The organism is Bradyrhizobium sp., from assembly GCF_049519115.1.
Classification (GTDB): Bacteria; Pseudomonadota; Alphaproteobacteria; order Rhizobiales; family Xanthobacteraceae; genus Bradyrhizobium.
Genome location: NZ_JBEKRB010000002.1, coordinates 57,672 through 288,357, shown reverse-complemented (window position 1 = coordinate 288,357; position 230,686 = coordinate 57,672). Strand labels below are relative to the sequence as shown.

The 230,686-nt window shown below is 61.4% G+C and carries 195 protein-coding genes and 2 pseudogenes (2 of these 197 only partly in view); 109 read left to right on the top strand and 88 right to left on the bottom strand.

Translation table 11 applies throughout. The annotated features are described in order from the left end of the window. The 5 genes in view from ABSE61_RS03095 to ABSE61_RS03075 are tightly spaced (each overlapping or abutting the next) and all read left to right on the top strand, a layout consistent with a single transcriptional unit that may run on beyond the window. Positions 1-153: the 3' end of a PulJ/GspJ family protein gene (locus ABSE61_RS03095; RefSeq protein WP_423869594.1), read on the top strand. It extends 612 nt beyond the left edge of the window; only the last 153 of its 765 coding nucleotides appear in the window; its start codon lies beyond the left edge, outside the window; it ends in the stop codon at positions 151-153. After that, complete coding sequence (locus tag ABSE61_RS03090) at positions 150-1,157, top strand: type II secretion system minor pseudopilin (RefSeq protein WP_423869593.1); 1,008 nt, start codon at positions 150-152, stop codon at positions 1,155-1,157. Before ABSE61_RS03095 ends, ABSE61_RS03090 begins: the two co-directional genes overlap by 4 nt. Then, positions 1,157-2,242, top strand: coding sequence for a PilN domain-containing protein (locus tag ABSE61_RS03085; RefSeq protein ID WP_423869592.1), 1,086 nt, complete (start codon positions 1,157-1,159; stop codon positions 2,240-2,242). The genes ABSE61_RS03090 and ABSE61_RS03085 overlap by 1 nt, the downstream gene beginning before the upstream one ends. Further along, positions 2,239-2,790 (top strand): type II secretion system protein GspM, encoded by a 552-nt coding sequence (gene gspM / locus ABSE61_RS03080; RefSeq protein ID WP_423869591.1) that lies wholly within the window; start codon positions 2,239-2,241, stop codon positions 2,788-2,790. The genes ABSE61_RS03085 and gspM overlap by 4 nt, the downstream gene beginning before the upstream one ends. Then, positions 2,787-3,458: a hypothetical protein gene (locus tag ABSE61_RS03075; protein ID WP_423869590.1), complete on the top strand. Its 672-nt coding sequence runs from the start codon at positions 2,787-2,789 to the stop codon at positions 3,456-3,458. Before gspM ends, ABSE61_RS03075 begins: the two co-directional genes overlap by 4 nt. An 84-nt stretch (positions 3,459-3,542) precedes the next feature. Here the strand turns inward: ABSE61_RS03075 and ABSE61_RS03070 are convergent, their stop codons facing one another. The 3 genes from ABSE61_RS03070 to htpG form a co-directional block, all read right to left on the bottom strand. Continuing rightward, a complete protein-coding gene (locus ABSE61_RS03070; protein WP_423869589.1) occupies positions 3,543-4,007 on the bottom strand; it encodes a prepilin peptidase in 465 nt (154 codons plus the stop codon). 21 nt (positions 4,008-4,028) lie between these two features. Continuing rightward, on the bottom strand, positions 4,029-4,916 hold the full coding sequence (locus ABSE61_RS03065) for a hypothetical protein (RefSeq protein ID WP_423869588.1): 888 nt from the start codon (positions 4,914-4,916) through the stop codon (positions 4,029-4,031). Positions 4,917-5,161: 245 nt separating this feature from the next. Continuing rightward, on the bottom strand, positions 5,162-7,030 hold the full coding sequence (htpG, locus tag ABSE61_RS03060) for a molecular chaperone HtpG (protein ID WP_423869587.1): 1,869 nt from the start codon (positions 7,028-7,030) through the stop codon (positions 5,162-5,164). A gap of 204 nt (positions 7,031-7,234) precedes the next feature. Here htpG and ABSE61_RS03055 point away from each other — a divergent pair, with 204 nt between their 5' ends. Next, on the top strand, positions 7,235-8,362 hold the full coding sequence (locus tag ABSE61_RS03055) for an ABC transporter substrate-binding protein (RefSeq protein ID WP_423869586.1): 1,128 nt from the start codon (positions 7,235-7,237) through the stop codon (positions 8,360-8,362). A gap of 6 nt (positions 8,363-8,368) precedes the next feature. Here the strand turns inward: ABSE61_RS03055 and ABSE61_RS03050 are convergent, their stop codons facing one another. Further along, positions 8,369-9,109, bottom strand: coding sequence for a GntR family transcriptional regulator (locus ABSE61_RS03050; RefSeq protein WP_423869585.1), 741 nt, complete (start codon positions 9,107-9,109; stop codon positions 8,369-8,371). Between the two features lie 224 nt (positions 9,110-9,333). Between ABSE61_RS03050 and ABSE61_RS03045 the strand changes: the two genes are divergently transcribed. From ABSE61_RS03045 to ABSE61_RS03000, 10 genes are read left to right on the top strand one after another with little or no spacing between them, the layout of a single operon-like run. After that, positions 9,334-10,578, top strand: a complete 1,245-nt coding sequence (locus ABSE61_RS03045; RefSeq protein ID WP_423869584.1) for an alpha/beta hydrolase family protein — start codon at positions 9,334-9,336, stop codon at positions 10,576-10,578. 8 nt (positions 10,579-10,586) lie between these two features. Beyond that, the gene (locus tag ABSE61_RS03040; RefSeq protein ID WP_423869583.1) at positions 10,587-11,249 is read left to right on the top strand and encodes a cysteine hydrolase family protein; all 663 of its coding nucleotides are present in this window, start codon (positions 10,587-10,589) and stop codon (positions 11,247-11,249) included. Positions 11,250-11,287: 38 nt separating this feature from the next. Beyond that, positions 11,288-12,169: a polysaccharide deacetylase family protein gene (locus tag ABSE61_RS03035; protein ID WP_423869582.1), complete on the top strand. Its 882-nt coding sequence runs from the start codon at positions 11,288-11,290 to the stop codon at positions 12,167-12,169. Further along, positions 12,166-12,873: a fumarylacetoacetate hydrolase family protein gene (locus tag ABSE61_RS03030; RefSeq protein WP_423869581.1), complete on the top strand. Its 708-nt coding sequence runs from the start codon at positions 12,166-12,168 to the stop codon at positions 12,871-12,873. Before ABSE61_RS03035 ends, ABSE61_RS03030 begins: the two co-directional genes overlap by 4 nt. Positions 12,874-12,876: 3 nt before the next feature. Then, entirely contained in the window at positions 12,877-13,755 is an 879-nt protein-coding gene (locus tag ABSE61_RS03025; RefSeq protein ID WP_423869580.1) for a polysaccharide deacetylase family protein, read from the top strand. Positions 13,756-13,759: 4 nt separating this feature from the next. Then, complete coding sequence (locus ABSE61_RS03020) at positions 13,760-14,617, top strand: branched-chain amino acid ABC transporter permease (RefSeq protein ID WP_423869579.1); 858 nt, start codon at positions 13,760-13,762, stop codon at positions 14,615-14,617. Further along, the gene (locus tag ABSE61_RS03015; RefSeq protein ID WP_423869578.1) at positions 14,614-15,576 is read left to right on the top strand and encodes a branched-chain amino acid ABC transporter permease; all 963 of its coding nucleotides are present in this window, start codon (positions 14,614-14,616) and stop codon (positions 15,574-15,576) included. Before ABSE61_RS03020 ends, ABSE61_RS03015 begins: the two co-directional genes overlap by 4 nt. Positions 15,577-15,622: 46 nt before the next feature. Next, a complete protein-coding gene (locus ABSE61_RS03010; RefSeq protein ID WP_423869577.1) occupies positions 15,623-16,882 on the top strand; it encodes an ABC transporter substrate-binding protein in 1,260 nt (419 codons plus the stop codon). Positions 16,883-16,911: 29 nt separating this feature from the next. After that, positions 16,912-17,667 carry an ABC transporter ATP-binding protein gene (locus ABSE61_RS03005; protein WP_423869576.1) on the top strand — a complete coding sequence of 252 codons (756 nt, stop codon included), beginning with the start codon at positions 16,912-16,914 and terminating at the stop codon, positions 17,665-17,667. Next, positions 17,660-18,364 (top strand): ABC transporter ATP-binding protein, encoded by a 705-nt coding sequence (locus ABSE61_RS03000; RefSeq protein WP_423869575.1) that lies wholly within the window; start codon positions 17,660-17,662, stop codon positions 18,362-18,364. The genes ABSE61_RS03005 and ABSE61_RS03000 overlap by 8 nt, the downstream gene beginning before the upstream one ends. Positions 18,365-18,386: 22 nt before the next feature. Here ABSE61_RS03000 and ABSE61_RS02995 read toward each other — a convergent pair whose 3' ends face one another. Continuing rightward, complete coding sequence (locus tag ABSE61_RS02995; protein ID WP_423869574.1) at positions 18,387-19,325, bottom strand: GNAT family N-acetyltransferase; 939 nt, start codon at positions 19,323-19,325, stop codon at positions 18,387-18,389. A gap of 117 nt (positions 19,326-19,442) precedes the next feature. On the opposite strand from ABSE61_RS02995, the gene ABSE61_RS02990 reads away from it, so the two are divergent. After that, positions 19,443-20,480 (top strand): S1C family serine protease, encoded by a 1,038-nt coding sequence (locus tag ABSE61_RS02990; protein ID WP_423869573.1) that lies wholly within the window; start codon positions 19,443-19,445, stop codon positions 20,478-20,480. Between the two features lie 8 nt (positions 20,481-20,488). Here ABSE61_RS02990 and ABSE61_RS02985 read toward each other — a convergent pair whose 3' ends face one another. After that, positions 20,489-22,384 (bottom strand): putative bifunctional diguanylate cyclase/phosphodiesterase, encoded by a 1,896-nt coding sequence (locus ABSE61_RS02985; RefSeq protein WP_423869572.1) that lies wholly within the window; start codon positions 22,382-22,384, stop codon positions 20,489-20,491. Between the two features lie 470 nt (positions 22,385-22,854). On the opposite strand from ABSE61_RS02985, the gene ABSE61_RS02980 reads away from it, so the two are divergent. After that, positions 22,855-26,088, top strand: coding sequence for an efflux RND transporter permease subunit (locus ABSE61_RS02980; protein ID WP_423869657.1), 3,234 nt, complete (start codon positions 22,855-22,857; stop codon positions 26,086-26,088). On the opposite strand, the gene ABSE61_RS02975 is transcribed toward ABSE61_RS02980, so the two are convergent. From ABSE61_RS02975 to ABSE61_RS02955, 5 genes are all read right to left on the bottom strand, one after another. Continuing rightward, complete coding sequence (locus ABSE61_RS02975) at positions 26,085-26,870, bottom strand: alpha/beta fold hydrolase (RefSeq protein ID WP_423869571.1); 786 nt, start codon at positions 26,868-26,870, stop codon at positions 26,085-26,087. The genes ABSE61_RS02980 and ABSE61_RS02975 overlap by 4 nt on opposite strands. A 3-nt stretch (positions 26,871-26,873) precedes the next feature. Continuing rightward, positions 26,874-28,169, bottom strand: coding sequence for an O-acetylhomoserine aminocarboxypropyltransferase (locus tag ABSE61_RS02970; RefSeq protein ID WP_423869570.1), 1,296 nt, complete (start codon positions 28,167-28,169; stop codon positions 26,874-26,876). Between the two features lie 33 nt (positions 28,170-28,202). Beyond that, complete coding sequence (pncB, locus tag ABSE61_RS02965) at positions 28,203-29,507, bottom strand: nicotinate phosphoribosyltransferase (RefSeq protein ID WP_423869569.1); 1,305 nt, start codon at positions 29,505-29,507, stop codon at positions 28,203-28,205. Positions 29,508-29,710: 203 nt separating this feature from the next. Beyond that, complete coding sequence (locus ABSE61_RS02960) at positions 29,711-33,268, bottom strand: molybdopterin cofactor-binding domain-containing protein (protein ID WP_423869568.1); 3,558 nt, start codon at positions 33,266-33,268, stop codon at positions 29,711-29,713. Further along, a complete protein-coding gene (locus ABSE61_RS02955) occupies positions 33,268-33,759 on the bottom strand; it encodes a (2Fe-2S)-binding protein (RefSeq protein WP_423869567.1) in 492 nt (163 codons plus the stop codon). The genes ABSE61_RS02960 and ABSE61_RS02955 overlap by 1 nt, the downstream gene beginning before the upstream one ends. Positions 33,760-33,909: 150 nt before the next feature. Here ABSE61_RS02955 and ABSE61_RS02950 point away from each other — a divergent pair, with 150 nt between their 5' ends. From ABSE61_RS02950 to ABSE61_RS02915, 8 genes are all read left to right on the top strand, one after another. Continuing rightward, positions 33,910-35,352: a 6-hydroxynicotinate reductase gene (locus ABSE61_RS02950; RefSeq protein WP_423869566.1), complete on the top strand. Its 1,443-nt coding sequence runs from the start codon at positions 33,910-33,912 to the stop codon at positions 35,350-35,352. Beyond that, complete coding sequence (locus ABSE61_RS02945) at positions 35,349-36,302, top strand: UPF0280 family protein (protein ID WP_423869565.1); 954 nt, start codon at positions 35,349-35,351, stop codon at positions 36,300-36,302. Before ABSE61_RS02950 ends, ABSE61_RS02945 begins: the two co-directional genes overlap by 4 nt. Further along, the gene (locus ABSE61_RS02940; protein WP_423869564.1) at positions 36,299-36,883 is read left to right on the top strand and encodes an amino acid synthesis family protein; all 585 of its coding nucleotides are present in this window, start codon (positions 36,299-36,301) and stop codon (positions 36,881-36,883) included. The genes ABSE61_RS02945 and ABSE61_RS02940 overlap by 4 nt, the downstream gene beginning before the upstream one ends. 29 nt (positions 36,884-36,912) lie before the next feature. Next, positions 36,913-38,121 (top strand): ABC transporter substrate-binding protein, encoded by a 1,209-nt coding sequence (locus ABSE61_RS02935; protein ID WP_423869563.1) that lies wholly within the window; start codon positions 36,913-36,915, stop codon positions 38,119-38,121. A gap of 206 nt (positions 38,122-38,327) precedes the next feature. Further along, positions 38,328-40,211: an ABC transporter permease gene (locus ABSE61_RS02930; RefSeq protein WP_423869562.1), complete on the top strand. Its 1,884-nt coding sequence runs from the start codon at positions 38,328-38,330 to the stop codon at positions 40,209-40,211. Then, positions 40,208-40,996, top strand: a complete 789-nt coding sequence (locus ABSE61_RS02925) for an ABC transporter ATP-binding protein (RefSeq protein WP_423869561.1) — start codon at positions 40,208-40,210, stop codon at positions 40,994-40,996. Before ABSE61_RS02930 ends, ABSE61_RS02925 begins: the two co-directional genes overlap by 4 nt. Continuing rightward, positions 40,993-41,697: an ABC transporter ATP-binding protein gene (locus ABSE61_RS02920; protein WP_423869560.1), complete on the top strand. Its 705-nt coding sequence runs from the start codon at positions 40,993-40,995 to the stop codon at positions 41,695-41,697. Before ABSE61_RS02925 ends, ABSE61_RS02920 begins: the two co-directional genes overlap by 4 nt. 32 nt (positions 41,698-41,729) lie before the next feature. Then, positions 41,730-42,185 carry a MarR family winged helix-turn-helix transcriptional regulator gene (locus ABSE61_RS02915; protein WP_423869559.1) on the top strand — a complete coding sequence of 152 codons (456 nt, stop codon included), beginning with the start codon at positions 41,730-41,732 and terminating at the stop codon, positions 42,183-42,185. A 13-nt stretch (positions 42,186-42,198) separates the two neighbouring features. Here ABSE61_RS02915 and ABSE61_RS02910 read toward each other — a convergent pair whose 3' ends face one another. Beyond that, complete coding sequence (locus ABSE61_RS02910; protein ID WP_423869558.1) at positions 42,199-42,987, bottom strand: transporter; 789 nt, start codon at positions 42,985-42,987, stop codon at positions 42,199-42,201. Positions 42,988-44,034: 1,047 nt separating this feature from the next. Between ABSE61_RS02910 and ABSE61_RS02905 the strand changes: the two are divergent. Together ABSE61_RS02905 and ABSE61_RS02900 are read left to right on the top strand one after the other, a co-directional pair. Next, positions 44,035-44,475 (top strand): annotated as a pseudogene (locus ABSE61_RS02905) (TonB-dependent receptor domain-containing protein); the annotation flags it as partial. A gap of 193 nt (positions 44,476-44,668) precedes the next feature. After that, a complete protein-coding gene (locus ABSE61_RS02900) occupies positions 44,669-44,923 on the top strand; it encodes a hypothetical protein (protein WP_423869557.1) in 255 nt (84 codons plus the stop codon). A 66-nt stretch (positions 44,924-44,989) separates the two neighbouring features. Here ABSE61_RS02900 and ABSE61_RS02895 read toward each other — a convergent pair whose 3' ends face one another. The 3 genes from ABSE61_RS02895 to ABSE61_RS02885 form a co-directional block, all read right to left on the bottom strand. Beyond that, positions 44,990-45,739, bottom strand: coding sequence for an outer membrane protein (locus ABSE61_RS02895; protein ID WP_423869556.1), 750 nt, complete (start codon positions 45,737-45,739; stop codon positions 44,990-44,992). Positions 45,740-45,810: 71 nt separating this feature from the next. Then, positions 45,811-47,586 carry a porin gene (locus ABSE61_RS02890; RefSeq protein ID WP_423869555.1) on the bottom strand — a complete coding sequence of 592 codons (1,776 nt, stop codon included), beginning with the start codon at positions 47,584-47,586 and terminating at the stop codon, positions 45,811-45,813. Positions 47,587-48,114: 528 nt separating this feature from the next. Beyond that, complete coding sequence (locus ABSE61_RS02885) at positions 48,115-48,759, bottom strand: response regulator (RefSeq protein WP_423869554.1); 645 nt, start codon at positions 48,757-48,759, stop codon at positions 48,115-48,117. A gap of 132 nt (positions 48,760-48,891) precedes the next feature. Here ABSE61_RS02885 and ABSE61_RS02880 point away from each other — a divergent pair, with 132 nt between their 5' ends. Next, entirely contained in the window at positions 48,892-50,157 is a 1,266-nt protein-coding gene (locus ABSE61_RS02880) for an ATP-binding protein (RefSeq protein ID WP_423869553.1), read from the top strand. Positions 50,158-50,196: 39 nt separating this feature from the next. On the opposite strand, the gene ABSE61_RS02875 is transcribed toward ABSE61_RS02880, so the two are convergent. Together ABSE61_RS02875 and ABSE61_RS02870 are read right to left on the bottom strand one after the other, a co-directional pair. Then, positions 50,197-50,586: a hypothetical protein gene (locus ABSE61_RS02875; protein ID WP_423869552.1), complete on the bottom strand. Its 390-nt coding sequence runs from the start codon at positions 50,584-50,586 to the stop codon at positions 50,197-50,199. A gap of 194 nt (positions 50,587-50,780) precedes the next feature. Beyond that, a complete protein-coding gene (locus ABSE61_RS02870) occupies positions 50,781-51,980 on the bottom strand; it encodes an amidohydrolase family protein (RefSeq protein ID WP_423869551.1) in 1,200 nt (399 codons plus the stop codon). 99 nt (positions 51,981-52,079) lie between these two features. Between ABSE61_RS02870 and ABSE61_RS02865 the strand changes: the two genes are divergently transcribed. From ABSE61_RS02865 to ABSE61_RS02855, 3 genes are all read left to right on the top strand, one after another. Beyond that, positions 52,080-52,640, top strand: a complete 561-nt coding sequence (locus ABSE61_RS02865; RefSeq protein ID WP_423869550.1) for a gluconate 2-dehydrogenase subunit 3 family protein — start codon at positions 52,080-52,082, stop codon at positions 52,638-52,640. Between the two features lies 1 nt (position 52,641). Further along, on the top strand, positions 52,642-54,210 hold the full coding sequence (locus ABSE61_RS02860; RefSeq protein ID WP_423869549.1) for a GMC family oxidoreductase: 1,569 nt from the start codon (positions 52,642-52,644) through the stop codon (positions 54,208-54,210). Between the two features lie 471 nt (positions 54,211-54,681). After that, entirely contained in the window at positions 54,682-54,873 is a 192-nt protein-coding gene (locus tag ABSE61_RS02855) for a hypothetical protein (protein WP_423869548.1), read from the top strand. Between the two features lie 554 nt (positions 54,874-55,427). Here ABSE61_RS02855 and ABSE61_RS02850 read toward each other — a convergent pair. Further along, on the bottom strand, positions 55,428-56,942 hold the full coding sequence (locus ABSE61_RS02850; protein ID WP_423869547.1) for an amidase: 1,515 nt from the start codon (positions 56,940-56,942) through the stop codon (positions 55,428-55,430). A 210-nt stretch (positions 56,943-57,152) separates the two neighbouring features. On the opposite strand from ABSE61_RS02850, the gene ABSE61_RS02845 reads away from it, so the two are divergent. Further along, on the top strand, positions 57,153-58,334 hold the full coding sequence (locus ABSE61_RS02845; protein ID WP_423869546.1) for an amidohydrolase family protein: 1,182 nt from the start codon (positions 57,153-57,155) through the stop codon (positions 58,332-58,334). Here ABSE61_RS02845 and ABSE61_RS02840 read toward each other — a convergent pair. From ABSE61_RS02840 to ABSE61_RS02815, 6 genes are all read right to left on the bottom strand, one after another. Then, positions 58,331-59,041, bottom strand: a complete 711-nt coding sequence (locus ABSE61_RS02840) for an ABC transporter ATP-binding protein (RefSeq protein ID WP_423869545.1) — start codon at positions 59,039-59,041, stop codon at positions 58,331-58,333. The genes ABSE61_RS02845 and ABSE61_RS02840 overlap by 4 nt on opposite strands. Further along, a complete protein-coding gene (locus ABSE61_RS02835) occupies positions 59,034-59,813 on the bottom strand; it encodes an ABC transporter ATP-binding protein (protein WP_423869544.1) in 780 nt (259 codons plus the stop codon). Before ABSE61_RS02835 ends, ABSE61_RS02840 begins: the two co-directional genes overlap by 8 nt. Continuing rightward, positions 59,810-60,727 (bottom strand): branched-chain amino acid ABC transporter permease, encoded by a 918-nt coding sequence (locus tag ABSE61_RS02830; protein ID WP_423869543.1) that lies wholly within the window; start codon positions 60,725-60,727, stop codon positions 59,810-59,812. Before ABSE61_RS02830 ends, ABSE61_RS02835 begins: the two co-directional genes overlap by 4 nt. A 32-nt stretch (positions 60,728-60,759) precedes the next feature. Continuing rightward, positions 60,760-61,626, bottom strand: a complete 867-nt coding sequence (locus tag ABSE61_RS02825) for a branched-chain amino acid ABC transporter permease (protein ID WP_423869542.1) — start codon at positions 61,624-61,626, stop codon at positions 60,760-60,762. Positions 61,627-61,633: 7 nt separating this feature from the next. Continuing rightward, positions 61,634-62,797 carry an ABC transporter substrate-binding protein gene (locus ABSE61_RS02820; protein ID WP_423869541.1) on the bottom strand — a complete coding sequence of 388 codons (1,164 nt, stop codon included), beginning with the start codon at positions 62,795-62,797 and terminating at the stop codon, positions 61,634-61,636. A 158-nt stretch (positions 62,798-62,955) separates the two neighbouring features. Then, complete coding sequence (locus ABSE61_RS02815) at positions 62,956-64,368, bottom strand: purine-cytosine permease family protein (RefSeq protein ID WP_423869540.1); 1,413 nt, start codon at positions 64,366-64,368, stop codon at positions 62,956-62,958. 303 nt (positions 64,369-64,671) lie between these two features. Between ABSE61_RS02815 and ABSE61_RS02810 the strand changes: the two genes are divergently transcribed. The 4 genes from ABSE61_RS02810 to ABSE61_RS02795 are packed head-to-tail and all read left to right on the top strand — an operon-like array spanning position 64,672 to position 70,393. After that, complete coding sequence (locus ABSE61_RS02810; protein ID WP_423869539.1) at positions 64,672-65,856, top strand: ABC transporter substrate-binding protein; 1,185 nt, start codon at positions 64,672-64,674, stop codon at positions 65,854-65,856. A gap of 1 nt (position 65,857) precedes the next feature. After that, entirely contained in the window at positions 65,858-66,727 is an 870-nt protein-coding gene (locus ABSE61_RS02805) for a branched-chain amino acid ABC transporter permease (protein ID WP_423869538.1), read from the top strand. Beyond that, the gene (locus ABSE61_RS02800; protein ID WP_423869537.1) at positions 66,724-69,147 is read left to right on the top strand and encodes a branched-chain amino acid ABC transporter ATP-binding protein/permease; all 2,424 of its coding nucleotides are present in this window, start codon (positions 66,724-66,726) and stop codon (positions 69,145-69,147) included. Before ABSE61_RS02805 ends, ABSE61_RS02800 begins: the two co-directional genes overlap by 4 nt. A 13-nt stretch (positions 69,148-69,160) precedes the next feature. Further along, a complete protein-coding gene (locus ABSE61_RS02795) occupies positions 69,161-70,393 on the top strand; it encodes an amidohydrolase family protein (RefSeq protein ID WP_423869536.1) in 1,233 nt (410 codons plus the stop codon). 70 nt (positions 70,394-70,463) lie between these two features. Here the strand turns inward: ABSE61_RS02795 and ABSE61_RS02790 are convergent, their stop codons facing one another. After that, positions 70,464-71,480 carry a formamidase gene (locus ABSE61_RS02790; protein ID WP_423869535.1) on the bottom strand — a complete coding sequence of 339 codons (1,017 nt, stop codon included), beginning with the start codon at positions 71,478-71,480 and terminating at the stop codon, positions 70,464-70,466. 165 nt (positions 71,481-71,645) lie between these two features. On the opposite strand from ABSE61_RS02790, the gene ABSE61_RS02785 reads away from it, so the two are divergent. After that, entirely contained in the window at positions 71,646-72,458 is an 813-nt protein-coding gene (locus ABSE61_RS02785) for an aspartate dehydrogenase (protein WP_423869534.1), read from the top strand. Positions 72,459-72,462: 4 nt separating this feature from the next. Here the strand turns inward: ABSE61_RS02785 and upp are convergent, their stop codons facing one another. The 8 genes from upp to ABSE61_RS02745 all read right to left on the bottom strand — a co-directional run bounded on the left by upp (position 72,463) and on the right by ABSE61_RS02745 (position 85,611). Continuing rightward, entirely contained in the window at positions 72,463-73,092 is a 630-nt protein-coding gene (gene upp / locus ABSE61_RS02780) for a uracil phosphoribosyltransferase (protein ID WP_423869533.1), read from the bottom strand. Between the two features lie 12 nt (positions 73,093-73,104). Next, positions 73,105-74,367: a URC4/urg3 family protein gene (locus ABSE61_RS02775; RefSeq protein ID WP_423869656.1), complete on the bottom strand. Its 1,263-nt coding sequence runs from the start codon at positions 74,365-74,367 to the stop codon at positions 73,105-73,107. After that, positions 74,363-75,619: a GTP cyclohydrolase II gene (locus ABSE61_RS02770; RefSeq protein WP_423869532.1), complete on the bottom strand. Its 1,257-nt coding sequence runs from the start codon at positions 75,617-75,619 to the stop codon at positions 74,363-74,365. Before ABSE61_RS02770 ends, ABSE61_RS02775 begins: the two co-directional genes overlap by 5 nt. A 257-nt stretch (positions 75,620-75,876) precedes the next feature. Continuing rightward, a complete protein-coding gene (locus ABSE61_RS02765; RefSeq protein WP_423869531.1) occupies positions 75,877-77,415 on the bottom strand; it encodes an efflux transporter outer membrane subunit in 1,539 nt (512 codons plus the stop codon). Further along, positions 77,416-80,700 carry an efflux RND transporter permease subunit gene (locus tag ABSE61_RS02760; protein ID WP_423869530.1) on the bottom strand — a complete coding sequence of 1,095 codons (3,285 nt, stop codon included), beginning with the start codon at positions 80,698-80,700 and terminating at the stop codon, positions 77,416-77,418. Positions 80,701-80,709: 9 nt separating this feature from the next. Beyond that, positions 80,710-83,814, bottom strand: coding sequence for an MdtB/MuxB family multidrug efflux RND transporter permease subunit (locus ABSE61_RS02755; RefSeq protein ID WP_423869529.1), 3,105 nt, complete (start codon positions 83,812-83,814; stop codon positions 80,710-80,712). Continuing rightward, positions 83,811-85,103 carry an efflux RND transporter periplasmic adaptor subunit gene (locus ABSE61_RS02750; RefSeq protein WP_423869528.1) on the bottom strand — a complete coding sequence of 431 codons (1,293 nt, stop codon included), beginning with the start codon at positions 85,101-85,103 and terminating at the stop codon, positions 83,811-83,813. The genes ABSE61_RS02755 and ABSE61_RS02750 overlap by 4 nt, the downstream gene beginning before the upstream one ends. 328 nt (positions 85,104-85,431) lie before the next feature. Continuing rightward, on the bottom strand, positions 85,432-85,611 hold the full coding sequence (locus ABSE61_RS02745) for a hypothetical protein (protein ID WP_423869527.1): 180 nt from the start codon (positions 85,609-85,611) through the stop codon (positions 85,432-85,434). Between the two features lie 606 nt (positions 85,612-86,217). On the opposite strand from ABSE61_RS02745, the gene ABSE61_RS02740 reads away from it, so the two are divergent. Next, positions 86,218-87,198 (top strand): lysylphosphatidylglycerol synthase transmembrane domain-containing protein, encoded by a 981-nt coding sequence (locus ABSE61_RS02740; protein WP_423869526.1) that lies wholly within the window; start codon positions 86,218-86,220, stop codon positions 87,196-87,198. Positions 87,199-87,204: 6 nt separating this feature from the next. Here ABSE61_RS02740 and ABSE61_RS02735 read toward each other — a convergent pair whose 3' ends face one another. Next, positions 87,205-87,528: a DMT family transporter gene (locus ABSE61_RS02735; RefSeq protein ID WP_423869525.1), complete on the bottom strand. Its 324-nt coding sequence runs from the start codon at positions 87,526-87,528 to the stop codon at positions 87,205-87,207. A gap of 292 nt (positions 87,529-87,820) precedes the next feature. Here ABSE61_RS02735 and ABSE61_RS02730 point away from each other — a divergent pair, with 292 nt between their 5' ends. Beyond that, complete coding sequence (locus ABSE61_RS02730) at positions 87,821-89,026, top strand: BtaA family protein (RefSeq protein ID WP_423869524.1); 1,206 nt, start codon at positions 87,821-87,823, stop codon at positions 89,024-89,026. A gap of 13 nt (positions 89,027-89,039) precedes the next feature. On the opposite strand, the gene ABSE61_RS02725 is transcribed toward ABSE61_RS02730, so the two are convergent. Continuing rightward, positions 89,040-89,624: a TetR/AcrR family transcriptional regulator gene (locus ABSE61_RS02725; protein ID WP_423869523.1), complete on the bottom strand. Its 585-nt coding sequence runs from the start codon at positions 89,622-89,624 to the stop codon at positions 89,040-89,042. 124 nt (positions 89,625-89,748) lie between these two features. Between ABSE61_RS02725 and ABSE61_RS02720 the strand changes: the two are divergent. Further along, positions 89,749-90,539 (top strand): annotated as a pseudogene (locus ABSE61_RS02720) (crotonase/enoyl-CoA hydratase family protein). 42 nt (positions 90,540-90,581) lie between these two features. On the opposite strand, the gene ABSE61_RS02715 reads toward ABSE61_RS02720, so the two are convergent. Together ABSE61_RS02715 and ABSE61_RS02710 are read right to left on the bottom strand one after the other, a co-directional pair. Further along, positions 90,582-92,075, bottom strand: coding sequence for a tripartite tricarboxylate transporter permease (locus ABSE61_RS02715; RefSeq protein ID WP_423869655.1), 1,494 nt, complete (start codon positions 92,073-92,075; stop codon positions 90,582-90,584). 62 nt (positions 92,076-92,137) lie between these two features. Then, on the bottom strand, positions 92,138-92,611 hold the full coding sequence (locus ABSE61_RS02710) for a tripartite tricarboxylate transporter TctB family protein (protein WP_423869522.1): 474 nt from the start codon (positions 92,609-92,611) through the stop codon (positions 92,138-92,140). 420 nt (positions 92,612-93,031) lie between these two features. Here ABSE61_RS02710 and ABSE61_RS02705 point away from each other — a divergent pair, with 420 nt between their 5' ends. The 3 genes from ABSE61_RS02705 to ABSE61_RS02695 are packed head-to-tail and all read left to right on the top strand — an operon-like array spanning position 93,032 to position 95,687. Next, positions 93,032-93,445 carry a DUF3830 family protein gene (locus tag ABSE61_RS02705; protein WP_423869521.1) on the top strand — a complete coding sequence of 138 codons (414 nt, stop codon included), beginning with the start codon at positions 93,032-93,034 and terminating at the stop codon, positions 93,443-93,445. A gap of 1 nt (position 93,446) precedes the next feature. Further along, on the top strand, positions 93,447-94,382 hold the full coding sequence (gene puuE / locus ABSE61_RS02700) for an allantoinase PuuE (protein ID WP_423869520.1): 936 nt from the start codon (positions 93,447-93,449) through the stop codon (positions 94,380-94,382). 27 nt (positions 94,383-94,409) lie between these two features. Next, entirely contained in the window at positions 94,410-95,687 is a 1,278-nt protein-coding gene (locus tag ABSE61_RS02695) for an allantoate amidohydrolase (RefSeq protein WP_423869519.1), read from the top strand. A gap of 1 nt (position 95,688) precedes the next feature. On the opposite strand, the gene ABSE61_RS02690 is transcribed toward ABSE61_RS02695, so the two are convergent. Further along, the gene (locus tag ABSE61_RS02690; protein ID WP_423869518.1) at positions 95,689-97,011 is read right to left on the bottom strand and encodes a dicarboxylate/amino acid:cation symporter; all 1,323 of its coding nucleotides are present in this window, start codon (positions 97,009-97,011) and stop codon (positions 95,689-95,691) included. Positions 97,012-97,457: 446 nt separating this feature from the next. Here ABSE61_RS02690 and ABSE61_RS02685 point away from each other — a divergent pair, with 446 nt between their 5' ends. Next, positions 97,458-98,183 (top strand): cysteine hydrolase family protein, encoded by a 726-nt coding sequence (locus ABSE61_RS02685; RefSeq protein ID WP_423869517.1) that lies wholly within the window; start codon positions 97,458-97,460, stop codon positions 98,181-98,183. Next, the gene (locus ABSE61_RS02680; RefSeq protein WP_423869516.1) at positions 98,180-99,832 is read left to right on the top strand and encodes a regulator; all 1,653 of its coding nucleotides are present in this window, start codon (positions 98,180-98,182) and stop codon (positions 99,830-99,832) included. The genes ABSE61_RS02685 and ABSE61_RS02680 overlap by 4 nt, the downstream gene beginning before the upstream one ends. Positions 99,833-99,882: 50 nt before the next feature. Here the strand turns inward: ABSE61_RS02680 and ABSE61_RS02675 are convergent, their stop codons facing one another. Beyond that, positions 99,883-100,872 (bottom strand): Bug family tripartite tricarboxylate transporter substrate binding protein, encoded by a 990-nt coding sequence (locus ABSE61_RS02675; RefSeq protein ID WP_423869515.1) that lies wholly within the window; start codon positions 100,870-100,872, stop codon positions 99,883-99,885. A gap of 145 nt (positions 100,873-101,017) precedes the next feature. On the opposite strand from ABSE61_RS02675, the gene ABSE61_RS02670 reads away from it, so the two are divergent. Continuing rightward, complete coding sequence (locus ABSE61_RS02670; protein ID WP_423869514.1) at positions 101,018-102,361, top strand: MmgE/PrpD family protein; 1,344 nt, start codon at positions 101,018-101,020, stop codon at positions 102,359-102,361. Positions 102,362-102,414: 53 nt separating this feature from the next. Here ABSE61_RS02670 and soxA read toward each other — a convergent pair whose 3' ends face one another. The 7 genes from soxA to ABSE61_RS02635 form a co-directional block, all read right to left on the bottom strand. Continuing rightward, entirely contained in the window at positions 102,415-103,206 is a 792-nt protein-coding gene (gene soxA, locus ABSE61_RS02665; RefSeq protein ID WP_423869513.1) for a sulfur oxidation c-type cytochrome SoxA, read from the bottom strand. Then, on the bottom strand, positions 103,203-103,523 hold the full coding sequence (gene soxZ, locus ABSE61_RS02660) for a thiosulfate oxidation carrier complex protein SoxZ (RefSeq protein ID WP_423869512.1): 321 nt from the start codon (positions 103,521-103,523) through the stop codon (positions 103,203-103,205). Before soxZ ends, soxA begins: the two co-directional genes overlap by 4 nt. Beyond that, positions 103,523-104,005: a SoxY-related AACIE arm protein gene (locus tag ABSE61_RS02655; RefSeq protein WP_423869511.1), complete on the bottom strand. Its 483-nt coding sequence runs from the start codon at positions 104,003-104,005 to the stop codon at positions 103,523-103,525. The genes soxZ and ABSE61_RS02655 overlap by 1 nt, the downstream gene beginning before the upstream one ends. A 14-nt stretch (positions 104,006-104,019) precedes the next feature. After that, positions 104,020-104,481, bottom strand: a complete 462-nt coding sequence (gene soxX / locus ABSE61_RS02650; protein WP_423869510.1) for a sulfur oxidation c-type cytochrome SoxX — start codon at positions 104,479-104,481, stop codon at positions 104,020-104,022. Further along, positions 104,474-105,748 (bottom strand): FCSD flavin-binding domain-containing protein, encoded by a 1,275-nt coding sequence (locus ABSE61_RS02645; RefSeq protein WP_423869654.1) that lies wholly within the window; start codon positions 105,746-105,748, stop codon positions 104,474-104,476. The genes soxX and ABSE61_RS02645 overlap by 8 nt, the downstream gene beginning before the upstream one ends. 64 nt (positions 105,749-105,812) lie before the next feature. Then, complete coding sequence (locus ABSE61_RS02640; protein ID WP_423869509.1) at positions 105,813-107,999, bottom strand: xanthine dehydrogenase family protein molybdopterin-binding subunit; 2,187 nt, start codon at positions 107,997-107,999, stop codon at positions 105,813-105,815. Between the two features lie 11 nt (positions 108,000-108,010). Next, positions 108,011-108,460 carry a (2Fe-2S)-binding protein gene (locus tag ABSE61_RS02635; RefSeq protein WP_423869508.1) on the bottom strand — a complete coding sequence of 150 codons (450 nt, stop codon included), beginning with the start codon at positions 108,458-108,460 and terminating at the stop codon, positions 108,011-108,013. 205 nt (positions 108,461-108,665) lie between these two features. On the opposite strand from ABSE61_RS02635, the gene ABSE61_RS02630 reads away from it, so the two are divergent. From ABSE61_RS02630 to ABSE61_RS02620, 3 genes are all read left to right on the top strand, one after another. Next, a complete protein-coding gene (locus tag ABSE61_RS02630) occupies positions 108,666-109,733 on the top strand; it encodes an isocitrate/isopropylmalate dehydrogenase family protein (protein WP_423869507.1) in 1,068 nt (355 codons plus the stop codon). Positions 109,734-110,066: 333 nt separating this feature from the next. Then, complete coding sequence (locus ABSE61_RS02625; RefSeq protein ID WP_423869506.1) at positions 110,067-110,546, top strand: hypothetical protein; 480 nt, start codon at positions 110,067-110,069, stop codon at positions 110,544-110,546. 691 nt (positions 110,547-111,237) lie between these two features. Beyond that, on the top strand, positions 111,238-111,834 hold the full coding sequence (locus ABSE61_RS02620) for a RidA family protein (RefSeq protein ID WP_423869505.1): 597 nt from the start codon (positions 111,238-111,240) through the stop codon (positions 111,832-111,834). A gap of 57 nt (positions 111,835-111,891) precedes the next feature. On the opposite strand, the gene ABSE61_RS02615 is transcribed toward ABSE61_RS02620, so the two are convergent. From ABSE61_RS02615 to ABSE61_RS02590, 6 genes are all read right to left on the bottom strand, one after another. Then, a complete protein-coding gene (locus ABSE61_RS02615) occupies positions 111,892-113,580 on the bottom strand; it encodes a methyl-accepting chemotaxis protein (protein ID WP_423869504.1) in 1,689 nt (562 codons plus the stop codon). 276 nt (positions 113,581-113,856) lie between these two features. Then, entirely contained in the window at positions 113,857-114,561 is a 705-nt protein-coding gene (locus ABSE61_RS02610; protein WP_423869503.1) for an ABC transporter ATP-binding protein, read from the bottom strand. Continuing rightward, a complete protein-coding gene (locus ABSE61_RS02605; protein WP_423869502.1) occupies positions 114,554-115,297 on the bottom strand; it encodes an ABC transporter ATP-binding protein in 744 nt (247 codons plus the stop codon). The genes ABSE61_RS02610 and ABSE61_RS02605 overlap by 8 nt, the downstream gene beginning before the upstream one ends. 9 nt (positions 115,298-115,306) lie before the next feature. After that, positions 115,307-116,296 (bottom strand): branched-chain amino acid ABC transporter permease, encoded by a 990-nt coding sequence (locus tag ABSE61_RS02600; RefSeq protein WP_423869501.1) that lies wholly within the window; start codon positions 116,294-116,296, stop codon positions 115,307-115,309. Beyond that, positions 116,293-117,162, bottom strand: coding sequence for a branched-chain amino acid ABC transporter permease (locus tag ABSE61_RS02595; RefSeq protein ID WP_423869500.1), 870 nt, complete (start codon positions 117,160-117,162; stop codon positions 116,293-116,295). Before ABSE61_RS02595 ends, ABSE61_RS02600 begins: the two co-directional genes overlap by 4 nt. 16 nt (positions 117,163-117,178) lie before the next feature. Continuing rightward, a complete protein-coding gene (locus ABSE61_RS02590) occupies positions 117,179-118,426 on the bottom strand; it encodes an ABC transporter substrate-binding protein (protein WP_423869499.1) in 1,248 nt (415 codons plus the stop codon). Between the two features lie 269 nt (positions 118,427-118,695). Between ABSE61_RS02590 and ABSE61_RS02585 the strand changes: the two genes are divergently transcribed. Then, the gene (locus tag ABSE61_RS02585) at positions 118,696-119,367 is read left to right on the top strand and encodes a GntR family transcriptional regulator (RefSeq protein ID WP_423869498.1); all 672 of its coding nucleotides are present in this window, start codon (positions 118,696-118,698) and stop codon (positions 119,365-119,367) included. An 18-nt stretch (positions 119,368-119,385) separates the two neighbouring features. On the opposite strand, the gene ABSE61_RS02580 is transcribed toward ABSE61_RS02585, so the two are convergent. Further along, entirely contained in the window at positions 119,386-120,453 is a 1,068-nt protein-coding gene (locus ABSE61_RS02580; RefSeq protein WP_423869497.1) for a glycosyltransferase family 4 protein, read from the bottom strand. 253 nt (positions 120,454-120,706) lie between these two features. Here ABSE61_RS02580 and ABSE61_RS02575 point away from each other — a divergent pair, with 253 nt between their 5' ends. The 4 genes from ABSE61_RS02575 (at position 120,707) to ABSE61_RS02560 (ending at position 126,643) form a co-directional block, all read left to right on the top strand. Further along, positions 120,707-122,470 carry an ABC transporter ATP-binding protein gene (locus tag ABSE61_RS02575; protein WP_423869496.1) on the top strand — a complete coding sequence of 588 codons (1,764 nt, stop codon included), beginning with the start codon at positions 120,707-120,709 and terminating at the stop codon, positions 122,468-122,470. A 53-nt stretch (positions 122,471-122,523) separates the two neighbouring features. Next, positions 122,524-124,725 (top strand): amylo-alpha-1,6-glucosidase, encoded by a 2,202-nt coding sequence (locus ABSE61_RS02570; RefSeq protein WP_423869495.1) that lies wholly within the window; start codon positions 122,524-122,526, stop codon positions 124,723-124,725. A gap of 57 nt (positions 124,726-124,782) precedes the next feature. Beyond that, positions 124,783-125,277 carry a PRC-barrel domain-containing protein gene (locus ABSE61_RS02565; protein ID WP_423869494.1) on the top strand — a complete coding sequence of 165 codons (495 nt, stop codon included), beginning with the start codon at positions 124,783-124,785 and terminating at the stop codon, positions 125,275-125,277. Between the two features lie 142 nt (positions 125,278-125,419). Further along, the gene (locus ABSE61_RS02560) at positions 125,420-126,643 is read left to right on the top strand and encodes an MFS transporter (protein ID WP_423869493.1); all 1,224 of its coding nucleotides are present in this window, start codon (positions 125,420-125,422) and stop codon (positions 126,641-126,643) included. On the opposite strand, the gene glgA is transcribed toward ABSE61_RS02560, so the two are convergent. Then, positions 126,640-128,055 (bottom strand): glycogen synthase GlgA, encoded by a 1,416-nt coding sequence (gene glgA / locus ABSE61_RS02555; protein WP_423869492.1) that lies wholly within the window; start codon positions 128,053-128,055, stop codon positions 126,640-126,642. The genes ABSE61_RS02560 and glgA overlap by 4 nt on opposite strands. A 215-nt stretch (positions 128,056-128,270) precedes the next feature. On the opposite strand from glgA, the gene ABSE61_RS02550 reads away from it, so the two are divergent. The 3 genes from ABSE61_RS02550 (at position 128,271) to ABSE61_RS02540 (ending at position 131,865) form a co-directional block, all read left to right on the top strand. Then, the gene (locus ABSE61_RS02550) at positions 128,271-129,467 is read left to right on the top strand and encodes a CaiB/BaiF CoA transferase family protein (protein WP_423869491.1); all 1,197 of its coding nucleotides are present in this window, start codon (positions 128,271-128,273) and stop codon (positions 129,465-129,467) included. Positions 129,468-129,541: 74 nt separating this feature from the next. Beyond that, positions 129,542-130,612 carry an alcohol dehydrogenase gene (locus ABSE61_RS02545; protein WP_423869490.1) on the top strand — a complete coding sequence of 357 codons (1,071 nt, stop codon included), beginning with the start codon at positions 129,542-129,544 and terminating at the stop codon, positions 130,610-130,612. 173 nt (positions 130,613-130,785) lie between these two features. Next, positions 130,786-131,865, top strand: a complete 1,080-nt coding sequence (locus ABSE61_RS02540) for an isocitrate/isopropylmalate dehydrogenase family protein (protein ID WP_423869489.1) — start codon at positions 130,786-130,788, stop codon at positions 131,863-131,865. An 872-nt stretch (positions 131,866-132,737) separates the two neighbouring features. Here ABSE61_RS02540 and ABSE61_RS02535 read toward each other — a convergent pair. The 4 genes from ABSE61_RS02535 to ABSE61_RS02520 form a co-directional block, all read right to left on the bottom strand. Further along, complete coding sequence (locus ABSE61_RS02535; protein WP_423869488.1) at positions 132,738-133,937, bottom strand: FAD-dependent oxidoreductase; 1,200 nt, start codon at positions 133,935-133,937, stop codon at positions 132,738-132,740. Beyond that, positions 133,934-134,920: a tripartite tricarboxylate transporter substrate-binding protein gene (locus ABSE61_RS02530; protein ID WP_423869487.1), complete on the bottom strand. Its 987-nt coding sequence runs from the start codon at positions 134,918-134,920 to the stop codon at positions 133,934-133,936. The genes ABSE61_RS02535 and ABSE61_RS02530 overlap by 4 nt, the downstream gene beginning before the upstream one ends. Positions 134,921-135,051: 131 nt before the next feature. After that, complete coding sequence (locus tag ABSE61_RS02525) at positions 135,052-135,873, bottom strand: enoyl-CoA hydratase (protein WP_423869486.1); 822 nt, start codon at positions 135,871-135,873, stop codon at positions 135,052-135,054. Positions 135,874-136,093: 220 nt separating this feature from the next. Next, the gene (locus tag ABSE61_RS02520) at positions 136,094-137,407 is read right to left on the bottom strand and encodes a L,D-transpeptidase family protein (RefSeq protein ID WP_423869485.1); all 1,314 of its coding nucleotides are present in this window, start codon (positions 137,405-137,407) and stop codon (positions 136,094-136,096) included. 257 nt (positions 137,408-137,664) lie between these two features. Between ABSE61_RS02520 and ABSE61_RS02515 the strand changes: the two genes are divergently transcribed. Together ABSE61_RS02515 and ABSE61_RS02510 are read left to right on the top strand one after the other, a co-directional pair. Then, complete coding sequence (locus ABSE61_RS02515) at positions 137,665-138,648, top strand: Bug family tripartite tricarboxylate transporter substrate binding protein (RefSeq protein ID WP_423869484.1); 984 nt, start codon at positions 137,665-137,667, stop codon at positions 138,646-138,648. After that, on the top strand, positions 138,645-140,288 hold the full coding sequence (locus ABSE61_RS02510) for an FAD-dependent oxidoreductase (RefSeq protein ID WP_423869483.1): 1,644 nt from the start codon (positions 138,645-138,647) through the stop codon (positions 140,286-140,288). The genes ABSE61_RS02515 and ABSE61_RS02510 overlap by 4 nt, the downstream gene beginning before the upstream one ends. A 43-nt stretch (positions 140,289-140,331) precedes the next feature. On the opposite strand, the gene ABSE61_RS02505 is transcribed toward ABSE61_RS02510, so the two are convergent. Then, a complete protein-coding gene (locus ABSE61_RS02505) occupies positions 140,332-140,727 on the bottom strand; it encodes a helix-turn-helix domain-containing protein (RefSeq protein ID WP_156898356.1) in 396 nt (131 codons plus the stop codon). A gap of 602 nt (positions 140,728-141,329) precedes the next feature. On the opposite strand from ABSE61_RS02505, the gene ABSE61_RS02500 reads away from it, so the two are divergent. Next, positions 141,330-141,605 (top strand): hypothetical protein, encoded by a 276-nt coding sequence (locus ABSE61_RS02500; protein WP_423869482.1) that lies wholly within the window; start codon positions 141,330-141,332, stop codon positions 141,603-141,605. 71 nt (positions 141,606-141,676) lie between these two features. Beyond that, positions 141,677-142,411, top strand: coding sequence for a cytochrome c biogenesis CcdA family protein (locus tag ABSE61_RS02495; protein WP_423869481.1), 735 nt, complete (start codon positions 141,677-141,679; stop codon positions 142,409-142,411). Positions 142,412-142,440: 29 nt separating this feature from the next. Here the strand turns inward: ABSE61_RS02495 and ABSE61_RS02490 are convergent, their stop codons facing one another. Beyond that, positions 142,441-143,715 (bottom strand): serine hydrolase domain-containing protein, encoded by a 1,275-nt coding sequence (locus ABSE61_RS02490; protein WP_423869480.1) that lies wholly within the window; start codon positions 143,713-143,715, stop codon positions 142,441-142,443. A gap of 140 nt (positions 143,716-143,855) precedes the next feature. Between ABSE61_RS02490 and ABSE61_RS02485 the strand changes: the two genes are divergently transcribed. The 7 genes from ABSE61_RS02485 to ABSE61_RS02455 all read left to right on the top strand — a co-directional run bounded on the left by ABSE61_RS02485 (position 143,856) and on the right by ABSE61_RS02455 (position 153,288). Beyond that, the gene (locus ABSE61_RS02485) at positions 143,856-144,764 is read left to right on the top strand and encodes a dioxygenase family protein (protein WP_423869479.1); all 909 of its coding nucleotides are present in this window, start codon (positions 143,856-143,858) and stop codon (positions 144,762-144,764) included. A gap of 362 nt (positions 144,765-145,126) precedes the next feature. Then, positions 145,127-146,509, top strand: a complete 1,383-nt coding sequence (locus ABSE61_RS02480) for an MFS transporter (RefSeq protein WP_423869478.1) — start codon at positions 145,127-145,129, stop codon at positions 146,507-146,509. Positions 146,510-146,614: 105 nt separating this feature from the next. Then, positions 146,615-147,040: a globin family protein gene (locus tag ABSE61_RS02475; protein ID WP_423869477.1), complete on the top strand. Its 426-nt coding sequence runs from the start codon at positions 146,615-146,617 to the stop codon at positions 147,038-147,040. A 23-nt stretch (positions 147,041-147,063) separates the two neighbouring features. Then, positions 147,064-148,281, top strand: a complete 1,218-nt coding sequence (locus tag ABSE61_RS02470) for an NAD(P)/FAD-dependent oxidoreductase (protein ID WP_423869476.1) — start codon at positions 147,064-147,066, stop codon at positions 148,279-148,281. 13 nt (positions 148,282-148,294) lie between these two features. Beyond that, a complete protein-coding gene (locus tag ABSE61_RS02465) occupies positions 148,295-151,000 on the top strand; it encodes a nitrate reductase (protein WP_423869475.1) in 2,706 nt (901 codons plus the stop codon). A gap of 183 nt (positions 151,001-151,183) precedes the next feature. After that, a complete protein-coding gene (locus ABSE61_RS02460) occupies positions 151,184-152,023 on the top strand; it encodes an aldo/keto reductase (protein ID WP_423869474.1) in 840 nt (279 codons plus the stop codon). A 323-nt stretch (positions 152,024-152,346) separates the two neighbouring features. Beyond that, complete coding sequence (locus tag ABSE61_RS02455; protein WP_423869653.1) at positions 152,347-153,288, top strand: DMT family transporter; 942 nt, start codon at positions 152,347-152,349, stop codon at positions 153,286-153,288. Between the two features lie 185 nt (positions 153,289-153,473). On the opposite strand, the gene ABSE61_RS02450 is transcribed toward ABSE61_RS02455, so the two are convergent. Continuing rightward, positions 153,474-153,935, bottom strand: coding sequence for an Lrp/AsnC family transcriptional regulator (locus ABSE61_RS02450; RefSeq protein ID WP_423869473.1), 462 nt, complete (start codon positions 153,933-153,935; stop codon positions 153,474-153,476). Between the two features lie 150 nt (positions 153,936-154,085). Between ABSE61_RS02450 and ABSE61_RS02445 the strand changes: the two genes are divergently transcribed. Continuing rightward, positions 154,086-156,452, top strand: a complete 2,367-nt coding sequence (locus ABSE61_RS02445; protein ID WP_423869472.1) for a thiamine pyrophosphate-binding protein — start codon at positions 154,086-154,088, stop codon at positions 156,450-156,452. Positions 156,453-156,745: 293 nt separating this feature from the next. Next, a complete protein-coding gene (locus ABSE61_RS02440) occupies positions 156,746-158,176 on the top strand; it encodes an aldehyde dehydrogenase family protein (RefSeq protein ID WP_423869471.1) in 1,431 nt (476 codons plus the stop codon). Between the two features lie 153 nt (positions 158,177-158,329). Here the strand turns inward: ABSE61_RS02440 and ABSE61_RS02435 are convergent, their stop codons facing one another. Beyond that, entirely contained in the window at positions 158,330-159,295 is a 966-nt protein-coding gene (locus tag ABSE61_RS02435; protein ID WP_423869470.1) for an SMP-30/gluconolactonase/LRE family protein, read from the bottom strand. A 133-nt stretch (positions 159,296-159,428) separates the two neighbouring features. Between ABSE61_RS02435 and ABSE61_RS02430 the strand changes: the two genes are divergently transcribed. The 6 genes from ABSE61_RS02430 to ABSE61_RS02405 all read left to right on the top strand — a co-directional run bounded on the left by ABSE61_RS02430 (position 159,429) and on the right by ABSE61_RS02405 (position 166,154). Further along, the gene (locus tag ABSE61_RS02430; protein ID WP_423869469.1) at positions 159,429-160,247 is read left to right on the top strand and encodes an NAD-dependent epimerase/dehydratase family protein; all 819 of its coding nucleotides are present in this window, start codon (positions 159,429-159,431) and stop codon (positions 160,245-160,247) included. Between the two features lie 116 nt (positions 160,248-160,363). Next, positions 160,364-162,064: an IlvD/Edd family dehydratase gene (locus ABSE61_RS02425; RefSeq protein WP_423869468.1), complete on the top strand. Its 1,701-nt coding sequence runs from the start codon at positions 160,364-160,366 to the stop codon at positions 162,062-162,064. A 135-nt stretch (positions 162,065-162,199) separates the two neighbouring features. Then, positions 162,200-163,198, top strand: a complete 999-nt coding sequence (locus tag ABSE61_RS02420; RefSeq protein ID WP_423869467.1) for a TRAP transporter substrate-binding protein — start codon at positions 162,200-162,202, stop codon at positions 163,196-163,198. 84 nt (positions 163,199-163,282) lie between these two features. Then, a complete protein-coding gene (locus ABSE61_RS02415; protein ID WP_423869652.1) occupies positions 163,283-164,233 on the top strand; it encodes a TRAP transporter substrate-binding protein in 951 nt (316 codons plus the stop codon). Positions 164,234-164,235: 2 nt separating this feature from the next. Further along, a complete protein-coding gene (locus tag ABSE61_RS02410; protein WP_423869466.1) occupies positions 164,236-164,817 on the top strand; it encodes a TRAP transporter small permease in 582 nt (193 codons plus the stop codon). Continuing rightward, complete coding sequence (locus ABSE61_RS02405) at positions 164,814-166,154, top strand: TRAP transporter large permease (RefSeq protein ID WP_423869465.1); 1,341 nt, start codon at positions 164,814-164,816, stop codon at positions 166,152-166,154. The genes ABSE61_RS02410 and ABSE61_RS02405 overlap by 4 nt, the downstream gene beginning before the upstream one ends. A gap of 158 nt (positions 166,155-166,312) precedes the next feature. Here the strand turns inward: ABSE61_RS02405 and ABSE61_RS02400 are convergent, their stop codons facing one another. Beyond that, complete coding sequence (locus ABSE61_RS02400) at positions 166,313-167,113, bottom strand: enoyl-CoA hydratase/isomerase family protein (protein WP_423869464.1); 801 nt, start codon at positions 167,111-167,113, stop codon at positions 166,313-166,315. Between the two features lie 129 nt (positions 167,114-167,242). On the opposite strand from ABSE61_RS02400, the gene ABSE61_RS02395 reads away from it, so the two are divergent. Beyond that, positions 167,243-168,445, top strand: a complete 1,203-nt coding sequence (locus ABSE61_RS02395) for a cytochrome P450 (protein WP_423869463.1) — start codon at positions 167,243-167,245, stop codon at positions 168,443-168,445. Positions 168,446-168,449: 4 nt separating this feature from the next. Continuing rightward, positions 168,450-169,670, top strand: coding sequence for an NAD(P)/FAD-dependent oxidoreductase (locus tag ABSE61_RS02390; RefSeq protein WP_423869462.1), 1,221 nt, complete (start codon positions 168,450-168,452; stop codon positions 169,668-169,670). 15 nt (positions 169,671-169,685) lie between these two features. On the opposite strand, the gene ABSE61_RS02385 is transcribed toward ABSE61_RS02390, so the two are convergent. Then, positions 169,686-170,597: a sugar kinase gene (locus ABSE61_RS02385; RefSeq protein ID WP_423869461.1), complete on the bottom strand. Its 912-nt coding sequence runs from the start codon at positions 170,595-170,597 to the stop codon at positions 169,686-169,688. A gap of 205 nt (positions 170,598-170,802) precedes the next feature. After that, on the bottom strand, positions 170,803-171,897 hold the full coding sequence (locus ABSE61_RS02380; RefSeq protein WP_423869460.1) for a quinone-dependent dihydroorotate dehydrogenase: 1,095 nt from the start codon (positions 171,895-171,897) through the stop codon (positions 170,803-170,805). 203 nt (positions 171,898-172,100) lie between these two features. Here ABSE61_RS02380 and ABSE61_RS02375 point away from each other — a divergent pair, with 203 nt between their 5' ends. After that, positions 172,101-172,763: a TetR family transcriptional regulator gene (locus ABSE61_RS02375; RefSeq protein WP_423869651.1), complete on the top strand. Its 663-nt coding sequence runs from the start codon at positions 172,101-172,103 to the stop codon at positions 172,761-172,763. Between the two features lie 36 nt (positions 172,764-172,799). On the opposite strand, the gene ABSE61_RS02370 is transcribed toward ABSE61_RS02375, so the two are convergent. Further along, a complete protein-coding gene (locus ABSE61_RS02370; RefSeq protein WP_423869459.1) occupies positions 172,800-173,072 on the bottom strand; it encodes a hypothetical protein in 273 nt (90 codons plus the stop codon). Positions 173,073-173,343: 271 nt separating this feature from the next. Here ABSE61_RS02370 and ABSE61_RS02365 point away from each other — a divergent pair, with 271 nt between their 5' ends. The 7 genes from ABSE61_RS02365 to ABSE61_RS02335 all read left to right on the top strand — a co-directional run bounded on the left by ABSE61_RS02365 (position 173,344) and on the right by ABSE61_RS02335 (position 180,821). Further along, on the top strand, positions 173,344-174,126 hold the full coding sequence (locus ABSE61_RS02365) for an ABC transporter permease (protein WP_423869650.1): 783 nt from the start codon (positions 173,344-173,346) through the stop codon (positions 174,124-174,126). Positions 174,127-174,186: 60 nt separating this feature from the next. Next, the gene (locus tag ABSE61_RS02360) at positions 174,187-175,176 is read left to right on the top strand and encodes an ABC transporter substrate-binding protein (protein ID WP_423869458.1); all 990 of its coding nucleotides are present in this window, start codon (positions 174,187-174,189) and stop codon (positions 175,174-175,176) included. Between the two features lie 163 nt (positions 175,177-175,339). After that, positions 175,340-176,188, top strand: coding sequence for an ABC transporter ATP-binding protein (locus tag ABSE61_RS02355; RefSeq protein WP_423869457.1), 849 nt, complete (start codon positions 175,340-175,342; stop codon positions 176,186-176,188). A 10-nt stretch (positions 176,189-176,198) separates the two neighbouring features. Further along, positions 176,199-177,602 (top strand): hypothetical protein, encoded by a 1,404-nt coding sequence (locus ABSE61_RS02350; RefSeq protein ID WP_423869456.1) that lies wholly within the window; start codon positions 176,199-176,201, stop codon positions 177,600-177,602. Beyond that, entirely contained in the window at positions 177,599-178,750 is a 1,152-nt protein-coding gene (locus ABSE61_RS02345; RefSeq protein ID WP_423869455.1) for a Gfo/Idh/MocA family protein, read from the top strand. Before ABSE61_RS02350 ends, ABSE61_RS02345 begins: the two co-directional genes overlap by 4 nt. An 11-nt stretch (positions 178,751-178,761) precedes the next feature. After that, on the top strand, positions 178,762-179,958 hold the full coding sequence (locus ABSE61_RS02340; protein WP_423869454.1) for a dihydrodipicolinate synthase family protein: 1,197 nt from the start codon (positions 178,762-178,764) through the stop codon (positions 179,956-179,958). Continuing rightward, positions 179,958-180,821 carry a sugar phosphate isomerase/epimerase family protein gene (locus tag ABSE61_RS02335; RefSeq protein WP_423869453.1) on the top strand — a complete coding sequence of 288 codons (864 nt, stop codon included), beginning with the start codon at positions 179,958-179,960 and terminating at the stop codon, positions 180,819-180,821. The genes ABSE61_RS02340 and ABSE61_RS02335 overlap by 1 nt, the downstream gene beginning before the upstream one ends. A 41-nt stretch (positions 180,822-180,862) precedes the next feature. Here the strand turns inward: ABSE61_RS02335 and ABSE61_RS02330 are convergent, their stop codons facing one another. Next, the gene (locus ABSE61_RS02330) at positions 180,863-181,927 is read right to left on the bottom strand and encodes an NmrA family NAD(P)-binding protein (RefSeq protein WP_423869452.1); all 1,065 of its coding nucleotides are present in this window, start codon (positions 181,925-181,927) and stop codon (positions 180,863-180,865) included. Between the two features lie 125 nt (positions 181,928-182,052). On the opposite strand from ABSE61_RS02330, the gene ABSE61_RS02325 reads away from it, so the two are divergent. Continuing rightward, positions 182,053-182,892 (top strand): MmyB family transcriptional regulator, encoded by an 840-nt coding sequence (locus tag ABSE61_RS02325; protein ID WP_423869451.1) that lies wholly within the window; start codon positions 182,053-182,055, stop codon positions 182,890-182,892. A gap of 10 nt (positions 182,893-182,902) precedes the next feature. Here ABSE61_RS02325 and ABSE61_RS02320 read toward each other — a convergent pair whose 3' ends face one another. Further along, positions 182,903-184,399: an NHL repeat-containing protein gene (locus ABSE61_RS02320; protein ID WP_423869450.1), complete on the bottom strand. Its 1,497-nt coding sequence runs from the start codon at positions 184,397-184,399 to the stop codon at positions 182,903-182,905. Positions 184,400-184,638: 239 nt separating this feature from the next. Between ABSE61_RS02320 and ABSE61_RS02315 the strand changes: the two genes are divergently transcribed. The 6 genes from ABSE61_RS02315 (at position 184,639) to cnbZ (ending at position 191,937) form a co-directional block, all read left to right on the top strand. After that, complete coding sequence (locus ABSE61_RS02315; protein ID WP_423869449.1) at positions 184,639-185,184, top strand: phosphonopyruvate decarboxylase; 546 nt, start codon at positions 184,639-184,641, stop codon at positions 185,182-185,184. Then, positions 185,181-185,771: a thiamine pyrophosphate-dependent enzyme gene (locus ABSE61_RS02310; protein ID WP_423869448.1), complete on the top strand. Its 591-nt coding sequence runs from the start codon at positions 185,181-185,183 to the stop codon at positions 185,769-185,771. Before ABSE61_RS02315 ends, ABSE61_RS02310 begins: the two co-directional genes overlap by 4 nt. Before the next feature lie 91 nt (positions 185,772-185,862). Next, on the top strand, positions 185,863-186,564 hold the full coding sequence (locus ABSE61_RS02305; RefSeq protein ID WP_423869447.1) for a TetR/AcrR family transcriptional regulator: 702 nt from the start codon (positions 185,863-185,865) through the stop codon (positions 186,562-186,564). A gap of 2 nt (positions 186,565-186,566) precedes the next feature. Beyond that, the gene (locus tag ABSE61_RS02300; RefSeq protein WP_423869649.1) at positions 186,567-187,760 is read left to right on the top strand and encodes an efflux RND transporter periplasmic adaptor subunit; all 1,194 of its coding nucleotides are present in this window, start codon (positions 186,567-186,569) and stop codon (positions 187,758-187,760) included. Between the two features lie 212 nt (positions 187,761-187,972). Next, positions 187,973-191,068, top strand: coding sequence for a multidrug efflux RND transporter permease subunit (locus tag ABSE61_RS02295; protein ID WP_423869446.1), 3,096 nt, complete (start codon positions 187,973-187,975; stop codon positions 191,066-191,068). Between the two features lie 113 nt (positions 191,069-191,181). Next, positions 191,182-191,937: a 2-amino-5-chloromuconate deaminase CnbZ gene (cnbZ, locus tag ABSE61_RS02290; protein WP_423869445.1), complete on the top strand. Its 756-nt coding sequence runs from the start codon at positions 191,182-191,184 to the stop codon at positions 191,935-191,937. Between the two features lie 149 nt (positions 191,938-192,086). On the opposite strand, the gene ABSE61_RS02285 is transcribed toward cnbZ, so the two are convergent. From ABSE61_RS02285 to ABSE61_RS02230, 12 genes are all read right to left on the bottom strand, one after another. Next, positions 192,087-192,974 carry an ABC transporter permease gene (locus ABSE61_RS02285; protein ID WP_423869444.1) on the bottom strand — a complete coding sequence of 296 codons (888 nt, stop codon included), beginning with the start codon at positions 192,972-192,974 and terminating at the stop codon, positions 192,087-192,089. Between the two features lie 4 nt (positions 192,975-192,978). Continuing rightward, positions 192,979-193,920 carry an ABC transporter permease gene (locus ABSE61_RS02280; RefSeq protein WP_423869648.1) on the bottom strand — a complete coding sequence of 314 codons (942 nt, stop codon included), beginning with the start codon at positions 193,918-193,920 and terminating at the stop codon, positions 192,979-192,981. A gap of 178 nt (positions 193,921-194,098) precedes the next feature. Then, complete coding sequence (locus tag ABSE61_RS02275; RefSeq protein ID WP_423869443.1) at positions 194,099-195,607, bottom strand: ABC transporter substrate-binding protein; 1,509 nt, start codon at positions 195,605-195,607, stop codon at positions 194,099-194,101. A gap of 18 nt (positions 195,608-195,625) precedes the next feature. Then, positions 195,626-196,750: an ABC transporter ATP-binding protein gene (locus tag ABSE61_RS02270; protein WP_423869442.1), complete on the bottom strand. Its 1,125-nt coding sequence runs from the start codon at positions 196,748-196,750 to the stop codon at positions 195,626-195,628. A gap of 175 nt (positions 196,751-196,925) precedes the next feature. Beyond that, on the bottom strand, positions 196,926-197,915 hold the full coding sequence (locus tag ABSE61_RS02265; RefSeq protein WP_423869441.1) for an ABC transporter ATP-binding protein: 990 nt from the start codon (positions 197,913-197,915) through the stop codon (positions 196,926-196,928). Continuing rightward, entirely contained in the window at positions 197,912-198,622 is a 711-nt protein-coding gene (locus ABSE61_RS02260) for a DUF1028 domain-containing protein (RefSeq protein ID WP_423869440.1), read from the bottom strand. The genes ABSE61_RS02265 and ABSE61_RS02260 overlap by 4 nt, the downstream gene beginning before the upstream one ends. Before the next feature lie 4 nt (positions 198,623-198,626). Next, positions 198,627-200,429 (bottom strand): gamma-glutamyltransferase family protein, encoded by a 1,803-nt coding sequence (locus ABSE61_RS02255; RefSeq protein ID WP_423869439.1) that lies wholly within the window; start codon positions 200,427-200,429, stop codon positions 198,627-198,629. Between the two features lie 260 nt (positions 200,430-200,689). Next, the gene (locus ABSE61_RS02250) at positions 200,690-201,691 is read right to left on the bottom strand and encodes an ABC transporter ATP-binding protein (RefSeq protein ID WP_423869438.1); all 1,002 of its coding nucleotides are present in this window, start codon (positions 201,689-201,691) and stop codon (positions 200,690-200,692) included. Then, on the bottom strand, positions 201,688-202,674 hold the full coding sequence (locus ABSE61_RS02245; RefSeq protein WP_423869437.1) for an ABC transporter ATP-binding protein: 987 nt from the start codon (positions 202,672-202,674) through the stop codon (positions 201,688-201,690). Before ABSE61_RS02245 ends, ABSE61_RS02250 begins: the two co-directional genes overlap by 4 nt. Beyond that, a complete protein-coding gene (locus ABSE61_RS02240; RefSeq protein WP_423869436.1) occupies positions 202,671-203,630 on the bottom strand; it encodes an ABC transporter permease in 960 nt (319 codons plus the stop codon). The genes ABSE61_RS02245 and ABSE61_RS02240 overlap by 4 nt, the downstream gene beginning before the upstream one ends. A gap of 11 nt (positions 203,631-203,641) precedes the next feature. After that, complete coding sequence (locus ABSE61_RS02235; protein WP_423869435.1) at positions 203,642-204,622, bottom strand: ABC transporter permease; 981 nt, start codon at positions 204,620-204,622, stop codon at positions 203,642-203,644. Between the two features lie 48 nt (positions 204,623-204,670). Beyond that, the gene (locus ABSE61_RS02230) at positions 204,671-206,266 is read right to left on the bottom strand and encodes an ABC transporter substrate-binding protein (protein WP_423869434.1); all 1,596 of its coding nucleotides are present in this window, start codon (positions 206,264-206,266) and stop codon (positions 204,671-204,673) included. 185 nt (positions 206,267-206,451) lie between these two features. Between ABSE61_RS02230 and ABSE61_RS02225 the strand changes: the two genes are divergently transcribed. From ABSE61_RS02225 to ABSE61_RS02200, 6 genes are all read left to right on the top strand, one after another. Further along, positions 206,452-207,690: an NAD(P)/FAD-dependent oxidoreductase gene (locus ABSE61_RS02225; RefSeq protein WP_423869433.1), complete on the top strand. Its 1,239-nt coding sequence runs from the start codon at positions 206,452-206,454 to the stop codon at positions 207,688-207,690. A gap of 257 nt (positions 207,691-207,947) precedes the next feature. Continuing rightward, positions 207,948-208,202, top strand: a complete 255-nt coding sequence (locus ABSE61_RS02220; protein WP_423869432.1) for a DUF6489 family protein — start codon at positions 207,948-207,950, stop codon at positions 208,200-208,202. Further along, positions 208,199-209,017 carry an esterase/lipase family protein gene (locus ABSE61_RS02215; RefSeq protein WP_423869431.1) on the top strand — a complete coding sequence of 273 codons (819 nt, stop codon included), beginning with the start codon at positions 208,199-208,201 and terminating at the stop codon, positions 209,015-209,017. The genes ABSE61_RS02220 and ABSE61_RS02215 overlap by 4 nt, the downstream gene beginning before the upstream one ends. Positions 209,018-209,106: 89 nt before the next feature. Next, on the top strand, positions 209,107-210,657 hold the full coding sequence (locus ABSE61_RS02210; RefSeq protein WP_423869430.1) for a wax ester/triacylglycerol synthase family O-acyltransferase: 1,551 nt from the start codon (positions 209,107-209,109) through the stop codon (positions 210,655-210,657). Between the two features lie 9 nt (positions 210,658-210,666). Then, entirely contained in the window at positions 210,667-211,662 is a 996-nt protein-coding gene (locus ABSE61_RS02205) for an alpha/beta fold hydrolase (RefSeq protein WP_423869429.1), read from the top strand. Positions 211,663-211,780: 118 nt separating this feature from the next. Then, complete coding sequence (locus tag ABSE61_RS02200) at positions 211,781-215,014, top strand: bifunctional cytochrome P450/NADPH--P450 reductase (RefSeq protein WP_423869428.1); 3,234 nt, start codon at positions 211,781-211,783, stop codon at positions 215,012-215,014. A 3-nt stretch (positions 215,015-215,017) separates the two neighbouring features. On the opposite strand, the gene ABSE61_RS02195 is transcribed toward ABSE61_RS02200, so the two are convergent. After that, positions 215,018-215,428, bottom strand: coding sequence for a GFA family protein (locus ABSE61_RS02195; RefSeq protein ID WP_423869427.1), 411 nt, complete (start codon positions 215,426-215,428; stop codon positions 215,018-215,020). 12 nt (positions 215,429-215,440) lie between these two features. Next, positions 215,441-216,358 (bottom strand): alpha/beta fold hydrolase, encoded by a 918-nt coding sequence (locus ABSE61_RS02190; protein ID WP_423869647.1) that lies wholly within the window; start codon positions 216,356-216,358, stop codon positions 215,441-215,443. 215 nt (positions 216,359-216,573) lie between these two features. On the opposite strand from ABSE61_RS02190, the gene ABSE61_RS02185 reads away from it, so the two are divergent. The 7 genes from ABSE61_RS02185 to ABSE61_RS02155 all read left to right on the top strand — a co-directional run bounded on the left by ABSE61_RS02185 (position 216,574) and on the right by ABSE61_RS02155 (position 222,566). Further along, entirely contained in the window at positions 216,574-216,960 is a 387-nt protein-coding gene (locus ABSE61_RS02185; RefSeq protein WP_423869426.1) for a poly(R)-hydroxyalkanoic acid synthase subunit PhaE, read from the top strand. Continuing rightward, the gene (locus ABSE61_RS02180; RefSeq protein WP_423869425.1) at positions 216,957-218,066 is read left to right on the top strand and encodes an alpha/beta fold hydrolase; all 1,110 of its coding nucleotides are present in this window, start codon (positions 216,957-216,959) and stop codon (positions 218,064-218,066) included. Before ABSE61_RS02185 ends, ABSE61_RS02180 begins: the two co-directional genes overlap by 4 nt. Further along, positions 218,063-218,659: a GNAT family N-acetyltransferase gene (locus ABSE61_RS02175; RefSeq protein WP_423869424.1), complete on the top strand. Its 597-nt coding sequence runs from the start codon at positions 218,063-218,065 to the stop codon at positions 218,657-218,659. The genes ABSE61_RS02180 and ABSE61_RS02175 overlap by 4 nt, the downstream gene beginning before the upstream one ends. Before the next feature lie 179 nt (positions 218,660-218,838). After that, a complete protein-coding gene (locus ABSE61_RS02170) occupies positions 218,839-219,315 on the top strand; it encodes a phasin (RefSeq protein WP_423869423.1) in 477 nt (158 codons plus the stop codon). Between the two features lie 224 nt (positions 219,316-219,539). Further along, complete coding sequence (locus ABSE61_RS02165) at positions 219,540-220,307, top strand: esterase/lipase family protein (RefSeq protein WP_423869422.1); 768 nt, start codon at positions 219,540-219,542, stop codon at positions 220,305-220,307. Between the two features lie 155 nt (positions 220,308-220,462). Beyond that, complete coding sequence (locus tag ABSE61_RS02160; protein ID WP_423869421.1) at positions 220,463-221,482, top strand: quinone oxidoreductase family protein; 1,020 nt, start codon at positions 220,463-220,465, stop codon at positions 221,480-221,482. Between the two features lie 16 nt (positions 221,483-221,498). Beyond that, a complete protein-coding gene (locus tag ABSE61_RS02155; protein WP_423869420.1) occupies positions 221,499-222,566 on the top strand; it encodes a YeeE/YedE family protein in 1,068 nt (355 codons plus the stop codon). 82 nt (positions 222,567-222,648) lie between these two features. Here ABSE61_RS02155 and ABSE61_RS02150 read toward each other — a convergent pair whose 3' ends face one another. The 5 genes from ABSE61_RS02150 to ABSE61_RS02130 form a co-directional block, all read right to left on the bottom strand. Beyond that, complete coding sequence (locus tag ABSE61_RS02150) at positions 222,649-223,875, bottom strand: bifunctional alpha/beta hydrolase/OsmC family protein (protein ID WP_423869419.1); 1,227 nt, start codon at positions 223,873-223,875, stop codon at positions 222,649-222,651. A gap of 64 nt (positions 223,876-223,939) precedes the next feature. Then, positions 223,940-225,265: an MFS transporter gene (locus tag ABSE61_RS02145; protein ID WP_423869418.1), complete on the bottom strand. Its 1,326-nt coding sequence runs from the start codon at positions 225,263-225,265 to the stop codon at positions 223,940-223,942. A 46-nt stretch (positions 225,266-225,311) separates the two neighbouring features. After that, positions 225,312-226,505 (bottom strand): cytochrome P450, encoded by a 1,194-nt coding sequence (locus ABSE61_RS02140; RefSeq protein WP_423869417.1) that lies wholly within the window; start codon positions 226,503-226,505, stop codon positions 225,312-225,314. A 47-nt stretch (positions 226,506-226,552) separates the two neighbouring features. After that, complete coding sequence (locus tag ABSE61_RS02135) at positions 226,553-226,762, bottom strand: ferredoxin (RefSeq protein ID WP_423869416.1); 210 nt, start codon at positions 226,760-226,762, stop codon at positions 226,553-226,555. A 135-nt stretch (positions 226,763-226,897) separates the two neighbouring features. Continuing rightward, positions 226,898-228,325, bottom strand: coding sequence for an amidase (locus ABSE61_RS02130; RefSeq protein ID WP_423869415.1), 1,428 nt, complete (start codon positions 228,323-228,325; stop codon positions 226,898-226,900). A 112-nt stretch (positions 228,326-228,437) separates the two neighbouring features. On the opposite strand from ABSE61_RS02130, the gene ABSE61_RS02125 reads away from it, so the two are divergent. Further along, positions 228,438-229,286, top strand: coding sequence for an alpha/beta hydrolase (locus tag ABSE61_RS02125; protein WP_423869414.1), 849 nt, complete (start codon positions 228,438-228,440; stop codon positions 229,284-229,286). A 79-nt stretch (positions 229,287-229,365) separates the two neighbouring features. Here ABSE61_RS02125 and ABSE61_RS02120 read toward each other — a convergent pair whose 3' ends face one another. Further along, the gene (locus tag ABSE61_RS02120; RefSeq protein ID WP_423869413.1) at positions 229,366-230,142 is read right to left on the bottom strand and encodes an SDR family oxidoreductase; all 777 of its coding nucleotides are present in this window, start codon (positions 230,140-230,142) and stop codon (positions 229,366-229,368) included. A gap of 169 nt (positions 230,143-230,311) precedes the next feature. Here ABSE61_RS02120 and ABSE61_RS02115 point away from each other — a divergent pair, with 169 nt between their 5' ends. Continuing rightward, positions 230,312-230,686, top strand: the 5' end (the start) of a protein-coding gene (locus tag ABSE61_RS02115) for a tartrate dehydrogenase (RefSeq protein WP_423869412.1). The gene runs 705 nt beyond the window's last position; 375 of the gene's 1,080 nt are visible here — the first part of the coding sequence; the start codon lies at positions 230,312-230,314; its stop codon lies beyond the right edge, outside the window.

Sequence of the window (230,686 nt, the reverse complement as noted above, 5' to 3'; positions counted from 1 at the left end):
TCTTTGGCACAAGGCGACTGCAAGCAGGGCGATGGAAAGTGTGACGGCAATGCCGGCACGCAGGCGGCCTCACAGAGCGGCGCGCAGCAGGGCAATTCGCCTGCCACGTCACAACAGAGCGGCGCCGCCGCGGGGCAGGGTGGTTCGCCATGAGCTGCCGCTTTGTGAGATCCCCCTTCAGGCACCCAGCATCCTCTTCACAGGGCGGCTTCATCATCATTGCAGTGCTCTGGATTTTGGTGGCGTTGTCGACGCTTGCGACGATCTTTTCACTCTATCTGTCCAACTCCGCCCGTGCCTTGGGGGCGACCGACACGGGTGTTCAGGTGGACGCGTTGGTGTCGGCCAGTCTGGAACTGACCGCCTATCAATTGCTGCGGGCCGATGAAAAAGACCTTCCCGCGCAAGGGTCATTCCGTTTCCGGATGGATAATGCGGAGGCGCTCGTCACTTTCACCTCGGAAGCCGCGCGGGTCGATCTGAACGCCGCGTCGAAAGAAATGCTCGCCGGCCTGTTTGAGGTTCTAGGCGCAGAACAAAAGGCGGCGGGCGAACTGGCCAGCCGCATCGTCGGATGGCGGACGGCATCCAAACCCGGTGCGACCGACGACGAAGGCGCACTCTATCTTTCCGCGGGTCTTAACTACTCGCCGAGGCAAGCGCATTTTGCCCATGTGAACGAGCTGAGCCTGGTGTTGGGCGCTTCGCCCGCCCTGATCGAGCGCGCGTTGCCTTATCTAACGGTCTTCAGCAAATCCGCTGACGTCGACGTTCTGATTGCGCCGCCGGAAGTGATCGCCGCGCTGCCGGGCATGACACCGGAGCTGCTCAACGATTTTCTGAAGCAACGGCCATCCTTGCCGCGCGATCAAAAAGCGATTGCGGCCGCGCTTGGCCCGGCCAAGATCCCCGCGACCTTGCCGCAGACCAAGGCTTTCCGTGTCCTGACGGCGTTGCGGTTCGACAATGGCCGCCGGTCGTCGTCCGAAGCAGTCATCTTGTTGGGCAGCGGCAAAAGCAGCGACAAGGCCAACACCGGTGCCGGCGCGAGCGCCGGCAATAAGGGCAAGGATGACGACGAGAAGCCCTACAGCATATTGTCATGGCAAGACCAGGCAGAGACCGGGAGCCGGCCCCTCAAACAGGCAGGTAGGTGATGACGATTTTATCGGAAGCGAATGCTCTGTTCGATGAGTGGATTGCATCTGCGGCCGGTGCGATCGACTCCATGATCGGCCGGTATGCGCCGCGGTCGCAGATCGTGCTCGGCGGGGAAAGCACCGGCGTCCTGACGGCCAAGTTGAAATCGGCGCAAAAAGGTCCGGCGCTGCCGGATATTTCATTTCGGATTTCCAACGGCCGGCCGAGCCCAGCCTTGCCCGCGGATTGGCAGGCGGCGTTCCGCGGCAGCCGGGTCGAAACGGATCTGGCGCCGGCTCAGGTCCTGTTCCGGCCGCTCGACTTTCCCAAGCAGGCTGCGGATTTTCTTGATGGCATGATCCGCACCCAGATCGACCGGCTGACGCCGTGGCCGGCGGAAGATGCGGTGTTCGGCTGGAGTTCTCCATCCCTCAGCGGGCAAGAGAGAATTGAACTGATGTTGGCTGCGACATCGAAACAGGAAATCGAGCCGCTTGTTCAGCTCGCAGCCGGCTTGGGGGCGCAATCGCTTACGGCGTTTGCCAAACCTCCCGCCGCCGGCGACGCCCAGGAAAATATCGAGAAAATCAAGGTATTCGACCAACCGCTGCGCAGCGCCGCCCACCGTGCGCTCGATACACCGCGCACCTTGCGGGTTGTCTTGCTGTCGGCCGGCGCTGCCGCCGCAGTCATGCTGCTTGCGACCGCCTATTTCGGCGACAGTTTTGATTCCGAACAGCAACAGTTGATGCAGCGGATTTCGCAGCGCCGGGCGGCACTCCGTCTTGGCCCCGACGGGGGCTCGGCGCTTGGTCTTCTCGCCAAGCGCAAACAAACGGGCCCATCGACCGTTGTCGTGCTGGAAGCACTGTCGCAAGCCTTGCCCGACGGGACTTACGTCACCGAGCTTCGGATCGACGGCGACAAGGTTCAGGTGATCGGCATAACGCAGGACGCGCCATCGCTGATCCGCCTGATCGAGAAATCGCCGCAGTTTGCGCGTGCGACCTTTTTCGCGCCGACCACGCGCGGGCAGAACGAGCCGGGTGAGCAGTTTCACATCGAAGTCCGTATCACGCCGTCGTTTGGATCGAGCACATGAACCTCGCGGTATCCTTGAAGAAGTCGCTCGCAGGTTCGCCTGTCGTGGCCGCAGCCGCCTATGCCGGCGTTATCATCGTCCTGTTGGCGGTGGCCGCAAGTTCTCTTACTGATCTCCTCAGTCAGCGGGCAGCAGTGGCGGCGACCGCCGCCATGTTCGAGCAATTGGAGGGCCGCAAACCGCTTGCGGCGAGCAAACGATCGGGCGATGTCGGCGTGCCCGCAGGCTCGGCCTTTCTCGAAGGCGCGACGGTGACGGTTGCGGGCGCAGCCCTTCTGCAACGCGTTGCCGGTGCAGTGACAAAGGCGGGCGGCAATGTGCTGTCGTCCCAACTTGACGTGCAGGGCCCGAACGCCAAGGGCGGCTTTGTCAGCATGGTCGCCAACTGCGAACTTGAACAATCGGCGCTGCAATCGCTGCTATACGATCTGGAAGCCGGAATGCCGTTCCTGTTCATCGACCAGCTCGATATTCAGGTGGCAACGGCGGGCGACGGCAAGTTGCGGTTTCTGCTCGGCGTCTCCGGACAGTGGCAGGGGGCAAAATGACCAACCGCAGCTATCTCATCCGGATTGTGGTTCTTGCTTTGCCGCTATGCGCAGCCGCATCGGCTACGACCGCGATTTCCGATTCCTCTCTCGACGATCAGGCCGACGGCGCCAAAACAAAGGCTTCGGTTCCCTCGACCTGGAGTGAGCCGGCGACCACCGTCGTGGAGGTGACGATTCCTCCGGCGACGCCAAACGCGCCCGCCACCGAACGCACGCTCAGCGCCAATCCGCTGTGGGAGATGCCGCTCAAACAATTCACCGTCACGCGCGACCGGCCGATTTTCCTGCCGTCGCGCCGTGCGCCGGCTCCGCCCGCCTCGATCGTCACCGTGGCGAAGGTCGTCGTCCCCAAGCCGAAGGAGCCCGAACAGCCGCAGCTTTCCCTGGTGGGCACCATCTCGGGCGACGACGCCAGATTTGGCATTTTTGTCGACCAGGCGACCAAGAATGTGCTTCGACTCAAGGTAGGCGAGGATTTTCAGGGCTGGGAGCTTCGATCGATTCAGGCCCGTGAGGCGTCGTTTCAGAAAAACCAGCTGACTTTCGTCGTGGCATTGCCGCAGCCAGGCCTTTCACAACCTTCCGTCGCCGTTCGCGAGGAAGGCCGGTCACCGGGAACCGAAGATGGAAGGCTGTTGCCGGTCGTGCGTCCGCGCACCCGTTAGGTTTCGATTGAAGCTCTAGCCTTTTTTAACGCGTTTTCTTCACGCGAACCGGTTTCCACTTCGCTCGAAAACGCTATGGCGCCGTCAAAAACCGTAGTGCTGAACGCCCAACGTCAGCAGCAACCCGGCGGCGAGAAACGGTCCGAACGACATCGAGGTCTGAGCGTTCAGCGCGCGGCCCGACAGTTGCGCAACGCCGACACAGGCGAGCGCTGTGATCGTTGCGACCAGCAACACCAGCGGAATACCTGCAACGCCGACCCAGATTCCTGCCGCGCCCAGGAATTTGACGTCGCCAAGCCCCAAGCCCTGAACGCCTCTGAACGAAAAATAGAGCCGCCGCAGCAACCAAAACGCACCGGCGATGGCCGCGCCTTCGCCGAGGGCCTCTAGTGCGGCGAGGGGATCGGCGGTCAAAATGATTTTGAGCAGACCAAGCCCGGCAATCGCGAGATTAAGCCAGTCCGGAATGATGCCATGGCGGATATCGATCCAGGCCAGCGCCGCGCTCAAGACGCACAGCAATGCAAACGACACCAAGACGACCATTCGCGTTGCCCGTTCGAACGGCTAACCGTCGTATTGATCCGGTCCCATCGCCCAGAGCCACTGATCGTAGCCTGCGGCGAAGGTGCGGTTGGTCTGGGCGGGATTGCGATTGACGAGCGGCCGCAGGAACATCGGGTGCGTGGCGCTGCGCACTTCATGTTCGATCGTGAAGAGGTGCTTGCCGTTGGCGAGATCGACGATGTCGCGAAAGCGGTATTGATAGGGATTGTCTTCGCTGAAGATCAGATTGCGCTCGGCAAGCGCGCGATGTGGTCCCGAAAAATTCGCGATGTAGATCTGGACGTGATGACCGTCATATTCCGGTTGCGGCCGGTCGGTCTCGCGAAACACGAGATGCTGGTTCTTGCCGACCTGAACCGAGGCCGTGGTGCCGTCGCCATTCTTCAACTGGGTCGGCATTCCCATGATCTTCGGATAGAAATCGCAAATGCCCTTGGCGCTGCCGGTCGGAACGTCAAACTCGACATAGGGAATGCCGAGCGTGATGCGTCCGAAGCGCTTCTCGTCGGGCTCAAAGCAGCGCACGCGATTGCCCCACGGGCAGATCGCCTCGACATAGTCGTTGTGTTCTTTGAACGAAAATTTCGTTCCTTCGAGCCTTTTGGCAACGGAAGCCAGCCGTTCGAGCAGCGTCTTGCGCCCGGAAATGACGAGCGCGGTATAGCCGCGCAGCACCTGCGCCTCGCCGCTCGGCAGATGGAACTGGCTGCGGCCGACGTTGATCCACATGTTGTCGTCGGACGTCATCAGATAAGGGTCGCGCGTCAGCCCCAGTCCCGAAACATAGAACAGCGTCGCCAGGTGCTGATCCGGCACCTGAACGTTGACATGTTCGAGATGGATCGAATTGCCGAGATCTTCGGCGGCGCGGTCGAATTTTCCATGCATGGCGGCAATCCTGATGCTAGCGGTCCGATTCCAACATTCGCATATCTTCTCAGCGGCCACTTTTGCGAATGTTAGAATCAAAGGACCACTAGAAAATATAGATTTCTAGTGGAGTTTTGGATTTGACATTCGCATCGCGAATACGCGGCCACGGGGTAGCGAATGTCAAATCCACTCCACTAGTGCTCACGGCATCATAGGGCAGAGCGTGGTCCTGCGCCAACGTTCTATCCACGCACCATTTTTCACCCCTTCGAAAAACCGCTCACGACGAGGCGGTTGAGGCGGCTGGCGAACGCCGCCGGATCCTCGGGAATTTCGCCGTCCAAAATCTGCGCCTGTTCCAACAGCAGGAAGGAAAGGTCGGCGGCGTCGGTCCCGGCGTTGGGGATCGCCGCGACCAGTGGATGGCGCAGATTGATTTCGAGAATGGGTTTGGTGCCGACGCCGCGGTTTTGCCGTGCCAACAGCCGTTCAAGCTCGCGATCCGGACCATGACTGCCGGCGACGAGACACGACGCGCTCGAGGTGAGGCGTTGCGAGGCGCGCACATCGGCGACACGATCGCCGAGGTTCAACTTGATCGCAGCGATGATGGTCGCTTCGTCGGCGTCAGATGTGCTCTCGTCCTTCTTGCTGTCGTCGAGCAACGGGACTAAGGAGAGGTCGATATCGCCCTGGCTCAGCGATTTCAGCGGCTTGCCTTCGAAATCGAGCGGCGCCGAGCTCCAGAACGCATCGACCGGATCGGTGAGAAGCAACACCTCGATGCCGCGGGCGGTCGCCGATTCCAGCTTGGGGTTTCCCTTCAGCCGCTCGATGCTGTCGCCGGCCAGGAAATAAATTTCGGTCTGGTTCGGTTTGAAATCGGCGACATATTGCTTGAGCGTGCGCGCCTCGCCCGAGGTGGTCGTGAATCTCGACAACGCCAATAGCTTCTCGCGCCGCTCGAAATCCTCGTAAATGCCCTCCTTGATCACGGGACCAAAGGCATCCCAGATTTTCGTAAAATTCTCCGGCTGCTTGTCGGCGAGCGCCTCCAGTTCGCCGATGATGCGGCTGGTCACGGCCTTTCGGATTTGCGCCAGTTGCGGATTGTTCTGCAACATCTCGCGCGAAAGATTGAGTGGCAGGTCCTCGCTGTCGATAACCCCGCGGATGAAGCGCAAATAAGCCGGCAACAGATCGGCATCGTCGGTGATGAACACCCGCCGCACGTAAAGCTTCACCTGCGCTTTTCGTGAAGGATCGAACAGGTCGAAGGGTTTGGTGGAAGGCGCAAACAACAGTACCGCGTAGGAGTATCGTCCCTCGGCGCGGTAGTGTAGCGTCATCGCCGGTTCGTCGAAAGCGCCGGCGATCGATTTGTAGGCTTCGTTATAGTCTTCGGGCTTGAGTTCGGATTTGGACCGCTGCCATAGCGCGCTGGCCGAATTGATCTGTTTGGACTCGCCTTTGTCGTCGACCAGTTCGATCGGAAACTGGATGTTGTCGGAATAGGCGCGGACGATGCGCTCGATCTCGTAAGTCTCGAGATATTTCGCGGCGTCCTTCTTCAAATGCAGAACGATGTTCGTTCCGCGCTTGGGAGCCTGTGCGTCGCTTAACCCCGCAGGCGCGATCTCGAAACCCGATCCGCCCTCGGAAGACCATGTCCATGCCTCGTCGCTGCCGGCGCGGCGGCTCGAGACGACGATGCGGTCGGCCACCATGAAAGCCGAGTAGAAGCCGACGCCGAACTGCCCGATCAGGCCGAGGCCGTCCTTGGCTTCCTTCAGGCGCGACACAAAGGACTTGGTGCCGGAGCGGGCGATGGTGCCGAGGTTGTCGATCAGTTCCTGCCGGTCCATGCCGATGCCGGTATCGGCGATGGTGAGCGTATTGGCGTTCTTGTCCGGAATGATGCGGATTTTTGGCAACTCCCCGTCGCCAAGCAGCGCCGGGTTGGCGATCGCCTCGTAACGCAGCTTGTCGCAGGCGTCAGACGCGTTCGAAATCAGTTCGCGCAGGAAAATATCGGTTTCCGAATAAACCGAATGCACCATCAGGTTCAAAAGCTCGGAAACCTCGGCCTGAAAGGCCTTGGTCTCGACGGTGGGGTCGGCAGTCATCATCTTCTTGAACTTTCCGGAATGTGGGAAAACCCCGATATAACGCGCTGAAATGCAAGATCAAGTTCGAAGGTAAGCTTGGGTGAAGGGGCGGGCCGCTGTCGGGGTCGACGCCCCGGGGGCTGCACAGGCTCGTGAGTGGACAAGGGAACCTTCCCACCGTCCTATATCCCGAAATATAACGGCTAGTTTTTAGGGGTGATTTCGATGAAACATACGATTGTTTTGGCCGCTAGCCTGCTTTGCACTTCATTCGCGCAGGCGGCCGAGCCTGTGAAGATCGGCATTACCACGATCCTGAGCGGCCCGATGGCCGACCGCGGACAGCAGGAGCAGTATGGCGCCCAGCTGGCGCTGGATCGGATCAACCAGGCCGGCGGCGTGCTCGGCCGTCCGGTCGAGGCTTTCTATGCCGACAATGCCTGCAAGCCCGACGTCGGCGTGCCCGCGACCAAGCGGCTGCTCGACGAGGTGCATGTGCCGGTCATCATCGGTGCGCTGTGCACGCCGGTGACGCACGCCATCATGCCCGTGATGCAGCAGGCCAAGGTGCCGCTGGTGATTGCGACGTCGGCCGGGCAGGATTTTGTCGATGCTTCCGGCCCAGGTGGCAACGATTTTGCCTTCAAGACGATCCCTTCAGAAGTCGACATCATGCGCGGTCTGGTGCGCTGGCTGAAATCCAAAGACATTAAATCGATCGGTGTTGTCGCCGACGACGGTGAGTTTCAGCATGCCAATGCCATCGCGGTCGTCAAGGCGGCGAAAGATGCCGGGATCAACGTCACGGCGGACGAAACGATTCCAAAGGACACCAAGGAGTTTGCGGCCATATTCGACAAACTCAAGGGCGGATCGCCCGCCGAGCTCGTGGCGATCCTCGGCCCTTCGACGGCTGGATTCTTCAAGGCCTATGAAACCTCCAGCTGGAAGGTGCCGGTGACCGGACGCTTCGATCTCGCCGGTGCGCTTGCGGCAGTTTCGCAAACGTTCCGCGACGCGGGCGGCATGTCGGAGTTGACTGGTGTTGCCGTATTCACGACCGCATCGGACAAGCCGGAAGTGCAGGACTTTGTCACCTCTTACAAAGCGCGTTACGGAATTGTGCCGACGCAGCGCTCCTTCTTCGTGTTCGAAGCGACCTATCTCGTGGTAGATGCTATCAAGCGCGCCGGTTCCGACCAGCCGGCGGCGATCGAACAGGCGCTGAAGACCACGACGATGCCGTCGCGGTTAGGGGGCAGCTACGCTCCCGATGATCATAACCATGCTCAAACGCCGCTGCAGATATTGGGGCTGCGCGACGGCAAGCCGGCGGTGATCGCGATCGAGTAGGGGAGATCAGGCCTCGCTTGCAAGGCCTGCTTCGCCTGGATGGTCTTTCCGCCGCTCGCTCAAATAACCGACCAGCGAGGTCTTGATGCTGGCGACATGCTCGCGCATCAGCATCTCGGCGCGCCACGGTTCTCGCGCGACGACCGCCTCGAAAATGCGGTGATGGTCGTCGTGCCGGCGGCGAACGTCGTGATACTCGAACACCACGATGTTGCGGCTCGACGATACCGGCACGTGATGACAGATCCGGATCATTTCGCTGAGCATGCGGTTGCGCGCGGCCGCCAGCAGGCCGTCGTGAAAATCGCCGTTGATGTCGCGGTAGATGGTGAGGTCGCCGGCTTCGAACGAGCCGCGCTCCAGCAATTTGTCGCCGGCGGCGAGCGCGCGTTCGATGATTTCCTTTTCCTGCGGCCCTAGTCCTCGTTCCGCCACGAAGCGAACAGCGACGCCTTCCAGCGCGGCGCGGATGTCGTAGGCGTCGACGATGGCGGGAAGGGGAAATTCGCGCACCGTGAAGCCGCGGTTCGGCGCGTAGTCCAGCAGCCCTTCACCGGCCAGCGCCTGCAAGGCCGCACGCACCGGGGTGCGTGACACCGATAGCGTCTTTGAGAGCTGGACTTCGTTGAGGCGTTCTCCGGCGCCGACGACTCCGCCCAGAATGGCTTCCCGAACGCGGTCCATCACGGAAAGCGCGCGGTTGCCGGCGCGCGTTCCGCCTCCGGATTCTGCCGTCGTTTGGTCCATCACATCCGCCATCGGGAACGGCCGTCCACGCCAAATATGTATACACTTTGGCTGAAGCCTATCATGGCTATCCTCCAAAAATCCAGCAGTGATGCCAGTTTTTGGATACATGAGGCCTCGACGTCGAGGCGCTCGTCAAAAAGTGTATGTAGTTGGTATTGACTCAGTCGTGCTTTCATCGAACGATGCTAACGGTCGTTCAAGTGGTGGGGAGTGCCAGGTCCATGGCGGTGAGCAGTGCGGAGATCAGCGAAAACGCCATCGAACTGATCACCGCGGACCGAAACCCTCATTACGAGCCGTTCGGCTGGCATCACTGGCCCGAACATCCCTGGCTTGCCTACCAATTCCGCCGCGGCCTCGGCGAAAGCCAGGAGGGGGGCGGCAGCGTCAGCGAGATCATGCAGGCGGGATCGCGGATGATCCCGGGCGATCTGGAAAGCTGGCACGTCGAATGGATGCGGATCGCCGATCGCAACTGGAAGCGCGGCCTTGCCGAGGAAGAAGCGGGCCATATCCGCACCGCGATGAACTGCTTCCTGCGCGCGGCGGACTATTATCGCCAGGCCGAATTCCATCTCGAGCCCGATGATGCGCGGCGGCTGCCGACGTTTGAGAAGATGGAAGCCTGTTCGCACAAGTTCATCTCCTACCTCAACCCGCCAGGTGAGGTGGTCGAGATACCTTACGAGCCGGGCAAGCCAATCTGCGGCTATTTCATTCGCGCGCCATTTCCTAACCGAAAATTGCCGGTGCTGATCTGCATGGGCGGATTGGACTCGATCAAGGACGAGATGTGGTTCATGCAAGCTCATGGCTGCCTGCAACGCGGCATCTCCGTGCTGATGATTGACGGCCCCGGCCAGGGCGGCACGCTGCGGCGGCACAAGATCGCGACCCGGCACGACAGCGAAGTGCCGATCGGCAAGTGCATCGACTGGCTGGAAAAGCGCGATGACGTTGACACCAGGCGGATCGCGGTGTGCGGCTCCAGCATGGGCGGCTATTACGCCGCGCGCGCCGCCTGCTACGAGCATCGGCTGGCGGCGGCCATTTCGCACGGTGCGATCTGGTCGGTGCATGACATGTGGGGAACCAAGGGCGACGATTTCGGCCTCGCCATGCATATAAGATGGGTGTTCGGCGCCAAATCGATGCGCGAGGCCCACGCGCTGATGAAGCCGTTCACCCTCGAAGGGCACCTGGAACACATGCGCTGCCCCTATCTGGTGCTGCATGGCGGCCACGACGTGCTGACCGTGACCGCGGCGCGGAGCACCTACGATTATGCCAAGGCCCACGGCGTCGAGGCGACACTGCGCGTTCTTGAGCCCGAGGAAACCGGCGCCGAACACTGCCAGCACGATAATCCCACGATCGGTCAGGAAGTATTGGCCGACTGGTTGGCCGATCGCTTCGGCATCGACCAGCGGGAGCTGCTGAAAACCTCCATCAATCCTTTTGTATGAGGCGTGTCATGAAATCAGCTGTGAATCTGGGCGTCGATCATCCGAAAGCCGCCGTCGTCGCCATCGATCTGCATCGCGGTCATCTCGACATGGCGGTCGCGACCATGCCGACGGCGCCGGACGTTGCGGCGCGCGTGATTGCCGCCAACAAGCGGCTGTTCGACTGGTGCCGCGGCAATGGCATCCCCGTCATCCACCAGGTGACGTCCTATCGCGACGCGGAGGAAATCCGCGTCAATCCGTTCTGGCGCGCGGGCGCCGAGAACCCCAACAGCACGCGCAAGAACGCGATGCGGCACAATATCATCGGCGGCCCCGGCTGCACGGTGATGCCGCAACTGCTTGATCCGCGCGATTTCATCGTCAACACCAAGAAGCGCTACGATTGCTTTCTGGCGACCGATCTGGATTTCCTGCTGCGCTCGCACGGCATCAACACGCTTCTGATCACCGGCGTGAACACCAATTCCTGCGTGCTCGCCACGACGACGGCAGCGAATGTTCGCGACTATGCCTTGATCGTGGTCGAAGACTGCGTCGACAGCATGGACGGGCCGGAACTGCATGCGGCGGCCCTGGCCTGTATTCGCACCGCCTTTGGCTCCGTGATGAACACCGATGCGGTGATGGCGCTTGAAGGGCTTGCAGCCCGTAAGCCCAACGCCGCATGATCTCGCTGTTTTCTTAAATCGAACCAAGAGTGTCCGCCATGACCGGTCCCATGCTTCCGCGCGAACGTTCCGACTATTCCGCCATCGTTGACCGTCCGCCGCTGAAATTGCCGGGCGGCGCACGCATGATTGTCTGGACCATCGTCAATCTGGAAGTCTGGGATATTTCCAAGCCGATGGCGCGGCAGGTGCTGCCGGCGCCGACCGGCGCTCCATTGTTGCCGGACGTGCCGAACTGGAGCTGGCATGAATATGGCATGCGGGTCGGCGTATGGCGGTTCTTCGATCTCTACAAAAAACACGGCATTGCGCCGACGCTCTCGATCAACGCGCGCGTCTGCGAGGATTATCCGCGTGTGGCGCAACAGGCCAAGGACGCCGGCTGGGAATTCATGGGCCATGCCTATGAACAGGGACCGATTCACAAAGAGGCCGACCAGAAGGCCATGATCGCGCGCTCGATGGGAGTGATCGAGAAATTCACCGGCAAGCCCCCGGTCGGCTGGCTCGGGCCCGGCCTGACCCAGACGCTGGAAACGCCCGAACTTCTGGCGGAAGCGGGCGTCAAATATATCGGCGACTGGGTCTATGACGACGAGCCGACGGTGATCCGCACCGAGAAGGGCCCGCTGGTGACGCTGCCTTATACGGTCGAGCTGAATGACATTCCGATGATGCTGGTGCAGCATCATGACAGCGATCATCTACTCCGGCGCACCATCGACAGTTTCGATCGCCTCTATGCGGAGAGCAAGGATCGGCCGAAGATCATGTCGATCGCGATTCACCCCTACATTTCCGGCCAGCCGTTCCGGATCAAGTATCTCGAGCAAATCTACGACTACGTGAACAAGCACGAAGGCGTGGTGCACTGGAACGGCGAGCAGATCCTCAACTGGTACCAGGGCCAGAAGGCATGAACGTCCATGCTCCGCACGCGCTGCCGACGGTAGCTGCTACCGAAGCCGCGGTCGCCGGTGGCGGTTCCTTTCCGGTTCGACGCATCTACTGCGTCGGCCGTAATTATCTCGATCACATCAGGGAAATGAAGGAAGCCGACGAGCGCGACCCGCCTTTCTTTTTCCAAAAGCCCCGCGACGCCCTCGTGCTGGACGGCGCGCGCGTTCCCTATCCGCCGTTCACGTCCGATTTTCAGTTCGAGGTCGAACTGGTCGTAGCCCTCGGCAGAGGTGGACGCGACGTCGCCGTTGAGGCCGCCAACAGCCTGATCTGGGGCTATGCCGTCGGGATCGATTTGACCCGCCGCGACCGCCAGCGCGACGCCCGCGATCTGCGTTTGCCGTGGGAAGTCGGCAAGAGTTTCGATGCGTCGGCGCCGTGCGGGCCGATCGCGCAAGTGCGCGATCCCGCTCATTTCGAGCATTGCGCGATCACGCTTGCCGTCAACGGCGTTGAGCGTCAGCGCGGCGACATTGGTCAGATGATCTGGAACATCCCCGAAGTGATCGCGCAATTGTCCAAGCAAGTCACATTGGAGGCTGGCGACCTGATCTATACCGGTACGCCCGCGGGCGTCGGTCCCGTCGTGCCGGGCGATCTGATCACGGCCCACATCGACGGATTGCCGTCGCTCACCATCACCATTACCCGACCCGAGGCTTGAACGATGCTGCCGACCGAACGCATTTCCTATTCGCCGATATCAGAGCGCCCGGCGCTGAAACTGCCCGATGGCAAGCGCATGGCGGTGTGGGTAATCGTCAACGTCGAGGAGTGGGATGCGAACCAGCCGATGCCGCGCACGGTGTTGACGCCGCCGGCCGGTGGTTCGCCGTCGCCGGACATTCCGAACTGGGCCTGGCACGAATACGGCAACCGCGTCGGCTTCTGGCGCCTGCTCAAGATCTTCGACGAGTTCAAAATTCCGGCCGCGCTTGCCATTAACGGCTCGGCGCTCGCGGCATATCCCGCGATCGTCAATGCCGCGAAGGAACGTCACTGGGAATTCATGGGGCACGGCTTCACCCAGCGCAACATGCAGAAGGTCGAGAACGAGCGCGAGGACATCCGCAAGACCGCCGATGTCATCGCCAAGGCGACCGGCAAACGTCCGCGCGGCTGGCTCGGCCCCGGTCTTACCGAGACCTGGGAAACGCCGGACCTCCTGAAGCAGGAAGGCTATGATTATGTCGCCGACTGGGTGCTCGACGACCAGCCGGTCTGGCTCAAGACGACCACGACGCCGATCGTCAATATCCCCTACACCCAGGAATGCAACGACGTCGCCATGATGCTGATCCAGCATCACAAGGCGTCCGAATATCAGGATCGTGCGCTCGACCAGTTCGAGCAGATTTATGAGGATGCGGCCCAATCCGCCCGCGTCATGGCGCTGGTGATCCATCCCTACATCATGGGCGCGCCGCATCGGACCAAATATTTCCGCCGTATCTTCGAGACCATCCGGCAAAAGCCCGACGTGGCGTTCATGACCGGCGAACAGATTCTCGACTGGTATCTCAAGACGGGACCGAAAGCGCCGTGAGGAGATGAGCACTTTCCAGCTTCTCAACGGACTGACCTTTGCCGCGCTGCTGTTTGTCGTCGCAAGCGGCTTTACGCTGATCTTCGGTCTGCTTCGGATCGTCAATCTCGCCCATGGCGCACTTTATCTGCTCGGCGGCTATATCGGCTTTGCGGTCGCGACCAGGACCGGCAGTTTCGCGCTCGGCGGTTTGGGCGCGATGGTGGCGATCGCGGCGATCGGCTTCGTGCTCGATCAGGGCTTGTTGCGCTTTGTCCGCGGCAACGATCTGCGCCAGGTGTTGCTCACATTGGGTTTTGCGTTCGTGATCGACGATATGTCGCTGGTGATCTGGGGCGGCGACAGTTTTACGGTGCCGATCCCGCAAATGCTCAAGGGCGGCATGCGGGTGTTCGGCACGTTCTACCCGACCTACCGGCTGTTCGTGCTGGCGACGGGCATCGTGGTGTTCGCGAGCCTTTGGGGTCTGTTGAATCACACCCGGCTCGGCGCGCTGATCCGCGCCGGTGTTGACGATGCCGAAATGGTGGAAGCCTCCGGCGTCAACATCCGCCGCGTTTTTCTCGTCACCTTCCTGCTCGGCTCGGCGCTGGCCGGTCTCGGCGGACTGATGGGCGGGGCCTTCCTATCGCTTTATCCGTCGGCCGATGCTGAAATCCTCGTCTTCAGCCTCGCCATCGTCATCATCGGCGGCCGCGGCAGCCTTGTCGGCGTCGGCGTCGGCAGTCTGCTGGTCGGGCTCCTCAATACGCTCGGGCAGGTGATGTTTCCCGAACTCGCTTATTTCGTGATTTTCGGGCCGATGGCGCTGTTGCTCGCGTTCCGCCCGCTTGGCCTGTTCGGACGGGCGGCTGCGACATGACCGAGGCCAGATCAGCGCCGATCAGGGTTACCGGCATGACCGGCCGCGCGGTGGTCGTCGTCCTCGCCATCCTGGCGATCGCAGCCGCGCTGCCGCTTGTCTTGTCGAACTATCAGGTTGGGCTCGCCACCGAGATGCTGATCTTCGGCATGCTCGCGATGTCGATCGATATCCTCGCGGGCTTTGCGGGGCGAACCTCGCTCGGCCATGGCGCGATCTTCGGGGTTTCCGGCTACGTGGTGGTCTACGTCTCAGCCCAGCTCGGCTTGCCACCGGCGGTCGCTTTTCTGCTTGGCATGGCGGCAGCAACGGCGGTGGCGATTGTGTTCGCGCTGCTCGCGGTACGCACCTCCGGCGTCTATTTCCTGCTGCTGACGCTTGCGCTCGGCATGATCGTCTGGGGCATCTGCCTGCGCTGGACGCAAGTGACCGGTGGCGAGAACGGCATGCGCGGCGACGTGCGGCCGGCCTTTCTACTGATGCATCGTGCCTTTTACTGGGCGGTGCTCGCCGTTACGGCGCCCGTGAGTTATGCGATGTGGCGATTTGTCCGTTCGCCCTTCGGCCTGACGCTGCTCGGCATCCGCGACAGCGAAAGCCGTATGAGAAGCCTCGGCTATAATGTGCCGCTGCATTTGTTCGTGGGCTTTGCGGTGTCCGGCTTCTTCGCCGGCATTGCCGGCGCGCTCTATGCGATGTTCAACAATTTCGTCAGTCCATCGACCGTCGCGCTAGCGCAATCGGTGGAAGGCGTCTTGATGATGATCGCCGGCGGCGTCGGCACGTTGTTCGGCGGCTTCGTGGGGGCTGCCGCGATCATCGCGCTGGAGAATGTCGTCAGCGCCTATACCGAGCGCTGGCAGACCGTGCTCGGCCTCACCTTTATCGTGATCATGATTTTCGCGCCTGAGGGCATCATCGGCACGCTGCGCGGCGTTCTGGCACGCCGCGCAAAGTGACAAGAAACGTTACAAGGGCAATTGATCGTTTCGAAAGGACATTGAAATGGACCGCAGGCAATTCCTTAAAAATTCCACCGCCGTTGTTGCGGCGGCTGGCACGACGGTTGCGTCGTGGCGGCGTGCACGCGCGCAAAGCGCGCCCATCAAGATCGGCCTTCTGACGCCGCTCACCGGCGTGGTCGCCTCCGGCGGCAAGGAGATGGTCGAGGGTGTGCAGTTCTATCTGGAGTCGGTGAATTACCAGATCGCAGGCCGCAAGGTTGAACTCGTGATCGAGGACGATGCGTCCAATCCCGACACCGCGCTACAGAAGGCCCGGCGCCTGGTCGAGCAGGGCAATTGCCACATGCTGATCGGCGACCTCCTGGCCAATACCGGCCTGGCGGTTGCCAACTACGTCAAGGGCACCGGCACGCCGTATTTCATTCCGATCATCGCGGCCGACGATCTGACCCAGCGCCAGCGCATCAAGAATGTCATCCGTGTCGCCGGGTACACCGGGAGCGCTTTCACCCATCCGTTCGGCGATTGGTGCCTGAAGCAGGGTTACAAGAAGATCGCGACCATCAGCCAGGATTACACCTTCGGCCACGAACAATGCGGCGGTCTCGCCCAGGTCTTCACCGAAGGCGGTGGCGAAATCGTCCAGCAATTCTGGCATCCGCTCAACACCGCCGACTTCAGTCCATATCTCGGCCAGTTGGCGGATTTGAAGGTCGATGCGATCTTCGCCATGGAAACCGGCGCGGATGCGACGCGGCTGATCCAGCAATATGCAAGCTTCGGCCTCAAGGGCAAATTCCCGTTGCTCGGCGCGATGAACGCCACCGATCAGTCCGTGATCCGCACGCTCGGCGAGGAGTGCGACGGCATCATCGCGTCGGCCCATTTCGCCGAAGGCTCCGACAATCCGGTCACGCAGAAGTTCACCAGGGATTACGAAGCCAAGTACGGCAAGATTCCCTCGCTTTACGGCTTCTCGATGTATTCCGGTATCATGTGGGTGGCGGAAGCGCTCGAGAAGATCGGCGGCAAGGTCGAGGACCGCGACGCCTTCCTCGATGCCGTGCTCAAGACCGAGCTCACGGGATCGCCACTCGGCACGACCGTCAAGCTCGATGCCTACGGCAATCCGATCTACGACGTTCAGATCCGAAAAGTGGTCAAGCGCGCCGACGGTAAATACTGGAACGTGCCGATTGCGAACTATCCAGGCGTCTCGCAATTCTGGAAGTATGATCCGGAGACCTACATGAAGCAGCCGCCTTATTCGCGGACCTTCCAGGGAATCAAGAAAGCTTAAGTGCGATTGAGAAAGCCTGATCAATAGCCGTGTCCGATCCGATCCTCACGCTTTCCGATGTGGTCGTTGCGTTCGACGCGCTTCGCGCGGTCGATGGCGTCAGCCTCACCGTGCCGCGGGGCGAGCGCCGCGCCATCATCGGACCCAACGGCGCCGGCAAGACCACGCTGTTCAACGCCATCGCCGGCGCGCTGCCGCCGACCGCAGGCCGCATCGCGTTCGACGGTCACGATATCACCCGCCTGCCGCCGCACCGGCGCGCCCGGCTTGGGGTGTCCCGCACGTTCCAGATTACGAATCTGTTTCCGCGGCTCTCCGTGCGCGACAACATGGTGCTGGCGTTGCGCGGGCGGTCGCCGCGTAAGTTTTCGCTGTTCGGCACGCCCGATATCGACACGATCGAAGGACCACAGATCGCCGCCGCGCTCGAGGCGGTGCGGATCGCCGGCCGCGCCGACATCATGGTGAAAGATTTGTCTTACGGCGAGCAGCGCCAGCTCGAAATCGCGCTGTCGCTCGTCACCTCGCCACGGCTTTTGCTGCTGGATGAGCCGGCCGCCGGGCTCTCTCCCTCGGAGCGCTCGATGGTCGCCGAAATCATCCGTTCGCTGGGGCGGGATATCACCGTCGTTCTGATCGAACACGATATGGATCTGGCGCTCGGCCTTGTCGACCGCGTGACCTGCATGTTTGAGGGCCGCGTGCTGGTGGAAGAGGCGCCCGACGATATCAGGCGGAATAAACAAGTGCAGGAAGTCTATCTGGGGCGGCCGCGTCATGCTTGAAGTTCGTGACCTGCACAGCGGCTACGGCGACGCGCTGGTGGTTCGCGGCGTCTCGCTCGATGTCGGCGCGGGCGAGATCGTAGCCGTGCTCGGTCGTAACGGCATGGGCAAGACGACGCTGATCCGCTCCATCATGGGACTGACGCCGCCGCAGATTCGTTCGGGGTCGATTACCTGGCGCGGCGAAAGTCTCATCGGCTTGCGGCCGCACGACATCGCCGCGCGCAAAATCGCGATCGTACCGCAAGGCCGGCGCCTGTTTCCGTCGCTGACCGTGACCGAGCATCTGACAATGCTAAAGGGCGCCCGCGCCAAAACCGGATGGACGCTGGATCGCGTTTTCGGGCTTTTTCCGCGCTTGGCGGAGCGGCGTCACCATCGCGGCGGGCAATTGTCCGGTGGCGAGCGCGGCATGCTCGCGGTTGGTCGCGCTTTGATGATCGATCCGGAGCTCATCCTGATGGATGAGCCTTCCGAAGGGTTGGCGCCGGTTATGGTGCAGCATCTGGAAGGGATCGCCCGCAATCTCAAGCGAGAGGGACTTTCGATCCTTCTGGTCGAGCAGAATCTTTACAGCGCGCTGGATGTGGCTGATCGTGTGTACGTTCTGGAGACCGGTCAGGTCGTGCATCAGGCCGATGCGGCGGCGCTGGCGCAACAGACCGAGTTGTTGTTTGCGCGTCTCGGCGTGCAGTAGTGCCTGATCGGCGCTTTTCGCTTCAGATAAAGTCGGAATCGGTCAGTTGAAATCGATCCAGGCGCGGTAAAGCCCCAGTCGAGGCGAAGTCGCGGAATTGCACCAATATCGGTGGCCGCAGCCGTCCCGGCAGGGCAAATCCAGGAAGATATGGCAGGTTGTTGTTGAGACCGGCGTAAACGAAGACACGATGCTTCCAGAGGCGGCAGGCGGCGTCGATCATTGTGCGCACGTCGCTTGAGGCGACGACGGCGCCCGGCCGCGCCAGGAAGCCGCACAGCAGTACGTGGCTGATGCCGCGTGTTTTGCGCGAAGATGAGATCAACAGGAGGTCGGGGGTCGCGTGGATCGCATAGTCGCGGGTCGGATCGCTGGCGCGATCGAACAGAGTTGCGGCATCCCAGTGCAGCCCGTTTTCGCTCGGCGGCGTCACAAAGCCGGCCAATCGCTCGATCGTCTGATCTCTCGAAAGCGTCTTGATCAGGTCTGAAAATTTCAACCGTCCGCGGCGCGACCAGCCGAGGTTGACACCTGCGCGAACCGGCAACGAAAGCAGTGGGCGCAACTTGACGAACCGGGCGTTGAGCGGAGCCGAGATCGCGTTCGGGAGCGTGAGGATGACGCGAATCCGGTTCGCCTCGCACAGCCGCTCGACCTCTTGGTAGAGGCGGCGAACCAGGCCCGGCGAACGATGGTCTTTCAGAATGAAGAGATCGATCAGTTGGGTTGCGATCACGGGTGCGCCGTCGAGATAGACTTTCTGGTGCAGCAGGACGATCTGGCCAATTTTCTTACCGTCGGCGAAGGCTGCCACAACCGCGCTGCCCAGACCAAAGCCGCGCTCGTAAAGCCACTTCATCCGCGGCGCGGAGAAGCTGACATCTTTCGATCCAAACGCTTCGGTGGCAATGCGTGCCGTGCTTTCAAAATCGACGGCACCTTCTTCCAAAACTGTAATCATCCAAAAATCTGCCCGTCACGCGAGCCGAGTCGCGTCCCCAGCCTCACCATAGCCCAAAACGGTACTCTTGCGGGAGCGGGAGGGAGCCCCCATCTCAACGGGCCGAAGGAATTGAACATGCTGGATTTTACTCAACACGGCTCTGACGACCTCGGTTCGGCTGCTGCACCCGTGACGACGCCCGACGGCGATCAGTCGCTGCTCGATGCCTATTCGAACGCGGTCATCGGCGTGACCGAGCGGGTGGGGCCTGCGGTGGTTCGCGTCGAGACCAGTGCCGGGGCGCCCGGGACAAGATCGCGCGGCGGGCTCGGTTCCGGGATCGTGATTTCGCCGGACGGCCTGGTTCTGACCAACAGCCATGTGGTCGGCTCGTCTCGGCAGATCCGCCTGCAGGATATCGAAGGGGTTGTCACCGACGCCCGCGTGCTCGGCGTCGATCCCGATACGGACCTGGCGCTGCTGCGTGCCGATGGCGCGCGAGACCTGCGCTATGCTTCGCTCGGCAATTCGCAGAATTTACGCCGTGGGCAGTTGGTGGTCGCTATCGGCAATCCGCTCGGCTTCGAATCGACGGTCACGGCAGGCGTCGTGTCGGCGCTTGGCCGTTCGATCCGTTCGGTGAGCGGCCGCACCATCGAGGACGTGATCCAGACCGACGCCGCGCTCAATCCCGGTAATTCCGGCGGACCGCTGGTCTCGTCGGCCGGCGAGGTCATCGGCATCAACACCGCGATCATCAGCGGCGCGCAAGGAATCTGCTTTGCGGTTGCCAGCAATACCGCGCAATTCGTGCTTTCGGAGATCATCCGACACGGCTATGTCCGCCGCGCCTATATTGGCGTGTCGGGCCAGACGGCGGTGGTGCCGCGACGGCATGCGGTGATCGCCGGCATCGATAACAAGATGGGCGCCCTGCTGGCGCAGATCGAGCCCGATGGGCCGGCTTCGCGCGCGGGCCTGCTGCCGGGCGATGTCGTGGTCAAGATCGACGGCGTCGCCATCCACGGCGTTGACGATCTGATCCGGGTGCTCGACCGCGATCGGATCGACCGCGCGCTGAAAATGGATGTGTTGCGGCTCGGCCGCCTGCGCGAGTTCGACATCCATCCTGTCGAGCGCAAACCGTCGGTGCGGCAAGGCTCCGCACCTTAGCTGGCCGCCTACGCTTTGCTCGGGATGCTGGCTGCGTGCGATCCCGCGGATTGATTGACGTCAGGTGCGATCGAGCGGCTTTGATGATATGGCAGACCGGGGCTGAGAACTGCCTGGAGTTGATCGGACGGCACAGGCCTGGCCAGCAAAAAGCCCTGCAACAGGTCGCAGCCCAGGTTCTGCAACAGGCTTTGGTGTTCGACTGTCTCGACGCCTTCCACGACCACCTTCAGGCCGCAGGCTTGGGCGAGATTGATCATTCCACCGAGCAGTTGCCGGCGCTTTCCGTATTCGGCGAGAAAGCTCCGGTCGATCTTGATGACATGGCATGGCAAGTACTGAAGATATTCGAAGTTCGCATATCCCGAGCCGAAGTCGTCGAGCCAGATCTCGACGCCGATGGCAGCCAATTCGCGCAAACGCTCCAATGTGTCGTGGGAGCGATCAATAACGGAGTCTTCCGTCAGTTCGAACACCAGCCTGCGTGCGGGTAAGCCAGTCTCCCGTAAGGTACGCTCGATCGAGCCGAACAGATCGGGGGAGCGCAGATTGAGCGGCGACAGATTGACGCTGGCTTTGAGCCCGTCGTCCCAGCGTGTCGCTTCGTGGCATGCTGACGTCAGCACCCAGTCCAGCAGCTTGTCGATCAACCCGTGCAACTCCGCCGCCCTGACAAATTCGAGCGGTGAAACATGGCCTCGAACAGGACTATTCCAGCGTGCGAGCGCTTCGATGGCGACCGGTTGACCGTTTTTGGCGTCGTAGATCGGCTGGTAGTGCAGGCAAAGTTCACTGCCGTTTTGCAACGCTCGTGCGAGGTCGTTTGCGACTTCTCGAAGCTCATCGGCGCCGGATTTTTCAGCCGGCAGCTTTTGCGCCTTGGAAGCTTCTTCGCCCGATAGAAGATCGAGCCTGTTGTCGAACACGACCGGTAGCCCCAGCCTCGTGCTCTTCGATTTATAAAGCGCCTGGTCCGCCTTCAGCATCAGTTCGTCGGCGGTGGTGGCGTGGTCGGGAGCGATCGCAATGCCGACACTTGCAGCCACGTTGGCGGAGCCGAATGCGCCAAGAAAATACGGATCCCGAAGCACGCGTGCCAATTCGTTCGCGACGCGAAGCGCTGAGGTCGTCGACGAATCCGGCAACAGGATTGCAAATTCGTCGCCGCCAAGTCTGGCAGCAGTGTCGTCACTGCGAATGGAGTCTTTCAACCGCATCGCGACATTCTTCAGGAGCACGTCGCCGGCGGCGTGCCCAAGCCGGTCGTTGACGTCCTTGAAGCCGTCGAGATCGAGACACAACAAAGCGCAAGCATTACCCGATATCGCGCGCGTTATCGCGTGATTGAGCCGATCGGTGAAAAGACGCCGGTTCGGAAGCTCGGTAAGACTGTCATGGTGCGCCAGAAACTCGACCTGAGCTTCGGCCTTCCGCCGTTCGGTGATGTCTTCATAGGTGCAAACCCAACCACCGTCTTCCAATGGCTGATGATGGATTGCGATGAGTCTGCCGTCGCCGAGTTCCTGAAGAAAAATTCCCTTCTCACGGCGATCGATGAAGGCTTTGCGAGCCGAGTAGATCTCGTCCACGCTGCGGCCGGGATAGTTGCCGAGTGCACAACTATCGGCAAGCACATCGTACAGTTTCATTCCGGTGCGAAGCCGGCTCATCGGCTGATTGTAGATCCGGCAGAATTGCTCGTTGACCAGTTCAAGCCGATCCTCCGGGGCGTAAAGGCAGATACCTTGCGGCAGGTTGGCGATCGCCTGTTCGAACCGCTGCCTGAAGGCACCCGGACGCGCGAAGCGCCAGGACAGGTCGTAACGAAGCGCTGCCAGCACTTGCGCGATTCGACGGCGCCCGACGCTGGGGCGGAGCGATTGATTTTTGATCTGGCGCCACACGGTAGTTGTCCTGCCGGTTCCCAAAAAAGCGAATATTTTCCGGGCACCTAACCACGAAAGACTAAGAGCGGCGTTAAAACCGGCTGTGCCGTTTTTTCGAGCACATGCCTTATCGACGCGGAGAAGGCTTTGTTGAGCGCCTTACGCCGGCGTTTGCCGGCACGGTCGAAAGAAATCGCTAACTAAAATCGAACGTAGCTCGGTCTGCGGCGTAGGGCGTCGACAACGATACGTAAATGCCGAAGAACCGCGAATCGCGTAGCCCCCATGCGGCGGGTTGTTCCCGATTTATGGTCAGCATGGTCCCACGCCTCGCACTGCGACATACCGTCATTGGGACGGCGGGGCTCTCGGGCCAATTTGGACTTCAAGCCGGCCCGTAAACTGTCTACTATCCAGCCAACTGAGCGGCGTCCGAGGGCATTCGATTCGATGGATCGCGGCGCAAGACTCGGACTCGGAGGCAATCTCTGACCAAGGGGCTTCTCACATTCGCCTTGACCCGGCGGCCGCTGGTGCTGTTGGGCCTGCTGCTTTTCATTGGGGCGGGCACGGTCGCCTTTTCGCGGCTTAACATCGAGGCCTATCCCAATCCGGCGCCCGTGATTCTGGAAATCACGGCGCAATCCCCGGGTCTCTCCGCCGAAGAGATGGAGCGCTACTTCACCATCCCGATCGAGGTCGGCCTTGCCGCGACGCCCGGCGTCGATGTGATTCGTTCAACCTCCTTCTACGGCCTGTCCTTTGTCCGCGTCGTCTTCCAGTACAACGTCGATTATTATTTCGCGCTCACGCAGACAGCCATCAACCTGCAACAGAACGTCACGCTTCCTGGCAACGTGACGCCCCAGATCCAGGCGACCAGTCTGGTCGGTGAAATCTACCGCTATGAGCTGGTCGGACCGCCGCACTTCGGACTGAGTAACCTGCGCACGGTACAGGATTGGATATTGCAGCGACGGCTCCTTGCCGTGCCCGGCGTCGTGCAGGTCAATACCTGGGGCGGCACGACCAAGGAGTATGATGTCGAGGTCGATCCGCGAAAACTTGAAGCCTACGGCCTGACATTGCCGCAGGTGATCAGCTCGATCGGCAACGCCAACGTCAACGTCGGCGGCCGCACGATCAATATGGGGCAGCAGTCTGTGAACGTCCGTGGCGTCGGGCTGATGGACGGCGGGGGTGCCGTCGACCTGACTCAAGGCTACAAGGTCCAGGACATCGAGAACGTGCTGCTTTCCGAGTCGCAAGGCTTGCCGTTGTTCGTGAAAGACGTGGCCAAGGTCTCGGTGGGTTATGTGCCCCGGCTTGGCAAGGCCGGTCGCGACCATTCGGACGACGTGGTGGCGGCGATCGTCATCATGAACCGGACGCTGCACACCAATGACGTTGTCGCTCGTGTTCGCTCGGAGATCGAGAAGATCAACACGGATGGAAGTCTTCCGCCGGGAGTAAAGCTGGTTCCGTTCTATGACCGCACTGTTCTGGTCGGGGTCACCACCAGCACCGTGCTGCATAACCTCATTTTCGGTGTTTTGCTGATTTTTGCCGTTCAATGGTTGTTTCTCGGCGATCTGCGCAGTGCGGTCATCGTGAGCGCCAACGTCCCGTTCGCTCTGTTCTTCAGCATCATCATCCTTGTGCTGCGCGGCGAGGATGCAAACCTGCTGTCGGTCGGCGCCGTCGATTTCGGCATCATCGTCGACTCCGCCGTGATTGTGGTCGAGAATGTGTATCGCAATCTCGCGTCCCGACGCGACGAAAGACAAGAGTTGTTGCATCAGCTCGCCGAGAAGCGGTGGGGGGCCGATCCGACGGCCGCCGGCTCGTTGAGCAACCCGACATGGACCGATCGGCTGCGGCTGATCCTGATCAGCGGTCTGCAGGTCGACAGGGCCGTGTTGTTCTCCACCGTGATCATCGTCGCGGCATTCATCCCGCTGTTCACCATGCAGGGCGTCGAGGGTCAGATTTTCGGCCCGATGGCGCGAACGTATGCCTATGCCCTGGTCGGAGCGCTTGCGGCAACATTCACGGTGACACCGTGTCTGGCGTCGCTGCTGCTCTCGGAACACCTGAGCGAAACCGAGACGATCGTCGTGCGCACGGTGCGCCGGGTCTACACGCCTCTGCTGCGCTGGTCGTTGCGTAACCGGCCGATCACCATTGCGATTGGGCTGGTTTTCATCGGCGTCTGTGGATTCCTCGGTTCGCGCCTCGGCAGTGAGTTCCTGCCGACGCTCGAAGAGGGGAACTTGTGGATTCGCGCGTCGATGCCGCCGACGCTCTCGCTCGAGGCGGGAGTGCCGCTGGTGGAGCGGATGCGTGAAATTCTGCTGCGCCATCCCGAAGTCATCACCGTGGTCTCTCAGCACGGCCGTCCCGACAACGGCAGCGATGCGGCGGGCTTCTTCAATGCGGAGTTCTTCGTACCACTGAAGCCGTTCGAGGAATGGCCGGCGGGATTGACCAAGGAGAAGCTTGTCGACGAATTGCAAGCCGAATTTTCCAGCGACTTCGTCGGCATCAACTTTAATTTCTCGCAGTACATCCAGGACAACGTCGAGGAGGGCCTGTCGGGCGTCAAAGGCGCGAACTCCATCAAGATCGTCGGTCCGGACCTTGCTACCCTTGAGCAAATCGCCAAGGTGGCTTTGCCCGAGATGGCTCAGGTGCCCGGCATTACCGACCTCGGCGCATTTTGGGTGCTCGGGCAGCCCAATCTGAACATCAAGATCGATCGGGAGAGGGCGGCGCGCTACGGACTCAACGTCAGCGATGCTAATAACGTCGTGCAGGCTGCTTTGGGCGGGACCGTGGCGACCACGCTTCTGGAAGCGGAACGCCAGTTCGGCGTGGTGGTACGGCTTGCGCCCGAATATCGCAACAACGTCGATGAAGTGAAGAACATCAAGGTCGGCGTCCAGACGCCGGCGGGGAACGCGCACATTCCTTTCAGCGACTTCGCCAACATCACGCTCGACACCGGCGCCTCCTACATCTTTCGCGAGAAGAACCAGCGCTTTGTGCCGATCAAATTCAGCGTCCGAGGCCGCGACCTTGCCGGTGCCATCGAGGAGGCGCAGCAGCGCGTCAACCGCAATGTGAAGCTGCCGGCCGGCTATCGTATCGATTGGGCCGGCGAATTCGATTCGTTGCAGCAGGCCAAGAAGCGGCTCGCTGTTATTCTTCCGATTACGTTCGTCCTAATCATGGTGCTGCTCTACGGTTTGTTCAATTCGTTCCGCGACAGCCTGTTGGCGCTGCTTGGACTTCCGTTCGCGGTCAGCGGCGGCATTCTCGGGCTGTATTTTTTCGGTTTGAACTTCAGCATCTCGGCGGCCATCGGATTCGTCTCGCTGTTCGGCGTCTCCGTCATGAGCGGCATTCTCATCATCCATGGCTATTATCGCGTCGCCAGCAGCGGTCTGGACCCGGCCGAGGCGATGTTCCGTGCGGTCGATCAGCAGATGCGGCCAATTCTGATGATGACACTCTCCGCCTGCATCGGCTTGCTTCCGGCTGCGCTCTCAACCGGTATCGGCAGCCAGGTGCAGCGACCGCTCGCGACCGTGATCGTGGGCGGAATGCTGATCGGGCCCGTCTTGCTGCTCGTGATCGTGCCCGCGATTCAGAGCTATTTTCTCGGGCGAGAGACTTCCCGTGAACCGCGACGGCCGCGGGAAGAAGCTGAACAGACCTAGTTGTCTTTTATCGCCGCGAGCAATTCGTCGGGCTGCTCGATCATCATCATGTGGCCGGCGGCGGGCAGCGCCACCGTGCGGGCATGTGGCATGGCGGCAGCGAGCGTCTTGCCGGCTTTGGCAGGCGTCATCATGTCGCGCTCGCCGAGGATGAAGGTGACTGGCACCTTGATTTGCGCCGCCGCAGCAAGCGCGTTCTGGTAGGTGTTGCAGGCGTTGAGGTCACTATGGAGCACGCCGGGAGCGCACCGCTGCAACACACGCTGGGCGCCTTGATGCATCCAAAGGCCTGGCGCGAGGCTGCCGCCGAGTTCGGCCTTGAGGCCCAGCCCCCAGATCGAGACCATGTCGATTGCCGAGGGATCGTTCGCTTCGGCCGCCTTCAGAAGATCGGGCCCGACCGTCATCGTCGCGGCAGTGCCGATCAAGCTTAGGCCCGACACTCTGTCGGGGTGTCGCGCCGCGGTCTCAAGCGCAATCAGAGAGCCCATGGAGTGGCCGATAAGTCTTGCCGGTCGCGCACCGGCGGCATCCAGCAAGGCGGCGGTCCAGTCGGCCATGCCGGCGATGGTCATCAGCGACTTTCCCTGCGAGCGGCCATGGCCGGGGAGGTCCGGTGCCAGCACGGAATATCCGTGATGGGCGAACCAGCGGCTGTGCAGCGCCCAGGTTGAATGATCGAAACCCGCGCCGTGCAGCAAAACCACCGCAGGCAGGGACGGCTCGAACGGCCTGCCGCCGGTCGCCACGAAGGTCTCAACGCCATCCACGGACAATTGCATGGCTTAAACTCTTTGCGAGGCGCGCAGCGCCTGCCCGAGGTCATCGAGAATATCAACAACCGCCTCGATGCCGACGGAAAGCCGCACCAGTTCCTCGCCGATGCCCGCCGCCTGAAGCTGCGCGGCATCCATCTGCTGATGCGTGGTGCTGGCGGGATGGATCACCAGCGTCTTGGCATCGCCGACATTGGCGAGATGGCTGATCAGTCGCAACGACTCGATGAATTTCTTGCCGGCGGTGCGGCCGCCTTTGATGCCGAAAGAGACGATCGAGCCGGCGCCGCGCGGCAGCAGCTTTTTGGCGAGAGCATGATCGGGGTGGTTCTCCAGCGCCGGATGCAATACCCAGTCGACAGCCTTGTTGGTGGCGAGAAATTCCAGCACCGCAAGCGTGTTGCTCATGTGGCGTTCCATGCGGACGCCGAGCGTTTCGATGCCTTGCAAAAGCTGGAACGCATTCATCGGCGACAGACATGCGCCGAAATCGCGCAAGCCTTCAGTGCGCGCCCGCATGATGAAGGCGGCCTGGCCGAATTGCTCGTCGAAAACGATGCCGTGATAGCCGGCATACGGCTCGGTCAGAACGGGGAATTTGCCGGAGGCGTGCCAGTCGAACCGGCCGCCATCGACGATCACGCCGCCGATCGCGATACCATGGCCGCCAAGCCACTTGGTCGCCGAGTTCATCACGATATCGGCGCCGAGTTCGATGGGGCGGCTGAGAAACGGCGTTGCGAAGGTGTTGTCGATCAACAGCGGAATTTTTGCGTCATGCGCGATTTGCGCGACGGCCGGAATGTCCAGCACTTCCAGTCCGGGATTGCCGATGGTCTCGCCGATGATGAGTCTGGTTGTCGGACAGAGCGCCGCGCGAAACGCGTCGAGCGCGCGTGGCTTCACGAATGTCGTCGTGATGCCGAAGCGCGGCAGCGTGTGCGCCAGGAGGTTGATGGTGCCACCATAGAGCGAGGCGGAGGCGACGATATGATCGCCGGCATTGAGAAGTGTCGCAATTGCCAGGTGAAGCGCTGCCATACCGCTCGCGGTCGCGATCGCGCCGACGCCCGCTTCCAGCGCGGCTATCCGCTCTTCCAGCACCGCCGTGGTCGGATTTGATATCCGCGTATAGATGTGGCCGGCACGTTCCAGGTTGAACAGCGCCGCAGCGTGATCGGAATCCTGAAAGACGTAAGAGGTGGTCTGGTAGATCGGCACGGCGCGTGCGCCGGTCGCAGGGTCGGCCCTTTGGCCGGCATGCAGGCTCAGGGTCTCAAAGGCAGGCGGCTTGGGTGTGGGCATGCGGATGCTCGCCGGACGATAAGGGTGGCCGCGTTAGACATGCACGGCGGTACGGACCCGCCCGGCATTGCCGAACACGCGCAGGTAACGCTCGACTTCGCTCGCCGCACCAGTGGCCTTTTCCGGATTGTCCGAGAGTTTGACCGCGGGCCGGCCATCGACCGATGTCACCTTGCAGACGATCGAGATCGGATCGAGATTGATCGAACCGTTCGGCGCGCATCCGACGAAATCGTTGGTGAGGTTCGTGCCCCAGCCGAAACTGATACGGACGCGGCCGGCAAAGTGCCGATAGGTTTCCTCGATCGATTCGACGTCCATGGCGTCGGAAAAGACCAGAAGCTTTTCCTTCGGGTCTTGTCCCTTCTGTTTCCACCAGGCGATGATTTCTTCGCCGGCGGCGATCGGCGGCGCGCTGTCCGGCCGAAAGCCGGTCCAGTCCGCGACCCATTCCGGCGCGTCGCGCAGGAAAGCCTTGGTGCCAAAAGCATCGGGCAGGGCGATCAGCAGGTTGCCGCCATAGGTGTGGCGCCATTGATCGAGAATGCGATAGGGCGCCCAGCGCAGCTCATTGTCGTCATTTGCCAGCGCGGCTGCGACCATCGGCAGTTCGTGGGCGTTAGTGCCGATTGCTTCGAGATCGTTGTCCATCGCCAGCAATACGTTGGAGGTACCGGTGAAGGACGAGCCCAATCCTTCCTTGACCGCTTCGACGCACCAGCGCTGCCACAGGAAACCATGACGCCGCCGCGTGCCGAAATCCGACAGCCGCAAACCGTCCAGCTTCCGCAACCGCTCGACCTTGGTCCAGAGCTTGGCTTTGGCGCGTGCGTAGAGCACATCGAGCGCAAACCGCCCCTGTCCCTTCATGACCTGGCGCGAGCGCAGTTCATTGAGAATGGCGAGCGCCGGAATCTCCCACATCGTCGTATGGGTCCACGGCCCGTAGAAATTCAGCTCGTACTGGCCGTCGACTTTCTTGAGTTCGTATTCGGGCAGGCGGAAGGTCGAGAGGTAGTTGATGAAGTCAGGCGAGAACATCTGGGTCTTGCCGTAGAACGTGTTGCCGGCGAGCCAGATTAATTCCTTTTTGCTGAAGCGGATCGAGCGGGCGTGATCGAGCTGTGCGCGCAACTCGCCTTCGTCGATCACTTCGGCGAGCCGGACATGCTTGCTGCGGTTGATGACCGAGAAGGTCACCCGCTGGTTCGGGTATATGTCCCGGATCATTTGCAGCATCAGGAGCTTGTAGAAATCGGTGTCCAGCAGGCTGCGCACGATCGGATCGAGCCGCCAGCTGTGATTATGGGTTCGAGTCGCGATATCGGTGACTGTCATGAAGGAAAGTCTAGCGTGCGAAACGCTTTGCAACCAGTGCGGTGGCTTTGATATTCGCTTCAGTGTTTCCGCGGTCCGTCCAAGCGAATATCAAAGCCAAAACCGCACTGGAATCATATATTTGCCAGTGTCCCTTGGATTTTGACATTCGTAAACGAACTCGCCGATGCATACGAATGTCAGAACCGGGACTTTGGTGGGTTTTAGCCTGCGTTGCCTTGCCGGATACGCATGATGGTGTCCCGAACCCCCGTCCAGGCCGGCTTTTGCGGCGCAAATTGCTGCCGGAGATATGAGACGAGTTCCGCCAGTTGGTCGTCGGACAGGCTGTCCCGGAAGGCCGGCATATAGCCGAGATCACTCGAAACCGGGGCCATGATGCCGTGCAGGATCACTTGGATCAGGTTATCGGGGGTAGCCGCGTGCACGTTGCTGTTGAGCGCCAAAGAAGGCCGGCTGCCGAACAAAGGAGGACCGCCGACCGCGTGACAAACGGCGCAGGCGCCCTCGTAAAAGCGCTGCCCGGCGGGCGATATCGCGACGATCCGCGTGCCGGTCGTCCGTTCAAGCTCGGCAGCCAAAGCCTCCTGGGCTGGTGTTCCGCCCGCGGTTTCGTTGAAGGAAGCAAGATAGGTCGCCATGGCGCGGATATCCTCGTCCGGCAGGGCTTTCAGCTCCTGCACCACCGGCGTCATGGGGCCCGCGGCCACCCCGTGGAAGCGGGAAGTGCCGGTCCGCAAATAGGCGAACAGTTCGTCCTCGTTCCAGGGAATGGGCGCGTGCGAGAGCGAGGTCAAAGGCGGGGCTTCCCAGCCCTCGGCCAAACCACCGGCCAGATAAGCTCTGGCCTTTTCAGCCCCTAATGCGTTGAGCGGTGAATGACAGCCGCCGCAATGGCCGAGGCCTTCGACCAGATAGGCGCCGCGATTCCACGCAGCCGATTGCTTCGGGTCTGGCGTGAACGGTTTAGCGTGATGGAATAGCGCGTTCCAGCCTGCGATTAACGGACGCCAGTTGAAGGGGAAAGCGAGCGCGTGGGCGCGATTTTCGCTTTTCACCGGCATCTCGGCCATCAGGAAGGCGTACAGCGCCTGCAAATCGGCATCGCTGGCCTTCGCAAAATGCGTGTAGGGAAACGCGGGATAGAGCTGCCTGCCATCGCGATGGATGCCCTCGCGCATCGCGCGCTCAAAGGCCGGATACGACCAGTTGCCGATCCCGGTGTCGACGTCGGGGGTGATATTGGTGCTGTAGATGGTGCCGAACGACGTCTCTAAGGTACGGCCGCCGGTATTAAGCACGCCATTGATCGAGGTGTGGCAGATCGCGCAGTCGCCAAGGGCCGCCAGTTGCCGGCCGCGTTCAATGGTGGCTGCTGAAAACACGGAAGCGTCCGGCCTGGCGATCGGCGCGATCGAGCGCCACGGCAACATCGCTGCGGCGATACCGATACCGCCGGCGACAAGGGCAGCGGCGGTGGCGAAGACGTTTCGCCGCCGCGCAAACGGATTTGACCAGCGGTTTGAGTTCGCAGGCGCCGAAGTCGGTGAGGGCAGCGCCTGGCGGTGCGAGTTTGGCTCGCCGCGTAATCCCGCCAGAATCCGTTCCGGTGTGAAAGGCGGTTCGCGGAAGCGCACCCCGGTCGCGTCATAAATGGCGTTGGCAATGGCGGCTGCACTCGGGACGGACGCGGATTCGCCGACGCCGAGCGGCGGCTGATCGGCTCTAGGCAGCATCAACACGTCGATCTTGGGAAGCTCCGGGAATTTGATGATCGGGTAGGCGCCCCATTCGCGGCTCGTGATCGAAGCACCGCTGAACGAGACTTGCTCCATCAACGCGCGGCTGGTCGATTGGATGACGTTGCCTTCGATCTGATGGCGCACGCCATCCGGGTTGATCATCAGACCGGAATCCTGACCTGCGATCACCCGGGTCACGCTGACATCGCCGGTAGTTGTATTGACCGCAACGTCGGCGATCCAGGCCGACCATGCCGCGCCATAACCCGGAAACTTGCTGTGAACGTAGAGCGCATACGCAAAGCCGCGGCCGTGCGCGATGTCGCCCTCGCTTTCTTTTTCCCGCCGCACCGGGCGCGGCTGCCAGTCCCCGCGCTCGGCGACGGCCTTGACGAGATCGACCGCGCGCAGGTCTTTCAGGTAGCGCAGGCGATACTCGATCGGATCGATGCCGGCTTCGCTGGCGAGTTCGTCGATGTAGGATTCATGTGCAAACGTATTGGGGAGCGCCGACACGCCGCGAAGCCAGGCGGCCCGCATGATCGGCGGCGTGTCATGCACCACCACGCGTAAGTGGTCGTAGTCGTAAGGCGGGATCGCGGTGCGGTCGCCCATTTCCGAAACCAGAGGTGTCGGCGAGATCGCGCCGGTCAGCAGTAGCGCCAGCGTCGGCGCACCGTTGGATGGATAGCGGCTTGCGAAATCGTAACCCGCAACGCTGCCATCGGCATTCAATCCGCCCTTGACGTCGATCAGCTGTGCGGTGCCCTTCGGCTCCCAGACGTGCTCCTGCTCGCGCGTCAACTGCACGCGAACCGGACGGCCGACCGCGCGCGACAGCAGCACTGCGTCGGCACAGACGTCGTCCGCGCAGTTTCGGCCATAGCAGCCGGCGGCTTCCATCCGGATGATCTCGATGTCGGAGTCGGGGCGCCGCAACAGCAGCGCCAGGTCGCCGCGCAGCGTGTGGGGATTTTGCGTGCCGGACCACACGCGAACCTGGTCTTCGCTGAAGTCCGCGACCGCGCAGGACGGCCCGATCGATGCGTGCATCTGGTAAGGCCAGACGTAAGTGCGTTCGATCGGCTTTGCGGCCTGGCTCAGCGCCGCATCGACATCGCCTTTGTCAATCAACGTGCGCGGCGTCGATGGATTGGCGCGCAGCGCGGTCTCGATGTCGCTTAAGTCCGGCAGCGTCGGCACCTTCTTCCAGGTCAGCTTGAGCGCTGCCGCCGCCTTGATTGCATTTTCCTCGCGCTCGGCGACGACGCCGACAAAGTCGGCGATCCGCACCACCGCGACGAGGCCGGGGATATCGCGCACCGAGGATTCATCGACGTCGATGAGACTCGTGCCGATAAAATCGCCGCCATCGATGCCAGCATATGGTGGGCGCACCACGCGCCCATGAAGCATGCCGGGCACGCGGATGTCATGGACGTAGACGAGTTCTCCGGTCGCCTTGGCCGGAAGATCGACGCGCGGCACCGACTGGCCGACGATGCGATAGGCGTCGGTGGATTTGACGTCGACATGATCGGCGAGCTCGAGCCGGATGGTGTCGTCGCCGATCAGCTCGCCGTAGCTGATGCTGCGGTTGTGCCCACGAACGAGGCCGTCCTCGATCGCGAGGTCTTCCAGCGGAAGTTCGAGCCGCTCGGCGGCGCGCGCGATCAGAAATAGCCGCGCTTGGGCGGCGGCCTTGCGCAGCGGCACCGCCGAAATCTGGATGGTTTCGCTCGCAATCGTCGGGCCCTGATTGGGAACACGCGAAGTGTCGCCGAGTACCACCACGACGCGCGCAAAGGATACATCGAGTTCTTCGGCAACGATCTGCCCGAGCGCGGTGCGGATGCCGGTGCCGAGATCGACATGGCCGTTATAGGCGGTGACCGAGCCGTCCGCGGTGATCTTGATGAAAGTCTCGAATGGATGGTTCGTGCCGGCAGCGGCCGGACGCACCACTGTCAGCGTTCCCTGCCGATCTCCGTTGTCATCAGAAGAGCCGGATGCGCTCATCAATCGCGCGCCTCGACCGCGTTACCTGCGGCGCGCATCACCGCGCGAATGATCTCCATGTGCGCGCCGCAGCGGCAGAGATTGTAGCGTAGCGCTTCCATCGCCTCTTGTTCGGTCGGATGCGGATTACGCATCAATAGCGCCTTGGTCGTCATGATCATGCCGTTGAGGCAATAGCCGCATTGCGCGGCGTTCTCCGTGATAAACGCTTCCTGCACGGGGTCAGGATCGTGACGCGAGCCGAGACCTTCAAGCGTCACGACTTCGCGGCCACCGCAGCCTTCGATCGGGATCACGCAGGAGCGTGCCGCGACGCCGTCGATCAGCACGGTGCAGGTGCCGCATTCGCCAAGGCCGCATCCGTATTTCGGTCCGTTCAGTTCGAGGTCGTTGCGCAGCACATGGAGCAGGGCGGTATCGGAAGAGGCGCCGACGTCGTGGATCCGGCCATTGACAGAGAGGCGGATCGGAGCTTGCTTCCAGTGGGCCAAGAGCGCTCGTGCAGGTCGTTAAAGGGTGTTTTGAGAATACCGTTTGCATACAAACGTGCAAGAGTTTGCCACGCTGCCACCCAAACGCGCTTGACAGTCTTTTGACGCGCGCGCAAAATCGTTCGTGTACGAATGAAACTGGCTCCGTGCATGACAACTGACACGACGCCCTCTGACAAGATCCGCTGCGATGCCTGCCCCGTGATGTGCTACATCAAGCCGGGCGCGGCAGGCGCGTGCGACCGCTACGCCAATCACGACGGCCAACTGGTGCGCGTCGACCCCCATGTTTTGCTGGAGCGGACGGTCTCGCATGGCGGACGGCTGGTGCCGTTTCAGGCCGGCGGCGACTGGGACGGCAAGCTGGTTCACGAACCGGATGTGTTCGTGACCGCGATCGGTGCCGGCACCACCTATCCCGATTACAAACCGGCGCCTTTCATCGTGTCCTCGGAAATCGATGGCGTCGATATGGTCACGGTCGTCACCGAAGGCATTTTCAGTTATTGCGGCGTCAAGGTGAAGATCGACACCGACCGTTTCCTCGGCCCGGAAACTGCGACCGTGCGGGTGCAGGGCGAGGCGGTGGGGCACGTCACCACAGGCGAATACGGCTCGCAGATGCTGTCGCTCGGCGGCGTCCATCATCTGACCGGCGGCTCGAAGAAAGAAGGCCGCGTCACCTGCGACGCGCTGATGGATTTGAGCAACTGCAAGCCGGTAGAAATCACCATCGACGGCGGCGCGACCGTGGTGGTGCAGGCCGGGCGGCCGCCGATCGTCAACGGCGTCGCCGAAGAGCGTATGAGAGTGGGCTGCGGCTCGGCCACGATCGGCATGTTCGCCAAGCAATGGCAAGGCAAGGTCGACGATGTCGTCGTCGTCGACGATCACATCACGGGCGTGCTCAGCGAGCATCAGGCGGGCAAGGTGCTGGATATTGCCGATACCGGCATCAAGATGAAGGGGCGGCGCTCGACGCCCGGGCGCTATTTCCAGGTCGCCGAGCCCGGCACCGGCTGGGGTGGCACGCAGATCTCGGACCCGTTGACGATTCTGGGGCCGTTTGACCCGAAAGTCGCCAAGCCCGGCACGACGCTTCTGATGGTGTCGACGACGGGCGAACATGCCGCGTACTACGAACTCGACGAAAACTTGCAGCCGGTCGAGAAGACGATGCCCGCGGATCTGAGATTTTCGGTCGAACGAATTCAGGAGAACTGCGAACCGGCATTGTGCACGGTACTGTTCATGGGCGGCGCCGGCGGTTCGCTGCGCGCCGGCGTCACCGACAACCCGGTGCGGCTGACGCGTTCGGTCAAGGACGCGCTCACGCGCGTCACGAGCGGCGGCGCACCGGTCTATGTCTGGCCGGGCGGCGGCATCACGTTTATGGTCGATGTCACGCGGCTGCCGGCCGGCGCGTTCGGCTATGTGCCGACACCGGCGCTGGTCGCGCCGATCGAGTTCACGATGCGGTTGTCGGACTACGCCGCCCTTGGCGGCCACATGGATCATGTTCGCCCGCTGGCTTCCTTGACGGCCAACGAAACCCGTCTGGTGACACCGCCGAAAACGGGAGCGCGACCATGACGCGGCAGCCGCAGGTCGGATGGCTCCGGGACGGCAAGCGGCTGCATCTGCAGGATGGCCCGATTGATCTGATCGTGGAGGCGGAGGGCAGCGCCGCCAACAGGCGCACTGCCTATGCCGCCGCGACCAGCCGTTTCACCGGTCTGCTGGATGAACTCTGTGACGAACTGTCTCTATTGAGGATGGCGGCCGATCCCTTGCGATGCGAGTTGCAGGGCACCGTTGCGCGACGCATGCATGCCGCTGTGGCGCCGTTCGCCGCGGATCATTTCATTACGCCGATGGCGGCGGTCGCCGGCAGCGTCGCGGAGGAAATTCTCGAGAGCCTGGTTCGGGCCGCGCCGCTGACCCGCGCTTACGTCAACAACGGCGGCGATATCGCCCTGCATTTGACCGAGGGCGAAGCGTTCACCGTTGGTCTGATCGATCGTCCAGATAAGTGTGGCCTGGTGCGAACGACTGAAGTCCGTGCTGATGACCCCATACGGGGCATCGCGACCAGCGGATGGCGCGGGCGCAGTTTTTCGCTCGGCATTGCCGATGCAGTGACGGTAATGGCGCGCACGGCCACGCAAGCCGATGCCGCCGCCACGATCATTGCCAATGCCGTCGATTTGCCCGGCCATCCCGCGATCGTCCGATGCCCGGCCGACGAACTGCAGCCCGACAGCGATCTCGGGTCGCGCCTGGTGACGCGAGATATCGGCTTCCTCGATGAATCCGAGATAGCCGCGGCGCTCGATGCCGGCGATGCTAGGGCCCGCCAATGGCTCGGCCGCGGCCTGATCGAGGCGGTTGCGCTACATTTGAAAGGCGAAATCCGCGTCGTCAGCTTGCCAAGCAACGTCGCAAATGTTCTTCATCGGTCTCAACTTGCGGCAGGTGAAAGTGTGATCCCGCCTGAGCGATATTTGTCTCTCGTATCCGTTCAACAGAGTGCCCATCCATGAGCGTGGTGATACGCAAGATCGTGACTGTCGTCGAAGAGACGTTGATGGAGATGGGGCAGGGCGTCAGCCCTCCGACGCGACGCGCGGCCGCGATCGCCGTGATCGAAAATCCCTTTGCCGGCCGATTTGTCGAGGACCTTTCGCCGCTGATCGCGATAGGTGAAGAACTGGGCGACCTGCTTGCCCAAAAGGCGGTCGCAGCCCTGGGGATCGACGGCACGAAGGTGCATAGCTATGGCAAGGCCGCGGCCGTCGGCGAAAATGGCGAGCTGGAGCATGCGGCAGCGATCTTGCATCCCAAGATGGGAGCGCCGGTGCGCAAACGCCTCGGCAAGGGGGCGGCTTTGATACCGTCCTCGAAAAAGCGCAGCGGCCCCGGCACGACGCTGGATATCCCGCTCGGTCACAAAGACGCGGCCTTTGTCAGGAGCCATTTCGATGGCATGGAAGTGCAGATCAACGATGCGCCGCGCGCCAACGAGATCATGGTCGCGCTCGCCGTCACCGACAGCGGCCGACCGCTGCCGCGGGTCGGCGGCTTGACGGTCGGCGAGGTCAAGGGCGAAGACGGATTGCGATAACTTTATTGGATCAACGCTGGAGGTTCGGCATGCAAAGAAGCAACGGATTACTGGGCGCGACACTGGCCTTGACCCTCGCAGGGTTTGCGCAGGGCGCTTTTGCCCAAAGCGGCGAGATCAAGATCGGCGAGATCAACAGCTATTCGCTGTTGCCGGCCTTCACCGAGCCCTATCGCAAGGGTTGGCAGCTTGCGGTTGAAGAAATCAACGCGGCCGGCGGCATCAACGGCAAGAAGCTGGTCGTCGTCTCCAAGGATGACGGCGGCAAGCCGGCCGACGCGCAGACTGCGGCGAACGAGCTGGTATCAAGCGAAAACGTCGCGATGCTGACCGGCACGTTCCTGTCCAACATTGGGCTCGCGGTCAGCGATTTCGCCAACCAGAAGAAAGTGTTTTTCCTGGCGGCCGAGCCTTTGACCGACGCGATCACCTGGTCGAAAGGCAACCGCTACACATTCCGCCTGCGCCCCTCCAATTACATGCAAGCCGCGATGCTGGTCGAGGCCGCCGCGAAATTGCCGGCCAAGCGCTGGGCGACGATCGCACCGAACTACGAATACGGTCAGTCGGCGGTCGCTGTGTTCAAGAAGCTGATGTCGGAGAAGCGGCCGGACATTCAATGGGTCGAGGAACAATGGCCGCCGCAGGGCAAGATCGATGCGGGCCCGGTGGTGCAGGCGGTTGCCGCCGCCAACCCCGAAGCCATCTTGAATGTCGAATTCGGCGCCGACCTCGTCAAGCTGGTACGCGAAGGCAACACCCGCGGCCTGTTCAAGGATCGTGCGGTGGTCAGCTTCCTCACCGGCGAGCCCGAATATATCGATCCGCTCAAGGACGAAACGCCGGAGGGGTGGATCGTGACCGGTTATCCCTGGTACTCGATCAAGACGCCGGAGCACGACGCTTTCCTCAAGGCGTATCAGACCAAGTATAACGACTATCCGCGGCTCGGTTCGATCGTCGGCTACGAGACCATCAAGGCGGCGGCCGCGATTCTTACCAAAGCCAATTCGACCGATCCGGAGAAGATGATCGCAGCGGCCGAAGGCCTGTCGCTGTCATCGCCCTTCGGCGAGATCACTTTCCGCAAGATCGATCATCAGTCGACGCTGGGCGCTTTCGTAGGCAAGACCGCGCTGAAGGACGGCAAGGGTGTGATGGTCGATTCCGTCTATCGCAAGGGCTCTGATTATCTGCCTGGTGATGCGGAAGTCGAAAAGATGCGGCCGAAGGAGTGACCGCTCTTTGTTATCCCTCGACCCGCGAGCGTAGCGAGTGGTGGGGTCCGAGGCGAGCAAGCTCGCTCTCGAGGTCGACGTGAGCCGGAGGCGAACGTCGGGGTGGGGGGCCTCTCCACATATCGCCTCCACCCTGGCCTACGCTTCGCTTCGGCCTTCCCTGCCCACGCGTTCCGCGGGGGAGGGATAAGAAAGCAAACTCGCCCATGGCCTTTTATATCGTTCAGTTCCTGACCGGTCTTGCCAGCGCCGCTTCGCTGTTTCTGGTCGCCTCAGGCCTGTCGATCATCTTTGGCGTCACGCGGATCGTCAATTTCGCCCACGGCGCGTTCTATATGCTCGGCGCGTATGTGGCCTTCACGCTGACCGAACGCTTTTCGGGTGCGCTCGGATTTTGGGGCGGTATCCTGGCGGCGGCGCTGATCGTGGCAGCGATCGGCGTTGTCGTCGAAATGCTGCTGCTGCGCCGGATTTATCATGCGCCGGAGCTGTTCCAGTTGCTGGCGACCTTCGGCCTGACGCTGATGGTCGAAGACTTGGTGGTGCTGACCTGGGGGCCGGACGATCTGGTCGGTCCGCGTGCGCCCGGCTTGAAAGGCGCGCTCGATTTCTTCGGCCAGAAAATTCCAAGCTACGATCTGTTCCTGATCGTGTTGGGGCCGGCGGTGCTCGGCCTGCTGTGGCTGGTGTTTCAGCGTACCCGCTGGGGCGTTCTCGTTCGCGCCGCGACCCAAGACCGTGACATGGTGGCAGCGCTCGGCGTCAACCAGAAATGGCTCTTCACATCCGTGTTTGCACTCGGCGTGTTTCTGGCCGCACTTGCCGGCGCCCTGCAAATCCCGCGCGATGCCGTCCATCACGCCATGGACTTGCGGATCATCGTCGATGTCTTTGTCGTCGTAGTGATCGGCGGCCTTGGCAGCGTCGTCGGCGCCTTTGTGGCGGCGGTATTGGTTTCTGAATTGAATGCATTCGGCATCCTGGTCTTTCCAAAGATATCGATCATCCTCGTGTTTCTGGTGATGGCGGTGGTGCTGATCGTGCGGCCCTGGGGGTTGCTCGGCAAGGCCGAAGCTGCGGCCCGTCGCACGCCGGGATTGACCGTCAATCCCTGGCGGATCTTGACCGGGAATGAACGCATCGCGGCTGTTGTCGCGCTCATGTTCGCGGCCTCGCTGCCGTTCTTTGCGGGCAATTATGCACTCACGGTCGGAGCGGAAATTGCGATCTTCGTGATCTTTGCTGCCAGCCTGCATTTCCTGATGTCGGCCGGCGGGCTCGCCTCTTTTGGACACGCGGCCTATTTCGGACTTGGCGCCTATGGTGTGGCTTTCGCAGCCAAGCTTGCCGGCCTGCCGATGATCGCAGCGCTTCTGCTCGGCCCTGTGCTCGGTCTCCTGGGTGCCGCCGTGTTCGGCTTCTTCGCCGTACAACTATCCGGCGTCTATTTTGCGATGCTGACGCTCGCCTTTGCGCAGATCGTCTGGTCGGTCGCGTTCCAGTGGGTGGGTCTCACCGGTGGCGACAACGGCATTCTCGGCGTTTGGCCCGAACGATGGGCGGGGAGTCCTTCGCACTTTTATTGGCTGTCACTGGCTGTTGCCGCGCTGGCGGTCGGCGCGCTGCGGATTATCACTTTCTCGCCGTTCGGCTTTGCGCTGCGGGCAACCCGTGATTCTCCGCTGCGCAGCGAGGCCATCGGCATCGACGGCAAGCGCATCCAGTGGAGCGCCTTCGTCATTGCCGGCAGTTTCGCTGGAATTGGCGGCGCGCTGTTCGCCTATCTCAAGGGCAGCGTGTTTCCGGATGTCCTCGGTATTCCGCTGTCGGTGGATGCGCTGGTGATGGTGTTGCTCGGCGGTGTCGAGACGGTCTCGGGCGCGATCGTCGGCGCCGTCGTCTACAAGGCGCTCTCGATCTGGCTGGTGAGCCAGACCGAATGGTCGAAGCTCGTGCTCGGCGGCTTTATCGTGGTGATCGTCATGGCTTTCCCGAAAGGCATCGTCGGTGTGATGGAGTTGATCCGCCATCGACGTCCGTCCTCGGCCAAGGCCGCTGTTCTCGCCTCGCATATCGAGACTGCCGAATGAGCACTCAGCCACTTTTGTCGGTCGAGGGATTGAGTAAGTCCTATGGCGGGGTCCATGCCGTGCGTAGCGTCTCGTTTTCGCTTCAAGCGGGCGAAATCCTGGCGCTGATTGGGCCAAATGGCGCCGGCAAGTCTACCTGCTTTAACATGCTCAACGGCCAGACGGCACCCGATGCGGGCCGGGTTCATGTGCTGGGGAGGGACACGACCGGTCTAAAGCCGCGCGAGGTCTGGCGGCTCGGCGTAGGGCGCACCTTCCAGATCACCGCGACATTCCCGACCATGACGGTGCGCGAGAACATCCAGGTGGCGCTGTCCTCTCATGGTCATAGACTGTTCAATCTCACCGCCTCGTTGCCGCGATATGCGCAAGACGAGGCGGACCGCCTGCTTGAACTCGTCGGAATGGGCGGTTTCGCGGCACGCGCGAGCGGCGAACTGGCCTATGGCGATCTCAAGCGGCTCGAATTGGCGGTGGCGCTTGCCAACCAGCCGAAACTGCTGCTGATGGACGAGCCCACCGCCGGGATGGCGCCGCGCGAACGCGTTGAGCTGATGCGGCTCACCGCGCAAATTGCCAAGGAAAAATCGATCGGGGTTCTCTTCACCGAGCACGACATGGATGTCGTGTTTGAACACGCCGACCGTATTCTGGTACTCAATCGCGGCAGCCTGATTGCGGAGGGTTCGCCGGAAGAAGTCCGGCGTAACGCGGAGGTGCGAGCGATCTATCTCGGCGAAGGCCTGCTCTACGACGCGCGTCATCGGGAGGAGAGCGCGCCATGAAGCTTTCCGTAGAGGAACTCAACAGCCATTACGGCCAGGCGCATATCCTGTTTGACGTCGCGCTCGACGTCGGGGAGGGCGAGGCGGTCGCGCTGCTCGGGCGCAACGGCGCCGGAAAATCCACGACGTTTCGCTCGATCGTCGGGCTGGTCGCGCAGCGTTCAGGCCGCATCCAGTTCGAGGGCCACGACATCTCGAATCTGCCGACGCATGCGATCGTACGCGGCGGGCTTGGTTATGTGCCGGAAGAGCGTCGTATCTTTACGGATTTGACGGTTGAAGAAAATCTCGAAGTCGGCCGCCAGCCGCCACGGGAAAATGCGCCGCAATGGACGCGCGAGCGGCTATTTACGCTGTTTCCCAATCTTGCGGAAATGCGGGGACGGCCGGGCGGGCGCATGAGCGGCGGCGAGCAGCAGATGCTCACCATCGCGCGCACGTTAATGGGCAATCCGTCGCTGGTGCTGCTCGACGAGCCTTCCGAAGGTCTTTCGCCGAAGATCGTCGAGCAGATGGTCGAAGCCATCCTGACCATGAAGAAGGAAGGCGTCAGCCTTCTGGTCTCCGAACAGAATTTGCATTTCGCGCGGCTGATTTCCGACCGCGCTTACATCATCGAACGTGGCCGCATCTGCTTTTCCGGCACCATGGCCGAGCTCGATGCGCGCCCGGATATCCGCGACGCGCATCTGGCGTTGTAGCGGCGGCGCGTTAGAAAGTGACAAGGGCGGCGATGAGCAGGGCAGTTTCAGCGAAGCGCGGTGTCAAACCGCTGCGGCCGTCTTACGTGCTCGACGAACAGATCGGCTTTATCCTGCGTCAGGTCTCGCAGCGCCACGCCATGATCTTCGCCCGCGACATCGGCGCCGAATTGACGCCGACGCAGTGGGCGGCGCTGTCGAAACTGGCCGAGGCCGGGCCGTGCTCGCAGAACCAGCTGGGACGTTTGACCGCGATGGATGTCGCCACCATCAAGGGCGTCATCGATCGCCTGACCGCGCGCGGTTTGACCGAAACCAGTGCCGATCCCGAGGACGGCCGCCGTTTGCGCGTCAGCCTGACGCGCGCGGGGCAGCAGTTGGCAGAAAGGGTCGCGTCCAATGCGCTGGCGATCACGCGAGAGACGTTGGCGCCGCTCGATCCGCGCGAGCGCGAAATGCTTATGTCGTTGCTCGACAGGCTGCGGTGAGGCGACGCCGAACTTATTGGCGAAACAGTCCATCGACGCGAAACGAATATCCGAGGCCTACGATATAGCTTGGCGAGCTGTGGTTCAGCCCGACCGCGAAATGAAAATCGATCTGTTGGGTTCTGGTCAGATGAAACACGCCACCGGAATTCCAAAGCTGGCTCGAAATCGAACCCTGGGGATAGTCGCCGACATATTCGGTGAACAGGCTGAAACGTTCGGCCAGCTTTTTCTCCAAAACGAAGGTCGCCTCAGAGAGGCTTCTGGTCGCAAAATCGTCGGGACGAAAAAATTCGGTGAGCATGCCGCTGATGCCCCACCCGTCGTGCAGTTCATAGGACCACGGCAATTGCAGGTAAGGCTGGGCGCCACGGCCTGCGATGGCAACCGAACCCGTCGGCGAAGCGACGCCCGTGACAATCGATAAATCGATCTTTCCCGGCACCGGGCTGATTTGCCATTTGATCGCCGGCGACACATCGGTGAAGCCGGATACGCCGGCGCCATGAACGTTCGCAAAGTAGGTCGGCAGGTCGACCAGCACTTCCAGGCAAGGGGCTATTCCCAATCGCCATCGGCTGTTGGTGCCGTCCACGCTTTGTCTGCCGTCACGCGCACTGACGTTCACGCCATTTTCGTTTTGCAGGCTTCCGAGAGGTACAACGATACTTGAGTTGGTGACATCGGGCCGATCGGTCGCGATTTCGTCCGACGATTGCGGACAAGTGTCCGCGTGAGCATCAGTGACGATCAACAGCACCGAGATGGCCAGAAGACAGCTGCAAACGTCCAAGTTTATCACGGGTCACTTCACCACGTCGCATTGTTACGCACGCACACATTTGCGGGTCCGGCATCCCACACCCGCGTGACGGCTCGTCGATAAACCACAGCGTTGATCGATTATTCCGGATCGTCCTTCAGATTCTGAAAAGGAGGCCGCGAGCCGTCTTTGGCGCGTCCCACAATGGTGTTCGGCCGTTCTTTTGGCGGTCTTTCCGCGACGGAAGATATGACGACATCATAGAGCGACCCGCGAAGCAGCGGAGCTGGAGGCCGCGCCGCGAAGCGAGCGGGCGCGGGGCGAATTCGAAGGGTATGTCTTCGTTTTCCTGGTGCCGGTGGATTCGCTGCTTCAGTAACTCCGCATTACTGGGCTACCCGTGCGGTAGCTGAAACGACCGGGCGATCGCCATCAGCGCTCTTTCGGACGGTCGATCCGCGCAGGCGGCAAATTGCCCCATATGCGCCGATTTGTCTCACACGTCATCGGAGTTTTTGCTGCGCCGGTCTCTTCGGCGTTGAAGATTCTCGGGTCTCCGTTTGCGTTGAATTTCCTCGCAGCGCTTTTTTAGTGCCCGGCGGAATCCATTGAAAAACACTGGCGTCGCAGCGATCAATCGACCGAAAGTCCTATCGGCGAAAACTGCTCCGACACTTAAATCAAAATTATTCCCTATCGAAAATTGGAATCTCTCAATGAAGTTTCCCTTCAAATGATTCCAAGGTTCAGCCGGTAATCGCTCGAATTTTCGCGTGTTAGAGGCCGCGAGCTTTCGAAATGTTCGCGTCACGCGGCCATCGAAAGCATCTGTGGCTTTCGAGACGAGAAGAGGGGCGTGATGAAGTACGATCTAAACCGGTGGGCGTTGTCTTTGGTACGCAATTTGTCCGACCGCGCCGGCCGAATTTGCGAATCGAAAAAAGAAATCCGGTTAAACCAGACATGGCAGGCGCCCATCGTATTGGGCTTGCTGGCGACCACTGCGTCAGCCCAGACGCCATCGCAGCCAGCGCAGAGTAACCTGCCTCCGGTGACGGTTGGCGCGCCTTCTTCTTCCCGTCCGGAAGCACGTTGACGCGGGGATTTGAAGCAAGCCTCGCCGGCTACGTGGCTCAGGCATGGCAATCGTCGCTGGCCTATGCCTATTCGGACGCGAAGATCACGGACGCGACGTCGGCGACGGTCGTGCCGGGCAATCGTGTTCAGCTTGTGCCTTACAGCCAGTTTGCGTGGTGGAACAGATATCAGTTTACCCCGGTCTGGGGCGCGGCGCTTGGCGTCATCTACTTTGGCGATTCGTTTGCCTCTTCGGACGACACGGTCAGGCTCCCCGGATTTGTCCGGTTTGACGCCGGCATCTATGCCAATATCGACCGTAACTGGCGCGCCCAACTCACGATCGAAAACATCTTCAACAGGGGCTACTGGGCATCGGCCGATGGCAATAACAATATTTCCCCCGGCCAGGGCCGCACGGTCAAGCTGCAAGCAGCCTATAGATTATAGTTGCGCCTTTCCGCTGTTTGCGCCGATCGATTCAAATGGAATTTAGAGAACGACACGGGTCTATTTGCGAGGCTCAGGGCGTTGATTAGAGGAGAATGATACGGCTTGCGAGAGGTCACCGCTGGCTGGCATGGATTGTCTTAGCGACTTTCTTTCGGTGTTGAGCTAAGATCGATAGATAGGGAGAAAGCTCATGAACAGGTTCGGTTTGATTGGGGTTTCGGCGTTGTCGCTGATGCTTGCATTCATCGCGACAGCATCGGCGCAGGACAGGGCTACGCGTCATATCAGGGGCGCCGTTCAGGGCACGACAGCCGCCGGCGATCCAAATCTGCCGGTCGAGAACGCGCTGCGATGGGGCTATAGCCAGGGATACAGCCATTATCCGTCAGGCTTCGGCGGCCTCTACGGGGACGGTCGATATCCCGACAACGTCATCTCCAAATAGAAACCAGTGTCCTTCTAATAAAAAGCCCCGGCGTTTGCCGGAGCTTTTCGTTGAACCAGGACGCGGTCAGTATCTGGCGACCACCGGACCGCCGAAGCGGTAGTTGATACCAGCGCGGACGACGTTGTCGTCGAGTGGAACGGAGCTGCGAGGGCCGTCCCCCAACGCCGTGTTGAAGGACGCGCTGTCAAATTTCATGTAAAGCCATTCGAACTTTGCCGACCAGTTCGGCGCAAATCCCCATTCAAGCCCGCCGCCCGCGGTCCAGCCGCTGCGGGTACTTGTTGCCGAGGCCAGCAGAACATTGGTGTTGGCGCTTTTGATGCCGGCTTGAACGCTCGCGCCGGCATAACCAGCGGTGCCGTAGAACAACAGGTTGTTTACGGCATAGCCGACGCGACCGCGGGCGGTCGCGAGCCACGTTTCCTTGGTGAAGCTTTGGACCGTCGGATCTGCGACGAGCGAGGCTCCGCCAGTAGCGATGTTGTTATTATCGTTGTGGCTGCCATATTCGCTGACCCAGGACAGGTCGCCTTCGAAGCCCAGCACCAGACTAGACATCTGCCAATTGTAACCAGCGGTGCCGCCGATCAATCCGCCTTTCACGTTAAATCCATCCGCCACAAGGTTGGCGCCGGTTGGATCGACGTGGTTGCTGCCGCCGAACGATCCGCCGCCTGAGCCACCAATATAAAATCCGGTCCAGTCGTAGATGACGACTGGCGGCGGCGCCTTCATCGGCAGATCGGCCGCCAACGCTGTTGTCGAACCGAGTGCCAGAGCCGCGACGGCGCTAAATAGGATGCTGTTTGTCATGGTTGTCTCTCGAACGCGTTTAGCTGACGTCTGTTTGCGGGTGGGATTCATGCTCTTGTCCTGCCGAAGCATTAGAACCTCCACTGGATGCCGGTGGAGACACCGCCGAGAACGGTGCCGGTGTAGCAATGCGGATTGGAAGCAAGGCCGCCCGTTGCATCGGAGGCGTCGTGGCAGTCGGTGGTGATGCCGTGGCCGCCGGCGCCGAGGTCGTAGTGCGCGCTCGGTCCGTTGAAGGTCACGGCAGCCGCCGTGTACCAGGTCAGGTTCGGTCCGAACTTGTGCTTGTAGGTTCCTGTGATCATGTCGGCTTGGTTGTCGTTCGGCGCGAACGTGGCCCCGCCGTCAAGCGTTGTCAGCGTCGCGGAGTTGTGCTGTCCGGGGTCGCCGTTCGCGGCGAACGCGTGGGCCCAGCCGAAGCTGACGCTGTCGACCGGCGTCAATTCCTGGGTCACGAACAGCCAGGTGCCGTTGCGCTGGCGCTCGTTAATGAATTGCAGTTCGGCCGGATCGTTACGGTGCAACGACTCGAAGATGGCGCCGACCGTGGTCTTGGTCGAGAACGTATAGAGGGCGCCGACCTTCCAGGCCCATTCGTCGGCGACGTCCTCGTTGCAGAGGCGCAGAAAGTTGGCGCCGGCTGCGCCAGTCAATCCCGAGGCATTCGAGACTGCCTGACAGCTGCTTGCGCTGCTGAATACGCCATTGTTGGCCAGCCCATAAATGGCCGCGACGTCGCTCTGCCGGTTGACGTTCTGGTGCCACTCGGCGGCCGCCACCAAGTACAACGGACCATTGGTGTAACTTATATTACCGCTGGCCGCGTTGCCGAACGAACCGTCGCTACAGTTGACCGGCAAATCGCCGCCAGAGGTCGGGTCGTTGCCGCCGGTACAATCGGATCCGCCCGCCGGAAGGTTGTCGTTGATGACGGAGCGGTTCTGACCGGGCGAGAACAACGCGTTCCACTGGAAGCCGCCGATGGTCGGCGATTCGTACCAGATCGAGTGATCGAGCCTCGTATCGAATTCGACGCGATTGTCGCCGCCGGTGTTGCCCATGATAACCCGGTAGTCACCGATCTGACCCGCGAATGGATTGAAGCCACCGGTGGAGTTGGAATAGGGGGTCGTCGTCTTGCCGATCTTGATCGCGCCATACTCGGGCGACGCGAAGCCGATATAGGTGTTTCGGTTAAACAGCGCGCCGTTGACCTGATCGCTGATGTTGCTGTTGCTTTGCTTCAGGCCGGGCGTGGCCGAAACGTCGAAGCCGACTTCAAGCTGGTAGACGAAGTTGAACGGGAAGTTCGGCAGAGTCTGGAAGCCGCGCACGCCGAGATAGGAACTGTTGCTGGCGATCGCCGGCAGCCAGCCGAAATTTCCGACCGGCGAGCTAGAGCCGTTGAGGTCGAAATTGGTCATGCTCTTGGTGGTGTCGTCGATCGAGACGTCGATATTGCCGTAGCCGGTGATCTCACCGCCCGGGGTGTAGAAGGTAAGCGGATTACCCTTTTTGTGCTCCAGAAAGCCGTGCCCGTTGGCGTCGATCTCCGGTGCGGTAAGAGATCTCGGCGGCGTGGGCATCGCGACAACCGCGCGGACAGCAGGTGAAACCGGCGGGGCCGTCGATGCAGGCTCGACGGCGACTGTGCTCTTGGGCTTGCTGGTTTCGACCTTGTTGAGCCGTGCTTTCAGCGCGGCATTTTCATTCGCGAGCTTCGCGTTGTTCTTTTCGATCGCTTCAAGCCGCGACAGTACATCGTCGAGCTTGTCGGCGGATGCAGGTAGCGCGTGGAACACCAAACCTGCTGCGACTAAAGTTGCACCCAGTGCGTGTTTTCCCATCTTCTCCGTCCCTTATTAAAATTAGTTAATTCTTTGGGAGGAGCGTGGCGTGGTCGCTTGATACCGTCAACGCGGTGCTGAGGCCGCGGAATCTGCGCAGCTGCGAAATGGCATCAGCCAGAATCTGCTAAAAAGATATTTGATTTCAATTATTTATTTGATTATGTGAAATTTTGTCGCGGTGCAGAAATATTGTGTCGTCAAAGCAACACTTAGGAATAATGTATACCAATGACGGGAACAATAGGAAGTTGTAACGGGATTTTGCGGAAATAAATTTGGGATCAGGCGGCATGTCAGGCCGGGAATAATTGGCGGTTTCGACATCTGATAAATCGCTTCGCAGCCGTGCGGTCGAGCTTCCGACAACCCAAGCGAGCAGGATATGGAAATCGTCGTGCGATCGGCTTGAGACGAGGGCAGCGCGCGGCAACCGCAAGCCCCGACATGAGGCCTGATGCGGCAACGCACAGCCTGGAGATCATGTCAGGGGCTGCAACCGGATGCGGCCGGTTTGACCTCTCGGCGTCAACTCAGGTTCATCTCCACCGCGAGGCGGATGAGATCGGAATGACTTTTTGCGCCAAGCTTCTGCTTGAGCAGCGAGGTGGCGTTGGCAACCGTCTTGTAGGAGATGCCGAGCGCATCGGCGATTTCGGCGATCTTGTCGCCTCGCCTCAGCAGCGTCAGAATTTCCAACTCACGCGTTGTCATCCTGTTGGCGGGGTCGGCTTTGACAGCGGCAGACGAAAAGGTGACAGCCTCGGCCAGGTGCGGCGAAATGTAATTTTCTCCAGCAGCCACCTTGAGAACAGCTTTGACAAAGAGCCGCGGGTCGTCCGATTTTGAAAGGTAACCTTGCGCACCCATCTCAACCGCCCGCACCACGAAGGCCGGATCGTCGTTCATGCTGAACATGATGATCCTGGCGTCGGGGTCTTCTTTGCGAATTTGCCGCATCAATTCGAAGCCGGAAACGTCGGGAAGCTTGATATCGATAACGGTAACGTCGGGTTTGTTTTCCAGAAAGGCCAGGTAGCCGGTTTTGGCATTTCCGGCGCCCTCGATTCTCACGGAGGAGTCCGAAGCAAACAACGACTTGCATCCCGACACGACCACCGGGTGGTCATCGACGATCAAAACCTTTGTTGCCAATTTCTGACTTTCCGACATCGAAACCGCGGGTGTTTCACGGATATAAACGCGGATCGAAATTCAGTAGAATAGAATCTCTCTAGATAATCGGGATTGTCTATGTGGAAAAGGCTCCCTCTGCGGTTTCGGCTTTTCCTGCCGACTATAGCGTTGATCGCAGCCACTCTGTTGTTCGGCATCTTTGCCTTGCGAATATTCTCGCCTGACCAATTCGAGAATGAAAGCGAGGATGCCGCAGCGCTGGTGAGGACCGTGACAAACGGTCTCAACGCTGCGCTCGCGGTGACCGTAAACCCCCAGCAAGCGCTGGACGCGTTCGCTGATGGCATCGGAGCGGGAGATGCAATCCGCTACCGCAAAGCGGACGCTCCTCCAGGCAAACCCAAAATACGGCTTACCACCGACGGGGTTCCCGCCTGGTTCGTCAGCCTTCTGCGAATTCCCAACCTCGCTACCGCTCACCCGATTACCATTGGACGGCAGCGGGCGGGCGACATCCTTTTTGTCCCTGATCTTACGCCCGATCTCGTCGAGAAGTGGCTTGGCTTTCTCGCGATCGTCTTGTCGGGGTCGGCATTGCTCGTGCTCGCGGCCATCAGTGCCTATCTGACGACCACGCTGGCGTTGCGGCCGCTCGAGCAGCTCGGCGCTGGTCTCGCGCGGATGCAGCAGGGCGACTACGATCATGCGATTCCGCTCCTCGGCCCTCCGGAAATTCGACAGAGTTGCGAAGAGGCCAATCAGCTTGCGCGAAAGCTGAAGTTGTTGGCCCAGGACAACAGAACCATGTTGCGCAAGATCGTGTCGCTGGAAGACGATGAGCGCCGGGAACTCGCAAATGAGCTGCATGACGAGCTCGGCCCGCTGCTGTTTGCAATCAGGGCCAACGCCATCGCGCTATCGGGATCTTCCACGGACCCAGAGTCGCCGTCCAATCAGCTCATAGAAGCCGCAGAGGCGGTCCAGCACGCCAGCCGCCGCATTCTTGAAGGGCTCAGCCCGCTTTATCTCGAAGAGCTGGGGCTTGAGAAAAGCATTCAAACGCTGCTTCAAAACGCTCACACCTCGTTGCCGACCGTTACGACTTCCGCCGAGCTCGATCCCCGGCTGGATTCCCTTGATCACTTGCTGTCGCAAACAATCTACCGCGTCATTCAAGAGGCAGTGACAAATGTCATCAAGCACGCGCAGGCGACCACGTTGAGCGTCGTCGCCGCGATGCGCAATCAAGCCGTGACGATCGAAGTTTCCGACGATGGAATTGGATTTCCGGACAACGTCTCGCTTGGCAGAGGGTTGACCGGAATGTCCGATCGCAGTCGTGCGCTGGATGGGAAGTTGGACGTGCTGCGCGAGGGAGGTAGGACCATGGTGCGCTGCTGGCTGCCTGTGAACCCACAGTCCTCGCCGAGCTGACGCAGGCAGAATATTCGGTGGCCCCGATCGTGGGCGGTTTCAGGATTTCGCCCGAAGGTGCTGCGAACAGATGCTCTCACCCCTGCGGAGTACGGCGCCCGAAGCCCCGGTCCCGTTCGATTCCTCCATGCTGGCCTGGGTTACGATCCCGGTTGCCGTGGAAACGATCGCCGTGATCCTGCAAAACGGCGAGTAGCCCTGCGAAACATAGCTCGGGCTGCTGCCGTCACCGTAGAGTCCGCCGGACCCGGTCGTCGTCGGCGTTCCCGTTGGCGTTTCGAACTGCCACACAATGGTCGTTTGATCGCTATCCGCAGACGAACTTCTGGCGGGTGGCCCAAGCTGCGCAATCAACGCATCCAGATTTTTCCCGACGAGTTGATCGGCCGGCCGGGCCGCCGTCACCGCCGCCTCCGGCATCCGTGGCATCGAGCAGCCGCCAAAGGTTACGCCTGACGCGACGCACAGCATTATCAATTGAGTGGTTCGCATCCCGTAAGCGTCCGTCCCGATGCCGAGTTATCGTTTGTTGGGGCGGATCATTTCTGAAGCAACCGTAGCGGGCAAGGGAATTCCGATGCGTCGCTGCTCGCAATGATGCGTTAGACTTGTCGTGAAACCTGCTAATGCCCGCTGACAATCACGGGAACCTTGGTTGCGGGCGGTGTATTGCGGCTACGCTGGGTGCGCAAGATGCCGTCGATGATGGTCATGCCGATGCCGGGCAGGTCGCCGAGTTGAACGCTTTCGAGAATGTTCTTTCCCGGCGAATGTTGCGCCCTATCCATGAGAACGAAATCGGCCGTGCGACCGACTTCGATCAGGCCGCAATCGAGTTGGCGCATGCGCGCGGTGTTGCCGGTCGCAAAGCAAAAAGCGATTTCGGCGGGGACCTCGCCAAGCGAGGACAGCATCGAGACCATGCGCAAGATGCCGAGCGGTTGCACGCCAGAGCCCGCCGGTGCGTCGGTGCCGAGAATGACCCGGCCAAGCTCGTTCATCTCGCGCGCGGTACGCAGTGTGAACAGCGCCGAGCGCTCGTTGCCGTTGTGCACCAGTTCCAACCCGCGCTTGCAGCCCTCGCAGATGCAGCGGATCTGATCGTCAGGCAATGCAGTATGGCCGCCATTGATATGGCCGATAACATCGGTGTCGGCCTCAAGCACCACATCCTTGTCGATCAGGCCGGAGCCCGGAATCGAAGGCCCGCCGGTGTGGATCGTGCTCTGGATGCCGTATTTGCGCGCCCATCCGACCATCTTGCGTGCGGTCGGGCCGTCCTTGACGCCGCCAAGTCCGACTTCGCCAAGCAGCTTGACGCCGGCTGCCGCCAGTTCCTTGAAGTCGTCCTCGACCATCTCGCATTCGATCACCGGAGCGCCAGCGTGAACCTTCACGCCGCCGGGACGCAGCGTCCAGAACGCGCGCTGGGCGAAGATCGCCATCGCTTTCAACCCGACGACGTCGCGCGGGCGGCCGGGCATGTGCACTTCGCCGGCGGAGATCATCGTCGTGACTCCGCCATGGAGATAGCTGTCGATCCAGTTGATCTGGTTTTGCCGCGGCGTCCAGTCGCCGGCGACGGGATGAACGTGGCTGTCGATCAGGCCTGGGGCAAGCGTGGTGCCATTGGCATCGACGATCGTGGTGGCGCCATCGGTGTCGAGGTCCTTGAAGCGGCCGATGGCTGTGATCTTGCCGTTTTCGGCGACGATCGTATCGGCATCGAGGATCGGCTTTTCCAATGCGCCGGAAAGCATCAGCCCGGTATTGCGGATCACAAGCTTGCTTGGGCCGGTTGGCTGCGGTGCATCATGGGCCATCGTTTTATCCTTGACTCGTTATTGAAGCTGACAAGTAATACCGAACAATCCATCGCTACGTAAAAAATAATACAAACATAGCTCCGGGAGGAGAAGACCATGGCAAGCATTGGTCGGCGTGGTTTTGTCAAAGGCGCTACGCTGGGCGCGCTGGCCTTCTCGGTCGGCGGTGTCGAAGTGCTGATGGCGCCGGGCGAGGCAAGGGCGCGCAATGTGCCGTTCCGCCTGCTCGATGGCCATCAGGGCGAAACGCTGGAGGCCCTCGGCGAGACCCTGGTGCCAAAGGCGCGCGAAGCCGGCATAGCCCACTACATCGATCAGCAATTGTCGGTACCGCCGCAGGAGTCGCTGCTTCAGGCCCGCATTTTCAACTTCCGCCCGCCATTTGCCGACTACTATCGCAGCACGCTTCTGACGATCGACGACGTCAGCCGGAAGTCGTTCGGAAAGGAGTTCGTGCTTCTGACGGCGAAGGATCAGCGCGAGTTCGTCGACCGGATGCGCCAGAACAAGATCGAGGGATGGACCGGGAAGTCCGGGGCGCTGGCCTATGCGGTGCTGCGCGCCGACGCCGTCGACGTCGTCTATGGCACCATGGAAGGCTATGAGGCGCTCGGCATTCCCTACATGCCGCACATTGCCCCGGAAAAGAGGTGGTGAGATGACCAACGAGAAAGTCGACATCGTCGTCGTTGGCGCGGGTGCCTCGGGTTCGGTCTATGCCTCCGTGATGGCGAAGGCAGGCAAGAAGGTCGTTCTGCTGGAGCAGGGACCGGATTGGGAATTGTCCGACCTCATCAGTTCGGAAATCTGGGGCCGCCGGATCAAGCCTGCTGGCGCGCCGATCCTGCTCGAAGGCAAGAATCCGATGGGTTATGCCTCGCAAGCGGGCTGGGGCTCAGGTGGTGCGGCGCTGCATTACTTTGCGAATTTTCCGCGGCTGCTGCCGACCGATTTCCGGATGAAGAGCGAGCACGGCCGCGGACATGATTGGCCGATTGCGTATGAAGATGTTGCGCCTTTCTTCGACAAGGTGGCACGCGAGATCGGCGTTTCCGGCGATGCCAAGGCCGAGGAGCGTTGGCGGCCCGCAGGCGAGGCCTATCCGATGCCGCCGATGAAGACGTTCCGTAACGGCGATATCTGGACCAAGGCGCTGGAAACCTCGGGCATTCCGATGGTGCCGGCGCCGGTTGGCATGAACTCGGTGGAGTTCAAGGGGCGTCCCGCCTGTCTCTACGACGGCTGGTGTCACGTCGGCTGCCCGATCGGCGCATTGGCCAACCCGCAAGTGACGTATCTCGGCGACGCGCGCAAGGCCGGTGCGGAATTGCGGGCCTTTTCGACGGTAACGCGAGTTCTCACAAATCAGGCGGGCACGCGGGTCACCGGGGTCGAATATTATGACGACAAGCACCAGAAGCAGGTCCAGGAAGCAAGCGTCGTGCTGCTCGCATCATGGTCGGCGCAAAATCCGCGATTGCTGTTGAACTCGGCGACCGACAAGCACCCGAAGGGTCTTTCGAATTCAAGCGGGCTCGTCGGGCATTTCATGATGTCGCATCACGTGGCATCGACCTGGGCGTTGTTCGACGAAGACGTCCAGAACCACATGGGCACGATCGCCGTGCAGCATATGTCTTATGAACGCTATCCCAAGACCAGCCAGAAGAACGCGTTCGGCAGCTCGTTCCTGGTAGCGGGGTTCGCGTTGAAGACCACCGATCTTGCCAATTCGCGCCCCGACCTCTTCGGCACCGAGCTTGACGATTACATGAAGCTTGCCGCGCGTAACCTCACCGGCATCAAGGCGTTCGGCGAAGAACTCCCAGCGATGGAAAACCGCGTCGAATTGGTGAGCGAGAAGGACGAGTTCGGCATGCCGCTCGGAAAACTCACGCACACATTCCAGGACGATGCGGTCGCGCTATGGAACGCGAACCTGGAAGAAGGTCTGAAGGTCGCGAAAGCCGCGGGCGCAAAAGAAGCATGGTCCGCACGCGGCGCCATTCCGACCAGCCATCTGCTCGGCGGCACCATCATGGGGACGGGGCCTTCGAATTCAGTCGTCGACAGCTTTGGCCAGAGCCACGAAATCCCGAACCTCTGGATTTCGGGTCCGGGCATCTTCCCGACGGAAGGCGCGTCAAATCCGACCTTTACCCTGTTCGCCCTGTCTCAGCGCGGCGCCGAGCGCATGGCCTCGCAATGGGCAACGCTAACGAATTAGTGGATGATTTGCCGGCGAATCTCGGCTCATTTTTTTGAAAGAGTGCAAAAGCGCAAAGACGATTCTTGTCGCCCGCAAGGCCTCGGTAAATTTCGCGTGAGAGCCTTTGAAGCGTTGCGATATGTGACCCATTTGTGTCGCCAGTGTCCCGATTCCGAAGTTCGTAGCATTTTACGGAGCCACGTTTCGAACTTCGGAATCGAAAGGACACTGGCAAACCTATTAATCTAGTGTGGCTTTGGTTCAGAAGTCCGCATAAATGAAATCCTGGCGACAATGATGCGGACTTCTGAACCGCCACACTGGGCTGCTCATGATCCTGTCGATGGCGGTGTCATAAAAGCATCAGCCGAAGGGAATATCGCTGCCTTTTATGAGTCCATGTCTTATGAGTCCATGTCTTATGAGTCCATGTGAGGCCGGTGCTTTTTGCCGGCCTTTGCGCGACTTGGTGGCATAGCTAGCGAAGCGATGATGAAAGAAACGCAACGGGCACCGGACCATATCGATCAGGAAATCCTCGCGACGGATGCGCTGGAGCGGGCACGCTTGTTGCCGCCCGGTCCGGAACGCAACGAGGCGCTGAAGCGTGCGAGCCTGTTGCGGTGCACAGTCGACTCGCACGGTCCCGTGTTTGCCAAGCGTGGCCGGCCGCGCAAGTGAATGTGGAGTGAGCGCGGCCCGCCTCTCACGCAAAGCGCGTTTCAACATCCCCTGCAGACGCCCTTGATCACTTCGTCGATTCGCGCGTTTTCTTCCACTACTGCCTGATCGATAGAAGACGGTCTCGATGAACTCACATTGGCCGCCTGCGGTTGTCGGTGGCCGACCGGCGCCGACCAGGGAAGGGTTGATGTTTCGAGACCTCGCGGAAGCCGATTGGCGGCAGGCACCGGAGGCGCGGCATCGTTCAGCGCTTCAACCGACAATCGACAGATGGATGGTTCGCCGACAGCTGCTTGCGCGGTAACCGTTGCTGCCAACATCAGGATAATTGTCCTCCCAAGAAGAGCTAGTCTGGTCATCGGTGTTCTCCGGCGTTGGGCTCATGACGAGCGTTTCCGGTAAACAGACCCACGTTTGGGTTGCGATATTCCTCCGATGACTGCGGGCGACGAATTGCCGCGCGCCCGCAAGAACCTCTTGATGGTTCTCACGTGAGCGTGGGTTGTGGAATAAAGCGGGAAGAGGGGGTGGTCGCCGATGGCGAGACGGAATCAAGCCGCCGTCGGTTTTTTCCAGCCGCCAAACGTCTGCTCAAGATGACGGACCAGCGCCAGCGCGACATCCTCGCGCCAGGGCTTTGCTGCCACTTGAACATTGAGCGGAAGTCCTTCCGGCGAGGTGCCGACCCGCACCGTTGCACTCGGCCATCCCGTCAGGTTGTACATCTGCGTATAGCCGAAGCCGCGGCGGTTTTGCTCCTCGAAGCTGGTGCCGTGCAGCACGGCCGGGAAGGGCGCCACTGGCGAGAGAATCGCATCGTAGTTTTCAATGAAGCGCAGCATGGAATTGCGAAAGGCATCCCACCTTACGAAGGCAGCGAGCGCCTCCGTGGTAGTGGCAAACGCGGGCGCGACGGAATGCGTCAGCGCCTGTTCGAACAATGGCGAAATAGGGTCGCTGCCGATGCTTTTGAGGAAGGCCCGCGTGCCGGCGCCGCCATCACCACGGCTCATGTCGTGGTAGACAGTGGCAGCCTTGCCGGCATCCGGCGGGCGGTTCTCTTCGACCTTGACGCCGGCGTCCGCAAAAGCCTTGGCGCAATCGCGAACCACGGCAGCAATTTCTTTGGTCGGCGAAGCCGCGCCGTCGTCCTCGAAATAAGCCAGCTTCAATCCACCGAGTTTCACGGCTTTCGGATCGAGTAGCGGCATGCCGACGATCGAATGATCGCGAAAATCAGGTCCGGCGATGATCGGCAAAGCGAGCGTGAGGTCGTCGATGTGGCGCGCAATCAGGCTGACGTGAAAAACGGCGTTGCGCGCGCCCATCGGCAACGGAAATTGCCCGGTGCGAGGCACGCGGCCCGACGTAGGCTTGATCGCCGCGAGCCCGCAAAAATGCGCGGGGATACGAATGCTGCCGCCGGCATCGGTGCCAAGGCCGAGCGGCGAGCCGCAGGCCGAGACGATGGCGGCCTCACCGCCGCTGCTCCCGCCCGGCGTGCGCGCGAGGTCGTAAGGATTGTTGGTTCGGCCGTAAACGAGATTGTCGGTCTCGATCGCGCCAGCCAGCTCCGGCACGTTGGTCTTGCCGAGGATGATGGCGCCGGCGGCACGGAGCCGCGTGACGGCGGTCGCATCAGCACTCGGCACGTAATTGGCACGGCCCTTGGTGCCCCCGGTACAGATGACGCCCGATGTCTCCAGCGTATCCTTGATCGTCACCGGAACGCCGTGCAGCGGTCCCTTGATCTCGCCGCGCCCCAGCGCCGCATCGGCCTCGTCCGCTTCTTTCCGCGCGGAATCCGCCGTCAGCCGCACGACGGCGTTGAGCTTGGGATTGACCTTGGCGATCTGCTCTAGATGCGCCTCCACGATCGCCTTCGAGCTGAGCTGTTTGGCGCGGATCGCATTGGCCAGTTCGCTCGCCGATTTCATGGTGACGTCGTTATCAGTGCCGGGCGCGGCCTCCGCCCGATCGATCAGAGCCGTGCGGCCGGCCACCGCGACCACGCCCGCGGCTGCTGCCGTGCTCAGAAAATCCCGTCGTGCCCATTCGTCACTCATTAGCGGCCTGTCCTTATCGTCATCCTGAAACAGCTAATTCGTTTTCCCCCGGGCATGCAAGTTCCCGGCCAGCGGGGCCGCTGTTCCGCGATTACTCGCCATGAATCCCGAACGATTGAACGCGGCGTTCGAAGTCCTTACTCTGCCGGACCGAAAGCAGGTAGCAGCCATAAGCTACGCTCAAACAACCTGGAGGGAGGGATCGCGATCATGATGAACCGGCGTCAATTTGTGGGTACGGCGGGAGCGGCGTTTCTTGCTGGTATGCCGAGCGCATTCGCGGCAACCTATGATCTCGTCATCAGGGGTGGCCGCGTGATCGATCCCTCAATGGGCTTGGATGCGACACGAGACGTCGCGATTTCGGGCGGCAGGATCGCAGCCGTAGAAGCCAGCATTGCGGCGGACGCTGCCGCGACCATCGATGCGCGCGGCAAGGTCGTCACCGCTGGTCTGATCGACATCCACACCCATGCCGGGCGCAGCAAAGAAGGCCCGTTCATGTGCCTTCAGGACGGCGTGACCGGCTGGGTCGATGCCGGCTCCGGCGGGGCTGACAATATCGACGCGGTGGCGGCGATTGCGCGGAGTGCGCCGCAGACCGGCCGCTGCCTCATCAACATCGCGCGCACCGGCGTGGTGACGCCGACCGGCGAATTGCACGACATCAATGCGGCAAACGTGGCGATGGCGCAGGCCGCCGTCGAGCGCAATCGCGATGTTGTCGTCGGCGTCAAAGCCCGCCTGTCGGATAATGTTGCGGGTGAAAACGATCTCGAAGCTTTGCGGCGGGCGCAGGAGGTCGCGAGGACCTTCAATCTGCCGGTCATGATCCACATCGGCCAAAATTATTCGCCGCTGCGCTCTCTTCTAGCATTGCTCAAGCGCGGCGACATCATCACGCATATCTACGCACCGGGTAAGAACGGCATTCTCGACGACAGCGGCATTTTGCGCCCCGAAGTCCTGGCCGCGCATCGCCGCGGCGTGATCTTCGACTTCGGCAACGGCGTCTCGGATCATTTCGACTGGGACACGGTCGAGAAGGCGACCAAACAGGGTTTGTGGCCGGACACGTTCTCGACCGACTGGAATGCGAATTCAAAAACCAGCGGGGTGGTCGATCTGCCGAATGTCATGTCGAAGTTTATCATGTTCGGCATGCCGCTCAACCAGATCATCGCCGCCGCCACCGTGAATGCGGCGCGTTGTTTCCCGGCCTTCGATGACCGTGGCACGCTCAATACCGGCGCGCCGGCCGACATCGCCATCATGGAGTTGCGGGAAGGGACCTTCGAATTTTTCGACAACTACAACAGCAAGCGCACCGGCCACCAACGGCTGGTTCCATCCGAAATAGTGCTCGGCGGCAAGCGTGTGGCAAAGGCTTAGCCACCGAGATAGGCTTCGCGAATGCGCGGATCGTCGGCAAGCATAGCCGACGGTCCGGACAGCGTGATGGCCCCGGTCTCAAGCACGAAGGCGCGGCTCGCGATCTCGAGCGCCATCGCTGAATTCTGCTCGACCAGCAGCACGGCAAGGCCGGTGCGTTTGTTAAGCCCGAGGATGCGGTCGAAGACCTGCTCGATCACGATCGGTGCCAAGCCGAGCGAGGGCTCGTCCAGCATCAGAAGGCTGGGGCGGCCCATCAAAGCGCGGCCGATCGCGAGCATCTGCTGTTCGCCGCCGGATAGCGACCAGCCGCCTTGCTTGAGCCGTTCCTTCAGACGTGGAAACAGATCGAAGACCAGCGCGAGGTCTCCGTCGACCTCGGCCTTGTTTCGGGCGCGCGACGCGGTACCCGTGATCAGGTTTTCCAGCACGGTGAGGCCCGGAAAAATGCGCCGGCCCTCCGGGCAGTGGGCCAGCCCGGAGCCGACGATGTCTTCCACGGCCGCCTTCTGAATTTGCTCGCCTTTCCAGGAGATGGTGCCGGACGTGGGACGTACCAGCCCGGAGATGGTGCTCAGTGTCGTGGTCTTGCCAGCGCCGTTGCCGCCGATCAAGGCGACGATCTCACCCATCTCGACGCTGAACGAGATGCCCTTGAGCACCTCGATATGGCCGTAGGAGACCCTCAACTGATCGACTTTAAGCATGGCGGTGCCGCCTGCCGAGATAGGCCTCGATCACGAGTGGGTCGCGCTGAACGTCCGAAGGCGCGCCCTCGGCAATCTTCTTGCCGAAATCGAGCACCGTCACGCGGTCGCTGATTCCCATCACCAGCCGCACATTGTGCTCGACCAACAATATGGTGATGCCACGGCTCTTGAGCCTGGCGATCGTATCCAGCAACGTCATGCTTTCGGTCATGTTCATGCCGGCGGCCGGTTCGTCGAGCAAAAGAACATTTGGCTTCGACGCCAGCGCCCGCGCGATCTCCAGAAGACGCCGCTGCGCATAGGGTAACTGCGTGGCGCGATCGTCGGCGCGGTGGGAGAGGCCGACGGTCTCCAGCGCTTCCCGCGCGACGGTGTCGATATCAGCTTCGCTGTGTTTGTGCCGCGCGCTGGAGACGATGATATTGAGAAAAGAGCTTGGTTTGTTGCAGGCGGCCGCCACCTTGACGTTTTCGAGGACGCTCAGATTGTCGAAGATCCTGATGTTCTGAAACGTCCGGGCGAGACCGAGCCGCGCGACGCGATGCGGCTTGAGGCGAAAAATTTCGTGGCCCCCGATCCGGATTGAACCGGCGTCGGCATGCGAGGCCCCGCTCAGCGCGTTGAGCAACGTCGTCTTGCCGGAGCCGTTCGGACCGATGATTGCTTGCACGATACCTGCGGGGACATCGAGGTCGATGTTGTCGAGCGCGACAAGCCCGCCGAAACGCCGCGTTACCCCACGGGCCATGATGACGGGCGCGGTCGTCAACGCACACCTGCCCGGCGCAGCGGAAATTGCGACGCAAGCGAGGCCAGTCCGCCGGGCGCAAGGACGATGACGGCGATGACGCCGAGGCCGTAAAGGACAAGATACCACTGGCCGAGAAACCGCAGCGCTTCCGGCAGGATTGTCAGCGCCACGGCGCCGAATATGCAGCCGACGATCGAGCCCATGCCGCCGACGATCAGCATGGTCATCAGGAGGATCGCTTGTGTGCCGGAGAAGCTGTCGGGGCTGATGAAACGGATGGAAGAGGCGTAGAGACAGCCGGCGAGCCCCGCATAGACCGCGCCAATCATGAACGCGATCAGTTTGGTGCGCGTGGTATCGACGCCGCTTTGCTCAGCAGCGATTTCGCTGTCCCGGGTGGCGATCATCGCCCGGCCGAGGACCGAATGACGAATTCGTGCAGCGACCAACATGGCCAGCGCCAGCGTTGCGACAAGAAGATAGTAATGCTGAACCTGTCCCTCCGGCCCGATGCCGAAAATACGGATGCCGGGAATGGCTCGCAGGCCTGACGTGCCGCCCGTGACCGGCTCCCAATGCACGATGATCAGACGGATGATTTCACCAAAACCGATTGTGGTCATGGCGAGGTAATAGGTGCGCAGCCGCATCGTCGGAAGCCCAAGCGCGAGGCTTGCGGCCATCACGACAATCGCGGACAGAAAAGGCGTCGTGATCCACGGCAGACCGGACTTGGTCGCAATGGCGGTGGTATAGGCGCCCAGCCCATAGAAGGCGGCCTGGCCGAAGTTGATCTGGCCGGCCCAGCCGGTGACAAAGTTCAGGCCCAGCACCACGATCGTGTTGAGAATGGCGATGTTGAGGAGCTGAATGATGTAGCCATCCTGCGTGATCAGCGGAATGGCTAGAGCGGCCGCGATGCTTACAGCCATAACGGGCCAGCGCCTGAGCTCGGGGCTCATCGTCAGACCTTCTCGCTGCTCTTCTCACCGAACAGGCCGCGCGGCCAGGCAATGAGAACGGTGATCATGACGATGAAGGCGTAGGCGTCGCGGAAGTTCGACGAGATATAGCGGGCGCCGAACGTCTCGATGAGTCCCAGAAACAACCCGCCGATCACGGCGCCCGGCAGATTGCCGAAGCCGCCGATAACGCTGACGACAAAGCCTTTCAGACCGAGGCTGCCGCCCATGGTGGGCTCCGCCAGGAAGATCGGCGCCACCAGAAGCCCGGCAATGCCCGACAGCATGGTGCCAAGCGCGAACGCTACCGCAATGGTCCGGTTCACCGGGATGCCGACCAGCCGCGCGGTGTGCAGGTCCTGTGCGGTCGCCTGCATCAGGATTCCGAACCGGGTTTTGGTCAGGAAGATAAATTGCAGAAGCAGGATGACCGCAAGCGTCGCGAAGATGAAAAGCTGGTGCATCGAAATCACGACGCCGGCAAAGCGCAACGGCGGACCTTGAACCGGGGAGGGAAGCGAGACCGGCAGCGGTCCCCAGATGATCAGTGCGAGATTTTCCAGAACGATGCCCATCGCAATCGTCGTCAGGATAACGAGGAATGCCGGGCGGCCGCGCAGCGGGAAATACACCAGCACCATGAACACGACGCCCACCAGCGCCATCGCCACCATGGTGACGGCCCAGGCGGCCGCCATCGGAAGTTCATGGGTCACGGCGCAACTGATGCCGATGAACGCGCCAAGCATCAGAAGCTGGCCTTGCGCGAAATTGACGATCTGCACCGTGTTGAAGATCAGGAGCAGGCCAAGTGCGACGAGAGCATAGATGCTGCCGAGCGCAAGGCCGTTGACGACAAGCTGGCCCATGAGGGGATCAGAACCCGCTTTCCTTGATCAGGCCGACCAATTCCGGCGTCTTTCCCTTGTTGCGGTAGATACCGAGCGTATGGGCGAGATCGCCCAGCGCATCGGCCTGGTAGGAAATCAGCATGCCCTTCCAGTCCTTGGTAGCGGCGAACGCATCGCGGATCGCGGACTTGTTGCAGCCGACCTTCTCGATGATCGACTTGAGCATGTAGACGGTGTCGTAATAGGAGACGGTGAAGTTGTCGGCCGGCACCTTGTATTTGTCTTGCACACGCTTGGCCCAGTCGAGGATCTTCGCATCGCTTGTGGTCTGCGGAATCATGCCGCCGATTGCGTAAGCGCCGTCGGCTTCCGCTGCCGTGAGATTGTTGAGGGCGGTTTGCGCCACGAGGCTGGAATTGCCGATCGTGGTCAGCTTGATGCCGAGATCGGCCATTTGCTTCATGACCAGCGTGACGTCGGCGGGTCGGCCGAACACGATCACGCTGTCGGCGCCCTTGTCCTTGATCTCGAGAAGTTGCGCGCTCATGTCCTTGTCGGACGGCGCGTAGGACGTCACCGCGACGGGCGCGACATTGAGCTTGGCGAGCGAATCCTGAATTCCCCTGGAAGCGCCGAGGCCGTAATCATCCGCGACCGCGATGATGCCGGGTTTGCTCTTGCCGAGCGATTTCACCAGATATTCCGGAATGAGATCGGCGAGCTGGCCGTCATGGACGTGGGTCCGGAACAGCCATTTGCTGCCCTGCGCGGTCACCTTCGCATTGGTCGCTCCGACCAGAAACGGCGTTTCGGATTTGGTCACGACCTCGGTTTGGGCGAAGACGTGCGGGCTGATCATCGATCCGAAAATGACAAACGGCTTGCCTTCGAGAATGCGGTTCATCGCATTCAGCGCGTCGGTGCTCGATGCGCCCGTATCTTCCGTTGTCAGCGCCAGCTTCTTGCCGTCGATGCCGCCGCCGGTGTTGATTTCGTCGACGGCGAATTCGACGCCGCTGCGTGCCTGGGTGCCGAGCAAGGCCACATTGCCGGTCAACGCGGTCGTCAGGCCGAGCGGGATCGGCGAGGGACAGCTGGCCGTGTCGGCCTCTGACGACCCGGCTGCAGTCATCGCCAGAAACATCGCGGCGAAGCCGGCGATCGCGTTCTTCATCACTATCGAAGTCATTAGGTTTCCTGTCGAATGGTCTGCTCGCGTGCAAGCATGTCATACAACCATGACGGCAGCAGGCCTGTCGCTGTTCGACAGGCCTACCATGGTTGTAGAACCCTCTTAAAGCCGGAGAATTCCCGCCAACTTCGTCTGCTGCGGGTAATCTCCGGCCGTTATTTTCCGGCGGTCGCTGCCGCGATGGATACAGGCACCGTCCGGCCGCCGATGGCAAGATAGAGCCCACCGGCAACCACGATCCCGGCCAACCAGCTGAGGTCCGCGCCGTTCATGAGACCGGAGAGCGGTCCCTGCAGGGCGGGCACGAGTCCGTCCTCCAGCGACCAGCCGGCCGCAAGCCCCACCAGAAACGCGATGATGGCGCCCCAATTGATATCCCCGTAAGCGCTGGTTTCAGGCGAAGCGTAGAGCTCGGCGACGTCGATCTTGCTTTTCCTCTTGATGAAGAAGTCCGCCAGGATGACGCCGGCCCAGGGACTCATCCAGAGCAAGAGGCTGATCATCCAGTTGTCGAAGGCTTTCGCAAAGGAAGGTGCAAAGACGAAGTAGATGGTCACGAGATAGCCGATGATACCAACGATCAGCGCCAGCGCGGTGCGAGACAGACGGATGCCCATGCTGAGCGCGGCGAGGGCTGCCGAATAGACGTTGAGGATATTCGTCGCGATCGGGCCGTGCAGAACCATCAGCATTACCAGGAGGCTGGCGACGCCACCGAACACGGCGCTCACCATCTTGGCCGGGTCGGCGTCGGCGGTGACGCTGGCGATCGTCGCGCCGAGAACGGCGAGCCAGACCGACGGCACAAACATTCCAACGTAACTGTACCAGAACACGGAGGACGACGACACGCTGCGCGGCACGAAGCGCGAGTAGTCCGATGCCCAGGTCACCCAGGAAATTCCCCAGCCGACGCCGATCGCCGTCATCAAGAGCGAGAGCATCGCAAAATGCGGCCCGGGCGGAAGCGAGCTGGTCAGGTTCCAGTTGACGACGCCGGGCTGGCTCCAGGCCAGCACGCTCATCAGCGCCATGATGGCGACGGTGACCGGCACTGTGTATTTTTCGAAAGTGCGAATGGCATAAAAGCCATAGATGCCGATCACGACCTGGATCACCATGACGATCGTCATGATGATGAAAGTGGTCAGCAGCGTTTCCGGTATTCCGAACTGGCCGAGAATGGCCATCGAAATCTTCACCGGGAAATAGGTGTTCACGCCGATCCAGCAAAGCGTCATCAGGAACATCAGAAGGCTCGGCAGATAGGCGCCGCGACGGCCGAACGCAGAGCGGCTGAGAACCATTTGATTGACGCCGGTCTTGTGACCCATCACCGTGAAGGCGGCGAAGATCGCGCAACCGACGATGTTGCCGAAGAAGATGACGGCGATCGTCTCCCACAGGCCGAGCTTGAGGATGATGCCGAGCGCGCCAAGCGCCCAGTTGACCGGTGCGATATTGGCACCGGCCCAGATCCACATTTGCTGCGGGCCGGTTGAATCGCGGTCTGAATCGGGAATCGGTTCGATGCTGTGAATGTCGGATCGAAGTTCGGAATTCGTCATGACGCCCTCCCTTTTGAACGATCTCAGTCGAGCAAGAATCGTACCAAATGTCGCAGATTTTCCTGGCGTTGTGCAGAAGTTGACCGCGGCGTATTGGCCCGACCGAAAATGCGAAGTACTCTTCGTATTCTTTTGAGGGCCGGCCGGGCGATCGCCGGACAAATGACGGTTGAGAGGCGCAATTGCGTCCATGCCGATTGTGGTTTTCGGGGTTGTGGCATACCGTTTGCTTGATCTGAGGCCATTCGGGGAACCGGCGGCCTGGAGCTAACGGGCGAAACGAAATTTCAAGGGGAGTTGCTCATGTCAACCAAACTGACGCGTCGCCAAGCTCTTGTTCTTCCTGCCGGGATTGCAGTCGGCAGCCTCGTTGGCCGCACGGCGCTGGCGGCCGAACCGGTCAAGATCGGCCTGGTGGCAGCGCTTTCCGGGCCTTCGGCGAAATCAGGCGAGGGCATCACCCGCGGGCTCACGATCGCGATCGATGAAATCAACGCCAAGGGCGGAGTGCTCGGTGGCCGGATGCTCGAACTCGTCCGCCGCGACGATGAATCCAACCCGGCCAAGGGCCAGATCGCGGCCCGCGAGTTGATCGACAAGGAAGGCGCCGTCATCCTTTTCGGCGGCATCGACAGCCCGGTGTCGCAGGCGATCGTGCCGCTGGTGAATACGGCCCAGGTACCCTTCATGGGTGTGTGGGCGGCGGCGACCAACATTACGCGCAACGGCGCCAACCCGAATTTCGTTTTCCGGGTGTCGGCCGTGGACGTCCTGGTCGACCGCGCTCTGATGAAATACGCCACCACGAAATTCGGCTCCAAGAAGCCCGGCCTCATGCTGGTCAACAATGGTTGGGGTGAGTCCAATCTTGCGGGTCTTACCGCGGCTGCCAAAGCCGCCGGCGTCGAGCTTGCCGGTGCGGAGAAATTCGACGACAAGGATCCCGACATGACGCCGCAATTGCAGCGGCTGAGGGAAGCCGGCGCCGACACCATCATTCTGGTCGGCAACGCGGCTCCGGGCGCGCAGGTGATCAAGTCGTTGCAGAAGTCCGCATGGACGGTGCCGGTGGTTTCGCACTGGGGCATCTCCGGCGGCCGCTTCCCAGAGCTTGCGGGATCGTGGGCCGGCAAGGTGCACTTCGTCCAGACCTACAGCTTCTTCGGACCGCAGAATGATGTTGGCAAGCGGGTGCTGGCGGCGATGATGGCGAAATACCCTGACGTGAAAGGGCCCGGCGATATTACCCCGCCGGTCGGCGTGGCCAACGCCTATGACGCCATGCAGTTGACGGCGCTTGCGATCGCGAAGGCCGGCTCGACCGAGGGTCAGAAGATGCGCGAAGGTTTCCTGGGCATCGATAGCTATCAGGGCCTGATCAAGAACTACAGCAAACCGTTCACGGACGAGAACCACGACGCGTTGAATGAGAACGACTACGTCATGGTGCGTTACAACGGGGATCAGATCGAACCCGTTACCGGTTAAGATGCTCGCGACTGCCCTCGTCTCCGGGTTGAGCCTCGGGAGCATCTACGGTCTCATCGCGCTCGGCTTCACGCTGACCTTCGCCGTCTCCGGCACGGTGAACTTCGCGCAAGGTTCGTCGGTGATGCTGGGCGCGGTGATCTGTTACGCGATCGCAATGGGGCTGCGCTGGCCGATGCTGGTCGCCGTGCCGTTGGCGCTCGTCGTGTGCGCGATCTGGGGCTTGATCGTCGAGCGCATCGCCGTCCGGCCTTTTGTCGCCCGCGGCAGCAATGCTTGGCTGATGGCAACGGTTGCGCTCGGTATCGTGCTCGACAACGTCGTGATGGTGCTGTTCGGCAAGGAGCCGCGCGCGCTGCCGTCGTCGTTGGCCGACGATCCCTGGGTCGTCGGCAATGTCGGTATTTTCCCGCTCCAGGTGCTTGTACCCGTCGTCGGACTGGGGCTGGCCTTGGCGGTTCATCTCGGCATGCACCGGACCGGGCTGGGATTGAAGCTGCGTGCCGCGGTCGAAAACCCGGACGCCGCGCGGCTGATGAGCATCGACGTGACCTTGCTCATCGCGCTCACCTATGCGGCCGCGGCGTTACTGGCCGGGATCGGCGGCATCCTGATCGCGCCGCTTTATAACGTTGCCTACGACATGGGGACCTTGTTCGGTATCAAGGCCTTTGCGGTCGCGATCCTCGGCGGCCTGACCAATCCCTGGGGTGTGGTGATTGCCGGGCTCGCCTACGGTCTGGTGGAAGCTTGCGCCACCACCTGGCTCGGCTCGGGCAGCACCCAGATCGTGACATTCTCGGTGGTGATCGCAGCTTTGGTGCTGGCGCCGTCCGGTCTGTTCGGCGGGCGGGCCAAGGTGCGGGTATGAGAACCGCCGTGATCTTCGTTGCGGCGGTGCTGGCTTGCGCCGCTGCCACTGCGGTCTGTCTTCTGGCGCCCGGCTACTATGCTTATCTGTTCGGGATGCTCGCGACCACGGCGCTCGCGGGCATCGGTCTGAATGTTCTGCTTGGCCTCGCCGGCGAGGTATCGCTCGGACAAGGTGGGTTCGTGGCGCTCGGTGCCTATGGGCTCGGCATCCTCACCACCAAGGTCGGCTTGAATTTCTGGGAAGCGCTGCCGCTCGCCGTGCTTTTGGTGGCCGCGATTTCGGCTGTGCTCTCGATCCCGGCGCTTCGTGTCACCGGGCCGTACCTTGCCATGGTGACGATCGCGTTCGGCTTTATCGTCGAATCCGTTTCGATTGAATGGCGCGATCTGACCGGCGGCTCCAGCGGGCTTGTCGGAATTCCCGCGCCGTTTGGCACTGGCGGTACCGCTCTCCTGGCGTGCGGTCTATGTCTGGTTGCGCTCGTCCTGTTTTATTATCTGGCGCGAAGCCCGATTGGTCTCGCCATGCAGGCCTTTGCCTCGGCGCCGGCCGCCGCGCGTGGCGTCGGGATCAGTCCGGTACCCGTACGCACGGCCGCCTTCGTGCTGGCCGCCGCCGCGGCCGGCCTTGCCGGTGGCCTGCAAGCGGCGCTGACCGGCTTCATCGCGCCAAGTTCGTTCCCGTTTTCGCAATCGATTCTTTTTCTGCTGGTGGTTGTCGTTGGCGGCGCGGGCCGTACCCTGGGGCCGCTGATCGGATCGGCGGTGGTCGTGTTCCTGCCGGAGGTACTTTCGGGGCTTGCCGAGTATCGCCTGCTGGTATTCGGCGCCGGCCTCCTGATCGTTCTATGGGCCGCGCCGGGCGGAATCGCAGGTGCACTTGCACGCCTTGTGGCGCTAAAAAAATCTCCCGCGGAATCAAAACTTGATCTCGACGTAGCGCTGTCGCATATCACCGGCGCCCTTGGAAGCCTGACTGCGGAAGGTGTTCGTGTTGCCTTCGGCGGTGTTGTTGCGGTCGCGGGTGTCGACATGATCGCGTCGCCCGGCCGCATCACCAGCGTGATTGGCCCCAATGGCGCCGGCAAAACCACGCTGCTCAATCTGATGAGCGGATTTCAGCGACCGGACGCAGGAGCGGTGCGGGTTGGAAAGCAGGATATCACGGGTTTTGCTGCCCATGATGTGACGCGCTCGGGTTTGGCTCGAACTTTTCAGACGGCGCAGCCTTTCGCGAACCTGAGCGTGCTCGACAATGTCCGGCTCGGTCTGTTGCGTGGCACCTGGCGCGGCGATGCACCGGCGGATTTGGCGCGCGCATTGCTGGCGCTCGTTGGCTTTACCGGGCCTGACACACGATTGGCCGCGACGCTGCCACATGTCGACCGCCGGTTGGTCGAGATTGCCCGGGCGCTCGCGACCGCGCCGGCGGTACTGCTGCTCGACGAGCCCGCGGCCGGGCTCAGTGAATCAGACACGGCCAAGCTCGGCGGCCTGTTGCAGCGGCTTGCTCGGGCTGGATTGGCCGTCGTGCTGGTCGAGCACGACATGTCGCTGGTAATGTCGATCTCCGACGAGATCGTGGTGCTCGATGCCGGACGCCGTATCGCAGCCGGGTCTCCGGCGACTGTGCGCAACGATCCCGCCGTCAAAGCGGCCTATCTCGGCACCACCATGTCGGCGGGATCGGCTGTTACTCGCGCGGCCGGAGCACCTCTGCTCGAAGTTGAGGGCTTAAGCGCCGGCTATGGCGCGCTCGCCGTGCTCGACAATGTCAGCCTCACGGTCGGGCGCGGCGAGGTGATCGCGCTGTTCGGCCCGAACGGCGCCGGTAAATCGACGCTGATGAAAGCGTTGAGCGGCTTGATCCGGCCGGTGAGCGGAAGCATCAAGCTGGCGGATCGGGAGCTGGCGTCGCTTTCGGCGCCGCTGGTGGCGCGTTCCGGGCTGATCCTGGTGCCGGAAGGACGACAGGTGTTTCCGCAGTTGACGGTTGCGGAAAACCTTCGCCTCGGCGCCACGCGCCGCAATGACTTTTCCGAAAGCGAGATCGAAGGCATGCTCGAGCGCTTTCCGCGTTTGCGCCCGCGCCTGCATACGGCGGCAGGCCTGCTCTCGGGTGGCGAGCAGCAGATGCTTGCCGTTGCGCGCGGGCTGTTGGCTCGGCCTGAGGTGCTGCTGCTCGACGAGCCGTCGCTCGGCCTGGCGCCTGCGGTCGTCGCCGAACTGTTCGAGCAGTTTACCCGGCTGCGAGATGAAGGCATGACCTTGCTGATCGTGGACCAGATGGCAGATTACGCGCTCGCGATTGCGGACCGCGGCTATGTGCTCGGCGGTGGCCGGTTAGTGGCGCAAGGAAGCCCGGCGGAACTGCGCGGCGCCTTGCTCGACGACGCCTATCTTGGTTCTGCTTCGTGAAGGTGATTAATTGATGGATCTGATTGTCCGGGACGCGCGCATCCTGCGCGATGGCGAACTCGTTAACATCGATATTGCCGTCGAGGGCGAGAGGATCGCCGCCATTGCGCCTGCGTTGGCGGCCGACGGCCCCGAACTGAACGCGGAAGGCTGCCTCGTCGTTCCCGGCCTGATCGAAACGCATATTCATCTCGATAAAACCTGCATCCTCGATCGGTGCCGCCTTGAGGAGGGCACGGTCGCGGAAGCCGTTCGCGAAACGGCGGCCGCCAAGCGCGGCTTCACCGTGGAGGACGTCTATGCGCGGGGCAGAAAGACGCTGGAGCGTTGCGTGTCGCACGGGACAATGCGGATGCGGACCCATGTCGAGCTTGACCCCGGCATCGGCTTGATCGGGCTTGAGGCGGTCGAGCAGTTGGCACGTGACTATGCCTGGGCGATCGATGTCGAATTATGCGTGTTTCCGCAGGAGGGGATGACCAACTATCCCGGGACTGAAGAGCTCTTGATCGAGGGGCTAGGCCGCGGCGCGCGCACCATCGGTGCGGTGCCGTATTTCGACACCAACCCGCGCGCCCAGATCGATCGCGTTTTTGCCATCGCGCGCGATTTCGACGCCGAGATCGATATGCATCTCGATCTCGCCGAGACCACGCAGAACATGCAGATCGAATATGTCTGCCGCAAAACCGAGGAATTCGGCCGCGGTGGTCGCGTTGCGGTCGGTCACGTCACCCAGATGTCGCTGCTGCCGCCGGAGCGGTTTGGTGACATCGCCAAACGACTGGCCAGTGCCGGCGTCGCCGTCACGATCCTGCCTTCGACGGATTTGCATCTGATGGGTCGCAGCCACGACCATGCGGTGCCGCGCGGCGTCGTGCCGGCCGAGCACTTGAGAAAAGCCGGCGTGACCTGCTCGATCTCGACCAACAACGTCCTCAATCCATTCACGCCCTATGGCGACGGGTCGCTGATCCGGATGGCGAATCTCTACGCCAATGTCTGCCATGTGTCGCGCCCGGCCGACCTCGCCGGATGTCTGGATATGGTCACGGACTCCGCGGCGCGGCTGATGCGGCTCAACGATTACGGCATCAAGGTCGGCGCGCCCGCCGATCTCGTCTGTCTCGATGCGGCCAGTCCTACCGACGTGGTCGCAACGCTGGCGCAGCCACTGTGGGGTTTCAAACGCGGCCGCAAGTCATTCACGCGGCCGCGCGTGCAGCTTCATCGCCAAGTACACTAGCTCCTGTTTTTCTTTGACGCGTTTTCTTCACGCGAACCGGTTCCCACTTCGCTCAAAAGCGCTATGAGAACTACTCCGCCGCCTTGTCGGTCTTGGCGCCAAACATGCGCGTCGGCGCCGCGAAGCCGCAGGACGTGCCGTCGGTGACCTTGACCTGATCCTCCCACGGAAGCCGGTAGGTGCCGGCGACCATGTCCTGCATGAAGGTGTAAGGGCAATCCATCGCGCCGCCTTTCACCGCGACATAGCCGCGATGCCAGAGCTGATAGATGTTGTTTTCGACGCCCCAGTTGATCCGGGCTTCGCGCACGAGATCAGGGCGAACTTCGGCGGTGATGATCTCGTCGACGCGGCCGGTCGTGCCGTGGGCGAGGATAGAGCCGTCGAAGTTCACGATCATGCCTTCGCCCATTGAATCGAACGAGCCGTCGGAGCCGCACATGCAGACGTTGGCGGTCACCATCAGGTTCTGGAATGCATTGGCCTGGTTGGTGAAGCGCCAGCTCTCCCGGATCGGCGCCGTATAACCCGCCGTGCGGATCATGATCTCGGCGCCCTTATAGGCGCATTCCCGCGCCATTTCCGGGAACATGCCGTCATGGCAGATGATCAGCGCGATCTTGGCGCCCTTGGGTCCCTCGATCACGGGAATACCGACGTCGCCGGGCTCCCACGGCTCGACCGGAATCCAGGGGTGGAATTTACGGTAGTAAAGCTTGATCTCACCCTGATCATCGATGATCAGGCCGGAATTATAGGGATTGCCGTCCGGGTTGAACTCCATGATCGAGAAGCAGCCCCAGATCTTGTTGTCGATGCAGGCCTTCTTCAAGGCCGCGACTTCAGGACCATCGAGCCGGCACATGATCGCGGGATTGGTGTCCATCGAGAGGCCGTGCAGCGAGTATTCCGGGAACACCACCAGATCCATGGTGCCGAGATTGCGGCGCGCCTTGCCGACCATATAGACGATGCGCTCGGTCTGTTTCGCGAGGTCTGCCTTGGTCGCGACCACGGGCAGTTGAAGCTGCACCAGCCCGATCACAACGCCGTTGGGTGATTTGTTAAGTCCGCCGAGCCCGTTCATGTGTTTCTCCATGGAATGGGAAGTACATTGTTGTTGGAGGAAGAAAAGCCGATTTTGTTAGATAGCAAAAGAGCATATTTCAGGCGGCCGGGCGGTCGACTTGAGGGCAGCCGGCAGACGGGCTATCAAGGGCCTGATCATCGAAAAGAAAAGAGAAGCCAGCCAATGGCAAATCCATCTCTCCAGGTAGCCATCGCGGGACTGGGACCGATCGGAAAAAAAGTCGCCGAGGCGCTCGATCAAGGCATCGAGGGCCTGTCGTTGATGGCCGTGTCGGCGCAGAACCCGGAAAAGCACCATAACTGGCTTGGCACCCTGAAGACGCCGCCGGCCATGCTGCCGATCGAGAAGCTTTCCGATGTCGCCGATATCGCCATCGAGTGCGCGCCTGCAAAACTTCTGCGATCGATCGTGGCGCCGTTCGTGGAAAAGGGAAAAACCGCGATCGTGCTCAGCGCCGGGGCGTTGCTCGACAATGAAGACCTGATCGAGATGGCGCGGCGAAACGGCGGACAGATCGTGGTGCCGACCGGCGCGCTGATTGGCCTCGACGCAGTGACGGCGGCTGCCGTCGGCGAGATCTATTCGGTACGGATGGTAACGCGCAAGCCGGTGCAAGGTCTCGCCGGCGCGCCATTTCTGGTCGAGAACAATATCGACATCGACCAGATCAAGGAGCCGTTGAAGATTTTCGACGGGTCGGCGCGAGAAGCCGCCAAGGGCTTTCCCGCTAACCTGAACGTGGCAGTGGCGCTGTCGCTTGCCGGCATCGGGCCTGACCGGACTCGGCTCGAAATCTGGGCGGACCCCGCGCTGACCCGCAACGTGCATCGGGTTGAGGTCGATTCCGATGCGGCGCGGTTTTCGATGTCGATCGAGAATATTCCTTCCGAAAATCCCAAGACCGGCCGCATCACCGCGTTGTCGGTGATTGCGCTGCTGCGAAAGCAGCGCGCTGCGCTGCGCGTCGGGACCTGAACCCCTATTTCGTCCCGTAAGCGCGATCGCCGGCATCGCCGAGTCCGGGCAGGATGAACCCGTTCTTGTCCAGCCCTTCGTCGATGGCGGCGAGCCAGATCGGCACGTCGGGGTGAATGCCGCGCATGCGCTCAACACCTTCAGGCGCTGCGATCAGACACACCAGGCGAATGTCGTTGGCACCGCGCTCCTTCAGCCGGTCGACCGCGGCCACCGCAGTGTTGGCGGTCGCGAGCACCGGCGAGATCACGATGACCTGCCGCTCGTGCAGGTCGGTCGGCGCCTTGAAGTAATATTCGACGGCGGCAAACGTCTCGGGCTCACGGTAAAGCCCGATATGGGCGACGCGCGCGTTCGGCACCAGATCGAGCATGCCTTCCGCGAACGTCATGCCGGCGCGCAGCACCGGCGCAAACACCAGCTTCTTGCCGGCAATCTGTGGCGTTTTCATATGGGCGAGGGGCGTTTCGATATCGACCTCGCTAAGCGGCAGGTCGCGGGTGACCTCGTAGCACAGGAGCATCCCGATTTCCTGAAGCAGTTCGCGAAACGATTTCGTCGAGGCGTCCTTTTCCCGCAGCAGCGTCAGCTTGTGCTGGATGAGCGGGTGGCTGACGATGGTGACGCCTTCCATATTGTCGCCCCTCTAAAATACAGTGCCGTCGCTGATGACTTTTACGGGCGGCGAGGCATCGGCGCGACGTTCGCGTGCGAGCCGCCGGCCCGCCGCCCAGGAACCGCCTTCGAGCACCTTGGCAAGCGGCAATGACACCGCATCAAGCCCGAGCCGTTTTCGCACGCCGTCGGCGAGACGATCGAGCAGCGCCACCGTCAACGCGCGCCACTCCACGACCAGGGCCGAGGAAACCTCATGTTCGCGTTGCGCGTCGTGCTCGTCGCGAAATGCGAGCACGCCGGCATCGATGAAGAGGCCGCCGTTGCGATATTCGGCGAGCCCCGTGAGGCCGTCGATATCGATGACCTCAAGCCCTGCGGTTTGCAGCGGCTCGATCAGGGAGTAGGCGAGCCATTGCGAAAGCTTGTGCAACGGCACCAGGCCGTTGGTTGCGTCGTCCGTGATCAGCGAGGGATGCTTCCAGCAGTCGCCAAGCGCGATGCCGCCGAGCGTCAGCCGCGACGGCCACATCGGTCCGAGCTGTTGCAACAATTCGGACAGGATGAGGGGGGCGGGAAGGCGGCCGTTTTCGGCGCGCGCGGCCAACCGATCGAACAGCCCGCCCGGTCGCGGTGTGTCGTGACGGCCGAAGACATCTGGCTTCGAGGCGACGAGCTTACCGAGGCGGCGCAAGAGGTCGACACGGCCTTCAAGTCCGACCAGGGGATTGGCATCGGAAACCTGCAAGCCGCGCGCCACGTCAGTCACCGAAAGACGGCTGAGAACATCTGCATCGACGCGAAGCGGATCGCGCGGATCGGCCGACAAAAGCCCGCCAGTGAACATCCCAAGGCTTGCGAGCCCCAATCCCTCCGAACGGCCGATGGCAAGGCCGGTTTTGGGATCGCGGTAGCGCCAGGTCGGACCGGCGCCGGCGTCGAGGAACACGCTGACCATCGCCAGGTCGAATTCCGCGCGCGCCCGCGCCGCGGGATCGGGCCATCGCTTCTCGCTTGCGACAGCGGCCCAGCGGTTGTCGCCGCTCAGGACAAAATGCCGCCAGCGCGAATGAAACGGCACATCGAGATCAGGATAGGCGTCCCGCGTGGTTTGCAGCACCAGATCGACGACGCTGTCCATTTTCTCAGGGCAGATCCGGAAGTTCGGAAGCTTGTCGTCAAGCGCCAGCGCCAGCATGCGATGGGCGCGTGAACGAACGGCCGCCGCGTTCAGCAGCGTCAGCGCCGCCGAGGTTTCCGAATTTGCCGCCGTCACGCCCGCGCTCGCTTCAATACTTTTCAAGCGGGCGGCCGACCGAATTGAGGAGTTCGTCCGGCGGTGCCGGCTCGGTGCTGTAATAGCCGGCCGCCTTCTTTGCGGCCATCTCCACATGCGCATCGGGCGGAACAAGATCGTCGGGAATCGGAACGCGTTCGACAATCTCGACGCCCTGGCCGGTCAGCGCATCGTGTTTCATATCGCTCATGGAGACGAAACGGTCGATGCGCTTGAGGCCGAGCCAGTGGATCACATCGGGCATCAATTGCTGGAAGCGCGCGTCCTGCACGCCGGCCACGCATTCAGTGCGTTCGAAATATTGCGCGGCCGCGTCACCGCCTTCCTGACGCTTGCGCGCGTTATAGACCAGGAATTTCGTGACCTCGCCGAGCGCGCGGCCTTCCTTGCGATTGTAGATGATGATGCCGAGGCCGCCTTCCTGGCCGGCGCGCGCGCACTCCTCGATGCCGTGGATCAGATAGGGGCGGCAGGTGCAGATGTCCGAGCCGAACACGTCGGAACCGTTGCACTCGTCATGGACGCGACAGGTGATCTTGGTGCGGTGATTTGGCAGCTTGGTGACGTCGCCGAACAGATAGGCCGTCGTTCCGCCGATTGGCGGCAGGAAGACCTGCAAGTCTGGGCGCGTCACCAGTTCGGGAAACATGCCCGCGGTCTGCTCGAACAGTTGCCGGCGCAGATTATTTTCGGTGGTTGCAAACCGTTGCGCCAGACCCGGAAGATACCACACCGGATCGATGGCGATCTTGACGACGGAAACGCTGCCGTTCTTGTGCACGACTTCGCCGTCGTGCTTCAGCCGTCCGGCGTCGATGGCCGACCTGAGTTCCGGCAAATCGAGGCGGGCGCGGGTGATCGCGATGCTCGGCCGGATATCGATCCCCTCGGCGATTTCGCTGGCAAAATTCTCTGCCACAAGATGACCCCAGGGATCGAGCGAAACAATGCGTTCCGGCTCGCTCCATTGCGGGAACGGGCCAACCGTTGCCGCCGGATGCGTGTTGGTGAGATCGGGGCGCCGGATCGGGTCGAGCGCGCCGGAGGAGACCGCGAGCGCGCGGTAGACCGAATAGGAGCCGCCATGGGAACCGATGACGTTGCGGTCCTGCGGGCGGGACACCGTGCCGATGATCGGACCGCGCTCGCGCGCGCTGGCCGCACCCCACTGGATCGGGAATTGGAGTTTGCCTCCCGGCGTCGGATGCGAGGTGATCCGGATATGATCAACCCGGTTGGAACGAGTCATCGCGGTCCATCCTTCAGACTTGATTTCCTGGGCGTTGTGCCCTCGCGCGTTTCGGCCCTGAGCGGTGGCCTCAAATGGCGACGGCCCGCCTGAAAAGACGGGCCTCATCATCAACCACTGAAATTACAGTACGATCGTAACCGAACCGTGAAATATAGCGACATCGCTGCCGAATACAACGGCGACTAAGTGCCGGTATTTCCTCGCGGATTTTTGGCCTCAATCCGTCGCGGGTCGATGACGGGCTGCAATCCGGCTCATTGCGCCGATGGCGCTGCCTCGTCCTGCGGCAGCGACGATAACTGCCCGGTCGGTGTCCAGCCGCCGCCCAGCGCCTGAAACAGGCTGCTGGCCGCGAGCAGCTTGTTCAATCGCGCCTGCGCCAGCGCGTTTTCGTTGGTCAGCAGCGTTTGCTGGGTTTGCAGCACGGTGATGAGGTTGACAGTGCCGGCACGCAACTGGGTTTCGGAGACCTCGAACGCCTTGCGGGCAGCGGCCACGGCTTCGACTTCGAGGCGCTCCTGCAAGGTCGATTGCGACAGCGCCACTAGCGCCTTCTCGACATCGGAGAAGGCCGAAAGCACGGCTTTGCGATAGGCCTGCAGATTTTGCAGCTGCACGCCCTTGGCCTGCTTCAACTGGCTTTCCAGCAGGAAGCCGTCGAACAGCGGCTGGGTCAGTCCCGCCGACAGAGTGTAGAACCAGGCGCCCGGTCCAAACAGCGCAGCCAGCGCCGCGCTCTGCACGCCGGTTTGCGCGGTCAACTGGATCTGCGGGAAGAACGCCGCCCGCGCCGACTCGACGCTGAAGTTCGAGGACGCCAGCTGCGCTTCGGCCTGGCGGATATCCGGCCTTTGGTTGAGCAGCTCCGAGGGCAGGCCCGGCGTCACGCGCGGAACCGCGATCTGCGTCATCAGGCCGCCCTTCACCGTGAAATTCGCCGGTGCGCGGCCGACCAGCACGGCGAGTGCGGCGATGTTCTGCCGCAGCGTGATCTCGAGCGGCGGGATCGCCGCGCGCTCGGTCGCGACCTGCGTCTCCTGTTGCGACAGGTCAAGCTGTGACGCGGTGCCGCCGGCAAATTGCTGCTTGATGAGCGTGAGAATCCGCTCGGCAGCAGCCAGGTTACGTCGCGCCACCCGCAGTTGGTCCTGCGCGGCAAGAACCTGGAAGTAGGTGTTGGCGACGGTGACGATCGCCGTGAGCGTGACGACCTCGCGATTGTAGCGCGAGGCGGTCGCGCTCTCTTCGGCGGCGTGGAGTGTCGCGCGGTTCTTGCCCCAGAAGTCGATCATGTAACTTGCGCTGAGGCCGAGGCTGTATTGCGAGAACGTCGATCCACCGGTGGAGACGCTCGTCAGGCCGGTACCGGCAAGGCTGCTACTGCCCAAGCCGCCGCCGGACGCGCTGCGGCTTTGCTCGGCATTGGCGGTCCCGGTAACAGAGGGAAGCAGCGGGGCGCCCTGGACACCCACCTGGGCGTCAGCCTGAACGATCTGGGCAATGGCGACCGCGATGTCGAGATTGTAGAGCTGGGCCGCGTCCATCAGCGAGGTCAATTCACTGGACTTGAAGTCGCGCCACCAATCGACCGCGGGCAGGTGGGCGTCGGGCGCCGTGCGGCCGCCTTCGCGATAGGCCGCCGGCATATCGAGGTTGAGATCCGGCCGTTCGGTTCCAAGGATGCAGCCCGACAAGGCAGGACCCAACAACAAAGTGGAAACGGCAAAGCGAAATTTGCCGGGGCCGTGCGTGGTCCGTCGTGAAACTTTGCCGATCATCGAAAATGCCAACATCTACTCGCCCGGTTGCAGCCTGGTCTCGGGTGCGAGCGGTGCTCCGCCGCCCCTCAACCGCTGGCCCCATAGCCGGAACCGGTCCATATACAGGTAGATTACCGGCGTTGAATAGAGCGTCAGCACCTGACTGAGGATCAGTCCCCCGACAATTGCGATGCCGAGCGGCTGTCGCAGTTCGCCGCCGTCGCCCATGCCGAGAGCGAGCGGAAGGGCGCCGAGCAGGGCGGCCATCGTCGTCATCATGATCGGCCGGAAGCGGAGCAGGCAGGCTTCGTAAATCGCGTCAACCGAGCTTAGGCCCCGGTTGCGCTCGGCCTCGAGTGCAAAATCGATCATCATGATCGCATTCTTCTTCACGATTCCGATCAGCAGGATGACTCCGATCAGGGCCATGATGCTGAATTCGGTGTTGAACGCCATCAAGGCAAGCAAGGCGCCGACGCCCGCCGACGGCAGGGTCGATAGAATCGTCAGTGGGTGGACGTAGCTCTCGTAGAGTACGCCGAGCACGATGTAGATCGTGACCAGCGCGGCGAGGATGAGGAACGGTTGGTTTTTCAGCGAATCCTGAAAAGCCTTTGCGGTTCCCTGGAAGGTGCCGCGGATGGTGGCGGGCACGCCGATCCGGTTCATGGCGGCTTCGATCGAGGTGACGGCGGAACTGAGCGAACCCCCCGGCGGCAGATTGAAAGAGATCGTGGTGGCGACCAGAAGACCCTGGTGGTTCACCGCAAGCGGAGTGGCGCCCTGGACAAACTTCGCAACCGCCGACAGCGGAATCATGGTCTCCTGAGTGGTGGCGACCGCTGAACCGGTGGAGGCCACGCCCTTGCCGGTGGCGCCGATCGAATTGGTCGCAAGATTTCGGGCGGCTTGCGCGTTGGCGGAATTGGCTGAGGCCGCGGTTCCAACGACGACAGTGCCGGCGACCGCGTTGGTCGACTGCGATCCTCCGACCGAGGCGCCGGACGTAGAGATCCAGACGTCCTTCAGCATCTCCGGGTTTTGCCAGTATTGCGGCGCGACTTCCATGATCACGTGATACTGGTTGCGCGCCACGTAGATGGTCGAGACCTGCCGCTGGCCGAAGGCGTCATAGAGGGTGTTGTCGACCTGGCTGACGGTGATGCCGAGCTGAGCGGCCGCGTCGCGATCGATGACGAGATCGGACTCAAGTCCCTTGTTCTGTTGATCGCTGTTGACGTCCGTCAGATTCGGATCGCCTTGCAGGGCGGCGGCGATCTTCGGGCTCCACTCGTTGAGTTCCTCGAAGGTCGGCGCCTGCATGGTGAATTGGTACTGCGCATTGCTGGCGCGGCCGCCGACCCTGATATCCTGCACCGCCTGCAGGAACAGGGTTGCGCCCGGGATCACCGCCATTTCACGCCGCAGCCGCGCGATCACCTGGTCGGCGGAAATGTTCCGTTCGCCAAGCGGCTTCAAGGAAACGAAAACGAAACCGGAATTGGTCTGGCCGTTGCCGGTAAATCCGACGGCGGTTTCGACGGCAGGATCGTTTTTGATAATGGTGATGAACTGCGTCAGCTTCTTCTGCATCAATTGGAACGAGATACTTTGGTCGGCCTGGATCGAGCCGGTCAGCCGGCCGGTGTCTTGCTGTGGAAAGAAGCCTTTCGGAATCACGTCGTAGAGATAAAAGTTGAGACCGAGCACCGCGGCCAGAACCAGCATCATCAAAGCGGGATGCCGAAGTGCGATGGTCAGCGTGCGGCGGTAGGCGTCGAGCATGGCGTCGAAAAAGCTCTCGCTCATTCGATAGAGCCATCCGTGGCCTTCTCCGGTATCGCTACGCAGCAATACCGCGCACATCATCGGCGTGGTGGCGAGCGAGATCGCGAGCGAGATCATGATGGAAATCGAGATCACCATCGCGAATTCGCGGAACAGGCGTCCGATAATGCCGCCCATCAGCAGGATCGGGATGAAGACGGCGATCAGCGAGATGCTCATCGACAGCACGGTAAATCCGACTTCACTGGCGCCCTTGAGGGAGGCCTCCAGCGGTGTCATGCCGTCTTCGATATGGCGGGTGATGTTTTCGAGAACGACGATGGCGTCATCGACGACAAAGCCTGTCGCGACCGTCAGCGCCATCAGCGAGAGGTTATCGAGACTGTAGCCGCACAGATACATCGCCGCGAAAGTTGCGATCAGCGAAACCGAGACCGCCACGACCGGTACCAGCGTTGCGCGCAGGTTTCGCAGGAAGGCAAACACGACGACGATCACCAGCAGCACCGCTAGAATGAGGGTACGTTCGACGTCGCGCAGCGAGGTGCGAATGGTGATCGAACGGTCGACGGCGAGGCTGATGTCGATCGCCGGCGAAACCGAAGCCCGGAGCTGGGGCATCAATCCCTTTACGAGATCGACGGTTGAGATGATGTTGGCGCCCGGCTGCCTATAGAGAATGATCAACACCGCGGGCTTGCCGTTGGCGAGCCCGGCATTGCGCAGATTCTCGACGGAATCCGTGACTTCGCCGACATCCGACAGACGTATCGGGGCGCCGTTGCGGTAGGCGACGATCAGGGATTTGTAGTCGTCGGACTTGTTGGCCTGGTCGTTGGCGTAGATCTGGTAGCGCTGATCGCCGACATCGATACCGCCTTTCGGGCTGTGGGCATTGGCGCTGGAAAGCGCGGCGCGCACGTCCTCGAGGCCGACGCCATATTTATAGAGCGCCTGCGGGATCAGTTCGGCGCGCACGGCCGGCAGCGAACTGCCGCCGACGACCACTTCGCCAATGCCGTCGACCTGCGACAGCTTCTGCGCCAGCACGGTCGATGCGGCGTCATAGAGGTCGCCGCGGGTCTGGGTGTCGGACGTCAGCGCGAGGATCAGGATCGGCGCGTCAGCCGGATTGACCTTGCGATAGGTCGGGTTGCTTCGCAGGCTGGTCGGCAGGTCGGCGCGGGCCGCGTTGATGGCGGCCTGCACGTCGCGCGCGGCGCCGTTGATGTCGCGGTTGAGACCGAATTGAAGGGTGATGCGAACCCCACCCACCGTACTCGACGACGTCATCTCGGTCACGTCGGCGATCTGGCCGAGATGACGTTCGAGCGGGCTCGCCACGGTGATGGCGACGTCCTGCGGGCTTCCGCCGGGCAACGTGGCCTGAACGGAGATGGTCGGGAAGTCGACCTGCGGCAACGGTGAAACCGGCAGCTTGAAGAAAGCCACCACGCCGGCCGCCGCCAGACCGAAGGTAAGCAGCGTCGTTCCGATGGGTCGGCGAATGAATGGTGTTGAGGGACCCATCAGTTGCCCTCATTCCGCCGGCTGGGTGGCGTCGCCCGAGCGGCCGGAAAACCGGATCGCCAGGCGGTCGAACCAAAGATAGATCACCGGCGTCGTGAACAGCGTCAGCAACTGGCTGAGCAAGAGGCCGCCGACGATGGAGATGCCGAGCGGGTGGCGCAGTTCGGAGCCGGCGCCGGTGCCGAGCATCAGCGGCAATGCGCCAAGCACCGCCGCCATCGTCGTCATCAGGATCGGACGGAAGCGCAACAGGCAGGCCTGATAGATCGCCTCCCGGGGCGATTTTCCTTCATGCCGTTCGGCGTCGAGCGCGAAGTCGATCATCATGATCGCGTTCTTCTTCACGATGCCGATGAGGAGAATGATGCCGATGATGGCAACGATCGTAAGATCGTCGCCCGCCATCATCAGTGCCAGCAGCGCGCCGATACCGGCGGATGGCAGCGTCGACAGAATTGTAAGCGGGTGAATGAAGCTTTCGTACAGAACGCCCAGCACGATGTAGACGGTGACGATCGCCGCCAGAATCAGGAAGAGCTGGTTGGAAAGCGATGACTGAAATGCCAGTGCGGCGCCCTGGAAGCTCGTGATCACGCTGGCGGGCAGGGCGATGTCGATCTGCGCTTGCTTGATCGCCTCGACCGCATCGCCGAGAGCGGCGCCCGGCGCAAGATTGAACGACACTGTTGCCGCCGGGAATTGCCCGAGATGCGCGACCTGCAACGGTGCGGTTTCCTCGCGGAATTTAGCGAGCGTTGCGAGCGGCACAGGGGTGCTGCCGACCGAGGAGGGCAGATAGATGTCGGAGAGCGATTGCAGCGACGTTTGCAGACGCGGATCGGCCTCGAGGATGACGCGGTATTGGTTGGAATTGGTGAAGATGGTGGAAACGATCCGCTGGCCGTAGGAATCGTAGAGCGCGTTATCCACGGTCGCAGGCGTAATGCCGAAACGGGCGGCCTGGTCGCGATCGATCTCCACAAAGACCGAAAGCCCCTGATCGGAAATGTCGCTGGCGACATCGCCGAGCTGGGGAAGCTGCCTCAGCTTGTCGACCAGTTTTGGCGTCCATTCCGAAAGCTGGACGGGGTCGGCATCCTGCAGAATGAACTGGTATTGCGTCTTGCTGACCGTGCCTTCGATCGTCAGGTCCTGAACCGGCTGCATATATAATGTGATGCCGGTGAGCGGAGCGGTCGCGTTCTGGATCCGCCGCATCACGGCCGCGATGTCGGATTTGCGTTCGTCATAGGGCTTGAGGTTGATCAGAATTCGCCCGCTGTTGAGCGTATTGTTGGTTCCGTCGACCCCGATAAAGGAAGAAAGGCTGACGACGTCGGGATCCTTCAGGATGATCGAGGCGAGCTGCTGCTGGCGCTCGGCCATCGCTGCGTAGGACACCGACTGCGGCGCTTCGGAAATCGCCTGAATGACGCCGGTGTCCTGAAGCGGGAAGAAACCCTTCGGGATCATGACATAAAGCATCGCGGTCACGGCGAAGGTGGCGAGTGCGATCAACAGCGTGATGGGTTGATGGTCCAGCACCCAGGTGAGAGCGTGACCATACATCTCGATGATCCAGTCGAATGCTTCGCGGCTGCCGCGCTGGAATGCATTTTCCTGATCGTGAGGGGTCTCCGGCTTGAGCAATTTGGCGCAAGCCATCGGCACCAGCGTGAGCGAAACCACCGCCGAAATCAGGATCGTGACCGAGAGCGTGATCGCGAACTCGCGGAACAGGCGGCCGACCACGTCGCCCATGAACAATAGCGGGATCAGCACCGCGATCAGCGAGACCGTCAACGAGATGATGGTGAAGCCGATCTGCTCGGAGCCCTTGAGGGCTGCCTGCAACGGGGTGTCGCCTTCCTCGAGATAGCGGGAGATATTTTCGACCACGACGATGGCGTCGTCGACCACGAAGCCGGTCGCGATCGTCAGCGCCATCAAGGACAGATTGTTGAGGCTGAAGCCGAGCAGGTACATCGCGCCCAGCGTGCCGACCAGCGACAGCGGAACCGACAGGCTCGGGATCAACGTCGCGCGGGCGTTGCGCAGGAATACGAAAATCACCAGCACCACGAGGATCACGGCGAGCGTCAATTCGAACTCGACGTCCTCGACGGAGGCACGGATGGTGACCGTGCGGTCGGTCAGGATGTTGACGTCGATGGCCGCGGGCAACGAGGCCTGCAATTGCGGCAACAATGCTTTGATACCTTCGACGACGGCGATGACGTTGGCGCCGGGCTGGCGCTGGATATTGAGGATGATGGCCGGCGTCTCGTTCATCCAGGCGCCGAGCTTGTCGTTCTGCGAGCCGTCGATCACGTCGCCGACGTCGCTGAGGCGCACCGGCGAGCCGTTCTTGTAGGCGACGATCAGCGATTTGTAGTCGCTTGCGTTCCTGATCTGGTCGTTGGCATTGATGGTATAGGCGCGCATCCCGCCGTCGAAGTTGCCTTTCGGCGTATTGACGTTGGCGTTGCCAAGCGTGGTGCGCAGATCGTCGATATTGAGACCGTAGGCGGCAAGCTTGCGGATATCGGCCTGGATGCGCACCGCCGGCCGCTGGCCGCCGCTGATGCTGACGAGGCCGACGCCGGGAAGCTGCGAGATTTTCTGCGCCAGACGCGTGTCGACGAAATCCTCGACATCCGTCAGCTTCATTGTCTTCGAGGTCAGGCCGAGCGTCAGGATCGGCGCGTCGGCCGGATTGACCTTGGCATAGATCGGGGGCGCGGGCAGGTCGGCCGGAAGCAGGTTGCCGGCGGCGTTGATCGCGGCCTGCACTTCCTGCTCGGCGACGTCGAGCGAAATCGTCAAACCGAATTGCAGGGTGATGACGGAAGCGCCAGCCGAACTGATCGAACTCATCTGGTTGAGGTTCGGCATCTGTCCGAACTGCACTTCCAGCGGCGCGGTGACGGAGGACGTCATCACATCGGGGCTCGCGCCCGGATAAAAGGTCTGGACCTGAATGGTCGGATAGTCGACCTCAGGCAGGGCCGCGACCGGCAAGAACCTGAACGCCAGCAGGCCGGACAGCATGATGGCGATCATCAGCAGGGTGGTTGCGACCGGTCGTAAAATGAACGGTTGCGACGGGCTCATTGCTTTTGTCCACCATCGGAGCGCCGTTTTTTGCCGCCGCCCGATTTATCGGGGTCGGCCGGGGCTTGAGCCGGATTGGTGGTTTGCGCCGGGTTGTTCTCCGACCGAATGACGATCTTGGCGCCATCGCGAAGCTTGTCGGCGCCGTCGATGACGATGCGGTCGCCGGGCACAAGACCGGAGAGAATTTCCACATGCTCGCCTTCGGTGACGCCGAGCTTGACCGGCCGGACCGATACCGTGCTGTCGGCATTGACGAGGTAGACGAAGGTGCCCGGTGCGCCGCGCTGGATGCCCGCGGTCGACATTGTCGTGACGTCCTTGTGGGTATCGAGCAAGAGGCGGATGTTGACGAACTGGTTCGGGTAAAGCAGCCGATCGGTATTGGGGAATTGCGCGCGCAGCTTGATCGTTCCGGTCGTCGGATCGATCTGGCTGTCGAAGGTTTGCAGCGATCCGTCGGCGAGCTTGGTGGCGCCGGTGCGATCGAGTGCGGTTGCGGGCAACACCGCGCCGGCCTGCAGGCGCTTGGATATCGCTTGCAGATTATCTTCAGGCACGGTGAACAGCACGCTGATCGGCTCCAACTGCGTGATGACGACGATGCCGTTGGTATCGCCGGGCGTCACGTAGTTGCCCTGGTCGACCTGACGCAGGCCGACGCGGCCGTCGAGCGGCGACACGATCCGGCAATAAGCGAGGTTGACCTCGGCCGATTTCACCGACGCCTTGTCGGCCTCCACCGTGCCCTGATCCTGGGCGACGAGAGCGACTTGCGTATCCAGCGTCTGATGCGGCACCGCGTTCTGCGCCGCCAGTCCCTGATATCGCGTCAGGTCGACCTGCGCGCCCTTGAGCATGGCCTCGTCGCGCGCCAATTGTCCCCTGGCCTGCGCCAATGTTGCTTCATATGGCCGCGGATCGATTTCCGCGAGCAGGTCGCCTTTCTTGACGTCGTTGCCTTCGGTGAAATCGATCTTCTGCATGTAACCGCTGATCTGCGTGCGGATCGTCACGGTTGCGAGCGATGTCACGGTGCCCAGCGCATTGATGTTGATGCCGATGTCGCCTTTGCCGACGACTTCGGGAACGATCGACATCGGCGCGGAATTGCGGCCGCCACCCGCTTGCTGCGGAGGCGCAGCCCGCTTGGTCCACCAGACGACGCCGCCGACGATCAGCAGGATCACGATGGCTGTCAGGACAAACCGCCGGCCCGACCGCGGCTTGGCGGCCTGCGCGGGACCAATCGAAGGTGACTTCTGGAAGTTCTTAATCGGTTGGTCCATGAACCTGCCATTGAGATGAGAAGAGTGATCGCTTCCGGGGGTTTTCCGCAATTAGTCGCGGGGAACCGCCTCCAGGGTCCGCGAGCCCCTTATTTGAACGACCCTGCCTGCGGTTGTCGCATTAACAATCAGAAAGAATTGCACTTTTTGTTCAGACCGCGACTGCCGGGCAACAATAAAGACGTCGTCTGAGCCATTCATCGGGTTCAAAGATCAGGACGGACTGATCAGGCTCAAACAGCGCATTTTGAACCGATCCAGGGGTGGCGACAAGGCCGTGCCATCGGCAATCTGGGAGGTAGACGACCTCACGAGAACCACGACGGCCTCAGGCGGCGGCATCCAGCAGGCTGAACGAGCCCCTGACCAGTGCCTTGCGTCCTTTTGACGTAATGGCCGGCACGCGGTCGTTGACGGTCACAAGGCCGAGCGCAACGAGTTCGTTGAGCACGAATCGGGTCGAGGCCGGCAGCCTGGCGGTGCGCGAAGTGCTTTCAGCGCCTCCCACTGTTCAGGCCTCAGATCGAAGTCGCTCTCGTCGTTCATGCTGCCTCGATTGACACTGGTGGAGTGGATTTGACATTCGCTACCCAACTGGCCGCGGGTTCGTCAGGCGAATGTCAAATCCAAAACTCCACTAGAAACCCGTATTTGCTAGTGGTCCTTCGATTCTAACATTCGCAAGTGGCCGCTGGGATGGGATGCGAATGTTAGAATCGGACCGCTAGTCGCCTTGTGTCGCTCTCTTACGGGCGATGCGTGACTCCGATGCGACCACAATGCGTCTGCAATAGGCTTGTACACGCAACTTTTCTTGAATCGCTCCAGGCTGGAAATTGCCTCGCTCCAGGCCGGAAATGGGTAGTGCCGCCCATTTGAAGTTCCTGCACCGCGATCGGCAAATTCCCTTCAGGAACTTCAAATGGAAAGCGGCACTACCATCATAAATTTGCTGGTGGTCCTTTGATCAGCATTCGCAAAAGTGGCCGCCGTTGGGGGATGCGAAGCTGGAATCGGACCACCAGGTAACGTGGTTGTCACATCTCCGTGTCAATGGACGGTGTCAGCCGCCCGCGAATCGGTGGCGGGACATTGGATGTGCTTGACTGCTCGGATGAACACTCTGAAGGTAGCTGCGCCGACCAAATCGCGCCGTAACGGCTTAAGGCTGAAGGGCCTCGGCATTGTCGTCAGCATCGCGATTGCGGCGATCGCAATTTTTGCGCTGACCCACACGCTGAAAAGCATCGACACCAACGAAGTATTCCAGGTCATCAGGCACACGGATACTTCTCTCATCGCGCTCGCAGCCGTGCTGGTGATCACATCCTACGCGAGCTTGACCTTCTACGACCTGCTGGCATTGCGCACCATCGGCCGCACCGAGATTCCCTATCGGACCGCAGCGCTCGCGAGTTTCACCAGTTATCCGATCGCGCATGGCATCGGTGCCGTCTCGCTGATCTCGCCGGTGATCCGCTATCGGGTCTACTCGCATCATGGCCTCAGTGCGTTCGAGGTGGCGAACATCTGCTTTCTGACCGGGTTGACGTTCTGGCTCGGTAACCTGACGGCGCTCGGGATCGGACTGTTCTTTGCGCCCGACGCGATCAGCCTGGTCGATTTTCTGCCGCCCAGGGTCAATCAGTGGATTGCCGCCGCGCTGCTTCTGGGGGTCGCAGGCTTCCTGACCTGGTGCTGGTTTCCGCGCAATATCGGAACCAAACGCTGGCCCGTCCGGCTTCCGTCGGGGCCATTGGTAGTGTTGCAAATCCTGATCGGCGTTTTCGATCTCGGGGCTGCAGCGCTGGCGATGTATGTGCTGATTCCGGCCGGACCCAATATCGGGATTTTCCCGATCATGGCCGTTTTCATCGCCGCGACCCTATTGGGATTTGCCAGCCACACGCCGGCGGGCATCGGGGTTTTCGATGCGACGTTCCTGATCGGGCTCGGCAAGGACGACAAAGAGCCGCTGGTCGCAGCACTTTTGATGTTCCGCCTGATGTATCACTTCCTACCCTTTATATTTGCGCTCAGCGTATTTGGCGTTGTCGAAGGATGGCGAAGTTTGCGCCGCCGGCGAAACAGCTGAAGCTCTTTACACCGGCGAATTCAGCTTGAGCCCGACCACGCCGGCGACGATCAGTGTCAGGCAGATGATGCGCACCGGATCGGTCGGTTCGCTGAAGATCACCATTCCGACGACGATGCTGCCGGCCGCGCCGATGCCGGTCCAGATCGCATAGGCGGTGCCGAAGGGCAGCGAGCGAAGCGCAAACGCCATCAGCGCAAAGCTCGCCAAAATCGCTAACGCTGTCGCAAGCGTCGGCCAGAACCGGGTGAGGCCGTCGGAATATTTCAGACCGAAAGCCCAGGCGATCTCAAACAGCCCCGCCGCGAATACCGCAAGCCAGCCGGTCATCGAGACCTCAGCAATGGCGAAAAAACGGCAAGGCCGCATTGGTGCCGGCGAGGCGAGTTCTCAATCCCCGATTTTACGCCGTTACCCGGAGTCAGCGCCGACATGATCCACCTCGTCGCGGTTCATCGCGTACCTCCTTGCGGTGTTCGCGCGACAAAGATGTGACAGATTGCGTGCAGCCGCGAACACGAAAGGGAGTTCCGAGATCGTCGACGTGATCGCATCATGGCGGCTGTCGCAAAACTGCAGCGCGTTCGCGATAGCCTGGTCGGATTGTTGATTCGAGGCGCGGATGAATAGCCAACTCATCGCAAATGTCGTCCGCAGCAGCAAAGACGACGAAGAAGCGACGGTTTGGGACAGGCTGTACGCATTCTGGTTCCGTCGCCTGGTTTACACCCAGATCTGGGAAGACCCCGTTGCCGATCTCGCGGCGCTTCGTTTATCCGTCGGCTCGACTATCGTCACGCTGTCGTCAGGCGGATGTAACGCCCTTTCTTATTTGATGGCGCAACCGGCGCAGGTCTACGCGGTCGATCTCAACGAGGCGCATCTTGCGCTCATCAAACTCAAATTAGCGGGCTTGCGTGCGTTTTCCGATTATTCGGATTTCTGGCAGTTCTTCGGTGCGGCCGACAAGCCGGCCAATTCAGACCTTTATCGCGCGCGATTACGGCCGTGGCTGGATGCGCAGGCGCGCGCCTATTGGGACAAGCGAAATATCATCGGCCGTCCGCGCCACGCCTATTTCGCCGATGGTTTTTATCGTCACGGCATGCTCGGTCGTTTCATCGGTCTTGCGCATTTCGCGGCGAAACGGTGCGGGATCGACCCGGCGATACTTTTGAACGGCAAGCCGGATGCGCCCGCGCGCATCGCGGCGCTGAATCGCCTCGATCGCGTGTTCCATTCGCCGCTGGTCCGGTTGATCACGGCAACGCCGGCTTTGCTGTTCGGCCTCGGTATCCCGCCGCGACAGCGAGCCTTGCTGGGTGGCGGTGCCCCGTTGAACGACGTGCTTCACAAGCGCCTGTTGCGCCTCATCGATGGCCATCCGAACGACACCAATTATTTCGCCTGGCAGGCGCTCCATCGCGGCTATGCCGGCCCGGGCGATCGTTGCCTGCCGCCATATCTGCAACGCCGCCAATATGAGCGCATGCGCAATGGCGCGGGGTTGATCATTCCGCACCACGCCAGTCTTCGGCAATTCCTGGAAGGTTTGCCGGCGCGCGAAGTCGACGCCGTCATCCTGCTAGACTCGCAGGACTGGATGGCGACCGACGAAATCAGGGCCTTGTGGAATGCGATCGATCGCGCCGGCAGCGACAATGTCCACGTGATTTTTCGTACCGCAGGCGAAGAATCGCCGATCGAAAGCGACGAACTGGCATCGCTGCGCCGGATATGGCGTCGCGACGATGAACGAAGCGCGGTCGGATTCGAGCTGGATCGCTCCGGGATCTATGGCGGTTTCCACTGCTACGGCCGGCGCTGACCGGCTATAAAGATCACGCGTTGCTGGAGCCGGCCGTCTTGACCAGGGAGGCTGCCACCGCGCCTGCCGTTTCCACATAAGCGGGATCGCGGTGAATCAGCATCACGGTCGCGGCGCCATCAAGCAACACGATGATGCTTCGCGCGGTCGCAGCCGCATTGCCGACCCCCTCGCGGGCGAGGGAATCCGTAAACCACGCCTCGAAGCGTTTCTTGTGCGCGGCGCCGGCCTTGAGCGCCGGATGGCCGGGCGTGTTGGCCAGTTCGGCGGCGGTGCGCAGAAAGCCACAACCCTTCCACTTCATCGTGTCGGTCGATCGGGCAAATTCGGCAAAAAGCCCTAACACCTTGTCGGTGGCGGACCCCGGCGTCTGTTCGAACCAGCGCGCATAGAGATCGAGCGTCGGCTGGTCGCGCGATTCCAGATAGGCCGCGATCAATTCGTCCTTGCTGCGGAAATGGTAATACAGCGTCTTCTTGGTGACGCCGGCCTTCTCTGCGATGGCGTCGACGCTCGCCGCGCGAATACCCTCATTATAGAAGAGCCGGGCGGCGGCCGCGACGATACGCTCGCGCGTTTGATCTGAATTAGCGGACATCCGGCATGTATACTGACTAGTGAGTATCTGTAAAGCCGGCTCTTGGCTACCGTTTCCGCTCTGTCGAACAGACCGGACCCAAGACAAACCAAAGACAAACCCAAGAAAAACCCAAGGCTTCAAGATGTCGGAATTGGTACTTTGCGAAACCCGTAACTCTGTTGCGATCCTGACGCTCAACCGGCCGGAAAAGCTCAATGCTCTGAACTACGCGCTCGTCGACCGACTCAAGGAACGGCTCGATGCGATTGAGGGCGATTCCAATATCCGCGCCGTGATTCTGACCGGCGCCGGTGAGCGGGCCTTTTCGGCTGGGGCCGACATCACGGAATTTTCAGAGACGCTTCGTGAAGGCCCGGATGCGGCGGTCAGGGCCTTTGTTCGCCGGGGGCAATCGATGACGGCGCGCATCGAGTCCTTTCAAAAGCCCATCATCGTTGCCGTGAACGGAATTGCCTTCGGCGGCGGATGCGAAATCACGGAGCCGCCCATCTTGCGATCGCAAGCGAGAAGACGAGCTTCGCCAAGCCGGAAATCAATATCGGGATTCCGCCGACGTTCGGCGGCACGCAACGATTGCCTCGCCTGGCGGGCCGCAAGCGCGCGCTGGAGTTGCTGCTCACCGGGGATTCGTTTTCAGCCCGGCGCGCTTACGAGATAGGGCTCGTCAATCGGATCGTGGCGCACGAGGACCTGTTGCCGTCGGCGTTGGAACTGGCCGGGCGAATTTTGCGTCACTCGCCGCTCGCGGCGTCCCGCATCCTCACGGCCGTGACGCGCGGACTGAATGCGACGATTGCAGAAGGGTTGGAAATCGAGAGCGAGCAATTCGCGCGCATGGTGCCGACCCATGATACGCGCGAGGCCATCGACGCGTGGATCGCGCGGCGGCCACCGCATTATCAGGCGAAATAATCTGGCAAAGGAATGCGCGTCGCGATCGCGGTGCGCCCGCGATCATTCCGCCAGTTCGGAGTAGGGCGTCGCCGGAACCTGCGCTTCGATCGCCTTCTCCTGCTGTACGATCTTCGGCTTGCGCAGCCAGACGTAAACCTGGGCCGAGAGCAGTACGACGCAGATGAGGAGGAAGAACGCGCTGATCGGACGCTCGATGAAGGTCATCAGGTCGCCGCGGGAGATCAGGAGGCTACGGCGGAAATTTTCCTCAAAGCGCGGCCCCAGCACGAAGCCGAGCAGGATCGGCGCCGGATGGAAATCCAGACGCAGCAGGATGTATCCGACGACGCCGATCACCAGCGTCTCGCCGACCTGGAACATGTCGTTGCTCGCGGCATAGACGCCGATGCAGACAAAGAACATCGCGCTCGGATAAAGGTAGCGATAGGGAATGCTGAGCAGCTTCACCCACAGCCCGATCATCGGCACGTTGAGGACGACGAGCAGGATATTGCCGATCCAAAAGCTCGCGATCAGGCCCCAGAAGATGTCGGCGTGCTGGGTGATCAATTGCGGGCCCGGCACGATGCCATGAATGATCAGCGCGCCCAACAATAGCGCCATCACGGTGTCGCCGGGAATGCCGAGGCTCATGGTCGGAATGAAGTCGCCTTGCACCGAGGAGTGCGTCGAAGCCTCAGGGCAGGCGACGCCTTCAATGGCGCCGTGACCGAAACGCTCCGGCGTCTTTGAGATCTTCTTTTCGGTGGCGTAGGACACGAACGAGGCGATGGTCGGACCGGTGCCCGGGATCAGGGCGCAGAGGCTGCCGATAACGGTGCCGCGGATCATCGGCCAGAACGCGAGCTTGAGGTCGGCCTTCGACGGGAACATGTCGGAAATGCCGACCTTGGCGTAGCGCATGTCGACGGTTTCAGTGTTGTTGATGCTGTTCAGGAATTCGGCGATGCCGAACATGCCGAGTGCGAGCGCAACGATTTCAATGCCATCGAACAGTTCGGTGATGCCGAAGGTGAAGCGCGGCTGGCCGGTCTCGATGTCGGAGCCGACGATCCCGACCAGGAGGCCGAACACCGTCATGGCGATGCCCTTGAGCGGGGAGCCCTTCGCGAGCGTCGATCCCGCGAGCAAACCCACCAGCATCAGCGAGCACACTTCCGCCGGCCCGAATTCCAGCGCCATCTTGACCAGAAACGGCGCGAGGAAAATCATTTCGGTGATGCCGAAGGAAGCCCCGATGAAGGCGGCCACAACGGTGATACCGAGCGCTGTTCCGCCCTTGCCTTGCTTGGTTAGCGGAAAACCGTCCAGACACGTGACGGCGTGCGGCGGATGACACGGCAGGTTGAGGAGGATCGAACAGATCGCCCCGCCATATTGGGCGCCGTAATAGACGCCGGACAGCATCAGGATCGCCGGGACCGGATGCATGCCGAAAGTGAGCGGCAGCAGGATCGAGATCGTGGCGACAGGTCCCATGCCCGGCAGCACGCCGACGAGATTGCCGACCAGCACGCCGAGGAAACAATACATCAGGTTGTGCGGCTCCAGCGCGACGCCGAAGCCGTACCAGAGATCGGTGAGCGCGGTCGAAATCACAGGTTCACCCCGCGCAACAGCTGAAAGGGAATGTTCAGCAGGTAGTGGAACAGGAGGACGCCGAACACGGTGACGCCGCAGGCGAGAACGAACGATGACTTGTAGGTCGCCGTCTTGTCGCCGAGCGCGCAGACGAACACGCAGGCGAACACCGCCGGGATCATCCCGCCATAGTATCCGAGAATGATGAACAGCACCGGCCCGGCAACAATGCACAGCCAACCGAACCATTGCGGATTGTCAGGCATGAATTTGCCGTCGTCCGGCTCGGAGGATAACAGCGCGGTACCTGCGATCAGGATGCCAAGAAAGGCGAGGACGACGCCGAGCACGACCGGCATAAAACCGGGGCCCATTCTGGCGAGGCTGCCGAACTTGTAGCCCGAACCGGTCACAGCGGCTCCCACCCCGAGCAGCAGCATCAGGCCGCCGGCATAGTAGTCCCGCTTCCAGGTAAACTTCTCCGACAACCGCGTCTCTCCCAAGTCTTCTCAACGTCCAAGTCTTTTTGGACTCCAGGTCTTTTTAGGGACCAAGTCTTTTTAGGGCCGCGACCCTACCCGTAGCGGCCAAACCTGTCGATATGGCCGCATTCAACTTTCGGGGCGGGAAGGAACCCACATTCGGCCAACAGACTAGCTCAGTTTATCGAGCGATAAAATCGACAAAATACCGCAGGGCCGGCCGGCCGAGTCTGCGGCCATCGCGGCGCGGCATGGTTTGCGTGGGGCGCCTTCGACGAGCGAGGATGTTGGTTGTAATCTTGTCCGAGGTCGCGAACGGAGGTCGGAATGCCGGTCAATCTCCCTTTGTGGGGGTAGCAAAAGACCCTGTAATTCGGCTATCGAGGGGCAGGGAATCTCTCGAAAACGCCATCGCGGGTATTTTGAATGAGCCAATTGATCGTCCACGCCGGAGACTTCACGTTCCAGGCCCGTTTCGAAGAACAGTTGGCGCCCAAAACTTGTGCGGCCTTCCGCAAGGCCATGCCGTTCAACAGCGAATTTGTCCATGTGCGCTGGAGCGGCGAGGGGGTCTGGATGCCACTCGGCGATCTCGACTTTGGCGTCGGCTATGAGAACCACACCAGCTACCCGGCGCCGGGCCAAATGATCCTTTATCCTGGCGGCATCAGCGAGACCGAAATTCTGCTGGCCTATGGCGGGGTGCATTTTGCAAGCAAGATGGGCCAATTGGCCGGCAATCACTTCGTCACCCTGACGTCGGGACTTGAGAACCTGTACACGCTCGGCAGGACGGTGCTCTACAAAGGTGCGCAAAAGGTCCGCATCGAGGAAGTATAGAATGGCCGAGCCCGGGTATCCCAGGGATCTCCGTGGCTACGGCCGCAATCCGCCGCATCCGCACTGGCCGGGCAATGCACGCATCGCCATGCAGTTCGTGGTGAATTTCGAGGAAGGCGGCGAGAACAACATCCTGCACGGCGACCGCGCCTCTGAAGCATTCCTGTCGGACGTGCTCGGCGCGCAGCCATGGCCCGGGCAACGCCACGCCAATATTGAATCGATGTTCGAATACGGCTCGCGTGCGGGCTTCTGGCGGCTATGGCGAATTTTCACCGAGCGAAAGTTGCCGGCGACCGTGTTCGGCGTGGCGACCGCCTTACAGCGAAACCCGGAAGTGGTCGCCGCGATGAAGGAGGCGGGCTGGGATATCGCCAGCCACAGCCTGAAATGGGTCGAGCACAAGGATATGTCGGAGGCCGAGGAGCGGGTGGAAATCGCCGACGCCATCCGCCTGCACACCGAGGTGACCGGCGAGCGTCCGCTCGGCTGGTATACCGGACGAACCTCGATCAACACCGCCAGGCTTGTGATGGAAGCCGGAGGTTTCCTTTATTCCTGCGACTCTTACGCCGACGATCTGCCGTACTGGATCAAGGGGCCGTCGGAGCCGCATCTGATCATCCCCTATAGCCTCGACCTCAACGACATGCGCTTCGTCAACGCGCAAGGTTTTGGCAACGGCGATCAGTTCTTCGCCTATCTCAAGGACGCATTCGACGTGCTTTACGTCGAAGGCGAAACCTCGCCGAAGATGATGTCGGTCGGCCTGCATTGCCGGATCGTCGGCCGTCCCGGCCGCGCGGCGGCGTTGATGCGGTTTCTCGACTATATCAAGGGGCATGACCGGGTCTGGGTGGCGACGGGGCTGCAGATCGCCCGGCACTGGCACGCCAATCTTTCACATTTAGCAGCCGACGCGCGTCAAGTCGGGTAGCCTTTCAGTTTCCACTATTGGGAAGACATGAGCGAGACGAACGCAGCCACCGCTGGACGACAGGCCTTGCCGCTTGGCGACGAAATCGTCGGCCGGATCAATCGGCTGGCGGCGATTTCTGAGGCGCCGGATAATCTGACGCGCATCTTCCTCACGCCCGAGCATCGCGGGGCAGCCGACTTGATCCTGGCCTGGATGGTTGAAGCGGGCATGAGCGCGCATCTCGACGCCATCGGCAATGTCTGCGGGCGTTACGAGGGCGAGCGGCCGGGCTTGCCGTGCCTGATGCTGGGCTCGCATTACGACACGGTGCGTGATGCAGGCAAATGGGACGGCCCGCTCGGCCTGATCACGGCGATCTCCTGTGTCGCCGACCTCAACAGACGCGGGCGGCGGTTTCCTTTCGCCATCGAGGTGACGGGCTTTGCCGACGAGGAGGGGGTTCGATTTGCCTCGACCCTGCTCGGCAGCCGGGCGGTGGCCGGCACCTTCAACGAGCGCGTGCTGGCGTCCAAAGACAATGCGGAAATCTCGATGCGCGAGGCGCTGGTTCAGTTCGGTCTTGACCCCGAACACATTGGCGCGGCCGCAAGGGCCCGCAGTGAACTGCTGGCCTATGTCGAACTTCACATCGAGCAAGGCCCGGTCCTTGAGGCCAAAGGATTGCCGGTCGGAGTGGTCAGCGCCATTGCCGGTGCCACCCGCATGGCGGCAAGGGTGACCGGCATGGCCGGCCATGCCGGCACGGTGCCGATGGAGTTGCGGCGCGATGCCTTGGCGGGTGCGGCCGAACTCATCTGCAAGATTGAGGAGCTATGCCTGACCGATGGTCGCGGATTGGTCGGCACGGTTGGCTACATCCACGCCACGCCCGGTGCGACCAACGTCATTCCCGGACAGGTTCACTTCACCATCGATTTGCGCGCACCGACCGACGTGCATCGAAATCGTGCCGTGGCCGATATCGTTCGACAGATCGAAGCGATCGCCAAGCGTCGAAAGCTGGATTTGCGGCTCGATGTAACGCATGAGAACCGCACCGTGCCCTGCGCGCCCTGGCTGAAGGCGCAGGTGGCGGAAGCCGTGGCGGGCGAAGGCTACCCGGTGTTCGAATTGGCGAGCGGCGCCGGCCATGACGGGATGGCGATGGTCGACATCGCCGATGTCGCGATGGTGTTCGTTCGCTGTCGCGGCGGCATCAGCCATCACCCCGACGAGGATGTCGAGTTGGCGGACGCCGATGCCGGCGCCCGGGTGCTGCTGCGGCTGATCGAGAATTTCCGGCCGCGAAAAGCCGCCGGATAAATCAGCCCGCGGTCACGTCGACCACTTCGTCGCCGTCGAGCACTTGATGGGCGCGGTCGCGATCGAGGTCGCCTTCCCAGGCCGCAATCACGACGGTGGCGACGCAGTTGCCGATCAGGTTGCCGAGCGCGCGCGCCATGCCGATGAACCAGTCGACGGACAGCACCAGCACCAGCCCGATCGCCGGTATGCTCGGCACCGCGTTCAGTGTCGCCGCCAGGATCACAATCGCCGAGCCGGGCACGCCATGGGCTCCCTTGGAGGTGATGAGCGAGACGCCGAGCACCAGCAGAAGATCGCCGAAGGAAAGCGGCGTGTTGGTCGCCTGTGCGATGAAGACGACCGCGAGCGTCAGATAAATCGAGAACGCGTCGAGATTGAAGGAATAGCCGGTCGGGATCACGAGGCCGACGACCGATTTCTTCACGCCCAGCCATTCGAGCTTGCGCATGATCTGCGGCAGCACCGCATCCGAAGAGGCGGTCGCCAGCACGATCGTCAATTCCTCGCGCAGGTAGCCTAAGAATTTGAGGATATTCAGCCCGGCGAGCGCCATCACGCCACCGAGGACGCCGAGCACGAAGATCGCGAGCGCGACATAATAAAGTGCCACCAGCGAAACCAATTGCCTCAGTGACCCGACGCCATATTGCCCGACCGTGTAGGCGACGGCGCCGAGCACACCGAGTGGCGCCACGCGCACGATCAGGCCCATCGCCCGGAACAATACCGTCGATACAGCATCGATCAGCGAGGAGATTTTCTCGCTCTTTTCGCCGCCGACCAGAGCGAGGCTGGTGCCGAAAATGATCGCGAAGAACAGCACCTGAAGCACGTCATTGCGCGACAGCGCGTCGAACGACGTGGTCGGGATGATGTTCATGAGGAAGCTGCCGATGCCGCCGCCTTTGAGCTTGTGGGCGTTGTCGGCGTAGGCGCTCAGCGCATTCTTGTCGAGCGTCGACGTATCGATATTCATGCCGTGGCCGGGGCCAAACAGATAGGCGAGCAAAAGGCCGACGATCAGCGCCACCGTGGTCATCGCTTCGAAATAGACCAGCGCCTTGACGCCGACGCGCCCGACCTTCTTGAGGTCGCCGGCGCCGGCGATGCCGTGGACGACGACGCAGAACACGATCGGCGCAACGATCATGGAGATCAGCTTCAGGAAGGCGTCGCTGAAGATCTTCAGGCTGACGGCGAAATCGGGCACGGCCATTCCGAGCACGATCCCCAGCACCAGCGCGGCGAGGACTTGAACGAACAGCGATGTATAGAGTGGCTTTCGTGCGACCGGTGCGGTCGTCGTCGTAATGGTGGCCATCGAACGTCCCCCTTCGATCCAGATATCTTTGAACAAGCCCCTGGCTGGAGCAGCAAATTCCACGCCAGAAATTTCAAAGTCGGTCCCGATCTCTCTCAGGACGACGAAGAAACTAATGTTTCAGGCACGAGGACAGCGGTCAACACGTCGGGTTCTCGGAGGACGCAGGCGACGCCTTGGTCGCCTCAAGTTGGTGCTGGCGAAGGCAGCCGAGGGCATCTTGCATGCATCACCGCGCTTAACGAATGAGCAAGTGAGCGACGAAAATCGGCCGCGGACGACTGCAAAGACGTTGAGCAGAACGCGCAACCAGCTGAAAACAAGGCGAATTTCAATGCGAGCCGCCGCGGATGCGCGTTGTACACAATGGCACAGCCTTTGCTTAACTCCTCTTTGAGCCTTGCTTCCGTGTTTTCAGAGTTCTCAAGCGTCTGGGGGCGCAACTCGTGGCAACCTTAAATCAGTTACCCAAGGGCGTCATCGCCGCGGAGCCAGAGCCGATCGCGCTGGACTGGTCGGTTACCGCGCTCGTTATTATCGATATGCAGCGCGATTTCATGGAGCCGGGCGGCTTCGGCGAGACGCTCGGCAACGACGTGTCGCGGTTGGCCACGGCCGTCAAACCGATTGCGTCGGTGCTGAAGGCCGCACGAGACAGCGGCATGCTCGTCATTCATACCCGCGAAGGCCATTCGCCCGATTTGTCGGACGCTCCGCCCGCAAAGGTCGAGCGCGGCGCGCCGAGCCTGCGCATTGGCGACCCCGGCCCGATGGGACGGATCCTGATACGTGGCGAAGCCGGGCACGACATTATTCCCGCGCTGTATCCGATCGACGGTGAGGTCGTGATCGACAAGCCCGGGAAGGGCGCGTTCTACGCGACCGAACTCGGCGACATCCTGCAGAAATACGGCATTGAAAATCTGCTGGTCTGCGGCGTGACCACCGAAGTGTGCGTCAACACCACGGTTCGGGAGGGAAATGACCGCGGCTATCGCTGCGTCGTGCTCGCCGACGGTTGCGCTTCCTATTTTCCAGAATTCCACGAAATGGGCCTCAAAATGATCAAGGCCCAGGGTGGCATCTTCGGCTGGGTCAGCGACTCCGCCGCAGTTCTTCAAGCAATGGCATCGGAGACTTCACACGCATTAGCAGCAGGGGCATCAAAATGAGTACAGGTATTTCTGCGGGAAAGACCGACTTCAAACCGACTTTGTGGACTCCGGGCGACTGGAACGCCTTCTTCGGTTTCGGCACCAACATTCTGGTGAACATGCTCGTGCTCACGGGACTGTTGCGCTTCGTGCTGAAAATGCCGGACTCGCTGGTGTTCGGCAGGATCCTGCCGGCGCTCGGCCTGATGTTGTGCCTGTCGACCTTCTATTACGCCTTTCTCGCCTATCGCCTGGCGCAGAAAACCGGCCGTAACGACGTCTGCGCGCTTCCATCCGGCGTCAGCGTGCCGCACATGTTCATCGTTACCTTTGTGATCATGTTGCCGATCACGATCAAGACCGGCGATCCGATGAAAGGCTGGGCCGCAGGTCTGGTGTGGGTGTTCTTCCAGAGCTTCATCCTGATGATCGGTGGCTTCATCGCGCCCGTTATCCGGAAAATCACACCACGCGCCGCGTTGCTCGGCACGCTGGCGGGTGTGTCGGTGACATTCATATCGATGCGGCCGGCGCTTGAAATGTACATGACCCCGCAGATCGGTTTGATCTGTTTTGCGATCATTCTGGTGAGCTGGTTCGGCGGCGTGAAGTATTTCAAAGGGGTTCCCGCCGGCCTCGTGGCTATCGCGGCCGGCATGATCATCGCGTGGGGCTCGAACTTGTTCGGCCTCGGGCTCGGCGGTCTGAGCGTCAAGGGCGTCGGCGACGCGCTGGCGGGCTTCGGCTTCTCGGTGCCGCTGCCGGCTGTCGGCCAGGTCTTCTCCGGCTTTGAATTCCTCGGCATCATCCTGGTAACGGCGATTCCTTTCGGCATCTACGATCTCGTCGAAGCCATGGACAACGTCGAAAGCGCGGAAGCTGCGGGCGACGAATATCCGACCACGCGGGTCTTGACCGCCGATGGCATCGTCAGCCTGATCGGGTGCCTGATGGGCAATCCCTTCATCAACGCGGTCTATATCGGCCATCCCGGCTGGAAGGCGATGGGCGGCCGGATCGGTTATTCGGCGGCGACCGGCATCATGGTGATCATTCTCTCCTGGTTCGGCATCATCTCGGTGATGCTGGCGCTGGTGCCGGTGGTCGCGATTTCGCCGATCCTGCTCTATATCGGCATGCTGATCGGGGCGCAGGCGTTCCAGACCACGCCGGTCAAGCATGCGCCAGCGATCGTGCTCGCTTTGACGCCGCATCTCGCGGCTTGGGGCAAGCTGCAGATCGACACCATGCTGGGCTCGACCGTCAACGCTGCGCAGGCAGTTGGCGGCCTCGCCGCCGACAAGGTCGATGCAGTCAAGACCGCGGCGATCGCAGCGCTCCCGCAGCAGGGCGTGCTGTATCACGGGCTGGAAGTGATGGGCGGCGGCTCCATCCTCGCCGGCCTTATCCTTGGGGCGATCGGCGTGTTCGTGATCGAGCGCGATTTCGTGAGAGCTTCAGGCTTTGCGTTGGCTGGCGCCGTGCTCACCTACTTCGGCTTCATGCACGGCGAAGCGGTCGGCATCGGCGGCGGCTACGGTGTGACGCCCAGCGTTGCCCTGGCTTATGCCGTGATTGCCGCCGGCTTCTTCGCGCTCGGAAAATACGGCACCAGCACGTCGTACGTGCCGCAGCATGATCTGCCAATCGCGGCTCCGGCCGAGTAACCGATCGCGCGACGCCAGTCTCGCGGACTAATAAGCAGGCGAAGATCGAGCTACTTCACCTCGATCTTCGCCTGTTCAGCGACATCCTTCCAGAGCGCGATATCCTGCTTGATATAGTCGGCGAACGCCTGCGGAGAGCTGCCGACGACCTGAATGGCCTGGCTTTCGAGCAGGGACCTGGTTTCCGGATCCTTCAGCGCGCGCACGATCTCGGCATTTAGCTTGGCGACGATCGCAGGCGGCGTTTTGGCCGGCGCAAGAATTCCGTGCCAGCCGACGGCGTCGAAACCGGGATAGCCGCTTTCCGATATCGTCGGTACGTCGGGCGCCACAGGTGAGCGATCCTTGCTGGTCACAGCGAGTGCAACCAGCGTTCCCGAGTTCACCAGCTGAAGCGACGAGATCGGATCGGCAAATACCACCTGCACCTGGCCCGCGACGAGATCGGCGACCGCAAGCGCCGTGCCGCGATAGGGAATGTGGGTCATCTTGATGCCGGCCTTGAGGTCGAACAGCTCCGTGAGCAGGTGATTGGACGCGCCGACGCCGGTCGTGCCGTAATTCAATGCGCCGGGCTTGCTCTTGGCGAGCGCCACGAACTCCTGCAGGGTTTTGACGCCGAGCGAGCGATTCACCACCATGAGATAGGGATAGGTGCTGGTCAGTGAGACCGGCGCAAAATCCTTCTCCGGGTCGTAAGGCAGGCTCTTGTAGATCGCGGGGTTGATGGAGATCGGCCCGGATTGTCCAAGCAGAAGCGTGTAGCCGTCCGGATCGGATTTGTTGACGAACTCCGTGCCGACGATCGAGGCGCTGCCGCCGCGATTTTCCACCACGACAGCCTGACCCGTTGCTTTTCCGACCTGCTTGGCCAGCACGCGCGCGGTCGCGTCCGCTGAGCCGCCGGCGGCGTAGGGCACAATCAGATGAATGGGGTGTGAGGGGTAGTCGTCGGCTCGTGCGGATTGTCGCGCCGTGAAGGCCGAGGTCAACGACACGATGACAAGAACGAGGGCAGGGCGTTTCAGGAAAGTCGGCATGGTTCACACCGTTTCTGTTCACAACGGTTCTGATGCGCGTTTGAGGCATCATACGGCAAAATTTCCTGCCCGGTCTACCGGCTGCGCGGTTGCGAAATCTGGTCACCCTGCGATGCTCCGCGCCATTAAAAACGGGGAAACAAGAATGCTGTATAAACCCGGTGTCACTGACAATCTCGCGCGTCACATTGCTGCAACGCGATGGGATGACATCCCGTCACAAGTGAGACATCAGGCCAAGCGCTCCCTGGTTAACTTTTTCGCTGTGACACTCGCAGGCTGCCGTTCCCGGCCGATTGAGACCGCGCTGCGTTCGCTGTCCGAATTCTCCGGCGGCAAGCAAGTAGCCTTGATCGGTCGCGAGGAGCGGATCGATGCACTGAGCGCAGCCTTTCTCAACGCGGCCGGCGCCAATGTCGATGACTTCTGCGACACCCATACCGCGACCGTCATTCATCCCACCGCGCCGGTCGCCGGAGCATTGTTTGCCCATGCCGGATTGCGGCCGATCAGCGGCGGCGATCTGCTGCTGGCTCTCGTGCTCGGCAATGAAGTGGAAGCCCGTATCGGGCTTGCGATATCGCCCAGTCATTATAATCGGGGTTGGCACATCACCTCCACCTGTGGGGTATTCGGTGCCGCCGCGGCTTGCGGTAAGCTGCTGCCGCTCAATGAACAACAGTTGGTGTGGGTGCTCGGCATCGCCGCCACGCAATCGGCCGGCCTGTGCGAATGCCTGGGCACACCGGCCAAGAGCGTGAGCGTCGGCAACGCCGCACGCAACGGCCTGTGGTCGGCCTTGTTGGCCGAAAAGGGATTCGACGGCCCTGCGGAGCCGCTCGCGGGAAAGCAAGGCTTTTACAATGCCCTGGCAGAACAAGCCGACCTTTCGTTCCTCACCGAAAGTTGGGGCGAAAAGTGGGAGATTATGGCCACCTCCTACAAGCCCTATCCGTGCGGGTTCGTGATCAATCCCGTGCTCGACTGCGTCGTCGACTGGCGCCGCGAAAATCCTGATGCCGAAGTCGCGCGCGTCGTGGTGCGCGGCAATCCATTGCTCGCTATCCGCACCGACAGGCCGAATGTCTCGACCGGACGTGAATCGCAGGTCAGTGTACAGCATGCCGTGGCTGCTGCTTTGGCAACGGGGAAGGCCGGGCTCGCTCAGTTTTCAGACGAGTGCGTGCGCGATCCGGAGGTGATAGCGCAGCGAGGCAAGGTCGAGGTGGTGCGTGACGAAGGTTTCTCGACGGTGTCGGCAGCGGTCGATATCACCACGGTTGACGGCAAGTCCTATAGGCTGGAGCAGCGGGCCGCGCGCGGCAGCGACGACAATCCACTTTCGGATGCTGACCTCGAAGCTAAGTTGCGAACGGCCGCCGCCGGATGGAATCCCGGCTACGACATGGCGCCGTTGATCGATGCGATCTGGAATGTCGAGGCAAGCATGGATGTTTCGACATTGGTGTCGTTGACCGCGCCGCGATAGGCCTATCGAGCATGATCTTTTCGGAAAACCGCTCACACTTTTCCGGGTCATGCTCAAGGCCGCACGGCCGGCGTCTCCATCGGCATGCCGCGCGCGCGCGACATCAAATAAAGCTCGAGCTCGACGAGCTCCGGCGCACCGAAATCGAAGTTTTGCGCCCGCATGCCGTTGATGCAGTTGCGCAGCCGCCGTTGCAACGATCCTAGCGATTGCCATTCCAGCCGGTAGATCGGATAGCCGTTCGGGATAGCCTGGGTGACGGGAGATCCGGCGAGGTGTTTGTCCCAATTGTCGTCATGGCAGTTGGTGCAGCCAAGATTGAGCTGTCCCTGCCGGTGCATGAAGAAGTCGCGTCCTTTGGCCACGAACGGCTGGAGCTCGGGCGAAGTATCGGGCGTAATCGCCATGCCGCGCGATTGCTCGGCAACAAAAGCGGTTAGGGCGAGCAGATCGTGTTTCTCGTAAGGAAACGGATCGGCTTCCTGGTGACGCGCGCGACATAGATTGACGCGCTGTTCGAGGTTGACCGGGCGTCCGAGCGGCTTGTCATAGGCCGGATAACGCGCCGCCACGCCCTTCATGCTGGCCCGAGCGTCGCCGTGGCAATCGCCGCACGCCTTACCCGCCGCGCCCGCCTTGCGGTTCCACAGCGCCTCGCCATCGAGCGCGCCGAGCATGCCGGGATTGGCGGTGTCGTCGTCCTGCATGGCTTTCGTCTCCGGCCCCATGAAGGTGTAACCGGACCGGCGCTCGGTGGATTGGATTTCGGTCGCGATCAGCGGCCGAAGCACAATGCCGGCTGCGACCAGCAGCGAGGCAACGACTATCGTCGCCCCAAATTTCATTCGACGGTGATGCTGGCGGAAGCGGTTTCGGAAAAGCCGTTGTCGCCGATCCATTCGAAATCGAATTTTCCGCTTTTACTCGCCACCGTGAAAAAGGAAATGAACGGGTTGGCCGCGGTCGCGGGGAAAAGATCGGCGCGGAAGATCTCCTCGCCGTCAAAGCGGCAGGTGAAGCTCGTGATGATGTCGCGCGGCACCACCTCGCCCGATGCGGTGTGGCGATAGCCCGTCTCCATGATATGCGACATCAGCGTCTTGATTTCGATGACGTCGCCGTTTTTGGCCTTCTTGGGAACGTTGATCAGAGCAGCAGCCATCAGATTACCTCCTCGGTGCAGGCGGCGAGCGTCACCACGACTTCGGCGGTGACCGACCACAACGAACCATCGGACAGCTTCGCAATCGCAATGATCTTCTGGCTGTCGGCGAGACGAACGCGGGTAGCGACCTGAGCGCGGCCGGCGCTGGGCCTAAGATAAAAATTGCCGAGATTGGGCTGCGGATTCTTTTCGTTAAAGACATGGATGCTTTTGACGTAATCGGTCGATGTCATCGGGCTCGTGACGGTCACCGTCATCGGCACGCTGTTGCCGTTTTCGACTAGCGGCGGAATGTCGAGCTTGACTCTGCCGGTCTGTACGGTTGCACCGCCCGTCAACGCGCGGATCGCCGTTGTCATCATCTCGGGGGTTGCTTCAACCTCGCGTACGCTGATCAGCATCGGAAACGCACCGATCGCAGCCGTGCTACCGGCTAACCTGAGAAACCGGCGGCGTGTAGAAACATCTCGTCTATGCATCTCGTCTTGCCTTCCTAGTCGCGCAGCGTTGCAAGATACGCCACAATATCCTCGATCTGTTCAGCGGACAGGATCGGTTTGCCGCGCCAGTTAGTTGCCACGCGATCGAGCCCGTCGAGCCGGTAGTAAGACGGCATGATCGTTTCCGGGTTGAAGCGCGAGGCATCGACCAGTCGAAGCCGCAGTTGGCCAATCGACCAGCGGCTGCCGGAGCCTGCAAGATTGGGCGCGAGGTCGCCCTGGAACTTTTCCTCGGGGAATGGACCGCTGTGACACAGAATGCATGTGTTGGTGCGCTCCAATACAAGTGCACGGCCATGCGTGGCATCGCCGAGCAAGCCAGTCAGCGATTCCGAAATGGAATCGCCGGTCACTGTATAAAGCCTGAGTTCCTCGCCGCCGGCCGAGCACGGCAACGCCAGCACGATCGCCGTGGCGAGCAGGTGACTTGCGATGTCAATCGCGGACCTAGCCAAAGGTTTCCACCGTGATCTTCTTGTACCAGGATTGAGCCTGATCCGCTTCGCGCTGGCGAATCTCACCCAGCGCATTGACCGGGCTCGTGAAGCCAGAACCCATCACCTCGACGAAAATATCGTCCCGCGGCTGGTAATTGCCAGACTGCGAAAAAGCATGGCCAGGCGTCACAGTATTGTAACAGGTGCCCTCGATCGTCGGCCTTTCGGGAGGTTTTCCGGCAAGCAGGCTCGCGATCACAGCGGCGCAAGCCTTGCCTTCTGAGTTCGCTGCGGATGCGGATTTCGGCGCGTTGCCGCCGATGACCGCGTCGCCGATCACATGAATGTTGGCCACCAGCTTCGAGGCGAATGTCGCCGCATCGATCGGACACCAGCCGGTCTTGTCGGCTGCGCCGGCGATGTTTGCGATATTGCCCGCCTTCTGCGGCGGGATCACGTTGGCGACCTGCGCGTCGTGATTGCCGAAATCGGTGACCAGTGTGTTGGTCGCGGCCTCGACCGAAACGACGCGGCCGCCTTCCGACAGCGGAATGCGCTCGATCATGCCAGGATAGAATTCCTTCCAGGCTTTCTCGAACAGGCGTTGCTGCGAAAAGACGTCCTTGGCGTCGAGAATGAGAATCTTGGAGCGCGGCTTCTTGGCTTTCAGATAATGGGCGATCAGGCTCGCGCGTTCATACGGCGCGGGCGGACACCGATAGGGCGTTGCCGGAACCGCCAGCACGACGGTGCCGCCATCCTCCATCGCTTCAAGCTGGCGGCGCAGCAGCATGGTCTGCGCGCCGGCCTTCCAGGCATGGGGCATTTTTTCGGCTGTCGCCTCGTCATAGCCCGGCAAGGCATCGAACCTGAGATCGATGCCCGGCGCCAGCACCAGCCGGTCATACGCGAGCGATGTTCCGTCGGCGAGGCCAACGCTTCTCGCTTGCGGATCGACCTTGGCGGCGGCCTGCGCAATCACGCTCACGCCGCCGGCTGCAATCTTTTCGTAACTGAATTGCTGCGCCCCGATATCGCGCAGTCCCGCGATCACCTCGTTGCTGAACGGGCAGGCGGTGAAAATCCGGTTCGGTTCGACAAGCGTTACCTGGAGTTTGGGATTAATCTTTCGCAAGGCGCGCGCGCAGGCTGCGCCGCCAAAGCCGCCGCCGATGATCACCACGCGGGCGCTGGATTGCGCATAAGACGGGCAGGGCAACGCAAATGACGCCGCCGCAGTCGCAAGACCGCGAACGACATGTCTCCGCGTCGCCATCAGCCGCAGCGCATCCATCCCTGAGGTCCGAGAAAATGAGCGGCGGCCCCTTCGAGGGCCGCCGCTCGATGGTTTATGCGAAGGTGATGTTCTGATCCCGCAGCGGCGCCGAACGGATTCGTTTTCCGGTCGCTGCGAAATAGGCATTCAACACCGCAGGCGCTGCTATGCAGATCGTCGGCTCGCCGACACCGCCCCAGGCCCCGCCGCCGCCGCTTGGCATGATGATGGATTCGACCTTCGGCATCTCCGAGATCCGCATCGAGTTGTAGGTATCGAAGTTGGCCTGTTCGATGCGGCCATCCTTGACCGTGCATCCGCCATAGAACAAGCCCGAAAGTCCGTAGACAAACGAGCCCGCCACCTGACGGTCGATCTGCGCCGGATTGACGGCGTAAGTGGGATCGGTCGCACCAACGATCCGGTGAACCTTGATCTTGTTGCCGTCGGAGACCGAGATTTCCGCCGCACCCGCGACGTAGCTGCCGTAGCCCATATGCTGGGCGATGCCGCGATAGACGCCTTTGGGTGCCGGTGTGCCCCAGCCGATCTTTTCGGCGACCGCATTGAGCACCGCCAGATGCTTCGGGTTTTTGGACATCAGCTTGCGGCGGAACTCGAGCGGATCCTGGCCGACCGAATGCGCCAGCTCATCCATGAAGCACTCGAGATAGATCGCATTCTGGTTGACGTTGACGCCGCGCCAGAAGCCCGGCGGGATGTGCGGATTGCGCATCGAATGGTCGATCAGGAGATTGGGGATCGAATATCCGATTGCCGCTTCGCCCGTGGGGTTGAGACCGGCGAACGTGGCGGGATCCTTGCCGTTGACTAGCGCTTCCGGGCGCAGGCTGAACAGGATCGATTGCCCGGAAATCCGCATACGCAGCCCGGTCAGGTTGTTGTCGGCGTCGAACGCGCCGGTCATCTTGCACTGGGTGATCGGATGATAGGCGCCGTGCTGCATGTCTTCTTCACGCGACCACAATAGCTTGATCGGCGTGCCCGGGATCTGCTTGGCGATGGCAACCGCCTGCCGCACATAGTCGGTATTGCCGCGGCGTCCGAAACCGCCGCCGAGCAACTGCTTGTAAACGTCGCATTTGTCGGACGGCAGGCCGGAGACTTCCACGGTCGCGGCGAACGCTGCCTCGCCGTTCTGCGTGCCGCACCAGACCTCGCATTTGTCCGCGGTATAGAGCGCGGTCGCGTTGAGCGGCTCCATCTGGGCATGGTTCTGGTAGGGATAGGCGTAGACCGCCTCGACTTTCTTCGCGGCGCTCGCGAAGGCCGATTTCACGTCGCCGTTTTCATTGCCGACAAATGCCGGTTGCGAGTCATCGAAACCTTCCTCAAGCCACTTGGCGATCGTCGCGCTCGAGACCTTGGCGTTGTCGCCCTCGTCCCACACGATCGGCAAGGCATCGAGCGCCGTCTTGGCGTGCCACCAGGTATCGGCGACGACGGCGACCGCGTAGTCACCGACCTTCACCACCTTCTTGACGCCTTTTATGTTGGCGATCTTGGCTTCGTCGTAGCTCTTCACCTTGCCGCCGAACACCGGACAGGCCTTGATCGCGGCGTTGAGCATGCCCGGCAGTTTGACGTCGATGCCGTACGTCATCTTGCCGGTGGTCTTGTCGGCGGTATCGAGCCGCTTGACGCCCTTGCCGGCAAGCTTCCAGTCCTTCGGATCCTTCAGCTTGATGTCGGCCGGCTGTTCGAGCTTGGCCGCGGCTTCGGCGACCTTGCCGTAAGTGGTCGTCTTGCCGGACGACGTGTGCATGATGACGCTGTTCGCCGCGGTGCATTCGGACGCCGGCACCTTCCACTCGTTGGCAGCGGCCTGGATCAGCATCGCGCGGGCGGTAGCGCCGCCCTTGCGGACATATTCGTGCGAGGCGCGGATGCCGCGGCTGCCGCCGGTGGAGAAATCGCCCCAGGCGCGCTTGCGCGCCACGCTTTGTCCGGGGGTGGGGTATTCGGTCGTGACCTTCGACCAGTCGCATTCCAGTTCCTCGGCGACGAGCTGGGCGAGGCCGGTGAGGGTGCCCTGGCCCATTTCCGATCGGGCAATGCGAATCACGACGGTATCGTCGGGCCGGATCACGACCCAGGCGTTTACTTCGGGCGAGCCGTCGGCGGCGCGAACGACACCCGGGCCGCCAAAGGGAATATCGAGGCCGAGGGCAAGACCGGAGCCGAGTGCGGCGCTGCCAATGACGAAGGCGCGCCGATTAAGGCGAGGCATATGATTCATGATGTCTCTCCTCAAACGTTCGCGGCGGCGTGGATCGCCTCGCGCACCTGCTGAAAGGTACCGCAACGGCAGATATTGGTGATAGCGTCGTCGATGTCCTGGTCGGTCGGCTTCGGAGTGTCCTTCAGCAGCGCCGCCACCGCCATGATCATGCCGCTCTGGCAATAGCCGCATTGAGGGACGTCATTATTGATCCAGGCCTGCTGCACCTTGTGCAGGGCGCCGTTGCTCGCCAGCCCTTCGATCGTGGTGATTTGTTTGCCGGCGGCTTCGCTGACCGTGACGCCGCAGGAGCGCATCGCGACCCCGTCGACATGGACCGTGCAGGCTCCGCATTGTGCAATGCCGCAACCGTATTTGGTGCCGGTGAGGCCGACATTCTCCCGGATTGCCCAAAGTAGTGGCGTATCCGGCTCGACGTCGACGTCAAAAGATTTGCCGTTTATTGTGAGGTTTGCCATCGCGATCCCCTGATTTTTGTCCGATCCATCGATTGGACATCGGGTCGAATTTGGCCCGGAATCTCAGGCAGTTCAAATCAATATTCTGGGTAGGAGGTATGGAATAAACGCGCTTGGGAGGCCTGTTGTTTTGAGCTATTGCCGCACTGCGAACCTGCCGATGTTCCAGGCGCACCGCAATCTGAGGCTTCAAGGAAAATAAAAAATGCGAATGGTTGTTTTGCCCGGTGACGGTATCGGGCCGGAGATTACGAGTGCGACCACCCAGGTGCTGAAGGCCGCATCCGAGCATTTCCAGCTGGGGGTCCAGATCGAGGAGCATCCGGTCGGGCATTCGAGCCTGAAGCAATTCGGTACGACGGTTCAGCCGCGCCTGCTGGAAATCGCGCGCGCGGCTGACGGCTTGATCCTCGGTCCGACCGCGACCTTCGATTTCAAGAACGAGCAGAGCGGCGAAATCAATCCTTCGAAATATTTTCGTAAGAACCTCGACCTGTTTGCCAATGTGCGCCCCGCGTGCACCTATCTCGGCCTGCGCAATCCGCTCGGCGACTTCGACCTCGTGGTGGTGCGGGAAAATACCGAAGGCTTTTATGCCGACCGCAACATGGAGCAGGGCAACGGCGAAATCCTCGTCACACCGGATGTCGTGATTTCGCTTCGGCGTATCACCCGGCTTTGTTGCGAGCGCATTGCGAAGTCGGCTTGCCAACTGGCAATGCGCCGGAACAAACACCTCACCGTCGTGCACAAGGCCAACGTGCTCAAGATCGGCGACGGCATGTTCCTGGATATCTGCCGCGAAACCGCGAAAGGCTTTCCCGGGCTTGTGGTCGACGACATCCTTGTCGATGCCATGATGGCGCATGTGGTTCGCAACCCGAACCGCTTCGATGTCATCGTCTCGACCAACATGTTCGGCGATATCCTGTCGGATCTAACGGCGGAGCTATCCGGGAGCCTTGGCCTTGGCGGCTCGCTCAACGTCGGCGAAGGTCATGCGATGGCGCAGGCCGCGCACGGGTCCGCGCCTGACATCGCAGGCCAAGACGTCGCCAATCCGTTTTCGCTGATCCTGTCGATGGCGCTGCTGCTGGCATGGCATGGCGAGCGGAAAGGGGCCGCGCGCTTCGAGGAGGCGGCGCGAGCCGTCGAGGGCGCGGTGGCAACCGCGATCAAGACCGGGCGCGCGACCAGGGATGTCGGCGGCAAGCTCGGGACCATTGCGACCGGTGAGGCTATCGTGGAGTTGCTGAGGTCGGGCGGAAACTAGAGTGAGATCTCTCTCCGGCATGGAGAGGTCGATCTGCTCCTGACGGTGCGAATATTTCTAATTCCTATTTGTCGCTGGATCCGCTGAAATCACAGTAACGCGGCGGTTCTCCGCCTTTGCGGCTTCTTGCCCATGAAGTGCAGTTCATCAATACCTCAGTGCGAGGTAACGCGCCGCAAGTGCCCGGTTTTATTTTATCGTAATTGTCCGCGGATTTCGTTCGCGTGAAGGACAAGTACACACGCTTCGTATTTCTATCGATGGTTAGTATCGAGCTGAAGCAGCTAGTCGACTCCTCGAACCCTGTGAGGATGCCTTTTTGAAGTTGCTTCATTGAATACGATGATGAATCGAGGTCGGGCGAAATTGTCTGCATCTGGTTTACCTGATGACGCCCATACAACGGCCTTCGTAATTTTACATTCAAGACCTATTGCTTTGCCCATGTCATCAGTTTGTTTTTCGCAATTCGATGAGAGTAATTCGGATAAACATCGTCGCAGACCTCACTACACCGCTCCTACTATCCTGAAGCGTACTATTCAGTCGAAGCTACGCAAGGTTTGGATGCCGGCTGTGGTTGGCTCGGTTGGAGCGCGGGTATCCAACGTTCAGGCGTTTGCGCATAAAGCCGAATTTCTTGAAAACTTTCAACCTGATTTGCCCTGTCCAGTCCCGATCGAAAAATTCTTCGCTTTGCCCGTCGGGCAAATCATCTCTACAAGCCCGCGCCATCCTGTCTCACAAGAGGGGCGGCTCGCGATCGTCACGGACGTCGAGACGGGATGCGGTGGACGTAAGCTGCGCTACTGACGAGAGCGCCGGCTTGCGGACGGCGAAGTCGTGTGGTCCTGACGCCCCGATGCTGGCGTCAACTCGGCAACGATGCTTGCGCATCGTGCCGGGGATGGTGACAACAAGCCCTGCGAAGGAAACCGTTAAAACCATTGCGCGGGGAATGCCGGGCGTTTCCGTGGTGACTAACTCGTATGCTTTCTACCTTTGCATACGAGGCTGCGGGCGCATCGAGCGCCCGGCATTCCCTGCGCCCTCCACGGGGCGAAAGACTAATGCAAGACTCGGGCGATTTCGCTGCGGGATTGCGAACGCGTGTCTGAAGTAGGCTGTTTGACAATTGAATCAGAAAACGAGTGAGTTCGTCTTCGTTCGGCAGCTTCTCCGGCTCGTCATGCCAGGCCTTGTGCCGGGCATCCACGTCTTGCGCTTCAGTTGGCAAAGTCGAGGATGGCCGGGTCAAGCCCGGCCATGACGGAAAGGCCGGTGTCGCACGCTCAATCCCGGCATTGGCCGCCTGCCTGCTTGTTGTCGGCGAGCGCCGCGCTCGTGCCGCTCATGGTGACGCGGCCGCTCCAGTAGATCACCTCCCGGAGAGCTCTTTGCGGTGCGAAGCATCGTCGGGTGTGACTTTGCCATTTCAAACTCCCTTGGATGGCTGAGGTAATATGGCACGAAAAATGTAAGCCGTTTACCGACGACCGGCGGATTGCGTCAATTCGTCGTCGCAGATCAAGATGTTCTCGACATAAGGCAGCTGGAGATAGAAATGAAAACGATGTTGAATGTGTCTGTCGGCGCAATGCTGGCGTTGATCGTGATGACAGGATGCGCGCTCGCACAGGGTGCCACGACGCCGGAGGCGCGACTCAAGGAAAAGAACATTGTGTTGCCGCAGGTGCCCCCGCCAGTCGCCAACTATGTGGATGCGGTTCAAGTCGGAAATCTGCTGTTTCTTTCAGGAAACACCGCAGACGCGCAGTGGAAATTCAAAGGCAAGGTCGGGAAAGACATGACCGTGCAGGAAGGTTACGACACCGCTCGGCAGGTCGGGTTGATCATGTTGGCGAAAGTGCGAAACGCGCTCGGTAGCCTTGATCGTGTAAAGCGCGTCGTCAAGGTGTTTGGCATGGTCAACTCGCCTGACGGCTTTGGTGATCAGCCCCGTGTCATCAACGGGTTTTCCGACTTGATGGTGGAAGTCTTCGGTGAAGCAAACGGCAAACACACCCGTTCTGCCGTAGGGATGGCAGGACTTCCCTTCAATAACGCCGTGGAAGTCGAAATGATCGTCGAGGTCGAATAAACGTGCGCATGTAAGCTGCAATGTGGCGCCTCGGCGAAGAGGCAGCACACGCTGTTACTATGCGGCACGCTGCGCGATGCTCGCAGCCTCGGCGGCAGCACGCTGCATACTCGACGACATTTCGCTGGTGACGGTGCTCTGTTCTTCGACTGCGGCTGCGGTCGACGTCACATACTCGCTGACGCTCTGGATGGCATGCTTGATGGAGTTGAGCGCTTCCACGACCTCTCCGGAAATTCCGTTGAGCGATCCGATCTCGTTCGTGATCTTGTCGGTGGCTTGTTTCGCCTGATTGGCGAGGTTCTTGACTTCGGCGGCCACGACCGCAAAGCCCCGGCCGGCTTCGCCCGCCCGCGCGGATTCGATCGTGGCGTTGAGCGCGAGCAGATTGATCTGCCCCGTAATGTCGCCAATCATCTCGACGATCCCGCTCATTGACTCGGCTGCTGAGCTGAGCCGCTTGGCCTGCCCATCGGCGTTCTCGACGCGCTGCACGGCGTCCGAAGCGGTTTCTTTCGATTTGACCATGGCTTCGGAGATCTCGCGGACCGAGGCGTTCAGCTCTTCCGCACCGGATGCAACCGACTCCATCATCGAGCGAACGCGCTCGTTGCCCATACGCACCAGCACCTGCTGTGTGACATCAGTCGCATATTTCACGACCTTGTATGGCTTGTTGTTCAAATCAAGGATCGGGTTGTAGGAAGCCTGAATCCAGACCTCTTTGCCGCCCTTGCCGACGCGCTTGTATTCTGCCGTCTGATACTCACCGCGATTGAGCCTGGCCCAGAATTCGCGATACCCGGCGCTGTCGCGCTCGGACTGCTCGACAAACATGCTGTGGTGCCGGCCACGAATCTCCTCCAGCGCATAACCCAAGGCGCCGAGGAAATTGCCGTTTGCGGTAATGATCGTGCCGTCCATGTTGAACTCGATGACGGCTTGCGACTTTCCGATCGCAGCAATCTGGCCTGCAAGATTGGCGGTGCTGAGCTTCTGTTCGGTGACGTCGGTCGCAAACTTGACGACCTTGAAGGGCTTCTTCTGCTCGTCAAGAATGGGATTGTAGCTCGCGAGGATCCAGACCTCCTTGCCGCCCTTGCCGATGCGCTTGTACTCATCCGCAGAGTATTCGCCGCGATTGAGTTTGGCCCAGAATTCTCGATATTCGGCACTCTCGCGCAGGGCCGGTTCGGCAAACATGCTGTGGTGCTTGCCCTGGATTTCCGCAAGCGAGTAACCCATCGTCTTCAGGAAATTCTCGTTCGCCGTGATGATCGTGCCATCCATGTTGAACTCGATGACAGCCTGGGCCCGCAGAATCGCATCGATCTTGCCGGCAGACTCCATGCTTCGGATTTTTTTCGCCGTCACGTCGGTGGCGAACTTGACGATCTTGAAGGGCTTGCCGTCCGCATCACGAACCGGATTGTACGATGCCTCGATCCAGACCTCTTTGCCGCCCTTGCCGATGCGCTTGTATTCTGCCGCCTGATACTCACCACGATTGAGCTTGACCCAGAATTCGCGATAAGCGGCACTGTCGCGCTCGGATGGCTCGACAAACATGCCGTGGTGTTTGCCCTTGATTTCGGCAAGCGTATAGCCGATCGCATTGAGGAAGTTTTCATTGGCGGTGATGATGGTGCCGTCCATGTTGAATTCGATCACGGCCTGTGATTCGCCGATCGCTGCGGCTTGAGCCAACGCATCGCGCGCAGCCGTGGTGGTTCGCCACGAAAACATCTGAAAACTCCTGTTTAAATAGAGGGATTCCGACGCAAAATGGTCTGCCGCTACGCGGCGTACTGGTCAGTCCCGGATAGACATTGAGTTCCATCCTCGGAACAGGGTTCCATAGCTTGGATAAGAATTCGTTAAATCGCTTATTTTTCAATGACTTAGCAATCGGAGATTGCCTGACTTAAAAGGACAATCAAAAAGGGTGAGCCCGTTGGGGTTGCAGGGAATATGCTCCGCCACTTCCGCTGCAGAGCGCATATCCCGCGGTTGCGACGCGTATTAAATCCCGAGATACGCCGCCTGCACCTGCTTGTTGCCGGCGAGTTCAGCGCTCGTGCCGCTCATGGTGACGCGGCCGCTTTCCAGCACATAGGCCCGCTGCACCAGCGACAGCGCGCGGCTGACATTCTGCTCGACCAAGAGGATGGCGGTGCCCATCTTGTGGATCTCGCCGATTTTCTCGAACGTCACATCCGTCATGACCGGAGCGAGGCCGAGTGAGGGCTCATCGAGCATGAGCAAGCGCGGCTTGAGCATCAGCCCGCGGCCGACCGCCAGCATCTGCTGTTCGCCGCCGCTCATGGTACCGGAGAGTTGTTTGCGCCGTTCGGCGAGCCGCGGGAAAATGCTGTAGACGAGTTCGAGCGTCTGCCGGCGTTCGGCCTTGGCTTTGGGCACATAGGCGCCGATTTCGAGATTTTCGTGCACGGTCATTTCCGGAAAGACCTGGCGGCCCTCCGGCACATGCGCGATGCCCAATTCCGGAATCCGGTAGGGCGGGAACAATGCGAGGTTGACGCCATCGAGCGTGACGGTGCCCGACGTCAGTTTGACGAGGCTTGAGATCGCGCGCAGCGTCGTGCTCTTGCCGGCGCCGTTGGCCCCCAACAGGCCGACCGCTTCGCCTTCGCCGATCTCGATCGAGACATTCGAGATCGCCGGCACCGAGCCGTAACTGGCGCTGACATTGTCGAGCTTAAGCATCCACGCCTCCCGGCGGATGCACATAGGAGCCGAGATAAGCGCGGATGACTTCCGGGTTTTCCACGATCTCCTTCGGCGTGCCTTCGGCGATCTTCTGCCCGTGATCGAGCACCACGATATGACGGGCGACCGCCATGATCGCGCGCATTACATGCTCGACGATGACGATGGTGAGCCCCTTGCCGGAGAGTTTTCCGATCAATGCGACCGCCTGATCGATCTCGGCCGGATTGAGCCCGGCCATGACTTCGTCCAGCAGCAGAAGCCGCGGTTCGGTCGCGAGCGCGCGCGCCATCTCAAGCCGGCGCTGGTCGATGGTGGTCAGATCCTTCGCCGCCGTCTGCTCTCTCGCCGAAAGGCCGACGAACTCGATCGCCTCGCGCGCCTTGTCACGCGCCACGGTCATGTTCTTGCTGCGCAGGAAGGCGCCGGTCATGACGTTATCAAGCACGGTCATGGCGCCGAAGGGTTTTGCGACCTGAAAGGTTCGGGCGAGGCCGAGGGCGCAGATGTCGTGGGGTTTCAATCCGACAATCTCGCGGCCATAGGCTTTCACCGAGCCGCTGTCGGGTCTATGGAAGCCGGTAATGAGATGAAAGCTCGTGGTCTTGCCGGCGCCGTTCGGCCCGATCAGCGCCACGGTCTCGTTTTCCTTCACCGTGAAGCTGACGTCCTGAACCGCGCGCAAACCGCCGAACCGTTTGCTGAGGCCGTTGATCACGAGCGCGTCTGCCATGGCGTTTTCCTAGGCCTGCACAGGTTTTTTGGCAGCAAAACGTTGCCGCACTTCGGCGATGATGCCGATCAGTCCGGTCGGGCGCCAAAGGATCACGGCCATCAGGATCAGGCTGTAAACCGTCAATTGCACGCCGCCGATCGAACTGCCGAGCCAGCTTTGTAGCAGCGTCGAGGTCGTCTCGAGCAAGACGGTCCCGATCAGCGGTCCCCACAGCGTGCCGATGCCGCCAACGATTGACACCAGTGCTGCTTCAATCGAGATGTTGAAGGAGAACGCCGTCGCCGGATCGATGAAGTAGATGTACTGGGTGTAGAATGTGCCCGCGAGCGCAGTGAGGAACGCGCTGATCATATAGATGTCGCGCTTCATCTTTGGTGCATTGACGCCGATGGCCTCAGCCGCATCTTCGTCTTCGCCGATCGCAACCAGATAATATCCGATCCAGGAGCGCTCGATCAGCCATGTGATGAGAAGGCCGAGCAGCAGCAGGCCGAGGGCGACATAGTAGTAAGCCGCCTTGGTCTCAAACTGCATCATCAGCGGCGCGGAGCCGAGATTGGGAATGGTCGTACCCTCGGCGCCCCAGGCGAAATCGCGAAATTTGAGGAAGATCAGCATTAGCGCCTGCGCCGTTGCAATGGTGGCGATGGTGAAATAGGGGCCGCGCAGGCGAAAGCACAACCAGCCGATGGGCAGGCTCGCCAGCATCGCCACCACGCCCCCGGCCACCATGCCGATCCAGGGCGAAACGTCGTGATTGATCTGAAGAATCGTCGAGGTATAGGCGCCTAACCCGAAATAGGCGGCGTGTCCGAGCGAAAGTTGCTTGGCGTAGCCGCCCATCAGATTCCAGGCGGTGCCGATGAAGGAAAACAGCAAAATACGGATGAAGATGTCGATCGCGAACGAACTTTTCACCACCATCGGGAGAGCGATGACGACCGCAATTCCGATCGCCAGAAGAAGGATGTTGCGCGGGTGTGAGCCTTTCGTCATCGCGCGCGGCCTCCACCAAGGCCGGTTGGCTTGAAGGCGAGCGTGAGCAAGAGCATGGCGAACACGACGATCAATCCGGAATCGGCGCCGACATATTGAATGCCAAGCGATTCAGCGACGCCCATCATCAGGCTCGCGATCAGGGCGCCCATGACGTTGCCGAGCGTACCCAGCACGACGGCGACAAATGCCATCAGCACGAACACCTGACCGACGAAAGGATAGGCCGAATAGAACGGCATCAAGAGCGATCCGGCGGCGCCCGCCAGCGCCAGCGCAATGCCGAGCGCGACGCAGAACACACGGTTGGGGTTGATGCCCATCAGCATCGCCACGTCGCGGTTCTGCGAGGCGGCGCGCATGGCCCTGCCAAGATCGGTGGTATGCAGGAACAGCCAGAGCAGGCCGCTCAGGATCATCGCAACGACGAAGGCGATCAGCTTGGCGACGGGGATGTAGAGCCCGGCAATATGGAACGCTTCATCGGAGTAAGACGTGTGGACCGTGCGGTAATTCGCGGTGAACAGCATCAGCGCCAGGTTCAGCAGCAGCAGCGACAGCGCAAAGGTCAGGAAGATCTGCGGCATGTCGTTCGGCCCGAGCACCCTGCGGATCAGGAAATGCTGGATCAGGACGCCGGCTACGAACAGTACCGGCATCGAAACGAACAGCGACAACAGCGGATCGATGCCGAACTGGTTGGCGAGGAAGAAAGAAATATACATCCCGATCATCACGAATTCGCCTTGGGCGAAGTTGACGATCTTGACCACGCCGAAGATCAGCGTGACGCCGATACTGACGAGCGCGTAAATCCCGCCGATAAGCAGGCCGTTGATCACGGCCTGTGCCACTGTCTCCCACATCTGACTTACCGGCTTGTTAGATCTTCATCAGGGGAGCGCGGGCATCTTCCTTAGGAAAGACGCTGGCGAGATCGCCATTCTGCCACTGCACGCCGACGGGATGGCCGTAGATGTTCTTGCCGTCAGGGCCGAACTTGACCTTTCCGCCGGGCGCCATCGCGGCGTATCCCGAGGATACGTCGAGCGTCGAGAGCGCTTCGCGAACCTTTTGCGGATCGGCCGAGCCTGCGCGTTCGAGCGCATCCGCCAGCATGAAAGTCTGCGCGACCAGTCCGCCGGCATATTCGAACGCGAAATCGCCGGTGCGCTTCTTGAACGCGGCGTTCACTTTCTGAGCATCCTCGCTGACGTCATGATTCCAGTGGGCAACGCCCTGCAAGCCTTCGGCGAGTTTGCCGACGTTCTTGTAGAAATCTGGAATGACGAAGCCGCCGGAGCCGCCGTTGATCGAGACGTTGAGACCGAATTGTTTCACGGTTCGTACAATCAGAATGAGATCGTTCAGATAGGAAACCGAGAAAAGAGCGTTGGCGCCCGAGGACTTCACCTTGTTGATCAGCGGGCTCGCATCGGTGAATCCGGCCGAGTAGGGCTCGAACATCACGATCTCGACGCCTTCCGCAGGCGCCAGTTCTTTCAAGCCGTTCGACGTCGAGGTACCGAAGGCGGTGTTTTCAAAGATCACCGCGACTTTCGGCGTATCGCTGACGAGCTTGGACATCTGCAACTGCGCGCGTGCAAATTGCGACGCCCGTGCAAACGGTGTGAAGGTGTAAGTGCGTCCCTTGTTGAGCTGGTCCGAGCTCGAACCCGTGATCAACGGGACCTTGGCGCGCTCGGCGACTTCGCTTGCGATCAAGGTCAGCGCGCTGGCATAGCAGCCGTGGATCGCCGACAGTTTGTTGCCGGTGATGAGGCGGTCGGTTTCCGTGCGCGTGACGGTAGTATCGCTCTGCACGTCGGAAATGATCAGGTTGAGTTTGGCGCCGCCGAGCGACTTGATGCCGCCGCCTTCGTTGACCATGTCGACCGCGAGCTTCGCGGCTGCGACGCAGCCAATCCCGATTTGCGCCATGCTGCCGGTGGTCGGATAAAGCGCGCCGATATTGATGGGCTCGGCGGCCCAGCCGCGTAATGGCACCGCGCCGAACGCACCCGCGGCAAGCAGACCGCCCGATTTAATGAGAAACTCGCGGCGGCCTTGCCGCTTTGACCGCGTCCGCCCGTTGCCCTTGCCGGCGGAATCCCTGCCCGCTTCTTTCATGTTTTCCTCCCTCTTTGCGGCCCTTGTCGCCGTCTGTGTTCGCGTGTTTCGCCTGTGGCGAACCTGCGATTTTTTAAGATGGTAACTGCATTCAATATTGTTTACAATACTGTTATCAATTTTACCGCCCGCTCTAATGGCCGCACGCTCGATCTTCGCAAGTGCGGCGCGCGGCGGCCACAGGCGCAAGACCTCAACCCGGGAAGATGATGGTCGCAAAAACAGCCAAACGCGCCGACGTCCGAGCGCCAAGATCTCCTGATGTCGCCGTGGCGCGGCCGCGCGAGCCGGCGGCGCTTGTGATCGCCAAGCGCATCGAGGAGGACATAGTCCTGGGACGGCGTCAATCGCGGGAGCGCCTGGTCGAGCTGGACCTTTGCGAATTGTTTCAAACCCATCGCGGCGACGTGCGACTGGCGCTCTTCGAACTCGAGAAAAAGGGGCTGGTGGAGCGTATTCCGAACCGAGGTGCCTTGGTGCGCGGGTTAACGCCCAGGGAAGTAAAGGAAATCTATGCGGTCCGGGAGCAGCTGGAAGTGATGGCCGTGAGCATTATCCCGTTGCCGGCTTCTGCCGGCGATATCGAGCGGTTGGAGGAAGTGCAGCGCCGTCACACCGCAGCCATCGTCGCGGGCGATCTGCTGACCGTCTTCTACAGCAACCTCCGTTTTCACCAGATGTTGTTCGGTCTGTGCGGCAATGCCTGTCTGATCGAGACCATCGATTTGCTGGCGCAGAAGGTTTACGGCATCCGGTCTTTCGTGAATGCATTTCCGGACGCGCTGAAGCGCGCCCGGCAGGACCACCTCGACATGATCAAGGCGCTGCGCGGGTCAAACCGCGACAGGCTGGTGGCGCTGACCCGCCGCCATTTGCAGCCGGCCCCCGAATCCTACATCCGCGACTACGAGCGGCGTTTCGGCAAAGCCGATCCCCACTGACGGGATCGATACAGCGCCTCATTCGGCGCTGCTCACCAGCTTGATCCGCGGTGCGCTGGCTTCGATGAGGTTACGATAGGCGGCGATATAATCGAGTGCCATCCGTCTTGCCGTAAATCGCGTCTCGAATTGCTTTCGGATCATCCCGCGATCGAGTTGAGCAAGGCGCTTCACCGACGCGGCTGCGCTGATTTCATCCTCGACGATAAATCCTGTCAGATTTTCGTCGACGATTTCCGGTACCGAGCCTCGGTTATAGGCAATCACGGGGGTACCACAGGCCATTGATTCAATCATGACCAGACCGAACGGCTCCGGCCAATCGATCGGAAGCAGTAATCCGAGCGCACCACTGAGAAAGTCGGATTTTTCATGATCGCCGATTTCGCCGATAAATTCGACGAGAGGATGGTCCATCAGCGGCCGGATCACTTCGTCGTAATATTCCAGGTCGGCCCGATCGACCTTTGCTGCAATCTTCAGCGGAATGCCGCATCGGACAGCAATCCTGATGGCGCGATCGACGCCTTTTTCCGGCGCGATTCGGCCCAGCACAGCTAGGTAGGACGGCGTGACCGGCCGCGGCGTCAACAGGTTTTCCGGCAGGCCGTGAAGGATGGTGCCGGCCCAGTTCGCCTGCGGCACCGGGCGCCGCTGGGCGTTCGAGATTGAAATCACCGGAACGGAAGAGAAGGTCGTGAAGACCGGTTGATGTTCCGGCAGATCCAGTCGGCCATGCAATGTGGTCAAAAAGGGCGTCGGCTGCCGAAAAAATAACGAGAACGGGTAGTAGTCGAGATGAAAGTGGAGGAAGTCGAATTCCTCGTCGTCACATTTCTGTCGAACTCGCTCCAGCATGACCATGTGAAGTGCATTGGGGTCGCGGACCGATCCATCAAGGCGTAACGCTCGTGGCCATGTTGCATCAAGTTTGGCAGATGTTCGGGAGTCGCCGCTTGCAAATAGTGTCACATCGTTTCCGAGCGCGACAAGTTCCTCCGTCAGCCAGTGTACCACCCGCTCGGTTCCACCATACAACTTCGGCGGAACAGCCTCCGTCAGCGGAGCTACTTGCGCGATGCGCATCTACCCATCTCCTCTTGATGCCATGGATGAAACTACCCCAAACAAACCAGCGCATTCACGCCGCGAGGGGAACGTTTCCGCATCTGCGAAGTTCCAACCGTGCGCGTACTTCTTTCATCGGGGACCAATGCACCCGATATGTGGAATCTAGTGCGTGATGCGCGGGCGGGAACTGCAAAGCAGTGTGCGGCATTCAATTGGCTAAAATAAAGCAGGCCTGAGAGTCAGGCCTTACAAAAAGGTTTTGCGGCACATGGACAATCTCTCAGGCTACGCCAATCGCCCGTTCTCCTTTGTGCTGCGTTACCTTCGTGAAAGGCCAGCATCACACGCTGTTATTTTATCTTCCGTCGTTGCCGCCGTTGCCTGTTCTGTAGGCACGCAATACGGCGTGAAGTTTCTCGTCGATGGCCTGTCGGGCGGCCCAGCGAGCGTCGACAATGTGTGGCTAGCATTCGCGCTACTGGTGTCGCTGATCGCGGCAGACAATTTTTTGTGGCGGATTGCTGGCTGGATTGCGAGCTTCACCTTCGTCCGCGTCACCGGCGACTTGCGGCGTGACATGTTTCGTCACCTGACCGGGCATGCGCCGAGTTATTTCTCCGACCGCTTGCCGGGAATGCTGACGAGCCGTATCACGGCGACATCGAACGCGGTTTATTCTGTCGAAAACATGTTCATCTGGAATGTCCTGCCGCCTTGTATCGCGACCGTCGCCGCGATCTGCTTGATTGGAACCGTGAGCCTGACGATGTCCGCAGGCCTCATTGTGATCGCCGGCGGAATGGTGATGGCGATGTTTCGGCTTGCTGCGGCGGGAAAGCCGCTGCACGACGATTTCGCCGACAAGGCTGCGGCCGTCGACGGAGAAATGGTCGACGTCATCAACAATATGCCGCTGGTGAGGGCGTTTTGCGGATTGAACTTTGAACATGAGCGCTTTGATGCGACCGTAAAGAGAGAGCTGACCGCGCGAGGGCGCAGCCTTCGGTATCTCGAGAAGCTGCGGCTTACCCACGCGGCGGTGACCATTGCGTTGACGATCGGGATTCTGGCTTGGGCAATTACGCTTTGGCAAACCCGTAGTGCGACGACCGGCGACGTCGTCCTGGTCTGTACGCTCGGGCTGTCGATCCTCAATGCAACGCGCGACCTCGCGGTTGCGCTCGTCGATGTCACCCAGCATGTCGCCCGGCTGACCGAGGCGCTTGGGACCTTGCTGCTGCCGCACGAACTCTGCGACCATCCGGAAGCCGAGCCGCTGGTCAAGAGTGGCGCGGCCATCGCCTTCAACAATATTTCCTTCCGTTACCCGGGCGGCCTGACAGTCTTTGACAAGTTCAACCTTCGCATTCAGCCCGGACAGCGAGTTGGGCTGGTCGGCCAATCCGGCGGCGGGAAGTCCAGCCTGTTCGTTCTGTTGCAACGGTTCTACGATGTGCAGCAGGGGAGCATCGCGATCGACGGCCAGGATATTTCGCGCGTCACGCAGCAAAGCCTCCGCGAAGCGATTTCGGTGGTGCCTCAGGATATTTCGCTGTTTCATCGCTCGATCATGGAAAACATTCGTTACGGGCGGCCGAACGCGACGGATGATGAAGTGTTGCGCGCCGCGATTGCGGCTCGCTGCGATTTTGTCGAAACACTCCCGGAAGGGCTGGAAACCATGGTCGGAGATCGCGGTGTCAAGCTGTCCGGCGGTCAGCGTCAGCGCATCGCCATTGCGCGTGCCTTCGTGAAAGATGCACCGATCCTATTGCTCGACGAAGCCACCGCTGCGCTCGACAGCGAATCCGAAGAGGCGATACGCGAGGCGCTGGCGCGACTGATGCGCGGGCGAACAGTCATTGCTATTGCGCACCGACTGGCTACGCTGCGTCACTTCGACCGCGTTGTCATGCTCAAGGCCGGCAAGATCATCGAAGACGGCCCGCCCGATCGTCTGATGCAGGGACAGGGACCCTACCGCGAACTGGTGACGCAGGAGATGAGGCGCCTCGCTACACACGCGGCCTGACCTGCGACCGTAGAGTTGCGTCTGTTGATCGCTGCGAATCCAAGCGAGGTCTCATGTCAGTCGAAGCCATCACCAAAATCACAACCTTGCGGCTGCAGGAAACGGCCGCGGAGGCTCCTTTCTATATTCCGATGACAGGGCCGGCGGCGCGACCGCGGCGTGCGCTCAAGCATGATGATACGTTCATTGTGCTCGATAGCCATGGCGATATTGGCGCTTCTGCGGGCGGGCCGGATGGCCTGTTTAATTCAGACACGCGCTACCTTGCGCGGCTCGAACTGGTGCTGGATGAAGTGCAGCCGCTGCTTCTGGGTTCGAATCTTCGCGACGATAATTCCTCACTCACGGTGGACCTGACCAATCCCGACGTTTATCGCCAGGGGCGCAACGTACTTCAGAAAGATATGCTGCACATCGTGCGTACGATCTTTCTCTGGCGAGGGGCGGCCTACCAGCGTATCGGCGTGCAAAATCATGGCGAACACACCGCGAGTTTCGATCTTACTTTGCTGTTCGGCAATGATTTCGCCGATCTGTTCGAGGTGCGGGGCGAACGTCGCCCCCGTCGTGGCATCGGCGCTGGCCAGTTGATCGATCAGTCCGACGTACTGTTCGAATATACCGGCCTTGACGGAAACATCCGCACCACGGCTCTTCAGTTCGATCCGCGGCCGACGCGGCTCGCCGTGAATGCGGCGACGTATCATCTCGAGCTCGCCCCAAAGCAGACGCATTCGCTGTTCGTCGTGGTATCCTGCAACAAGCCGGCGATGTCGAAGCCCGCCCCGTTTTTTCGCGGCTTGCTGGCGCACCGCCGCGAGATGCGCGCACAGACGAGGGGCGCGGCCAGCATCGAAACCTCGAATAATATCTTCAACGAAGTGCTGTGCCGCTCGATGGCTGATCTCAACATCCTGATGACGGACACGCCGGAGGGTCGCTATCCGTATGCCGGGATTCCCTGGTACTCGACGACCTTCGGCCGCGACGGGATCATCACGGCGCTGCAAATGCTGTGGATCGATCCGCGAGTAGCGCGGGGTGTGCTGAGGCGGCTTGCTCTGTATCAGGCTCAACAAGTCGATCCGCTCGCGGACGCCGAGCCCGGGAAGATTCTACACGAAATGCGCGGCGGCGAAATGGCTGCGCTGCGCGAAGTGCCGTTTGCGCAATATTACGGTAGCGTCGATGCAACCCCGTTGTTTGTGTTGTTGGCAGGTCTCTACGTCGAAAGAACCGGGGATGACGAGACGCTCACCGCGCTGTGGCCCTCGATCGAAGCGGCTCTCAAATGGATCGACGGTCCCGGCGATCCCGACGGGGACGGCTTTGTCGAGTATCAACGAGCCTCGGAGCAGGGTCTCGCCAATCAAGGTTGGAAAGACTCTTACGACGCGATCTTCCATGCCGACGGTCGTCTGGCGGAAGGCAACATCGCATTGGCGGAAGTACAGGGCTACGTCTTTGCAGGAAAACAACTTGCGGCTCGCTGTGCCAAGCGGATGGGATTGTTCGACAGGGCGCGACAGCTTGAGGCAGAAGCGCTCCTGATTGCGGGGCGGTTTGAGAAAGCCTTTTGGTGCGAGGATCTCGCGACTTACGCGCTCGCGCTTGATGGCGCCAAGCAACCGTGCCGGGTGCGCACGTCGAATGCAGGTCAACTTCTTTTCACCGGGATCGTGCGCGAGGACCGCGCCCGTCTGGTCGCTGCCGGGTTGATGCAGCCCAGGTTCTTCACCGGTTGGGGCATCCGCACCGTGGCCCACGGCGAAGCGCGCTACAATCCGATGTCTTATCACGATGGATCGATCTGGCCGCACGACAATGCGCTGATCGCGCTTGGGCTTTCGCGTTACGGCTTCAAGCATTCGGTCGAGCAGGTGTTCAAGGCACTCTTCGATGCGGCGACCTACATGGACCTGCGCCGATTGCCCGAATTGTTCTGCGGATTCCGGCGCGAGAAGGGGCGTGGGCCGACGCTCTATCCAGTCGCCTGCGCGCCGCAAGCCTGGGCGAGTGCAACCCCATTCACCTTGCTTGAGGCAGCGCTCGGTCTCGAATTCGACGCCGACCGCGGCGAAATTCGCCTGCATAACCCGCGCCTGCCGGCCTTCCTCAACGAGGTGGTGCTCCGCGATCTGCAGCTGGGCGTTTCGAGCGCCGATCTTCGGGTCAGGCGGCATGGCGATGAGGTTTCACTGGAAGTGATGAAGACCAAAGGACAGATCCAGGTTTCCATCGTGCTGTCCCGCTGATCGCGCGGCAAACAGATGGCGGTCCACTGACTGCTGGTCTTCAAGTGAGGGAATGAGATGCGTACCAAAAATCTGTTCACGCTCGCGACCGTCATCATTGTCGGCCTGTATGGCGCGAATTCGTGGGGGGAAAGCGAAGCGACGGCGCCTGCTTCGCCGCCACAGGACAGCGCCGCGCCGGCGATGAAGGAACCGACGCGGCCGCCATCCGTCACCATCATCGGCGCCAGCGAAGCGCGCGGCGTGCTTGGGCGGGACGTCCGAAGTCCGGCCGAAGAAGACATGGGGCGTGTCGTCGATGTGATCGTCGACCGACAGGGCACCGTGCGCGCCGCTGTCATCGATTTCGGCGGCTTTCTCGGCGTAGGCAGCCGAAAGATCGTTGTCGATTGGAATGCGTTGCATTTCGGCCGCGTCGCCAACAAGGGCGATAGCGTCACGCTTGAATTGACCAAGGAACAGGTGGTGGCCGCGCCTGAATACAAGGAAGATACGCCGATTGTGGTGTTAGGGGCCGCCGGCAGTCTTCAGCCATGGCAATTTGATCACTAGCAAGATTGGCGGAGAGATGTTTGCGCGCCGATTGCCGCCCCGAGAGCAAGAGCGACCGCACGCGGTAGAGCGTGGGCAATCCGCTTGTGATGATCCGGTAGAGCAGGTTGAAGGCGGGGCAGCAGCGGCGAGGGTTGCACCCATGCCGTCGCGCGGGAGCCTTCGCGGTCTTGACTGGTTCATCTTTTTTCTCGCAGATGTGCAGACCGGCTTCGGCCCCTTCGTTGCGGTCTATCTGACGACGCAGAAATGGACGCAAATTGAAATCGGCTCGGTGCTCTCGATCGGCAGCGTCGTGGCCTTGCTCGGCCAAATGCCGGGCGGCGCGATCATCGATGCGGCGAAATCCGAGCGGCTGGTCGCAGGCCTCGCCATTGCGACGATCGGATGCGCCGCGCTGGCCTATGCGGTGTGGCCGATCTTTCCGGTGATCGCGGTTGCCGCCACCCTGCATGCGGCGGCAAGCTGCGTTTTGGGTCCCGCCATCGCCGCCATCAGCCTTGGTCTGGTTGGACCTCTCGCAATCGGTGAGCGACTGGGACGCAATGCGCGCTTTGCATCGCTTGGAAACGGTGTCGCCGCGGCCTTGATGGGGACCTGTGGCTATCTGTTGTCGAGCCGTTCGGTATTCCTCGTCGCCTTCGTGCTCGCAATCCCCACTCTACTGGCGCTGGTGCGCATCCGCGAACGGGAAATCGACGCGGCCCGTGCCCACGGCTCGGTGCCGCCGACGGCGCAGGACGCCAAATCGACCAGTGTCATGGTGCTGCTGCGCCAGCGGCCGCTTTTGGTGTTTGCCGGCAGCATCCTGCTGTTTCAACTGGCAAACGCCTCGATGTTGCCGTTGATGGCCGGGATCGTCACTACGCGATCCAGCAAATGGGCGACGGTGCTGATCGCAGCTTGTATTATCGTGCCGCAGGCCATCGTCGCGCTGACGTCGCCTTCGGTCGGACGAAAGGCGCAAGAGTGGGGAAGGCGGCCGCTGCTTCTGTTGGCTTTTGCCGCCCTCGCAGTTCGAGGTCTGTTGTTTGCCACGGTCCACGATCCGTATCTCCTGGTAGCCGTCCAGGTGCTTGATGGCATCACCGCAGCGGTGTTGAGCGTCATGATTCCTCTGATTGTCGCCGATGTCGCGTTCGGCAGCGGCCACTTCAACCTTGCGCAAGGTGTGGTCGGCACCGCCACCGGGATCGGCGCCTCGCTGAGCACGCTCGTGGCCGGCTACGCCAGTGACGTCTTCGGCAGCAGCGTCGCCTTTGCGGGGCTTGCGGCCGTTGCGGCCTTGGGGCTTGCGATCATCTGGCTCGCGATGCCGGAAACCCGTCCGCCGTTGCCAGCCGCGCAGACGAACGACGTCTTTTAGAGCGCCGCCGTCTTGCGGTAGAGCGCGCCGTAGTAGGCCGCCGAAATGTCCCAGCTAAAGGATCGCGCCATCGCGTTCCGGCGCATCGAGTCGAGGCGGTCTTTTGCCACGAAGGTCGAGAACGCACGCCGGACACCGCCGAGGAAGGATTCGGTCGAGGGCTGGGAAAACAGGAAGCCGGTTTCGCCGTCGGTAATCGTCTCGGCGAGGCCTCCGGTTTGATGCCCGATCGGAAGCGAGCCGAATTTCTGCGCGTACATCTGGCTGAGCCCGCACGGCTCGAAGCGCGATGGCATCAGCGTAAAATCGCTGCCGGCGAAAATCCGCCGCGCCTGGCCGTCGTTGAAGCCGATATTGACGCCGATCGCGTCCGGCCGGCGCCGATGCGCTTCGACCAATGCCTTCTCGATTTCCGGCTCTCCGCTGCCGGTGACGACGATCTGCCCGCCGGCATCGATGATTTCGCCGGCGGCGGCCAGGACGAGATCGATGCCTTTCTGGTGAACCAGACGAGCGACCAGCCCGAAGATCGGACCACGGGACACCGCCAGCCCAAACTGGTGGCGGACATAATCGGAATTGGCCTGCTTGCCTTCCCAATCGCCGGGCGCAAACTGCTGAGCCAGCTGGGCGCAGGCGCGCGGGTCCCAGCTCTCATCGATGCCGTTGAGGATACCCGTCAGTTGGGCGGCGTCGGAGCGCTGCCGTAAGAGCCCCTCCAACCCGCAGCCGAGTTCCTGGGTGGTGATCTCCTTCGCATAGGTCTCGCTGACGGTCGTCAAATGAGAAGCGTAGATCAGGCCGCCCTTGAGGAAGGACAGCTTGTCGTAGAATTCGAGGCCGTCGATGTGGAAGGAGTCTGCCGGCGCGCCAATCCGCCGCAACGACTCCTTAGAAAAAAGGCCTTGGTAGGCCAGGTTATGGATGGTGAGAATGGTCGGGATCTTGCTCCCGCTCCAGGCCAGGTAGGCCGGCACCAGAGCGGACTGCCAGTCATTGGCATGAACGAGGTCAGCTGCCCAATTCTTGTCCAGTGTGCCCATTGCCAGTTGGGCAGCCACAGAAGCCAATCGGCCGAAACGGATATCGTTGTCGGGCCAGTCCTGGCCTGCCTCGTCGCCATAAGGGTTGCCCGGCCGATCGTACAATTGTGGACATAATACCACGTAGACGGGCAGGCCGTCCTTGGTCGATCCAAGCCCGAGCGAGCAGGCCGGCATCTCGGCTAATGCCGGAGAATGGCCGATAATTTCGAGATGCGTGAATTGTTCGACGACTTCGCTATAGCCGGGAAGCAGGACCCTGACGTCGGTCCAGCGCCGGAGCGCTCGGGGCAACGCCGCCGAGACGGCAGCAAGCCCGCCAACCCGAATGAAGTCATCCATCTCCGTGGTAACGAACAGGACTCTCAAGAAATGCCCTCGCACGCTGCCGTCGCTAACGCCGTCTATGCAAGATCAGTTCCAATTGGCTGCCGCCGTTTGGGTAGGCCGCCATTGCATGGCTAACCGATCCTTGCATTCTTGGCCGGCGGGTCGGTCAATCGTTCCTCCGGGGGCCGCATTCTTCTAGTGTTTTAGTCCCGGTGGGATTTGGCGGTCCGGCGGGCCAAAAGGGGAGTTCTTCGATGACTATATCGGAAATCGCTGAGCGGAATGCGACAGGAAGCCTTCATGGCCTGCGCGTGCTTGATTTCTCGACCACCATTGCCGGTCCGCATTGTACGCGGATGCTGGCCGACGTCGGGGCCGAGGTCATCAAGATCGAAGCGGCCGATGGCGAGACGATGCGAATCCGCCCGCCGGTCCGCAACGGATGCAGCAGCGTTTTCGGTCAGCTCAACGCCGGCAAAAAAAGCATCGTGCTTGATCTGAAATCGCCGGAAGCGATCGAGGTGATTCATCTTCTGGTGAAAGACGCCGACATCCTGGTCGAGAATTTCCGGCCGGGCGTGATGCGGAGGCTGAAGCTCGACTACGCCGCTTTGCAGCCGCTCAATCCCAGACTGGTTTATTGTTCGATCTCCGGTTACGGCCAGACCGGACCGTCGGCGGAACTGCCGGCCTACGCGCCGGTGATCCACGCGGCTTCCGGTTACGACAGGGCGCATCTCGCCTATCAACCCGGCAGGAGCCGGCCGGACTATTGCGGCATCTATCACGCCGATGTGCTGACGGGCGTCTATGCCTTCGGTGCCGTTACGGCGGCGCTCTATCAGCGTCAGCTGAGCGGCAAGGGCCAGCACATCGATGTGTCGATGCTGGAATCGATGCTTTCCCTGACGCCGAACGAAGTCCAGATCGCGCAATTCGAGGTGGCTCCGCCGAGCCGCCCGATGTTCGGCCCGGTCGAGACCGCTGACGGATATGTGATGGTGGCGATCGCCAGCGAAAAAACTTTTCAGGGCCTGGTTCGCGCCGCCGGCCGCCCCGAATGGATCGGCGATTCCCGTTTTGCGAAATATGCCGACCGGCGTCGCCATTGGGACGCACTGATGGACGGTGTGGAAGAGTGGTCGCGAACGGTGACGACCGAAAAATGCCTCGCAGAACTTGGCGAGCACGGCGTTCCCTGTTCGGCGTACCGAACCGTGGCCGAGGCGATGGCCGATCCGCAGATCGCCCATCGCGGCGCGCTCACCGAAGTCGAGGACGACGCCGGCACTTTCCAGGTCTTGAACCAGCCGTTCCGGATGTCCGGCGCCAAGGTCGCGGCCGGAAAGCGGGCGCCGGCGCTCGGCGAACATACCAGCGCCTTGCTTGGCGAAAGCGGGCTGTCGGAAGACCAGATCGCGGCCGTTACCGGGAAGTTGCCGCAGGCCTGAGGTCGGCCAGTGGCCTTGCGACAGCAGCGGTTTCCAGCCTATCACACCTGCCAATAAAAGAATGGAGCGAAACGATGAAGAGTTTCAAGGTCGCCGACTTCAACGCGCCTCTTAAAGAAGTGGATGAACCGACGCCCAAGCCCACCGGCACACAAGTGCTGCTCAAGGTGAAAGCGGCCGGCGTCTGCCACAGCGACCTGCATATCTGGGAAGGCGGTTATGATCTCGGCCATGGCCGGAAGCCTTTGTCCCTCAAGGATCGCGGCGTGTCGTTGCCGCGCACGATGGGGCACGAAACGGTCGGCGAAATCGTAGCTTTCGGGTCCGACCTTAAAGAAGGCGACAAAGGCGGCCTGAAACTCGGCGATGTTGTATTGGCCTACCCCTGGCTCGGTTGCGGCAAGTGCAAGACCTGCCTCGGCGGCGATGAGAATATGTGCATCGTCAAGCCGAGCGCGCTCGGCGTCTATTGTGACGGCGGCTATGCCGATCACATGACGGTGCCGCATCCCAAATATCTGATCGACCTGAAGGGGCTCGATCCCGTCACCGCCGCGCCTTACGCCTGCTCTGGTGTCACCACCTATAGCGCGCTGAAGAAAGTGGAGTCCGCCTTCGACACCCCGATCGTGATTTTCGGTGCCGGCGGCCTTGGCCTGATGGCGCTGTCGCTGCTCAAGGCGATGGGCGGCGAGGGCGCGATCGTGGTCGACATCGACGCCAAGAAGCGCGAGGCGGCGGAAGCCGCCGGTGCGCTCGCGACCGTCGACGGCGGTGCGGCGGACGCGCTGGAGCAATTGACCAAAAAAGCCGGTGAGCCGATCCGTGCCGTGATCGACCTCGTCGGCAACGCCAAGACCACGCAGCTGGGGTTTGATTGCCTGACCAAGGGCGGCAAGCTTGTGATTGTCGGCCTGTTCGGCGGCGGCGCAACCTGGGCCTTGCCACTGATCCCGATCAAGGCGATCACCATTCAAGGCAGCTATGTCGGCAATCTGCGCGAAACCGAGGAATTGCTCGATCTGGTGCGTGCCAAAAAGATCGCGCCGATCCCGGTGACGCCGATGCCGCTCGCCAAGGCCAACGACGCGCTCAAGAGTCTGAAGGAGGGCCGCCAGATCGGCCGGGCGATATTGACGCCGTAGGCCAGACGTTTCCGTCATGGCCGGGCTTGACCCGGCCATCACGTCTTGCTTGTGGTGGCCCTTGAAGACGGGGATGCCCGGCATGCCGACAAGTTTACGCAGTCTGCATCGACTGCTATGGCCGGGCATGACGAACTGAATAAATTCGACGCACCGAAGTTTAAGGATCTCTCATGTCAGCCAATAACGCGCTCCACATCGCCGTCCTCGGTGGCGACGGCATCGGCCCCGAAGTCATGGCGCCGGCGCTCGAAGTCCTGCGCAAGATCGAACAAACCACCGATCTGAAGTTCCGCTTCACGGAGGCGCCGGCCGGAGCCAATCACTATCGCGAGACCGGCAAGTCGATGCCGGACTCGACCATCAAGCTTTGCGAGGAGGCCGACGCGATCCTGCTCGGCGCTTGCGGCCTGCCGTCGGTGCGTTATCCCGACAACACCGAGATCATGCCGCAGGTCGAGTTGCGCTTTCATTTCGATCTCTATGCCGGCGTGCGCCCGGCGCGGCTCATTCCGGGCGTCCCGAGCCCGATCGTCGGCGCCGACCAGCGTGGCATCGACCTTGTCGTGATCCGCGAATCCACCGAAGGCCTGTTCGCCTCGATGGGGAAGGGCGTCGTCACCCACGAGGAGGCGCGGGAGACGCTCGTGATCACCCGAAAGACCTCGGAACGGCTGTTCGAGTTTTCCTTCAAGCTGGCGGAACGCCGCAAGAAGCGGGGCCGGCCCGGCGGATTGACCTGCGTCGATAAAGCCAACGTGTTCAAGGCGTTTGCGTTCTTTCGTGAGATGTTCGACGAGGCCGCCAAACGCCATCCGAACGTGAAGACCGACCGTCTTTATGTCGATGCCTGCTCGGCCATGCTGGTGAAGCGTCCCTGGGACTTCGACGTCATGGTCATGGAAAACATGTTCGGCGACATCCTCTCCGACATGACCGCCGGCCTGATCGGCGGCATGGGCATGGCGCCCTCGGCCGATATCGGCGACCGCTATGCCGTGTTCCAGCCCTGTCACGGCACCGCGCCCGACATCATGGGGCAGAGCAAGGCCAACCCGACCGGGATGATCCTGTCGGCAGCGATGATGCTCGACTGGCTCGCCGACAAGCACGGCCTTGAGTCCGCGGCTGAAGCCGGCGAACGCATCGAGCGCGCGGTCGACAAGGCGTATGCGCAGGGTATCAAGCCGATGGAGTTCGGCGGCCAAAACGGCACCGCCGATATCGGCAATGCCGTGCTGGCGGCGTTGTAGGTCTCGCTGTAGCCGTCATTCCGGGGCGCGCGTGAGCGCGAACTACGATGTGCAATTGCACATCGGAGAATCCATTTCTCCCAGCAACTTTGCGGCACGATGGATTCCGGGCCTGCGCCTTCCGCGCAAAATAGCTTTGCTATTTTGTCGCGATGGCGCATCCCGGAATGACGAAAATTGGTAGGTCCGTTCCAGACAGCGTTCTTCCTTCCCACGACGCGATTCTCGTCCGGGTTCTTCATTGTCCCTCCCTGAGAAGAGGGCGCGGGAAATGCCGGGCGCCCGTCGCGCCCGCAGCCTCGCGCGCGAAGTGTAGAAAGCGCACGAGTTAGTCACCACGGTCACACCGGTTCACCCGGCATTCCCCGCGCGAATGGTTTTAACGGCTTACTCCAGGCTCTCCCCGGCGATCGGGCTTTTTGTCACCGTCCCCGGTGCGATGCGCAAGCATCGTCACCAGGTTGAACGCCAGCGTCGAGGCGTCAGGACCAGATGGCTTCGCCGTCCGCGCGGGCGTTCTTCGTCACGAACACCATCGCGTCCACCGCATCCCACGCCCACGTTCGTGACGATCGCGAAACGCCCCTTGGTGGCGCGAGACAAGCGGGAAACTGCAGGTGATTTTAGCGACTGATCAACTACTGATACCTGCGACCGATTGGCACGACGGGCAAATCAGTTGCTGCGCACGCGGTGTGTCAAGGGATTTCGAATTCCGGGGCGCCGCGATAGCGGCGAGCCCGGAATCCATTTCTCCCAGTGCGACGGCGGTACGATGGATTCCGGGCCTGCGCCTTGCGCGCAAAATAGCTTCGCTATTTTGTCGCGACGGCGCATTCCGGAATGACGATACCTGTTCGACGATCGGTGCCTCATCCCAACAACTCCGCCCGGCGCAGGCTTCCGATCATCGATACCCTCAGCAGATAGTCGCGGGTCAAAGCGGGGTCGGCGGCGGTGCGCTGGAGAAGGTCGCGGAATTCGTTGTCTGCGGCTTCAAGATTGCGTTTGTTCTGGATCGACTGCCGCTCGACATATTCCTTGGTGACGAGCCGGCGTTGCTGGTCGAAGCGATCGAGTTCGCTCTCCGGCTTGTTGCCGCGCCAGACCTCGGCGAGGCGTTCGGTGAGGTTCATCGCATCGTGAATGCCGCCATTCATGCCCATGCCGCCGAGCGGATTGTTGACATGCGCGGCATCGCCGATCAGGAAAGCGCGGCGGCGACGGAAGGTTTTGGCAACGCGCTGATGTACACGGTAGAGCGTTGTGTGGGCGACCTCGTAGCGATCGATGCCCGGCACGATCTCTGCCATCAGCGCCTCGACAAATTCCGCCGATAGCGCCAGCTCGTCGCTTTCCTCGGCCGCAATCCGGAACATGACCCGCCAGAGCGTGGATGTCTGCAACAGAAAATGCCAGCGCACGGGGTCAGCGACGTAACTTACTGTGGTGAGTCCCGGAATGACGCCATGGAAGTCGAAGGGCGTGCTGACCACCAGATAGCGATCGGGCCATGTAAAGCCCTCGAATTCGATATCGAGCGAGCGACGGACGTCGCTGCGCGCGCCGTCGGCGCCGATCAGCCAGCGATAGCTGTGCGTCTCGCTCTTGCCATCCCGTTCGACGGTGACCGTAACGCTGTCGCTATCTTGCGTGACGGCGCGAATGGGCGTCGAAAAGGCGATTTCAAAATTTGGGTCGCCGCGAAGTTTATCGCAGATGATCCGGGTCAGCTTCGACTGTTCGCATTGCAGCCGGAACGGATGCCGGGTTTGATCGGCGATATCGCCAAAATCGAATTGCGCGATCAGGCCGTCGCGCCGGTTGCGGTACTGGAATTTGGGCGCGATCAGGCCCTGCGCGATCAGCGGCCTAGCGACGTCGAGGTCGGCCAGCATGTCGAGGGTCGGAGGATGAAACGTCGAGGCGCGGGATTCCGTGCTCAAATTGGCGCCGCCCTCGAAGACGGTTACGGGGATGCCGTGACGAACGAGGTTGGCAGCGGCCACAAGCCCGACCGGGCCAGCGCCGGCAATCAGAACTCGCTCAGTGACGGGATCAGTCCGGTTCATTCCGCTTTGATACCTGCGGCCTTGACGATCGGCCACCATTTCTCGATCTCGGCGGTCTGATAGGCGTGCAGAGCTTCCGGCGTTTGCTGCTCGCGCGGATAGATTTCCAGGCCGATGTCGGCGAGCCGCTTGCGCACGGTTGGGTCGGCGAGGCTTTCAACGACGGCATGGTTGAGCTTGTCGATGACGGGCCTCGGCGTGCCCTTCGGGGCCCACATTCCATTCCAGACCGGGAGATAAAAGCCGGGCAAGCCGGCTTCGTCCACCGTCGGAATGTCCGGTGCGGCAGCCGCGCGCGTTTGCGACATCACGGCGTAGGACTTGATCGTGCCCTCCTGAAGCTGCGGCAGCGAACTCGATAGCTGATCGAAGATGAGATCGATCTGGCCTGCGACCAGCGCCTGCATCGATGGCGCGGTGCCGCGATAGGGAACGAACTGGATGTGGGTATCGATCAGGGTCTCGAACAGGATGCCGCCCAGATGGGTTGCGGATCCGACCCCTGAGGTACCCGCAAGGACTTTATCCGGGTTGGCCTTCACCCACGCGATCAACTCTTTCAGGTTTTTTGCCGGCACGTCTTTTTTGGAGACGACGACGGAAGGGTTGCTGGCGAGAAGCGCCACCGGCTCGAAATCCCCGAGCAGGTCGAACGGCAGATGATAGATCGCACCGGTCAGCACGTGCGAATTCATCGGCCCGACGCTGAGCGTATATCCGTCCGCTGCCGCGCGCGCGACGCGGCCGACGCCGATCGTGCCCGCCGCGCCGGTCACATTCTCGATGATGATCGATTGGCCGAGCAGCTCCTGCATTCTGGCGGCGACGATCCGCGTCAGCGCATCGGTCGGTCCACCGGCCGAGAACGGCAATACCATCGTGATGGGATGTGACGGATACGCATCAGAGCTTGCCGACCTTACCGGCTTAAGGCCGCAGCACACCGCCGCAATGGATGACAGGAAAACCCGCTTGCTGATCATGTTGTCCGTCAGCCGGCCGCAACTCTCGCAAAGCTAGAGAGTTTGCTGGACAAGGGAAGATCACAATAGCGGCAGGCCGCGCGCATTTTCTCGGCGGCGGCACCGGCGTTCCGGAAGCCTCCGCGGGGGCATTACCGTCCTTTAAAATTCGGCTTGCGCTTTTCCATGAAGGCCTGACGTCCTTCGCGGAAATCTTCCGAATCCATGCAGGCGGTCGAGATTTCCTTGATCGCGGCCATATCGCGCTCGTCCTTGTCTTTCAGAACCTGTGCGATCGTAAGCTTGCTGGCCTTGATCGAGAGCGGCGCATTGCCGGAAATGGTGCGGGCGACCTCAAGCGTTTCGTCCCACAGCTTTCCATCCGCAATCACGCGATCGAGGAGGCCGATCCGCAAGGCCTCGGCGGAATCGATCCGCATGCCCGTGTACATCAGGAGGCGGGCCTGAGACGGTCCGACCAGCGACACCAGATGTTTCAGGCCATCATAGCTATAGGCGATGCCGAGTTTGCCGGCGGGAATGCCGAACTGGCTATTGTCGGAGGCAAAGCGCATGTCTGCCGACATCGCGACCTGCATGCCGCCGCCGAGGCAGAAGCCGCGGATACAGGCGATGGTCGGCTTGGGAAAATGGGCGAGCACCGCCCGCTGGGCCTCGCTCTTCCGGTTATATTCTTCCGAGGCCTGCGCGTTGTGGCGATTTTTTTCGAACTGGCTGATATCGGCGCCCGACATGAACGCCTTGTCACCGGCGCCAGTCAGGATCACGACGCGGACATGATCGTCCTCGCGCAATTCGGTGAGTGCCCGACCGACCCCCTCCCACATCTCAAGCGACATGGCGTTGCGTTTTTCGGGGCTGTTGAAGGTGACGATGCCGACCCCGTCGGTGATTTTTTTGAGGATTTTGCCGTCGGCGAAGGATTTCTGGTCGGTTGCGGGAACGTCGAGCATGGAAAGCCTCAAGAAGAGGAAAGCCTCAGAAGAGGGAAGCCCTGAGAAGATGGGTTTGAGGCCGCAATGAAGCATTGCTTTGCGGAAGCTGCAATGGTGGCGCGGTCGCGGGCATCCATGTCTTATTGCAGACGTCATTCCGGGATGGTCCGAAGGACCAGACCCGGAATCTCGAGATTCCGGGTTCGATGCCTCGCATCGCCCCGGAATGACCGGAAGTTTACCGCGCCAGATGCGCCGTCAGCGGATGATTGGCGGCCTGATTGAAGAAGGCGGCTTCCTCGGCGGTGGCTTCCAGCAACTGCTCGTCCTGGTCGTAGATGTCGTTGCGGAACTGGATGGTCTGGTCGCGGGTCATCCACGCCGTGAGATAGATCCAGGCCACCGGCACTTTCTTCGGCAAGTCGATGTCCTCGCGCGCGCCGGTAGCGATCGCCGCGTCGATCGCGGCCCTGTTCCATTTCGGCATTTCTTCCTGCAGCAGCCAGGCGGCGAGATCGCGGACATTGTCGACGCGCGAGCAGCCATGGGAGTCGAAGCGATAGTCGTCGCTGAACAGATTGCGCTGGTTGGTGTCGTGCATGTAGACCGAATAGGGGTTCGGCATGTCGATCTTGACCGCGCCGAGCGCATTCCAGGCGCCGTTTTGCTGGCGCACCGTGAAATTCGGCACATGCGCGCCGGACCAATCCACCGAAGCCGCGTCGATCGGGTGGTCGTGCCCGTCCAACACCTCCATGTGCATGCGCGAGAGATAGCTCGGATCCTTGCGCATATGCGCGGAGATTTCGGTCTTGGCGATCGAGGAGGGGACGGTCCAGGTCGGGTTGAGATTGACGCTGGTGATTTCCGCGGTCAGCGTCGGTGACGGCTTTTCGGTCTTGCCGACGATCACGCGGTAGCGCCGCACGACGGTGTCGTTCTCGACCGCTTCGGCAAAGGCCGCCGGAAGATTGACGACAACGTAGCGCTGTCCAAACTGGAAATTCGTATTTTCCAGTCGCTCCAGCGACGCCTCGAGCTGCCTGATCCGCTTCTGAACCGGAATGTTGAGGGCCGCCAGCGTGCGCGGGGTCACGGTGCCGGTGGCGGCCATGCCATGACGCACCTGAAAATGCTTGATCGCCTCGGCCACCGTCTCATCGAACGGACCGGACGTCTTGTCGGCGGCGAGGTCCTCGCTGACGATCAGCCGGCGGCGCAACAGGTCGTCATCGGGACCGGCGACGCCAATGGCGAATTTGGCGTCCGCAGGGATCGTCGGCCAGCCGCCGCGGACCGCGATATCTGAGTAGCTCAGCGCGGCATCCTTGATGCGCTGTCCCGTGCCTTCATCGTAGGTCGGCTCATGCGATAGCGCGAGCGCTGCCGCCGAACGCGATTCCGGGGTCGAAACAGGGGCGGCCGGTTTGACGGTCGCAACGTGGGATGGAGCGGCCTGCGCGGCGGCGGCCGGCGTTTGTGCTGCGCTTTGGCTAAAGGCCGGGACGGCGGCGAAGACAACACCTGCGGCAAACACAACGAATTTATGCATGAATGAAATCCCCCGGAATGCGGCAATGGCGCGGGCGTTTAATCAAAAGACAAGCCCGGCTAATCGACAAGCGAGGCGTCAACAAAATATGACCATGAGGGTTGCCTTCTGATTAAGCCCGAATTGCGGTTTTTGCATCCCCCGGAAGCGCCCGGACCGCGAGGGCTGCGGCTTTCGATATGTCGCCGGGGGAGTTAATCTGGTTCGCCGAGAGCCTCGATTTTTCAACAATAATGGGCTCGGCGGGAGGTTTCCCAATGCTGTGGACGCGCCGGGCGGCGTTGACCCGATGTGGCGGCGCTCTCGCTGGGCTTGCGGCTTGGCCAGCGCTTGCCGAGACGGCCTATCCGAACCGGACGATCAAGATGATCGTGCCTTATTCGGCCGGGGGGACCATCGACCTGCTCGGGCGGCTGGTGGCCGACCAATTGCGGGTCGGGTTGAATGCCGCGATCGTCGTAGAGAACAAGCCGGGAGCGGCCACCGTGCTCGGCGCCGAACAGGTCGCGCGCTCGGAAGCCGACGGCTACACGCTTCTAACCGCGACCTCGAGCACGCTTGCGATCAACAAGGCGCTTTACCGCAAGCTGCCCTACGATCCGGTGGCGGATTTCACCGCGATTGCCCCCGTGGCGCGGGTGCCGTTCGCCCTGGTCGTCAATCCGTCCCTGCCGGTGAAGACGCTGGCGGAATTCATGGCTTACGCCAAAGCCAATCCGGGTCTCGCTTACGGCTCGGCCGGCAATGGCAGTCCGCATCATCTCGGCGCCGAAATGCTGCGGGAGCGATTAGGAATCGACGTCCATCACGTGTCCTATCGCAGCAGCGTTCCGGCGCTGCTCGACGTCATCGCGGGCCGCGTTGCCTTCATGGTGGCGGATCTCCAGCCGGCGCTGCCGCAAATCCGAGAGGGAAAGGTGAGGGCGATTGGCGTCACGACCCGGCAAAGGGTGGCGGTGGCTCCCGACATCCCGACGCTGGCCGAACTGGGTCTCGACGGCTTCGAACTCGTGGCCTGGGCCGGCGTGGTGGCGCCGGCCCGCCTCCCGCGACCGATCGTCGACCAACTTGCAGCGCAGATCGAGAAGCTGACCAGCGATCCCGTGACCGTCGAGCGCTTGACGGCGATGGCGCTTGAGCCCGTGAGCGGCTCGACGCCGGATCGCTTCGAAGCTTTCGTCAAGGCCGAGGTCGATCGCTGGAGCGTCATCGTCCGCAATTCGGGTGCCGAACTGGAATGAGCGAAGCGGTCGACACGGACGTCTTGATCGTCGGAGCCGGGCCTGTCGGCTTGACGCTGGCGATCGATCTGGCGTGGCGGGGGATCGACGTCACCGTGGTCGAGACGCGCGCGGCGGCCCAGCCGCCGGAGCCGAAATGCAACCACGTCGCCGCCCGCACCATGGAGATCTTCCGGCGGCTGGGTTTGGCGGAGAAGGTCCGTAACTCCGGGCTGCCGGCGGATTATCCGCACGACATCAGCTACCGTACGACGTTTACCGGCCAGGAATTGACGCGAATTCCAATTCCTTGCCGCCGCGACCGCTTCACGCGCAAGGACGGTCCGGATTGCAATTGGCCGACGCCGGAGCCGCCGCATCGCATCAACCAGATCTTTCTCGAGCCCATCCTGTTCGAGCATGCCGCAGCCCAAAGGCGTATCCGTATCGTCAACCGCACATCGGCGGAAGACGTCAGGATCGGCGATGCATTTGCCGACGTGACCTTGCGCGACCTCGACACGGGGGCAGCGAAATCCGTGCGCTGCCGCTATCTGATCGGCTGCGACGGCGCGCGCTCGATTGTGCGCAAGGCGATCGGCGCTTCCTTTGAGGGCGATCCGGTCGTGCAGCGTGTGCAGTCGACTTACATTCGCTCGCCCGGTCTGATCGATCGTCAGCGTCACGCAAGCGCCTGGGGCACCGGCGCCATCAACCCGCGCCGCTCCGGCATGGTCTATGCGATCGACGGCCGCGAGCGCTGGCTGGTGCACAATTACATGAAGCCGGACGAAGGCGACTTCGAGGATGTGGATCGCGACGCCTCAATCCGCACCATCCTCGGGGTGGATCAGGATTTCCAATACGACATTATCTCCAAAGAGGATTGGGTCGGGCGCCGGCTGATCGCGAGCCAGTTTCGCGACCGCTGCGCTTTCGTTGCAGGCGATGCCGCGCATATCTGGGTGCCCTATGCCGGTTACGGCATGAACGCCGGGATAGCGGACGCGACGAACCTGTCCTGGATGCTGGCGGCCCATCTCAACGGCTGGGCGCCGGATTCCATTCTCGATGCCTATGAAGCCGAACGCTGGCCGATCACGAGCCAGGTTTCGCGGTTTGCAATGTCGCATGCCGAAGCCGAGATTCGCCGCCGTGGCGCCGTTCCCCTCGAAATCGAAGATGCCACCGCCGAAGGCGAGCGCGTGCGGCGGGAAATCGGACAGCTGACTTACGAGATCAATGTTCAGCAATATGCCTGTGCCGGTCTCAATTTCGGCACCTATTACGATCGATCGCCGATCATCGCCTACGACGGCGCCACGCCTCCGGCCTATACGATGAGCAGCTACACGCCCTCGACCGTGCCGGGCTGCCGGACCCCGCATTTCTGGTGCGCCGACGGCGTCTCGCTGTACGACAGGATGGGGCCGGAATTCACGCTGCTGCGCTTTGACCCGGCGCTAGATGTCGAGCCGTTTGCTCGCGCTGCTGAGAACAGGAAAGTGCCGGTCGAACTACGCGATGTGGCGGCGCCGGTCGAGGTGATACGCGAGGGTGCACTGGTGCTGTCGCGACCCGACCAGCATGTTGCCTGGCGCGGCCATCGCGCGCCAGCCGACCCATTTGCGTTGATTGATCAGATCCGCGGCGCGAGGTGAGGCGGTGTCAGGTCAAAGATCTGGCCGCGACGCCGGTTTAAGATCAGTCTTCGTTGGCCGCGATTGATTCCATCAGGGACACGAGCTGCCGCTGGACGGTCTGATCCTTGATCTTGCTGTAGGCGCGCAGCAGCCTCAGGCTGAATGCGCTGTCGAGAAACAGCAGGCTTTCCACTTCGCGCGCCTTGCTGTCACCGTCGTAGAAAAAGGTGACGGGCACATCGAGCGCTGTTGCGATTTGTTGAAGACGCGCGGCGCCGACGCGATTGACGCCCTTCTCGTATTTTTGAACCTGCTGGAAGCTTACCCCGAGTTGTTCGCCAAGCTCAGCCTGCGAAATCTTCTGTTCCACGCGCCGCAACCGGATTCGTTTGCCAAGCTCAATATCTGGCTTGCCGGCACTGCGTTGCTTCATCTTCTTGGCTACAGATTTGTTCATACTGTTTCTACCGTCCTTCGCTTATGAAGCGCCTGAATAAGCGGGCCCGTGGCTACCCTTATACACTGCTTCAGACTCACTTCTAATGGATGAATACGTATTCAAAGCCAGAAATCCACGGGGATTTGTGTCCCAACAAGAGGCCTGACGACCATCAGGCAAGAAATGACGTTCATAATTCGACACAAAAGGTACGATGGTCCAGAAAACAGGTTTCGCGCCTTCATTGCAACAACGCGCGCTCCCGATACTTCTGAATCTAAGGATCATTCTTCCAGCTTTGGCAAGTTCTGAGTGATAGTACAACCCTGATACGGGACTTTTTGACGCGTTTACTTGGCCCACTTTGGTGGCAATTGGTCACGCACATCCATAGGCTGTGCCCCAGGGGCTGGGTCCGGAAAAGCCCAGTCGTCAGGTTTTCCGCGGCGCAACAACCCAAGCGAGCCCGGATCACTACGGGGCGGGTCGCGATGTCACAAATCTGTGTAAGGACGAAATCTATCTTCTCAGTCCTAATACCGTCGGACTTTTTATGGTGGCAAGGTGTTTATCGACCCATCACCTCGACCATCTCGCAGGCTCGGTAACGGGAACACGCTGTGGCTTATTTCGAAGAAAATTTGCGGGCGGTGCTGGCCACCCTTGAGGAGTGCCAGGTCTCCCTGGTCCGGAACGGTGATCGCGACACCGCGCAACTGGTTTCGGTCGCTATACTGGAGCTTCGGATCAAGCTGAACCGGATCGAAGATTCGGAACTGAAGGCTTTGTGCGATGCTATGCTGCGGGACGTCGACGCGGCCTCAAAGCCGGTGCAGCCGAAGCCGCCGGAAGGCTTGCGGCAGCGCTCTCCGGCCTCGCTGAAGCTCGTCAAGTAACGCTGGTTGGCAGTCAAAGAGCGCGTCGTCGTGATTTTGCGGATTGCCGCGCATCCGCTACATGAGCACCCATGATTCACGACGTTTCGATCCCGGCCGCGTTGATCGCGGGCCTTGTCAGCTTCCTGTCGCCGTGCGTGCTGCCGCTGGTGCCGCCTTATCTGGTCTATCTGACCGGCGCCACCATTGAACACGTGGCCAATGACGAAACCGTATCGTCCTCCCGCCGCGCGGTGATGGTTTCGGCCGTGATGTTCGTGCTCGGCTTTTCCACCGTTTTTGTGGCGCTCGGCGCTAGTGCCTCCCTGATCGGCGGCTTCATCCATGCCTGGTCGGCGGAGCTTTCGATTGTCGCAGGCTGCGTCATTATCGTGATGGGTCTGCACTTCCTCGGGCTGACGCGGATCGATCTGTTGATGCGGGAAGGGCGCCTTCCGATTCCCAGGCCCGTCGGGCTCTGGGGCGCCTATGTGATGGGGCTCGCCTTTGCGTTCGGCTGGACGCCGTGCATCGGTCCGATCCTGGCGGCGATCCTGTCGATTGCGGCCTCGGAATCCACGGTGGAAAAAGGGGCCGGCCTGCTTGCCGTCTATTCCGCAGGGCTCGGCATTCCGTTCCTGATCGCAGCCTTTATGGTGGAGCAATTCTCTTCGCTGTTTGCGCGCATGAAGCGGCACCTGGCGCGCGTCGAACAGGCCATGGGCGTGCTGCTGGTCGTTACGGGAATAGGCTTTCTGACCGGCGGGGTCTCGGCCGTCAGCATCTGGCTGCTGGAGACATTCCCGGGCCTGCAAAATATCGGCTGACGCGCGCGCTGAATTGCCGCGTAAGCCCGCTAAACATTGCTGTCGGTGATCGCCGAATAGATCATGGTGCGCAGCTCGCGCCGGATCGGCGTAGCCGTCGAGGGCAACACCTGGGTCATGAAAATCGCGATCAGTTCTTCCGCCGGATCGATCCAGAACGAGGTCGTTGCCGCGCCACCCCAGGCATATTCACCACGGCTCCCGGGAATAAGCGTCCGCGCCGGGTCGATCGTTACGGAAACGCCGAGGCCGAAGCCGATGCCATCGTAGGCCGCCTCGGAGAATAACGATCGCGAGCATTCCGGCAGTGTCCGGCCGCCCGGCAGATGATTTGACGTCATCAAGGCCAGCGTTTTCGGGCCGATCAGCCGGACGCCGTTCAATTCGCCGCCGTTGAGCAGCGCGCGGCAGAAGGTGAGGTAGTCGGCCGTGGTCGAACACAGGCCGCCGCCGCCGGAGATGAAGGAGGGCGGCGACAGGAAAGAGCTGGTCGCCGGGTCATCCTGAAGCGTGAGGCCGCCCTTGCGGTCGGTGGCATGAAAGGTCATGGCGCCTTGCGGGCTCGCCGAATAGCACGCCGCCAGCCGACGAGCCTTGTCCGACGGGACAAAGAAGCCGGTGTCCTTCATCCCAAGCGGATCGAAGATGCGCTCCTGAAGGAACTGTTCGAATGGCTTGCCGCTGATGACGCCGATCAGATAGCCGATCACGTCCGTCGAGACCGAATAATTCCAGGCCTCGCCCGGGGAGAATTCCAGCGGGATCTTGGCGAGATCCGCGATCATGGATGGCAGCGTTCCGGCCTTTTCGATCTCGCCGATTTTCAATTCGCGGTAGGCGGCGTCCACATTGCCGCGCTGCTGGAAGCCGTAAGTGAGGCCGGAGGTATGCCGCATCAGGTCCACGATCTGCATCGGCTTCGACGGCGCGCGGGTGAGAAACGCTGGCCATACGCCCGCCTGGAATACGCCGAGATTCTTCCATTCCGGGATATATCGATGCACCGGCTCTTCCAGCGCGACGCGGCCTTCTTCGACCAGCATCATGAAGGCGATGCTCGTGATCGGCTTGGTCATGGAGTAGATGCGGAAGATCGTGTCGTCCTTGACGGCGACCTTGCGCTCGATATCGGCCATGCCCTGAACCGAGTTGTGGACCAGTTGCCCGCGCCGATAGACCGTGAGCTGGGTTCCCGGGAAGCGCCCGGCTTCGATGTAACGCTCGCGTAAATGGTTCTCGATCCGTTCGAAAGCCGTTTTCGACATGCCGGCGGATTCGGGCGAGGTGAGGGGGAGGGTCGGCATCGGATTTCACCTCTTGAAAAACCAGGATCGAGCGTCAATAGCCGAAATCGGCGCGGCATTCCACGCCGCCGCTTACCCTTGTCGGCTTGCTGGTGTAGAGTGTCCACAAAAGGACATAACCCCCCAAGGACAATGCAAAAATGCCCCAGTTCAACGACACCGAACTCACCGCCGCCGTCATTCACAGTTTTGAGGAGGTGAAGAATCCCCGGGTCAAGTTCCTGATGGAGGAATTGACCAAGTCGTTGCACGAATTCGTTCGCAAGACCGATCTCACCTTCGGCGAATGGGAATATGCGATCGATTTCCTCACCCGTGTGGGCCAGAAGTGCACGCCAAGCCGGCAGGAGTTCATCCTGCTGTCCGACGTGCTCGGCGTCTCGATGCTGGTGGATGCCGTCAATCACAGGGAACGCGAAGGCGCCACCGAGACCACCGTGCTCGGGCCGTTCTATGTCGGCGAGCACAAGGCAATGCCGCATGGCACCGACGTCTCTCCCAGTCTCGAGGGAGAAAAGATGTTCGTGCAGGGCCGCGTCACCGATCTGAACGGCAAGCCGCTTGCGAATGTTCCGGTCGATATCTGGCACGCCGACGACGACGGCTGGTACGATTCACAGAAGCCGGACTACGAGACGGCGGGTCCGTCGTCGCGCGGACGCTTCATCACGGACGCCAATGGCAAGTTTTATTTCCGCACCATTCTGCCATGCAGCTATCCGATCCCGACCGACGGTCCGGTCGGGCAGATGATCCTGGGCTTGCACCGCCATCCGATGCGGCCGGCGCATGTGCACTTCCTGGTCAATGCGCCCGGTCACGAGCCGCTGGTCACGCACGTTTTCGTCGAAGGCGACAAATACATCGATACCGACGTGGTATTTGGCGTGAAGGAGGAGTTGATCGCCAAGGTCGAAAAGCGCACCGATCCCACCATGCCCGACGGCAAGCCTGCTGCGGCACCGTGGCATCTCATGACCTATGAATTCCGCGTCAGGCCGGGCGAGGGTATTGCGCCCAAGCCGATGGCCGTGACCGAGAACGCCTGAAGAGGCAGCGACCCGCAGGACCACGTAACGATCCTCATACCGATCCAGATGAGCTCGGCGCGTTTTTAAGCGCGTTGCTCAATCATTGTGCGTCGCACAACAAATGTGCGGGTGCAAATTTTGAATGCGGACCCGGCCGGTCGATCCGGCCGGTGCATTCTTATAAGCTTTTATACAACAACATGTTTTTTCCTTGCGGTGGCTTGGCATAAAGCTTGAATAGCTTCTGCCGACGCCATTGATGCCGTCGCCGAAAAGCCACTCATCCGAATTTGCGACCGCTTCGCCGGGCTTCACCCGGAATGCGTTGCCGTGTCCTCGGATCGCAATGCGATGAGCCCTTCCGAACAAAGGAAATTTCAATGAGCTCGAAAGACCCGACCTGGATTTCAGACTGGAACCCCGAAGACCCGACCTTTTGGGAAACCAAAGGCAAGGTGACCGCCCGCCGCAACCTGATCTGGTCGATCGTCGCCGAGCACATCGGATTTTCGGTGTGGCTGATCTGGAGCATCGTCGCGACCAAGCTTCCCGCGGCCGGCTTCCACTACACCACCGATGAATTGTTCCAGCTCGTCGCCATTCCGGGCCTGATCGGCTCGCTGATGCGCTTTCCCTACACCTTCGCGGTGACGACGTTCGGCGGCCGCAACTGGACGATCTTCTCGGCCACGGTTCTCTTTATTCCGACCTTCGGGCTCGCTTATTTCGTCAGCCAGCCTGAGACGCCGTTTTGGCTGATGCTGCTGGTGGCTTCGACCGCGGGTCTCGGCGGCGGCAACTTCGCCTCCAGCATGGCCAACATCTCCTTCTTCTATCCCGACCGCATGAAGGGCTGGGCGCTCGGCCTCAATGCCGCCGGCGGCAATATCGGCGTTTCCAGCGTTCAGCTGATTACGCCGATCCTGATGGGCCTTGGCATCATTAATCTCTACCAGGCTTCGCCCGTTTCCGGCGTCTATCTCCAGAACGCCGGCTTGATGTGGGTGATCCCGCTGCTGATTGCGGTGTTCGGCGCCGTCTTCTTCATGAACAACCTCACCACGGCGAAGTCCTCGTTCAGGGATCAGCTTGCGATTGTCAAGCGCAAGCACACCTGGATCATGTCCTTCATCTATATCGGAACGTTTGGATCCTTCATCGGCTACTCGGCGGCCTTTCCGCTGCTGATCAAGACGCAGTTTCCGTCCATCACGATCGCCATTGCGTTCCTCGGTCCGCTGGTCGGCTCGCTGTCGCGTCCATTCGGCGGCCTGTTGGCCGACAAGATCGGAGGTGCGATCATCACGTTCTGGAATTTCATCGTGATGGCAGCAGCCACCATCGGCGTCATCTACTTCGTGGGCAACAAGGACTTCGCCGGCTTCCTGACGATGTTCCTCATTATCTTCGTCACCACCGGCATCGGCAACGGGTCGACCTACCGGATGATCCCCTCAATCTTCCGTGAGGAAAATCTGCGCAAAGCCCAGGGCAAGGGTGAAGCCGGTCGCGCGCTGGCAATCAAGACGGCGAGCATCGAAAGCGGTGCGGCAGTTGGCTTCATCGGCGCCATCGGTGCCTGCGGCGGCTACTTCATCCCGAGCGGCTTCGGCAAATCGATTGCCGCAACCGGCGGACCGCAGCTCGCTCTCTTCATCTATCTCGGCTTCTACGCGATCTGCCTGGCTATGACCTGGTGGTTCTACCTGCGCCGCAGTCCGGCGGAAGCAGGTGCGACAAGCATGGCCTCGGCACGAATCTAGACGACGCAAGTCGGCCGCGCGCCATCGCGGCCTTGACGATCGGCCTCGTCCCGTATGCGGGACGAGGTGACGGCGGAAGGCAGAGGCATTCAGGAGGAGGAAGACATGACACCGGACGAGGTCAAACTTGTGCAGCAGAGCTTCTCCAAGGTCGCGCCGATCTCCGATCAGGCCGCGATCCTGTTTTACGATCGCCTGTTCGAGGTCGCGCCGCAGGTCAAGTCGATGTTCCCCACAGATTTGACCGAGCAGCGGAAAAAGCTGATGGCGACGCTCGCTGTCGTGGTCGGCGGCCTGAGCGATCTTCCCTCGATCCTGCCGGCGGCGAGCGCTCTCGCCAAACGCCACGTGTCCTATGGCGCCAAGCCCGAGCATTATCCGGTCGTGGGTTCAGCCTTGCTTTGGACGCTAGAAAAGGGGTTAGGCGACGGCTGGACTCCCGAGGTCGCAACCGCATGGACCACCGCCTACGGCACCTTGTCCGGCTTCATGATTTCCGAGGCCTATGGCAGTTCGCAGGCTGCCGAATAGGAAGCGACCAATAGGAAACTCCCATGAGTGAATCGCTCGTGATCGTCGGCAACGGAATGGCCGCTGCCCGTCTGGTCGACGAACTCGCGAAAGTCGCGCTCGGGCGTTATGCCGTGGCCGTCATCGGCGACGAGCCGAGGCTTGCCTATAATCGGGTGCTGTTGTCCTCGGTGCTGGCAGGCGAGACCGCTTCCCATGAAATCGAACTCAAGCCCGCCAATTGGTGGCGCGACCGCGGCGTCACGCTGAAATACGGCTGCGCCGTCGGCGAGGTCGACGTCGGCCGCCGCGAACTCAAGATCGCCAACGAGGAGAGCGTCCATTTTTCGAAGCTGGTGCTGGCGACCGGATCGAACCCGTTGCGGCTCAACGTGCCCGGCGTCGAACTCACCGGCGTTCATACCTTTCGCGACACCCGGGATGTCGACCTGCTGCTGACGCTGGCCGCCGGCAAAAAGCGCGTGGTCGTGGTCGGCGGCGGATTGCTCGGACTTGAAGCCGCTTACGGCCTCGCCAAGGCGGGAGCTCCGGTGACGTTGCTTCATTTGATGGACCGGTTGATGGAGCGCCAGCTCGATGCCTCGGCGGGAGCGCTTCTGAAATCGCTGGTCGAGAAAAAGGGCATCAAGGTTCTGCTCAATGCCAGCACCAGCCGCATTCTCGGCGAGAACCGCGTCGAAGGTGTTGAGCTCAACGATGGACAGCAGATCGAGGCCGACGCCGTGATCCTGGCGGCCGGTATCCGGCCGAATATTGGGCTCGCCAAGGAAGCCGGCATTCCGGTCAACCGCGGCATCATCGTCAACGATCAGCTCGAGACCGGGGCAGACGGCATCTTTGCGCTTGGCGAATGCGCCGAGCATCGTGGCATCTGTTATGGCCTGGTCGAGCCGGCCTATGAGCAGGCGAAGGTGCTGGCGCAGCATCTGGCCGGGCGCAACGCGGCCTATGGCGGAAGCGTGACCGCAACCAATCTCAAGGTGTCGGGCGTTGGCGTGTTCTCGGCGGGCGAGTTTATGGGCAGCGATCGCAGCGAAGCCGTCATGCTCAGCGATTTCAGGCGCGGCATTTACAAGAAGCTCGTGATCGAGGATGGCCGGCTCATCGGCGCGGTGCTGGTCGGCGATACCGCGGACGCGCTCTGGTATCTCGGATTGATCCGCAATCGCGAGAATATTGCCGCGGTCCGCAAGGACATGATGTTCGGCCGGCCAGCCGCACCTCTGGCGGCGGCGGCATGACCGGGCTCTTGCGATGACATCGATCGATCCTTCACTGCGCGCGACCTCCACAACTTGCCCTTATTGCGGGGTCGGCTGCGGCGTGCTGGCGACGCCGGACGGCAGCGGCGGTGCGGCGATCTCCGGCGATCCCTCGCATCCGGCAAATCTCGGCCGGCTCTGTTCGAAGGGTTCGGCGCTCGGCGAGACGGTCGGCCTTGAGAATCGTCTGCTCTATCCGATGGTCCGTTGCAGCAAAGGCACGATGGAGCGGGTCGCCTGGACGGATGCACTTGACCATATCGCGCATCGCTTTGCCCACATCGTGGCGCGCGACGGCCCGAACGCAATGGCGTTCTATCTCTCCGGGCAGTTATTGACCGAAGACTATTACGTCGCCAACAAGCTGATGAAGGGATTCATCGGCAGCGCCAACGTCGATACCAATTCGCGGCTGTGCATGGCCTCCTCGGTGGCGGGCCATCGCCGCGCCTTTGGCGCCGACACCGTGCCCGGTGTCTACGAAGATCTCGATGAGGCCGATCTGCTGGTACTGGTCGGCTCCAATGCCGCCTGGTGTCATCCGGTGCTGTTCCAGCGCATGATCGCCAACAAGCAGCGGCGTGGCGCGCGTATCGTGGTGATCGATCCGCGTAAAACCGACACCACAGAAGATGCCGATCTGTTTTTAGGGTTGAAGCCGGGCACCGATACGGCGCTGTTTTCCGGGCTGCTGGTGCATCTGGCCGATCACGGCGCGCTCGATCGCGACTATATCGAGCGTTACACGGTGGGTTTCGACGAGGCGCTTTCGCGCGCCCGCAGCATTGCCGGCAGCGTTGCGGCGACCGCTTTGGCAACCGGCCTTTCCGAGCAGGATCTCTCGGCGTTCTTCCAGCTATTTGCGGCAACGCCGCGCGTGGTCACACTGTATTCGCAAGGCGTCAACCAGTCGGCCCAAGGCACCGACAAGGTCAACGCCATCGTCAATTGCCACCTCGCCACCGCGCGGATCGGCAAGATCGGCGCATCGCCGTTTTCGCTGACCGGGCAGCCGAACGCGATGGGCGGTCGCGAGGTCGGCGGGCTCTCCAACCAACTCGCCGCGCACATGAACTTCACGCCGCCCGACATCGATCGGGTGCGGCGGTTCTGGAAAGCGCCGCGGATCGCCACCCACGAAGGGCTCAAGGCGGTCCAGATGTTCGAGGCGATCGGCCGCGGCGAGATCAAGGCGCTGTGGGTGATCGGCACCAACCCGGCAGTGTCGCTGCCCGACGCCGACGCCGCGCGGGCCGCGTTGAAGAAACTCGAACTGTTCGTGATTTCCGAAAACGTTCTCTCTAACGATACCGTCGATGCCGGCGCGCATGTGTTGCTGCCGGCGTTGGCCTGGGGCGAAAAGTCCGGCACCGTCACCAACTCCGAGCGCCGCATCTCGCGTCAGCGCGCCTTTCTGCCGGCGCCCGGGGAGGCGCGGCCCGATTGGTGGATCGTCGGCGAAGTGGCCAAGCGGCTCGGTTTCGCTGCCGCGTTCGATTATGGCTCGGCGGCGGCGATCTTCCGCGAGCACGCGGCGCTGTCGGCTTTCGAAAACAACGGCAGCCGCGATTTCGATATCGGCGGCTTGAGCGAACTCAACGACGACGCGTTCGATGCGATGACGCCGGTGTTGTGGCCGCATCGCACGGATGAGACCGGGCAGCAGCGTTTCTTTGCCGGCGGCGAATTCTTTACCAACGACCGAAAAGCCCGCTTCGTCGCGCCGGAACGCCCCTCGCTGCGGAGCGAGATCAACGAAGGGCGTCCACTTCGTCTCAATACCGGCCGCATCCGCGACCAATGGCACACCATGACCCGCACCGGCATGAGCCCGCGGCTGGGCGCGCATTTGCCAGAACCGTTCGTCGAGGTGCATCCCGACGATGCCGCTCGACACGGCCTCGCCGATGGATCGTTCGCCCGCGTCACCACCGATCATGGCCAGTGTACGCTCAAGGTCGTGGTCAATCCGCGGCAACAGCGCGGCATGCTGTTCGCGCCGATCCATTGGAGCGAAGCCAACGCATCGGCCGCGCGCGTCGGTGCGCTGGTTGCGCCGATCACCGACCCATTTTCCGGCCAGCCGGAAGCCAAGGCGACGCCGGCCTCGATCCTGCCTTACGAATACGTCTTTCGCGGTTTCGTGCTGTCGCGCAAGCCGCTGCAACTGCCCGATCACGCCTGGTGGGCCCGCGCCACGATCGGCGGCGGCGTGGGCTATCTGATTGCCGACAACGCGGACCTCAAAGGCTGGTCGTCGTGGTTGCGCGCGGTGGCGGGCGAGGAACTTGCCGAATACAGCGATTTCGGCGGCGGCGTGTATCGCGCGGCTTCGTTCGCCGGGGATGCGATCGAGACCTGTCTGTTTCTCGGACCGGCGCGCGACGCCGGTGATTGGGGCGTCGTGAAGGAACTGTTCGCCGCAGGTCCCCTGACCGACGATCAACGGCGAATGCTGCTGTCCGGCAAACCGGCGCAAGGGCTCGCGGCTACGGGACCGGTGGTCTGCGCCTGCTTCGGCGTCGGCCGCAACACGATCTGCGATGCGATTGCCGCCGGCGCGCGTTCGGCCACCGAACTTGGTGTTCGGCTCAAGGCGGGCACCAATTGCGGCTCGTGCATTCCCGAACTCAAGCGTCTGATCGCGCAGTCGGCAACCGCCGATCACGAACGCGGGAAGTTGATCGCGGCAAATTAGGCTATTGTAGCCGTCATTGCCTGCGACACCCAAGGCGTTTGCGCAAGGGAGCTTTAGCTCCGAAGCAATCCCAATTTCCTCCATACTAACATGACTGGATTGCTTCGCGCGCGCTCGCAATGACGCGGACAAATCGTTTCATTCGATGTAAGAAGCGATTGCGTTAGTTCGAGGCGGCCCGTCATGAAACATAAAAAATTCGGAACCACCGGCCACGACGTATCCGTCATCGGCCAGGGCACCTGGTACATCGATCACGGCGATCGCAAACAGGCGGTCGCGGCGTTACGCCGCGGCATCGATCTCGGCATGACCCATATCGATACCGCCGAAATGTATGGCGATGCGGAGCTTGTGATTGCCGAGGCGATCGCGGGTTGCCGTGACGAGACTTATCTGGTCTCGAAAGTGCTCCCGAGCAATGCGTCGCGCCGCGGCACCATTGCCGCCTGCGAACGATCGCTGACGCGGCTCAAGACCGATCGGCTCGATTGTTATCTGTTGCACTGGCGCGGCAGTATTTCCTTGGCCGAGACGGTGGCGGCGTTCGAGCAACTGGTGAGTGCCGGAAAAATCCGCTCCTGGGGCGTTTCCAATTTCGATGCCGACGATCTCGACGAAATTCTCGAAGTCGCAGGTAAAGGAAAGATCGCCTGCAACCAGGTGCTCTATCACTTGCAGCAGCGCGCGATCGAGCACGCGGTGATTCCATGGTGCGCGAAGCATGGCGTGGCGGTGGTTGCCTATTCACCGTTTGGTCACAACGATTTTCCCAAGCCTGCGAGCGCCAGCGGCGCGGTATTGCAGACCATCGCCAAACGACACGGCGTCTCGGCGCGCCGGGTCGCGCTCGCATATCTCGCGCGCGAACCGAATGTGTTTGTGATCCCGAAAGCATCGAGCGCGGAACACGCCGCCGACAACGCGGCGGCCGGCGACCTCGTACTCGGTGCGGAGGATATTGCAAAGCTCGACAAGGCATTTCCGCGCGGTCCCAAACCGCGTGGCCTGCCAATGCTTTAAAGCAAGCGCATATCGGCTGCCTGTTTTCGGGCCTTGTCGTCGCGGCCTGTTGGCGCTTTTTTGTCGGCTCGCTAGCGGTCCGATTCTAACATTCGCATCCCTTCTCAGCAGCCACGTTTGCGAATGTTAGAATCGAAGGACCACTAGGAAATATATGTTTCTAGTGGAGTTTGGGATTTGACATTCGCTTTCAAAATCCGCGGCTGGACCGGTAGCGAATGTCAAATCCACTCCACTAGCTTCGACATTTCGGCCCCAGAGTTCAAAACGTGACCCGCCCCGCCGCAGCATTAAAGCTCGACAGCGCTCCCTCGGCGTTGCCCCTGGAAAATTCAGGTAATGAGAAACCGGCCAACGTCGCACCTGCGCGTGCCGACCGGCCGCTTCGCGGCATCGCGCTGCTTCTGTTGTCGAGCATTTTTCTCGGCACGTCGGATGCGACATCAAAATATCTTTCGGCCACGTTGCCCTCGATCGAGATCGCCTGGATCAGGTTTCTGGTGTTCCTGGTGATCATGATTCCGGCGATGGTGCCTGCTTCGCCGCTGTTTGCGTTGCAGACAAAGCGGCCGGTGCTGCAAATCACGCGCGGGATGGCGCTGCTCGGCTCATCGCTGTTGTTTATCTCGGGCTTGCGGTTTCTCCCGATCGCCGAGGCGTCCGCCACCAGTTTCGTCTCGCCTTTGTTCGTCACGGCGCTCTCGATTTTTTTCCTCGGCGAGAAGGTCGGCTTGCGGCGCTGGCTCGCAACCGCCGTGGGGCTGATGGGCGTGCTGGTCGTTCTGCGCCCGGGCACCGGCGCATTTCATCCCGCCGCGTTCTTCCCGGTGGTGTCGGCGTTCGCCTGGGCCTGCTGCTTGATCCTGACGCGCAAAATGAGCGGGCAGGAGCGCACCATGGTCACGATGGCCTATGCATCGATCGTGGGCTTTGCGATTCTCTGCATGCTGGTTCCGTTCGTCTGGGTCGTGCCGACCTGGCATGATCTCCTCTTTGGGACCATCATCGGCCTGACGTCGACCGCGGGGCAGTGGATTGTCGTGCTCGCGTTTCGCTATGCCGATGCTTCCGTACTGGCGCCGTTCTCCTACATCCAGCTTCTCTGGGTCACGCTGCTCGGCTTCCTGATCTTCGGTGAAGTCCCTGATATCTGGACCGTGGTCGGTGCGGGCTTCATTGTCGCGAGCGGGCTTTATACGGCGCACCGCGAACGCGTCAGGCACTCGAAACTCGTCGCGCTGGCGGAGCCGTCGCCGAATCCGTAGTTCTCCAGATTCTTGTCGTCCCGGACAAGTGAGCTCTTGGCAACGCGCGGCGTTGTCCAAAAGCGAATGAGATCCGGGACCCATACGCCGCGGTCTTATTATTTGGGGCGGTGGTTGACGGCTTCGCCTGCAATGCAGGCCGGTGGTTATGGGTCCCTGCTTTCGCAGGGACGACAGATGATTTCTCACACCGGCAGCGCGATCGAGTATTTCACCTGGCTGAGTGCAAAGCTCGACTCGATCGAGGCGATGCCGTCGAGCCGCGTCAGCTTGTTCTTCAGGAATGCTTCATAGGACGATAGATCCGCGACGACCACGCGCAACAGATAGTCGCGATTGCCGGTCATCAGGTAACATTCCAGCACTTCGTCCCACTTCGAGATCGCGCGGGCAAAACGGTTGAGGTCTTCTTCCTTTTGCCGCGCCAGCTTGATCGAGATGAAGACGCTGACGTGCAGTCCGACCGCCTTCTGATCGACGGTGGCGATATAACGGGTGATGACGCCGCGCTCTTCCAGCAGTTTCACCCGGCGATGGCACGGCGAGGCCGACAGCCCGACCTTCTCGGCGAGCTCGGCCATGGTGATGCGGCCGTCGGATTGCAGCAGGCCAAGAATCTTGCGGTCAATGGCATCAAGGCCGTTCATTGGGATAACCGTCAGTTGTGGTGATAGAATTGATAAATTATACCAAAATTTGACGGTATGCCGCCAAAATTTGAGATTTTCGGTGAAGGCAGCCGCGATAAACTCGGCGCTAATCAAGCCACCAAAAGCCTCAAGGCCGGGAGCCACGCCATGCCGACCGCATCCGCACGTCTTGAAATCCTGTCCGCGCTGGCACGCAAGGCGCTGTGGTTGTCCTCATGGACCATCCATCACGCCAATCACATCCGGCCCAACGTCGATGGCTTGAAGGTCGGCGGGCACCAGGCGTCTTCCGCCTCGCTCGCGACCATCATGTCAGCACTCTATTTCTCGGTGCTGCGGCCCCAGGACCGGGTCGCGGTGAAGCCGCACGCAAGTCCCGTGTTTCACGCGATTCAGTATCTGTTCGGACACCAGACCCGCGAGAAGCTGGAGAATTTCCGCGGTTTCAAGGGCGCGCAATCCTATCCGTCGCGCACCAAAGACGTCGACGATATCGATTTCTCGACCGGCTCGGTAGGGCTCGGTGTGGCGCAGACGCTGTTTGCCTCGCTGGTGCAGGACTACGTCAAGGCGCATGGGTGGGCCAAAAATCGCCCCGAAGGGCGAATGATCGCGCTCGTCGGCGATGCCGAGATGGACGAGGGCAATATCTTCGAGGCCTTGCTCGAGGGCTGGAAGCACGGCCTGCGCAACACCTGGTGGGTGGTCGATTATAACCGCCAGAGCCTCGACGCCGTGGTGCGCGAAGGTCTGTGGGAGAAATTCGAGTCCATGTTCCGCAATTTCGGCTGGGACGTGGTGATCGTGAAATATGGCCGCCTGATGCGCGAGGCCTTTGCCGAGCCGGGCGGCGAGGCGCTCCGAAAGTGGATCGATGCGTGCCCGAACCAGCTCTATGCGGCACTTTGTTTTCAGGGCGGCGCGGCGTTCCGCAAGCATTTGCGCGACGAGATCGGCGATCAGGGGCCGGTCACGCAACTGATCGAGCGGCGCAGCGACGAGGAATTGCTGGCGCTGATGTCCAATCTCGGCGGTCACGACATGGCGAGCATGTGCGAGGCTTTCGAGTCGATCGACCACGATCGTCCCGTCTGCTTCATCGCCTATACCATCAAGGGCGTCGGCCTTCCGTTCCAGGGCCACAAGGACAACCACGCCGGCCTGATGACGGTGGCGCAGATGGAGAAATGGCGTGGGACGCAGAATATCCGCCCCGGTCACGAGTGGGACAAGTTCGAGGGCATGTCGCAAACCCCGGCTAAACTCGAGGCGTTTTTGTCTTCGGTGCCGTTCAACCGCGAGGGCAGGCGGCGGCTGAACTCGCCGGAAATCGCCGTGCCTGAGCGGCTAACCTTCTCGCCGTCGCCGCAGATGTCCACGCAACAGGGCTTCGGTCTGGTTCTCAATGAGCTGGCGCGCGGCGACAGCGCCTTGGCCTCCCGCATCGTTACCGCTTCGCCCGATGTGACGGTGTCGACCAATCTTGGTGCCTGGGTCAACCGGCGCGGGCTGTTCGCGCGCGCCGAGAAGGCCGACCTGTTCCGTAGCGAAAAAATTCCCTCGACCTTCAACTGGGATGCCTCACCAAAAGGACAACACATCGAACTCGGCATCGCCGAGATGAACCTGTTCATCCTGATGTCGGCGCTGGGGCTGTCACATTCGATCAATGGGGAGCGGTTGCTGCCGGTGGCGACGCTCTACGATCCCTTCATCGAGCGTGGTCTCGATGCCTTGAACTACGCCTGTTATCAGGATGCGCGCTTCATGGTGGCGGCGACGCCCTCGGGAATCACGCTCGCGCCGGAAGGCGGCGCGCATCAGTCGATCGCGACGCCGCTGATCGGCATGGCGCAGGATGGGCTTTCGTATTTTGAACCGGCCTTTGTCGATGAACTTGCCGTGATCATGGGATGGGGCTTCCGCCACATGCAGCGCGAAAGCGGCGAGGGTGGCTCGGTCTATCTGAGGCTCACCACCCGCACTCTCGATCAGCCGCAGCGGATCATGTCGCCGGATCTCGAGGCCGGCATTACCGAAGGCGCCTACTGGCTGCGCAAGCCCGGGCCGAATGCGGAAGTCGTCATCGCCTATACCGGCGCGGTGGCGCCGGAGGCGATCGAGGCGGTCGGACTTTTGGGCGAAAGCCGCCGCGACATCGGGCTGCTCGCGATCACGTCGGCGGATCGATTGCACGCGGGCTGGACCGCCGCGCGGAAACTCCGCCGCGACCGCCGTGGCGTGGCGCATCTGTCCCATATCGAGAAATTGCTGGCGCCGCTGCCGCGCGATTGCGGTCTTGTGAGCGTGATCGATGGACATCCCGCCACACTGGCCTGGCTCGGCGGTGTGCGCGGGCATCGGGTCGAAGCGCTCGGCGTCGAGCATTTCGGCCAGACCGGCACCATCGACGACCTCTATCGCCATCATGGGCTCGATGCCAACGCCATTATCGATGCGGCCGAAAGCCTCACGTCGGGCGCGCCGGTGCGGCATCGGAAATTGGCCGTGTGACGGAATTTTGATGTGGTCATTCCGGGGCGCGCGTAAGCGCGAACCCGGAATCCATCTCACCACCAGCCGCGCTGAAAAATGGATTCCGGGCTCGATGTTTCACATCGCCTCGGAATGACGGCGGAGAGAGCTTGCCATTGCCATGAGCCCGACCCTATATCCAGCCATGGCCGCTGGCGCGGCGTCCCGCATATGGCGGGTTCAATTTTGCCCGTGTTCGTGCAAGGATGCTGGCATAGGAATGTCGGCCGAGCGCCCGTTCCCCGATAGCCCCCGAAATCAAGAGGTTTGCGATGGTCAACCGCCTGCAATTCTACATCGACGGCGCCTGGGTCGATCCGGTCGTCAAGAAGTCCACGCCCGTCGTCAATCCGGCGACCGAAGAGGCGATGTATGAGATCGCGCTCGGCTCGAAGGCCGATGTCGACAAGGCGGTCGCCGCTGCCAAACGCGCGTTCGAGACCTACTCGCAGACCAGCCGTGAAGAGCGCGTGGCGCTTCTGACCAAGGTCGTCGAGATCTACAAGGGCCGCATGAAGGAGATTGGCGCCGCCGTCTCCGACGAGATGGGCGCGCCGCTGCCGATGGCCGAGAAGCTGCAAGCCGGCGCCGGCCTCGGGCACATCATGGCCACGCTCGAGGTTCTGAAGAACTATCATTTTGAGGAACCGGTCGGCACCGCCGTCGTGGTGCGCGAGCCGGTTGGCGTGATCGGCATGATCACGCCGTGGAACTGGCCGCTGAACCAGATCGCCTGCAAGGTCGCGCCTGCGCTTGCCGCCGGCTGCACCATGATCCTCAAGCCGTCGGAATTCACCCCGACCTCGGCGCTGATCTTCGCGGAAATCCTGCATGAAGCCGGCGTGCCGAAGGGCGTGTTCAACTTGATCAACGGCCTTGGCCCCGAGGTCGGCGCCGCCATGAGCGAGCATCCGCATATCGATATGATCTCGTTCACGGGTTCGACCCGCGCCGGCATCGACGTTGCCAAGCGCGCCGCGCCGACCGTCAAGCGCGTCAGCCAGGAACTCGGCGGCAAGTCGCCGAACATCATCCTCGAGGGCGCCGACCTCACCAAGGCCGTAACCGGCGGCGTGATGCACATGTTCAATAACTCCGGCCAGTCGTGCAACGCACCGAGCCGGATGATCGTGCCGCTATCGAAGATGAAGGAAGTCGCCGCCATCGCCAAGGGCGTGGCCGACAAGACCAAGGCGGGCGATCCGCGCGCCGAAGGCACGACCATCGGCCCGGTAGTCTCGCGGATTCAGTGGGACAAGATCCAGGCGCTGATCAACAAGGGCATCGAAGAAGGCGCTACGCTCGTCGCCGGCGGTCCCGGCCTGCCGGAGGGCGTTAACAAGGGCTATTATGTCCGCCCGACCATCTTCGCCGACGTCACCAACGACATGACGATCGCGCGCGAGGAAATCTTCGGCCCCGTGCTCACCATCCTCGGCGCCAAGGACGAGGAAGATGCGGTGCGCATCGCGAACGATACGCCCTATGGCCTCGCCGGTTACGTTTCCGGCGATACGGTAGAAAGCGCACGTCGCGTCGGCCGCCGCATTCGCGCCGGCAACGTCAACCTGCAGGGCGTGCCGAACGATCGCACTGCGCCGTTCGGCGGCTACAAGCAGTCGGGCAACGGCCGCGAGTGGGGCAAGTTCGGCCTTGAGGAATATCTCGAGGTCAAGGCGGTCGCCGGTTTTAATGCGGCGTAAACTCTATCCAATCGTTCGATGTCGTCCCCGCGAAAGTGGGGACCCATAACCCCAGGGCCGGTGTTCTTACGAAGGACCCCGGCCTTTTCTTGTCGAGAGATCATGCGGTATGGGTCCCTGCTTTCGCAGGGGCGACAGCTGGCGTGGATACTTCTATCCCCCCAGCGCGCCTTGCGTGTTCACATAGAGCGCGTAGATCGACTGGCTGGCGGCCATGAACAGGCGATTGCGCTTCAAGCCACCGAAGCAGACATTGGCGCAGCGTTCGGGCAGCGCGATACGGCCGATCGGTTTGCCGTCGGGCGCAAAGACCATGACGCCGTCGAGCTCGGCATCGCCCATGCCCCAGCCGCACCAGAGATTGCCGTCGATGTCGCAGCGCATGCCGTCAGGTGTGCCGGGACCGGCGTCGATCAGGACACGTTTGTTGGTGATCTTGTCGCCGGAAGGCGAAACATCGTAGGCGAGAATCTTGCGGTTCGGTACGCCACGGGATTCCACGAGGTAGAGGATTTTTTCGTCCGGCGAGAAGCAAAGCCCGTTCGGTCCCAACACGCCTTCGGCGACGATGGTGGCTTTGCCGGTTCCACCGTCGATCCGGTAGACGTTGGCGTCGATCTCGGATTCCGCGACATAGCCTTCGTAATTGCCGAGTAGCCCAAAGACCGGATCGGTGAACCAGATCGAGCCGTCGGATTTGACCACGACGTCGTTCGGCGAGTTCAGCTTCTTGCCGTTAAAAGAGTCCATCAGCACCGTAATCGAACCGTCATATTCGGTCCGGGTCACACGCCGCCCGCCATGCTCGCAGGTGACCAGGCGGCCCTGGCGGTCGCGGGTATTGCCGTTGCCGAAATTCGACGGCTTGCGATAGACGCTGACGGCGCCCGTCTCTTCTTCCCATTTGATGATGCGGTGGTTGGGAATGTCGCTGCACAACAGATACCGCCCATCGCCGAACCAGACCGGCCCTTCAGCCCAGCGTAGCCCCGTGGCGAGCCGCTCGACGGCCGATAATTTCAGCCAGTATTTCTCAAAGCGCGGATCGAGTGCGTGGATGGCGGGATCGGGATAGTGCGTGGCCGGCTGAAAGCCGGGGCGTGCGGGCTTTTCGGACATTTAATTTTCTCGTTGTGGTTTGACTTCTTCACCAAGCTATTTGCTAACATTGCCATACGGTTGCAGCAAGCGCGCTTGCCGCGCACCGCGCGCCGCGCCATACTAATGTAACGAGCTGATAATGAGGGATGAAATGCCACGCATATTGATGACCGGCGCGTCGGGTGGAATCGGTACGTCCTTGCGCAAATTGCTGCCGCCGATCTATCCGGATTTGCTGTTAAGCGACCTGAAGGCGCCCGCGGATCTCGGCAAAAACGAGAAATTCAAGGCGGCCAATCTCGCCAATATGGCGGAGGTCGAGGCCATCTGCGAAGGCGTCGACGGCATCGTTCATTTCGGCGGCTATTCCGTCGAAGGCCCGTGGGACGACATCCTGCAAGCCAACATCATCGGCTGCTACAACCTGTTCGAGGCCGCGCACAAAAAAGGCGTCAAGCGCATCGTGTTTGCCTCGTCAAATCACGCGATCGGTTTCTATCCGCGTTATCACCATATCGGTACCAACGTGACGCCGCGGCCCGACAGCCGCTACGGCGTCAGCAAGGCATTCGGTGAGGCCGTCGGCGCGCTCTATGCCGACAAGCACGGCATGAAGGTCACCTGCATCCGGATCGGGAATTTCGGCGAAAAGCCGCTCGATCATCGCCGGCTCTCGATCTGGCTCAAGCCGGAAGACCTGGTGCAGCTGTGCCGGATCGGGCTCGATCATCCCGATATTCATTTCGAAATCTTCTATGGCGCGTCGAACAACGAGCGCGGGTGGTGGGACAATCATCGCGCTATCGATCTCGGCTATCGCCCGACCGGCCGCGCCGAAGATTTTCGCGAGCACGCTTTTGCCGAGCAGGCCAAGATCAAGCCCGATCCGGTCGGCGATTTCTACCAGGGCGGTTCGTTCTGCGGCATGGAGTTCGACGGTGACAAAAGCCGGATCATCGATTTGAAGTGACGCGGAAGGCGTCGTTCCGGACGACGCGAAGCGGCGATCCGGAATCTCGAGGTTCCGGGTTCGTGCTTCGCCCGCCCCGGAACGACCTCATAAAAGCAACAAAAGGAAATAAGAAAATGGCCGACGGCTTGCGCAAGGGACTGGCGAGTTATGGCGATCCCGGTTTTTCGCTGTTTCTGCGCAAGGTCTTCATCAAGGCGATGGGCTATTCGGACGATGCGCTGAACCGCCCGATCGTCGGCATCACCAACACCTATAGCGACTATAATCCCTGCCACGGCAATGCACCGCAGATCATCGAGGCGGTAAAGCGCGGCGTGATGCTGTCGGGCGCGATGCCGATGGTGTTTCCGACCATTTCGATCGCGGAAAGCTTTTCGCACCCGACCTCGATGTACCTGCGCAACCTGATGGCGATGGATACCGAGGAGATGATCCGTGCCCAGCCGATGGACGCAGTGGTGGTGATCGGCGGTTGCGACAAGACCTTGCCGGCGCAGATCATGGCGGCGATCTCGGCCGACCTGCCGACCGTCGTTATTCCCGTCGGTCCCATGGTGGTCGGGCATCATCGCGGCGAGGTGCTGGGTGCCTGCACCGATTGCCGCAGGCTGTGGGGCAAACACCGCGCCGGCGAAATCGACGAGGTCGAGATCGAAGCGGTGAGTAACCGGCTTGCGCCATCCGTCGGCACCTGCATGGTGATGGGCACCGCCAGCACCATGGCCTGTGTCACCGAAGCGCTCGGCCTGTCGCTGCCGATGAGCGCGACGATCCCGGCGCCCCATGCCGAACGCTTTCGGCTGGCGGAGGCGAGCGGTAAGGTTGCCGCCGAAATGGCCAAGACCAAGGGACCGAAGCCGAGCGAAATGTTGACGGCGTCTTCTTTCAGGAATGCACAAGTCGTGATGCAGGCGATCGGCGGATCGACCAACGGCCTCATTCATTTGACCGCGATGGCCAACCGCAGCCCGCATCGCATCGACCTTGCAGCTTTCGACAAACTGGGCCGTGAGGTACCGGTCTTGATCGACCTGAAACCATCCGGCGCGCATTACATGGAACACTTCCACCACGCCGGTGGCGTGCCAAAACTGATGGCACAACTCGGCGACCTCATCGATCTCGATGCAAAAACCATCACCGGTGCGACGTTGCGCGACGTGGTCGCGGGCGCCGAAGAGGTGCCGGGGCAGGACGTCATTCGGCCGCGCGACAATCCGATCAATGCGCAGGGCTCGATGGCCGTGCTGCACGGTAATCTTGCGCCGCGCGGCGCCGTCATCAAGCAATCGGCGGCGACGCCAAAGCTGTTGCAGCACACCGGCCGCGCGGTGGTGTTTGAATCCGTCGAAGACATGACACTGCGGGTGGATGATCCGGCGCTGGAGGTCTCGGCCGACGATGTGCTGGTGTTGCGCAATGCGGGACCGAAGGGCGCGCCGGGCATGCCGGAAGCCGGCTATCTGCCGATCCCGAGCAAACTGTTGCGCACGGGCGTCAAGGACATGGTGCGGATTTCGGACGCGCGGATGAGCGGAACGGCATTCGGCACCATCGTGCTGCATATTACGCCGGAATCCGCCGTCGGAGGTCCGCTGGCACTAGTGAAGACCGGCGACATGATCCGGCTCGACGTCGCCAAACGCAGCATCGACCTTTTGGTCGACGCCGCCGAGCTCGACAAGCGCCGGGCGGCGCTCAAACTGCCGACGGCGGAATGGGCCAAACGCGGCTATGCGCATCTGTTCAACGAGACCATTTTGCAGGCCGATGAAGGCTGCGATTTCGATTTCATGCGCGCCCAAGGAAAATGACGAGGTAGGTGACGGTCGCGGCATGCGCCAAGCGACAAAAGCAGCTCTCCGCCCTGAGTTCGATTGACATCCCGACAAGGCCGATGGGATGATCCCAGGAAAAATAATCGGGAAAACAATCGGGGAGGGGAGACGATGGCCAGTTTTGGCAAGCTATTCGCTGCGTTCGTTGCTGCCTTTCTTTTCACGGCGGTGGGCGTAACCGCACAAGAGGTGAAGCATTACCGCTTTGCCTATGATCAGCCGAAGACCACCGGATACGGAATCCTCGGTGACATCTTCGCCGACAAGCTCAAGACCCTGAGCAAGGGTACGATGCTGATCGACCAATATCCGGGCGCCCAGCTCGGGCAGGAGCCGCAGGTGCTCCAGCTCGTCAAATCCGGCGACGTCGAATTCTGCATTTCGTCCTCGGCCAATGCGGCAACGCTCTCGCCCCAGGCGGGCGTGATGTCGATGCACTTCCTGTTCCGCAATGAAGCCCATCTCATCAAGGCGATCGCCGACCCCGAGGTCTCCAAGGCCGTCAAGGCGATGATCTCTGACACCGTGCAGGGCGCCCGCGTCATCGGGCTCGCCACGCTCGGCCTTCGTCACATGTACGCCAAGCGCGAGATCAAAAAGATCGAGGACATCAAGGGGCTGAAGGTGCGGGTTCAGGCAACACCGACCGAGGATACGATGTTCCCGGCTTACGGCGCCCAGATCGTCCATATGCCGTTCGGCAGCGTCTATACTTCGTTGCAAACCGGCGTGATGGACGTCGCTGAAAACGGCATCAACGTCTATCTCGCCAACAAGCATTACGAAGTAGCTCCAGTTCTGTCCTTGACGGAGCACGAGGCCAATAACAGCCTGGTCTGGATCAGCGACAAATTATGGAACAGCCTTAACCCCGAACAACAAGGCTGGGTGCAGGCAGCCGCCGACGAGGTCAACCGGACCCAGCCGGCCAAGGCGCTTGAGCTCGAACATCAGTCGACCGAAAAGCTGAAGTCGATTGGCGTCAAGGTCGTGACCGATGTCGACAAGTCCGGCTTCACGGCGATCGCCGATCCCTATCTCGACACGCTCGCCAAGGGGCTCGGACCGCATGCCGAGAAAATCAAGAACTTGATCCGCGCCATCAATTAACGCGGGGCAAAAAATCAACGGGAGGAAGACACGTTGCGTCATCAAGGAAAAATAACAAGCCTGCTGGGGGCTCTCGCTGCTGCGATGTTTGTGGCCGCGGCAGGCGCGCAAGAAGTCAAGCACTATCGCTTCGCTCACGATCAGCAGCTCAATTCCGGCTACAGCATCGCCTATGACATCTTCTCGGCCAAGCTGAAGGAATTGAGCAAGGGCACGATGCTGGTCGACCAGTATCCGGGCGCGCAGCTTGGGCAGGAGCCGCAGATCCTGCAACTCGTGCGCTCGGGCGACATCGATTTTGCGATCGTGTCTTCGGCCAATACATCCACCATCTCGCCGCAGGCAGGCGTGATGTCGCTGCATTATCTGTTTCGCAATGAAGACCACAACATCAAGGCGCTCGGCGATCCGAAAGTGTTCGAAGCCATCCGCGACATGATCGACGAGACGGTGCAAGGGATTCATGCCATTGGGCTTGGCACCCAGGGTTTTCGGCACATGTACGGCAAACGGGAAGTGCGCAAGGTCGAGGACCTAAAAGGGTACAAGGTTCGCGTGCAGGCGACCGCAACCGAAGACACGATGTTCGCCGCCTATGGCACGCAAACCGTGCACATGCCGTTCGGAAGCGTCTATACTTCTCTGCAAACTGGCGTGATGGATTTCGGTGAAAACGCCGTCAACGTCTATCTCATCAACCGCCACTACGAGGTCGCGCCGGTGCTGTCGATGACCGAACACGAGGCCAACAACGCCATCCTCTGGATCAGCGACAAGCTTTGGCAAAGCTTGAATGCCGAGCAAAGGGGATGGGTGCAGGCGGCGGCACGGGATGTCAGCGTCCAGGAGCCCAAGCGGGCGTTCGAGCTGGAAAAGGCGGCGGCCGCCAAACTGGAGAAGATCGGCGTCAAGATCGTCACGGATGTCGACAAGACGGGTTTTCAGAAGATCGCCGACCCCTATCTCGACAAGCTCGCCAAGGACCTCGGTCCCCATGCGGAGAAGCTCAAGGACCTGATCAGGACGATCAATTGACCATGTCGATCGTCGACAAACTGGTCTTGCAGCGGCAGCATCATCTGAAATGGCGAGCGTTCGACCGTCTCGAACTCGTGCTGATGATGGTGTGCGGGGCGCTGTGCTTCGGCTTCTCGCTGTCGGTGATGTTTGACATCGTCACCCGCACCATCGGCCATCCCTGGCTGTGGCTGCAGGAAGTCACCTCGACCTTGTTCGTCTACGCGATCTTTATCGGGGCGGCGGTGGCGACCCGCCGTAACGATCATCTGTATCTGACGGCGATCTCGGAATCCTTGCACGGCACGCCCCGGATGATCGTCGAGATCATCATCCGCATGGTGGTGTTGGCCGTGGCGTTTTGCCTGATCTGGTTCGGCTATATCAACTACCTCCGCGGCTTTGGCAGCTTCCGCCTGCCGTCGGGCACGCCGATCGCCTCGCTTTATGCGGTGATCCCGCTATCGGCGATATTGATTGCGTTGTTCACGGTCGAGCAACTCGTCAACGGCATCCGCAACGGCTTCGACCATCCGGAGCCCGAACCGGAGCTGATCATCCCGCCCGTTGAAACTTCCTTTAATCCGAGGGTGCGGTTGTGAGTCCTCCGCTTGTCCTGGCTCTGATGTCGTTCTGCTTCCTGTTCTTCGGCTATCTCGGCGTGCCGGTGCCGTTTTCGCTGATGGCGGGCGTCTTTGTCGGCGCGCTTCTCACCGATGTGTCGCTGGCGGCGATCATCCAGAAGATATTCGACGGCGTTGATTCCGAGGCGCTTCTCGCCATTCCGTTCTTCTTGCTGGTCGGCGAGCTCATGAGTTCGGCGAATGTGGTGGTGCGGATTGCCAACCTGTCATTGTCGCTGGTCGGCCATATCAGGGGCGGGCTGTCGCAGGTGGTCGTCGTCTTCAGCATGTTCTTCTCGGAAATGTCCGGCTCGACCACGGCCGATGTCGCGGTGATGAGCCGCGCGCTGGGCACGCCGATGCGGCGCGAAGGCTATAGCCCCGCCTTTATCGCGGCGATCATCGCGTCCGCTTCCACCATCGCGGCACTGGTGCCGCCGAGCATCACGGCGGTGGTCTATGGTGCCGTCGGCAATGTCTCGATCGCGGGCCTGTTCATGGCCGGCGTGGTGCCCGGCCTGATGATCGGCTTCGGGCTGATGATCTATTGCTATTTCTTCGGGCCCGTCGGCACGCGCAAGCCACGCGCCTCGATGCGCCAGGTGATGTTTGCGACCGGAGACGCCGCGCTGCCGCTGATGATTCCGGTGATTTTGCTGGGCGGCATTCTCACCGGCTGGTTCACGCCGACGGAAGCGGGCGTGGTCGCGGTGATTTGGATCATCGCCGTCGTCATCCCCGCGCTCAACCGCGGGCATTTCAGGAAAATCCCCTACGACTTCTGTCTGGCCGGGCTGATTTTCTCCTTGCCGTTGATTACCATCGGCGCGGCTAACGCCTTCGGCTGGATGCTGGCCTACTTGCGCGGCGCCATCGTGATTGCCGACTGGATCACGTCGATTGCCGGCAACGATCCCCAGTATATGATGCTGTTGCTGGTGCTGCTGTTCACGGTGATCGGCGATTTCATCGAGCCGGTGCCGACCATCATCATCTTCATGCCGCTGGTGAACACCTTGACCCAGGCCGGCGATATCAACGGCGTGCACATGGGCGTGGTGCTGATCGCAACGCTGGCGTTCGGCCTGATCACGCCGCCTTACGGGCTCGTGCTCCTGATGGCGTCGAAATTCGTCGGTGTGCCGTTTTCCAAGGCGTTGCGCGCGGCGCTGCCGATCTATGCCGTGTTCCTCGTCACCATCACCTTCACGATCTATTTCCCGAAAGTGGTGCTTTGGCTACCCAAGCACGTGATCCCGGAGTCGGTCGGCTGTTTCAAGTCGCCTGCGGGCACGGGGTATATCTGCCCGAATTGATCCTTGTCGTCCCTGCGAAAGCAGGGACCCATACCGCGTTATCTCACCATGATGACAAGCCGACGGACGTTTACCACAACCGGCTTCGGTGGTTATGGGTCCCTGCGCCAGTGCGCAATTGCGCACAAGGCGGTGACGACTCGCGGGGATGTCGTCGCCTACTTTCCCTTTTGCATGAACTTCCCTATCGCGGCCCGGAATTCATCCGTATGCATGCAATCGATGATCGCATCGCGCTCGGCGTCGAGCTGATGCTCGATCGAATTTTTGGGCGCGCGCTGGATCAGCCGTTTGGTGGCTGATATCGCGGACGGCGCATTTTGCGCCAGCCGAAGTGCAAGTTCGCGCGTGGCGGCCTTCAACTCCGGCGATGGGACGACCTTGACGATGAGACCCCATTGCTGGGCTTGCGCGGCCGAAAAATGATCTTCGGTGAGAAAGATCTGCAAGGCACGTCTCGGCCCAACGGCGGCTGTTAACCCGACCGTGCCGCCGCCATCGGGCGACGCGCCGAGCTTGGCGTAAGCCGGCGTGAAGCGCGCGTCTTCGGCGGCGATGCAGAGATCGGCCATGAAGGCGAGCGAGAAGCCGGCGCCCGCAGCCGAACCATGAACGCTGGCGACGACGATCTTGGGCATTCGTAAGAGCGCGGCGATGAACGCGTGGTAGTGATGCAGTAGCTCGCCGACCACAGGCGCGATGGTGTCGGACGCGCTTGCTGCCCCAAGGGTCTGAAGGTCGCCGCCGGCGCAAAACGCGCGGCCGGCGCCTTCGATCACGAGCACCTTGATGTCGTCAGACGCCTCGACCTCGGCGGCGAGCGCCTCGAGCCGCTTGGCGATCGAAAGATCGATCGAGTTGAAGGTTGCGGGGCGGTTGAGCGTGATCGTCGCAACCGCGCCATCGATGGCTAGCAGCGCCGGATCGAGCGGCGGAATGCCTGTTTCATTTGTAGCCATCGGCAGGTCTCGGTGTCATGGATCAACCGCATTTAAATCGCAGAAGGCAAATGGTGACAATCCCCGGCAAAAGCTGCAAAATGTCGCTTACGCGCAGAAAGACGCGGTTGCACAGCAGGGAGCGGCGTCGTGGGCGTTCAGGCAACGTTGAGCCGGCCGATTTCGGACGCGGATCCGTTTTCGCACGAATTTCTGACCGATCCCTATCCTCATCATGAGGCCTTGCGCGAGGCGGGGCCGGTGGTTTGGCTCGCGCACTATGGAATTTGGGCGATGGCCCGCCATGAGCAGGTCCGCGATGCCTTGATCGACTGGCAGACTTATTGCTCGTCTGCGGGCGTAGGCTTGAGCGATTTCCGGAAAGAGCCGCCATGGCGTCCGCCGAGCATCATCCTGGAAGCCGACCCGCCGCTGCATACCCGCACCCGCGCGGTGTTGACGCGAATCCTGTTGCCCGCGGCGATCAAGGTATTGCGGGAAACCTTCGAACGCGAGGCGGAGGCGCTGATCGCGCGATTGGTCGAACAACGCGAATTCGACGGCATTGCGGATTTGGCCGAAGCCTATCCGCTAAAAGTGTTCCCGGACGCGGTCGGGATTTCCGAGGACGGCCGCGAGAACCTGCTGCCGTATGGCAGCATGGTGTTTAATTCGTTCGGCCCGCGCAACGATCTGTTTCAGCGGGCGATGGCCAATGCCGGCCCGGTTCGCGACTGGATCATGTCAAAATGCAGCCGCGCGGCATTGGCGCCCGGTCAGTTGGGCACGCAGATTTTCGAGGCGGTCGATGCCGGCGAGTTGTCGGAAGACGAAGCCGGGATGCTGGTGCGGTCGTTCCTCTCGGCGGGGATCGACACCACCGTCTATGGGATCGGCAACGCGCTCTATTGCCTCGCGCGCTACCCTGAGCAATGGCAGGCTCTTCGCGACAATCCGAACTTGATCCGCGGCGCCTTTGAGGAGGTGTTGCGCTTCGAGGCGCCACTTCAGACTTTCTTCCGTACCACGACCAGACCCGTCGAGGTCGGCGGCGTCGAACTTGGCGAAGGAGAGAAAGTCCTGCTGTTCTTTGCCGCCGCCAACCGCGATCCGCGCCGGTGGGAGCGGCCTGATACGTTCGACGTCAACCGCCGCGCGGCCGGGCACATGACCTTTGGCACCGGCAGTCATGGTTGCGTCGGACAGGCTGTGGCGCGGCTGGAAACCGAGGCGGTATTGGGCGCGCTTTTGAAGCGCGTGGCATCGCTCGAAATGACGGCGGAGCCGCGGCGGCGGCTGAACAATACGCTGCGCGGCTTTGACAGCCTGCCGCTTCGTATCGTACCAATTTGAATTCATGACACAGAAATCTGTCCTGATCGTCGGTGCCGGCCACGCCGGTTTCCAGGTTGCCGTCTCCCTGCGCCAGCATGGGTTTGGCGAGCGCATCTGCCTGATCAACGACGAGCCGCATCTGCCCTATCAGCGGCCGCCTTTGTCAAAGGCGTATCTCAAGGGCGAAGGGCGCCCCGACAGCCTGATGTTCCGTCCCGACAAATTCTACCGTGACCAGAACATCGAACTGATCAGCGACCGAGCGGCCTTTATCGATCGCGCCGCCCACCGGCTGTTGCTCACCTCAGGGGCCTTTCTCGACTACGGGCACCTGGTGCTAGCGACAGGCGCGCGTAACCGTCTGCTCGATCTCCCCAACGCCAACCTCGCCGATGTCAAATACCTGCGCATCCTCGACGAAAGCGAGGCGCTTCGGCAACGGATCGGCATCGCGCGACATGTTGCGGTGATCGGCGCAGGCTTCATCGGTCTCGAATTTGCCGCAACCGCACGCGCCAAGGGGCTTGAGGTCGATGTGATCGAACTCGGTTCGCGGGTAATGGCGCGCGCCGTCACCGCGGAGATCTCGGATTATTTCCAAACAAGACATACCTCGGCCGGCATCCGCATTCATCTTGGCGTGCAAGCGACCAGCATCGAGAGCGCGGGCGAAAAAGTTGCAGGCGTCAGCCTCAGCGACGGGCGGCACATCCCGGCCGATCTGGTCGTGGTCGGCGTCGGGGTCTTGCCGAATGTCGAGCTTGCCGCCGAGGCCGGCCTCCCGGTCGCGTCGGGCATCATCGTCAACGAACATCTGTTGACGGCTGATCCCGATATTTCGGCGATCGGCGACTGCGCATTATTCGCAAGCCCGCGCTTCGGCGGTTCGCTCCGGCTTGAGTCCGTACAGAACGCCACCGACCAGGCGCGCTGCGTGGCGGCAAGGCTGACCGGCGATGCCAAAGCCTATGATGGTCTACCGTGGTTCTGGAGCGATCAGGGCGACGACAAGCTTCAGATCGCGGGTCTCACCACCGGATACGATCAGGTTGTGGTGCGCGGCGATCGCGAGGCGCGCTCGTTCTCGGCGTTTTGCTACAAACAAGGCCAGCTTGTCGGGATCGAGTCGGTCAACCGCGCGGCCGACCACGTGTTCGGCCGCAAGATTCTCGGGCTGCATCGGTCGATCGGGCCTGAAAAGGCGGCCGATCTCAGCTTCGATCTGAAGGGTGCGCTGGTTTGAGCGAACCGCAAATGCCTAATCCCAAAATTCCTTCTTGCGCCCGATCTGAAACTCCTGCTTGACGGTTTCGATGTCGGCAAGCGCCGGTAATCCGGCCTCGTTGCCGAGGCGTTGGATCTTGTAGGTCGAGGCCGCGCGCGCGAATTCGAAGTGGTCCTGCCAGCTTTTGCCGGGATTGGCGAGGTAGGAGTAGACATAGGCGCCGTGAAATACATCACCGGCACCGTTCGTATCGAGCACGCGTTCGCGCGAGATCGGGAGCGCGGGCATGGTACGGATAGCCCCAGCTTCGTCGTACCACAGCAGGCCTCTTTCGCCTTGCGTCACGCCGCCGACGCGGCAGCCGCGGCCCTTGAGATAGTCCAGCATTTTTTCCGGTGTCAGGTCCATCTGTTCGCACAGACGCTCGGCGACGATGGCGACGTCGATGAATTCAAGAAGCTCATGGGTGTTGGTGCGCAGGCCGCCGCCGTCGAGCGAGGTCAGGATGCCGGCTTCGCGGCACAGCTTGGCGTAATGGATCGCGGCGTCCGGCTGGTGACCGTCGACATGCAGCGCGCGGCAGCCGCCGAGATTGAGAAGCGGAAAAGGGTGAATATGCTCGTCGTCGCGGCATCGCACGATGGCGCGCTTACCGTCCTTCGGCATGATGAAGGAGAGCGAGGACGTGTTGACCTTGCGCGGATGGATCGAAATTCCGTACTTCGCGCTCATGTCCTGGAACATTCGCCCGAGCCAGTCATTGGCGACGGTCGCGATCAGGTCCGGCACGATCCCAAGTTTGGCGCAACAGAACGCCGCGGTGACCGCGTTGCCGCCGAATGAGACCGCATAGGCCGAGGCGACATGCTTTTCGTCGCCGGTCGGCATGTGGTCGGTGATGAAGGTGACGTCGATATAGGTTTGTCCGATGAAGAGAGCCTGCATGCGTTTCCCGTCATGGGTTAAGGGGCTATCCCGGCCAGATCGAAGCCGAGATTAACACCGGTTCCACAAGTTTTTCGCTGAAATTATTCGCAAAATGCCCAGCCACTGTTGCGAATTCGGGCAACCGCCCCCTTGGCCGGTCGCGTCGGTCCCAACGGGTATTGATGGGTCAGTTCCGGAAACGCGAAAGGCACCATGCGGCTTATTACGCCGCATCCACGCCGACAGCATCGGCCACATGTGTGACGCCGTCGCGCACCAGCAATTCCGCAAGCCCCTCCGTGATCCTCCGCACGACGCCTGGACCTTCGTAAATCAGCGCGGTCAGAAGCTGCACGAGCGAGGCACCGAGGCGGATCTTGGCATAAGCGTCTTCTGCGCTGGATACGCCGCCGGCGCCGATCAGCACGTGGCGCTTCCGATCCATGCGCCGGAAAGTTTCACGGATACAGAAATCGGCGAGCGCTGTTGCCGGTGGGCCGGATACCGCACCGGGCCGTGCGCGCCAGACTGTTTCAGGCGTGTTCATTCCTTCCGGCTTCACGGGCGGCAGGTTGAACATGAAGCCAGAGACAAATCCTCTCGCATCGGCCGCTGCGAGCACGCGTTCGATCGCCTCGACGCCGCCCAGCGGCGAGACCTTGAGGAACACCGGGAGATTCAATTTGATCGCATCAAGCGCGCTGAGACACGCGTCGAGATGTCCGGAGTCGGCGAAGAAATCGCGGCCGTCGACCGTGTTGGGGCATGACAGGTTCAGCATCAGGTAATCGGCATGCGGCGCCATGATTTTGGCCGCGGCAACGTATTCGTCGATGATCTGATCGGCGTTCAAGGGAAGCGCTCCCGCGCCGCGGTTGGTCACGACCAGATTGATGCCGAGAGGCACGGGCAACCGCGTTGTGGACAGGCGCCTGTCGATCGCGACCGCGCCGTCGTTAGGCAGGCCGTAATGCACGATGATGGCGCGGTCATCGGGCAGGCGCCACAATCTTGGCTTGGGATTTCCGATCGATGGATCGATTGAGATGGAGCCGATCTCGATCGAACCGAAACCGAGGCCGGCGAGCGCGGATATGGCCGTACCGCTCTTGTCGAAGCCGGCGGCAAGCCCAATCGGTGAGGGAAAATGCAAACCCGCAACATCGATCGAAAGCCGCGCGTCGTCGACCAGCGTCGCGGCCCGCATCGCGCCCGCTGCCCAGCCGAGGCGAGCGCCCATCGCGATCGCCAGATGATGGGCGGTTTCGGGATCGAGCCGGAACGTGAGCGGACGAATGAACGTCGAATAGAGGGACATGATGGGATCATAAACATCTCGGCATTGACGGCGCCACTGCCGCCGTCGCGGAGCATCGATGCCCGACGTGGTTCATTTTCTCCGCTTTGCGTGCTACAGGCGACAGAAGTGACATGTTCAGGCGCTTCTCAAGGCGTCAGCGGGATTTTTGCGAGTTGACCAAGACGCGGCGAAACCAGAAGTGGCAGCGCGACCCGGAAGGGATGCGGCTTCGCATCCTTGAGGCGGCAAAAGAGGAATTTGCCGCCCACGGATTGGCAGGTGCGCGGGTCGACCGGATTGCGGCCAAGGCCGGCGCCAACAAGCGCATGCTGTACTATCACGTCGGCAAGAAGGACGAGCTTTATCTCACCGTGCTCGAAGGCGCCTATGAGCAAATCCGCGTCGAGGAGCGTGGACTTGATCTCGAGCACCTCGATCCGCCGGAAGCGATCGAACGTCTCATCGAATTCACCTGGAATTATTTCCTGAGGAATCCCGAGTTCCTGGCGCTGCTCAATACCGAAAATCTCGCCAAGGCGCGCCATCTCAAGCGCTCCACCAAAGTGAAGTCGATGCATTCGCCATTCGTCGAAATGATCCGCACCGTGGTGCGCCGGGGCGTGCAGAGCGGCGACTTCGTCGTCGCAGTCGATCCGGTGCAGCTATATATTTCGATCGCCGCGCTGTGTTTTTTCTATCTCTCCAACAGCGCCACCTTGAGCGTGATCTTCGGCCGCGATCTTCTGGGCGAGGAGGCGAGGGACGAACGCCTTGACCACATGGTAGCGCTGGTGCTGGCCGCGCTGACCGGAAAATCGCTGGCGGCCTTTGGCAAGAAAAAAGCGCTACCCGCATCTGTTCCGCTGTTGTCGAGCGCCAAATAAAAGCTTCGCGCTCGCCTGGCTGCTCTCTAAGCGGGCCTAATGAGATCCTCGATAGGGTGGTCCCATGTTCTGGTCGACCGAGCCGGGATAATCACCATCGCCATAAGGGCCGCCCCAGCCCGAATGATAGGTCGGACGGGCGATGCCGAAGTTGAAGTGGTCAAAGTCTTGGGCTCGTATTTGGTGCATTTGGCCACCGCGCCCATGATAGGCGCCCGGCATCTCGTCGGTTCTGACGCTCGCCGCGGCTGCCGGCCCGGCCAGGGCCAGCGAAAACGCAGCGGCTGCAAGCAGTTTATGGTTTGTCATGACGGTTCTCCTTCGGAACTGGCATTACGGGGTGGTTGGCTACCGTCGCGCGGGGAAGTGGACGGGCACCAGCCCGGCTGGTCCGTATCGTCAACGCCCGAAATTCGAAGCTGAAGCGCTACCGCCTTCTAAAATTATGTTTATCCGTCGAGCTAGCGACAGATTTGCTCAACTCAAAAGCGCTGGACAGTATTTATCCAACGGGTTAATTTCGGCAAAAATCGAAAACCCAAGGGAGTGAGGCTTGGCTGAATCGAAAGCAACCGGAGTGATGTCGAAAGCGCTGAACACGGCGTGGGTGCGTCCGGTCCTGTTCCTGATTTTCATCGTGGTCGCCTGGGATCTTTCGATCCGGCTGTTCAAGATTCCGCCCTATCAAATCCCGGCACCGGCCGATGTCGTTGCCGTGCTGTGGCAGGATTGGCCGGAATTGGCACGGCAGTCCTGGCCGACGACTTACGCGACGATCTGCGGCTTCCTGCTGTCGGCGCTGTTCGGCATTCCTGTCGCCATGCTGATTGCGGGATCGAAGACAGTGGAGAGTTACGTCTATCCGCTGCTGGTATTCTCGCAGTCGGTGCCGAAGATCGCGATCGCGCCGCTGTTCGTGGTCTGGTTCGGATTCGGCATTTTCCCGAAAATCATCTCCGCCTTTCTGCTGGGATTTTTCCCGGTGGTGGTTTCCGCGGTGCAGGGGTTTAAATCGGTCGATCCCGATATGGTGGATCTCGCGCGTGCGATGCAGGGCAGCCGGTTTCATGTCTTTCGCGCGGTCAATCTGCCGCATGCAATGCCGGCGATTTTTTCCGGCCTGAAGGTTTCCGTCACGCTCGCGGTTGTCGGCGCGGTGGTCGGCGAATTCGTCGGCTCCAATTCCGGCATCGGTTACGTGCTGCAACGCTCGATCGGGACCTTCGACCTGCCGACAATGTTTGCCGCGCTGGTCATCCTGGCACTGCTCGGCGTAGTGCTGTTCTGGATCGTCGACCGGATCGAGCGGCTGGTGGTGCCCTGGCACGTCAGCCAGCGTGAGGACATCATTCTAACGGCGTGAACTAATTTGAAAAAGCCGCCGGCAAAAGGCGGCTCGAAAGAACGGTTTTGGGAGGATGACATGGTGCGTTTGGTTGCAGCTCTTGCAACGGTGCTGATCGGAATGATGTTGGCGGCGCTGCCGGCTCGGGCTGCCGACAAGGTCGTACTGATGCTCAATTGGTACGTCTATGGCGAGCATGCGCCGTTCTACTATGGCAAGGCCAAGGGCCTTTATGCCGCCGAAGGCATCGATCTCGAAATCCAGGAAGGCCGCGGTTCGGCGGCGACCACGCAGGCCGTCGCCGCAAAGACCGCCAATTTCGGTTATGTCGATGTGCCGACCATGATGCGCGCGGCGGTCAAGGGCGCGCCCGTCATCGCCACCGGCGTGCTGCTCCAGACCAGTCCGATGTCGGTGATGGGGTTGGCCGAAAAGAACATCAAGAAGCCCGAGGACATCAAGGGCAAGACGGTGGCGATCACGCCGGCCGATTCCATGACGCAAATCTGGCCGCTGTTCCTGAAAAAGACCGGGCTGAAGGAAAGCGATTTCACCACGGTCGCCGGAGACGGTCAGACCAAGCTCAACGCGGTCATCAACGGCCAGGCCGATCTTCTGCTCGGTTACGTCATGGATCAGTCGATGAAGATCAAAGATGCAACCGGCAAGGATGTCATTCCGATCAAGTTCGCCGACTACGGTATCAACATGGTGTCGTCGGGGCTTGTCGCCAACACCGACTACGTCAAGGCGAATCAGGATGTCGTGAAGCGCTTCATGGATGCGACCACCAAGGCGGTGGAAGCCGCCGAGAAGGACCCCAAGGGCGCGGCACAATCGATCCTCGATGCCAATCCGAAGGGCGGCAAGATCGATACGCTGACGCAGGGGTTTGAACTGACGATCCCGCTCTATCGCACGGCGGAAACCAAGGCCAAGCGGCCGTTCCAGGTCACCGATCAGAACATGACCGACAGCGTCAACCTGATGGTCGAATATGGCGGGCTCGAAGCCAAGGCCAAGGAGAATCCGAAGGCATTTTACACCAATGACTATCTGCCGAAGTGACGGTTCTTGCGCGGCGATTGGTTCATGTCGTCCCTGCGAAAGCAGGGACCCACAGCCACCGGCCGCAGTGATGGAGAGGGTTTCTGCCGATGTGCCCCAAAGCAACGTCACGGCGTATGGGTCCCTGCTTTCGCAGGGACGACGCCATAGATGGACTTGCTGAATGATTCCGACAAGCAAAGTATCCATCACTGACCCGCGGAGCGCGCATCTGCGTGTCGTGGCCGATCGCGGCGCGACGATGACGCCCGGCATTCGATTGTCGGGTGTGTCGAAAACCTATCGCTCGCGCGACGGCGACGTGCCGTCGTTGCGGCCGCTCGATTTCGATATCAATACCGGCGAATTCTTTGTCGTGGTCGGTCCCTCCGGCTGCGGCAAATCCACGCTTCTGAAGATGATCTCCGGGCTTTTGCCGCCCTCGACCGGCGAGATTTTCGTCGAAGGCGAGAAGGTCGACAGGCCGCACGGCAATGTCGGCATCGTGTTCCAGAATTCGTTGCTGCTGCCCTGGCGCAATATCCTCAACAATGTGATGCTGCCGATCGACATGAAGCGGCTGTCCCGCGAGGAATATCTGCCGCGGGCGAAGGCGCTGCTGAAACTTGTTGGGCTCGAAGGTTTCGAAAAGAAGCTGCCCTGGCAGCTCTCCGGCGGCATGCAGCAACGCGCCTCGATCTGCCGGGCGCTGGTGCACGACCCCAAGATCATTCTGATGGACGAGCCGTTCGGGGCGCTCGACGCCATGACCCGCGAGCGCATGAACGTCGAATTGATGCGGATTCAGCGCGAGACCGGAAAGACGGTGCTGCTGATCACGCATTCCATACCGGAAGCGGTTTTTCTCGCCGACCGCGTGCTGGTCATGACCGAACGGCCCGGCGCGATTGCCGCGATCTACGACGTTCCCTTGCCGCGCCCGCGTTCGCTCGATGCCATGACCGATCCGGTGTTCTCGGAACTGGTCCAGCGCATTCGCAAGCACTTCTTCACGCAATCGCCGCTGGATTAAAGGTGTAACCATGCCGCTGCGACTGGCCGTGCGGGATATCGCGCTTTTCGAACGACCGGTGCGTTTTGCCCGGCCGTTTCGTTTTGGCGCTGTCGTCGTCGAGGCGGCCTCGCAGGTGTTCGTGCGGGCCGAGGTCGAGATCCAAGGCAAGGGCCGATCGGTCGGCGCCAGCGCCGAGATGATGGTGCCGAAATGGTTCGACAAGCGCGCTTCTCTTTCGACTGAGCAAACCGTCGATGAATTGAGGCGCTCGCTGGCGATCGCGAGCCAGCTCTATCTGACGGGTTCCGGCTTCGATACCGCATTCGGCCATCACGCCTCCCGTGTCGCGGCACAGATCGAGAAGTGCGCGCAGGAGGATATTCCGCCGCTGGCGGCGATCTTCGGTCCGGCCGAGATCAACAAGGCCATTCTCGACGCACTGCTGCGCGGCGCCGGCGTCAATTTCTTTGACGGAATGGCGGCCAATATTGCCGGCGTCGATGCGCGGATGTCGCCTGATCTCGCCAACGACGACATCACGCGGTTTCTGGCACAAAGCCGACGCCGTGACCGCGTCGCGATCCGCCACACGGTCGGCCTCGACGACAGGGTCGAAGGCGCGGGTGGTGTTGCAGACGCACGCGAAAATTCCGGGGCTCGCTATTTCAAACTCAAACTCGCCGGTAACCCCGAGAATGATGCGTCGCGGCTGGTCCGTATCGGCCGCGAGCTGGTGAAGCTGCCTTACACTTACCGCGTCACGCTCGATGCCAACGAGCAATATGCGGATCTCGGTGATTTGAAGAATCTGGTCGATCGCCTGGGTCAGGACTCAGCACTCGCCCCGATCACGAGCCGGCTTCTTTATATCGAGCAGCCGATGCCGCGCGATCTCACCCGCGCAGCGCCGCTCGATGGGATTGCGGTCTACGATTTCATCATCGATGAGGCTGACGATTCCTATAACGCTTTCGTCAGCGCGCGTGCGCTCGGCTATCGCGGGATTTCCTCAAAGTCGTGCAAGGGAATCTACAAGTCCATGATCAACGCGACCCGTGCTGCCAAATGGAGCACGGGCAATGAGAAATTCTTTGTCACCGGCGAAGACCTGACCTGTCAGGCCGGGCTCTCGGTGCAGCAGGATCTCGCGCTCGGCGCCCTGATCGGCGTCACGCACGCGGAGCGCAACGGCCATCATTATGTCGATGGCTTTGGCGATTCGCCATCCGACGAGGCCAATGCGTTCCTGGCGGCGCATCCCGATCTCTATGAGCGTGCCGGCAATCGGGTTCAGCTCGCCATCCATGACGGCGACCTCCTGACGGGGTCGCTCGGCACGCCGGGCTTTGCCACCGGCGTCCATCCGCTATGGCCGAGCATGCAGGCCTTTCGACAACCAAAAGCAAAAACATTGCAGGAGCAATCGATATGACGACGCAACGCCTCGGCGTGATCATGAACGGTGTCACCGGCCGGATGGGCCTCAACCAGCATTTGATCCGCTCGATCATTGCGATCCGCGATCAGGGCGGCGTGAAGCTTGCCAACGGCGATCGCGTGATGCCCGATCCGATACTGGTCGGCCGCGATGCGAGGAAGGTCGAGGCGCTCGCCAAGCGCTTTGCGGTCGAGCGCTGGACCACCGACCTCGATGCGGCGCTCTCGGACAAAAAAGACGCGGTGTTCTTCGATGCCGCGACCACGCAGGCGCGGCCGGGGCTGCTGACGAGAGCGTTCAACGCCGGCAAGCACGTCTATTGCGAGAAGCCGACCGCGACCAACCTCGAAGAGGCGGTTGCGATCGTGAAGCTGGGCAACAGCAAAGGCCTCAAGCATGGCGTGGTGCAGGACAAGCTGTTTCTGCCCGGCCTGAAGAAGCTCGCCTTCCTGCGCGATTCCGGGTTCTTCGGCCGCATGCTCTCGGTGCGGGGCGAATTCGGCTATTGGGTGTTCGAGGGCGACTGGCAGGAAGCGCAGCGGCCGTCGTGGAATTATCGCGTCGAAGACGGCGGCGGCATCATTCTCGACATGGTCTGCCACTGGCGCTACGTGCTCGATAATCTTTTCGGCGAGGTCGAGAGCGTGGTCTGCATCGGCAACACCGATATTCCGGAGCGTTGGGACGAGCAGAACAAGAAATACAAGGCGACCGCCGACGATTCCGCTTATGCCACGTTCCGTCTCAAGGGCGGCGTGATCGCTCATATCAACATGAGCTGGGTGACGCGGGTCTATCGCGACGACCTCGTCACGTTCCAGGTCGACGGCACCCATGGCTCGGCGGTGGCGGGGCTCGCCGATTGCAGCATCCAGGCACGGCAGATGACGCCGCGGCCGGTATGGAATCCGGACGAGAAGCGCCTGCACGATTTCTATTCCGATTGGCAGAAGCTGCCCGAGAATACGACCTACGACAACGGCTTCAAGGAACAGTGGGAAATGTTCATTCGCCACGTCTGCGAGGACGCGCCGTACAAATACACGTTGCTCGAAGGCGCCAAGGGCGTGCAACTCGCCGAATGCGCGCTGCAGAGCTGGCGCGAGCGGCGCTGGATCGACGTCGCGCCGATCAAGGTGTGAGGAGAGGGCTCATGAACAAACCGGTGATGCCTGCATCCTCGTTGTCGCTGAAACTGCCGACCGCTGGCGGCGGAATCGAAATTTATCGCCTCGCGGCGTCGCGGAGCTTTCCTGCCCGCCTTGAAGGCACGCTCAACCGCGTGGCATTCTCCGCCGCGCATGTGGTGTCCGATCCGCTGGCCGATGTCGATCCGTGGCTGACGGCGGCGGTCGACTGGGACAAGACGATTGCTTTTCGCGAACACATCTGGGACCTCGGTCTTGGCGTGGCCGAAGCGATGGACACGGCCCAGCGCGGCATGGGGCTCGATTGGCCGACCTCGCTCGAATTGATCCAGCGCTCGGTACGCGCCGCGAAGGCGAGGGGCCCGGCGGCGCTGGTGTTCTCCGGCGCCGGCACCGACCATCTGGCAACTGAAGACGCCAAGAGCCTCGACGACGTGATCCGCGCCTATCAAAAGCAGATCGCGGCGATCGAGAAGGCCGGCGGCCGCATCATTTTGATGGCTTCGCGCGCCCTGGCCAAAATCGCCCGCAGCCCTGACGACTACGCCAAGGTTTATGACCGTGTGCTGTCGCAGGTGAGCGAGCCCGTGATCATCCACTGGCTTGGCGACATGTTCGACCCGGCGTTATCAGGCTATTGGGGCACGGCGGATCTTGGCAAAGCCATGGATACCGCGGTTGCGATCATCAACGCGAACGCAACGAAGGTCGATGGCGTCAAGATCTCGCTGCTCGACAAGCAGCGCGAGATCGACATGCGCCGCCGGTTGGCCGGCGGCGTCAAGATGTATACCGGCGACGATTTCAATTATGCGGAGCTGATCGCCGGCGACGACAAGGGCTATTCGCACGCGCTGCTCGGCATTTTCGATGCGATCGCGCCGGCGGCGTCCTACGCGCTGTCGCGACTTGCGGCGTCCGACGCGCAAGGGTTCCACGACGTGCTGGGCCCGACGGTGGCTTTATCGCGTCACATCTTCAAGGCGCCGACGCGCTTCTACAAGACCGGCATCGTGTTCATGGCCTATCTGAACGGTCATCAGGACCATTTCACCATGGTCGGTGGGCAGGACAGCACGCGCTCGACCTTGCATCTGGCCGAGCTATTTCGTTTGGCAGATCAGGCCGGATTGCTTGCCAATCCTGAGCTGGCGACGCGGCGGATGAAAACGGTACTCGCAGTTCGTGGCGTAGAAAACTGATGCGGGATTTTTCGGCCGATCACCGCTGGCTGTCGCTCAATACCGCGACTGTCCGCAAGCAAGGTGACCTCGTCCAGATCATCGATGCCTGCGCGCGACACGGTATCCGCGCCATCGATCCCTGGCGCGACCAGGTCGCAGCTGTGGGTTTGGACCGCGCCGCGCGCGCCGTGCGCGAAGCGGGACTTGAGTTGTCGGGTTATTGCCGCGGCGGGATGTTCACGTCTGATGCGGCTCGCCGGATCGAGGTGCGCGAAGATAACCGCCGCACCGTCGATGAAGCCAAGGCGCTCGGTGCGCCTTGTGTCGTGCTCGTGGTTGGCGGCCTGCCGCAATATTCGCGCCCGGGAAGCGCGGTCTCCAAAGACATCGTCGCAGCGCGAGCCCAGGTCGAAGACGCCATTGCCGAGATGATGGACTATGCGCGTGGGGCCAAGATGCCGCTCGCAATCGAGCCGCTGCATCCGGCCTATGCGGCCGACCGCGCCTGCGTCAACACGACCGAACAAGCGCTCGACATCTGCGACCGTCTCGATCCCGGTCGCACCGGCGCGCTCGGCGTCGCGCTCGACGTCTATCACATCTGGTGGGACCCGGACGTGTTGCCGCAAATTCGCCGAGCGGCCAAGGATCGCCTGCTGGCGTTCCACGTCTGCGACTGGCTGGTGCCGACCAAGGACATTCTCAACGACCGCGGCATGATGGGGGATGGCTTGATCGATATCAAATCGCTTCGCGCCGCCGTCGAAGCGGAAGGTTTCGCCGGCTATTCGGAGATCGAGATCTTCTCGGAAGGTTGGTGGACGAGGCCGATGGATGAGGTGTTGCAGACCTGCATCCAACGGCATCGCACGGTGGTTTGAGTCTTGCGCCGCGCCATTTCGGCCACCCCTCAACGGCTTGATCAGACTGCCCCGTCAGGGACATGGGCGGTGCGCCAGCGTGCGCTGTCGGCGGCCAGCATGGGGTGATTGAGTGTCGGCAGTTTCAGCCGGCGGGCGATCTCGGCAGGCGTGGGCGCCGAGGTCAAAAGGCCGGCGACAAGATTGTGCACGGCCGTCAGATTCGAGCGGAACGTTCGCTGGCCGAATCCGGACATCGCGACGTAACGCAGGGCAATCTCTTCGAAAGGTTCCGGTGCCACGCCGGCCACTTCCTGCACGGCATCGGTCGGCGCTCCCAGCCCGAAGGAGTTGCGCTGGTAATCCTTGAGGAAGTAGGAGAGCTCTTCGATGACGAATTCGCTGATCCCAAGTGACTTCGCGACCTGGAAGAGCAGCTTCGTTGGTACGTCCTGGTAAGCCACCTTGCGACCAAGCGCCTTGCCGATCGCGGCTGCGATGTCTTCCGGTGATAACAGACGCGGCCCGGTCGGGCGATAGCTCTTGCCGATATGAGGCGCCGGGTTTGTCAGCACGCCGACGACGACACGTGCAATGTCCTCGTTCGAGGGTGGGGCGTTAAGGCCGTTGCCGAGCGGCATTCCCATCAGGCCGAAATGCGCCATCGGCTCGAGCGCAGCCATGTAACTGTCGGCGAAGAATCCGGGATTGACGGTAATGACGTCAAGCTCGGGCGCCCATTCGAACACCTTGTTGCTTAGCCATTTCTCGCGCGAATGCGTGGCGGGATGATGTGGGTCGGCGAGCCACTGGCTCAAGACGACGACCACTTCGAGGCGGGCCGCTTGGGCTGCTGCGGCAAACAATGTGGCGCGCCGCAACGTGCCAGGCTCGAGCGGCGGGCAAAAATAGGCCCGCTGGATACCCGCCATGGCCGCACGCAGATCGGTGATGTCCTCGAGCGAGCCGACGGCGATTTCGGCGCCGCGCTCGCGCAGAGCCTCGCTGCGAGCGTCGACCCGTTGCACAAGGGCGCGCACGGGATATCCCTTGGCGAGCAACTGGGCGATTGTGGCGCTGCCGGTCTTGCCGGTCGCGCCGGTGACAAGAATGGTGGGTTTTTGCATGGGCTTGTCCTCGCGTTGGCGGCCTTAGGCGCCGGATTTGCGGGGACCGTATGGCCGGCAGGTTAGTGTCGCAATTACGCGAGAGGTAATTGAGTTAGTGCGTCCGTCTGAATAGGATTCCCGCGATGAAGAGTAGCTTCGGCTCTGTGCTAAGCGAATGGCGTGCCGTCCGGCGGCTCAGCCAGCTCGATCTTGCGTTGCTTGCCGGCATATCCCAACGTCATATCAGTTTTGTCGAATCCGGCCGCGCTCTACCGAGCCGCGACATGATTTTCAAACTTGCCGAGGGGCTCGATCTCCCGCTACGCGCGCGCAACGATCTTTTTCTCACGGCTGGCTTTGCGCCTGTCTATCCTGAGCGCGGCCTTGATCTTTCAGAGATGGAAGCGGCGCGTGGGGCGCTCGAACTGATCCTCAAGCACCAAGAGCCTTATCCGGCCATCGTCATGGACGCAAACTGGAACATCGTGATGCGGAACGAGGCGGCCTCGCGCATCCTCGCTTATTGCGTGGGCGTGGACGCGTTGCGGGCGCTGTTTCCTGATGGCGTGATCAATTTCATGGAAATGATGTTTGCCCCGAATGGGCTCAGGCCGCACATTATCAACTGGAATGACTGGCGGGCCGCACTGCTGCGCCGGCTACGTCGCGAAGCCGCGGGAAATGCGAATTCACCTTCCGGAATACTTCGACGCAAATTCGATTCCGGGCCGCCACCGCCCGCCGGCGACGTCAGCCATCATAACGATAGCTCCGATCCGATGCTGTCGCTCGAATTGTGCGTCGGCGACACGAGCCTTCGCCTGTTCACAACATTCACGACGTTCGGGACGCCGCAGGACGTGTCATTGCAGGAGCTTCGCATCGACATGTCGTTTCCGGCCGATGAGGTGACGAGGCGTTTCCTCCATGCCGCGGCAAAATCCAGTATCGAGGCTGCGCTCAAGCTGCATCAGATGGCGTAAACAGGTTCGTCTATTTTCTGTCCGCCGCCTCACCGCCGATATTTGCCGTACCCTTGCCGCTGCACCCATTGGCGCCATAACGCGCGAATTTCTGCACGCGTTTCCCGGTGTCGACCTCGCCGGTATAGATGTTGCCCTGGCTGTCCAGGCTGACCTGATGCAGCCAGTGGAAATCGCCGGCCATCCGGCCGCCATGTCCGAGCCGGCCGAGCTGCTCCAGATTGCCGCGGTCCATGATGTAAATCGTCTGGTTGGTATTGTCGCCGATATAGAGACAGCTTTGCGCCTGATCGGGCGAGAAGTTCATCGACACCGCCGTGCCCGGCATCACCGGCTGGGTGTAGGTTTTCGGGCTGATGAAACGCTCGGTCACGAAGCCGCACTTGCCCGCTTCGCCATTTGGGTTGCTGCATTCCTTGCCGAGCGAGGCATCCTTGCCGTCGAACACCTGGATGCGATCGTTGCCGCGATCGCAGACGTAAACCTTGCCGTCGTCGGCGATTTTTACGCAGTGCACGGGATTGCGGAAGAACGCCGGTTTGGTTTCGCCCTTCGCTGACCCCTGCGGCCAGGTGCCGGCGGCGGCCGCGGCCGCATCGTCAATCGGGTTGCTCCCATAGGCGCCGAAGTGCCCGATATATTTGCCGCTGTCGGCATCGACGATCAGAACACGCCGGTTGGCATAACCGTCGGCGACATAAAGGCGGTTGGTCTTGGGATCGACCACCATATCGGCGGGCCGATAGAGCAGTGGCGTGCCGTTGAGACCGCCATCCTTGCTGTTGCTGTCGGGCGCGGTTGGCGTGCCGCCGATCCGCATCTTGAAATTGCCGTCCCGGTCGAACTTCAGGATAAAACCGTCGCCACCACCTTTGTTGGTGGTCCACGGAATTTCCTTCTCGCCAGCCTTGGGGGCAGGGGAGTTGCCGGCGATCCAGACATTGTCTTTCTGGTCGACATAGATGCCATGTTCGACATTCGGCCAGATGCAGCCGTCTTCCGTCTTGCATTTGCCGCCGACAAAACCGGGATCGGCCGGGCCGCCCCAGGCGCGCAGCAATTTGCCGCCGCCGTCGAATTCCATCACCGAAGGCGCCGCGCGGCAACAATCCGCACCGAAACCATTGGCCCGCACGAATCCAAGACCGTTGACCGGCTGACCCTTGGCATCGGTCGCACCTGCGATGGCGGGCTCGAGCCCCACTTCATCGTCGTTGAGTGTGCGGGGCCGGTTGTAGACCCAGATATGGTCGTGATGGTCGACATAGAGGCCGCCGATTTGCCCAAGCAGCCAGCTATGCGGCAATGGCTGCGGCCAGGTCGGATCGACCATGAATTCGGGCGTCTTTCCGGACGTCGATCGGTCATAGACGCCACTTTGCTTCTGCAACAGATCGAGGAGGGCGCTTTCTTTGAGCGGGCTCGCGTCGTCGGCCCGAACTGGGGCAGCCACAACGCCCAAGGACAGGCCAGCGAACAGCGACACGGCTATGAGTGCGTTTTTCATCCCTGGTGCCCCCTTTTTGTTTCGTTGTTGGCGAAAATCCTCGCCGGGTTTACGTCGCGAGTCAATTCAGGCGCCGCGCTTCCGCAGTGCAGGATACATCGAGAGAGCTCTCGCGCATCGGCATTCAAACTGCCATTCCGGCGTTGGATAGCGATATGCCGTTTTCGCTCTATCGAAAAGCGTGCCGCCCTCTAAAGTCCGGCGCCGAAAGCCTACCGACACCGAACGGAACATCAGACATGGACGCCCGTCACCACGCGCCGGCCGAAACACAGCCTTCCTGGCCGGACGATATTTTCGAGATTTTGCAGCGCTTCGATGTCCGCCAGGTGGCTTACGTCCCGGATGCCGGACATTCGCAGCTGATCGAGCGGGTGCTGGCTGAGCCTTCGATGCGGGCGGTGTCGCTGACGACGGAAGAGGAGGGGGTGGCGCTGCTCGCGGGCGCCTGGGTCGGCGGCGAGCGCGGCGTACTTTTGATGCAGTCGAGCGGGGTCGGCAATTGCATCAACATGCTGTCGCTCACTCACATCTTCCGCTTGCCGTTCCTGACGTTGGTGACGATGCGCGGCGAATGGGGCGAGTTCAATCCGTGGCAGGTGCCGATGGGTTCGACCACCCCCGGCGTGCTCGAACTGTCCGGTATCAAGGTCTTGCGGGCCTCGCATCCAAGCGAAGTTCGTGACGTGGTCGAGGCGGCGGCGGGGCAGGCCTATAACGCCTGCACGCCATCGGCCGTGTTGTTGTCGCAACGCCTGATCGGCGCAAAGGTGTTCGTGAAATGAGCAAGGCAAACCTTCTCGAACGCCGCAGCGTCGTTTCTGCGCTGCTTCATGGCCGCAAGGATGCCGTCGTCGTCGGCGGTCTCGGCGCATCGACCTACGACATTGCCGCGGCCGGCGACCACGACCGCAACTTCTATCTCTGGGGCGCGATGGGCGGCGCCGTCATGATCGGGCTCGGCGTTGCACTGGCCCAACCGAAACTGCCGGTCGTCGTCATCACGGGCGACGGTGAGATGCTGATGGGAATGGGAAGCCTTGCAACCGTCGGACTGCAACAGCCGAAAAACCTCACCGTCATCGTGCTCGACAATGAGGTCTATGGCGAAACCGGTGGGCAGGCGAGCCACACCGGAACCAATACCGACCTTGTTGCCGTCGCCAAGGCCTGCGGCCTTGCCGATGCGCGCGCGATGGCGACCATGACCGAGATCGAGGTGTTTGCGAAATCGATGCAGGACACCTCGAGCGGGCCGCGCTTTGCCAGCATCAAGATCGACAGCGCCAATCTGGAACGGGTGCTCGCCAGCCGGGACGGCACTTTCATTGTGAACCGGATTCGCGGGGCGCTGGGTTTCGGCCCGATCTAGCGTCAGCCTTACAACTCCCGTCTCAACAACGGCAATTTTGCGGCGCAGCAATTTCCTTGACATAGATCAAAGGTGAGTGCTTACTCACAAGATGAGCACCCTCCGCATGACCAGTGACCTGCGCCGCCAGCTGATTCTGGGCGCGGCGAAACGCTGTTTCGCCCGTCACGGGTTTGCCGGCACCACGACCAAGAGCGTGGCGGCGGCAGCCTCGATTTCCGAAGGGCTGCTGTTCAAGCATTTCCCGACCAAGTCAGCGCTTTATGCGGAAATTCTCGCCGAGGAATGCGCGGCCGATCCCGAACTTCATCGCCTGCTCGAACTCGAGCCTTCCACCGAAACGCTGGTCGTTCTGATCCGCGAAATGGTCCGCCATTTCCAGGAAGTGCAGGCCATGCCCGATCAGCAGGAGGCGCAACGCCTTCGCCTGATGCTGGCGAGCCACCTCGACGACGGAGAATTCGCCCGGCTGATTTACGACAAAATCGGCGGACTGATCGGTCATGTCTTCGATGCCTCGCTCAAACGCGCCGTTGAGGCGGGCGACGCCCAGCCGGTCGGGCGCGAGCCGATGAACCTGTTCTGGTTTGCCCATCATGCGGTGCTGATGGTAACCGTCTCGCGCCTGCCGGCTATCCCGTGCCTGTCCTATGGCGAAGGGGCTGGTCCCGAACGACAGCTTTGCGAATTCATCCTCCGCGGCATCGGCCTGAACGAAGTCGCGATTACCAAATACCTTGACCGCGACCTGGCCGGAAACCCCGGGCAGCCGGCGATTGCAGAGAGCGCATGACCATGAATATTGTGACCGAAAGCCATATCTCGGGCCGGCCGATCGCCGAGAAGCCCGCCGCGCGCCCGGTTCGGCTGGTGCGCTGGTTCATCATAGTCGGATTGCTGCTCGCGCTTTTGGTCGGCGCGCTGGTTGGCTTCAATGCCTTCCGCAATCACATGATCGCGCAGTTCTTCGCCAACAATAAGCCGCCGCCGTCCTCGGTGACGGCGGTCGAAGCGAAGTCCGAACAGATCCCCAACCTGCTGACGGCGGTTGGCGATCTCGCCGCTGTGCATCAGGTGAATGTCACCTCCGACGTGTCCGGCCGCATCACCGACATCATGTTCACGGCCGGCGCTTCGGTGAAGGCAGGACATCCGCTGGTGCAGTTATTCGACGGCCCCGAGCAGGGCGATCTGGCGAGCTTCAAGGCGCAATCGACCGGCGCCTCGCTGGCGCTCGATCGCGCCAAGCAGCTCGCGGCGCGTCAGTTCGGCCCGCAATCGACGGTCGACGCCGCGCAGGCGACCTATGACACGGCCATCGCCGGCATTGCCAAGACCGAAGCGCTGATTTCGCAAAAGCTCGTGCGGGCGCCGTTCGATGGTGAACTGGGCGTCCGCCGCATCGAGGTCGGTCAGTATCTCAGTGCTGGAACGCAGATCGTCACGCTGACCGATCTGTCGATGCTCTATGCCAACTTTACGGTGCCGGAGAAGGCGAGTGCGGCGCTCAAGACCGGCCAGACCGTGCGCCTCACGGTCGATGCCTATCCCGGCCGGACTTTCGAGGGCAAGATTACGACGATCGAGCCGCAAATCGCAGCCGACACGCGCAACATCCGCGTTCAGGCCACGATCGAGAATCCCGACCACATCCTCAAGCCCGGCATGTTCACCACCACGACGGTGGTACTGCCGGACCGGCCGCCCGTCGTCACCGTGCCGGAAACCGCCGTCGACTATACGCTCTACGGCGATTCCGTCTTCCTTATCACCGAGAAGAAAAGCGATGACGGGAAGACCAGCCTGGTCGTGGTACGCACCTTCGTGCGGACCGGTAACCGGGTCAACGGCCGCGCCGAAATCCTCGAAGGGCTGAAGGCCGGCGATCGCGTGGTGGCGGTCGGTCAGCTCAAGCTGCAATCGGGTGCGGCGGTCGCGATCTCGACCGATCCGGCACCGGTGATTCCTGCGAACCCGCCGCGTTACTAGTGTGGTGGGTTTGACATTCGCGTCGGTGTCGCTGCGAACTCTGCGAAGCGAATGTCGAATCCAAAACCACACTAGATGTCTACATTTGCTAGTGTCCCTTTGGTTCTGACATTCGTAAACGAACCTGCCGCGATTCGGTACGAATGTCAGAACTGGGACACTAGTCGTACTGATCGCGCGCGCTTTACCAATTCAAGAGCCGGAGCTGGCCGATGGTCTGGACTGATCTTTTCATCAAGCGACCGGTGCTGTCCGTCGTCGTCAGCCTGCTGATCCTGCTGATCGGCCTGCGCGCTGCAACGGTGCTGCCGATCCGGCAATATCCGAAGCTGTCGAATACGGTGGTGAACGTCACCACCTCCTATCCCGGCGCGTCCGCCGATTTGATTCAAGGCTTCATCACCACGCCGATCGAGCAGGCCGTCGCGTCCGCCGAAGGCGTCGATTACATGACCTCGTCGTCGGTGCTCGGCACCAGCACCATTCAGGTCTACATCAAGCTGAACTTCGACCCGAACCAGGCGCTGACCGAAGTTCTCGCCAAGGTGAACTCGGTCAAATACCTGATCCCGAAGGAATCCAACGACCCGATCGTCACCAAGACGACCGGACAGACCACGGCCGTGATGTATCTCGGCTTCTCCAGTGAAGTCCTGTCGGGGTCGGCGATCTCGGACTATCTGACGCGCGTGGTGCAGCCGGTGCTGTCCACCGTCGATGGCGTCGCCTCCGCCGATATTCTCGGCGGGCAAACCTTCGCGATGCGGTTGTGGCTCGATCCCGTGCGCATGGCCGGCCGCAGCGTCTCGCCGAATGACGTCGCTGCCGCGATCGCCGCCAACAATTTCCAGGCGGCCGCCGGCCAGTCCAAGGGATTCTTCATCGTCTCCAACGTGTCGGCCAATACCGACCTGCAGAATCTCGATCAATTCAAGCGGATGATCGTCAAATCCAAGGATGGCGGCTTCGTCCGCATCGAGGATATCGCAACCGTTGAACTTGCGGCGCAAAGCACCGACGCCAGCGTCGCCTTCAACGGCGAGCACGCGATCTTCATCGGCGTTCAGGTCACGCCGCAGGGCAACCCTTTGACGCTGGTGAAAGGCGTGCGCGCGCTATTCCCCGAGCTTGAGCGCAACCTGCCGCCGTCGATGAAGATGAAGGTGGCTTACGACTCCACCAAGTTCATTCAATCCTCGATCGACGAGGTGGAAAAGACGCTTGGCGAAGCCGTCATCATCGTCGTCGTGGTGATCTTCCTGTTCCTGGCCTCGTTCCGCTCGGTGCTGATCCCGGTCGTGACCATTCCGCTGTCGCTGATCGGCGTCTGCAGCCTGATGCTGATGGCGGGCTTCAGCTTCAACCTCTTGACCCTGCTTGCCATGGTGCTCGCGATCGGCCTCGTCGTCGACGACGCCATCGTCGTCGTCGAAAACATTCACCGCCATCTGGAAGAGGGCAAGCCGCCGGTTCAGGCCGCCATGATCGGTGCGCGCGAAATCGTGGGCCCCGTCATCTCCATGACCATTACGCTCGCCGCGGTTTACGCGCCGATCGGATTCCTCGGCGGCCTGACAGGTTCGCTGTTTCGCGAATTCGCCTTTACGCTTGCGGGTTCGGTGATCGTGTCCGGCGTGGTCGCGCTGACGCTGTCGCCGATGATGTGCTCGGTGTTCCTCAAGAGTGCGGAAGAGGGGCGTTTCGCCAAACTGGTGAACCGGGTGTTCGGATCGATCACGCGCGGCTATGGCCGTATGCTCGATCGCTCGCTCGACTACCGCCCGATCACCGGGCTGTTCGCGCTGACGATCCTGGGGCTGGTCGGTTTCCTCTACATGCATACGGCCAAGGAACTCGCGCCGGAAGAAGACCAGGGCATCGTCTTTGCCGTGACGAAGGCGCCGAAATACGCCAACATCGATTACATCGATTTCTACGGTGACAAGCTCGACAAGATCTTCGCGACGTTTCCGGAGACCGATCTGCGCTTTGTTCTGAACGGCATCAACGGCCCGCAAGGCGGCATCGCCGGCATGCTGCTGACGCCATGGGATGAGCGGAAGCGTTCCTCGATCCAGCTAAAGCCGCTGGTTCAGGGAGCCCTGAGCAAGATCGAGGGTGTCAATGCCTTCGCGTTCAACCTGCCGCCGCTGCCGGGCGGTCCCGGCGGTCTGCCGGTTCAGATGGTGATCAGTTCGACCAACGGCTTCCAGTCGATCTATGAGCAGATGAACAAGCTGAAGGATGCCGCGCGCAAGAGCGGTTTGTTCATCGTCTCCGACAGCGATCTCGACTTCAACCAGCCGGTGGTCCGAGTCAAAGTCGATCGCTCGAAGGCAAGCGACCTCGGCCTCACCATGCAGAGCATCGGCAATACGCTGGCCACCATGCTTGGCGGAAACTATGTGAACCGCTTCAACCTCGAGGGACGGTCCTATCAGGTCATTCCGCAGGTACCGCGCGAGAGCCGCCTGTCGCCGGAGTCGCTCGGCACCTACTATTTGTCGACCCCGACCGGTCAGCAGATTCCGCTGTCGACAGTGGTATCGATCGAAACCGCGACCGACCCCAACGCGCTGACCCATTATAACCAGCTCAACTCGGCGACCTTCCAGGCGGTGCCGATGCCGGGCGTGACGGTGGGGCAGGCGGTGGATTTCCTGGAGAGCCAGGCGCAAAAGATGCCCGCCGGCTTCACCCACGATTATCTCGCCGATAGCAGGCAGTATGTGCAGGAAGGCAATCAGCTTGCCATTACCTTTGGTTTCGCGCTGATCATCATTTTCCTGGTGCTGGCCGCGCAATTCGAAAGCCTGCGCGATCCGCTGGTGATCATGATCAGCGTGCCCATGGCGATCTCCGGTGCGCTGATTCCGCTGTTCTTCGGCATGGCGACGATGAACATCTACACCCAGGTCGGTCTGCTGACGCTGGTCGGTCTGATCAGCAAGCACGGCATTCTGATGGTGGAGTTTGCCAACGAACTTCAGCTCAATGAGAGCCTCGATCGCCGGTCGGCAATCGAGATGGCGGCCCGCGTCCGGCTTCGTCCGATCCTGATGACGACCGCCGCCATGGTCACCGGCCTGTTGCCGCTGCTCACTGCGAGCGGCGCGGGTGCGGCGAGCCGGTTCTCGATCGGTCTTGTGGTCGTCTCCGGCATGACCATCGGCACGCTGTTCACGCTGTTCGTGCTGCCGGCGGTTTATGTTTGGATCGCGACCGACCATCGTGCCGGCGCCGAATCCGAACGTGCCCGGGAAATCGCCGAGTTCGATCTGGGATCGAAGGCGCTGCGGCCGACCTGAGCAAGATTGGCGCGGGTGAAAATCCGCGCCAATTGGATTGTGGAGGCGGTTTCAGGATAGGAGATTGTGTTAAAGTTCCATGGAACCTGACATGATCAAGGGAAACGCCTGAAGTGACCCGCGACTTCTCTCCCGGCAATTATCGTTTCATCCCGGCCGTGTTTCAGTATTCAAGCGGCGCCTGCGCGCTGCCCGGTTTCGAGATCGAGCGTGTACGCTTCGACAGGCCTCGGCCATTGGCCGAGGGATTCGCACAGGCCGCAAATTACATTCAAAGCGCGGGCGAGAGGCTGACGTCGTTCTGCGCCTGTGAGTTGCGCTCGCCGGCGGCTTTTACGGAAGCCGGCTTCCTCGCTTTCAACCAGCACTACGTCAAGACGCTGGCCGAGTGGGGCATCTTCGACGGCACCACCAATCCCGTCGCGCGCAGCAATGTTTGCCCGGAGATCGATCCGCCTGATCAGCCGTCGTTCTACGCCTTCTCGTTCGTCCGTCCGGTCAATGGACAACGCCGCACTGCTGTGCCGGATTTCATCATTGCCGGCGGTGCGGAAGCACGCGGCGGCGCCGGCAGCTATCCCGAGCGGATCGTGTGTTACCGCGATCTCAGCCCGGAAGGGTGGAAGGAAAAGGTCGGTTTCACCGTTCGCGAAATGGAAAGCCGCCTGGCGGCGTTCGGATTTGGCTGGGGCGACACGACGGCGGCGCAAGCCTACACCGTCCACGACTTCCATCCCGTGATGATTGAAGAGCTTGTGGGCCGTGGTGCAATGCGATCGGGCCTGACCTGGCACTTTGCCCGGCCGCCGGTGGTTGATCTCGAATTCGAGATGGATTGCCGAAGGGTGAGCCGGGAAGTTATTATCTGATCATCGCCCCCTTGCGCCGCGACGAAGGTGTGTTCCCTCTCCCATGGGGAGAGGGTTGGGGTGAGGGGGTACGGGCCATCGATAGATCTGAACCCCTCACCCGAATTGCTGCGCAATTCGACCTCTCCCCATGGGAGAGGTGGAACACGCTACCGCGACTTTGGATCGAGTGCGTCGCGCAGGCCGTCGCCGACGAGGTTGAACGACAGCACCACCAGAAAGATCGCCAGTCCCGGCCACAGCGCCATCCAGGGCGCATTGGTCAGAAAGCGTTGCGCCGAATTGAGCATGCTGCCCCACGAGGGCGCCGGCGGCTGCTGGCCGAGGCCGAGGAAGGAGAGCGCGGCCTCGGCGATGATGGCGGCCGCGATCGAGAGCGTCGCCTGAACCAGAAGCGCCGGCAGGATGTTCGGCAAAATATGAAACAGTGCGATGCGCCACGGTGGATTGCCGATCGCGCGCGCCGCCTCGACATAATCCTCGACCTTGACGCCGATGGTCTGGCCGCGGGTCAGGCGAATGAAGATCGGCGTTGCCGAAATGCCGATCGCGATCATGGCGTTGCTTAGGCTCGGCCCCAGGAAGGCGGCAAGCGCAATCGCCAGGATCAAAAACGGGCAGGCCAGCATGGCATCGGTGAGCCGGCTGATCAGCCCGTCGACAAAGCCGCCGCGATAGCCGGAAAGCAGACCGAGCGGCACGCCGATCACCAGCGCAATGCTCACCGAGATCGCACCGGCCGCAAGCGAAGCGCGTGATCCGTAGACCACGCGCGCCAGCACGTCGCGGCCGAGATCGTCGGTGCCCAACCAATGGGCTGATGTCGCCGGTTTGCGGACCAGCGCCCAGTTGGTCGCGATCGGGTCGTAAGGCACGATCAGTGGCGCGAACAGCGCAAGCAGGATAAAGGCTGTTATCACGACGAGGCCGACCACCGCGCCTTTGCGCTTGAAGAGGCGGCGCAGCGCCCGCCGTGTCGGGCTTTCCAGCGTGTCGGAGTCGAGTGCTGCCAATGAGGGAAGGGCGGCGTCGGTCATCCCATCATCCCCTCAGCCGCGGATTGACGAGAACATAGGCGATATCGGCGATCAGGTTCAGCGTGAGATAAACGGTTGCAGTCACCAGCACGACGCCTTGCACTACCGCATAGTCGCGGTTGAATACGGCGTCCACGATCAGCTTGCCGAAGCCGGGAATCGAAAATATCTGCTCGGTCAGCACCGCGCCCGACAGCAGCGTGCCGAGTTCGAGCGCGCCGAGCGTGATGACCGGTGTCAGCGCATTGCGCATCGCATGTTTGAGGATCACGCTGCGCTCGGAAAGGCCTTTGGCGCGGGCGGTGCGGACATAGTCGCTCTGCAAAACCTGAAGCATCGCGCTGCGGGTGTGCCGCATCAGGATTGCCGCAATGGCATTGCCGAGCACGAACGCCGGCATGATGGTCGAGGCGAGGCTGGCTCGCCAGTTTTCGGAGAGCGGCACGTAGCCTGAAGCGGGAAGCCAGCCGAGCTTGATCGAGAACAAAAAGATCAGCATGATTCCGAGCCAGAAATTCGGCGTCGAGATGCCCCAAAGCGCGAACAGGTTGGCGCCATAGTCCCAGGCGGTGCCTTGCTTGACGGCGGAGACGATGCCGGCGGGAATGCCGATCAGTAAAGCGATCACGATCGCCATCGATGCCAGTTGCAAAGTCACCGGAAGTTTCTGCGCGATCAATTCGCGCACCGGCACCTTCACCCGCAGCGATTCACCGAGGTCGCCCATGAGCACGCCCTTGACCCAGTAGGCGTATTGGACCGGGATCGGTTGATCGAGGTGGTACTGCTTTCTGATCTGCTCGATCACTGCCGGGTCGCGTTCCTCGCCGGCCATCACCAGCGCGGGATCGCCGGGCAGCAAGTGCTGAAGCGAAAAGATCAGGATCGACACGAAAAACAGCGTCGGCACCATTTGCAGAAGGCGGCTGCCGAGGAAGTTCAGCATCGGGCGTGCACCATGGCAAACGCAGCGGGAGCAGGTTTCGTCGACGGTGCTCGCCACGTCGTTCCCTCCCCCCTTGTGGGGGAGGGACAGGGAGGGGGGTGGTCCCCGTGTGGACCCCCCACCCCAACCCTCCCCCACAAGGGGGAAAGGAGCAGGGAGGGGTCTGGCGCCAGCATTCTCACTTCAACTTCAACCCGACAACGCGCACCAGCCCATCGGGTACCGGCCGGTAGCCTTCGAGCTTCTTGGTATGCGCGAACAGAAGCTTCTTGTGATAGAGGTAGATGATCGGCTCGTCGTTGAGCAGGATCTTGGTCAGCTTTTCGTAGATCGATTTGCGCGTCGCGAGGTCGCTGGTCAGCCGCGCCTCTTCCATCAATTTGTCGGCTTCGGGATTTGAATAACCGCCGTCGTTCTGCGGCGCGCCGGTATGCAGGAAGACGTAGGAATTGCCGTCTGGATCGATGCGGCCGCTCCAGTTGATCTGGAATACCTGGAATTCACCGGCCTGGACCTGTTTGAAAGACGTCGCGAACTCGACCAGGCGAAGCTTGATGTCGAAGCCGGCTTCGGCCGCCATCGACTGAACGACCTGCGCGACCGCCTCATATTCAGAGCCCTTCGGCACCATATAGTCGACCGAGACCGGCAGGGAGACGCCGGCTTCCTTCAACAGCGCCTTGGCTTTTTCGACATCGCGCGGGCGGATCGGAGAGGATTGCTGGTAATAAGGGTGCGAGGGACTGACCCACTGGTTGCCCGGCGTGAACTCGCCGTTGAAGGCGACCTGGTTGAGCGCTTCACGGTCGATCGACAGATCGAGCGCCTGACGCACCTTGACGTTGGTGAGCGCACCCTTGCTCTTGTCGTTGTTGGTGTTGATGGTGAGGCCGAGATAACCGAGTTCGGGCGCGGTCGACAGCACGAGGCGGGAGTCGGACTCCACATCCTTGATATCGGTGGCGAGCACGCGCTCGATCAAATCGAGCCCGCCGGATTTGAGATTGGCGAGCCGCACCGTGGCATCGACGATCGGCAGGAATACGACGCGATCGATGAAGACGTTGTCCTTGTTCCAGTAGTCGGCAAAGCGCTCGAACACCATGCGGTCCTGTTGGACGCGCTCGACAAACTTGTAAGGCCCGGCGCAGACCGGATGCAGGCCGAACTTGTCGCCTTCCTCCTTCACCGCCTTGGGTGAAACCATCATGCCGGCGCGATCGGTGAGTTGGGAGATCAGCGGCGCGAACGGGCTCTTCAATACGAGTTTGATCGTGAGGGGATCGATCACCTCGACATGGTCGACGCTGGCGAGCTCCGATTTCCGGAACGAGCCGGGCATGTTGATGTGCCGCTCGATCGAGAATTTCGCGGCTTCGGCGTCGAGCACCTCGCCGTCGTGAAACTTGACGCCGGGCCGAAGCTTGATGGTCGTCGCCTTGCCGTCGGCCGAGGTCTCGTAGGACAGCGCGAGCTGTGGCACGATGTTGAGCTTCTCGTCGATATCGAACAGCTTGTCGCAAAAGGCCGAGAACACGATGCGTCCGACATAGGTCCGTCCCACCGACGGATCGAGCATATCGGGGTCTTCGGCAAGACCGATGCGCAAGGTCGTCTCGGCTTGCGCGCTCGCCATCAGCGACATCGCAAGAGCGGTGGCGGTCGCAGCCAGGCGCAAAGTCCTCATGGTTCAGTTCTCCTTAACTCAGCTATTGGCGAGCGTTGCTGCATCCGCGTTTGCAAGTGCATCATCTGTACCAACACCAGAACCGCCAGCTTCCACGCGGTTGAAGGCCGCAATCAGCTTGGTCAGCAACGGCGAGAGCCCGCCGTCGGAAGGAACGATGGCGTTGGCCGGCGGCAATTCGTCGCTGCGGTGGCAGGCGGTCAAGTGTCCGGCTGCGTTCGCCAGCAATTGGGGGATTTCGATCCGGCAGCGATCGATCACATAGGGACAACGTGTATGAAATCGGCAGCCGGACGGCGGATTGAGGGCGCTCGGCATTTCGCCTTCGAGCACCAGGCGGCTGCGTTTTGCCTGCGGCTTAGGCACGGGAATGGCTGATAACAGCGCACGGCTATAGGGATGACGCGGCGAGGCAAACAGGGCCTCTGCGTCCGCAGTCTCGACGATCTGGCCGAGATTCATGACCGCGACCCGGTCGGCGATATGCTTGACCACAGCCAAGTCGTGCGAGACGAAGATATAAGCTAGACCCAGCCGTTGTTGCAGATCGCGCAGCAAGTTGAGGATTTGCGAACGGATCGAAACATCGAGCGCCGAGACGGGCTCGTCGCAGATGATCAGCTTCGGTTCGACCGCGAGCGCCCGCGCGATCGCGATGCGCTGGCGCTGGCCGCCGGAAAATTCGTGGGCGTAGCGGCGCGCCGAGCGCGGTTCGAGCCCGACCAGCCGCAGAAGCTCCTCGACCCGTTCGCGGCGTCGTTCCTTCGGCACGAGGTCATGCAAGGCGAGCGGCTCGGCCAGGATCTGGCCGACCGTCATTCGCGGATTCAGCGAGGCATACGGATCCTGGAAGATGATCTGGGCATCGCGGCGGAACGCCCGCAATTCGTTCGCAGCCATGCCGAGGAGGTCGCGGCCTTCAAAACGAATCTCGCCCTGATCGGGTTCGATCAGGCGTAATACCAGGCGGCTCACGGTCGATTTGCCGCAGCCGGATTCACCGACCAGCGCCAACGTCTCGCCGGCATTGACGCTGAAGGAGACGCCGTCGACGGCCTTGACGTAGGATGTCGGCCGTCCGAACACCGAGCGCTTCGCGACGAAATGCTTGACGAGATTTTTCGCTTCCAACAACGCGGTCATGCGCTAAGTCCTGCGCTCAGTGGATCGCCATTCTCGTGTCCCGGGCGCAGCGCAGCGCAAAGCGGTGTGCTGCAGAACCGGGACCCACCCAAACTGGACCCCGGGTCTGCGGCGCAACACAGCGCTGCGCTTGTGCTGCGCCGCGCCCGGGGAACGAACTGAACTCGTACCGCCATCAAGATACCAGCCTTTCCAGCGGCGCGCGGATGCAGCGCGACCAATGACCGGAGCTGACCTCTGCAAACCGCGGCGGCTCCGCGAGGCAGGCTGTTTCAGTAAAAGGACATCGTGCGGCGAAACGGCAGCCCTTCGGCGGGTCGGCCATGTTCGGAACCATGCCCTCGATGGTCGCCAGATGCGAGGCGCGGTGGTCGAGGCGTGGAATCGAACCGAGCAGGCCGACGGTGTAGGGATGCTGCGGATTAGCGAACAGCGCATCGACGCTGGCCCGTTCGACGACCTCGCCGGCATACATCACCGCGACCTCGTCACAGACTTCGGCGACCACGCCGAGGTCATGGGTGATCAGGATGATAGCAGCACCGCTCTCGGCCTTTAGCTCGCGCATCAGATCGAGGATCTGGGCCTGCAAGGTGACGTCGAGCGCGGTGGTTGGCTCATCGGCAATCAGAAGGCGCGGATCGCAGGCGAGCGCCATGGCGATCATCACGCGCTGGCGCATACCGCCGGAAAGCTTGTGCGGATATTCGTCGACGCGCTGCTCGGGCGAGGGGATATGCACCCGCCGAAGCAATTCGATCGTGCGGTTGCGCGCGGCCGCCTTGCTGCCGCCGCGGTGACGGAGAATGGATTCGATGATCTGGTCGCCGATGGTGAAGCTCGGATTGAGCGAGGTCATCGGCTCCTGGAAAATCATCGCAAGCCGATTTCCGCGCAAGTCGCGTCGGATCCGGTCGGAGACGTCGAGAAGATCGAAGCCGTCGAAGCGGATCGATCCGGTCACCTCGGCCGATTGTTTCGGTAAAAGCCCCATAACGGCGAGCGAGGTGACGCTCTTGCCGCAGCCGGATTCGCCGACCAGGCCAAGCGTGGCGCCTCGCGCCACAGCCAGATTGACCGTGTCGACCGCATGCGTGGTGCGTCCGTCATCGCCACGAAAGGTGACGCGCAAATCCTTGATGTCAATGAGCGGCGTCTCGCTCATTGCCAGCTTTCGATCGCAGCCGCGATACCGGCGTCGATCACCGCCCGATCGGTGATCCCGGCGGGATTTTTCCGGCTCGGCAGGTATTTTCGAAAATGCACCCAACGCTCGCGGCTTACCGCTTCCAGCCGTTGAAGTTCGGCAAGGGGATCGATGTGGTCATCGACGCGCAGGTCGAGATCGGACCATTCTTCTTCGCCGTAAATCAGAAGCGCGGCCGATTGCTTGCCGCGCTTGTCGCCGCCAGCCAGCTCGCCCGCGCGCATGGCCGCGATCAGGCGTTGCGCGAAGGGAAGGTCTGCGTTGGTGACATAGGCTTTCGCGGTGTCATCCAGCACGCGCCCGTTTGCGAGCATATTGCCGGCAATCGAAAACCCGTCGCCTTTGAGATGGCCGCACCAGTCGACGCAGTCTTTTCCGGTGTAGGCGGCGATCTGTCCCTTGGCGTCCATGATGTGAAGTTGCCGGCTGGCGTGTCCGGCATCTTTTGCGATCAGCGTTTCGATAATGGTGTGGGGGCTGCGGCCCTCGCGAAGCAGCTTCACGCCGTCGATCCCGTAATAGGGATTGATCAATGCCTGCGTGGCGATGCCGCCGATTGCGGGGGCGATATGAGGAACGCGCGAGCCGACCGCGAAGAATTTCGTGGCGACCGCTATTGCGATCTGGCCGGTGGCATTGTCTTTGGCAATGATCGACCAGGTCATGGATTTAGCGCCCTGCGGCGTAGCCCTGCATGCCGCGGGCGTTGGCCGCGGCGCGGCGGCGGCGGCCGATTTTCGAGGCGGCGGTCAGGCGGCCCTCGGACCAATCCGGTCCGACCTCGACGAGATGTCCGCGCTCGCGCAGGTTCTCGATCGTCGCCTTGGGCACGCGGTTTTCAATCACCACCACGCCGGGTCTCGCGGTGCGCGGCCAGAACGAGATCGGGAAATGTTCGGAGTGCCAGGCCGGCGCGTCGATCGCCTCCTGCAAGTTCATCTTGGCGTGGACGTGCCGCAGGAAGAATTGCGTGATCCATTGATCCTGCTGGTCGCCGCCGGGCGAACCCCAGGACAGATACGGCTCGCCGTCGCGCAGCGCCATGGTTGGCGAGAGCGTGGTGCGCGGGCGTTTTCCCGGCGCGAGTGAAGCGGGCTGGCCTTCTTCGAGCCAGAACATCTGCGCGCGGCTGCCGAGGCAAAAGCCGAGTTCGGGGATCACGGGCGAAGATTGCAGCCAGCCGCCGGACGGCGTTGCCGAGATCATGTTGCCGGCCCGATCGATGATATCGAAGTGAACGGTATCGCCCCGGACCTCGCCGAAGCGGCCGACGGTTGGTTCGCCCGCGCCCATGGCGCCGACCGCCTCGCGCTGGCCTTCCTGGCGCCGCAGCTTCACCACGCCACCAAAACCTTCGACCGAGCCCGGAATGAATTCGAGCGAGGCTTTGTCCGAGATCAGCTTGCGCCGTTCGTCGTTATAGGCATCCGACAGCAGCGTGGCGATCGGTACCTCCACGAACTTGGGATCGCCGTAGAATTTCTCGCGGTCGGCATAGGCGAGTTTGGCGCATTCGATCTGGGTGTGGATGAATTCGGGCCCGGCAGGATCGAGTCCGTCGAGCTTAAAACCCTTCAGCAGCGCCAGTTGTTGCAGCATCACCGGCCCCTGACTCCAGACGTCGGCCTTGCAAACCGTATAGCGGCCGTAGTCATAGGTCAGCGGTGCTTCGATCGTCGGTTGCCAGCGCGCCATATCGTCGGCGGAAAGCACGCCGCGATGCGGCGACCCGCTCACATCCATCACTTCCTGCGTGCGGCAGAACTTGTCGATGGCTTCGGCCACGAAGCCTTTCGACCAGGTTTTACGCGCGGCTTCGATTTGTGCGTCGCGATCGCCGCCGGCGCTTTCAGCTTCTTTCAGGATGCGTGTATAGGTTTCCGCGAGCTTCGCATTCGTGAAGATCGAGCCCGGTTGCGGGACTTCATTGTTCGGCAGATAAACCGCGGCCGAGGTCGTCCAATATTGCCGGAACAATTGTTCGACGGTTTGGACGGTTGCGGCCGCGCGTTCCAGGAACGGATAGCCGTCGCGGGCGTAAGCGATCGCCGGTTCCAACACGTCGCGCAGCCGTAGGGTGCCGTAGTCGCGAAGCAACAGCATCCAGGATTCGAAGGTGCCGGGAATGCAGGCCGCGAGCAGCCCGGTGCCGGGCACCATCTCGAGCCCCTCGCTCTTGTAGTGCGCGATGGTGGCGCCCGCCGGTGCCGGCCCCTGGCCGCAAATCACCTCGGTGCGTCCGCGCTTGACGTCATGCACGATGATCGGCACATCGCCGCCGGGGCCGTTTAGATGCGGTTCCACCACTTGAAGGGTGAAGGCGGTGGCGACGGCGGCGTCAAACGCGTTGCCGCCTTTTTCCAGGATACCCATACCGACCGCGGTCGCAATCCAGTGGGTCGAGGTGACCACGCCGAACATGCCCTCGATTTCGGGGCGAGTGGTGAAGGGATCTGGATTGATGTTGCCCATGGGTATCCGTGGTTGTGATCACGCGTGAAAGCGCCGCAATTGACCATAGCCAGGGCGCTCTGCCAACTGGTGTCCCAGTTCTGACTTCGTACCCTGTTGCGGCTACCTCATTTACGAATGTCAGAACCAAAGGAAAACCAGAAATTATAAGTCCTGGAGCGGTTTTGGACTGACATTCGCTTGAGAACTCGCGGCAATACTGAAGCGAATGTCAAGTCCACCACACCAGCTTCCAGTCATTGTGATCACGCCTTTGGTGATCATACGCCGATCGCCACTTCAGCCGGATTGTTAACGGCGTGGCAGGCCACTCCGTTGATCAGCTGGGGGGTCTCGCGGCGGCAGCGGTCAAAGGCCAGCGGACAGCGCGGATTAAAGGCGCAGCCGGCCGGCGGGTTGATCGGGTTCGGAATTTCGCCTTTCACGGGAATACGCTGTCGGCCCGACATCGCGAGGTCCGGAACCGCGCCGAGCAGCATCTTGGTGTAGGGCATGCGCGGTGTATCGAAAAGCGCATGCGCGTCGGCAATCTCGACGACGCGGCCGAGATACATCACGCCGATGCGCTTGGCCATATGCCGCACCACGGCGAGGTTGTGGCTGATGAAGAGATAGGTAAGGCCGAACTTGTCTTGCAGGTCGCGCATCAAATTGAGGATTTGCGCCTGAACCGACACATCGAGCGCGGAGGTCGGCTCGTCGCAGACGATGAACTCGGCTTCCGAGGCTAGCGCGCGCGCAATCGCGATACGCTGGCGCTGGCCGCCGGAGAACTCATGCGGATATTTCCAGCCATCGTCGGCGTGGAGGCCGACCAAGCCGAGCAATTCGCCGACGCGAGCGCGAATATCGGATTCCTTTTGGATCAGGTCGAAGGCGCGGATCGGCTCGGCGACGATGGCATCGACCCGAAGCCGCGGATTGAGGCTCGCATAGGGATCCTGGAAAATCATCTGGATGCGGCGGCGCAACAGCCGTCGCGCCTGCGCCTGACGAGGATCGGTCATCGACACCCCGTCGATGACGACTTCTCCTGAGGTCGGCGGCAACAACCCCACCACCATCCGCGCCACGGTGGTTTTTCCCGAACCGGATTCCCCAACCAGCGCAAAGGTCTCGCCCTTGGCGACATCGAAACTGATGTCGTCGACCGCTTTGAGAAACTCCAGGTGTCCGCCTTCGAGAACACGATTGAGCCACGGCTTGGAGACGTCAAAGACGCGGCGCAGGTTTTTCACCTCGACAAATGTTTTTTCCGTCATGCCGCCGTGTCCTTGGTATCGGCGTCATAGAGATGGCAGGCGACCGACTGGGTGCCATGGGCGATCGGCTCAGGCCGCTCGGTGCGGCAGCGGTCGAACGCAAAAGTGCAGCGCGGGTTGAACGGGCAGCCCTGCGGAATCGCGGATAGCCGCGGCATGGTGCCAGGAATCTGGACCAGGCGCGCGGCGTCGCTGGCCAGCGTCGGGATCGCGCCCATCAGGCCCTTGGCGTACGGATGCAACGGATTTTGCACGACATCGTGCACCGGACCGATCTCGGCGATGCGGCCGGAATACATCACCGCGACGCGGTCGGAGGTCTCTGCGATCACGCCCATATCATGAGTCACGAGCATCACCGCGGTGCCGTGATCGCGTCCGAGCCGTTTGATCAGCGCAATGATCTGGGCCTGCACCGACACGTCGAGCGCCGTGGTCGGTTCATCCGCGATGATCAGCTCGGGCTCGGCGCAGATCGCGAGCGCAATGACGACGCGCTGCCGCATGCCGCCGGAGAATTCGTGCGGATAGGCATCGATGCGTTTCTCCGGTGCGGGAATGCCGACCTCGGCGAGCAGATCGATGGCGCGCTTGCGCGCCGCCGGTTCGGACAGATTGGTGTGGGTCCGGATGGTTTCGATCAGCTGATCGCCGATCCGGTAGAGCGGATTAAGGCTCGTCAGCGGATCCTGGAAAATCATTCCGATCCGCTTTCCCCGGATGCGCCGCATTTCTTCCGGCGGCAGATCGTCGATCCGCAAACCAGACAGATAAATCTCGCCGCCGGCGATGCGGCCGGGCCGGTCGATCAGGCCAATGACGGCGAGCCCTGTCACGGATTTTCCGGCGCCGGATTCGCCGACCACGCCCAGCACCTCGCCCTTGGCGATATCGAAGGAAACGCCGTCGATCGCGCGCAGCACCTGATGGCGGGTGGCGAATTCTACCCGCAGGTTACGCACGGAGAGGACTGGTTCGCTCATCTCAGTTTCGGGTTCAGCGCGTCGCGCAGCCAGTCGCCGAGCAGGTTGATGGACAGGATTAGCACCGCGAGCGCAAGACCAGGGAAGGCCACGATCCACCATTCGCCGGCGAACAGATAATTGTTGCCGATGCGGATCAGAGTTCCGAGCGAGGGCATGGTGTCGGGCATGCCGGCGCCGAGAAACGACAAGGTCGCCTCGGTAATGATCGCAAGCGCCAGATTGATGGTCGCGATCACCAGGATCGGACCCATCGTGTTGGGCAAGACATGCCGCAGCATGATGACGGGCGCGGGCAGACCGATCAGTTGCGCAGCCGCCACGTAATCCTTGTTTTTCTCCACCATCACCGAGCCGCGCACGGTGCGGGCATATTGCACCCAGAAGCTCAGGCCGACCGCGATCACCAGCACCGCAAGCGTGCTCATGGCATCGAGCCGATTGCCGAACAGCGATTTGGCGACCCCGTTGACCAGCAGTGCGATCAGGATCGCCGGAAAGGTGAGCTGCACGTCGGCGATCCGCATGATCAAGGCGTCGATTGCGCCGCCGAAATAGCCGGCAATCAGGCCAAGCGCGATGCCGAGCGCTCCCGAAAACACCACGCCGAGAATGCCGACGATCAGCGATATTCGCAAACCGTAGAGGATGGCGGACAGGACATCGCGGCCCTGTTCATCGGTGCCCAGCAAAAACGGGCTTTGGCCGTCGGCGGTCCAGAGCGGCGCGATCCGCGAATTGATCAGCTGGAGCTCGCTGGGATCGAACGGATTCTGAACCGCGATCAGCGGCGCTGCGATCGCCAGCACGAAGAAAAGCAGTGTCACGATGGCGGCCACCATCGTCAGCCGCGAGCGGCGGAATGAATAGAAGACGTCGCTATCGAGCGCGCGCCGAAGAAAGCTCGCAGTCGGCGCGTGGGTCGAAGGAGCTTGGGGGAGGGCGGCGTCGGACATGCGAACTTCACTCACGCCGGGCGGCCGACGCTGGCGCGCAGGCGCGGATCGACCACCGTGTAGAGTACGTCGACCAGGAGGTTGATGGTGACAAAGATCAGCGACACCATCAGCAAATAGGCTGCCATAATCGGGATATCGACATTCTGCACGGCCTGCACGAACAGAAGCCCCATGCCGGGCCATTGGAAAACGGTTTCGGTGATGATCGCGAATGCAATTACCGAGCCAAATTGCAGGCCCGCCACCGTGATCACGGGCACCAGCGTGTTCTTCAACGCATGCCCGAAATGGATGGCGCGGGTCGACAATCCGCGCGCGCGGGCAAAGCGGATGTAATCCGTGCGCAGGACCTCTAGCATCTCGGCCCGCACCAGCCGCATGATCAGCGTCATCTGGAACAGGCCGAGCGTGACCGATGGCAGGATCAGCGCTTTCAGCCCCGAGACCGTCAGAAGACCGGTGGTCCACCAGCCAAACCGTACGACGTCGCCGCGGCCGAACGAAGGCAGCCAGCCGAGCGTCACCGAGAACAGGTAGATCAGGAGAATACCGATCAGAAAGGTCGGCAGAGAAATGCCGATCAGCGAAATCGCCTGGAATAGTTTCGCAAGCAGCGTATCGCGCCGGAGCGCCGAATACACGCCCATCAGGATACCGAACAGCATCGCGAGAATGGTGGCGCAGGTCGCGAGTTCCAGCGTCGCAGGCATCCGTTCCTTCAGAAGGTCGGCAACCGGCAGGCGGAACTGATAAGAGATGCCGAACTTGAATTGCGCGGCGTTGGCGAAGTAGCGGGCGAACTGCACCGCTATGGAATCGTCGAGCCCGAGCGATTTTCTGATCTCCGCCCGCTCAGCGGACGAAGTGTCGATCGAAACGATCTGGCTGACGGGATCGCCAACGAAACGGAACATCGAGAACGAAATGATCCCGACGGCGATCAAGACACCGATCGCTTGGATGGCCCGGCGAAGCGTGAAAGCGAGCATATCTTCCTTTCACTTCTTCAAAGCGCGATACGCGCCGCCACCGTCGCGTTATTCCTGCTTCGTCGCCCAATAGAACAGAACCTGATTATCGGCGCGCTGGACGATTTTCACTTTTTTCGAAACGCCCCAGGCCAGCGACTGCTGATGCAGCGGGATATAGCCGTAATCCTTGATTCCGATTTCGAAGGCCTGCTTGATCATCTGGTCGCGCTTGGCGGTGTCGGTCTCGACCAGAACCTTGTCGGCGAGCGCGTCGAGTTCGGTGTTGCAATAGCCGCCGAGATTGGCCTCGCCCCGGGTAGGCACCTTGGGATCGTGGCAGCCCATGATGTCGTAGAGCACGTTATGGGAATCCATCGATGCCGGCGTCCAGCCAAGGAGGTAGAACGAGGTCTGGTAACCGCCGGGCTTGAGCACCTTGCCGAAATACTGCGCCTTGGGTTGCGCCAGCAGCGTGACCTTGACTCCTATGCGCGCGAGCATGCCGACCACCGCCTGGCAAATATCGGCGTCGTTGATGTAACGGTCGTTGGGACAGTCCATCGTGACTTCGAAGCCGTCGGGATAACCGGCTTCCGCCATCAGCTTCTTGGCGGCTTCCGGATCGGCCTTCGGACGGACGAAGTCCTTCGAGAGCGGGAATAGTTGTGGCGCGACCATCAGCGCCGAGGGCGTCGAGAGGCCGCGCATCACGCGGTTCTTGATCAGCTCGACGTCGATCGCCTTGTAGAAGGCCTCGCGGACACGGATGTCCTTGAACGGATTCTTGCCCTTGATGTTGGAGTATAACAGTTCGCTGCGCTCCTGGTCCATGCCGAGGAAGATCGTGCGAACTTCCATTCCGGTCAGGACAGTGGCGTTGCCGCCGGAATTCACGCGCTGAATATCTTGCGTCGGCACCGGCTCGATCACGTCCACCTCGCCTGACAGCAGCGCGGCCACGCGTGTCGAAGCCGATCCGATCGGCGTGAAGATGATTTCCTTGATGTTGTGTTCGGGCTTGCCCCACCAGCTCGGATTGACCTTGAACACGGTTTTTACGCCGGGCTGATGGCTTTCGATGATGAAGGGGCCGGTGCCATTTTCGTGCAGCGCGGCGTAGCTCGGCGTGGTGGCGGAGGCCGGCGTCGGCGCGACGGAATTATTTTCCTCGCACCATTTCTTGTCCATGATGAACCAGCCGTCCCATTGCGAGGTCAGGATGGGATTGGGCGAGTCGAGTTTGACGTCCACCGTGTAGTCGTCGATCTTGATGAACTTGGCGTCGGCGGGAACGTTGGTGAGGAAGTTCGAACCCTTGGCGCGGACGCGGTCAGCGGAAAAAATCACGTCGTCTGCGGTGAAGGGGTCGCCGTTGTGAAACTTGACGCCTTTGCGCAAGTGGAAACGCCAGCGGGTCGGCTCCGGGGTTTCCCAGCTTTCGGCCAGCGCAGGCGCAATCTTCAAATCCTTGTCGCGGGTGACGAGCCCCTCATAGACATGAGCATGATGGGCAATCGTCGTGGTTTCCTTGAGCGTATAGGGATCGAGCGATTTGAGCTCGCCCTGATTGGCGTAGCGTACGGTCTGGCTTGAGGCCGGCATCGCGGCAAAAGCGACAATCGAAGCGGTGGCCGTTGCAAGCAAGATCTGACGTAACGGCATTGGTTAAAGTTCTCCACGCTGGTGTACACTTCGCGCATGCAATAAAGATGCCCATGCCATGTTGCCAGAGTTTAGCCGCCGCGCAAAGGCGATTTCCCCTGGCTGCAATGGTTTGCGGGCATCTTGTCCTACCTAAGTTTAACGCTGGCGGCTTTGCGGATTTCGCCAAACTGACGGAGCGGTTGATGGCGGAACCTAAAGCCGATGTCCTCGTGCTGGGCGCGGGCATGGTCGGTGTGAGTGCGGCCCTGCACCTGCAAAAACTCGGGCGCGACGTCATCCTGGTCGACAGGAATGAGCACGCCGGCGACGAGACCAGCTATGGCAATGCAGGGATCATCGAATGCGCCTCGGTCTTTCCGCTCATGTTTCCCCGCGACCCCAAGCTAATCTTCCAGTACGCGCTTAACCGCTCGCCGAACTCGTATTATCGCATTTCCGAACTGCCGGAGTTTCTGCCCTGGCTGTTGCGCTACTATCTTGCGTCGTCGCCCGCGCGCGCCATGCAGAGCGCGATGGCGGAATGGCCGCTGATCCAGCGCAGCTTGATCGAACATGAGGCGTTGATCGCGGAGGCCGGTGTGCGCGAGCTTTTGCGCCGTACCGGCTGGCTCAAGCTGTTTCGCTCGCAAGCCAGTCTCGCTAAGGCCGTGCACGATTCCGAGCGGGTGAGGCAGTATGACGTTCCCAGCGAAATCCTCGATCGCGAAGCGATCGCAGCGCGCGAACCCAGCCTGACCGGAGATTTCGCCGGCGCCGTGTACTGGCCGACGCCTGGATTCATTGCCGATCCCGGCGCGCTCGCCAAGGCCTATGCGGCGCTGTTTGTCCGCAAGGGCGGCCGCTTTGTCGTGGCGGATGCGCGAACGCTCACGCAGGAATCCGGCGGATGGCGCGTCGATGGCGCTTCCGCGCGCGAGGTCGTGGTGGCACTCGGACCATGGTCCGATCTGGTGTTCCGCCCGTTGGGATATTCGATCCCGCTCGGGGTCAAACGCGGCTACCACTTGCATCTGAAGGCAGGCGGCAACGCCGTGCTCAACCATCCGGTTCTGGATTCCGATCTCGGCTACCTGCTCGCGCCGATGAACCGGGGCATTCGCCTGACCACCGGCGTGGAGTTTGCCCCCCGGGATGCTCCGCCGAGGCCGATCCAGGTTGAACAGGCGCTACCGCGGGCGCGAACCTTGTTTCCATTGGGTGAGCCCGTCGATGCAAGGCCCTGGATGGGGGCCCGGCCATGCCTGCCGGACATGCTGCCGGTGATCGGCCAGGCCCCGCGCCATCGCGGGCTATGGTTCGATTTCGGTCATCAGCACCATGGGCTCACACTCGGTCCCGTGACCGGCCGGCTGCTGGCGGAAATGATGACCGGCATGACACCCTTTACCGACCCGCGGCCCTACGCGGTCGAGCGCTTCTAGTGGTCCGATTCTAGCATTCGCACCCCTTCGCGGCGTCCACTTTTGCGAATGTTAGAATCAAAGGACCACCAGCAAATATAGGTTTCTAGTGGAGTTTCGGATTTGACATTCGCTTTCCGAGTTTGTGGCCAGGTGGTAGCGAATGTCAAATCCACTCCACTGATGACCATATCCGGCTTCTCCCTTCGGACGGCTTGCTTCCCGCACGAGGTCGTGGCGATATTGGCCGATATGAACAAGATAGCCAGGGAGTGCACATGAAGGTTAACGTGGAGATCGACTGCACGCCGCTAGAGGCGCGGCAGTTTTTCGGACTTCCGGATGTGCAGCCGATGCAGACGGCGGTGATGGAAAAGCTCCAGCACCAGATGATGGACAACATCCAGAAAGTCTCGCCTGAGGCGTTGATGCAAAGCTGGCTTTCGTTCGACCCGAAATTCGCCGAACGATTTAGCGATATGTTTGCGGCAATGACGGGCCTCGGCGGCACGCGGCCGTCCGACAAGAAATGACGTCTTCGCCTGACGGCGGCGACGGGCCGGCGGGAAGCAAGCTTCGCGCGCCGGGTCTTCGCGCGCCGGGTCTTGGCCTGCTTCTGGCCGAGATGCGGAGCATATTCGAATTCAATGCCAGCCTGATGATGTCGCCGCTGTTGCTGCGCGCGCCGAAAGGCGACGGTCACCCGGTGCTGGCCTTGCCGGGCTTTCTCGCCAGCGATCTGTCAATGGCGCCGATGCGCCGCTATTTGAAAGAACTCGGATACGACGCCCATGCCTGGCAGATGGGCCGAAACCTCGGCGGTCTTACGCGCGTGCGCGCCGCGTTACGCGAGCGGCTTGCGGAGATTCACGCCAACGCCGGCCGCAAGGTGACCGTGATCGGCTGGAGCCTCGGCGGCGTCTACGCCCGCGACCTTGCACTGCACGCGCCTGATATGGTGCGTTATGTCGTGACGCTCGGCAGCCCCTTTGCGAACGATATCCGCGCCACCAATGCAACCCGGCTTTACGAGGCGCTGTCCGGCGAGACCGTCGGCGAAGATCCCGAGTTTGTCAAAGCGCTCTCCGGCGATCTGTCGGTTCCGACGACCTCGATCTTTTCGCGCTCCGACGGGGTGGTGAATTGGCGAACCTGCCTGTTACGACCCTCGGCCAGCGCCGAGAATATCGAGGTCTACCTCGCGAGCCATGTGGGCCTCGGCGTCAACCCGGCGGTGCTGTGGGCGGTCGCCGACCGCCTGTCCCAGCAGGAAGGTCAATTCAGCCAATTTGACCGCTCCGGGCCCTTTGCCATTGCATATGCGCCGCCGGAGCGGGCACAATCCTAATTCAAAGTCCCTAAAAAGGGGCCGTCTGAACGCCGGAATCAAAAAGCACCAATCAAGGTGCGAGCCGTAACTGTTTGCGGGAGGGACCTATGAGCGACGCCAGGAAACTGTCGGCCATGGACGCGTCGTTTCTGTATCTGGAAACGCCGGAAATGCCGATGCATGTCGGAAGCATGGCGATCTTCCGTCTGCCCGAGGGGTACCGGGGCGATTTCTTCGAAGACTTCAAGGCGATGATCGCCTCGCGTCTGCACATCGCGCCGATCCTCAAATCCCGCCTCGAAAAAGCACCGCTCGACATCGATCATCCGTCCTGGGTCGAGGATGACCAGTTCGATATCGACCGCCATATCTTCCGCGCCAGCCTGCCGGCGCCGCGCGATCGCGCGACGCTCGAACGCATCGTCGGCTGGATGCATGCAAAACTGCTCAACCGCGCGCGTCCGCTCTGGGAGTTCTATGTCTTCGAGGGCATGAAGGACAACGAGATCGGGCTCTATTCCAAGATGCACCACGCCTGTATCGATGGCGGCGCCGGTGCGGCGCTGACCAATATGATCTACGATCTGACGCCGGTGCCTCGCGAAATCGAACCGCCGACGGAACGCGCCAAAGTCGGGCAGGAGCCGCGCGACATTGCCGCCAACCTCATCGATTCCTATCAGCAGCTGTGGCGTCAGCCGTTCGATGCCTCCGCGGCCGCCAAGGGCATCGAACTGCCGCGTTCCGGCAAGAGCGATCTCGGATCGATCCTGTTCGATAACGCGATGTTCCAGATCGAAAATGCTGTGAAATTTGCCGGCAATGTTCCGACCTTGCTCAAGAGCGTCTCGGAAGTGGTCGGCAAGATCGCCGATCCGAAATCGCGCGACAGCATTGTCGGCATGATGTCGCCGCCGACCCTCCTCAACAAACAGATCTCGTCCGAACGCAGCTTTGCGGGCGTCTCCATTCCGCTGTCGCGAGCCAAGGCGGTTGCGAAAGCGGCCGGTGGCAAGCTCAATGATGTCGTTCTGGCGATATCGAGCGGCGTGGTCCGGCGTTACCTGCTGGAACGTGGCGCGCTGCCCTCGAAGTCGATGACGGCGGCGGTTCCGATCTCGTTGCGAGAGGAGGGCAATACCGACTCCAACAACCAGGTGTTCGGCATGATCTGCTCGATCGCGACCAATGTCGAAGACCCGAAGACGCGGCTTCAGACGATCATCGCGCAGTCCACCAAATCCAAGGAGATATCGCACCCGTTGCGTGCCTTGATGCCGCAGGTGTCGAACGTCTCGATGCTGGGTGCACCGATCATGGTGCAGATTCTTGCACTGCTCTACAGCCGCTCAAGTTTGTCGGATGTGTTGCCGCCAACTGCCAATATCACGGTGTCGAATGTGCCAGGGCCGCGGCAGACGCTTTATGCGGCGGGAGCGGAGCTTCTGCATATCTTCCCGGTGTCGATCTCCACCCATGGACTGGCGCTCAACATCACCGTGCAAAGCTACCGCGATCAGCTCGACTTCGGGTTTATTTCCGGCGCCAATATCATTCCGCATGTCGAGGTGCTCTGCAACACGGTGCCGGAGGAATTTGCGGCGTTGGAAGCTGCCTTCGCGCCGCCATCGGCCGAGGTGAAAGGCGCGGCCGAGTAGGGCGAATCCATGATTGAAATGCCGCCGCTGCAATTCGCCGACACCAACGGGATTCGGATGGGCTTCTACGAAGCGGGTCCGAAAACCGATCGTCCCCCGGTCGTTCTTTGTCATGGTTGGCCCGAGATCGCATTCTCCTGGCGCCACCAGATCAAGGCGCTGGCGGAGGCCGGGATTCGCGTGATCGCACCCGATCAGCGCGGTTATGGCGCGACCGACCGGCCGGAGCCGGTCGAGGCCTATGATCTGATACATCTGACCGGCGACCTCGTCGGCTTGCTGGATCATCTGAAAATCGACAAGGCGATTTTCGTCGGCCATGACTGGGGCGGGTTTGTTGTCTGGCAGATGGCGCTTCGGCATCGCGATCGCGTCGCCGGCGTGGTCGGCGTCAACACGCCACATTATGATCGCGCGCCTTCCGACCCGATCGAATTGATGCGCAAGCGTTTCGGCGATCAGATGTATATCGTGCAGTTTCAAAATCCCGCGCGCGAAGCGGATGCGATATTCAACAGCCGGGTGGAGCAGACTTTCGATGCCTTCATGCGCGAGCCGTTGCCACGCAAGGAAGCCTTGCCGGCGGAGCCCGTGACGGCAGGCGTCGGTGCTTCGCCGAAGCTCAATCTCGCATTTCCGCAGATAATCGCGGCCTATGACGCCAAGTACGATCCGCGCAAGCCGATCCTGTCCACGGAAGAAAAGCAGGTCTTCGTCGATACCTTCACCAAGAGCGGTTTCACCGGCGGCATCAACTGGTATCGCAACTGGACGCGGAACTGGGAGCGCGCGGCCGGCCTCGACCATACCGTTCGCGTGCCGACGCTGATGATCATGGCGGAGAACGACGCCGTGCTGCCGCCGTCGGCCACCGACGGCATGGAAAGGCTGGTGCCGGACCTCGAGAAATATCTGGTGCGCGGCAGCGGACATTGGACGCAGCAGGAAAAGCCGGAAGAAGTCAGCGCCAAGCTGATCGAATGGCGGCGAAAGCGGTTTGGGTGACGACGTAGTCGTCATTCTGGGATGGTCCGAAGGACTGGACCCGGAATCTCGAGGTTCCGGGCTCGGTGCTTTGCATCGCCCCGGAATGACCATGAAGAAGCGAAGGACATTTCTACAGATGGCGTCGACCAACCGATTGAGCCCGATCCCGCAGCCGCCGACCAAACCGGTGGTCGGCAACATGCTGTCGCTGGATTCGACCGCACCGGTGCAAAATCTGGCCCGGCTCGCCAGGGAGCTCGGACCGATCTTCTGGCTCGACATGATGGGCGCGCCGGTCGTCTTTGTCGCCGGCCACGACCTTGTCGATGAACTCAGCGACGAGAAGCGCTTCGACAAGGCGGTGCGCGGGCCATTGCGGCGGGTGCGCGCGATCGGCGGCGACGGCCTTTTCACCGCCGATACCGACGAGCCGAACTGGAGCAAGGCGCACAACATCCTGCTGCAGCCGTTCGGCAACCGCGCCATGCAGTCCTATCACCCGAGCATGGTCGATATCGCCGAGCAGCTGGTGAAGAAATGGGAGCGACTGAACGCCGACGAAGAGATCGACGTCGTCCACGACATGACGGCGCTGACACTCGACACCATCGGGCTGTGCGGGTTCGACTATCGTTTCAATTCGTTCTACCGCCGCGATTATCACCCGTTCGTAGCGTCGCTCGTGCGCTCGCTCGAAACCATCATGATGATCCGCGGCTTGCCGCTGGAAAATCTCTGGATGCAGAAACGGCGGCGGGATATGGCCAGCGACGTCGAATTCATGAACAAGATGGTCGACGAAATTGTCGCCGAGCGGCGCAGGAATGCGGCCGCCGCCGACGACAAGAAGGACATGCTTGCGGCCATGATGACCGGCGTCGACCGCGCCACCGGCGCGCAACTCGACGACGTCAACATCCGTTACCAGATCAACACCTTCCTGATTGCGGGCCACGAGACCACGAGCGGGCTGTTGTCCTGCACGATCTACGCGCTTCTGAAGCATCCGGAGGTGTTGAAGAAAGCCTATGGAGAAGTCGATCGCGTGCTCGGGCCCGATGTTAATGTCAGGCCAACCTATCAGCAGGTGACGCAGCTGACCTACGTCACGCAGGTGCTCAAAGAGGCCTTGCGGATGTGGCCGCCGGCACCGGCCTATGGCATTTCGCCGCTGAAAGACGAGACCATCGGCGGCAAATACAAGCTCAGGAAAAACACTTTCATCACAGTGCTGGTGCTGGCGCTGCATCGCGACCCTTCCGTGTGGGGCCCCAATCCCGATGCGTTCAACCCGGAGAATTTTTCGCGCGAGGCAGAAGCCGCGCGCCCCGTCAACGCGTGGAAGCCGTTCGGTAACGGGCAGCGGGCCTGTATCGGCCGCGGCTTTGCGATGCACGAGGCGGCGCTCGCGATCGGCATGATCCTGCAGCGCTTCAAGCTGATCGACGTGCATCGTTACCAGATGCAGCTGAAGGAAACGCTGACGATCAAACCGGACGGCTTCAAGATCAAGGTACGGCCGCGAACCGATCAGGAGCGCGGTAGCTTCGTCGGGACTGCTACTGCCGCGCCGGCCGCGAATTCGGTTGCGCCGCGGGCGCGGACCCGTCCCGGCCACAACACGCCGCTGCTCGTATTATATGGATCCAACCTCGGCACCGCCGAAGAACTCGCCACCCGCGTTGCCGATCTCGCCGAGATCAACGGCTTTGCGACCACGCTCGCCCCACTTGACGATCATGTCGGGAAATTGCCGACGCAAGGGGGCGTCCTGATCTTCTGCGCTTCGTATAATGGAGCAGCGCCCGACAACGCCACGCAATTCATCAAATGGCTCGGCGGTGACTTGCCAAAGGACGCGTTCGCGAAATTGCGTTACGCCGTGTTCGGCTGCGGTAACAGCGACTGGGCTGCGACTTATCAATCGATACCGCGGTTCATCGACGAACAACTGGCCGCGCATGGCGGCAAGGGCGTCTATGAACGTGGCGAGGGCGATGCCCGCAGCGATCTCGACGGCCAGTTCGAGCGGTGGTTTGCCAAGGCAGCGCCCCAGGCCGTGAAGGAATTCGGCGTCGACACCGGTCTGAGCCGCAGTGCCGAAGACGAGCCGTTGTACAGCATCGAGCCGCTGGCGCCGTCGGTCAGCAACGTCGTGGTCGCGCTGGGTGGCGCCGCGCCGATGCAAGTTCTCATCAATACCGAGTTGCAGAACAAGAACGGCCCCAATGCCTCCGAGCGATCGACCCGGCATATCGAGGTGCAGTTGCCGCCCGGCGCCCTCTACCGCGTGGGCGATCACTTGAGCGTCGTGCCGCGCAACGATCCGGCGTTGGTGGACTCGGTTGCCCGCCGTTTCGGCTTTCTTCCCTCCGATCAGATCCGTCTGCAAGTCGCCGAAGGCCGACGTGCCCAACTGCCGCTCGGTGAAGCCTTATCGGTCGGACGGTTGTTGACGGATTTTGTCGAACTGCAGCAGGTCGCAACCCGCAAGCAAATTCAGATTCTATCGGAGCACACGCGCTGTCCGGTGACGAAGCCGAAGCTCTTGGCTTTGATCGGTGAGGACGCCGCGTCGAGCGAGCGCTACCGGGCCGACATTCTGGGCAAGCGCAAATCGGTGTTCGATCTGCTGGAAGAATATCCGGCCTGCGAACTGCCGCTACCTGTCTATCTTGAAATGCTCTCGCTGCTCGCCCCGCGTTACTACTCGATCTCCTCGTCGCCATCGGTCGATGCCTCGCTTTGCAGTATCACTACCGCGGTGGTCGAGGGGCCGGCGGCTTCAGGCCGCGGTACCTATAAAGGCATCTGTTCGAACTATCTTGCCGGCCGTCGCGCCGGCGAAACGATTTACGCGACCGTGCGCGAAACCAAAGCGGGCTTCCGTCTGCCGGCCGATCCCGCGGTGCCGATCATCATGATCGGTCCCGGTACGGGGCTTGCGCCGTTCCGCGGCTTTCTTCAGGAGCGCGCCGCGCAAAAGGCCAAGGGAGCCGCATTGGGGCCGGCGATGCTGTTCTTCGGCTGCCGTCATCCCGAGCGGGACTATCTCTATGCCGACGAGCTGAAAGGCTTTGCCGCCGATGGCATCACAGCGTTGCACACCGCGTTTTCGCGCGGCGACGGTCCGAAAACCTACGTGCAAAATCTGATCGCGGCCGAGAAGGATCGCGCCTGGGCGCTGATCGAGCAGGGCGCGATCATTTATGTCTGCGGCGACGGCGGCAAGATGGAGCCGGACGTCAAGGCGACACTCGTTGCGATCTATCGCGAGCGTAGCGGCGCTGATGCTCCGGCCGGCCAGCGCTGGATCGACGACCTCGGTGCGAAAAATCGCTACGTGCTTGACGTCTGGGCGGGCAGTTAATTTTTACCGCTGCGGCGGCAACTTCTCGAAGCTCGGCATTCCCTCGGGGATCGCGTGGAACGCCTGCTTGTCGCAGGTGTAGATCGCTGTTTGCGGAAGACCATAAAGCGCGGGATCGTCAAGTGTGCCGGCTTTCAGGATCACGGCCGGCAGTCCCGGCCGGAGCGTCGTCAGATGCGTGCCGCATTCGCTGCAGAATTCACGGGTCACGGCGCCTTCAAGGTCGCTGCGGCTAAATTGCTGCGGCTTGCCCTTGCTGTAGCTGAAGCCCTTGACCGGCATCAGCATGAAAAAATTGGGACCGCCGCCGGAAAAGTATTGGCATTCCCGGCAATGGCATTGACCCTTGAACATGGGATCGCCTTCGGCGGCGTAGCGCACTTTTCCGCAATAGCATCCGCCTTCGAGTTTCATGGCGCTCTCCTCTCAATGCATCGTGGTCGTGGACGCCGCATGCGCATGCTTGTCGATCGCGTCGATGATCTGCGGCCACATTTGCATCGGCAGCGCGTGGCCCATGCGTTCGATCATGACCAGCTTGGCGCCGGGAATTGAAGCCGCGGTATCCTTGCCGCCCGCTGGATGCACTAGGGGATCGACGGTGCCGTGAATGACCAATGTCGGGGCCTTCACACTGCGAAGCCGCTGCTTGCGGCTACCGGAGGCGAGAATGGCGCGAAGCTGGCGGCCGACGCCGGCCGGATTAAGTCCGCGGCCGAAGGTGCGCTCCGCACGTGCGGGGTCTAGCGCTTCGTCGTCCGGGAAGGAACCTGCGCGCAGGACTTTCCAGGTCTTGCCGAAGCGCGCGATATATTCCTCTTTCGATTTCGGCGGCGGCGCCATCAGCACAGCCATGGCCTCCCGGGTCGGGCCGGGAATTCTCGGATTGCCCGTGGTCGACATGATGGAGGTGAGGGAACGAACACGTTGAGGAAACGAGATCGCGATTTCCTGCGCGATCATGCCGCCCATGGACGCGCCGACCAGATGGGCAGACGCAATGCCGAGCGCATCCATCAGTCCGACCGTATCTTCCGCCATGTCGCTCAAGCGGTACGGCGCCTTCACCGGGATCTTCAGGAAGCGCAGCTTGAGCAGTTCCAGCGGGGTCAGTGGCTTGCCGCCGGACAGTCTGCTGGACTGGCCGATATCGCGATTGTCGAAACGGATGACGCGAAAGCCGCGCGCGGCGAGCCGCCGGCAGAAATCATCGTCCCACTGGATCATCTGGGCGCCCAGCCCCATGATCAGGATCAGCGGTTCCGCGGCCGGGTCGCCGAAGATTTCGTAGCAAAGCTCGATGCCGTTGGCGTGCGCCATCTGCGGCGGCTGGGGGGCGGACAGGTTCACCTTGGCGTTTCCTTTTTTGTGCGCATTTTATGACACGCTTTTTCGCGCTGCAGAAGACGCCATGCATCAAATTGCGGGAGTGCGGTTGACCGGCCTCATGCGAGGGTGTCGTATGACAGGGATCTTGAGGCGGCTTTCCCGCTTTACGGAATAAGTCCGTCTCTTTTCGACGCGACGGCGTCGTATCGCGATCATGCTGGAGAACGCCGATGGCAGACAAGAGCAACGATCCGGACGCGCTGTGGCAGCATATGATCGGCGAGATGGAGAAGGGATTTAACGCCTTCGCCAATCAGGCGATGGCCTCGCCGCAATTCAGCAAGGTGGTCAATCAGGTCGGTGGTGCAACGGCCGGCGCCCAAAAGCAGCTCAGCGAGCTCATGGAGAAATATCTCCTGACGATGAATCTGCCGAGCCGGTCGCAGATGATCGGCATGGCCGAGCGGTTGCAATCGATCGAAGGGCAGCTCGGCGAGATCAAGGCGATGCTGCATCAAATGCAAGGCGCTGCGGCCAGCGCGTCGGGCGGATCTCCGCAGGTGCCAAAGCCGCCGCGCACCAAACGGCCGCCTCTCGCGGACGGAGGGCAAAAATGACGGCCGCCGGCCCGGATCTGGCGAATCTCGATCTGGTCAATCTCGACCTTGCCTCGATCCCGGCGCGGATTCAGTCCGAGGTGCAGCGTGCGATCCAGCGCAGCATCAAGGGCGTCGAATATATCTCGACCTCGGGGCCGTCGCTCGGTCTGACGCCGAAAGATATTATCTGTTCCCGCGGCACGATGAACCTCTATCACTATCGGCCGCTAGCGGATGAAATCTACCGGGTGCCGATCCTGATCGTGATGGCGACGACCAACCGCGGCTACATCCTTGATATGGTGCCGGGCCAGAGTTTCGTCGAGTTTCTTCTCAAGCGCGGCTACGACGTCTACATGCTGGACTGGACCGCGCCGAAGCCCGAGGAGAAGAGCTTGCGTATGGAGGACTATGTCCTCGATTTCATTCCGGATTGCGTGCGGCAGGTGCAGCGCGATTCTGGTGAAAGCGACCTCACTGTGGTCGGCTATTGCTTCGGCGGCGTGCTGTCGCTGCTTTACGGTTCGATTTTTGCCGATGGGCCGATGAAAAACCTGATCTGCTTCACGACGCCGGTCGATTTCCGCGAGATGAAGCTATTCCAGAATTTCTCCGACCGCCGCTATTTCGATGTCGATCGTCTCGTCGACAGCGTCGGTAACGTGCCGCCGGAGATGATCCTTTCTTCCTTCGAGATGTTGCGGCCGGCCTCGCGCGCGGCAAGCCAGGTGCAATTATGGGAAAATATCTGGAACGACGAGTTCGTGAAATCGTACCGGATGTTCGATCGCTGGGCGACCGATACGCTGCCGCTGGCGGGCGAATATTTCCGCGCCATCACCAGGGACCTGATGTGGGACAACAAGCTCTATAACGACGTCATGACCGTCGGCGGCCGGAAAGCGGATATCGCCGATATCAAGGTGCCGGTTTTGCACGCGGTCGCCGAGCACGACCATATCGTTCCCTATAGCGCCGCGCGTCCGCTGATCGAGAAGATCGGATCAGCCGACAAAGAGGAAGTCATCCTCAAGGGCGGTCATGTCAGCCTGGTCGCCGGCCCCAACGCCGTCCGGCGGCTATGGCCGAAACTCGATTCATGGTTGTGCGGGAGATCGATATGAGCGAGGCACGTTCCTACCCGCGTCGGGTGAACACGGAAGCGGGTGAGATCGAGTTCCACATGATGACGCGCGCCGACGAAGCCGCCGTGCTCGATTTTGCGAAGGCTTTGCCGACTCACGATCTGCTCTTCCTTCCGCGCAACATCAGCCAGCCGAAAGTACTGTCGGCCTGGGTCAACGAGATCGAGCGCGGCGATATCGTAAGCCTGCTCGCACTCAAGGACAGCGCAGTGGTCGGATGCGGCACGCTGGTCAGGGACCAGCATTCCTGGTCACCCCATGTCGGTGAAATCCGGATGGTGGTTTCGCTCGATGTGCGCGGGATCGGGGTCGGAAGGGCGCTGTCGCAGGAGATCTTTGCGCTGGCGCTCGGTGCGGGCCTCGACAAGCTGACCGTGCAGATGACGGTGGACCAGCGGGCGGCCATCGCGCTGTTTGAAAGCCTCGGATTCAAGGCCGAGGCGCTGCTTCGCGACCATGTCAGAGATGCCGACGGCCAGACGCACGATATCGTCGTTCTCGGGCACAAAGTGGCGCAGGTGCGGGCACGAATGGAGGCCTATGGGCTTCCGGCGGCGGTGACGCCCTCTTGATAGGCCCAAATCGGCCGTTTCCCTGAGCAAATTGCTCGCTTATTCCTCTAATCACGAGTTTGTGATATTGCAATGCACCATTGATGTTGCGATGCACCATTAACTATGCCATATGGAGGTTACCCCGGGCCAAACGGACGGGGTGAGCCCATAGCTCAAACCGAGGATGGAGAGACCCCATGACCACCGATACCAATTCAGTGCTGAACAGCTTCAAAGACGCTTTCGCGCCCGTCACCGAAGCCTTCAAGAACTTCCAGAACCTGGAAGTCCCCGAGGCTGCCCGCGATTTCGTGAAGAAGCAGGCTGAGACTGCCAAGGAGCGCGCTGCCGACTTCTATGCAGGTTCCGAGAAGGCCACCGGAGTGATCGAGTCCGCCGTGACGGGTTCGGTCAGCGAAGCCGCCAAGATCAGCCGCAATATCCAGCAGGCAATCTACCAGGATGCCGAGGCTTTCTTCGCCGGCGTCGACAAGCTCGCGACCGCGAAGTCGTTCAACGAAGCCGTCCAGATCCAGTCGGATTTGCTCCGTGCGCATGGCGAGACCGTCGTGTCGCGTGCCAAGGCTTCGACCGAGTATCTCGGCAAGCTTGTCACCGAGGGTGCCAAGACAGCTCAGGACAACCTGGCCAAGGTCTACACTAAGACTGCCTGATCGCTGCTTTCAAGCTGGCGTCACCTTTCAAGGCCCGCTTTGGCGGGCCTTATTTTTTCGACGCGCTTCCACCTTGCGCTGCAAGAGGTCGACCGGGCGCTGGCGGGCCGGGTGTGATTTTCGTGCGTTTTGCCGGCGGCGGCTATTGTCCTGCCCGTCGGCTGCGGCTTGAATGACCAAATCGGCGCCATAGCTTTTTCTTGAGCCTCGAGAAGAGAGATCCGATGTCAGCGACTGCCCAGACGTTGCGCCCACCGTCGAAGACCCTGATGTTTCTCGAGGGGCGGGCGATCCATGAGTTTGGCGCATTTATCGGCGCCTTGCCGATTCTCGGCCTGGCGCCGCGGGGCGACGGGCATCCTGTGCTTGTGCTTCCGGGCCTCGTCGCGTCCGATACCTCGACCCGGCCGCTGCGCAGCTTCCTGCAAAATAAAGGTTACGCCGTCAGTGGCTGGCGGCAGGGCCGCAATCTCGGGCTGCGCGAGGGCGTGCAACAGGCGATGGTCGATCTTGTCCACGAACTCAGCGACACGCACAGCCGCAAGATCAGCCTGATCGGCTGGAGCCTCGGCGGCCTTTATGCGCGCCAGCTCGCCAAGATGATGCCTGACCGGGTGCGCTCGGTGATCACGCTCGGCAGCCCGTTCGCCGGTCACCCCAAGGCCACCAACGCCTGGCGTGTCTATGAAATGGCAAGTGGCCGCCGCGCCGAAGAAGACCATCGCTTCGGTGGCTCGCTGTCGGAACCGCCGCCCGTGCCGACCACGGCGATCTTCAGCCGCACCGACGGCATCTGTGCCTGGCAGGGCTGCAAGGAAACTTCGTCGGCGATTGCCGAAAGCATCGAGGTCGAAAGCAGCCATTGCGGCATGGGTCATCACCCGGCCGTCGTCTATGCGGTAGCCGATCGCCTCGCCCAGACCGAAGGCCAATGGAGGCCGTTCGACCGCTCGGGCTGGCGCAGCCTCGTCTATCCCGATCCGAACCGGTAAAGTCGCTCGCCTCGCCTCCGGTGCAGGGAGGCTCTCGAACGGCGAGCCGGCATTGTCGCATTTAGCAAAACTGCGCTAAGCGTGGGTGAGACGAAGTTGCCGTGCTTTCGGCAATTTCGGCTGATGCGGTGATTTTCGAAAATCCGGAAAGTGCGATGCTGTCAGAGAATAAATCAAACACCCACCCGGTATCCGTCGAGGCGCGTTGCTCACGGCTGAACCTCAAGGCCGCGACGCCGGCCGAGGTGGCGCCGGTTGTCGAGTGGCATCCGTTGTCGCGCAGCGATGATCAAGTGCTGATCGAAATCAAGGCGGCTGCCGTCAATCCCTCCGACATCAAGGCGGCGACCGGGTTGATGCCTTACGCAGTATTTCCGCGCACCTCGGGCCGCGACTATGCCGGGGTGGTGATCGACGGACCGGTCGGCACGATCGGCCGCGAAGTGTTCGGCTCGTCCGGCGATCTCGGAATTCGTCGCGACGGCACCCATGCCACGCATCTTGTCGTCGAGGCCGAGGCCGTCGTGGAGAAGCCGAAGAACCTCTCATGGGCGGAAACCGCCGGGATCGGCGTGCCGTTCGTCACCGCGACCGAAGGCTTTCGCCGCGCCGGGATGCCAAAGAGTGGCGAGACGGTGCTGATCTTCGGCGTGACCGGCAAGGTCGGACAGGCCGCCGTTCAGATCGCGAGCTGGCGTGGCGCGCGCGTGATCGGCGTGGCGCGCAAGCAGGAGGCTTATGCCGGACACACCAACGGGCCGGTCGAGATGATAGATTCCTCGGCAATCGACGTGGCGGCCCGCGTTCGCGAAATGACGGACGGGAAGGGAGCCGACATCGTGTTCAACACGGTCGGCGATCCGTATTTTCAGGCGGCCCACAAATCGCTCGCGCTGCGCGGGCGCCAGATTCTGATCGCCGCGATCGACCGCATCGTGCAATTCAATATTCTCGAGTTCTATCGCGCCCAGCACACCTATGTCGGCATCGACACGCTGGGCCTTTCGTCGGTCGTATCGGGAGCAGTGCTTCGCGAACTGGTTCCCGGCTTTCTCAGCGAGCACCTCAAGCCGTTCGCGATCCGCCCCGGAGCGGTCTATCCCCTGGAAGACGCGAAGGCTGCATTTCTCGCGGTTGCAGACTCCTCCCGTGACCGCATCATCCTGCGGCCATAACGCAGCGGGACACTAGATGCCGGTCCATTTTAATATCGTCGTCGGCGCCGGCCTTCTGATCGGGCTTGCCTACGGCGTCGTCGGGCTTTTGAGCGGCTTCTGTCTGTTGAGCAGCTTGCGCGGCTGGTGGTCGGAAGGTGACAGCCGCCTGATCCGCACCTTTGCACTGGCGTTCGCGGTCGCTGTTGCGGCAACGCAGCTCCTCGCGGGATACGGCGCCGTCGATCTCAGCAAATCGGTTTATCTTCAGCCGTCGTTCTCAGCGCCGTTGATGTTTGCCGGTGGCGTTTTGTTCGGTTACGGCATGGTGCTTGCGAACGGCTGCGGCTCGCGTGCGCTGGTGCTTCTTGGCCGCGGCAATCTCCGTTCGCTGGTTGTGGTGATCATGCTTGGCATCACGGCGCAAATGACGCTGCGAGGATTGATTGCGCCGGCGCGGATCGCTCTGTTGCAGGCATCATCGACCAAGCCAGCCTATCTGACGTTGGCGGAACTGCTGCGAACGGTCGGCGGCGAGGTGTCCGGGCGAATGATCGTGGCCTCGGTGATTTCTGTCGGTCTGATTATCTTTGCGTTTGCTCACACGCCGTTCCGGCGGTCGGGATGGCAGATCGCCGCGGGAGTTGCGGTCGGCTTGCTGGTGGCGGCGGGATGGTTTGCGACCGGCTATCTCGGCGCGGATGAATTCAATCCGGCCGCGGTCACCTCGCTCACCTTCATCGCGCCGGTCGCCGATACGGTGCAATATGTGATGCTGTCGACCGGACTGACGCTCAATTTCGGCATCGCCATGGTTTTCGGTGTATTCGCCGGCAGCTTGTTGACGGCGCTCGTCACGCGACGTTTCCGCCTGGAAGGCTATACGTCACCCCGGCACATGCTCCGTTCGATGAGCGGCGCGGCGCTGATGGGATCGGGAGGCGCGATGGCGCTGGGTTGTTCGATCGGGCAGGGGCTGACGGGAATTTCGACGCTGGCGCTCTCTTCCTGTGTCGCCGCCGCCGGCATCATCTTGGGATCGGCTGCAGGCCTGCGCGGCGTGCTTCGCGTACCGCCGCTAGAGGCGTCTGACATCGCGCGCTAGAGTTTTATTTTGACGCTTTTTCTTTACGCGAACCGGTTCCCACCCTCGGATCAAGTCCGAGGGCATGCTTCGCTCGAAAACGCTATCGATCCACCGCGCTGGTCAGAATCCGCACCTCCGAGGTCAAGGTTCGGTGCACCGGGCACTTGTCGGCGATTTCCATCAATTTCTTGCGCTGCTCGGCGTCCAGTGGCCCTTCCATGGTAATGACCCGATCGATCTGATCCAGCATGCCGGCCTCGGTTTCGCATTCGGCGCAATCTTCCGCGTGAATCTTGCTGTGCCTCAGCGTCACCGTGGTTCGTTCCAGCGGCAGCGACTTGCGCTCGGCGTAAAGCCGCATGGTCATCGAGGTGCAGGCGCCCAATCCCGCCAGCAAAAAATCATAGGGAGCAAGGCCGGTGTCGTCGCCACCGGCGGCCGCAGGCTCGTCGGCCAGCAACTGATGCGGCCCGACCGAAACGGTTTGCTGGAATTTGCTGTTGCGGGTCTCGCGCACCACGACCTCGCGCGGCGCGCTGATATCATCGGCGGCTTCGTCGGGCTTTTGGGCATCCAGGTAGCGCGAGGCCCAGGCGGCGATGACGTCGGCGACATAGGCGGAGTCGCGCCGATCGCTCAGCAGATGGTTGGCGCCCGCCAACGATACAAAACTCTTGGGATGTTTGGCCGTGACGAAAATGCGGGTCGCATTGTCGATGCCGACGGTGTCGTCCGTCGGCGCGTGCATGACGAGCAATGCTTTGTGCAATTTGGTGATGTGATCCATCAGGCTGTGCTCGGCGACGTCGTCGAGAAAAGCGCGCTTGATCGTGAACGGGCGGCCTGCAAGGGATACTTCCGCCTCGCCGTCCTTGCGGATTTTCTCGATTGAATCGGCAAACTGGCCGGTGACGTGCGTGGGATCGGACGGTGCGCCAATGGTCACGACGGCCTTGGCGTCGGGAATTTGTCCGGCTGCAGCCAACACGGCGGCGCCGCCGAGGCTGTGGCCGATCAAAAGCGCGGGCGCCTTGTAGGTTTGGCGCAAGTGGTCGGCCGCGCGCACGAGATCGGCAACGTTGGAAGAGAACGTCGAATTGGCAAAGTCGCCTTCGCTTGAACCGAGACCCGTGAAATCGAACCGCAAAACCGCGATGCCCTTGGCGGCGAGCGCCACCGCGATCCGTTTGGCCGCCAGCCCGTCCTTGCCGCAGGTGAAGCAATGCGCAAACAGCGCGTAGGCGTGAACGGGGCCGTCCGGCGTATCCAATGCGGCGGCTAGCTGCTGGCCCTCCGAACCCATGAATTGAAATCGTTCAGTGGGCATGCGCGTCTCCGTGTTTTGCAGGGCATCACCTCTTCGGAAAAAGGTGGTGCCCTGGAAAGGCTCTCTATTCGTGGCGATGCATCGCCGATTCATGCTTGGTGTCTCGCATGGTCGAGTAAATGATGAGCGACAGAAGAATGATGCCGGACAGATAATAGTAGAACCACTCCTCATGGCCGAGGCTCTTGAAATAAAGCGCGATCGCGGGCGCCGTGCCGCCGAAGATCGAGACCGTGATCGAATAGGGGATGCCAACGCCCATCGCCCGAATCTTGGTCGGAAACAGCTCCGCTTTAACGACGGCGTTGATCGAGGTGTAGCCGGCCGTAAAGATCCAGGCCGCGCAGATCAGGACAAATGCCATCAACGGCGACTTGCTCGCCTTCAACTCAGTCAGGATCGGCACGGTAGCCAGCGTTCCAACCACGCCGAAGAAGATCAGAACCGGCTTGCGGCCGATCCGGTCCGATATGGCGCCGTAGATCGGTTGCAGGATGGTCGCAAACACCAATGTGCCGAAGATCACGAAGGTGGTCTGATCCTCGGTGAGGCCGACCGACAATCTGACGAAAGTCTGCATGTAAGTCGTGAAAGTGTAAAAGGCCGCGGTGCCGCCCGCCGTCAGTCCAACCACCAGCAGGAGCTCGCGCGGGTAATGTAACAGACCCAGGATCGAGCCGGTCGGCTTTACGACTTTCTTGGCTTCTTCAAACGCCTCGGTCTCATGCAGGTTGCGCCGCATGACGGCGGCAATAATGGCGAGCGCTGCGCCGATCACGAAGGGAATTCGCCAGCCCCACGCCTTCAATTCTTCCGGCGTCAGGAAAATCTTTTGCAGAAGCAGGAGCACGATGATCGCGGTGAGCTGCCCGCCGATCAAAGTGACGTATTGGAAACTCGAATAGAAGCCGCGGTGCTTGGCATCGGCAACCTCGCTGAGATAGGTCGCGCTGGCGCCGTATTCGCCGCCGAGACTCAATCCTTCGATGACGCGTGCCAGTGCCAGGATCGCCGGCGCGGCTAGGCCGATCGAGGCGTAGGTCGGCGTGACCGCGATGATCAGCGAGCCGAAGCACATGCAGACGACGGACAGCGTTAACGACAGCCGCCGGCCGTGATGGTCGGCGATATAGCCGAACAGCCAACCGCCGAGCGGGCGCACCAGGAAGGTTGCGGCGAACAGCACGGCGGCGTTGAGCTGCTGCACCACCGGATCGCTGTTGGGGAAGAAGGCCGGCGCGAAGTACAGCGCAAACGCCGTATAGGCGTAAAAGTCGTACCACTCGACGAGATTGCCGACGGATCCGATGAAGATAGCTTTCACCCGGCGCTGGACGTCATGGATATCGAGATGGTCGTCGGCGCTCAGAACTGCAGCTTGCTCGGTCACGTTTGCTCCCCCAGAGGTGTTTTTGAAAAGACGAAAGGTAGCGCGGTTAGGCCTTCCCAAACAGGATTGGAAGTTGCCGCGGCCCGCGCACCGTACCTTCCGAGAAGGCGACCTTGCCGGCGGGATCCAGCCTGAAATCGGGAATGCGCTTGAGCCACTCCTCGATCGCGACCGTCATCTCCATGCGCGCGAGGTTTGAGCCGATGCAACGGTGAATCCCGAGCCCAAACGCGGCATGCGGGTTTTGCTTGCGGTCGATCACGACCTTGTCGGCGTCGGGAAACACGGCTGGATCGCGGTTGGCAGCGGGAAACGACAGCAGCACCATGTTGCCCGGCTTGATCGGGCAGCCGCCAATCTCGGTTTCCTTCACGACCTCGCGCGCCATCGTCACCGGAGCGTAGGCGCGGAGGAACTCCTCAATGGCAGTCGATAGCATCTCGGGCTCCGCGATCAGGCGCTCGCGGTCGGCGGGAGTTTTTGCCAGATGCCAGAGCGACGAGCCGATCGCGCTCCAGGTGGTGTCGATGCCGGCGATCAGCAACAGCCGCAACGTGCCCTGCACATGGGCATCCGGCAGCGGCTGGCCGTCCTTGTCGCGTGCATTCATCAGCGTCGTGATCAAGTCATCGGTCGGGTGTTTCTTACGATGCTCGATATGACCGGCAAAATAGGCGATCATTTCCTGGACCGCCCCGATCAGGATGGCCTGGTCCTTGATGCCGAGCTCCAGAATTTCGTGAATCCATTTGATGAAATGATCGCCGTCGGATTCGGGAATGCCGATCATGTGGGCGATCGCCCGGACCGGGATATGCCGGCTGTAGCGGGCGGCGGCGTCACATCCGCTGTCATCGATGAAGCCGTCGATCAGTTCGTTGCAAATCACGCGAACTCGCGGTTCCAGCTTCTTGACCGCGTCCGGCGTGAAGGACGGCAACAACAATTGCTTGGCGGGCTTGTGTTCCGGCGGATCGGAGGTGATCGGTGGCGCAGGAATGGTCGCGGGTCTCACATCGCGCACAACGACACGGCGCGACGAAAAGTGTTCCGTGTCGTAGGCGACCTGCTTCACGGCCGCAAATGTCGTCGGCATATAGCAACCGAGAAAACGCTCGGTATGAACGACCGCACTTACTGCACGAAGCTGGTCCCAGATCGGATAGGGGTTCTCCGTCCAGCGCGGATCAGTATGGTCGAAATCGTGAACCCAATCGGTGACGGGGGCATGATCGGACATGGGGCAATTCCTTTCGATCGGTAATGTCGAAGGACTTGGGCAACGGTTTATTCTTCGATGACGTCGATCGCGATTTCGGGACAATTGGATTGCGCGAGCCACGCTTTGTCTTCCAGTCCCGCAGGCACCGTGCCGTCGCCGACTTCATGGGCGTTGCCGAATGTATCGAGCTCGAACAGCTCAGGAGCGAGCGAGTTGCAGCGCGCATGCCCCTGGCATTTGTCTTGATCGACGCGAACTCGCAGCTTTCCTGACATTCTGATTCCTCCCGCCGGCTGCGCTTTTCAAGTCGGCGCACTTGTTCTTCTCTTGAAGCAGATTATAGCGGCGGACGAGCCGTTCACCAGCACCCAAATCGCCGATTTACTTTTCGTGTTTCGGCGCGATCGCGCCTATTGCGGTGCGGCTTTCGGGTCGATCGGTGTGGTGCCGCGCACGCCCAGAATATCTTCCAATACCTTCGCGCCCGCGAGCAAGGGCGCTTCGCCGCGCGGCGCCGCCACCATTTGCAATCCGACCGGCAGGCCCGATGCGGTGAACCCGCACGGCAACGACAGCGCCGGACAGCAGGCGAGCGTGATGGCGTAAACGATGCCGAGCCACTCGACGTAATTGTCGAACTTTTGGCCGGCGCATTCGGCGACATAGCGGTTCTCGATCGGGAACGGCGCGACAATTGTCGCCGGCGTCAGCAGCAGATCGTAGGTCTTGAAGAACTCGAGCGTGCGGGCCGCCATCGCGACGCGCTGCGCTTCGGCGCGTCCGAGTTGCTCGACGGAAAGTTTCAAACCTTCCTCGATGTTCCAGATCACTTCCGGCTTGAGATATTCGCGTTTGCTGCGCAACAGCGCGGCTTTGGTGATCGCAAAGTCGAAAGCGCGCAGCACATGGAAGCATTCATGGGCTTCGCGCAGATCGGGATGGGCTTCCTCGACGATGACGCCGGCCTCGGCGAAACGAGAAGCCGCCTTGCGCGTGATCGCGGCGACCTCGGGATCGACCGGGGTGATGCCGAGATCGGGCGAATAAGCGATGCGTTTGGGTCGTTTGCCGGAACGCGCGGCAGACAGAAACGAGGTCGGCAGGCGGGGCAGCGACAGCGGATCGGCGGGATGTTCGCCGCTCATCGCGTCTAACAGCAGCGCGATATCCTCGATATTGCGCGCCATCGGTCCGTGGACCGTCAGGTTGCGATCGATCTTGAAAGCCGGACTATGTGGCACGCGGCCGATGCTCGGGCGCATTCCGACGATGCCGCAGAAGCTCGCCGGGTTGCGCAGCGAGCCGCCCATGTCCGTGCCATGGGCGAGCCAGGCCATGCCGGTTGCGAGCGCCACCGCCGCGCCGCCGGAAGAGCCGGAAGCCGAACGCGAGGTGTTCCACGGGTTGCGTGTCGCGCCGAAGACTTCGTTGAAGGTATGCGCGCCGGCGCCGAATTCCGGCGTGTTGGATTTGGCGTAAACAACGCCGCCGTTGCTTTCGAGCAATTCGACGACGATGTCGGAATGAGCGGGGATGGTGTCTTTGTAGATCGGCGAGCCCTGTGTGGTCTTGACGCCGGCGACGTTGGTGAGGTCCTTGATCGGGATCGGCAGGCCTGCGAGCAGGCCGCGTTCGCCGACGGGCTTCTGCATCAGCGCTTTGGCCTGTGCGCGCGCCCGATCGAAGCAAAGGGTCGGCAGGGCGTTTGTCTTGCCGTCAATCTCGGCGATCCGGTTCTCCAGCGCGCCCAGTAAATCCAGCGGCGTGACTTCGCCGGAATTGAGCTGGTCGACGATCGCGCACGCCGTTGACCGTATGAGCGCCTGATCCGATGGCATTTATTCTCCCCGCAGGTCCGCCGTCTTCCGTATTGGATGACAGATTGTCTAACCCTTTAAAACGTCTTACGACAAGGCTGAGACGTTAGCCAGATAGTCGGAGACCAAAGCCATGACCCCGCCATTCGACGCGCTTGATTGGCGCAGCTTGAGCCAGCAGGCGCTCGACAGCGGTCTCAACAACGGCGCGGCGGTCGCCGGCAGCGGGAACATGGTCGAAGGCTGGGAAAAGCTTTCGGCGGAAATGCGCACCGCGCATGGCGCGCATCTCGATCTTCAATACGGTCCCCGCGAGCGCAACCGTATCGACTTTCTTAAATCGCGGGAGCCGAATGCGCCGACGCTGCTCTTTATTCATGGCGGCTATTGGCAGATGCGTTCGAAGTCTGCCTTTACGCGCTTTGCGGCGGGTCCCATGGCGCACGGCATCAACGTCGCACTGATCGGCTATACGCTCGCGCCCGAGGCGACCCTCGAACAGATCGTGGCGGAGATTCATACGGGGATCGATTATCTCGCCGGTCGTTTGCCTGAACTTGGGGCTGATGCCAAACGGCTCGTGGCCTCCGGCTGGTCCGCCGGCGGGCATCTGACGGCGATGGCGATGATGAATCCTCACATCAAGGGCGGTGTGGCGATCAGCGGCATCTACGATCTCGAGCCAATCCGCCACTCCTATCTCAACGTCAAGCTCGGTCTCGACGAGGCGATGTCCCGGCGCAACTCGCCGATGCTGTTACCGACAGATGCGACAAAACCGATGGCTTTGACCGTCGGCGGCGCGGAGCTGCCGCTGTTGCGCAAACAGACCGCCGACTTCGCAGGCCATCGCGCCAGATCCGGCTCGCCGGTAATTTACGAGGAAATTCCCGGCACCAACCACTTCACCATCATGGATGAACTGGCGTCGCCGACCGGACGAATCACCGCGATGGTCCGGCAGGTGGTCGAGCGGGTTTAGGCAGCTATATCCCCGTCATGCCCGCGCTCGTCCCGGCCATGACAACGCTTCGGTTGCGGTGTTTGTAGCGGGAAACGCCTTAGCCCCAGCCCGCTGCGATGCCGCCGTCGACGGTGAAGATCACGCCCGAAGTATAGGCGGAGCGGTCGGAGGCCAGGAACGCCATCAGGTCACCGATTTCGCGCGGATGCGCGGGACGGCCGTGCGGCAAACCTTTTTGGAATTCCTTGTAACGGTTTTCGTCGCCGAACTGGTGCTTGGCGCGGGTCTTCAAAAGCGTGACATGGCGATCGGTTCCGACCGGACCCGGACTGATCCCGACGACGCGAATATTGTCGGCGAGGCTCTTGCCGCCGAGCGCGCGGGTGAACGACATGATCGCGGCGTTGCCGGTAGAGCCGCAAATATAGTTCGCATCGAATTTCTCGCCGGCCACCCCGATGTCGTTGACGATCACGCCACGCCCGCGCGCCTTCATCTGCGCATAGATCGCGCGCGTGATGTTGATATAGCCGAACACCTTCAGCTCCCAGGCATGACGCCAGGTCGCCTCATCGATTTTGTCGATCGAGCCGCCGGGAATGTCGCCGGCGTTGTTGACGAGAATGTCGATATCGGCCGCCTCTTTCACCAGCCGGGTAATGTCTTCCGGCTTGCGCAGGTCGGTCACAATAGTCGCGGCGTCGATCTGATGCGCTGAGCGCAGACGCTCTGCCAGCGCCTTGAGCTGATCGCCGCTGCGGGCGGCCAGCAGCAGATGAGCGCCTTCCTCGGCAAAGGCTTCGGCCGCGGCCGCGCCAATGCCCTTCGAGGCGCCGGTGATGAGGACGCGTTTGCCGCGCAGATGAAGGTCCATGGGATCGCTCGCTGGATTGGGGTGAAGGTGAGGGGTATTTCACTTAGGCTGCGGCCGGCGCAGCGGTCAACATTGCACTGCACCGTTGCGCGTGGGAAGACTTTGGTCCATTGCAATCCCAACACGAAATCGCTTTACCAAAGCGGCCCAAGCCCGAAGGGAATTCTCGATGAGCAAGGAAAAAAAGCAATACCGGATCGCGGTCATTCCCGGCGACGGGATCGGCAAGGAGGTCACGCCGGAGGGCTTGCGCGTCATCGAGACGGCGGCAAAGAAACACGGCGTGGCCGTGCATTTCGATCATTTCGATTTCGCTTCCTACGACTATTACGAAAAACACGGCCAGATGATGCCGGACGACTGGAAGGACCGGATCGGCAAGCATGACGCGATCTATTTCGGCGCGGTCGGCTGGCCGGCGAAAATTCCCGATCACATTTCCTTGTGGGGCTCGCTCATCAAATTCCGGAGAGAGTTCGATCAGTACGCCAATCTTCGCCCGGTGCGGTTGATGCCGGGCGTTCCGTCGCCGCTTGCGGGCCGC

Bases quoted from the DNA above. Each gene is read 5' to 3' on its own strand.
- ABSE61_RS02945 (WP_423869565.1), top strand. From the start codon at position 35,349: ATGACGCGGCAGCCGCAGGTCGGATGGCTCCGGGACGGCAAGCGGCTG.
- ABSE61_RS02855 (WP_423869548.1), top strand. From the start codon at position 54,682: ATGATGAAAGAAACGCAACGGGCACCGGACCATATCGATCAGGAAATC.
- ABSE61_RS03050 (WP_423869585.1), bottom strand. From the start codon at position 9,109: ATGGACCAAACGACGGCAGAATCCGGAGGCGGAACGCGCGCCGGCAAC.
- ABSE61_RS02605 (WP_423869502.1), bottom strand. From the start codon at position 115,297: ATGGCAGACGCGCTCGTGATCAACGGCCTCAGCAAACGGTTCGGCGGT.
- ABSE61_RS02475 (WP_423869477.1), top strand. From the start codon at position 146,615: ATGACACCGGACGAGGTCAAACTTGTGCAGCAGAGCTTCTCCAAGGTC.
- ABSE61_RS02275 (WP_423869443.1), bottom strand. From the start codon at position 195,607: ATGAGGACTTTGCGCCTGGCTGCGACCGCCACCGCTCTTGCGATGTCG.
- ABSE61_RS02165 (WP_423869422.1), top strand. From the start codon at position 219,540: ATGTCAGCGACTGCCCAGACGTTGCGCCCACCGTCGAAGACCCTGATG.
- ABSE61_RS02725 (WP_423869523.1), bottom strand. From the start codon at position 89,624: ATGTCCGCTAATTCAGATCAAACGCGCGAGCGTATCGTCGCGGCCGCC.
- ABSE61_RS02210 (WP_423869430.1), top strand. From the start codon at position 209,107: ATGAGCGACGCCAGGAAACTGTCGGCCATGGACGCGTCGTTTCTGTAT.
- ABSE61_RS02510 (WP_423869483.1), top strand. From the start codon at position 138,645: ATGAGCGAAGCGGTCGACACGGACGTCTTGATCGTCGGAGCCGGGCCT.
- ABSE61_RS02575 (WP_423869496.1), top strand. From the start codon at position 120,707: ATGGACAATCTCTCAGGCTACGCCAATCGCCCGTTCTCCTTTGTGCTG.
- ABSE61_RS02680 (WP_423869516.1), top strand. From the start codon at position 98,180: ATGAGTACAGGTATTTCTGCGGGAAAGACCGACTTCAAACCGACTTTG.
- ABSE61_RS02465 (WP_423869475.1), top strand. From the start codon at position 148,295: ATGACATCGATCGATCCTTCACTGCGCGCGACCTCCACAACTTGCCCT.
- ABSE61_RS02385 (WP_423869461.1), bottom strand. From the start codon at position 170,597: ATGCAGGCTCTCTTCATCGGACAAACCTATATCGACGTCACCTTCATC.
- ABSE61_RS02240 (WP_423869436.1), bottom strand. From the start codon at position 203,630: ATGTCCGACGCCGCCCTCCCCCAAGCTCCTTCGACCCACGCGCCGACT.
- ABSE61_RS02285 (WP_423869444.1), bottom strand. From the start codon at position 192,974: ATGACCGACGCCGCCCTTCCCTCATTGGCAGCACTCGACTCCGACACG.
- ABSE61_RS02600 (WP_423869501.1), bottom strand. From the start codon at position 116,296: ATGACGAAAGGCTCACACCCGCGCAACATCCTTCTTCTGGCGATCGGA.
- ABSE61_RS02170 (WP_423869423.1), top strand. From the start codon at position 218,839: ATGACCACCGATACCAATTCAGTGCTGAACAGCTTCAAAGACGCTTTC.
- ABSE61_RS02250 (WP_423869438.1), bottom strand. From the start codon at position 201,691: ATGACGGAAAAAACATTTGTCGAGGTGAAAAACCTGCGCCGCGTCTTT.
- ABSE61_RS02845 (WP_423869546.1), top strand. From the start codon at position 57,153: ATGATGAACCGGCGTCAATTTGTGGGTACGGCGGGAGCGGCGTTTCTT.
- ABSE61_RS02225 (WP_423869433.1), top strand. From the start codon at position 206,452: ATGGCGGAACCTAAAGCCGATGTCCTCGTGCTGGGCGCGGGCATGGTC.
- ABSE61_RS02305 (WP_423869447.1), top strand. From the start codon at position 185,863: ATGAGCACCCTCCGCATGACCAGTGACCTGCGCCGCCAGCTGATTCTG.
- ABSE61_RS02795 (WP_423869536.1), top strand. From the start codon at position 69,161: ATGGATCTGATTGTCCGGGACGCGCGCATCCTGCGCGATGGCGAACTC.
- ABSE61_RS02300 (WP_423869649.1), top strand. From the start codon at position 186,567: ATGAATATTGTGACCGAAAGCCATATCTCGGGCCGGCCGATCGCCGAG.
- upp (WP_423869533.1), bottom strand. From the start codon at position 73,092: ATGGAAGGCGTCACCATCGTCAGCCACCCGCTCATCCAGCACAAGCTG.
- ABSE61_RS02570 (WP_423869495.1), top strand. From the start codon at position 122,524: ATGTCAGTCGAAGCCATCACCAAAATCACAACCTTGCGGCTGCAGGAA.
- ABSE61_RS02360 (WP_423869458.1), top strand. From the start codon at position 174,187: ATGGTGCGTTTGGTTGCAGCTCTTGCAACGGTGCTGATCGGAATGATG.
- ABSE61_RS02120 (WP_423869413.1), bottom strand. From the start codon at position 230,142: ATGGACCTTCATCTGCGCGGCAAACGCGTCCTCATCACCGGCGCCTCG.
- ABSE61_RS02235 (WP_423869435.1), bottom strand. From the start codon at position 204,622: ATGCTCGCTTTCACGCTTCGCCGGGCCATCCAAGCGATCGGTGTCTTG.
- ABSE61_RS02230 (WP_423869434.1), bottom strand. From the start codon at position 206,266: ATGCCGTTACGTCAGATCTTGCTTGCAACGGCCACCGCTTCGATTGTC.
- ABSE61_RS03025 (WP_423869580.1), top strand. From the start codon at position 12,877: ATGCTGCCGACCGAACGCATTTCCTATTCGCCGATATCAGAGCGCCCG.
- ABSE61_RS02515 (WP_423869484.1), top strand. From the start codon at position 137,665: ATGCTGTGGACGCGCCGGGCGGCGTTGACCCGATGTGGCGGCGCTCTC.
- ABSE61_RS02375 (WP_423869651.1), top strand. From the start codon at position 172,101: ATGCGGCTTCGCATCCTTGAGGCGGCAAAAGAGGAATTTGCCGCCCAC.
- ABSE61_RS02390 (WP_423869462.1), top strand. From the start codon at position 168,450: ATGACACAGAAATCTGTCCTGATCGTCGGTGCCGGCCACGCCGGTTTC.
- soxZ (WP_423869512.1), bottom strand. From the start codon at position 103,523: ATGGCTGCTGCTCTGATCAACGTTCCCAAGAAGGCCAAAAACGGCGAC.
- ABSE61_RS02440 (WP_423869471.1), top strand. From the start codon at position 156,746: ATGGTCAACCGCCTGCAATTCTACATCGACGGCGCCTGGGTCGATCCG.
- ABSE61_RS03090 (WP_423869593.1), top strand. From the start codon at position 150: ATGAGCTGCCGCTTTGTGAGATCCCCCTTCAGGCACCCAGCATCCTCT.
- ABSE61_RS03045 (WP_423869584.1), top strand. From the start codon at position 9,334: ATGGCGGTGAGCAGTGCGGAGATCAGCGAAAACGCCATCGAACTGATC.
- ABSE61_RS02550 (WP_423869491.1), top strand. From the start codon at position 128,271: ATGACTATATCGGAAATCGCTGAGCGGAATGCGACAGGAAGCCTTCAT.
- ABSE61_RS02875 (WP_423869552.1), bottom strand. From the start codon at position 50,586: ATGCCACGGATGCCGGAGGCGGCGGTGACGGCGGCCCGGCCGGCCGAT.
- ABSE61_RS03000 (WP_423869575.1), top strand. From the start codon at position 17,660: ATGCTTGAAGTTCGTGACCTGCACAGCGGCTACGGCGACGCGCTGGTG.
- ABSE61_RS02805 (WP_423869538.1), top strand. From the start codon at position 65,858: ATGCTCGCGACTGCCCTCGTCTCCGGGTTGAGCCTCGGGAGCATCTAC.
- ABSE61_RS02370 (WP_423869459.1), bottom strand. From the start codon at position 173,072: ATGACAAACCATAAACTGCTTGCAGCCGCTGCGTTTTCGCTGGCCCTG.
- ABSE61_RS02260 (WP_423869440.1), bottom strand. From the start codon at position 198,622: ATGACCTGGTCGATCATTGCCAAAGACAATGCCACCGGCCAGATCGCA.
- ABSE61_RS02915 (WP_423869559.1), top strand. From the start codon at position 41,730: ATGAGCAGGGCAGTTTCAGCGAAGCGCGGTGTCAAACCGCTGCGGCCG.
- ABSE61_RS02220 (WP_423869432.1), top strand. From the start codon at position 207,948: ATGAAGGTTAACGTGGAGATCGACTGCACGCCGCTAGAGGCGCGGCAG.
- ABSE61_RS03010 (WP_423869577.1), top strand. From the start codon at position 15,623: ATGGACCGCAGGCAATTCCTTAAAAATTCCACCGCCGTTGTTGCGGCG.
- ABSE61_RS02695 (WP_423869519.1), top strand. From the start codon at position 94,410: ATGAGCGAGACGAACGCAGCCACCGCTGGACGACAGGCCTTGCCGCTT.
- ABSE61_RS02635 (WP_423869508.1), bottom strand. From the start codon at position 108,460: ATGGCAAACCTCACAATAAACGGCAAATCTTTTGACGTCGACGTCGAG.
- ABSE61_RS02265 (WP_423869441.1), bottom strand. From the start codon at position 197,915: ATGAGCGAGACGCCGCTCATTGACATCAAGGATTTGCGCGTCACCTTT.
- ABSE61_RS03030 (WP_423869581.1), top strand. From the start codon at position 12,166: ATGAACGTCCATGCTCCGCACGCGCTGCCGACGGTAGCTGCTACCGAA.
- ABSE61_RS02740 (WP_423869526.1), top strand. From the start codon at position 86,218: ATGAACACTCTGAAGGTAGCTGCGCCGACCAAATCGCGCCGTAACGGC.
- ABSE61_RS02940 (WP_423869564.1), top strand. From the start codon at position 36,299: ATGAGCGTGGTGATACGCAAGATCGTGACTGTCGTCGAAGAGACGTTG.
- ABSE61_RS02865 (WP_423869550.1), top strand. From the start codon at position 52,080: ATGGCAAGCATTGGTCGGCGTGGTTTTGTCAAAGGCGCTACGCTGGGC.
- pncB (WP_423869569.1), bottom strand. From the start codon at position 29,507: ATGACAGTCACCGATATCGCGACTCGAACCCATAATCACAGCTGGCGG.
- ABSE61_RS02830 (WP_423869543.1), bottom strand. From the start codon at position 60,727: ATGGCTGTAAGCATCGCGGCCGCTCTAGCCATTCCGCTGATCACGCAG.
- ABSE61_RS02330 (WP_423869452.1), bottom strand. From the start codon at position 181,927: ATGCAAAAACCCACCATTCTTGTCACCGGCGCGACCGGCAAGACCGGC.
- soxA (WP_423869513.1), bottom strand. From the start codon at position 103,206: ATGAAATTTGGGGCGACGATAGTCGTTGCCTCGCTGCTGGTCGCAGCC.
- ABSE61_RS02590 (WP_423869499.1), bottom strand. From the start codon at position 118,426: ATGAAAGAAGCGGGCAGGGATTCCGCCGGCAAGGGCAACGGGCGGACG.
- ABSE61_RS02435 (WP_423869470.1), bottom strand. From the start codon at position 159,295: ATGTCCGAAAAGCCCGCACGCCCCGGCTTTCAGCCGGCCACGCACTAT.
- ABSE61_RS02140 (WP_423869417.1), bottom strand. From the start codon at position 226,505: ATGTCCGATCATGCCCCCGTCACCGATTGGGTTCACGATTTCGACCAT.
- ABSE61_RS02690 (WP_423869518.1), bottom strand. From the start codon at position 97,011: ATGGCCACCATTACGACGACGACCGCACCGGTCGCACGAAAGCCACTC.
- ABSE61_RS02365 (WP_423869650.1), top strand. From the start codon at position 173,344: ATGTCGAAAGCGCTGAACACGGCGTGGGTGCGTCCGGTCCTGTTCCTG.
- ABSE61_RS02340 (WP_423869454.1), top strand. From the start codon at position 178,762: ATGAACAAACCGGTGATGCCTGCATCCTCGTTGTCGCTGAAACTGCCG.
- ABSE61_RS02610 (WP_423869503.1), bottom strand. From the start codon at position 114,561: ATGCTTAAGCTCGACAATGTCAGCGCCAGTTACGGCTCGGTGCCGGCG.
- ABSE61_RS02355 (WP_423869457.1), top strand. From the start codon at position 175,340: ATGATTCCGACAAGCAAAGTATCCATCACTGACCCGCGGAGCGCGCAT.
- ABSE61_RS02825 (WP_423869542.1), bottom strand. From the start codon at position 61,626: ATGGGCCAGCTTGTCGTCAACGGCCTTGCGCTCGGCAGCATCTATGCT.
- ABSE61_RS02525 (WP_423869486.1), bottom strand. From the start codon at position 135,873: ATGCTCGACGTTCCCGCAACCGACCAGAAATCCTTCGCCGACGGCAAA.
- ABSE61_RS02255 (WP_423869439.1), bottom strand. From the start codon at position 200,429: ATGGGCAACATCAATCCAGATCCCTTCACCACTCGCCCCGAAATCGAG.
- ABSE61_RS02540 (WP_423869489.1), top strand. From the start codon at position 130,786: ATGTCAGCCAATAACGCGCTCCACATCGCCGTCCTCGGTGGCGACGGC.
- ABSE61_RS02345 (WP_423869455.1), top strand. From the start codon at position 177,599: ATGACGACGCAACGCCTCGGCGTGATCATGAACGGTGTCACCGGCCGG.
- ABSE61_RS02410 (WP_423869466.1), top strand. From the start codon at position 164,236: ATGTCGATCGTCGACAAACTGGTCTTGCAGCGGCAGCATCATCTGAAA.
- ABSE61_RS02995 (WP_423869574.1), bottom strand. From the start codon at position 19,325: ATGATTACAGTTTTGGAAGAAGGTGCCGTCGATTTTGAAAGCACGGCA.
- ABSE61_RS03065 (WP_423869588.1), bottom strand. From the start codon at position 4,916: ATGCATGGAAAATTCGACCGCGCCGCCGAAGATCTCGGCAATTCGATC.
- ABSE61_RS02560 (WP_423869493.1), top strand. From the start codon at position 125,420: ATGCCGTCGCGCGGGAGCCTTCGCGGTCTTGACTGGTTCATCTTTTTT.
- ABSE61_RS02595 (WP_423869500.1), bottom strand. From the start codon at position 117,162: ATGTGGGAGACAGTGGCACAGGCCGTGATCAACGGCCTGCTTATCGGC.
- ABSE61_RS02675 (WP_423869515.1), bottom strand. From the start codon at position 100,872: ATGCCGACTTTCCTGAAACGCCCTGCCCTCGTTCTTGTCATCGTGTCG.
- ABSE61_RS02315 (WP_423869449.1), top strand. From the start codon at position 184,639: ATGGACGCCCGTCACCACGCGCCGGCCGAAACACAGCCTTCCTGGCCG.
- ABSE61_RS02960 (WP_423869568.1), bottom strand. From the start codon at position 33,268: ATGAGCGCATCCGGCTCTTCTGATGACAACGGAGATCGGCAGGGAACG.
- ABSE61_RS03040 (WP_423869583.1), top strand. From the start codon at position 10,587: ATGAAATCAGCTGTGAATCTGGGCGTCGATCATCCGAAAGCCGCCGTC.
- ABSE61_RS02130 (WP_423869415.1), bottom strand. From the start codon at position 228,325: ATGCCATCGGATCAGGCGCTCATACGGTCAACGGCGTGCGCGATCGTC.
- ABSE61_RS02990 (WP_423869573.1), top strand. From the start codon at position 19,443: ATGCTGGATTTTACTCAACACGGCTCTGACGACCTCGGTTCGGCTGCT.
- ABSE61_RS02425 (WP_423869468.1), top strand. From the start codon at position 160,364: ATGGCCGACGGCTTGCGCAAGGGACTGGCGAGTTATGGCGATCCCGGT.
- ABSE61_RS02790 (WP_423869535.1), bottom strand. From the start codon at position 71,480: ATGAACGGGCTCGGCGGACTTAACAAATCACCCAACGGCGTTGTGATC.
- ABSE61_RS02870 (WP_423869551.1), bottom strand. From the start codon at position 51,980: ATGGCCCATGATGCACCGCAGCCAACCGGCCCAAGCAAGCTTGTGATC.
- ABSE61_RS03035 (WP_423869582.1), top strand. From the start codon at position 11,288: ATGACCGGTCCCATGCTTCCGCGCGAACGTTCCGACTATTCCGCCATC.
- ABSE61_RS03085 (WP_423869592.1), top strand. From the start codon at position 1,157: ATGACGATTTTATCGGAAGCGAATGCTCTGTTCGATGAGTGGATTGCA.
- ABSE61_RS02885 (WP_423869554.1), bottom strand. From the start codon at position 48,759: ATGTCGGAAAGTCAGAAATTGGCAACAAAGGTTTTGATCGTCGATGAC.
- ABSE61_RS02860 (WP_423869549.1), top strand. From the start codon at position 52,642: ATGACCAACGAGAAAGTCGACATCGTCGTCGTTGGCGCGGGTGCCTCG.
- ABSE61_RS02495 (WP_423869481.1), top strand. From the start codon at position 141,677: ATGATTCACGACGTTTCGATCCCGGCCGCGTTGATCGCGGGCCTTGTC.
- ABSE61_RS02615 (WP_423869504.1), bottom strand. From the start codon at position 113,580: ATGTTTTCGTGGCGAACCACCACGGCTGCGCGCGATGCGTTGGCTCAA.
- ABSE61_RS02245 (WP_423869437.1), bottom strand. From the start codon at position 202,674: ATGAGCGAACCAGTCCTCTCCGTGCGTAACCTGCGGGTAGAATTCGCC.
- ABSE61_RS02325 (WP_423869451.1), top strand. From the start codon at position 182,053: ATGAAGAGTAGCTTCGGCTCTGTGCTAAGCGAATGGCGTGCCGTCCGG.
- ABSE61_RS02400 (WP_423869464.1), bottom strand. From the start codon at position 167,113: ATGGCTACAAATGAAACAGGCATTCCGCCGCTCGATCCGGCGCTGCTA.
- ABSE61_RS02890 (WP_423869555.1), bottom strand. From the start codon at position 47,586: ATGGGAAAACACGCACTGGGTGCAACTTTAGTCGCAGCAGGTTTGGTG.
- ABSE61_RS02920 (WP_423869560.1), top strand. From the start codon at position 40,993: ATGAAGCTTTCCGTAGAGGAACTCAACAGCCATTACGGCCAGGCGCAT.
- ABSE61_RS02445 (WP_423869472.1), top strand. From the start codon at position 154,086: ATGCCGACCGCATCCGCACGTCTTGAAATCCTGTCCGCGCTGGCACGC.
- ABSE61_RS02975 (WP_423869571.1), bottom strand. From the start codon at position 26,870: ATGCAATTGTCCGTGGATGGCGTTGAGACCTTCGTGGCGACCGGCGGC.
- ABSE61_RS02800 (WP_423869537.1), top strand. From the start codon at position 66,724: ATGAGAACCGCCGTGATCTTCGTTGCGGCGGTGCTGGCTTGCGCCGCT.
- ABSE61_RS02270 (WP_423869442.1), bottom strand. From the start codon at position 196,750: ATGACCGCGTTGTTGGAAGCGAAAAATCTCGTCAAGCATTTCGTCGCG.
- ABSE61_RS03075 (WP_423869590.1), top strand. From the start codon at position 2,787: ATGACCAACCGCAGCTATCTCATCCGGATTGTGGTTCTTGCTTTGCCG.
- ABSE61_RS03015 (WP_423869578.1), top strand. From the start codon at position 14,614: ATGACCGAGGCCAGATCAGCGCCGATCAGGGTTACCGGCATGACCGGC.
- ABSE61_RS02850 (WP_423869547.1), bottom strand. From the start codon at position 56,942: ATGAGTGACGAATGGGCACGACGGGATTTTCTGAGCACGGCAGCAGCC.
- ABSE61_RS02215 (WP_423869431.1), top strand. From the start codon at position 208,199: ATGACGTCTTCGCCTGACGGCGGCGACGGGCCGGCGGGAAGCAAGCTT.
- ABSE61_RS02470 (WP_423869476.1), top strand. From the start codon at position 147,064: ATGAGTGAATCGCTCGTGATCGTCGGCAACGGAATGGCCGCTGCCCGT.
- ABSE61_RS02810 (WP_423869539.1), top strand. From the start codon at position 64,672: ATGTCAACCAAACTGACGCGTCGCCAAGCTCTTGTTCTTCCTGCCGGG.
- ABSE61_RS02895 (WP_423869556.1), bottom strand. From the start codon at position 45,739: ATGACAAACAGCATCCTATTTAGCGCCGTCGCGGCTCTGGCACTCGGT.
- ABSE61_RS02295 (WP_423869446.1), top strand. From the start codon at position 187,973: ATGGTCTGGACTGATCTTTTCATCAAGCGACCGGTGCTGTCCGTCGTC.
- ABSE61_RS03020 (WP_423869579.1), top strand. From the start codon at position 13,760: ATGAGCACTTTCCAGCTTCTCAACGGACTGACCTTTGCCGCGCTGCTG.
- ABSE61_RS02715 (WP_423869655.1), bottom strand. From the start codon at position 92,075: ATGTATTGTTTCCTCGGCGTGCTGGTCGGCAATCTCGTCGGCGTGCTG.
- ABSE61_RS02765 (WP_423869531.1), bottom strand. From the start codon at position 77,415: ATGTTGGCATTTTCGATGATCGGCAAAGTTTCACGACGGACCACGCAC.
- ABSE61_RS02175 (WP_423869424.1), top strand. From the start codon at position 218,063: ATGAGCGAGGCACGTTCCTACCCGCGTCGGGTGAACACGGAAGCGGGT.
- ABSE61_RS02150 (WP_423869419.1), bottom strand. From the start codon at position 223,875: ATGCCCACTGAACGATTTCAATTCATGGGTTCGGAGGGCCAGCAGCTA.
- ABSE61_RS02160 (WP_423869421.1), top strand. From the start codon at position 220,463: ATGCTGTCAGAGAATAAATCAAACACCCACCCGGTATCCGTCGAGGCG.
- ABSE61_RS02925 (WP_423869561.1), top strand. From the start codon at position 40,208: ATGAGCACTCAGCCACTTTTGTCGGTCGAGGGATTGAGTAAGTCCTAT.
- ABSE61_RS02820 (WP_423869541.1), bottom strand. From the start codon at position 62,797: ATGACTTCGATAGTGATGAAGAACGCGATCGCCGGCTTCGCCGCGATG.
- ABSE61_RS02735 (WP_423869525.1), bottom strand. From the start codon at position 87,528: ATGACCGGCTGGCTTGCGGTATTCGCGGCGGGGCTGTTTGAGATCGCC.
- ABSE61_RS02180 (WP_423869425.1), top strand. From the start codon at position 216,957: ATGACGGCCGCCGGCCCGGATCTGGCGAATCTCGATCTGGTCAATCTC.
- ABSE61_RS02785 (WP_423869534.1), top strand. From the start codon at position 71,646: ATGGCAAATCCATCTCTCCAGGTAGCCATCGCGGGACTGGGACCGATC.
- ABSE61_RS02310 (WP_423869448.1), top strand. From the start codon at position 185,181: ATGAGCAAGGCAAACCTTCTCGAACGCCGCAGCGTCGTTTCTGCGCTG.
- ABSE61_RS02505 (WP_156898356.1), bottom strand. From the start codon at position 140,727: ATGAACAAATCTGTAGCCAAGAAGATGAAGCAACGCAGTGCCGGCAAG.
- ABSE61_RS02155 (WP_423869420.1), top strand. From the start codon at position 221,499: ATGCCGGTCCATTTTAATATCGTCGTCGGCGCCGGCCTTCTGATCGGG.
- ABSE61_RS02705 (WP_423869521.1), top strand. From the start codon at position 93,032: ATGAGCCAATTGATCGTCCACGCCGGAGACTTCACGTTCCAGGCCCGT.
- ABSE61_RS02350 (WP_423869456.1), top strand. From the start codon at position 176,199: ATGCCGCTGCGACTGGCCGTGCGGGATATCGCGCTTTTCGAACGACCG.
- ABSE61_RS02460 (WP_423869474.1), top strand. From the start codon at position 151,184: ATGAAACATAAAAAATTCGGAACCACCGGCCACGACGTATCCGTCATC.
- gspM (WP_423869591.1), top strand. From the start codon at position 2,239: ATGAACCTCGCGGTATCCTTGAAGAAGTCGCTCGCAGGTTCGCCTGTC.
- puuE (WP_423869520.1), top strand. From the start codon at position 93,447: ATGGCCGAGCCCGGGTATCCCAGGGATCTCCGTGGCTACGGCCGCAAT.
- ABSE61_RS02935 (WP_423869563.1), top strand. From the start codon at position 36,913: ATGCAAAGAAGCAACGGATTACTGGGCGCGACACTGGCCTTGACCCTC.
- ABSE61_RS02770 (WP_423869532.1), bottom strand. From the start codon at position 75,619: ATGACTCGTTCCAACCGGGTTGATCATATCCGGATCACCTCGCATCCG.
- ABSE61_RS02320 (WP_423869450.1), bottom strand. From the start codon at position 184,399: ATGAAAAACGCACTCATAGCCGTGTCGCTGTTCGCTGGCCTGTCCTTG.
- ABSE61_RS02630 (WP_423869507.1), top strand. From the start codon at position 108,666: ATGCGAATGGTTGTTTTGCCCGGTGACGGTATCGGGCCGGAGATTACG.
- ABSE61_RS02815 (WP_423869540.1), bottom strand. From the start codon at position 64,368: ATGACGAATTCCGAACTTCGATCCGACATTCACAGCATCGAACCGATT.
- ABSE61_RS02730 (WP_423869524.1), top strand. From the start codon at position 87,821: ATGAATAGCCAACTCATCGCAAATGTCGTCCGCAGCAGCAAAGACGAC.
- ABSE61_RS02580 (WP_423869497.1), bottom strand. From the start codon at position 120,453: ATGCGCATCGCGCAAGTAGCTCCGCTGACGGAGGCTGTTCCGCCGAAG.
- ABSE61_RS02205 (WP_423869429.1), top strand. From the start codon at position 210,667: ATGATTGAAATGCCGCCGCTGCAATTCGCCGACACCAACGGGATTCGG.
- ABSE61_RS02430 (WP_423869469.1), top strand. From the start codon at position 159,429: ATGCCACGCATATTGATGACCGGCGCGTCGGGTGGAATCGGTACGTCC.
- ABSE61_RS02900 (WP_423869557.1), top strand. From the start codon at position 44,669: ATGAACAGGTTCGGTTTGATTGGGGTTTCGGCGTTGTCGCTGATGCTT.
- ABSE61_RS02480 (WP_423869478.1), top strand. From the start codon at position 145,127: ATGAGCTCGAAAGACCCGACCTGGATTTCAGACTGGAACCCCGAAGAC.
- ABSE61_RS02415 (WP_423869652.1), top strand. From the start codon at position 163,283: ATGTTTGTGGCCGCGGCAGGCGCGCAAGAAGTCAAGCACTATCGCTTC.
- ABSE61_RS02670 (WP_423869514.1), top strand. From the start codon at position 101,018: ATGCTGTATAAACCCGGTGTCACTGACAATCTCGCGCGTCACATTGCT.
- ABSE61_RS02840 (WP_423869545.1), bottom strand. From the start codon at position 59,041: ATGCTTAAAGTCGATCAGTTGAGGGTCTCCTACGGCCATATCGAGGTG.
- ABSE61_RS02535 (WP_423869488.1), bottom strand. From the start codon at position 133,937: ATGAACCGGACTGATCCCGTCACTGAGCGAGTTCTGATTGCCGGCGCT.
- ABSE61_RS02760 (WP_423869530.1), bottom strand. From the start codon at position 80,700: ATGGGTCCCTCAACACCATTCATTCGCCGACCCATCGGAACGACGCTG.
- ABSE61_RS02420 (WP_423869467.1), top strand. From the start codon at position 162,200: ATGGCCAGTTTTGGCAAGCTATTCGCTGCGTTCGTTGCTGCCTTTCTT.
- ABSE61_RS02185 (WP_423869426.1), top strand. From the start codon at position 216,574: ATGGCAGACAAGAGCAACGATCCGGACGCGCTGTGGCAGCATATGATC.
- ABSE61_RS02640 (WP_423869509.1), bottom strand. From the start codon at position 107,999: ATGAATCATATGCCTCGCCTTAATCGGCGCGCCTTCGTCATTGGCAGC.
- ABSE61_RS02545 (WP_423869490.1), top strand. From the start codon at position 129,542: ATGAAGAGTTTCAAGGTCGCCGACTTCAACGCGCCTCTTAAAGAAGTG.
- ABSE61_RS02135 (WP_423869416.1), bottom strand. From the start codon at position 226,762: ATGTCAGGAAAGCTGCGAGTTCGCGTCGATCAAGACAAATGCCAGGGG.
- ABSE61_RS03055 (WP_423869586.1), top strand. From the start codon at position 7,235: ATGAAACATACGATTGTTTTGGCCGCTAGCCTGCTTTGCACTTCATTC.
- ABSE61_RS02200 (WP_423869428.1), top strand. From the start codon at position 211,781: ATGGCGTCGACCAACCGATTGAGCCCGATCCCGCAGCCGCCGACCAAA.
- htpG (WP_423869587.1), bottom strand. From the start codon at position 7,030: ATGATGACTGCCGACCCCACCGTCGAGACCAAGGCCTTTCAGGCCGAG.
- ABSE61_RS03070 (WP_423869589.1), bottom strand. From the start codon at position 4,007: ATGGTCGTCTTGGTGTCGTTTGCATTGCTGTGCGTCTTGAGCGCGGCG.
- ABSE61_RS02565 (WP_423869494.1), top strand. From the start codon at position 124,783: ATGCGTACCAAAAATCTGTTCACGCTCGCGACCGTCATCATTGTCGGC.
- ABSE61_RS02755 (WP_423869529.1), bottom strand. From the start codon at position 83,814: ATGAGCCCGTCGCAACCGTTCATTTTACGACCGGTCGCAACCACCCTG.
- ABSE61_RS02450 (WP_423869473.1), bottom strand. From the start codon at position 153,935: ATGAACGGCCTTGATGCCATTGACCGCAAGATTCTTGGCCTGCTGCAA.
- ABSE61_RS02490 (WP_423869480.1), bottom strand. From the start codon at position 143,715: ATGCCGACCCTCCCCCTCACCTCGCCCGAATCCGCCGGCATGTCGAAA.
- ABSE61_RS02280 (WP_423869648.1), bottom strand. From the start codon at position 193,920: ATGCTGAACTTCCTCGGCAGCCGCCTTCTGCAAATGGTGCCGACGCTG.
- ABSE61_RS02485 (WP_423869479.1), top strand. From the start codon at position 143,856: ATGCCCCAGTTCAACGACACCGAACTCACCGCCGCCGTCATTCACAGT.
- ABSE61_RS02335 (WP_423869453.1), top strand. From the start codon at position 179,958: ATGCGGGATTTTTCGGCCGATCACCGCTGGCTGTCGCTCAATACCGCG.
- ABSE61_RS02195 (WP_423869427.1), bottom strand. From the start codon at position 215,428: ATGAAACTCGAAGGCGGATGCTATTGCGGAAAAGTGCGCTACGCCGCC.
- ABSE61_RS02930 (WP_423869562.1), top strand. From the start codon at position 38,328: ATGGCCTTTTATATCGTTCAGTTCCTGACCGGTCTTGCCAGCGCCGCT.
- ABSE61_RS02530 (WP_423869487.1), bottom strand. From the start codon at position 134,920: ATGATCAGCAAGCGGGTTTTCCTGTCATCCATTGCGGCGGTGTGCTGC.
- ABSE61_RS02125 (WP_423869414.1), top strand. From the start codon at position 228,438: ATGACCCCGCCATTCGACGCGCTTGATTGGCGCAGCTTGAGCCAGCAG.
- ABSE61_RS02970 (WP_423869570.1), bottom strand. From the start codon at position 28,169: ATGCCCACACCCAAGCCGCCTGCCTTTGAGACCCTGAGCCTGCATGCC.
- ABSE61_RS02750 (WP_423869528.1), bottom strand. From the start codon at position 85,103: ATGGACCAACCGATTAAGAACTTCCAGAAGTCACCTTCGATTGGTCCC.
- ABSE61_RS02655 (WP_423869511.1), bottom strand. From the start codon at position 104,005: ATGCATAGACGAGATGTTTCTACACGCCGCCGGTTTCTCAGGTTAGCC.
- ABSE61_RS02380 (WP_423869460.1), bottom strand. From the start codon at position 171,897: ATGTCCCTCTATTCGACGTTCATTCGTCCGCTCACGTTCCGGCTCGAT.
- ABSE61_RS02520 (WP_423869485.1), bottom strand. From the start codon at position 137,407: ATGCATAAATTCGTTGTGTTTGCCGCAGGTGTTGTCTTCGCCGCCGTC.
- ABSE61_RS02950 (WP_423869566.1), top strand. From the start codon at position 33,910: ATGACAACTGACACGACGCCCTCTGACAAGATCCGCTGCGATGCCTGC.